General features: G+C 65.6%; 193 protein-coding genes, 4 tRNA genes and 2 pseudogenes (1 of these 199 only partly in view). 123 read left to right on the top strand and 76 right to left on the bottom strand.

Annotated elements, in window-relative coordinates:
- From aspA to htpX, 4 genes and pseudogenes are all read left to right on the top strand, one after another.
- Positions 1-234, top strand: a pseudogene (gene aspA / locus AC1DBN_RS05640) (aspartate ammonia-lyase); the annotation flags it as partial.
- A gap of 210 nt (positions 235-444) precedes the next feature.
- Complete coding sequence (locus tag AC1DBN_RS05635) at positions 445-1,758, top strand: dicarboxylate/amino acid:cation symporter (protein WP_314214100.1); 1,314 nt, start codon at positions 445-447, stop codon at positions 1,756-1,758.
- An 87-nt stretch (positions 1,759-1,845) separates the two neighbouring features.
- Positions 1,846-2,031, top strand: a pseudogene (locus AC1DBN_RS05630) (MFS transporter); the annotation flags it as partial.
- A 31-nt stretch (positions 2,032-2,062) separates the two neighbouring features.
- A complete protein-coding gene (gene htpX / locus AC1DBN_RS05625; RefSeq protein ID WP_045729513.1) occupies positions 2,063-2,932 on the top strand; it encodes a zinc metalloprotease HtpX in 870 nt (289 codons plus the stop codon).
- A gap of 197 nt (positions 2,933-3,129) precedes the next feature.
- Here htpX and AC1DBN_RS05620 read toward each other — a convergent pair whose 3' ends face one another.
- On the bottom strand, positions 3,130-3,621 hold the full coding sequence (locus tag AC1DBN_RS05620; RefSeq protein WP_056075583.1) for a YajQ family cyclic di-GMP-binding protein: 492 nt from the start codon (positions 3,619-3,621) through the stop codon (positions 3,130-3,132).
- A 185-nt stretch (positions 3,622-3,806) separates the two neighbouring features.
- Here AC1DBN_RS05620 and AC1DBN_RS05615 point away from each other — a divergent pair, with 185 nt between their 5' ends.
- From AC1DBN_RS05615 to AC1DBN_RS05605, 3 genes are all read left to right on the top strand, one after another.
- A complete protein-coding gene (locus AC1DBN_RS05615) occupies positions 3,807-4,061 on the top strand; it encodes a hypothetical protein (RefSeq protein WP_477722726.1) in 255 nt (84 codons plus the stop codon).
- Between the two features lie 179 nt (positions 4,062-4,240).
- Positions 4,241-4,322: transfer RNA gene (locus AC1DBN_RS05610), tRNA-Tyr, on the top strand.
- A gap of 198 nt (positions 4,323-4,520) precedes the next feature.
- Complete coding sequence (locus AC1DBN_RS05605) at positions 4,521-4,946, top strand: CBS domain-containing protein (protein WP_477722725.1); 426 nt, start codon at positions 4,521-4,523, stop codon at positions 4,944-4,946.
- Between the two features lie 101 nt (positions 4,947-5,047).
- Here AC1DBN_RS05605 and AC1DBN_RS05600 read toward each other — a convergent pair whose 3' ends face one another.
- Both AC1DBN_RS05600 and AC1DBN_RS05595 read right to left on the bottom strand, forming a co-directional pair.
- Positions 5,048-6,073, bottom strand: coding sequence for a LysM peptidoglycan-binding domain-containing protein (locus AC1DBN_RS05600; protein WP_477722724.1), 1,026 nt, complete (start codon positions 6,071-6,073; stop codon positions 5,048-5,050).
- Positions 6,074-6,420: 347 nt separating this feature from the next.
- Positions 6,421-7,155, bottom strand: coding sequence for a potassium channel family protein (locus AC1DBN_RS05595; protein WP_091722164.1), 735 nt, complete (start codon positions 7,153-7,155; stop codon positions 6,421-6,423).
- Between the two features lie 85 nt (positions 7,156-7,240).
- Here AC1DBN_RS05595 and AC1DBN_RS05590 point away from each other — a divergent pair, with 85 nt between their 5' ends.
- Entirely contained in the window at positions 7,241-7,786 is a 546-nt protein-coding gene (locus tag AC1DBN_RS05590; protein ID WP_091722162.1) for an acyl-CoA thioesterase, read from the top strand.
- A 76-nt stretch (positions 7,787-7,862) separates the two neighbouring features.
- On the opposite strand, the gene AC1DBN_RS05585 is transcribed toward AC1DBN_RS05590, so the two are convergent.
- Together AC1DBN_RS05585 and AC1DBN_RS05580 are read right to left on the bottom strand one after the other, a co-directional pair.
- A complete protein-coding gene (locus AC1DBN_RS05585) occupies positions 7,863-8,672 on the bottom strand; it encodes an ABC transporter permease subunit (RefSeq protein ID WP_091722159.1) in 810 nt (269 codons plus the stop codon).
- Positions 8,672-9,595, bottom strand: a complete 924-nt coding sequence (locus tag AC1DBN_RS05580; RefSeq protein ID WP_477722723.1) for an ABC transporter ATP-binding protein — start codon at positions 9,593-9,595, stop codon at positions 8,672-8,674. The genes AC1DBN_RS05585 and AC1DBN_RS05580 overlap by 1 nt, the downstream gene beginning before the upstream one ends.
- A gap of 147 nt (positions 9,596-9,742) precedes the next feature.
- Between AC1DBN_RS05580 and AC1DBN_RS05575 the strand changes: the two genes are divergently transcribed.
- On the top strand, positions 9,743-10,165 hold the full coding sequence (locus tag AC1DBN_RS05575) for a thioredoxin family protein (protein WP_091722154.1): 423 nt from the start codon (positions 9,743-9,745) through the stop codon (positions 10,163-10,165).
- A gap of 67 nt (positions 10,166-10,232) precedes the next feature.
- Here AC1DBN_RS05575 and AC1DBN_RS05570 read toward each other — a convergent pair whose 3' ends face one another.
- Entirely contained in the window at positions 10,233-10,511 is a 279-nt protein-coding gene (locus AC1DBN_RS05570; protein WP_091722150.1) for a putative quinol monooxygenase, read from the bottom strand.
- A gap of 102 nt (positions 10,512-10,613) precedes the next feature.
- On the opposite strand from AC1DBN_RS05570, the gene AC1DBN_RS05565 reads away from it, so the two are divergent.
- Positions 10,614-12,290: an AMP-binding protein gene (locus AC1DBN_RS05565; protein WP_477722722.1), complete on the top strand. Its 1,677-nt coding sequence runs from the start codon at positions 10,614-10,616 to the stop codon at positions 12,288-12,290.
- Between the two features lie 47 nt (positions 12,291-12,337).
- On the opposite strand, the gene AC1DBN_RS05560 is transcribed toward AC1DBN_RS05565, so the two are convergent.
- Positions 12,338-12,892, bottom strand: a complete 555-nt coding sequence (locus AC1DBN_RS05560; protein WP_091722146.1) for a hypothetical protein — start codon at positions 12,890-12,892, stop codon at positions 12,338-12,340.
- Positions 12,893-12,941: 49 nt separating this feature from the next.
- Positions 12,942-13,952: a DNA-3-methyladenine glycosylase family protein gene (locus tag AC1DBN_RS05555; protein ID WP_477722721.1), complete on the bottom strand. Its 1,011-nt coding sequence runs from the start codon at positions 13,950-13,952 to the stop codon at positions 12,942-12,944.
- Between the two features lie 120 nt (positions 13,953-14,072).
- Between AC1DBN_RS05555 and AC1DBN_RS05550 the strand changes: the two genes are divergently transcribed.
- Positions 14,073-14,501, top strand: coding sequence for a VOC family protein (locus tag AC1DBN_RS05550; protein WP_091722140.1), 429 nt, complete (start codon positions 14,073-14,075; stop codon positions 14,499-14,501).
- A gap of 3 nt (positions 14,502-14,504) precedes the next feature.
- Here the strand turns inward: AC1DBN_RS05550 and AC1DBN_RS05545 are convergent, their stop codons facing one another.
- A complete protein-coding gene (locus tag AC1DBN_RS05545; RefSeq protein WP_477722720.1) occupies positions 14,505-15,692 on the bottom strand; it encodes an SLC13 family permease in 1,188 nt (395 codons plus the stop codon).
- A gap of 59 nt (positions 15,693-15,751) precedes the next feature.
- Between AC1DBN_RS05545 and AC1DBN_RS05540 the strand changes: the two genes are divergently transcribed.
- The 5 genes from AC1DBN_RS05540 (at position 15,752) to AC1DBN_RS05520 (ending at position 21,147) form a co-directional block, all read left to right on the top strand.
- The gene (locus AC1DBN_RS05540; RefSeq protein WP_091722135.1) at positions 15,752-17,137 is read left to right on the top strand and encodes a cystathionine beta-synthase; all 1,386 of its coding nucleotides are present in this window, start codon (positions 15,752-15,754) and stop codon (positions 17,135-17,137) included.
- A gap of 67 nt (positions 17,138-17,204) precedes the next feature.
- The gene (locus AC1DBN_RS05535; protein ID WP_091722132.1) at positions 17,205-18,368 is read left to right on the top strand and encodes a cystathionine gamma-synthase; all 1,164 of its coding nucleotides are present in this window, start codon (positions 17,205-17,207) and stop codon (positions 18,366-18,368) included.
- A gap of 53 nt (positions 18,369-18,421) precedes the next feature.
- Positions 18,422-18,928 (top strand): winged helix-turn-helix transcriptional regulator, encoded by a 507-nt coding sequence (locus AC1DBN_RS05530; protein WP_477722719.1) that lies wholly within the window; start codon positions 18,422-18,424, stop codon positions 18,926-18,928.
- Positions 18,925-20,340 (top strand): MFS transporter, encoded by a 1,416-nt coding sequence (locus tag AC1DBN_RS05525; RefSeq protein WP_477722718.1) that lies wholly within the window; start codon positions 18,925-18,927, stop codon positions 20,338-20,340. Before AC1DBN_RS05530 ends, AC1DBN_RS05525 begins: the two co-directional genes overlap by 4 nt.
- Positions 20,341-20,376: 36 nt before the next feature.
- The gene (locus AC1DBN_RS05520; RefSeq protein ID WP_477722717.1) at positions 20,377-21,147 is read left to right on the top strand and encodes an SDR family oxidoreductase; all 771 of its coding nucleotides are present in this window, start codon (positions 20,377-20,379) and stop codon (positions 21,145-21,147) included.
- Between the two features lie 106 nt (positions 21,148-21,253).
- Here the strand turns inward: AC1DBN_RS05520 and AC1DBN_RS05515 are convergent, their stop codons facing one another.
- Genes AC1DBN_RS05515 through AC1DBN_RS05500 form a run of 4 tightly spaced genes read right to left on the bottom strand, consistent with a single transcriptional unit; the run spans position 21,254 to position 25,795 of the window.
- Positions 21,254-22,444, bottom strand: a complete 1,191-nt coding sequence (locus AC1DBN_RS05515; protein WP_477722716.1) for an acyl-CoA dehydrogenase family protein — start codon at positions 22,442-22,444, stop codon at positions 21,254-21,256.
- Positions 22,441-23,934, bottom strand: coding sequence for an APC family permease (locus tag AC1DBN_RS05510; RefSeq protein ID WP_477722715.1), 1,494 nt, complete (start codon positions 23,932-23,934; stop codon positions 22,441-22,443). The genes AC1DBN_RS05515 and AC1DBN_RS05510 overlap by 4 nt, the downstream gene beginning before the upstream one ends.
- Positions 23,931-25,142, bottom strand: coding sequence for a glutathionylspermidine synthase family protein (locus AC1DBN_RS05505; protein WP_477722714.1), 1,212 nt, complete (start codon positions 25,140-25,142; stop codon positions 23,931-23,933). The genes AC1DBN_RS05510 and AC1DBN_RS05505 overlap by 4 nt, the downstream gene beginning before the upstream one ends.
- Positions 25,143-25,144: 2 nt before the next feature.
- Complete coding sequence (locus tag AC1DBN_RS05500) at positions 25,145-25,795, bottom strand: Tat pathway signal protein (protein ID WP_477722713.1); 651 nt, start codon at positions 25,793-25,795, stop codon at positions 25,145-25,147.
- A 140-nt stretch (positions 25,796-25,935) separates the two neighbouring features.
- Here AC1DBN_RS05500 and AC1DBN_RS05495 point away from each other — a divergent pair, with 140 nt between their 5' ends.
- From AC1DBN_RS05495 to AC1DBN_RS05445, 11 genes are all read left to right on the top strand, one after another.
- Complete coding sequence (locus tag AC1DBN_RS05495; RefSeq protein WP_477722712.1) at positions 25,936-26,592, top strand: MOSC domain-containing protein; 657 nt, start codon at positions 25,936-25,938, stop codon at positions 26,590-26,592.
- 402 nt (positions 26,593-26,994) lie between these two features.
- On the top strand, positions 26,995-29,115 hold the full coding sequence (locus AC1DBN_RS05490; protein WP_477722711.1) for a DEAD/DEAH box helicase: 2,121 nt from the start codon (positions 26,995-26,997) through the stop codon (positions 29,113-29,115).
- A 355-nt stretch (positions 29,116-29,470) separates the two neighbouring features.
- Positions 29,471-29,542: transfer RNA gene (locus AC1DBN_RS05485), tRNA-Thr, on the top strand.
- Positions 29,543-29,603: 61 nt separating this feature from the next.
- Positions 29,604-29,677, top strand: a tRNA-Met gene (locus AC1DBN_RS05480).
- Positions 29,678-29,771: 94 nt separating this feature from the next.
- Positions 29,772-30,560: a membrane protein insertase YidC gene (yidC, locus tag AC1DBN_RS05475; RefSeq protein ID WP_477722710.1), complete on the top strand. Its 789-nt coding sequence runs from the start codon at positions 29,772-29,774 to the stop codon at positions 30,558-30,560.
- Between the two features lie 74 nt (positions 30,561-30,634).
- Positions 30,635-31,228: a carboxymuconolactone decarboxylase family protein gene (locus AC1DBN_RS05470; RefSeq protein WP_091722104.1), complete on the top strand. Its 594-nt coding sequence runs from the start codon at positions 30,635-30,637 to the stop codon at positions 31,226-31,228.
- A 3-nt stretch (positions 31,229-31,231) separates the two neighbouring features.
- Entirely contained in the window at positions 31,232-31,807 is a 576-nt protein-coding gene (locus AC1DBN_RS05465; RefSeq protein WP_091722101.1) for a dihydrofolate reductase family protein, read from the top strand.
- Positions 31,808-31,823: 16 nt separating this feature from the next.
- Complete coding sequence (locus tag AC1DBN_RS05460) at positions 31,824-32,480, top strand: SDR family oxidoreductase (RefSeq protein ID WP_091722098.1); 657 nt, start codon at positions 31,824-31,826, stop codon at positions 32,478-32,480.
- Between the two features lie 15 nt (positions 32,481-32,495).
- On the top strand, positions 32,496-34,067 hold the full coding sequence (locus AC1DBN_RS05455; RefSeq protein ID WP_091722095.1) for a Na+/H+ antiporter: 1,572 nt from the start codon (positions 32,496-32,498) through the stop codon (positions 34,065-34,067).
- Between the two features lie 139 nt (positions 34,068-34,206).
- Positions 34,207-35,919, top strand: coding sequence for a glycoside hydrolase family 13 protein (locus AC1DBN_RS05450; RefSeq protein WP_477722709.1), 1,713 nt, complete (start codon positions 34,207-34,209; stop codon positions 35,917-35,919).
- 34 nt (positions 35,920-35,953) lie between these two features.
- On the top strand, positions 35,954-36,895 hold the full coding sequence (locus AC1DBN_RS05445; RefSeq protein ID WP_477722708.1) for an aldo/keto reductase: 942 nt from the start codon (positions 35,954-35,956) through the stop codon (positions 36,893-36,895).
- Positions 36,896-36,934: 39 nt separating this feature from the next.
- Here the strand turns inward: AC1DBN_RS05445 and AC1DBN_RS05440 are convergent, their stop codons facing one another.
- Positions 36,935-37,576, bottom strand: a complete 642-nt coding sequence (locus AC1DBN_RS05440) for a winged helix-turn-helix transcriptional regulator (protein ID WP_477722707.1) — start codon at positions 37,574-37,576, stop codon at positions 36,935-36,937.
- 5 nt (positions 37,577-37,581) lie between these two features.
- Positions 37,582-38,016 (bottom strand): VOC family protein, encoded by a 435-nt coding sequence (locus AC1DBN_RS05435; RefSeq protein ID WP_091722086.1) that lies wholly within the window; start codon positions 38,014-38,016, stop codon positions 37,582-37,584.
- Positions 38,017-38,150: 134 nt separating this feature from the next.
- On the opposite strand from AC1DBN_RS05435, the gene AC1DBN_RS05430 reads away from it, so the two are divergent.
- The 8 genes from AC1DBN_RS05430 (at position 38,151) to AC1DBN_RS05395 (ending at position 44,925) form a co-directional block, all read left to right on the top strand.
- Positions 38,151-39,281, top strand: coding sequence for a DUF1648 domain-containing protein (locus AC1DBN_RS05430; protein ID WP_477722706.1), 1,131 nt, complete (start codon positions 38,151-38,153; stop codon positions 39,279-39,281).
- Positions 39,282-39,471: 190 nt separating this feature from the next.
- On the top strand, positions 39,472-40,335 hold the full coding sequence (locus AC1DBN_RS05425; RefSeq protein ID WP_056075502.1) for an HpcH/HpaI aldolase/citrate lyase family protein: 864 nt from the start codon (positions 39,472-39,474) through the stop codon (positions 40,333-40,335).
- Between the two features lie 29 nt (positions 40,336-40,364).
- Positions 40,365-41,306: a DUF2797 domain-containing protein gene (locus AC1DBN_RS05420; protein ID WP_477722705.1), complete on the top strand. Its 942-nt coding sequence runs from the start codon at positions 40,365-40,367 to the stop codon at positions 41,304-41,306.
- Positions 41,307-41,365: 59 nt separating this feature from the next.
- Complete coding sequence (locus tag AC1DBN_RS05415; RefSeq protein ID WP_045729544.1) at positions 41,366-41,590, top strand: DUF3188 domain-containing protein; 225 nt, start codon at positions 41,366-41,368, stop codon at positions 41,588-41,590.
- 62 nt (positions 41,591-41,652) lie between these two features.
- Positions 41,653-42,114 carry an FAS1-like dehydratase domain-containing protein gene (locus AC1DBN_RS05410; protein WP_091722078.1) on the top strand — a complete coding sequence of 154 codons (462 nt, stop codon included), beginning with the start codon at positions 41,653-41,655 and terminating at the stop codon, positions 42,112-42,114.
- Positions 42,115-42,116: 2 nt separating this feature from the next.
- Positions 42,117-42,554 (top strand): MaoC family dehydratase, encoded by a 438-nt coding sequence (locus tag AC1DBN_RS05405; protein ID WP_477722704.1) that lies wholly within the window; start codon positions 42,117-42,119, stop codon positions 42,552-42,554.
- A gap of 10 nt (positions 42,555-42,564) precedes the next feature.
- Positions 42,565-43,845, top strand: a complete 1,281-nt coding sequence (locus tag AC1DBN_RS05400) for an MFS transporter (RefSeq protein WP_477722703.1) — start codon at positions 42,565-42,567, stop codon at positions 43,843-43,845.
- Between the two features lie 12 nt (positions 43,846-43,857).
- On the top strand, positions 43,858-44,925 hold the full coding sequence (locus AC1DBN_RS05395; protein ID WP_477722702.1) for a UDP-N-acetylmuramate dehydrogenase: 1,068 nt from the start codon (positions 43,858-43,860) through the stop codon (positions 44,923-44,925).
- On the opposite strand, the gene AC1DBN_RS05390 is transcribed toward AC1DBN_RS05395, so the two are convergent.
- On the bottom strand, positions 44,906-45,406 hold the full coding sequence (locus tag AC1DBN_RS05390; protein WP_477722701.1) for a hypothetical protein: 501 nt from the start codon (positions 45,404-45,406) through the stop codon (positions 44,906-44,908). The genes AC1DBN_RS05395 and AC1DBN_RS05390 overlap by 20 nt on opposite strands.
- Positions 45,407-45,460: 54 nt before the next feature.
- Between AC1DBN_RS05390 and AC1DBN_RS05385 the strand changes: the two genes are divergently transcribed.
- Together AC1DBN_RS05385 and AC1DBN_RS05380 are read left to right on the top strand one after the other, a co-directional pair.
- Positions 45,461-46,582, top strand: coding sequence for a winged helix DNA-binding domain-containing protein (locus AC1DBN_RS05385; protein ID WP_477722700.1), 1,122 nt, complete (start codon positions 45,461-45,463; stop codon positions 46,580-46,582).
- A gap of 184 nt (positions 46,583-46,766) precedes the next feature.
- The gene (locus tag AC1DBN_RS05380; RefSeq protein WP_477722699.1) at positions 46,767-47,744 is read left to right on the top strand and encodes a type IV toxin-antitoxin system AbiEi family antitoxin domain-containing protein; all 978 of its coding nucleotides are present in this window, start codon (positions 46,767-46,769) and stop codon (positions 47,742-47,744) included.
- A gap of 59 nt (positions 47,745-47,803) precedes the next feature.
- Here the strand turns inward: AC1DBN_RS05380 and asd are convergent, their stop codons facing one another.
- From asd to AC1DBN_RS05325, 11 genes are all read right to left on the bottom strand, one after another.
- On the bottom strand, positions 47,804-48,946 hold the full coding sequence (asd, locus tag AC1DBN_RS05375) for an aspartate-semialdehyde dehydrogenase (RefSeq protein ID WP_477722698.1): 1,143 nt from the start codon (positions 48,944-48,946) through the stop codon (positions 47,804-47,806).
- Positions 48,947-49,070: 124 nt separating this feature from the next.
- Positions 49,071-49,289, bottom strand: a complete 219-nt coding sequence (locus tag AC1DBN_RS05370; RefSeq protein WP_091722056.1) for an NF038396 family protein — start codon at positions 49,287-49,289, stop codon at positions 49,071-49,073.
- A 4-nt stretch (positions 49,290-49,293) separates the two neighbouring features.
- The gene (locus AC1DBN_RS05365; RefSeq protein WP_091722054.1) at positions 49,294-49,878 is read right to left on the bottom strand and encodes a dihydrofolate reductase; all 585 of its coding nucleotides are present in this window, start codon (positions 49,876-49,878) and stop codon (positions 49,294-49,296) included.
- The gene (locus AC1DBN_RS05360) at positions 49,875-50,678 is read right to left on the bottom strand and encodes a thymidylate synthase (RefSeq protein ID WP_015937891.1); all 804 of its coding nucleotides are present in this window, start codon (positions 50,676-50,678) and stop codon (positions 49,875-49,877) included. Before AC1DBN_RS05360 ends, AC1DBN_RS05365 begins: the two co-directional genes overlap by 4 nt.
- A 9-nt stretch (positions 50,679-50,687) precedes the next feature.
- Complete coding sequence (locus AC1DBN_RS05355) at positions 50,688-51,182, bottom strand: DUF1648 domain-containing protein (RefSeq protein ID WP_157693481.1); 495 nt, start codon at positions 51,180-51,182, stop codon at positions 50,688-50,690.
- Positions 51,172-51,576 (bottom strand): GntR family transcriptional regulator, encoded by a 405-nt coding sequence (locus tag AC1DBN_RS05350; protein WP_091722049.1) that lies wholly within the window; start codon positions 51,574-51,576, stop codon positions 51,172-51,174. Before AC1DBN_RS05350 ends, AC1DBN_RS05355 begins: the two co-directional genes overlap by 11 nt.
- Entirely contained in the window at positions 51,573-53,147 is a 1,575-nt protein-coding gene (locus AC1DBN_RS05345; RefSeq protein WP_477722697.1) for a hypothetical protein, read from the bottom strand. Before AC1DBN_RS05345 ends, AC1DBN_RS05350 begins: the two co-directional genes overlap by 4 nt.
- Before the next feature lie 129 nt (positions 53,148-53,276).
- Entirely contained in the window at positions 53,277-54,245 is a 969-nt protein-coding gene (locus tag AC1DBN_RS05340) for an NUDIX hydrolase (protein WP_477722696.1), read from the bottom strand.
- Between the two features lie 10 nt (positions 54,246-54,255).
- Positions 54,256-56,505 (bottom strand): RNA degradosome polyphosphate kinase, encoded by a 2,250-nt coding sequence (locus AC1DBN_RS05335; protein ID WP_091722041.1) that lies wholly within the window; start codon positions 56,503-56,505, stop codon positions 54,256-54,258.
- 129 nt (positions 56,506-56,634) lie between these two features.
- Positions 56,635-57,606, bottom strand: coding sequence for a mycothiol synthase (gene mshD, locus AC1DBN_RS05330; RefSeq protein WP_477722695.1), 972 nt, complete (start codon positions 57,604-57,606; stop codon positions 56,635-56,637).
- Between the two features lie 32 nt (positions 57,607-57,638).
- Positions 57,639-58,337, bottom strand: a complete 699-nt coding sequence (locus AC1DBN_RS05325; protein WP_091722036.1) for a winged helix-turn-helix transcriptional regulator — start codon at positions 58,335-58,337, stop codon at positions 57,639-57,641.
- Positions 58,338-58,585: 248 nt separating this feature from the next.
- Between AC1DBN_RS05325 and AC1DBN_RS05320 the strand changes: the two genes are divergently transcribed.
- The 6 genes from AC1DBN_RS05320 (at position 58,586) to AC1DBN_RS05295 (ending at position 64,112) form a co-directional block, all read left to right on the top strand.
- Positions 58,586-59,353 (top strand): permease, encoded by a 768-nt coding sequence (locus AC1DBN_RS05320; RefSeq protein WP_091722033.1) that lies wholly within the window; start codon positions 58,586-58,588, stop codon positions 59,351-59,353.
- Between the two features lie 170 nt (positions 59,354-59,523).
- The gene (locus AC1DBN_RS05315; RefSeq protein ID WP_477722694.1) at positions 59,524-60,132 is read left to right on the top strand and encodes a nitrobindin family protein; all 609 of its coding nucleotides are present in this window, start codon (positions 59,524-59,526) and stop codon (positions 60,130-60,132) included.
- A 30-nt stretch (positions 60,133-60,162) separates the two neighbouring features.
- Positions 60,163-60,885, top strand: coding sequence for a flavodoxin family protein (locus AC1DBN_RS05310; RefSeq protein WP_477722693.1), 723 nt, complete (start codon positions 60,163-60,165; stop codon positions 60,883-60,885).
- A gap of 119 nt (positions 60,886-61,004) precedes the next feature.
- Positions 61,005-62,090: a CAF17-like 4Fe-4S cluster assembly/insertion protein YgfZ gene (gene ygfZ, locus AC1DBN_RS05305; RefSeq protein ID WP_172829989.1), complete on the top strand. Its 1,086-nt coding sequence runs from the start codon at positions 61,005-61,007 to the stop codon at positions 62,088-62,090.
- Complete coding sequence (locus AC1DBN_RS05300) at positions 62,087-62,533, top strand: ankyrin repeat domain-containing protein (protein ID WP_231994309.1); 447 nt, start codon at positions 62,087-62,089, stop codon at positions 62,531-62,533. Before ygfZ ends, AC1DBN_RS05300 begins: the two co-directional genes overlap by 4 nt.
- A 49-nt stretch (positions 62,534-62,582) precedes the next feature.
- Positions 62,583-64,112 (top strand): DHA2 family efflux MFS transporter permease subunit, encoded by a 1,530-nt coding sequence (locus AC1DBN_RS05295; protein WP_477722692.1) that lies wholly within the window; start codon positions 62,583-62,585, stop codon positions 64,110-64,112.
- Here AC1DBN_RS05295 and AC1DBN_RS05290 read toward each other — a convergent pair.
- The 5 genes from AC1DBN_RS05290 to AC1DBN_RS05270 form a co-directional block, all read right to left on the bottom strand.
- Positions 64,074-64,790, bottom strand: a complete 717-nt coding sequence (locus AC1DBN_RS05290) for a GNAT family N-acetyltransferase (protein ID WP_477722691.1) — start codon at positions 64,788-64,790, stop codon at positions 64,074-64,076. The genes AC1DBN_RS05295 and AC1DBN_RS05290 overlap by 39 nt on opposite strands.
- Before the next feature lie 68 nt (positions 64,791-64,858).
- A complete protein-coding gene (locus tag AC1DBN_RS05285; RefSeq protein ID WP_091722015.1) occupies positions 64,859-65,884 on the bottom strand; it encodes an ATP-dependent 6-phosphofructokinase in 1,026 nt (341 codons plus the stop codon).
- A 192-nt stretch (positions 65,885-66,076) separates the two neighbouring features.
- A complete protein-coding gene (locus AC1DBN_RS05280; RefSeq protein ID WP_091722012.1) occupies positions 66,077-66,328 on the bottom strand; it encodes a PspC domain-containing protein in 252 nt (83 codons plus the stop codon).
- A 3-nt stretch (positions 66,329-66,331) separates the two neighbouring features.
- Positions 66,332-66,631, bottom strand: a complete 300-nt coding sequence (locus tag AC1DBN_RS05275; RefSeq protein WP_477722690.1) for a hypothetical protein — start codon at positions 66,629-66,631, stop codon at positions 66,332-66,334.
- Between the two features lies 1 nt (position 66,632).
- Positions 66,633-68,231, bottom strand: a complete 1,599-nt coding sequence (locus AC1DBN_RS05270; protein WP_477722689.1) for a PspC domain-containing protein — start codon at positions 68,229-68,231, stop codon at positions 66,633-66,635.
- Between the two features lie 125 nt (positions 68,232-68,356).
- Between AC1DBN_RS05270 and AC1DBN_RS05265 the strand changes: the two genes are divergently transcribed.
- Together AC1DBN_RS05265 and AC1DBN_RS05260 are read left to right on the top strand one after the other, a co-directional pair.
- Complete coding sequence (locus tag AC1DBN_RS05265) at positions 68,357-69,847, top strand: ATP-binding protein (RefSeq protein ID WP_477722688.1); 1,491 nt, start codon at positions 68,357-68,359, stop codon at positions 69,845-69,847.
- The gene (locus tag AC1DBN_RS05260) at positions 69,844-70,524 is read left to right on the top strand and encodes a LuxR C-terminal-related transcriptional regulator (RefSeq protein WP_477722687.1); all 681 of its coding nucleotides are present in this window, start codon (positions 69,844-69,846) and stop codon (positions 70,522-70,524) included. Before AC1DBN_RS05265 ends, AC1DBN_RS05260 begins: the two co-directional genes overlap by 4 nt.
- A gap of 137 nt (positions 70,525-70,661) precedes the next feature.
- Here AC1DBN_RS05260 and AC1DBN_RS05255 read toward each other — a convergent pair whose 3' ends face one another.
- A complete protein-coding gene (locus AC1DBN_RS05255; protein WP_015937870.1) occupies positions 70,662-71,879 on the bottom strand; it encodes a pyridoxal phosphate-dependent aminotransferase in 1,218 nt (405 codons plus the stop codon).
- Between the two features lie 276 nt (positions 71,880-72,155).
- Here AC1DBN_RS05255 and AC1DBN_RS05250 point away from each other — a divergent pair.
- The 9 genes from AC1DBN_RS05250 (at position 72,156) to rplL (ending at position 78,681) form a co-directional block, all read left to right on the top strand.
- Positions 72,156-72,228, top strand: a tRNA-Trp gene (locus tag AC1DBN_RS05250).
- Positions 72,229-72,311: 83 nt separating this feature from the next.
- Entirely contained in the window at positions 72,312-72,596 is a 285-nt protein-coding gene (gene secE / locus AC1DBN_RS05245; RefSeq protein ID WP_043794078.1) for a preprotein translocase subunit SecE, read from the top strand.
- A gap of 114 nt (positions 72,597-72,710) precedes the next feature.
- Positions 72,711-73,514 (top strand): transcription termination/antitermination protein NusG, encoded by an 804-nt coding sequence (nusG, locus tag AC1DBN_RS05240; protein WP_477722686.1) that lies wholly within the window; start codon positions 72,711-72,713, stop codon positions 73,512-73,514.
- Positions 73,515-73,642: 128 nt separating this feature from the next.
- Complete coding sequence (gene rplK / locus AC1DBN_RS05235) at positions 73,643-74,074, top strand: 50S ribosomal protein L11 (protein WP_003803853.1); 432 nt, start codon at positions 73,643-73,645, stop codon at positions 74,072-74,074.
- A gap of 178 nt (positions 74,075-74,252) precedes the next feature.
- Positions 74,253-74,960 (top strand): 50S ribosomal protein L1, encoded by a 708-nt coding sequence (gene rplA, locus AC1DBN_RS05230; RefSeq protein ID WP_015937867.1) that lies wholly within the window; start codon positions 74,253-74,255, stop codon positions 74,958-74,960.
- A 111-nt stretch (positions 74,961-75,071) separates the two neighbouring features.
- Positions 75,072-76,214: an N-acetyltransferase family protein gene (locus tag AC1DBN_RS05225; RefSeq protein ID WP_477722685.1), complete on the top strand. Its 1,143-nt coding sequence runs from the start codon at positions 75,072-75,074 to the stop codon at positions 76,212-76,214.
- Positions 76,215-76,222: 8 nt separating this feature from the next.
- Positions 76,223-77,341 (top strand): GNAT family N-acetyltransferase, encoded by a 1,119-nt coding sequence (locus AC1DBN_RS05220; protein ID WP_314214020.1) that lies wholly within the window; start codon positions 76,223-76,225, stop codon positions 77,339-77,341.
- Between the two features lie 291 nt (positions 77,342-77,632).
- Positions 77,633-78,226 (top strand): 50S ribosomal protein L10, encoded by a 594-nt coding sequence (rplJ, locus tag AC1DBN_RS05215; RefSeq protein ID WP_056075405.1) that lies wholly within the window; start codon positions 77,633-77,635, stop codon positions 78,224-78,226.
- 77 nt (positions 78,227-78,303) lie between these two features.
- Positions 78,304-78,681, top strand: coding sequence for a 50S ribosomal protein L7/L12 (gene rplL, locus AC1DBN_RS05210; RefSeq protein WP_056075402.1), 378 nt, complete (start codon positions 78,304-78,306; stop codon positions 78,679-78,681).
- A 126-nt stretch (positions 78,682-78,807) separates the two neighbouring features.
- On the opposite strand, the gene AC1DBN_RS05205 is transcribed toward rplL, so the two are convergent.
- Positions 78,808-79,305 carry an aminoacyl-tRNA deacylase gene (locus AC1DBN_RS05205; RefSeq protein ID WP_477722684.1) on the bottom strand — a complete coding sequence of 166 codons (498 nt, stop codon included), beginning with the start codon at positions 79,303-79,305 and terminating at the stop codon, positions 78,808-78,810.
- The gene (locus tag AC1DBN_RS05200) at positions 79,305-80,504 is read right to left on the bottom strand and encodes an acetyl-CoA C-acetyltransferase (protein WP_477722683.1); all 1,200 of its coding nucleotides are present in this window, start codon (positions 80,502-80,504) and stop codon (positions 79,305-79,307) included. The genes AC1DBN_RS05205 and AC1DBN_RS05200 overlap by 1 nt, the downstream gene beginning before the upstream one ends.
- 247 nt (positions 80,505-80,751) lie before the next feature.
- Between AC1DBN_RS05200 and AC1DBN_RS05195 the strand changes: the two genes are divergently transcribed.
- From AC1DBN_RS05195 to AC1DBN_RS05155, 9 genes are all read left to right on the top strand, one after another.
- Complete coding sequence (locus AC1DBN_RS05195; protein ID WP_477722682.1) at positions 80,752-81,225, top strand: hypothetical protein; 474 nt, start codon at positions 80,752-80,754, stop codon at positions 81,223-81,225.
- A gap of 306 nt (positions 81,226-81,531) precedes the next feature.
- On the top strand, positions 81,532-85,041 hold the full coding sequence (gene rpoB, locus AC1DBN_RS05190; protein WP_056075394.1) for a DNA-directed RNA polymerase subunit beta: 3,510 nt from the start codon (positions 81,532-81,534) through the stop codon (positions 85,039-85,041).
- Between the two features lie 100 nt (positions 85,042-85,141).
- Complete coding sequence (locus AC1DBN_RS05185) at positions 85,142-89,041, top strand: DNA-directed RNA polymerase subunit beta' (RefSeq protein ID WP_056075391.1); 3,900 nt, start codon at positions 85,142-85,144, stop codon at positions 89,039-89,041.
- A gap of 427 nt (positions 89,042-89,468) precedes the next feature.
- Positions 89,469-89,843, top strand: a complete 375-nt coding sequence (rpsL, locus tag AC1DBN_RS05180) for a 30S ribosomal protein S12 (RefSeq protein WP_011692814.1) — start codon at positions 89,469-89,471, stop codon at positions 89,841-89,843.
- 1 nt (position 89,844) lies between these two features.
- Positions 89,845-90,315 carry a 30S ribosomal protein S7 gene (gene rpsG, locus AC1DBN_RS05175; protein WP_013601837.1) on the top strand — a complete coding sequence of 157 codons (471 nt, stop codon included), beginning with the start codon at positions 89,845-89,847 and terminating at the stop codon, positions 90,313-90,315.
- Positions 90,316-90,384: 69 nt separating this feature from the next.
- A complete protein-coding gene (gene fusA / locus AC1DBN_RS05170; protein WP_091721986.1) occupies positions 90,385-92,499 on the top strand; it encodes an elongation factor G in 2,115 nt (704 codons plus the stop codon).
- A 263-nt stretch (positions 92,500-92,762) separates the two neighbouring features.
- Positions 92,763-93,953: an elongation factor Tu gene (tuf, locus tag AC1DBN_RS05165; protein ID WP_056075385.1), complete on the top strand. Its 1,191-nt coding sequence runs from the start codon at positions 92,763-92,765 to the stop codon at positions 93,951-93,953.
- Positions 93,954-94,387: 434 nt separating this feature from the next.
- The gene (locus AC1DBN_RS05160; RefSeq protein ID WP_477722681.1) at positions 94,388-98,317 is read left to right on the top strand and encodes a hypothetical protein; all 3,930 of its coding nucleotides are present in this window, start codon (positions 94,388-94,390) and stop codon (positions 98,315-98,317) included.
- Between the two features lie 29 nt (positions 98,318-98,346).
- Complete coding sequence (locus AC1DBN_RS05155) at positions 98,347-98,472, top strand: hypothetical protein (protein ID WP_261618682.1); 126 nt, start codon at positions 98,347-98,349, stop codon at positions 98,470-98,472.
- 55 nt (positions 98,473-98,527) lie between these two features.
- On the opposite strand, the gene AC1DBN_RS05150 is transcribed toward AC1DBN_RS05155, so the two are convergent.
- The gene (locus AC1DBN_RS05150) at positions 98,528-99,967 is read right to left on the bottom strand and encodes a GH1 family beta-glucosidase (protein ID WP_091721981.1); all 1,440 of its coding nucleotides are present in this window, start codon (positions 99,965-99,967) and stop codon (positions 98,528-98,530) included.
- A gap of 433 nt (positions 99,968-100,400) precedes the next feature.
- Between AC1DBN_RS05150 and rpsJ the strand changes: the two genes are divergently transcribed.
- The 23 genes from rpsJ to map all read left to right on the top strand — a co-directional run bounded on the left by rpsJ (position 100,401) and on the right by map (position 113,492).
- Entirely contained in the window at positions 100,401-100,709 is a 309-nt protein-coding gene (gene rpsJ, locus AC1DBN_RS05145) for a 30S ribosomal protein S10 (RefSeq protein WP_003803825.1), read from the top strand.
- 17 nt (positions 100,710-100,726) lie between these two features.
- A complete protein-coding gene (gene rplC, locus AC1DBN_RS05140; protein ID WP_015937852.1) occupies positions 100,727-101,377 on the top strand; it encodes a 50S ribosomal protein L3 in 651 nt (216 codons plus the stop codon).
- A gap of 4 nt (positions 101,378-101,381) precedes the next feature.
- A complete protein-coding gene (gene rplD, locus AC1DBN_RS05135) occupies positions 101,382-102,002 on the top strand; it encodes a 50S ribosomal protein L4 (RefSeq protein ID WP_056075375.1) in 621 nt (206 codons plus the stop codon).
- Complete coding sequence (rplW, locus tag AC1DBN_RS05130) at positions 101,999-102,304, top strand: 50S ribosomal protein L23 (protein WP_056075372.1); 306 nt, start codon at positions 101,999-102,001, stop codon at positions 102,302-102,304. Before rplD ends, rplW begins: the two co-directional genes overlap by 4 nt.
- Before the next feature lie 29 nt (positions 102,305-102,333).
- Entirely contained in the window at positions 102,334-103,173 is an 840-nt protein-coding gene (gene rplB, locus AC1DBN_RS05125) for a 50S ribosomal protein L2 (RefSeq protein WP_015937850.1), read from the top strand.
- Between the two features lie 12 nt (positions 103,174-103,185).
- Positions 103,186-103,467, top strand: a complete 282-nt coding sequence (rpsS, locus tag AC1DBN_RS05120) for a 30S ribosomal protein S19 (protein ID WP_018773666.1) — start codon at positions 103,186-103,188, stop codon at positions 103,465-103,467.
- Between the two features lie 38 nt (positions 103,468-103,505).
- Entirely contained in the window at positions 103,506-103,871 is a 366-nt protein-coding gene (gene rplV, locus AC1DBN_RS05115; RefSeq protein WP_009358304.1) for a 50S ribosomal protein L22, read from the top strand.
- Positions 103,872-104,702 (top strand): 30S ribosomal protein S3, encoded by an 831-nt coding sequence (gene rpsC / locus AC1DBN_RS05110; RefSeq protein ID WP_056075369.1) that lies wholly within the window; start codon positions 103,872-103,874, stop codon positions 104,700-104,702. It begins immediately after the preceding gene.
- Entirely contained in the window at positions 104,703-105,119 is a 417-nt protein-coding gene (gene rplP / locus AC1DBN_RS05105) for a 50S ribosomal protein L16 (RefSeq protein ID WP_015937848.1), read from the top strand.
- Positions 105,120-105,121: 2 nt separating this feature from the next.
- Positions 105,122-105,451, top strand: coding sequence for a 50S ribosomal protein L29 (gene rpmC, locus AC1DBN_RS05100; RefSeq protein ID WP_015937847.1), 330 nt, complete (start codon positions 105,122-105,124; stop codon positions 105,449-105,451).
- The gene (rpsQ, locus tag AC1DBN_RS05095; RefSeq protein WP_015937846.1) at positions 105,448-105,753 is read left to right on the top strand and encodes a 30S ribosomal protein S17; all 306 of its coding nucleotides are present in this window, start codon (positions 105,448-105,450) and stop codon (positions 105,751-105,753) included. The genes rpmC and rpsQ overlap by 4 nt, the downstream gene beginning before the upstream one ends.
- A gap of 579 nt (positions 105,754-106,332) precedes the next feature.
- Positions 106,333-106,701, top strand: coding sequence for a 50S ribosomal protein L14 (gene rplN / locus AC1DBN_RS05090; RefSeq protein WP_003803789.1), 369 nt, complete (start codon positions 106,333-106,335; stop codon positions 106,699-106,701).
- Between the two features lie 3 nt (positions 106,702-106,704).
- Complete coding sequence (gene rplX / locus AC1DBN_RS05085; protein WP_015937845.1) at positions 106,705-107,067, top strand: 50S ribosomal protein L24; 363 nt, start codon at positions 106,705-106,707, stop codon at positions 107,065-107,067.
- Positions 107,067-107,648, top strand: a complete 582-nt coding sequence (rplE, locus tag AC1DBN_RS05080) for a 50S ribosomal protein L5 (RefSeq protein WP_091721978.1) — start codon at positions 107,067-107,069, stop codon at positions 107,646-107,648. Before rplX ends, rplE begins: the two co-directional genes overlap by 1 nt.
- A 79-nt stretch (positions 107,649-107,727) precedes the next feature.
- Entirely contained in the window at positions 107,728-108,126 is a 399-nt protein-coding gene (gene rpsH, locus AC1DBN_RS05075) for a 30S ribosomal protein S8 (RefSeq protein ID WP_015937843.1), read from the top strand.
- A gap of 18 nt (positions 108,127-108,144) precedes the next feature.
- A complete protein-coding gene (gene rplF, locus AC1DBN_RS05070; RefSeq protein WP_056075367.1) occupies positions 108,145-108,681 on the top strand; it encodes a 50S ribosomal protein L6 in 537 nt (178 codons plus the stop codon).
- A 2-nt stretch (positions 108,682-108,683) separates the two neighbouring features.
- A complete protein-coding gene (rplR, locus tag AC1DBN_RS05065; protein WP_477722680.1) occupies positions 108,684-109,067 on the top strand; it encodes a 50S ribosomal protein L18 in 384 nt (127 codons plus the stop codon).
- Entirely contained in the window at positions 109,064-109,780 is a 717-nt protein-coding gene (gene rpsE / locus AC1DBN_RS05060; RefSeq protein WP_015937840.1) for a 30S ribosomal protein S5, read from the top strand. Before rplR ends, rpsE begins: the two co-directional genes overlap by 4 nt.
- A 2-nt stretch (positions 109,781-109,782) precedes the next feature.
- The gene (gene rpmD, locus AC1DBN_RS05055; protein WP_091721973.1) at positions 109,783-109,989 is read left to right on the top strand and encodes a 50S ribosomal protein L30; all 207 of its coding nucleotides are present in this window, start codon (positions 109,783-109,785) and stop codon (positions 109,987-109,989) included.
- Positions 109,990-110,475, top strand: coding sequence for a 50S ribosomal protein L15 (rplO, locus tag AC1DBN_RS05050; RefSeq protein ID WP_015937838.1), 486 nt, complete (start codon positions 109,990-109,992; stop codon positions 110,473-110,475).
- Between the two features lie 230 nt (positions 110,476-110,705).
- The gene (gene secY / locus AC1DBN_RS05045; RefSeq protein WP_091721970.1) at positions 110,706-112,016 is read left to right on the top strand and encodes a preprotein translocase subunit SecY; all 1,311 of its coding nucleotides are present in this window, start codon (positions 110,706-110,708) and stop codon (positions 112,014-112,016) included.
- 5 nt (positions 112,017-112,021) lie between these two features.
- Positions 112,022-112,591, top strand: a complete 570-nt coding sequence (locus tag AC1DBN_RS05040) for an adenylate kinase (protein WP_171908938.1) — start codon at positions 112,022-112,024, stop codon at positions 112,589-112,591.
- A 73-nt stretch (positions 112,592-112,664) separates the two neighbouring features.
- Positions 112,665-113,492 carry a type I methionyl aminopeptidase gene (gene map, locus AC1DBN_RS05035; RefSeq protein ID WP_091721967.1) on the top strand — a complete coding sequence of 276 codons (828 nt, stop codon included), beginning with the start codon at positions 112,665-112,667 and terminating at the stop codon, positions 113,490-113,492.
- 58 nt (positions 113,493-113,550) lie between these two features.
- Here the strand turns inward: map and AC1DBN_RS05030 are convergent, their stop codons facing one another.
- The 5 genes from AC1DBN_RS05030 to AC1DBN_RS05010 all read right to left on the bottom strand — a co-directional run bounded on the left by AC1DBN_RS05030 (position 113,551) and on the right by AC1DBN_RS05010 (position 117,709).
- Positions 113,551-113,829, bottom strand: a complete 279-nt coding sequence (locus AC1DBN_RS05030) for a helix-turn-helix domain-containing protein (RefSeq protein WP_314213997.1) — start codon at positions 113,827-113,829, stop codon at positions 113,551-113,553.
- The gene (locus tag AC1DBN_RS05025) at positions 113,829-114,320 is read right to left on the bottom strand and encodes a DUF2975 domain-containing protein (protein ID WP_314213996.1); all 492 of its coding nucleotides are present in this window, start codon (positions 114,318-114,320) and stop codon (positions 113,829-113,831) included. The genes AC1DBN_RS05030 and AC1DBN_RS05025 overlap by 1 nt, the downstream gene beginning before the upstream one ends.
- A gap of 90 nt (positions 114,321-114,410) precedes the next feature.
- A complete protein-coding gene (locus tag AC1DBN_RS05020; protein WP_314213995.1) occupies positions 114,411-115,760 on the bottom strand; it encodes an ABC transporter substrate-binding protein in 1,350 nt (449 codons plus the stop codon).
- 75 nt (positions 115,761-115,835) lie between these two features.
- Positions 115,836-116,756 (bottom strand): carbohydrate ABC transporter permease, encoded by a 921-nt coding sequence (locus AC1DBN_RS05015; protein ID WP_091721956.1) that lies wholly within the window; start codon positions 116,754-116,756, stop codon positions 115,836-115,838.
- Positions 116,753-117,709: a carbohydrate ABC transporter permease gene (locus AC1DBN_RS05010; RefSeq protein WP_314213994.1), complete on the bottom strand. Its 957-nt coding sequence runs from the start codon at positions 117,707-117,709 to the stop codon at positions 116,753-116,755. Before AC1DBN_RS05010 ends, AC1DBN_RS05015 begins: the two co-directional genes overlap by 4 nt.
- A gap of 215 nt (positions 117,710-117,924) precedes the next feature.
- Between AC1DBN_RS05010 and AC1DBN_RS05005 the strand changes: the two genes are divergently transcribed.
- From AC1DBN_RS05005 to truA, 8 genes are all read left to right on the top strand, one after another.
- Positions 117,925-118,881: a P1 family peptidase gene (locus AC1DBN_RS05005; protein ID WP_091721951.1), complete on the top strand. Its 957-nt coding sequence runs from the start codon at positions 117,925-117,927 to the stop codon at positions 118,879-118,881.
- A 167-nt stretch (positions 118,882-119,048) separates the two neighbouring features.
- Positions 119,049-119,270: a translation initiation factor IF-1 gene (infA, locus tag AC1DBN_RS05000; protein ID WP_009358723.1), complete on the top strand. Its 222-nt coding sequence runs from the start codon at positions 119,049-119,051 to the stop codon at positions 119,268-119,270.
- Between the two features lie 69 nt (positions 119,271-119,339).
- Positions 119,340-119,453: a 50S ribosomal protein L36 gene (gene rpmJ / locus AC1DBN_RS04995; protein ID WP_009358722.1), complete on the top strand. Its 114-nt coding sequence runs from the start codon at positions 119,340-119,342 to the stop codon at positions 119,451-119,453.
- A 176-nt stretch (positions 119,454-119,629) separates the two neighbouring features.
- Positions 119,630-120,004 carry a 30S ribosomal protein S13 gene (gene rpsM, locus AC1DBN_RS04990; RefSeq protein ID WP_028275004.1) on the top strand — a complete coding sequence of 125 codons (375 nt, stop codon included), beginning with the start codon at positions 119,630-119,632 and terminating at the stop codon, positions 120,002-120,004.
- 55 nt (positions 120,005-120,059) lie between these two features.
- On the top strand, positions 120,060-120,461 hold the full coding sequence (rpsK, locus tag AC1DBN_RS04985; RefSeq protein ID WP_018769149.1) for a 30S ribosomal protein S11: 402 nt from the start codon (positions 120,060-120,062) through the stop codon (positions 120,459-120,461).
- A 127-nt stretch (positions 120,462-120,588) separates the two neighbouring features.
- Positions 120,589-121,599, top strand: coding sequence for a DNA-directed RNA polymerase subunit alpha (locus AC1DBN_RS04980; protein WP_013601812.1), 1,011 nt, complete (start codon positions 120,589-120,591; stop codon positions 121,597-121,599).
- Between the two features lie 69 nt (positions 121,600-121,668).
- Positions 121,669-122,253, top strand: a complete 585-nt coding sequence (gene rplQ, locus AC1DBN_RS04975) for a 50S ribosomal protein L17 (protein WP_091721948.1) — start codon at positions 121,669-121,671, stop codon at positions 122,251-122,253.
- A gap of 32 nt (positions 122,254-122,285) precedes the next feature.
- The gene (gene truA, locus AC1DBN_RS04970) at positions 122,286-123,179 is read left to right on the top strand and encodes a tRNA pseudouridine(38-40) synthase TruA (RefSeq protein WP_091721946.1); all 894 of its coding nucleotides are present in this window, start codon (positions 122,286-122,288) and stop codon (positions 123,177-123,179) included.
- Here truA and AC1DBN_RS04965 read toward each other — a convergent pair.
- Complete coding sequence (locus AC1DBN_RS04965) at positions 123,176-124,858, bottom strand: sensor histidine kinase (protein WP_477722679.1); 1,683 nt, start codon at positions 124,856-124,858, stop codon at positions 123,176-123,178. The genes truA and AC1DBN_RS04965 overlap by 4 nt on opposite strands.
- 257 nt (positions 124,859-125,115) lie before the next feature.
- Here AC1DBN_RS04965 and AC1DBN_RS04960 point away from each other — a divergent pair, with 257 nt between their 5' ends.
- Entirely contained in the window at positions 125,116-125,910 is a 795-nt protein-coding gene (locus AC1DBN_RS04960) for a response regulator transcription factor (RefSeq protein ID WP_477722678.1), read from the top strand.
- On the opposite strand, the gene AC1DBN_RS04955 is transcribed toward AC1DBN_RS04960, so the two are convergent.
- The 20 genes from AC1DBN_RS04955 to AC1DBN_RS04860 form a co-directional block, all read right to left on the bottom strand.
- Entirely contained in the window at positions 125,907-126,416 is a 510-nt protein-coding gene (locus AC1DBN_RS04955) for an Hpt domain-containing protein (RefSeq protein ID WP_477722677.1), read from the bottom strand. The two genes, AC1DBN_RS04960 and AC1DBN_RS04955, sit on opposite strands and share 4 nt — an antisense overlap.
- Positions 126,417-126,508: 92 nt before the next feature.
- Positions 126,509-127,393, bottom strand: a complete 885-nt coding sequence (locus AC1DBN_RS04950; protein ID WP_477722676.1) for a type II secretion system F family protein — start codon at positions 127,391-127,393, stop codon at positions 126,509-126,511.
- Between the two features lie 7 nt (positions 127,394-127,400).
- A complete protein-coding gene (locus AC1DBN_RS04945; RefSeq protein ID WP_477722675.1) occupies positions 127,401-128,333 on the bottom strand; it encodes a type II secretion system F family protein in 933 nt (310 codons plus the stop codon).
- On the bottom strand, positions 128,333-129,835 hold the full coding sequence (locus AC1DBN_RS04940) for a TadA family conjugal transfer-associated ATPase (protein ID WP_261618696.1): 1,503 nt from the start codon (positions 129,833-129,835) through the stop codon (positions 128,333-128,335). Before AC1DBN_RS04940 ends, AC1DBN_RS04945 begins: the two co-directional genes overlap by 1 nt.
- Positions 129,835-131,028: a CpaE/TadZ family protein gene (locus tag AC1DBN_RS04935; protein ID WP_477722674.1), complete on the bottom strand. Its 1,194-nt coding sequence runs from the start codon at positions 131,026-131,028 to the stop codon at positions 129,835-129,837. Before AC1DBN_RS04935 ends, AC1DBN_RS04940 begins: the two co-directional genes overlap by 1 nt.
- Positions 131,025-131,777 (bottom strand): Flp pilus assembly protein CpaB, encoded by a 753-nt coding sequence (gene cpaB / locus AC1DBN_RS04930; RefSeq protein ID WP_477722673.1) that lies wholly within the window; start codon positions 131,775-131,777, stop codon positions 131,025-131,027. The genes AC1DBN_RS04935 and cpaB (AC1DBN_RS04930) overlap by 4 nt, the downstream gene beginning before the upstream one ends.
- 22 nt (positions 131,778-131,799) lie before the next feature.
- A complete protein-coding gene (locus AC1DBN_RS04925) occupies positions 131,800-132,759 on the bottom strand; it encodes a TadE/TadG family type IV pilus assembly protein (protein ID WP_477722672.1) in 960 nt (319 codons plus the stop codon).
- Complete coding sequence (locus AC1DBN_RS04920) at positions 132,747-133,121, bottom strand: TadE/TadG family type IV pilus assembly protein (protein ID WP_477722671.1); 375 nt, start codon at positions 133,119-133,121, stop codon at positions 132,747-132,749. The genes AC1DBN_RS04925 and AC1DBN_RS04920 overlap by 13 nt, the downstream gene beginning before the upstream one ends.
- A gap of 91 nt (positions 133,122-133,212) precedes the next feature.
- Positions 133,213-133,413 carry a Flp family type IVb pilin gene (locus AC1DBN_RS04915; protein ID WP_477722670.1) on the bottom strand — a complete coding sequence of 67 codons (201 nt, stop codon included), beginning with the start codon at positions 133,411-133,413 and terminating at the stop codon, positions 133,213-133,215.
- 252 nt (positions 133,414-133,665) lie between these two features.
- Positions 133,666-133,881 carry a Flp family type IVb pilin gene (locus AC1DBN_RS04910; protein ID WP_477722669.1) on the bottom strand — a complete coding sequence of 72 codons (216 nt, stop codon included), beginning with the start codon at positions 133,879-133,881 and terminating at the stop codon, positions 133,666-133,668.
- Positions 133,882-133,889: 8 nt separating this feature from the next.
- Positions 133,890-134,765: a type II secretion system F family protein gene (locus AC1DBN_RS04905; RefSeq protein WP_477722668.1), complete on the bottom strand. Its 876-nt coding sequence runs from the start codon at positions 134,763-134,765 to the stop codon at positions 133,890-133,892.
- 11 nt (positions 134,766-134,776) lie between these two features.
- On the bottom strand, positions 134,777-135,727 hold the full coding sequence (locus tag AC1DBN_RS04900; protein ID WP_477722667.1) for a type II secretion system F family protein: 951 nt from the start codon (positions 135,725-135,727) through the stop codon (positions 134,777-134,779).
- 2 nt (positions 135,728-135,729) lie between these two features.
- Positions 135,730-137,205 carry a CpaF family protein gene (locus tag AC1DBN_RS04895; RefSeq protein ID WP_477722666.1) on the bottom strand — a complete coding sequence of 492 codons (1,476 nt, stop codon included), beginning with the start codon at positions 137,203-137,205 and terminating at the stop codon, positions 135,730-135,732.
- Positions 137,202-138,407: a CpaE/TadZ family protein gene (locus AC1DBN_RS04890; protein WP_477722665.1), complete on the bottom strand. Its 1,206-nt coding sequence runs from the start codon at positions 138,405-138,407 to the stop codon at positions 137,202-137,204. The genes AC1DBN_RS04895 and AC1DBN_RS04890 overlap by 4 nt, the downstream gene beginning before the upstream one ends.
- Positions 138,404-139,180: a Flp pilus assembly protein CpaB gene (gene cpaB / locus AC1DBN_RS04885; RefSeq protein WP_477722664.1), complete on the bottom strand. Its 777-nt coding sequence runs from the start codon at positions 139,178-139,180 to the stop codon at positions 138,404-138,406. The genes AC1DBN_RS04890 and cpaB (AC1DBN_RS04885) overlap by 4 nt, the downstream gene beginning before the upstream one ends.
- Before the next feature lie 22 nt (positions 139,181-139,202).
- A complete protein-coding gene (locus tag AC1DBN_RS04880) occupies positions 139,203-140,162 on the bottom strand; it encodes a Tad domain-containing protein (protein WP_477722663.1) in 960 nt (319 codons plus the stop codon).
- Between the two features lie 32 nt (positions 140,163-140,194).
- Positions 140,195-140,533: a TadE family protein gene (locus tag AC1DBN_RS04875; protein WP_477722732.1), complete on the bottom strand. Its 339-nt coding sequence runs from the start codon at positions 140,531-140,533 to the stop codon at positions 140,195-140,197.
- 124 nt (positions 140,534-140,657) lie between these two features.
- Positions 140,658-140,858, bottom strand: a complete 201-nt coding sequence (locus AC1DBN_RS04870) for a Flp family type IVb pilin (protein WP_477722662.1) — start codon at positions 140,856-140,858, stop codon at positions 140,658-140,660.
- A 145-nt stretch (positions 140,859-141,003) separates the two neighbouring features.
- Positions 141,004-141,204, bottom strand: a complete 201-nt coding sequence (locus tag AC1DBN_RS04865; RefSeq protein ID WP_477722661.1) for a Flp family type IVb pilin — start codon at positions 141,202-141,204, stop codon at positions 141,004-141,006.
- A gap of 279 nt (positions 141,205-141,483) precedes the next feature.
- A complete protein-coding gene (locus AC1DBN_RS04860; protein WP_477722660.1) occupies positions 141,484-142,104 on the bottom strand; it encodes a prepilin peptidase in 621 nt (206 codons plus the stop codon).
- Between the two features lie 342 nt (positions 142,105-142,446).
- On the opposite strand from AC1DBN_RS04860, the gene rplM reads away from it, so the two are divergent.
- Both rplM and rpsI read left to right on the top strand, forming a co-directional pair.
- Positions 142,447-142,890 carry a 50S ribosomal protein L13 gene (gene rplM, locus AC1DBN_RS04855; RefSeq protein WP_015937805.1) on the top strand — a complete coding sequence of 148 codons (444 nt, stop codon included), beginning with the start codon at positions 142,447-142,449 and terminating at the stop codon, positions 142,888-142,890.
- Positions 142,891-142,929: 39 nt separating this feature from the next.
- A complete protein-coding gene (gene rpsI, locus AC1DBN_RS04850) occupies positions 142,930-143,436 on the top strand; it encodes a 30S ribosomal protein S9 (protein WP_056075274.1) in 507 nt (168 codons plus the stop codon).
- 60 nt (positions 143,437-143,496) lie between these two features.
- On the opposite strand, the gene AC1DBN_RS04845 is transcribed toward rpsI, so the two are convergent.
- Together AC1DBN_RS04845 and AC1DBN_RS04840 are read right to left on the bottom strand one after the other, a co-directional pair.
- Positions 143,497-145,461 carry an ArnT family glycosyltransferase gene (locus tag AC1DBN_RS04845; RefSeq protein WP_477722659.1) on the bottom strand — a complete coding sequence of 655 codons (1,965 nt, stop codon included), beginning with the start codon at positions 145,459-145,461 and terminating at the stop codon, positions 143,497-143,499.
- Positions 145,458-146,699 carry a bifunctional glycosyltransferase family 2/GtrA family protein gene (locus AC1DBN_RS04840; RefSeq protein WP_477722658.1) on the bottom strand — a complete coding sequence of 414 codons (1,242 nt, stop codon included), beginning with the start codon at positions 146,697-146,699 and terminating at the stop codon, positions 145,458-145,460. Before AC1DBN_RS04840 ends, AC1DBN_RS04845 begins: the two co-directional genes overlap by 4 nt.
- A 184-nt stretch (positions 146,700-146,883) precedes the next feature.
- Here AC1DBN_RS04840 and glmM point away from each other — a divergent pair, with 184 nt between their 5' ends.
- Positions 146,884-148,245: a phosphoglucosamine mutase gene (gene glmM, locus AC1DBN_RS04835; RefSeq protein ID WP_477722657.1), complete on the top strand. Its 1,362-nt coding sequence runs from the start codon at positions 146,884-146,886 to the stop codon at positions 148,243-148,245.
- Between the two features lie 59 nt (positions 148,246-148,304).
- On the opposite strand, the gene mscL is transcribed toward glmM, so the two are convergent.
- The 3 genes from mscL to coaA all read right to left on the bottom strand — a co-directional run bounded on the left by mscL (position 148,305) and on the right by coaA (position 150,658).
- Positions 148,305-148,694, bottom strand: a complete 390-nt coding sequence (gene mscL, locus AC1DBN_RS04830) for a large conductance mechanosensitive channel protein MscL (RefSeq protein WP_268156743.1) — start codon at positions 148,692-148,694, stop codon at positions 148,305-148,307.
- A 90-nt stretch (positions 148,695-148,784) separates the two neighbouring features.
- On the bottom strand, positions 148,785-149,657 hold the full coding sequence (locus tag AC1DBN_RS04825; RefSeq protein ID WP_477722656.1) for a M15 family metallopeptidase: 873 nt from the start codon (positions 149,655-149,657) through the stop codon (positions 148,785-148,787).
- Positions 149,658-149,662: 5 nt separating this feature from the next.
- Positions 149,663-150,658, bottom strand: a complete 996-nt coding sequence (coaA, locus tag AC1DBN_RS04820; protein WP_172829987.1) for a type I pantothenate kinase — start codon at positions 150,656-150,658, stop codon at positions 149,663-149,665.
- 104 nt (positions 150,659-150,762) lie between these two features.
- Between coaA and glmS the strand changes: the two genes are divergently transcribed.
- From glmS to AC1DBN_RS04780, 8 genes are all read left to right on the top strand, one after another.
- The gene (gene glmS, locus AC1DBN_RS04815) at positions 150,763-152,655 is read left to right on the top strand and encodes a glutamine--fructose-6-phosphate transaminase (isomerizing) (protein ID WP_477722655.1); all 1,893 of its coding nucleotides are present in this window, start codon (positions 150,763-150,765) and stop codon (positions 152,653-152,655) included.
- A 4-nt stretch (positions 152,656-152,659) separates the two neighbouring features.
- Entirely contained in the window at positions 152,660-153,007 is a 348-nt protein-coding gene (locus AC1DBN_RS04810) for a holo-ACP synthase (RefSeq protein WP_013601780.1), read from the top strand.
- A gap of 30 nt (positions 153,008-153,037) precedes the next feature.
- Positions 153,038-154,648, top strand: coding sequence for an NAD(P)H-hydrate epimerase (locus AC1DBN_RS04805; RefSeq protein ID WP_477722654.1), 1,611 nt, complete (start codon positions 153,038-153,040; stop codon positions 154,646-154,648).
- 69 nt (positions 154,649-154,717) lie between these two features.
- Positions 154,718-156,976, top strand: coding sequence for a glycogen debranching protein GlgX (glgX, locus tag AC1DBN_RS04800; protein WP_477722653.1), 2,259 nt, complete (start codon positions 154,718-154,720; stop codon positions 156,974-156,976).
- Positions 156,973-159,303: a malto-oligosyltrehalose synthase gene (gene treY / locus AC1DBN_RS04795; RefSeq protein ID WP_477722652.1), complete on the top strand. Its 2,331-nt coding sequence runs from the start codon at positions 156,973-156,975 to the stop codon at positions 159,301-159,303. Before glgX ends, treY begins: the two co-directional genes overlap by 4 nt.
- Positions 159,300-161,069, top strand: a complete 1,770-nt coding sequence (gene treZ, locus AC1DBN_RS04790; protein WP_477722651.1) for a malto-oligosyltrehalose trehalohydrolase — start codon at positions 159,300-159,302, stop codon at positions 161,067-161,069. The genes treY and treZ overlap by 4 nt, the downstream gene beginning before the upstream one ends.
- A 115-nt stretch (positions 161,070-161,184) precedes the next feature.
- Positions 161,185-162,225: an L-glyceraldehyde 3-phosphate reductase gene (gene mgrA, locus AC1DBN_RS04785; RefSeq protein WP_091721855.1), complete on the top strand. Its 1,041-nt coding sequence runs from the start codon at positions 161,185-161,187 to the stop codon at positions 162,223-162,225.
- A gap of 159 nt (positions 162,226-162,384) precedes the next feature.
- Positions 162,385-163,470: an inositol-3-phosphate synthase gene (locus AC1DBN_RS04780; protein WP_091721852.1), complete on the top strand. Its 1,086-nt coding sequence runs from the start codon at positions 162,385-162,387 to the stop codon at positions 163,468-163,470.
- Between the two features lie 108 nt (positions 163,471-163,578).
- Here the strand turns inward: AC1DBN_RS04780 and AC1DBN_RS04775 are convergent, their stop codons facing one another.
- Positions 163,579-164,202 carry a MerR family transcriptional regulator gene (locus tag AC1DBN_RS04775; RefSeq protein WP_091721848.1) on the bottom strand — a complete coding sequence of 208 codons (624 nt, stop codon included), beginning with the start codon at positions 164,200-164,202 and terminating at the stop codon, positions 163,579-163,581.
- A gap of 78 nt (positions 164,203-164,280) precedes the next feature.
- Here AC1DBN_RS04775 and AC1DBN_RS04770 point away from each other — a divergent pair, with 78 nt between their 5' ends.
- Entirely contained in the window at positions 164,281-164,817 is a 537-nt protein-coding gene (locus tag AC1DBN_RS04770) for a DUF2306 domain-containing protein (RefSeq protein WP_091721846.1), read from the top strand.
- On the opposite strand, the gene AC1DBN_RS04765 is transcribed toward AC1DBN_RS04770, so the two are convergent.
- The 4 genes from AC1DBN_RS04765 to AC1DBN_RS04750 form a co-directional block, all read right to left on the bottom strand.
- Positions 164,814-165,773 (bottom strand): endonuclease domain-containing protein, encoded by a 960-nt coding sequence (locus tag AC1DBN_RS04765; RefSeq protein WP_091721844.1) that lies wholly within the window; start codon positions 165,771-165,773, stop codon positions 164,814-164,816. The genes AC1DBN_RS04770 and AC1DBN_RS04765 overlap by 4 nt on opposite strands.
- A 164-nt stretch (positions 165,774-165,937) precedes the next feature.
- On the bottom strand, positions 165,938-167,614 hold the full coding sequence (locus AC1DBN_RS04760; protein ID WP_091721841.1) for a formate--tetrahydrofolate ligase: 1,677 nt from the start codon (positions 167,612-167,614) through the stop codon (positions 165,938-165,940).
- 4 nt (positions 167,615-167,618) lie between these two features.
- The gene (gene mshA / locus AC1DBN_RS04755) at positions 167,619-168,881 is read right to left on the bottom strand and encodes a D-inositol-3-phosphate glycosyltransferase (RefSeq protein ID WP_091721838.1); all 1,263 of its coding nucleotides are present in this window, start codon (positions 168,879-168,881) and stop codon (positions 167,619-167,621) included.
- Positions 168,882-168,968: 87 nt separating this feature from the next.
- On the bottom strand, positions 168,969-170,366 hold the full coding sequence (locus AC1DBN_RS04750; RefSeq protein ID WP_477722650.1) for a family 4 glycosyl hydrolase: 1,398 nt from the start codon (positions 170,364-170,366) through the stop codon (positions 168,969-168,971).
- Between the two features lie 70 nt (positions 170,367-170,436).
- On the opposite strand from AC1DBN_RS04750, the gene AC1DBN_RS04745 reads away from it, so the two are divergent.
- From AC1DBN_RS04745 to tsaD, 6 genes are all read left to right on the top strand, one after another.
- The gene (locus AC1DBN_RS04745) at positions 170,437-171,528 is read left to right on the top strand and encodes a carbohydrate kinase family protein (RefSeq protein WP_314213913.1); all 1,092 of its coding nucleotides are present in this window, start codon (positions 170,437-170,439) and stop codon (positions 171,526-171,528) included.
- A 121-nt stretch (positions 171,529-171,649) separates the two neighbouring features.
- A complete protein-coding gene (gene alr / locus AC1DBN_RS04740; RefSeq protein WP_091721832.1) occupies positions 171,650-172,882 on the top strand; it encodes an alanine racemase in 1,233 nt (410 codons plus the stop codon).
- Positions 172,883-172,896: 14 nt separating this feature from the next.
- Positions 172,897-173,526: a tRNA (adenosine(37)-N6)-threonylcarbamoyltransferase complex ATPase subunit type 1 TsaE gene (tsaE, locus tag AC1DBN_RS04735; protein WP_091724065.1), complete on the top strand. Its 630-nt coding sequence runs from the start codon at positions 172,897-172,899 to the stop codon at positions 173,524-173,526.
- The gene (gene tsaB, locus AC1DBN_RS04730) at positions 173,526-174,197 is read left to right on the top strand and encodes a tRNA (adenosine(37)-N6)-threonylcarbamoyltransferase complex dimerization subunit type 1 TsaB (RefSeq protein ID WP_314213911.1); all 672 of its coding nucleotides are present in this window, start codon (positions 173,526-173,528) and stop codon (positions 174,195-174,197) included. Before tsaE ends, tsaB begins: the two co-directional genes overlap by 1 nt.
- Before the next feature lie 68 nt (positions 174,198-174,265).
- The gene (gene rimI, locus AC1DBN_RS04725) at positions 174,266-174,733 is read left to right on the top strand and encodes a ribosomal protein S18-alanine N-acetyltransferase (RefSeq protein ID WP_314214205.1); all 468 of its coding nucleotides are present in this window, start codon (positions 174,266-174,268) and stop codon (positions 174,731-174,733) included.
- Positions 174,730-175,821: a tRNA (adenosine(37)-N6)-threonylcarbamoyltransferase complex transferase subunit TsaD gene (gene tsaD / locus AC1DBN_RS04720; protein WP_091721827.1), complete on the top strand. Its 1,092-nt coding sequence runs from the start codon at positions 174,730-174,732 to the stop codon at positions 175,819-175,821. Before rimI ends, tsaD begins: the two co-directional genes overlap by 4 nt.
- 148 nt (positions 175,822-175,969) lie before the next feature.
- Here the strand turns inward: tsaD and AC1DBN_RS04715 are convergent, their stop codons facing one another.
- Complete coding sequence (locus AC1DBN_RS04715; protein ID WP_477722649.1) at positions 175,970-177,121, bottom strand: glutamate--cysteine ligase; 1,152 nt, start codon at positions 177,119-177,121, stop codon at positions 175,970-175,972.
- 399 nt (positions 177,122-177,520) lie between these two features.
- Between AC1DBN_RS04715 and AC1DBN_RS04710 the strand changes: the two genes are divergently transcribed.
- Both AC1DBN_RS04710 and AC1DBN_RS04705 read left to right on the top strand, forming a co-directional pair.
- Positions 177,521-178,951 (top strand): glycoside hydrolase family 3 N-terminal domain-containing protein, encoded by a 1,431-nt coding sequence (locus AC1DBN_RS04710; protein ID WP_477722731.1) that lies wholly within the window; start codon positions 177,521-177,523, stop codon positions 178,949-178,951.
- Between the two features lie 27 nt (positions 178,952-178,978).
- The gene (locus AC1DBN_RS04705; protein WP_477722648.1) at positions 178,979-179,797 is read left to right on the top strand and encodes a shikimate 5-dehydrogenase; all 819 of its coding nucleotides are present in this window, start codon (positions 178,979-178,981) and stop codon (positions 179,795-179,797) included.
- 3 nt (positions 179,798-179,800) lie between these two features.
- Here the strand turns inward: AC1DBN_RS04705 and AC1DBN_RS04700 are convergent, their stop codons facing one another.
- Positions 179,801-181,036, bottom strand: a complete 1,236-nt coding sequence (locus tag AC1DBN_RS04700; protein ID WP_091721820.1) for a THUMP-like domain-containing protein — start codon at positions 181,034-181,036, stop codon at positions 179,801-179,803.
- A gap of 53 nt (positions 181,037-181,089) precedes the next feature.
- Here AC1DBN_RS04700 and AC1DBN_RS04695 point away from each other — a divergent pair, with 53 nt between their 5' ends.
- Positions 181,090-181,467: a hypothetical protein gene (locus AC1DBN_RS04695; RefSeq protein WP_082497262.1), complete on the top strand. Its 378-nt coding sequence runs from the start codon at positions 181,090-181,092 to the stop codon at positions 181,465-181,467.
- Here AC1DBN_RS04695 and AC1DBN_RS04690 read toward each other — a convergent pair.
- Positions 181,395-182,324 carry a DMT family transporter gene (locus AC1DBN_RS04690; RefSeq protein ID WP_477722647.1) on the bottom strand — a complete coding sequence of 310 codons (930 nt, stop codon included), beginning with the start codon at positions 182,322-182,324 and terminating at the stop codon, positions 181,395-181,397. The genes AC1DBN_RS04695 and AC1DBN_RS04690 overlap by 73 nt on opposite strands.
- Positions 182,325-182,548: 224 nt before the next feature.
- Between AC1DBN_RS04690 and groES the strand changes: the two genes are divergently transcribed.
- Together groES and groL are read left to right on the top strand one after the other, a co-directional pair.
- Complete coding sequence (gene groES, locus AC1DBN_RS04685; protein ID WP_003805290.1) at positions 182,549-182,842, top strand: co-chaperone GroES; 294 nt, start codon at positions 182,549-182,551, stop codon at positions 182,840-182,842.
- A gap of 80 nt (positions 182,843-182,922) precedes the next feature.
- The gene (groL, locus tag AC1DBN_RS04680; protein WP_056075200.1) at positions 182,923-184,533 is read left to right on the top strand and encodes a chaperonin GroEL; all 1,611 of its coding nucleotides are present in this window, start codon (positions 182,923-182,925) and stop codon (positions 184,531-184,533) included.
- Between the two features lie 137 nt (positions 184,534-184,670).
- Here the strand turns inward: groL and AC1DBN_RS04675 are convergent, their stop codons facing one another.
- The gene (locus AC1DBN_RS04675) at positions 184,671-185,273 is read right to left on the bottom strand and encodes a dihydrofolate reductase family protein (protein ID WP_477722646.1); all 603 of its coding nucleotides are present in this window, start codon (positions 185,271-185,273) and stop codon (positions 184,671-184,673) included.
- Positions 185,274-185,337: 64 nt separating this feature from the next.
- Here AC1DBN_RS04675 and AC1DBN_RS04670 point away from each other — a divergent pair, with 64 nt between their 5' ends.
- The 5 genes from AC1DBN_RS04670 to AC1DBN_RS04650 form a co-directional block, all read left to right on the top strand.
- Positions 185,338-186,861: an ATP-dependent DNA ligase gene (locus AC1DBN_RS04670; protein WP_477722730.1), complete on the top strand. Its 1,524-nt coding sequence runs from the start codon at positions 185,338-185,340 to the stop codon at positions 186,859-186,861.
- Positions 186,862-186,984: 123 nt separating this feature from the next.
- Complete coding sequence (locus tag AC1DBN_RS04665; protein ID WP_477722645.1) at positions 186,985-188,643, top strand: LuxR C-terminal-related transcriptional regulator; 1,659 nt, start codon at positions 186,985-186,987, stop codon at positions 188,641-188,643.
- A gap of 91 nt (positions 188,644-188,734) precedes the next feature.
- Complete coding sequence (locus AC1DBN_RS04660; protein WP_091721809.1) at positions 188,735-189,871, top strand: flavin-containing monooxygenase; 1,137 nt, start codon at positions 188,735-188,737, stop codon at positions 189,869-189,871.
- A 37-nt stretch (positions 189,872-189,908) separates the two neighbouring features.
- On the top strand, positions 189,909-191,972 hold the full coding sequence (locus AC1DBN_RS04655; protein ID WP_314213885.1) for an acyltransferase family protein: 2,064 nt from the start codon (positions 189,909-189,911) through the stop codon (positions 191,970-191,972).
- Positions 191,969-193,043: the 5' portion of an acyltransferase family protein gene (locus AC1DBN_RS04650; RefSeq protein WP_477722644.1), read on the top strand. Its footprint extends 989 nt past the window's final position; only the first 1,075 of its 2,064 coding nucleotides appear in the window; the start codon lies at positions 191,969-191,971; the stop codon falls past the right edge of the window. The genes AC1DBN_RS04655 and AC1DBN_RS04650 overlap by 4 nt, the downstream gene beginning before the upstream one ends.

The following is a 193,043-nucleotide window of genomic DNA, read 5'->3' as shown; positions in this document are numbered from 1 at the left end:
ATCCGGGGAATCACCGCCAACACCGAACACCTGCGGCTCACGGTGGAGCAATCCATCGGCCTGGTCACCGCCCTGAACCCCCACCTGGGCTACGCCACCGCCACCGCCATCGCGCAGGAAGCCCTCGCCACCGGCAAGGGCGTGGCCGAGCTGGTCCTGGAACACGGACTCCTCACCGCCACCCAACTCCAGGAACTCCTGAGCCCCGAACGGCTCGCCAACCTCAGCAAATAGTCCCCACCCGCCCCCTAGCCTCGCAAGCTCGGCCAGGGAACCCTGCGGGCGTGGGCCCACCACCCGCCCGAATCGTCCCCTGGGCTTCTGTATCAGGGGGCAAATGAACGTGCCTGCATTTTCCAGAGCCGATGACACAGAAGCGGACCTCAGCGACGAGGACCGTTCCGGCCCCGGGACCGACTTCCCGGCATTTACCCAAGGATGGATATGAAAAATAAATCAACCATGTGGATCCTCGCCGCACTGATTTTCGGAATAGTCGGCGGTCTGCTGTTCCACTGGCTGCTCCCCGCGGACGCCCGCGGATCGGTCGTGACGGTTCTGGACACCGTTACACACATGTTCCTGAACCTGATCAAGATGATCATCGCTCCGCTGATCTTCGCCACCCTTGTCTCGGGCATCGCAGGTGCCGCCAAATCAGCCGGCGTGGGCAAACTCTTCGGCCGTTCCATGATCTGGTTCCTGTCCGCCTCCGTCCTGGTGGGTGCCTTCGGCTTCATCAGCGCGCATCTGCTCAATGTGGGCGCGGGCCTGCATCTGCTGCCAGGTGGAGATGCAGGGATTGAGTCGAAGCCCCTTGATTACGCGGAGTTCATTACCCACATCATCCCCACCAGCGTTTTCGCTGCCCTGACTGCCAATAACCCCCTTCAGATCCTCGTTTTCGGGGCGCTCTTCGGCATAGCCTTGCTGAACCTTCGCAAGAAGGGCCGTTCCTCCATCGCTGACGCTGTCGATGAACTCATGGGCGTCATGCTCAAGGTCACCGGATATGTGATGCTTGCGGCTCCGGTGGGTGTATTTGCCGGCATCGCGTCCGCCTTCACGGCCAAAGGGCTCGATGCCTTTGCCACCTATGCCTCGTTCATCGGCGGATTCTATGCTTCCCTCTCGGTTCTGTGGGTCCTCATGATCGCCGTCGCCGTTGCCTGCCTCGGACGGGCAGCGTTCCGCCTGGTCCGGATCGTGCGTGAGCCCATGCTCATAGCCTTCGCCACCTCCAGCAGCGAAGCGGCGCTGCCGAAGCTCATCGAGGGTTTGACCAAGTTCGGCATCGAAAAACGAACCACCGGTTTCGTCCTTCCCCTGGGCTACTCCTTCAATGTCGACGGCTCCATGATGTACATGACGTTCGCCTCCGTGTTCCTCATCAACGCCTACGGCATCGACATGGACCTCGGCCAGCAGATCGCCATGACCGGGATGCTGCTGCTCAGCAGCAAAGGCATGGCCGGCGTCCCGCGCGGTTCGCTCGTGGTCGTGGCCGCCGTCGTCCCCGCCTTCGGCATCCCCGCGGCCGGCATAGGCGTCCTGCTGGTGATCGACCAAATCCTGGACATGGGACGAACCGCCACCAACATCCTGGGAAATGCCATTGCCACCGCTGTCATCGGACGGAGCCACGACAAGGCGTCCAGCCTGTCGCCGTCCGTCGCCGGGGACACGCAGGCCCCAGCGGAAACGGACGACGAATTGGACACTCACGGCAGGCAGCGCGAGACCCTCTCGATGCACTGAGGCAGTTCTGGTTGGACGGTCATGACCCGTCCGGTTTGGCCCGGTTCCCTCCCTGGCATCCAAACCGGGCGCGGCTGATCTCCAACGGGTGCCTTCGTCGTGGTGGTGGCCGGCGGGCCGCGGGTTGGCGAGTTCCTGGCTGGCGGCGCCACTAAGATCCTCAATGAGGGCTGGGTGCTGCTTTTCGGCGGCCTGCCCTGCATCGTGGGGGCCTGGACCGCGGCGAAGCTGCAGCCGGGGTTCCGCCGCTACGACGCGCGGAACCCGGCTCCCTGGCGGTCCGTTCCCTTAGTAAGGAGGAATCGTGCACAAACATCACAACGGGCTCAAGACCGCGGCGCTGTTCGGCGTGCTCTGGGCGGTCCTGCTTGCCCTGGGCGCACTGATCGGGGCGGGGACGCGCAGCTCGGCGCCCATCTGGATCATGGCACTCGTGGGCGTCGGCACCACGTTCTACGGCTACTGGAACAGCGACAAGATCGCCATCCGTTCCATGCAGGCCTTCGAAGTCTCCGAAGCCCAGGCGCCGCAGCTGTACCAGATAGTGCGGGAACTGTCCGCCCGGGCGAACCAGCCCATGCCGCGGATCTACGTCTCGCCCACCATGAACCCCAACGCCTTCGCCACCGGCCGCAATCCGCAGAACGCCGCCGTCTGCTGCACCGAAGGCATCCTGCAGCTCCTGGACGCCCGCGAACTCCGCGGCGTCCTGGGCCACGAACTCATGCACGTCTACAACCGCGACATCCTCACCTCATCGGTAGCGGCCGCCGTCGCGGGCGTCATCACGTCGGTGGGGCAGATGCTGCTCTTCTTCGGCGGCGGCGACCGGCGCAACACCAACCCGTTGGCCATGATCGCCATGGCCCTGCTGGCGCCCTTTGCGGCGTCGCTGATCCAGATGGCCATCTCCCGTACCAGGGAGTACGACGCCGACGAGGACGGTTCGCAGCTCACTGGAGATCCGCTGGCGCTCGCCTCAGCCCTGGCCAAGATCGAGCGCGGCGTCACCATGGTTCCGCTGCCGCCGGACCAGCGGCTGGTCAACGCCTCACACCTGATGATCGCCAACCCGTTCCGCGGCGGTGCCATGAACAAGCTCTTCGCCACCCACCCGCCCATGCGGGACCGGATCGCGCGGCTGGAACGCATGGCGGGCCGGCCGCTGCAGTAGCGGGCATCCCGCCGTTGGACGCCTGTCTCCTGCAGTTGACTGGTCGGCAGGCAGGCAGGCAGGCAGGCGACGCGCGAATCCGTCCATGACGCGCAAAAAGGCCGGCGCCCCCGGAAAACGGGGTGCGCCGGCCTTTTTGCGCAGCGGCAGAACATCTGCGCGTCGATAACGGTGGCGGCCAGATGGCCGCAGGACGGTCAGCTGCGGAAGTTCACGAACTGCAGGTCGGCCTCATCGAAGTCCTTCAGCAGCGCCATGGTGGCCTGAAGGTCGTCGCGCGACTTGGACGTCACGCGCAGCTCGTCGCCCTGGATCTGGGACTTGACGGACTTAGGCGCTTCGTCGCGGATGATCTTATTGATCTTCTTGGCCAGGTCCTGGGCGATGCCCTCCTTGATGGTGGACTCCAGGCGGAACTCCTTGCCCGAGGGGTAGGGCTCACCGGTGTCCAGGGACTTCAGCGAAATGCCGCGGCGGATCAGCTTGGACTGGAGGACATCCAGCACGGCAAGGACGCGCTCTTCCGAGTTGGCCTTCATGAGGATCTTTTCGCCGCTGAAGTCCACCTCGGCCCCCACACCCTTGAAGTCGTATCGCTGGGCCAGTTCCTTCTGGGCCTGGTTCAGGGCGTTGGCCACTTCCTGCTTGTCCACTTTGCTTACGACGTCGAACGTTGACTCGCCTGCCATGACTCTCCTTATTCCGGCTGGAGCCCCGTCCGCGGACAGGGCACTATTCACTGCATTCCAGACTAGTACGGTTGCTTCTTACCGGGGGTCCGAAGATTCACAGTTCCCTCTCAGCGGACACCCGGAGGGAACGAAGGCGGGGTGGGAACAGTTGTACGTGTTGGAAAGTCGCGAAGGGAACAACCATGCACCGTAAGGCCGTCAGTTACGTCACCCGGACCACTTCGGCGGCTGCAGGAGCAGTGGCAACCGCAGCAACGTCCGTAGCGGCGGCAGCTGTAGCGGCGTCCATCGTCTTCAGTCCGGTGGCTGATGCATCCTCCCGCATGGCAGGAGTCAGCGAGGACCTGTTGCGGGCCGTGCAGCTGAACCAGATCACCGAGGAGCAGGCCATCAAGTTTGAGGCCAGGGTGGCCGGAAGGATTGCTGGCGAGGCCTGAAGCGACCCCCTTTCCCCCGCCGTTCCGGGCTTTTCAGGGCATCGGGCCACCCGATTCGATTCTTGGGCGGAAGTTCTGTAAAGTTGTCTTGCCCGCGGTTACTGGAAGCGGAACGGACCGGACTGGAAACAGAAAAGGTGTGTTTCACAGACTGTAGCCAGGGTCTTCTTATGAAGTTCGGCAGATTACCCGAGCGGCCAAAGGGGGCTGACTGTAAATCAGCTGGCAACGCCTACGGGGGTTCGAATCCCTCATCTGCCACCCAAGGGGAAACCTCCGGAACCAACAGGTTCCGGAGGTTTTTTCGTTCCCCGGGGCACCTTCCCCCGCTTCAGCTCCCGCCTGATCCGCCGCGGCAGCCCGCCGTCGACATCCGTGTTGGACCGGGCGTAATCTGGCACCATCGGCGCACGTGCCCCGATGCCCTGCGTCGATATTCCATCGATGAAGGAGGATTCAATGAGTGCTGTACGCGAATTCATGACCACTGATGCGCGATGTATCAAGGAAAATGAGTCCCTCGTGGAAGCTGCCCGGACAATGCGGGACATGGACTGCGGTTCGCTGCCCATCTGTGGAGACGACGGCAAGCTGAAAGGCATGATCACCGACCGCGATATCGTGCTCAAGTGCGTTGCCGCTGGCCGCGACCCGGGGCGGGTGATGGCCCGCGAGCTCGCCTCCGGCACGCCGCACTGGATCGACGCCGACGCCAACGTGGATGCCGCCATCGACATGATGGAAAAGCACCAGATCCGCAGGCTTCCCGTGATTGCCKACCATAAACTCGTCGGCATCATCAGCCAGGGCGACATTGCCCGCAACTACTCCGAACACCGCGTAGGCGAACTGGTGGAACACATTTCGGAGCGCCACGGGGTGTAGCCGGCGCCCCAGGTCATGGCCTTGTCCGCGGATCCTTACTCTCAAGGTTTGGACCCGCGGACAAGCTTCTGAGAAACCAGGTTCGGTGGGCTGACGGACCGTCAGTTCAGCGCGATCACCAACATCTGGGTGGTCCCCGGAATGCAGGTCTGCAGGATGGCCCGGGGGAAGCCGCCGAATACGGCGATGACGTCATTGGTTGTGCCGGGGTTGGGGACCTGGCCCCGGCCGGTCACCTTGTACGTCCCGTAGCCCGGGATGCTCACGGTCTCGCCGACGCCGATGCCGGAGAACCGGGCCCAGCCGCCGCAGAAGTCGTGCTCGGTGATGAAGAGCGAGTAGCCATCGTTCGGGGTGTAGTGGATGGGGCCGATGCAGGCATCCACCATCGACTGCCCGCCGGCACCCGCAACATAGATGGTGCGTACGGCAGGGGCAGCCGGCGCAACGGGTGCGGCCACGGGTGCTGGCGCCGGTGCGGCGGCGACGGGTGCCGGGGCTGCTGCAGGGATGGCCGCGGGAGCAGCCGCGGGCACGTTTACCGCAGGACCGGTCAACACGAGGACCTGCCCGGGAACGATGATGCTGTAGGCACCCAGCCCGTTGGCGGCCAGCATGGCGTTCATGTCGACGCCGTATCTGCCGGCAATGGCGCCGACGGTATCGCCCGCCACCACCGTGTACCGGTTGGAATCGGCCACAGGTGCCGGTGCTGGTGCCACTGCCGGTGCAGGTGCGGGCTGAGGAGCCGGCGCGGGGGCCGGATCGGGTGCGGTGGCCGGTGCCGCGGCAGCCTCGGCCGGGGGTGCCGGCGCCGGAGCCGCGGAAACCTGCCCCGCAGAAGCGGCTGAGGCGGGCGGGGCGTCCCCGGCAGCGGCGGGTTGCGCTGCAGGTGCGGCATTGGCAACCTGGCCTGCCGTCGTCGTGCCCTGGTTTGGCGAACTTGCGATCGGGGTGGACGGGCCTGCTAAGGCTCCTACCCCCACGGCCGCCACCACTGCCGCAGTTGCCATCCCAGCCCAGAGCCTGTTGCTGACAGCCGGGCGGCCGGGCGTGATGGTGTCGCGGGGTTCGTCGGTGGCGAAGCTTCTGCTGCTGGGATCGGTGGTGACGTATGGCTGGTTCATGGTGGCCCATCCGGGTGCGCTCCCGCCGCCCGGGCACAAAAAGCCGGCTTCGGCAGGAAGAATTAAGATCTGACGCGGCGTGGCCGCCCATAGCGGGGGCCGCGCGGTGCGTGCGATGAGGCCGGCCGCATACCCAGAAAATGCGGGGGGCTCCTTATGGCGGCGGAGGGCCCGGGGAGCAAACCCGGGGAACTGCCGGTGCGTGGTGCTGTCCTTGGAATCCCGAGTCTAGGAAGCCGGGGAACAGCCCGGCATCAGTAGGAATTACCCGACTTTTCCAGCCCGCTACTTGGACGCCGCCGGCCCGCGTACTCAGGAACCGGCTGCCGCATACCTGCGGGCACCGTTCAGAGGGTCCGGTTTTCCTTCAGTTCAGCGATCTCGCGGCGGAGTGCGGAGATCTCGGCCACCAGCTCCGCAACCTCGGCGCGGACGGGTTCTTCGACGGCCTCGGCCACTGACTCCGCCGTGTCCTCCACCCGCTGCACCAGCCACGAAGCAATCGATGCGGTGACCACGCCGAGCACTGCAATCCCACTCATCATCAGTGCTGCCGCCACCATCCGGCCGATCGGTGTCACCGGGTAGAGGTCGCCGTAGCCCACGGTGGTGATGGTGGTGATGGCCCACCAGAGGGCGTCTCCGAAGGTGACAATCTTGGCGTCCGGTGCGGACTGCTCCACATCCAGGACGGCGAGCGCACCCACGAAGATGAGCATTCCCGCGGAACCGGCCACGTAAGTAACTACGCGTCCTCGCAGGGTCTCGCCCACGGTCCGGTGGAGCACGGACAGCAGCGTAACCAGCCGGAGCAGGCGCAGGGGGCGGAAGAACGGAAGGGCCACGATGAGCAGTTCGTGGAGGTTGCGGACGAACCAGTCCCACCGGCGGGGTGCCAGCCACAGGTTGGCCGCATAGTCGACGGCAAACACTATCCAGGTGGCCCACATGACAGCTTCCAGCCAGCTCGCGCCGCTGTCTTCAAGGCGTCCGATCACCTGCCACGCGTAGGCTGCCAGGAAGATGAGCGCCGTGCCCATCAGCGGCCATTCGGCCAGGTCCCGGTAGCGTTGGTGCGTCATGCTGGAAATCCTACGTGGACAGCCGGCGTCAGGGACCTCCACACTGGCCCGCCACCGCAAAGTTACCAGCGGGTAACATCGAGTCATGCACCTTCTCCTGAGGACCCTGCTCCTGCTGTTCCGTTCAGCCCGCCGCCGTCCGCTCACCGTATGGGACAGTGCTTCCCTGCCGCTGCGGGTCCTGCCCACGGACATCGATATCGCCATGCACGTCAACAACGGCATGTACCTGTCCCTAATGGACCTGGGCCGGTTCGACCTGATGGTGCGGAGCGGCGTGTGGACGCGGATGCGGCGGCGTGGCTGGAGCCCTGTGGTGGCGGCCGAGACCATCGCCTTCCGCAAGTCCCTGCAGCTCTGGCAGCAGTACACCATCGAGACCCGGATTATCGGGCTGGACACCAAGGCCATCTTCTTCGAACAGCGGATGGTGGCCGACGGCGAAATCTACGCGCGTGCCTACATCGCCACCCGCCTGGTCAGCAGGTCCGGTCCGGTCAGCCAGGAGGAGATTCTCCGCGAGTTCGGCCAGCCGCCCGCGGACCTGGTTCTGCCCGAGTGGATTCATGAATGGCGTGAATCCAGCCAGTTGCCCGGAAGCCGCACGCCGGCTCCGCACACCTGGCCGTAACGGTAGCCCCAAACGCCGGGTTCCAAATGCCTGCCCTGAGCGCTACCCGTGACGGCTTCTGAACCAGCGGTGCCGGCTACGCGCCGACGTCGCGTTGTTCAAGCGCGACGGCGGCCAGCACCACCAGTGCCGCGGAGATGCCCCAGAGCCATCCGGCAGCAGCCCAGTCGGCCCCGTTGACCATGGGGGAGTTGCCGTAGGCCCAGTGGTAGGGGCTGACCTTGAGCAGCCACTCCACGTCCGGGCTTTGCCGGCCGACGGCGTTGAAGACGTAGCCGAGCACCGCCACCGCCGCTCCTGCCGCGAGCCCGTACGTGCGGCGTCCGGTCGCTGCGCCCACGAACAGCGCCGAGGTCCCCGTGAGCAGGCCAAGCCCGGCGAACAGCACCACGGCGCCGAATAGGTTGGCGGGGTCGATATCCAGTTGCGATGGGCCGTTCAGCAGGGTGACGATGACGAAAGCCAGGCCGGCCAGCACCAGCACCCGCAACAGCAGCGCCAGTGCGCGTTCCAGGACTACCTGCACCCGCCGCACGCCATGGGCCAGCGTCAGTTCAAGCTGTCCTGACTCCTCATCGCCGCCCACGGCAGCAGCGCCCCAGGCCACGGTGGCGATGCTCATGAGGAGGAAACCGATCAGCCCGAACAAAGTGGCCTGCGTGTAGCCGGGTCCGGAGGCGATCTGGTCGTAGTTCAGGGCGCGGGTCATCTCCGCCGGCAGGGCGTTGATCATTTCCTGCATCTGGTCGCTGCCGCCGATGGAGGGGTACAGCGGGAGGTACAGGAACGCCGCCGCAGCGAGTCCGGCCGCCCAGGCAAGCGTGGAGCGCCACGAGTCGAAGAAGGCCCGCCGGAACAGCGGAAGCCTGGTACCCGCGGGATGCATCACCGGACTTCCTTCCGTGGCATGGCGTACATCTTCAGCACGGACTCCTCAAGGTCTGGCTCCTCCAGCACAAGGTCGGTCAGTTCAAGCCGTCCCAACGCATGGAGCAGTGGCTGGATGGCGCCCTCGAGGACCGCGGACAGGGTGACCCCGCCGTTGGACTCCAGCACCTCGATGTTTCCGATGCCTGGTACCGCTGTGAGCAGCGCAACGGCGTCGGACGCCGCCGCGTGGGAGGCCGTGAAGCGGAGGTGCCGCACCGCGCTCTCCCGCAGCCCCGTCACGGATTCGACGGCGATGATGCGGCCGTCGCGGAGGATGGCCACCGTGTCAGCGGTCTGCTGGATCTCGCTGAGGACGTGGGAGCTGAGGAAAATGGTCTGGCCGTTGTGGCGGGCCTCGCGCAGCATGGCGTGGAACTCCTGCTGGATCAGGGGGTCCAGCCCGCTGGTGGGTTCGTCCAGCACCAGCAGTTCGGGCTGGTGCATGAAGGCCTGCACCAGGCCCAGTTTTTGCTTGTTGCCCTTGGACAGCTTGCGGGTGTGCCGGTCCAGGTCGAGGTCCAGCCGCTCCGCGAGTTCATCAATCCTGCCGGGCGGCACCGGTCCGCTGACCGCCTCGTAGTGGGACAGCAGCTTCCGCCCCGTCACCCTGCCTTCGAGGAAGAGCTCGCCCGGGAGGTAGCCGATGCGGCGGCGCAGGTCCGGCCCGCCCGCCCGGGGGTCCTGGCCCAGGACCCGCACCTCACCGCCGTTGGGCCGGATGATGTCCAGGAGGCAACGCATGGTGGTGGTCTTGCCTGCGCCGTTGGGGCCGATCACACCGAAAACACTGCCCGCCTGCACCTCAAAGTCGACGCCGTGCAGGACTTCGCGGCGGCCAAAGCTCTTGGTCAGGGAACGCGCGGAAACCGCGATGTCCATGGTGCCCTCCCGGGTGCCGCTGCGGGGCTGATGACCACAGGCTAAGCCCACGGAGCGTCCGTGTACATGTGCAGTGCCGGGTTATTCCCGATGACGCGTGCAGCGAACAGCCACGCACCGTGGCGGCATCACGCGTACCGTTGTTCCATGGCTACCCTTGACATCACAGGTGAACAGTTCGCATCGACGATCGAAGGCAACGACATTGTCCTGGTCGACTTCTGGGCAGAATGGTGCGGCCCCTGCAAGCAGTTCGGGCCCACGTACTCGGCTGTTTCCGAGAAGCACCCGGACGTCCTCTTCACCAAGGTGGACACCGAAGCCGAGCAGCAGCTCGCCGCGGAGGCAGGCATTTCCTCCATCCCCACCCTGATGGCCTTCCGCGAAAAGGTGCTGGTGTTCTCCCAGCCCGGCGCGCTGAACGCCCAGCAGCTGGAGCAGGTAGTGGACGCCGTGAAGGCCCTGGACATGGAGGAAGTCCACGCCCACGTGGCCAAGCAGCGTGAAGAGGCAACAGCTGCGGCCAAGCCCTCAGGTCCCCAAGACGGCTCGCAGATCCCGGACCTGTAAAGAATCCTTAAAGCAAAGAGCGGGACCTCCCACAGGGAGGTCCCGCTCTTTTTGCTTTGAAGGCTAGTTAGACGCGTTCCACCTTGACGGGCTCAGCCAGCAGCGCGCTCAGCGATTCGTTGAGGTCCTGCACCGCGGTGCCCTTCGAATGCTTGGCCAGGTCCTCCTCGGAGGCCCACTGTTCGGTCAGCACCAGCTTTTCCTCGGTGGCTTCCGTCAGCTCGTAGCGGATGCAGCCCGGCTCGTTCACCACCTCGTCGATGGCTATTTCCAGGGCCAGCTTCACGCGGAAGAACTCGCCCTCGTTGGGGATGAACGTTGCCTGCAGGTCGATCGGTGCACTCATGGATTTCACAATACCGGGCGACGGCGCCGCTTCCGGCCGTGTTGCGGCGGACATGCGATCCGGATGCTGTCATTGGCGCCTCCCTGTTGGTAGCGTGCCTGCATGCGTGCTTACACAGCCGGGGACACTGACGTTCCGCTGCTCGAGGAGACCATTGGTGCGAACTTCGAGCGGGTGGCCGCCAGGTTCCCGTACCACGACGCCCTGATCGAGGCGGCGCCGGTGCCGGGCGCCGACGCGCGCCGCTGGAGCTACAGCAAGATGAACGACGACGTCGACCGGCTGGCCCGCGCGCTCCTCGCCCTGGGCGTGGCCAAGGGGGAGCGGGTGGGCATCTGGAGCCCCAACTGCGCCGAATGGACGCTGCTGCAGTACGCCACCGCGAAGGTGGGAGCCGTCCTGGTCAACGTGAACCCGGCGTACCGCAGCCACGAGCTTGAATTCGTGGTGAAGCAGAACGGGATGCGCACCCTCGTGACCGCGCCCTCGGACACCAACAGCGATTATGTGGGCATGGCCCGGCAGGCGCTCGCCGGCTGTCCGGAGCTGCGGGAACTGGTGTTCCTGCCGGTCCCGGGAGGGGACGTGGACGACGCCGTGTCCCCGCTCAGCGACGCGGAGCAGACGTACGCCGAGCTGCTCAAGCGGGCTGACGCCGTCGGGCACTCCGCCTTGAAGGCGCGGATGGCTGAACTGGATCCTCACGATCCCATCAACCTGCAGTACACCTCCGGCACCACGGGTTTCCCCAAGGGCGCCACCCTCACGCACCACAACATCCTGAACAACGGCTTCGCCATCGGGGAACTGCTGGGCTACACCGAGCACGACCGTGTGGTGATCCCGGTGCCGTTCTATCACTGCTTCGGGATGGTGATCGGCAACCTCAACGCCCTGAGCCACGGTGCCGCCACCATCATCGCCGGCCGCGGGTTCTCGCCGGCGGCGGCGCTGGAGGCGGTTCAGGATTTCGGCGGGACCTCCCTTTACGGGGTGCCCACCATGTTCATCGCCGAGCTCGCCCTGCCCGACTTCGCCTCGTACGACCTCTCCACGCTGCGCACCGGGGTGATGGCGGGTTCGCTGTGCCCCATCGAGGTGATGAACCACGTCATCGCGGACATGAACATGACGGACGTGGCCATTTGCTACGGCATGACCGAGACGTCGCCGGTGTCCACCATGACGCGCAAGGGCGACACCCTGCAGCACCGCACCGAAACGGTGGGCCGGACCATGCCGCACCTGGAGAGCAAGATCGTGGACCCCGCGTCCGGCGTCGTGGTGGAGCACGGGGAGATCGGCGAACTCTGCACGCGCGGCTACGCGGTGATGGACGGATACTGGAACCAGCCGGACAAGACCGCGGAGGCCATCGATGCCGAGGGCTGGATGCACACCGGGGACCTCGCCCGGATGGACGCCGACGGCTACGTGCTGGTGGAGGGCCGGATCAAGGACATGGTGATCCGCGGCGGCGAGAACATCTACCCCCGTGAAATCGAGGAGTTCCTCTACACCCACCCGGCGGTCCAGGACGTCCAGGTGATCGGGGTGCCGGACGAAAAGTACGGTGAGGAACTGATGGCCTGCATCATCCTCAAGCCTGGCGCCGAACCGCTGGACGCTGCGGCTGTGGCCGACTTCTGCCGCGGGCAGCTGGCCCACTACAAGGTGCCCCGCTACGTCGAGATCCGCAGCAGCTTTCCCATGACGGTCTCGGGGAAGATCCGCAAGGTGGAGATGCGGCAGGAAGCGGTGGCCCGGCTGGGCCTGTAACCCTTCCTTCGTTCCTGCGGCGCAGCCCTACCTTTGGCAGAGGCGGCCTATTTTGTCCGGCGGGCGCCTCGGCGGGTTGACCGCGCGGCGGCAAACGCCAGGACGACGGCGGCGGCGAGCGCGGCTGCCACGAGCAGCGGGCGGAAGCCGGCGGCACTCCCTTCCGCGCTGTGGGCGGGACGCCCGCCCGGCGATGGGGCGGGTCCGGCCGTGGTCACCTCGTCCCGCGACAGCTTCCATTCGGACGCGGCGGGGAGGATGCCCGCGGGCAGCTTTTCGTTCCGGAGCTCCCGCCGCAGTTCGAGCTGTTCCCGCACCTCCTCGGTGGGCGCGGGCACTGCATCATCAGCGGCCAGCGCGGAGGGGAGGTCCACGAGATACGGCTTCCCGTAGAACGCGGCGGACGCCACCGAGTCCAGCCAGGTGGCCGGCGGCGACTGGACGCCGCGGCGGGCGAATTCCGCCCGGAGCCTCGCCTTGATCTCCTCCAGGTCGTTGCCCTCCGCCTCGCGGGTGACGTTGAAGATGGCCAGTTGAAGCTGGACATGGCTGTCCTCTTCGGGCTCGTTGGTACCGGGGGTCGCATTCGTTGCCGCATCCATCCGGAAACCTTACCCACTTGCGTGCCGCCTTACGCGTTCAGTCCGGTGGCTAGTGCCTGCGGTGGTCCTGGATGGTCATCCGGGGGCCAAAAGTCGGCTTGCGGAAGCCGGTGCTCTGGATCATCCGTACTACCCGTTGCCGCTGCCCGTTCCAGGGCTCGAGGAGGCGGAGCATCCCGGCGTCATCGGTCCGGCGGCCGGTCAGGGCCGCCCCCACATACGCAGCGAGGTGGTAGTCACCCACGGCGATGGAATCCGGGCAGCCGTGGGTCCGCTGCACCACTTCAGCCGCCGTCCAGATCCCGATGCCCGGGATGGTCTGCATCTTCAGCCCAGCCTCGGCCGCCGGCAGCCCGGCCAGCCGTTCAAGCGCGGCGGCGGAGCGCAGCGCCCGCATGACCGTGGCCGAACGCTGGGGTCCCACACCGGCCTTGTGCCACTCCCAACTGGGAACCTGCAGCCATTGCGTGGCCGTGGGCGGCACCAGCAGGCCCTTGGGTGTTGACGTGCCGGCCGGCGGGGCAGGGGTTCCGTACCGCTGCACCAGGTACCGGTACCCCCGCCGGGCCTCGATGACCGTGACCTTCTGCTCCAGGATGATGGGCACCAGCTGGTCGACCATCCGGCCGCTGGCGGGGAGCCGGAGCGCCTGGCTCCGCCGCCGGGCTTCGCGGACCATCCGGGGCAGCGTGGCATGGAATTCCGGCTCGTCGAAGCCGGACCAGTCGTCATCTGCGCCCATCAGCCGGGGAGCTGCCCGTGCCGCCAGTTCGGCGCCCGGTCCCCACGCCTGGACGTCCACCCGGGCAGGGACCCCGGGGCCGTCGTCGTGCGCTCCGGCAGCAGTACCCCCCACCGGGCTGAGCCGCAGCGTGGCCGGACCGTCTGCCGTGGTGAACGCGTTCCAGATGACGTCTCCCTGGACACTGAAGGAGGGGTCACTGTGGCCCCGCAGCAGCGGGCCAAGGGTGCGGGCCAGGCTGTAGGAGCCCTCCGGGTACCAGCACAGGGACACGTCCGCGCCGGCGGCAAGCCGGGGAGGTGCTGCTGCGATGGTCATGCCTTAATCGTCCCACGGCCCTGCGACATGGCGGGCCCTTATCAGCGGAGACGGGCCGGACTAGAATCCAGCGTGAGGCGCGGAGCCGCCGCGCCCGGCCGGGAAGGGCAGGAAGACGCCATGGGCGGAGTAGTGCATTTCGAAATCCCCGCGGACGACCGCGGACGGGCAGCAGAGTTCTACCGGCAGGCCCTGGGCTGGACACTGGAACCGGTGCCGGGAATGGATTACTACACCAACGTCACCACCACGCCGATGGACTCCTCGGGCAGGCCCACGGAACCGGGCGCGATCAACGGGGGCATGATGGACCGGGAGGCGGACCTGGCCTCACCCGTCATCACCGTGGACGTACCGGACATCGATGCCACCCTCAAGGCAGTTGAATCGCTGGGTGGAGCGGTGGTGCGGGCCAAGGAAACCATCCCTGGCATGGGCCACTTCGCATATTTCAAGGACACCGAAGGCAACGTGCTGGGGTTGTGGGAGAACCTTCCCGCCAGCGAGGCCGGCGAAACCGGCGGGGCCAACCAACCGGCAGGCGCCTGAGCCTCAGTGCATCCCTGACACTGACCACAGGGCCAGGACGGCCAGGGGGAGCGTCAGCAACACCGCTACGATCCCGGCCAGCGCGAAGCCGCCCCACCTGACGGGGACGTTCAGAACGCGGAGCCGCTCGTGCCACAGCAGCGTGGCCAGGGATGCCCACGGGCTCACCAGCGGCCCAAGGTTGACCCCGATCAGGAGCGCGGCAAGCCGGGCGGGCGAGTCCGCTACGGGTTCCAAGGCGAGGTAGGCCGGCAGGTTGTTGGCCACGTTCGCAGCGCCCGCCCCCACCCCGGCCAGCTGAAGGAGTGCGGGAAGGTCCTCGCCGGAACCTGCCACGCCATCAAGCAGGGCGGTGAGGCCGTTGGCATGCAGGGCTTCCATCAGCATGAACAGCCCGGCGGTCAGCATCAGGGGCCGCCGCGGCACCATGGACCACTTCAGTGCCGCCGGCCGGCGCCAGGCGAACACAGCCATGAGGAAAGCGGCCGCGGCAAGTGCCGGGTACTGGACCGGCAGGCCGGACACCAGCGCCGGCAGCAGGACCAGCAGCGTGGCCGCGGCTATCGCCAGAAGGGTCCGGTCCCGGGCCGGGCGGACGGGCCGTGGCCGGTACTGCCCCCGGAGGTCGCGCCGGAACGCCAGCCACAGCAGGACAAGGGGGACCAGCAAGCCCACCACTGCAGGCGCCCACACCAGCCCGGCGAACTGCACCGGGCTCAGCCCCAGCCGCTCCTGGGCCAGCAGGTTGGTCAGGTTGGAGACGGGCAGCAGCAGCGAGGCCGTGTTGGCCAGCCAGATGCTGGTCAGGGCGAACGGCAGCGGCGGAATTCCGGCATGCATGGCCAGGAGGACCACCACCGGCGTCACCAGTACAGCGGTGGTGTCCAGGGACAGGAAGACCGTGGACACGGTGGCCAGTGAGATCACCAGCAGCCACAGCGTGAACACCCTGCCCCGGCCCAGCGCTGCGAGCCTTCCCGTCACCGCCCGGAAGAGCCCGGCCTCGTCCACCAATTCGGTGACCAGGGACATGGCCAGGACAAAGCCCAGGATGGGCACCGTCCGTCCGGCCAGCTCACTGAACGCCGGCAGGGGGAGTATGCCTGTGGCCAGTGCTGCCAGGCCTGCCGCCAGCGCGGCACCGGGCAGCAGGTAACTGCGGGCAGCCTTGGCCCATGCGAACTGCTTCACCGCCTTATCGTCGCACCCCGGGCCGGGTGGCGCGTGCAGGAAGCGGTAGCTTTATACCTATGAAGTACGCCCAGTCCATCCTGGACCTCATCGGCAACACCCCGCTCATCAAACTCAACCACGTGACCGAGGGCATCAGGGCCACCGTTCTTGTGAAAGTTGAGTACCTGAACCCTGGCGGGTCCATCAAAGACCGCATCGCGGCGCAGATGGTTGAGGACGCCGAACGGGAAGGCAAACTGCAGCCCGGCGGCACCATCATCGAACCCACCTCCGGCAACACCGGAGTGGGCCTGGCACTCGTGGCACAGCAAAAGGGCTACAAGTGCATCTTCGTCGTCCCGGACAAGGTGGGCGAGGACAAACGGGCGGTCCTGCAGGCGTACGGCGCCGAGGTTGTGGTCACACCCACCGCCGTGCCGCCGGACAGCCCGCAGAGCTACTACGGCGTCTCGGACCGGCTGGTCCGCGAAACGCCGGGCGCCTACAAGCCGGACCAGTTCTCCAACCCGGCAGCGCCGGGCAGCCACTACAAAACCACCGGTCCGGAGATCTGGCAGGACACCGACGGCAAGGTCACCCATGTGGTCATCGGGGCAGGCACCGGGGGCACCATCACCGGCACCGGCCGCTACCTCAAGGAGGTTTCGGCGGACCGTCCCGAGTCCGACGGCGGCGTGGTCCGGATCATCGGAGCGGATCCGTCGGGTTCGGTCTACTCGGGCGGTACCGGCCGGCCGTACTTCGTCGAGGGCGTGGGCGAGGACATGTGGCCGGCGAACTACGACAAGTCCGTCCCGGACCAGGTCATCGCCGTCACCGACGCAGACTCCTTCGCCATGACCCGCCGGCTGGCCCGCGAAGAAGGGCTCCTGGTGGGCGGCTCGTCGGGAATGGCCGTGGTGGCGGCACTGCAGGCGGCGAAGGACCTCCCCGAATCAGCCGTCGTCGTCGTGATCCTGCCCGACTCCGGGCGCGGTTACCTCGCCAAGATCTTCAACGACCAGTGGATGCGCTCGTACGGCTTCCTGGCCGGCGGCGAGGAAACGTCCGTGGGCGAGGTCATTAAGTCCAAGAACGGTGAACTGCCGGACCTGGTGCACATCCACCCCAACGAGTCCGTCCGCGACGTCATCAACATCATGAACGAGTTCGGCGTCAGCCACATCCCGGTGCTCTCGCAGGAACCCCCGGTGGTGATGGGCGAGGTCCTCGGCGCCGTGGACGAACGCACCCTGACGGCCAAGCTCTTCCGCGGCGAAGCCAAGCTGACGGACAAGATCGCCGAACACATGGGCCCCAAGCTGCCCGTCATCGGATCGCTGGAAAGCATCTCGGCGGCACGCGAGCTGCTCTCCGACGTGGACACCGTGATGGTCACGTTCGTGGGCGCCCCCATCGGCATCCTCACCAGGCACGACCTTCTGGCGTACCTCAGCAACTAATCCCGGCAGTTGGCCCGGCCGCCGGCGGTGGCTGGGCCCGTCGAAACCAGACACACGAAGGAGCACCATGTCCCTGCAGGAAAACCAAGGTTTCAACACCCGAGCCGTCCACGCCGGCCAGGCCTTCGAGCCCCGCACGGGCGCCGTGGTGCCGCCGCTGCACTTCAGCTCGACGTACGCGCAGGACGGCATCGGCAACCTCCGTGGCGGCTACGAGTACGGGCGCGGCGGCAATCCCACCCGGGACGCCCTGCAGGAACAGCTGGCGGCGCTGGAACTGGGAACCCACGCCTACAGCTTCAGCTCGGGCCTGGCGGCCGAGGATGCCCTGATCCGGGCCCTCACCCGGCCCGGTGACCACATCGTGCTCGGCAACGATGCCTATGGCGGGACGTACCGGCTGATCAGCCGCGTGCTGGGCGACTGGGGCATCGGCAACACCCCGGTGGACATGGCCAACCTGGACACCGTCCGCAGCGCCGTCGCCGCCAACAAGACCCGCTTCGTGTGGGTGGAGACCCCGTCCAACCCCTTGATGAAGATCACGGACATCGCCGCGCTCGCGGACATAGCGCACGACGCCGGCGCACTCCTGGTGGTCGACAACACCTTCGCGTCTCCCTACCTGCAGAACCCGCTCGCCCTGGGCGCGGACGTCGTGGTCCACTCCACCACGAAGTACATCGGCGGACACTCCGACGTGGTGGGCGGCGCCGTCGTGGTCAAGGATGCTGAGCTGGCGGAAAAGATCGGCTTCGTGCAGTTCGCCGTGGGTGCGGTGTCCGGGCCGATGGACGCTTTCCTCACCACCCGCGGCCTGAAGACCCTGGGCGTGCGGATGGACCGGCACAGCGAGAACGGCCAGGCCGTTGCCGAATGGCTGCTGGAACGCCCCGAGGTGGAAGCCGTCCTGTACCCGGGCCTGCCGTCCCACCCCGGGCACGAACTGGCCAGCAAGCAGATGCGGAGCTTCGGCGGCATGGTGTCCGTGCAGTTCAAGGGCGGCGAGGCGGCTGCCCGGAAGGTGGCCGAATCCACCTCGGTGTTCACGCTGGCCGAGTCCCTGGGCGGCATCGAATCGCTCATGAACTATCCGTCCGAAATGACCCACGCTTCGGTCAAGGGCACCGAGCTTGCCGTGCCGGTGAACCTGCTGCGACTTTCCTGCGGCATCGAGGACAAAGAGGACCTGGTGGCCGACCTGGAACAGGCGTTCTCCGCGATCCCCTGAATCACGCACACAGGGTCTAGCTTTCTTGAAGAAAGTCAGCTAGCGTTTCCGGCATGCCACTTCGATCCGACTGGTCCCGCCGAAACTGCAGCATGGCCCGCGGCCTGGACATCCTGGGTGACCCCTGGACCATCCTGGTCCTCCGCGAGGTCTTCTTCGGCAACGGCCGCTTCGACGCCATGAAGGCCCGCCTCGAGGCGGCTGACTCGGTGCTCACCAAGCGCCTTGCAGGCCTGGTCGACGCCGGGCTGCTGGCGAAGCAGGGTTACGACGACGGCGGCCGCACCCGCCAGGAGTACGTCCTCACCGTCAAAGGCGAGGACGTGCTCCCGGTCCTGAACGCTGTGACGATCTGGTCGGAGAAGCACCTGCCGGCACCCTCGGAGAAGGCCCACATGTTCGTGATCCATTCGGACTGCGGGCAGCGCACCACGTCCGCCGATACCTGCACGTCCTGCGGACAGCAGCTCACCGCCGCCAACACCAGCTGGCACAGCCAGACGCGGTCCGAAACGCCCGTGGCCCTTGCCACCGCCACCCACAACGGAACCGCTGCATGAGCACCCTGCCCGACGAAACGGCCGTCCCCGACGAGCAGGCGGCCGATGCCCCGGAACGCCCCAACGGCGCGGAGCAGGCACGTCCTCCCCGCCGGCTGCACCCCGCCTGGATCGTGGCGGCAGTGGCCTTCCTCGCCCTGGTGGGCGCAGCCGGTTTCCGGGCAGCGCCGGGAGTGCTCATGGTCCCGCTGCAGCAGGAATTCGGCTGGAGTACCACCGTCCTGTCCGCGGCGGTCAGCATCAACCTGGTCCTGTTCGGCCTGACGGCACCGTTCGCCGCGGCCCTGATGGAACGCTTCGGCGTCAGGGCCGTGACGGCCACGGCGCTAGTGCTGATCGGCATGGGAAGCGCCCTCACCGTCCTGGTGAACCAGTCCTGGCAGATCCTGCTGACCTGGGGCCTGCTGATCGGCCTGGGCACCGGCTCCATGGCCCTGGTCTTCGCCGCCACCATCGCCAACACCTGGTTCACCAGGAGCCGCGGACTGGTGATCGGCATCCTGACGGCCGGCAGCGCCGCGGGCCAGCTGGTCTTCCTGCCCCTCATCGCCATGCTCGCGCAGGACCCGGGCTGGCGGCAAGCTTCGTTGCTGATTGCTGCCGGTGCCCTGGCCGTGGTCCCGCTGGTGCTGAAGTTCCTCAAGAACTCGCCTGCTGAAGCCGGCGTCCTGCCCTACGGCGCTGAACCGGAAGAAACGCGGTCAGTGGCTGCAATTCAGTCACGGGGAGCGGCACCGGCGCAGCCTGGCGACGACGCCGGTCCGCGCGCCAACGCTGCCGTCCGCGCCCTGCAGGTGCTCCGCCGGGCCAGCAAGGTGCGTACGTTCTGGGCACTGGCCGCCGGCTTCGCGATCTGCGGTGCCACCACCAATGGCCTGATCGGCACCCACTTCATCCCCTCTGCGCACGACCACGGCATGCCGGAAACCACCGCCGCGGGGCTGCTGGCCGTCGTCGGGATCTTCGACATCCTCGGAACCATCGCCTCCGGGTGGCTCACGGACAGGTTCAACCCGCGCGTCCTGCTGGCCGTCTACTACCAGTTCCGCGGCATCGGCCTGCTGGTGCTCCCGCTGCTGCTCAGCGCCGAGGTCCAGCCCAGCATGATCGTGTTCGTGGTGATCTATGGCCTGGACTGGGTGGCCACCGTGCCCCCAACGGCCGCCATCTGCCGCGAAACCTTCGGTGCGGACGGCAGCGTGGTGTTCGGCTGGGTGTTCGCGGCGCACCAGCTGGGGGCCGCCGCCGCAGCGCTGGCCGCAGGTGCGCTCCGGGACGCCACGGGGCACTACACCTACGCGTGGCTGGGTGCGGCCGCCATGTGCACCATCGCCGCCGTCATCAGCGCCACCATCCGGAAGTACCGCGGCGCCGGGGAAGCTCAGGCCGGGGCGGAGCACGCAGCGGCGTGAACGGGGTCCCTGCCCGGCGCGGCTAGGCTGGGACGCATGGAATCCACGGCTCCGGTCCCTGCCCGCAACGTCGCCCTGGTTACGGGTGCCGGCCGGCTGGCCGGAATCGGGGCCGGGATCGCGCGCCAGCTCGCGGCCGACGGCTGGGACCTGGTGCTGGCAGGCTGGGAGGACTACGACGGCCGGATGCCGTGGGGGAGCGATCCCGAGGACGAAGTCCGGCTGACCGCCGAGCTCGAAGCCATTGGCGCCCAGATCCACGTCCTGTCGGCGGACCTGCAGGATCCAGCGGTACCGGAGCGCCTGGTCGCGGAGGCCGTGGAGCTCGCCGGGCCCCTGCAGGGCCTCGTGCTCAGCCACGCAGAGTCCGTGGACTCCGGCATCCTCGATACCAGCCTCGAAGCCTTTGAACGGCACTTCGCCGTCAACACGCGGGCCAGCTGGCAGCTGATCGCCGCGTTCGCACGGCAGGCAACGGACGGCGGCGGCGCGATCGTTGCGCTGACCAGCGACCACACAGCCTTCAACGTTCCCTACGGTGCGTCCAAGGGGGCGCTGGACCGGATCGTGATCGCCGCTGCACGCGAGCTGGGACCCCGGGGCATTTCCGCTAACGTCCTCAATCCCGGCCCGGTGGACACCGGCTGGATGTCCGACGAGGTGCGGGAATCAGTGGTTGCCCGCCAGCCCACCGGACGGTTGGGAACCCCCGCCGATGTCGCCGGGACGGTGGCGTTCCTGTTGTCGCCGGCGGGCCGCTGGGTGTCGGGGCAGCTGATCAAGGCCGACGGCGGCTTCTCGGCGTAGGTTCCCGGGGGTGTCCCCTTTTGCCCGCCCCTTCCCAACTAACTGGCAGTTGTTGTCGTTCTGAGCCGCGAAAACGACAACAACTGCGGGTCAGTTGGGGGAGGGGTTAGCGGAAGGCGGGCAGGCCCGTGATGTGCTGGCCCAGGATCAGGGTGTGGACCTCGTCGGTGCCCTCATAGGTGCGCACCGACTCGAGATTGGCGGCGTGCCGCAGCGGCGGGTAGTCCAGGGTGATGCCGTTGCCGCCCAGAATGGTGCGGGCTTCGCGGGCGATTTTGATGGCCTCGCGGACGTTGTTCAGCTTACCGAGTGAGATCTGCTCGGGCCGGATGGTACCGGCGTCCTTGAGCCGGCCCAGGTGCAGCGCCAGCATGGTTCCCTTCTGGATTTCCACCAGCATGTTCACCAGCTTCTCCTGGGTGAGCTGGTACCCGGCCAGCGGCTTGCCGAACTGGAGGCGGTCCTGCGAGTAGGCCAAGGCGGCTTCGTAGGAGTCACGGGCTGCACCCATGGCGCCCCAGGCGATGCCGTACCGGGCCTCGTTCAGGCAGGTGAACGGTCCGCGCAGGCCGAACGCTCCGGGGAGCAGGGCCTCGGGACCCAGTCGGACGCCGTCGAACGTTATGTCGCACTGGATCGATGCGCGCATGGACAGCTTCTGCCCGATGGGCGTGGCGGTGACGCCGGGGGTGCCTGCGGGGACCACGAACCCGCGGACACCGTCCACTGTCATGGCCCACACCACCATCACGCCGGCCACGGACGCGAGCCCGATCCAGCGTTTGGCGCCGCTAAGTATCCACCCGGCGTTGTCCCCGCTGCCGTCACGCGTTGCCGTGGTGGCCATCGAGGACGGATCGGAACCGGCACTGGGTTCGGTCAATGCAAAGCAGCCGATTACCTCGCCGGCGGCCATCCGCGGCAACCATTCCTGCTTCTGCTCCTCGGAGCCCCACGTGTGGATGGCGGTCATAGCGAGCGAGCCCTGCACCGACACGAACGTGCGGATCCCGGAATCGCCGGCCTCCAGTTCCATCGCCGCCAGCCCGTAGTCGACGGCGGTCCGGCCCGGGCAGCCATAACCCTCCAGGTGCATGCCCAGTACGCCGAGCTCACCGAGTTCCGGCGCCAGTTCCACGGGGAAGACGCCGTCCTCGTACCAGCGGGCGATGTCCGGCCTGATCCGCTGGGCGGTGAAGTCGCGTACCTTCTGCCGCAGGGACAGCTCTTCGCCGCTAAGCAGGGCGTCGAGGTCCAGGACGTCTGAGGGGCCGGCAGCCATGGCGTCACCGGTCATTTCTTGGCCAGGAAGTAGCCGCGGGTGGAGGGCAGGAACCGGCAGACGGCGGCGAGCACCACGCCCAGGGCCAGCAGCACCACGCCGCTGACGAACGCGCCGCCGACGCCGAAGATCTGCGTATCGCCGTAGGCCGGATCCCACATCTGCACGGCAGAGATGAAGAACGCCGCGGTGAGGAGCAGCGCGCCCAGCAGCGGCAGGACGCCGCGGAACCACAGGTTGCGCGCCGATTCGCGGAGCGTCCCGCGGAAGTACCAGAAGCAGGCGAACCCGGTCAACGCGTAGTAGAAGGCGATGAACAGGCTGATGGCGCTGATGGAATCGGCCAGCAGGTTCTCGCTGAGGAAACTCATCACCACGTAGTAGGCCCCGGCCGCAATGCCCATCACCTTGGTGGAGAAGCCGGGCGTCTGGTTGCGGGGGTGCACCTCGCCGAACTTGGGCGGCAGGGCCCCGTGCGTCCCCATCGAGAGGGTGCCGCGGGCCGTGGGCAGGATGGTGGTCTGCGTGGAGGATAGCACCGAGGCAAGGACCGCGACGACGATCAGCCAGCCCCACGGGCCCAGCACCACGTCCTTCATGGCCAGGAAGACATCGGCCTGGTTGGCCTCGTTGCCCAGGCCAATGCCGTCGCTGCCAACGGTGGCGTACATCATCACCAGCAGCGCCACGGAGACGTAGATGGCCACCAGCACGAACGCCGAGATGACGGCGCCGCGGCCGGGGGTCTTGGACGGGTTTTCGGTTTCCTCGTTCAGGGCCAGGCAGGTGTCCCAGCCCCAGTAGATGAACAGGGCCAGCAGGGCACCATGCACCACGGCGCCGGGGTCGGCGAACGCGCCCACCGGGTTGAACCACTCGAAGTCGAACGCCTGCCCCTCTGGCGGGCCGCCCACAATCCTGATCACAATCGCCAAAGCAAAAATGCCCAGGGCGATGTACTGCACGTAGGTCAGCACCCGCTGGACGTGCTCGCCCAGCCGGATGCCCCGGTAGTTCACGAGCGTCATCAGCACAATGAAGAGCACACCCGTGCCGGTGACCACCAGCTTGTTCTGGGCCAGGGATCCGTCACCGATGAGCAGCCAGAGGTACTGCCCCGCCACCTGGGCCAGGTTCGCCAGCACCACGATGCCGGCGAGCGCCACACCCCAGCCACCCATCCAGCCCGCCCAGGGGCCGAAGGCCCGCCGCGACCAGGTGAACGTGGTGCCGCAGTCCGGCATGGCACTGTTCAGTTCCCGGAAGGCGTAGGCGATGAACAGGACCGGGATGAACCCGAGCAGCAGCACGAACGGCGTGTAGTTGCCGTTGACCGCCACGATCAGGCCCAGCGTCGCGGCGAGGGAGTACACCGGTGCCGTGGAGGCGAGGCCGAGCATGACGGAGTCGCCGAGGTCCAGGATGCCGGCGCGCAGGCCCTTGGCCTGGACGGTGGTGCCGGACGGGCCGCCCTGGCCTCCCGCCGTCGTCATGTCTGTGCTCATAGGGTGATACCTGCCTTGCTGGAGGAAGTTCCGGCGCCCAGCGGTGCGGGCGCGTCGATGGTGTTCGGTACGAAGCGGCAGAAGTAGTCCGTGATGGGCCCGTCCGATTCCCTGATGCCGCAGCCCACGGATTCGCCGTCCACCACCCACAGGCCCAGCACCGGATGGTTGCCGTCAAAGTCGGGCAGCTGCTGGTACTGCTGGTAGCACCAGCCTTCCCGGCCGTACCCGCCGGGCTGTTCCAGGCTGATTCCCGGTGCATGGATCTTGATGTTGTCGCCCTCGCGGCCGTGCAGCGGCTTGGCCACCCATTCCTTCAGCGGACCGGGATTGTCCAGGTAGGCCGGCAGCAGGTTGGGGTGGTTGGGGTAGAGGTGCCAGAGCGCGGCAAGGAGCGCCTTGTTGGAGAGCAGCATTTTCCACGCCGGTTCCACCCAGCGCGGGTTATGGGCACGCTCCAGCAGACGGGGTCCGAATGGTTCCTTCATCATCAGCTCCCACGGGTAGAGCTTGAAGATGGTGCTGATCATGAAGTTGTCCATGTCCACGAACCTGTTCAGGTTGGGGTCCCAGCCGATGTCGGACATGTTGATGCCGATGGTGGTCCAGCCGGCCTGGCTGGCGGCGTCCCGCATGTAGGCGGCGGTCATCCAGTCCTCGCCGGATTCCTCCACCTCGGAGTGGGCCACATGCAGGGTGGACATGCCGGTACGGTACTGGAACTTCTTCCACTGCCGGATCAGCGCTTCATGGATGCCGTTCCACTGGTCCTTTTCCGGGAACACGTCCTGGAGCCAGAACCACTGGGCCACCGCAGCCTCGATCAGGCCGGTGGGGGTGTCCGCGTTGTATTCGAGCATCTTGGCCGGGCCGCCCTGCCCGTCGTAGATGAAGTCGAACCGGCCGTAGACATCAACGTCGCCGGCCTGGAGCGACTCGGCGGCAAGCTCCAGGGCCTGCGGGCCAATACCGATAGGGCCCATGGCGCCGGTGGCCAGGAACTTGGCGGCCTCGAGGCACATGCGGTGCATTTCCTCGGCCGTTTCCTCGAGCCGTTCCACCTCATCTTCGGTGAACTCGTAGTAGGCGGACTCGTTCCAGTATTCGATCTTCCGGCCGTCATCCATGGTGGTGGTGGAGAAGACCAGGCCCTGTTCTTCAATTTTCTGTTTCCAGCCCGGGCGTGGGTTTGACAGCAACCGCTTCACGCTCAGCCCCCCGAACTCTTGCCGCCGCTGGTGCCGCTCTTGGCGCTGGTGCCGAATCCGCCGCGGCTGACGGTGCCGCCCTTGCTGCTGTAGCCGGTGGAGGCCTTCGCGCCGCTGGGCATGGTCCGGGTGTAGTTCGGTGCGGTGGACCGGTTCTGCCCCACGGCAGGCACTGAGGCGCCACGGGAGTAGAAGTACCACGCGTAGATGCCGCCGCTGCGCCCCGCCGAGCTGTTGCAGCTGGCGTCCTCTACGCGTTCGCCGGTTTCGTCGTTGAAGCACACCTGGGCGTATTCGGGATCGTCCTGGTTGCTGGCCACGACGGCGGTGATGGTGCCGGCGAGCAGGGCGGTCACGCCCAGGCCGACGACGACGGTGCGCCGCTGGGAGCGCTTCTTGCGGGCCACTGCCTCGTTCTGCTGCTTCTCCCGGTCACGGGCGAACGGGTCCACCGGGGTGACGGGTTCGTTGAGGAGCTCGGGGCGGAGCTCCGGCTTGGGCACCTGCCACGGGGGAGGTTTGGGGGTATTGCCCCCATCTGGGGACTCGGCATCGCCGCCCGGCTGGCCGTTGCCGGCGTTGCTGCCCGGTTGGTTGTCCGGCTCGTTCTTTGGACCTTTATCGTCTGGATCCACGGCGTCCCCCTCAGTCATCCACGTGAATTGGGCACAGCGCTGCACCCCAAGTTGTGATCTGCACATCAGCGTAGCCCCTGCCCGTGCCCGCTGCGAGCCTGAAACAGGGGAGAACTGCCCACAATATGAGCCCAAGGGCCGGACCCTAGACTGGAGCCATGGAAACCGCTTCACTGCTTGCCGTCTGTCGCGTCCACCAGCTCCTGCCGGATGCCTCAAACGTGGGCGTGACCGCCATCGACAAGCGCCCGGCGGAGGGTCCGGTCAAGGTGCACCGGCTGGGACTGACGGGGGACATCCAGGCCAACCGGGTCCACCACGGCGGCCCGGACCAGGCTATCTACGCGTACTCCCAGGCCGACGCCGACTATTGGGGCGACATGCTGCAGCGGGAAGTCCCGCCGGGGGAGTTTGGCGAGAACCTCCGCGTGGCCGGCCTCGATGCCACCTCCGCGGTGATTGGTGAGCGGTGGAGGATCGGGCTGGACGTGGAGCTGGAAGTCACCTCGCCCCGGACGCCGTGCGCCACGTTCCAGCGGCGGCTGGGGGAGCACCAGTGGGTCAAGCGCTTCACCGACGAAGGGCGGGTGGGAGCCTACCTGCGGGTCATCAGGACCGGCAGTATCCAGGCGGGGGACCACATCCACCGCACGTACGTTCCGCAGCACGGTGTCACCGTGGGCAAATGGTTCAGCGATCCTGACCTGGAGTCCATGGAAGCGCTCCGGGATGCCGAGGCCGACGGCGAGATCAGGCTCCAGCAGCCCGAGTTCGGTAAGAAGTTCGAGGCTTTGCTGCGCAGGCTTGGGCAGTAACGCCGGGCTGCAGTACCGTGGCACGGCGTCCATGTGCGCAACCTCACCGCCGTCGCCGCCGGTTCAATTACCAACGCGGGGCGCGCATACCTTACACTTGAAACATCCCCCACTCCGGAAATCCCTTTTTCCTGCCCAATTGTTGAGGCAGGACTGGCAAGTGTTGGGGCCCGCATCTGACGGGCATTTTCATAGGGAGAGCCGGCTGAAGTAAACGCTGTACAGACTGCTGGGATAGCAGCCAAGAGATGCAGCGCGAAGTCCTGCCACGGGATTGCGAAAGCGCCGGACTTCTGTGACCGGCCGGTCAGCGTTTGCCCGGCACCCACGGCACGCGTACTGCGGCTCCGCTCACCCCCGGGTAGTGCCGCCTGGCCCCCTATGGATGAGGAATATTTCCCTATGCCCGAAAACCAGAACGAAACCACCGAAGCCATCGACGAGGCAGCAACCCCCGCGATTGAGGAAGCAGCCCCGGCTGCCGCCCCCGCAGCTGATGCCGAGACGAACGGCGACGCTAAGGTTGAAAACGACGCCAAGGCTGACGCCGACGAGGACGACACCGTGAAGTTCGCCGATCTCGGCATCGACGGCCGCGTCCTCGCCGCCCTGCAGGATGTTGGATACGAGAAGCCCTCGCCCATCCAGGCCGCCACCATCCCGCTGCTGCTCGAAGGCCGCGACGTTGTTGGCCTGGCGCAGACCGGTACCGGCAAGACTGCAGCATTCGCAGTGCCGGCACTGTCCCGCCTGGCTGAACTCCACGACCTCAACGGCCCGTCCCGCAAGACCCAGGCCCTCGTCCTCGCCCCCACCCGTGAGCTGGCACTCCAGGTTGCCGAGGCCTTCACCTCCTACGCCAAGCACATCGACGACTTCACCGTCCTGCCCGTGTACGGCGGCTCCGCGTACGGCCCCCAGCTGGCCGGCCTGCGCCGCGGCGCCCAGGTTGTTGTGGGTACCCCCGGCCGCGTGATCGACCACATCTCCAAGGGTTCCCTTGACCTGTCCGAGCTGCAGTACCTGGTGCTGGACGAGGCCGACGAAATGCTCCGCATGGGCTTCGCCGAAGACGTGGAGCAGATCTTCCAGCAGACCCCCTCGGACCGCCAGGTGGCCCTGTTCTCGGCCACCATGCCGGGCCAGATCCGCCGGATGTCCAAGCAGTACCTGAACGACCCCGCCGAGGTCCAGGTCAAGTCCAAGACCACCACCGGTGCCAACACCCGCCAGCGCTACCTGCAGATCATGGGCCCGCAGAAGCTGGACGCCATGACCCGCATCCTCGAGGTTGAAGAGTTCGACGGCGTCATCGCCTTCGTGCGCACCAAGATGGCCACCGAGGACCTGGCTGACAAGCTGCGCGCCCGCGGCTTCCAGGCTGCCGCCATCAACGGCGACATCCCGCAGCAGCAGCGCGAGCGCACCGTGGACGCGCTGAAGGAAGGCCGGATCGACATCCTCGTGGCCACCGACGTCGCGGCCCGTGGCCTTGACGTGGAGCGCATCAGCCACGTGGTCAACTACGACATCCCGCACGACACCGAGTCCTACGTGCACCGGATCGGCCGCACCGGCCGCGCAGGCCGTTCAGGCGAAGCCATCCTCTTCATGACGCCCCGCGAAAAGTACCTGCTGCGTTCCATCGAAAAGGCCACCCGCCAGCCCGTGGAACAGATGCACCTGCCGACTGCCGAGACGGTCAACACGTTGCGCCTGGGCAAGTTTGCCGAGAAGATCACCGAGACCCTTGCCTCGGAAGACGTCTCCGCGTTCCGCGACCTCATCGCGTCCTACGAAGAGGAGCACAACGTTCCCGCTGCGGAGATTGCTGCTGCACTGGCCGTCATGGCCCAGGGCGGACAGCCGCTGCTGGTCAAGGAACTGGCTGCAGCTCCGGACTTCCAGAAGCGCGAGCGCTCCAAGGACGGCTTCGGCTCCCGTGGCCCCACCCGCCAGCTGACCGAAGGCAACGCCACGTACCGCATTGCGGTGGGCCGCCGCCAGCGTGTCATGCCCGGTTCGATCGTGGGCGCCATCGCCAACGAGGGTGGCATCTCCTCCGCACAGATCGGCGGCATCGACATCCGCTCGGACCACTCCCTGGTGGAGCTGCCCGCGGACCTGAGCCCCGAGCAGCTGCGTGCACTGTCCCGCACCCGGATCGGCGGCGAGCTGATCCACCTCGAACTGGACAACGGCCGCAAGCCTTCCGGTGACCGTGGCGCCTACCAGGGCAACCGTGGCGGCGACCGCGGCGGTTACTCCGGCGGCTCCGGCGGCGGCAACTTCAAGGGCAACGGCGGCTTCAAAAAGGATTTCCGCAAGAACGACGGCGAGCGTTCCTCCGCTGACCGTGGCGGACGCTCCTACAGCGAGCGCTCTGAGCGCTCCTTTGGCGCCGACTCCGGCGCCAGCCGCGGCCAGGCCAGCGACTCGCGCTTCGGCGGCCACGGCGACGGTTCCCGCAAGCCGCGCGGCGAGGGTGGCCAGCGCGACTTCAACCGCAAGGGCAAGTGGTAAACGCCAGCCAGTCTGACGTTTAAAAGGATGGGCCGGCTTTCGAGCCGGCCCATCCTTTTGCGTTAACAACATACGGCCGGCGGCCGACGGCGGCGCTGCTGCGGATGCGCCCGCCGCCGCTGCGGCATGTTGTGTGTGTGACTCGCCACACCCCGTGGCGGGATTGCCGCCGTCGGACGCCTTTTTCGAGGTCCCGCACCCCGGTGCAGGGCGCCCGGCCGTACCCCGGATCCCTGCTGTGGCGCGGAAAACAGACCCGCCGAGAGGCCTTCACGCGGCCGGCTGGCCGCCCTTGGAAGCTGTCCGAGCGCCGATTTGTTGGGAGCTAAATCTTCCGGTAGAGTATTTCTTCGTTGCCCCCCTAGCTCAGTGGTAGAGCGCGTTCTTGGTAAGAACGAGGTCACCGGATCGATTCCGGTGGGGGGCTCTGAATGAGGGCCTGCGTCAAGGCGGTTTTGACCGGCTTGACGCAGGTTTTTCTCATTCGTGGCGGTGTAGCTCAGTTGGTTAGAGCGCACGACTCATAATCGTGAGGTCGGGAGATCGAGCCTCCCCACCGCTACAGGCTAAGCCCCCGGAATCCCCCGAGATTCCGGGGGCTTTCCTGTTTCTCCGAAGGGCAGTAGTTTTGCAGCAACTGTCGAACGGGGGAATCGGTGGATGTTCTTGCACAGGTCATGGAGCCATTCAGGTGGCTGATGTCCGCAGTCCTGGTGGCCTTCCACGACGGATTGACCGCCCTGGGCCTCCCCGCGGACGGCGGAGGGACCTGGACGCTGGCCATCATCGGATTGGTGCTGGTGGTCCGCGCCGCGCTGATCCCCGTGTTCCTGGCGCAGGTGCGGGCCCAGCGGCGCATGCGCCAACTGCAGCCGGACCTGATGGCCCTCCAGGAAAAGTACAAGGGCCGAACGGACCAGCAATCGCGGCAGGCCATGGCCCAGGAACAGATGGCCCTGTATAAAAAGCACGGCACCAACCCCTTCTCCGCATGCCTGCCGCTGCTGATCCAGGCGCCGTTCTTCCTGGGCCTCTTCCAGGTGCTCGCCGGCATCCCCGACGCAGTGGGGCGGGGGACAGGCATTGGCGCCATGGAGGCCGCCCAGGCGGAGCAATTCAACGTGTCCACCATTTTCGGTGCGCCGCTGTCGGCCTCCCTCCTCCATGGCGGCGGTGACGCGGCGGCAGTCGCCGTGCTCGCCGTCGCCATGATCCTGGTGATGACCGCATGCCAGTTCCTGACCCAGAAACTCGTGTCCGCCCGCACCATGACCACGGGGGACGCCGACAACCCGCTGGTCCGCCAGCAGCGGATCCTCCTCTACGCCCTGCCCATCGTTTTCGCCCTCGGCGGGGCGTTCTTCCCCATCGGGGTCCTGGTCTACTGGACGGTGTCGAACCTCTGGACGCTCGGCCAGCAGTACTTAGTGAACCGCAAGGCCTGACGGACTGTTTACAAAAACCCGCACCCGGACAACAATGGGCGCGTCAGCCATCGCCCTGCCCCCGAGGACCAGCCATGACCATCCTCCGCATGATCCCCGAAGCCGAAGCGGACGGTCTGCAGGCAGGGATTTACAGCGACGACATCCGCACGCTGGGGCACGTCCCCAGCCACACGAAGGCCATGAGCCTGAACCCTGAGGCTTACCTGGCCTGGGAGGCGCTCACACGGGCCATCAGCTCGTCCCTGGGGCTGCGCCGCTACGAACTGGTCACGCTCGCCGCAGCCCAGGCCCTGGGGTCCTCCCACTGCCGTCTGGCGCACGGCAAGAAGACCCTCACCATCATGGGGGAGGAGGAGCTCGCGGCGATCGCCCGGGACTTCCATCAGGCCGGGCTGCCGGCCAGTGAGGTGGCCATGATGGATTACGCCGTGAAGCTGAGCACCGACGCTGCAGGCATGGCGGATCCAGATGCGCAGCGGCTTCGTGACCTTGGCTTCAGCGACCGAGAAATCGCCGACATCACACTGGCTGCGGCCGCCCGGAACTTCTTCAGCCGTGCCCTGCTGGCCCTGAACGTGGACCTGGACGTGCCGGAGGGGCTCAGCCCCGGGCTGCAGGCCGCCCTCCTCTCGCCGCTTCCGTCCTCCGGTACAAGAAAGGCATAGGGCATGGCGCAGCTCATCTACTCGGGCCTCATTTCGCTGGACGGCTACCTCGCGGACCGGAACGGCAACTTCGACTGGAGCGCCCCGGACGAGGAAGTCCACGCGTTCGTCAACGACCTCGAACGGGACGCCGGCACCTACCTGTACGGGCGGCGGATGTACGAGGTGATGTCTGCCTGGGAAACCTTTGGCGCTCCGCCTTCGGATGAGCCGCCGGTGATCCAGGACTACTCCCGGATCTGGCGCGCTGCAGACAAGATCGTCTACTCCACCACGCTGGAACGCCCTGCCACCCCGCGGACCAGGATCGAACGCCGGTTCGATCCTGACGCCGTGCAGAAGCTCAAGGACGGCGCGGATGGGACCATCGGCATCGGCGGTGCCACCATCGCGGTGGCGGCACTCTCCGCAGGGCTGGTGGACGAGTGCCAGGTGTTCGTCAGCCCGGTGGTGGTGGGCGGCGGGCTGCGCTTCTTCCCGGAAGGCCTGGAGCTCAACCTCGAACTCCTCGAGGAGCGCCGGTTCGGAAACGGTGTGATGTACCTCCGCTACCGCAGCCTCAGTGGGAACTGCAGCTAGGGGGCAGAATGGGTCCATGACCCGAATCGCAATCATTGGCGGCCACGGCAAAGTGGCCCTGCACTTGTCCACCCTCCTCACCGGGGAAGGCCACAGCGTCACCTCGTTCATCCGCAACCCGGACCACGCCGCCGACGTCACGGCAACCGGTGCCACGCCGTCGGTCCTGGACATTGAAAACGCCCCGACGCCGGCCATCGCCGAAGCGCTGCAGGGCCACGACGCCGTGGTGTGGTCGGCCGGAGCCGGCGGCGGCAACCCGGACCGCACCTACGCCGTGGACCGGGACGCGGCCATCCGCTCCATGGATGCCGCAGCGCAGGCAGGCGTCAACCGGTACGTGATGGTGTCCTACCTGGGCGCCGGCAAGGACCACGGGGTGCCTGAGGCCAACAGCTTCTACGCCTACGCCGAAGCCAAGGCGGACGCGGACGAGTACCTGCGCGGCACGGACCTGGCGTGGACCATCCTTGGCCCGGGTTCCCTGACGGAGAAGCCGGGCTCAGGGCGCATCGACGTCAACCCGCCCAAGGAAGGCGGCGGAGAAACGTCCCGTGCCAATACCGCTATTGTTGCCGCAGCGGTGCTGGACCTGCCCGAAACCGCGGGCCGGACCATCGAATTCCGTGACGGGTCGCTTCCGGTGGCGGCAGCGCTGGAGCCGCAGGCCTAAGCGGAACCGCAGCAGATGGACCAGCTGGCACTGATTATTGGGCTCCTCCTGGCCACCGTTGTAGCTGTGGGGCTGGGGGACAGGCTGCGCCTGCCGTATCCGGTCCTGATGCTGCTCCTGGCGGTGGCGCTGACCTTCATTCCGGGATTCCCGGACCTCGAAATAGAGCCGGAACTGATCCTGCCGATCTTCCTGCCGCCGTTGCTCTTCGCCACGGCCCAGCGGAGCTCCTGGGCCGTGTTCCGGGTCCGGTGGCGGACGCTGATCATGCTGGCCGTGGCGCTGGTGGTCATCACCACGGCAACGGTGGCAGGCGCCGCGTGGCTCATGATCCCCGGGATCGGCATCCCCGCCGCCATCGCACTGGGCGCCATGGTGGCACCGCCGGACCCGGTGGCCGTCGAATCCGTGGCGAGCCGCGTGCACATGCCGCGCAGGCTCACTACCGTCCTGCAAAGCGAGGGGCTGTTCAACGACGCCGCGGCCATCGTCATCTTCCAGGCGGCCGTCGCGGCGGCCGTGGGCGGCACCAAAGTGGAGGCCGACGTCGTCCTGAAGTTCGTGGTGGGCGCGGCACTTGCCGTGGTGGTCGGCGTCGCCATGGGCTGGGTCATTGCCCTCGCGTACCGGTTGGTGAACTCGATGGTGGCACGCAGTGCCATCACGCTGGTGGTGCCTTTCGCGGCATACATCCTGGCCGAGGAGGTGCATGCTTCGGGCGTGATCGCCGTGGTGGTCACCGCCCTGGAGATGCAGAGGCACTCCCGGCCGCAGGACGCCGCCGAGAGGGTTACCCGCAACGCCTTCTGGGACGTGGTGGAGCTCCTGGTCACCGGGCTGGCCTTCGGGCTGGTGGGCCTGGAAATCCGGCACGTGATCAGGGACGAGGGAACGGCAATCTTCGGCATGATCGGCGTGGCCCTGGTGGTCTGCGTGCTGGTGTTCGGCGTGCGGTTCCTGTGGCTGGCCGTGCTGGCCCTCGGAGCCCGGAAACGGCGGAACCTGCTGCAGCCCACGTCCCTGAAGGAAGTGGTCATCCTGACGTGGTGCGGCATGCGCGGCCTGGCAACGCTGGCCCTCGCCCTGGCTTTGCCGGTGACCCTGGCGGACGGGAGCCCGTTCCCGGGACGGGACTATCTGCTGGTCATCGCCTGCGCCGTCCTGCTCGCCACCCTGGTCCTGCCCGGGCTGACCCTGCCGTGGCTGATGCGGGTCCTGAAGGCCACCGGCGACGGGTCGGAGGAACGCGATGCCGCACGGCTGCTGGCCAAGCGCGCCCAAGGTGCCGCCGTTGCAGCACTCAAGGGCCACGACCTCATGAAGGACCTCCCGCCCGAAAAAGTGGAACTGGTCAAGGAGAGGATGAAGCGGCTGCAGGCCGAACTCCTGGACGGCAGCCTCCGGAACGAGTCCCTGCCGGAGAAACGCCAACGTGGCCGGGAACTGGCCATCGCGGTCCAGACCATCGCGCTGGACGCCGCCCGGCAGGAAGTGGTGGCCGCGCGGAGCGAACCTGACATGGACCCCGAAGTGGCGGACCGGGTGCTCCGCCAGCTGGACCTGCGGACCATGATCATGCCCGAGTGACCCGGACGGCAGCGCCGGAACCACCAACGGTCCCCGGCCAGCACTGTTGACCTCCCGGTGCAAAGCACCAGATAATACTTAGGCAAGTAAATTTAGATCCAATATAAAAACGCCGCGACCAGCAGAAAAGGATCCCTCCTTGTCCACCACCGCCACCCTGGCAACCCTGTCCGACTCCGATCGCCTGTCCGATCCGAACTGGTGGCGACAGGCCTCCGTCTACCAGATCTACCCCCGCAGCTTTGCCGATTCGAACGGCGACGGCATCGGCGACCTGAAGGGCATCACGGCCAAGGTCCCGTACCTGAAGACGCTGGGCATCGACGCCGTCTGGCTGAGCCCCTTCTACCCGTCGGCACTCGCGGATGGTGGCTACGACGTGGACGACTACCGCGACGTGGACCCCAAGCTGGGCACGCTCGAGGACTTCGACGCCATGGCCATGGCCCTGCACGAGGCCGGGATCAAGCTGATTGCCGACATCGTCCCCAACCACTCGTCCAACCGGCATGAGTGGTTCCGGGAGGCGCTCGCCGCGCCCAAGGGATCCCCGGCCCGCGACAGGTACATCTTCCGCGACGGCAAGGGCCCCAACGGCGAGTTCCCGCCGTCGGACTGGGACTCGGTCTTCGGCGGCCCTGCGTGGGAACGGATCACCGAACCGGACGGTACGCCGGGGCAGTGGTACATGCACATCTTTGCCAAGGAACAGCCGGACCTGAACTGGGCCAACCGCGAAATCCGTGACGACTTCCTGAAGACCCTCCGTTTCTGGTCCGACCGCGGCGTGGACGGCTTCCGGGTCGACGTGGCGCATGCGCTCACCAAGGACCTCACCGAGCCGCTGCTGTCCAAGCTGGAGCTCAGTGCCGCGAACACCGGCGTGGACGGATTCGACGACGGCACGCACCCGTTCTGGGACCGCGACGAAGTCCACGAGGTCTACGCGGAATGGCGCGAGGTATTCAACGAGTACAACCCGCCGCGCACGGCTGTCGCCGAAGCCTGGGTGCACGCCAGCCGCCGGGCCCGCTACGCCAGCCCGCAGGGGTTGGGCCAGGCCTTCAACTTCGATCTGCTGCAGTCCGACTTCGACGCCGCCGAGTACCGGGAAATCATCACCCGCAACCTCGCCGAAGCCACCGCCACCGGGGCCTCCTCCACGTGGGTCTTCTCCAACCACGACGTGGTCCGGCATGCCACCCGCTACGCGCTGCCGCAGATCGCGAAGACCAAGGCCGGCGCGAAGGGCCAGGACGGCAAGGACTGGCTGCTGGCCGGCGCCCCCGCCGATCAGCTGGACGTTGAACTGGGCGAACGCCGTGCCCGGGCGGCAACGCTGCTGATGCTCGCCGTCCCCGGTTCCGCATACCTTTACCAGGGTGAGGAACTCGGCCTGCAGGAAGTGGCTGACATCCCCGAGTCGGAGCGCCAGGACCCGTCCTTCTTCCGCAACAAGGGCGTGGAAATCGGCCGTGACGGCTGCCGGGTGCCGCTGCCATGGAAAGTTGAGGGTACGTCGTTCGGGTTTGGTGAGGGCGGCTCCCACCTGCCCCAGCCTGGCTGGTTCAGCAAGTACGCCGTGGAAGCGCAGGACGGTACGGACGGCTCCACCCTGGAGCTCTACCGCAAGGCCCTGAAGCTACGCAGGGAACTGCAGACCGGCGAGGAACTCGAATGGGTGGACAGCGGCACCCCGGACATCCTGCACTTCAAGCGCCCCAACGGCTGGCAGTCCGTGACCAACTTCGGGAACACGGCCGTGGCGCTTCCTGCCGGTGACGTCCTGGTCAGCAGCGCGCCGCTGGAAGACGGAAAGCTGCCGGCCAACACCACCGCATGGCTGCGCTGACGATGGTTGCCGGCCGGCCGGACGCGAATTCCTGATGCAGGAACTCATTTACGGGTGCATGGGCCTGGGCGGCAGCTGGACCGACGAACCACACGGCCCCGGCCATGTGGACGAGGCCGCAGCTGCCGTCCAGGCGGCCCTGGACGCGGGCATCACCCTGTTCGACCATGCCGACATTTACCGCAGCGGCAAGTCCGAGGCCGTCTTTGGTGAGGTGCTCGCCTCCACTCCGGGCCTGCGCGGGCGGATCCGCCTCCAGACCAAGTGCGGCATCAGGCTGAACGAACGCGGCCTGCAGACGCACTATGACCTCAGCCGGGACGCCATCCTGGAGCGCGTGAACGGCAGCCTGGAACGGCTCCGGACGGACTACGTGGACATCCTCCTGCTGCACCGGCCGGATCCGTTGGCGGACCCCGCCGAGGTGGCATCCGCCGTCGGGCAGCTCATGGCCGAAGGAAAGGTGCGGCAGCTGGGTGTTTCGAACATGTCTGCGGCGCAGATTGAGGTGCTGCAGGACCGGTTGGAAACACCTGTTGTTGCCAACCAGTTGGAGATGAGCCTGCTCAAGCGGGCCTGGCTTGAAAGCCAGGTGCTGGTCAACCACCCCGAACACCTGGACTACAGCTTCCCGCACGGCACGCTGGAGTACTGCACGCGCAACAACATCACGCTCCAGGCTTACGGGTCGCTGGCGCGGGGTCTCTACACGGGAGCTGATCCCGACAGTCCAACATCGTCCGAAGCCGCCACCGCGGAACTCGTGGCGGAGTTGGCAGCCGAACACGGCACGTCCGGCGAGTCGGTCCTTTTGGGGTGGCTGATGAAGCACCCTGCGGGCATCGCGCCGGTGATTGGCACCGCCAATCCCGGCCGCATCAGGGCGTGCGGGGACGCGGCCCGCGTTTCCAAGGCCCTGACCCGCGCCGACTGGTACCGGCTGTGGGTGACGGCGCGGGGGAGCAATATCCCCTGAGCTGCCTGGGCGAAGGGTGCCCGGGGATGGTTTGCCAGGCTAGGCGGCCAGGTGGAAGGTGCTGGCGAAGCGCTCCAGGAGGTCGCCGCGGCCGGCCAGCACCTTGACCGCGCCGGTGGTGATGGCGCGGCCCGGCGTCAGCTCGCCGGAAATGAGCCGGCGGACATCGGGACCGGCGGAGAAAGCGAGGTCGGCAGGGCCGTCCCCGCGTTCCACTCCAAGGGTGCGGCCGTCCACCCGGATCAGCAGGGCAGCAGGGCCGAAATCGGCGGCGTAGGAGGTGGGGGGCAGGTGGGCCGCCACCTCCGGACGGAAGGCCGTGCGCAGCGCCATGGTCATTGAATCGGGGGTGATGACCTGGTCAGCCCTGGGCTCGCCCATCGCCTTGAACCCCCAGGCGCCGAGGGCCAGCACCAGCGGCTCAAGTTCACTGCCGTACGGCGTCAGTTCGTAAACGATGACGCGCGAGTGCGGTACGCGGCGGATGATCCCGGCCGCCTGCAGTTCCTTGAGCCGCGCCGCCAGGATATTGCTCGGTATCCGCGGAAGGCCCGCGGCGAGTTCACCGTAGCGGCGCGGCCCCACCAGGAGGTCGCGCACGATGAGCAGGGCCCAGCGTTCGCCCACGAGCTCAAGGGCCCGTGTGACGCCGCAGTACTGGCCGTAGTCCCGTGCCGCCATCGGCCCTAGGACTGCTGGTTTACGAAAGCCTGGGGGCCCTGTTCGGCCGCAGCGGGGTGCATGTAGCCGAATTCCAGGACGTTGCCGTCAGGGTCCGTGAGCTGGCGCTGGTACATGAAGCCGAGGTCCGTGGCCGGGTGGTCCTCGGAGCCGCCCGCGGCCAGGCCTGCGGCGACCGCCGTGTCCACGGCTTCCCTGTCGTCCAGGAAAATTGCCGTTGAGACGGACACTGCGGCGGCCGGGTCTCCGATGGGCCGGTCGGTGAAGGTCTGGAAGAAGTCGCGCACAAGGATCATGAAGTAGCTGTGGTCCTCTTCAACAACCACGCAGGCAGCATTGTGGTCCGTGAAGAGCGGGTTGATGGTGAATCCGATGGCCGTGTAGAACGCCTTGGCGCGGTCCAGGTCGGTGACCGGCAGGTTGACGAACATGGAAGTCATGATGGTCTTCTTTCGTAGGCACTTGGGTGATGCAAGTAACACTTGCAAAAAACAAGTGACAGGTCAAGGGTCTTTGGCGGGGCATTCCTTTTGGCGGACATTTCTTCTACAACTGGAAGGAGAAAGGACATGCCGTGACCGTCGCCATCATCCTGACGTCAGCGCTGCTGGCCATGGTGACCGTCCTCGCCCTCGCCCTGCCGGCCATCAACAGTGCCACGGTGCCGTTCGGGGTCCGGGTGCCGTCCCGCTACGCCGCTGATCCAGTGATCGTGGGGCAGATCCGCACCTACCGCAAGCGGGTGCTGGCCAGCGCGGTGGTTGTGGCTGCGGCAACGGCTGCCGTCTCTGCCGCCAGCGGAGAGGCGCTGCTGCTGCCGTTGTCCGTGCTGGTCCTCGTCGGGACGTGGTACGCCTGCTTTGTCCTGGCCAACCACGCAATCCGCGCCGCCAAGGCCGCCGGGGGCTGGTTCGAGGGCGTCCGGCAAGCGGCAGCAGCGGATGCCGGCCCGGGGGCAGGGGCGCCGTCTGAAGACGGGCTGGAAGCGCAGCCGGCGCGGGTGCCCTTCCCTTGGCTCTGGCTGGTCCCGGCGCTCGCCATCACGGCCGCCACGCTGGTCATCGGCGCTCTACGCTATCCATCGATGCCGGCGCTGCTCGCCGTGCACTATGGCGCGGACGGCGTGCCCGACCGGCTCGCCGCCAAGTCGATCGGCAGCGCTTTCTCGCTGGTCTTCGTGCAGTGCGGCCTGACGGCGCTGCTGGCAGCAGTGGCCGTTGCAGTGCACCGGAGCCGCCCGGACATCGACCCTGCGTACCCCGTCTCCTCTGCCCGCTGGCACCGCCGGTACACGGCGCAGAGCGTCAAAGCCCTGCTGGGCCTGGTGGCCATGATCGACCTCGGAATGCTCCTCTCATCGCTGCTGATGTGGACGGGCACCGTCAGCACCTGGGCGCCGCTCGCCGTCGTACTTCCTGTCCTGGCCGGAGTCACTGTTGCTGCCATTGTGCTGGCGCGGAACAACCGCGTGCCGGATGAGGGGGAACCGGATACAGGCCTGACGCACGTGGATGACGACAGGTTCTGGCGCGGCGGCTTGGTTTACGTCAACCGTGACGACCCCGCACTCATGGTGCCGCGCCGGTTCGGCCTCGGCTGGACCCTGAACTTCGGCAATCCCGGGGCTGCGATGTTCCTGGTGGGCGTGCTCGCGTTCGTTGGCCTCGTTATCAGCATCGTGGCAGCCCTGCGCCTGGGCGGCTGACCCGGCTGACCAGGCTGACGCCGCCCGGCTGACCCGGCTCGTCCGGATCACCCGGGAGGCTCAGGCGGCGGGCGGACGCTGCCGGGACGGGCAACCGGAACGCAGTCACAACCCGTTTAGTTCGTATTGATCCTCACACCGGAGCCCATTTCTTCCGCGTGCCGGTGGCGGGGCAGATACTGTAGAAGCCATGACGTCTACCACCGCCGCAGAGACCGTACGGCCTGAACGCAACATCCCCGCAGAGATCGCCCGCTCCTGGCTCCTCGTGAACGCCATGAAGACCGAGCTCTTCGACCAGTCCGCCGTCTCACGCGCAGATTCGATCATCCTTGACATCGAAGACGCCGTGGACCCGTCCCAGAAGGACACGGCGCGGGGCAACGTGGTGGACTGGCTGACCCGTGGCGGCCAGGCCTGGGTCCGCATCAATGACGCCACCAGCCCGTTCTGGGCAGATGACCTTGCCGGCCTCCGCGGCACCCCCGGCCTGCTGGGCGTCATGCTCGCCAAGACCGAATCCGCGGACCAGGTCACCGAAAGCTTCCACCGCATGGACGGCAAGACCCCGGTTATTCCCCTGGTGGAGTCCGCCGTCGGCATCGAAGAAGCCAACAACATCGCCAAGGCCCAGGGCGCCTTCCGCCTGGCCTTCGGTTCCGGTGACTTCCGCCGCGACACCGGCATGGCTGCCACCCCCGAAGCCATGGCCTACCCGCGCGCCAAGCTCGTCGTCGCCAGCCGCGTCGGCAACCTGCCGGGCCCCATCGACGGCCCCACCGTGGGCACCAACCACCCCATCCTGCGAGAGCAGACCGGCATAACCGTGATGATGGGCATGACCGGCAAGCTGTGCCTGGCCATCGACCAGACCCCCGTGATCAACGAGGTCATCAGCCCCACGCCGTCGGACGTCGCTTGGGCCACCGACTTCATGGCCGACTTCGAAGCCAACGGCCGCGTCATCCGCGACGGCTCGGACCTGCCCCGCCTGGGCCGCGCCGAAAAGATCATGAAGCTGGCTGTAGCCTTTGGGGTGCAGCCCGCGCTGTAGCGCCCGCCCCCAGCCTTTCAGGAGACCCCGTGACCGATACCCGTTATCTGGTCCACGGGGTCTTTTGGGATGGTCCGCCGGCCGCTACGGCAGCGGACGACGGCGGTGCCCCGGTCCTGCGCCTCCAGTCACCGTCCGGGGATTTCCGGGAGCTGAGCCTCCGTCCCGGCGCACGGCTCGGTTTTCGGGTGGCAGGGCCGGCCAAGTCCTGCCTGGGGCACCTGGTGGTCCACTCGTCCACCCGACGCGACCACATCCTCTGCAAGGCAGCGGCCCCGGCCGCCAGGGGACGGCAATGCGACCGCTGCTTCGTCCTGGACGAATCTCGACTGATCCACGACTTCCACCGCGGCGGCCGCGTGACTCCCGGACTCCGCGACTACCTGATGCAGGAGCACTGGCTCTACGTGGCCACCTTCGCCGGAGGCGCCACCAAGGTGGGTACTGCCTCCGGCCCCCGCAAGTGGAACAGGCTGGCCGAGCAGGGCGCCACAGTGGCCCGCTACGTGGCACGGGCGGACGACGGCCGGGTGGTCCGGGTCCTGGAGGACCTGGTCACGGCCGAGCTGGAGCTGACCCAGCTGGTGCGCTCCAGTGCTAAAACCGAAGCGCTCCTGCAGCCACTGGCCGCAGGAGACCTGGACGCCATCAGCAGCCGCCATGCAGGCGACGTGCGGCACCTGCTGGCCCGCACCGCCGTCGGCGGCTTCACCGTGGTTGACGAAACGTGGGTGCGTCCCGGCCAGGCGGACGCCGCCTACGGCCCGGCGGCCCGCCACGCCTATCCCCATCCACTGGACGGCGGGGAGCACGGCTTTACTGTCGCAGCCATCAGCGGGGCAAACGTCCTGGCCCGGCTGGACGGCACCGAGTCGCTGTTCGTGGTGAACCTCTCGCACCTGACGGCCCGGACCATCGAACCGGGAGACTTCGCCTCGGCAGTGCCGGCCGTGCAGGAGGCGCTGTTCTAGGACCTGCGCGAGAGTAGGCCCTGGCAGTCCGGGCAAGGCAACCCCGGTAGACTTGGACGGTGCTGAACGAATTCTGGGCCACCGCGCCAACCTCCTACAAAGTCATGGTCTTCAGCGCCATGGGCCTGATCGCCGTCGGCATCATCCTGAACCTCGTGGGCAACACCAGCGGCAACCAGGGCCTGGCGATGGCATCCCTGCCGCTGATCGGCCTGGGCCTGGTCCTGCACGTGGTGGGCATGGTGGTCCGCGGCCAGTCGATCCGCAAGAACCTCCGCCGCTAGCAGCGCCGCCGGGGACCGCCCCGTTTTCGGCCCGCCATCACGCGGACGATAGGCTTGAGGCCATGACTATCAATCCGGATCTGCAGGGCCGGAGCTACCCTGCCGCAGAGGTGTACGACGTCGGCCGCGAGAAGATCCGCGAGTTCGCCCGGGCGGTCAAGGCCACCCATCCCGCACACTTCGACGTCGACGCCGCCACGGCACTGGGCCACCGCGACCTCGTGGCACCGCCCACCTTCGCCATCATCATCGCCCAGCGCGCCGACGCCCAGCTCATCGAGGATCCGGAAGCGGGCATCGACTTCTCCCGCGTGGTCCACGCAGACCAGCGCTTCATCCACCACCGTCCCATCTTCGCCGGCGACCGGCTCGTGGCCGAACTGCACGTGGACGGCGTCCGCGCCATGGGCGGTGGCGCCATGATCACCACCCGCTCCGAAATCTTCGCCGTCGGCGACGGTGACGCCCGCGAGCAGGTCACCACCACCACGTCATCCATCCTGGTCCGCGGAGAGGGACAGTAACCATGAGCCCCAGCATCACCGACCTGGCTGCCGGCCAGGAGATCGGCAGCCGCACCATCGAGGTCACCCGCACGGACCTGGTCAAGTACGCAGGCGCCTCCGGCGACTTCAACCCCATCCACTGGAACGAGGCCTTCGCCACCGGCGTCGAACTGCCCGGCGTCATCGCCCACGGCATGTTCACCATGGGCTCGGCCGTCCAGCTGGTGACCGACTGGGCAGGCGACCCCGCCGCCGTCGTCGATTTCCAGACCCGCTTCACCAAGCCCGTCCTGGTCACCGACACCACCGGGACCGCCGAGCCCGGCGCCACGATTGAGGTCAGCGGAACCATCGGAAAGCTTGACGCCGAGGCGGGCACCGCCCGCGTGGACCTCACCGTCACCGCGGCCGGGCAAAAGGTCCTGATGAAGGCCCAGGCCGTCGTCAAGCTCTCCTAGCGGAACCTCCTTGACCAAAGCGGCAGAACCCCAAGCCACAGCGGCCAACGTCACCCACTGGCGCAACGCCGTCGTAGTGGCCTACGGCGCCAGCGGGCTGGCCTTCGCGTCCTGGGTGTCCCGGCTCCCGGCGATCCGTGACGCCCTCGACCTGACCCCTGGGAACGTGGGCGTCCTGCTGCTGTGCCTGACCCTGGGCTCGTTTGCTTCTGTGTCTGCCTCGGGGCTGATCGTGCTCCGGCTGGGCTCCAAGCAGACCATCCGGACCGGCAGTATCATGGTGGGCTTCGGCCTGCTGCTCGCCGGCCTGGGCACCTCCGTGTTCGCCAGTCCTGTGGTCACTGCGGCGGGGCTGGCCGTTATAGGGCTGGGTACCGGAAGCTGGAACACCGCCTCGAACGTGGAGGGCGCTGCGGTGGAACGGGCCGTGGGCCGGCACATCATGCCCCGGCTGCACGGTGCTTTCAGCCTGGGGACCGTGGCGGGTGCGGGCCTGGGGGCTGCAGCAGCCGCAGTGTCCCTGCCTGTGGCCTGGCACCTCGGAGCGGCAGGCCTGGTGGTCGCCATATCGGTGGCGACGGCGGCTTCCTGGTTCCGGGCGGACATCACCCCGGTCGCGGGGGAGCGGACCTACACCCCTGACCACTTCGAGGACCCCACTACCGGGCCCATTCCCCTCATCACCGCCGGTGAAGGGGAGGCCCCACTCGACAACAAACGCAAGATCGCCCAGGCCTGGCGCGATCGAAGGACGCTCCTCCTGGGTGTCCTGGTGCTGGGCCTGGCCCTGGCCGAAGGTGCGGCGGGCGACTGGGTGGCCCTCGCATTGGCGGACGGACACGGGCAAAGCGACGCCGCCGGCGCGGCCGGGTACGGGCTGTTCGTCACGTTCATGACCATCGGCCGGTTCGCCGGAACCCTTGTCCTGGACCGCTACGGCAGGGTTCCGGTGATGCGCTGGTGCGCTGCGCTGGCGGTCCTGGGACTGGGCCTGTTCGTCTTCGCGCCGGTGCCGTGGCTCGCCTTCATTGGCCTCGCCATCTGGGGACTCGGTGCTTCGCTGGGGTTCCCCGTGGGCATGTCCGCCGCGGCCGACGACCCCGCCAAAGCCGCCGCCAGGGTCTCCGTGGTCTCCACCATCGGCTACGGCGCGTTCCTGTGCGGTCCGCCGCTGCTGGGCCTGCTTGCCGAGCATGTGGGCATCCTGCATTCGCTGCTGGCCGTCATGGTGATGCTGGCCGTCAGCTTCTTCCTTTCGCCGGTGGCCCGGAAGCCCGCAGGGATTGCCTAGTAAGGTGTTCTGGTGACTTCCACCCTGCTTTCTTCCCTGACCACCTCCGCCGTTGGTGGCCCCGCCGGCAAGTACATCGAGGCGCGGACCGAGGCTGAGATCATCGATGCCGTCCGCACCGCGGATGCGGCCGGGGAACAGGTGTTGATCATCGCGGGCGGCTCCAACCTCCTGATTTCGGACGACGGGTACCCCGGAACGGTGGTGAAGATCGCCTCTGAGGGCTTCACGGTCAACGCGGAAGACTCCTGCGGCGGCGTGGCCGTGGTGGTCCAGGCCGGGCACAACTGGGACCAGCTGGTGGATTACGCTGTCCGCCACGCGTGGTCGGGGATTGAGGCGCTGTCCGGAATCCCGGGGTCAACGGGCGCGACGCCGGTCCAGAACGTGGGTGCCTATGGCGCCGACGTCTCGCAGACCATCGCCGCGGTCCGGACCTGGGACCGCGAGCGGAACGCCGTGCAGACCTTCACCAACTCCGAGCTGAAGTTCGGCTACCGGGACTCCATCCTGAAGCAGACCACGGTGAACGGGTCGCCCCGGTACGTGGTGCTGACGGTCGAATTCCAGCTCCCGCTGGGCCGGATGAGCGCCCCCATCCGGTACGCAGAGCTGGCGCGGTCCCTCGGCGTTGAGGCGGGCAAGCGGGCCTACTCGAACGATGTGCGCCGGGAAGTGCTGCGGCTGCGGGCCTCCAAGGGCATGGTCCTCGATCCTGCGGACCGGGACACCTATTCGACGGGGTCGTTCTTCACCAACCCGATCGTTCCTGAGTCCGAAGCTGCCTCGCTGCCGGAGAACGCGCCGCGGTACCCTGCCGGACAGGACGGAATGGTGAAGCTGTCCGCTGCGTGGCTGATTGACCAGGCAGGCTTCGGCAAGGGCTTCGGGCTCGAACCGGACAGCGTGTCCGGGGGACGGGCTTCGCTGTCCACCAAGCACACGCTGGCCATCACCAACCGCGGCGGCGCAGGCGCCTCCGATGTGGTGGCCGTGGCACGCGAGGTGCGTGCTGGCGTCGAACGCCGCTTTGGCGTCCGGCTGCACCCCGAGCCGCTGCTTATCGGCCTGGAACTGTAGCTTCTTCTTCGGCGGACGCTGGGGTGCCTGCCGGGTCCTGCCGCAGGGATGCCGCCGCACCCATGATGGCTGAGGCCCACCCGGCCAGGGTCAGGTAGATTCCCATGAAGATCCATACCAGCTGCCCTGGGGCCAGCGGGCTCACCATCCCGGCCAGGATGCACGTGGCCAGGCCGGCGGCGGCGACCGCCAGGGACAGGACCCAAAGCACCCGTCCGGTCATCGGGTGGCGGCTCCAGTCCCTGCGGATCCGCACGCCCTGGCAGCCCGTGCTGAGGCCGGGAAAGAGGACCGCGTAACCTCCGCCCAGGCTCAGGGCCAGTGAGGGAAGAAGGATCCGGGGTTCAGACTGACCGCTGCCCAGGAACCTGGTGAGGGAAAGGCCTCCCAGCGCCGTTCCGGCCAGGACGCTGAGCGTCCCGCCGATCATCCACATCCTGGTTTTACGCGCAAGCAACAGCCACAAACTCCCCAAAGTCATGGTTCCACCCTAACCGGCGTAGGCGCCAAGGGGTGCGGCACCTAGGATGAAGCAATGTCACCAACCGCCGTGCGGCTGAGCCGCAACGTCATGGGCCGGCTCCGGCTGGCGTCCCAGGGGCTCACAGCTGCCGGGCCTGCACCAGTGGCCGGGCCTGCCTCGGCGGCGGACGTGGTGCGGTGGATGACGGCGATGCAGGCGCAGGACCTGCAGGCGTCGCTGTGGGCCGTAGGCGTGCGGCACCCGGGCTTGGGCCTTGGTGATGTCCGTGCCGCTCTTGATGCCGGCTCGATCGTCCGCTCCTGGCCCATGCGCGGAACGCTGCACCTGGTGGCGCCCGAGGACCTCGGCTGGATGTTGGACCTCACTGCCGAACGCCTCACCAGGAGCATCGCCGCCAGGCACCGGGAACTGGCCATCAGCTGGGCCGATATCGAGGCGAGCCGGGACGTGGCTCTGGCCCGGATCGCTGCCGGCGGTCCTGTCAGCCGTACCGACCTGTTCAAGGAGTTCGACGCCGCCGGCCAGCCGACAACGGGCCAGCGGGGCATCCACATCCTGGGCACGCTGTGCCGGCACGGCTGGCTGGTACAGGGGCCGCTGGCGGGAAACCAACAGCTGCTGGTCGCCTTCGACGAATGGATTCCCGTGTCACGGCGACTGGATCGGGCGGAAGCGGTGGCGGAGTTCCTGCTGCGCTACATCCGAAGCCACGGGCCCGCAACGGTGCGGGACTTCGCCTGGTGGACGCAGATCCCGCTGACCGAGGCCAGGGCCGCGCTCGAATCCATCCGTAGCCAAATCGTGGAGGTTGAGTTCGGCGGTGTGGGCTATTGGATGTCGCCGGAGACGGCTTCACTGCTGGACAGCGGGGTCCCGGGAGCCAGGTCGGTCCTGCTGCTGCCAGGCTTCGACGAGTTCGTGCTCGGCTACCAGGACCGCAGCCTTGTGCTGGCACCGGAGCACTTCAACAGCATCGTTCCCGGCGGCAACGGGGTCTTCAAGAAGACAGTGGTGGCGGCAGGGGAGGTGGTGGGCACCTGGGCGCGGGAAGGCACCGGCCGTGCTGCCGCCGTCGTACCCGAATTCTTCGACGGGATCCGGCCGCCGGGTCCGGCAGCGCAGGCAGCCCTGGCTAAGGCCGCCCGCCGGTACGAGGCCTTCCTGGCCGGCTGACGCCACCGGAACGCAGAAGCGGCCCCCCCGCATAACCGGCCCCCACCTGCATAACCGGCCCTCACCCGCATGACCGGTGCCAGGCAGCAACGGTCATGCGGGTCATGGCCGCTCGTGGTGATGACTGTCCACATAGGCGGGCTGCCGGCTGCCATCTGGAGTGCTGGTTGCCCATGCTGGCAGCATGCATCCCGATAAAATCGCTGCCTTGGTGGAAGGACGGTGGCCAGGAGGACCGGTGGTTTCCACCGGGCAACTGGCGGAGGCCGGATTGGAAAGCCGGATGGTGGCGGAGGCGGTGAAGGCTGGCGTGATCCTCCGGCTGCGGCGGGGTGCCTATGTCCGGCGCTCTTACTGGAACACGCTCAAACCCTGGAACCAGGACCGGCTGATGATTATGGCGCACTATGAATCCACGGGAGGTGTGGCCCGCTACACACATGTCAGCGCCGCCTTGCTGCACGGCTGCGATGTGTGGAACACCGGGTCCACGGTTCACGTGACAACGCAGTACTCCAATTCGCGGACCAGCGCGGGCGTGGATGTCCGGACCCACCGGCTCCCGCTCGCAGCAGGCGATCTGGCTACCCTCTGGAGGCCAGATGGCCGCGGCATCCTGACCACCGGCCTCGAACGGACGGTCCTGGATTGCGCGCGGATCCTTCCCCGCGCCAAGGCTGCCGTCATCGGTGACCACGCCCTGCGCAAGGGTGCGTCGTTGGAGGGCATGCGGCGTTTGCTGGACGACGGCACCGTGAAGCGTGGGAGCCGCAGGGCCGCCGAGCTGCTGGACGTTTTGGATGCCCGTTCTGAATCGGCGGGGGAGACGCGGACCAGGTTGCTCCTGTACTCATTCGGGCTGGACAGGTTCACGCCGCAGGTTGAAATACCCACCCCCGAAGGTTTCTTTCGAGCGGACTTCGCAGATGCTGAGGCAAAGGTTGTCATCGAGTTCGACGGCGCCGCCAAGTACTTCGACTACAAACCCACCGACGATGTGCTGGTGGCGGAGAGATTGCGGGAAACTGCACTGACTGAGGCCGGATGGCGGGTCTTCAGGCTGCGATGGAAGCACTTGGACCGCCCCGAGGAGCTTCGGAGGCGGCTTCTGGAATTCCTGGGACAGCACCCCGGAACGCAGAAGCGGCCCCGCCCCGCATGACCGGTGCCGGGCAGCAACGGTCATGCGGGTCAGGGCCGCTCGTGAAGCAGCTGGGACACTTAGAGGTTGCCGGTGGCGATCTTCAGCATGCGGCGCAGCGGCTCGGCGGCGCCCCAGAGGAGCTGGTCGCCCACTGTGAAGGCGCTGATGTAGTTGGGGCCCATTTCCATCTTGCGGATGCGTCCCACCGGGATGTCCAGGGTTCCGGAAGCGGCTACGGGCGTGAGGTCGGCCATGGAGGCTTCCTTGGTGTTGGGAACCACCTTGGCCCACTCGTTGTCCTCGGCCAGCAGCTTTTCAATCTCGGCCACCGAGAGATCTTCGCGGAGCTTCAGCGTCAGTGCCTGCGAGTGGGAGCGCATGGCACCGATCCGGACGCAGAGGCCGTCCATGATCACGTGGTTGTCCTCGGCGGTGCCCAGGATCTTGTTGGTCTCAACCCCGGCCTTCCACTCTTCCTTGGACTGCCCGTTGCCCAGGTCCGCATCGATCCAGGGGATCAAGGAGCCGGCCAGCGGGACGCCGAACTGGGTGGCGTCGATGTCACTGCGCTGGTGGGCCAGCACCTTGCGGTCGATCTCGAGGATGGCGGACGCGGGGTCGTCCAGTTCGGTGCTGACCTCGGCGTTCAGCGTGCCGAACTGGCTGAGGAGCTCGCGCATGTGCCGGGCGCCGCCGCCGGAGGCAGCCTGGTAGGTCATGGACGTGCCCCATTCGACGAGGCCGTTCTTGAAGAGTCCGCCGAGGCCCATGAGCATGCAGGAGACCGTGCAGTTGCCGCCAATGAAGTCCTTGGTGCCGTTAACCAGGCCCTTGTCGATCACATCGCGGTTGATGGGGTCCAGCACGATGATCGAATCATCATTCATGCGCAGCGTGGAGGCGGCGTCGATCCAGAGGCCGTCCCAGCCGCGGCCGCGCAGTTCGCCGTGGACCTGCTTGGTGTAGTCCCCGCCCTGGGCGGTGACAATAATGGGCAGCTTCGCCAGGGTGTCGAGATCAAACGCGTTCTCGAGCTTGCCGGCGCTCCCTCCTGCTGAACCAGCAAGGGTGGGGGCGGCACCGCCCGCGTTGGACGTGGAGAAAAACACCGGGTTGATGTTGGCGAAGTCGCCCTCGTCCTGCATGCGCTGCATGAGGACGGAGCCCACCATGCCGCGCCATCCGACCAGGCCGACGGAAGGGGTAGCTGCTGTAGTCATTCGTACAGTTTAGACTTCGCAACCGGAAGGGCGCAGTCGGTTACGTCACTGCCGCCAGGCTGCAGCGGAGTACGACGGCGGCCCGGACCTGAAGCGGTTTTCCGCGGCCGGCAGCCGCAACAGGTCAGCCCCGGTCGGACTCTTCCAGCATGGCGGTTTTACGGGCGCGCAGGGCGAAGAATGCGCCAAAGGCGAAGGCCTGCGTCACCACTACCAGCACGATGGCGCCGGCGATCTTGTTGCCGCCCAGGATCATGGTGAGCCCAACAATCGCGGACAGCAGCGCCAGGAGCGGGAGGAGCATGTACCCCAGGACGAACAGGGTTTCGGGTTTCTTCAGCATCGTCCTAGCTTTCGGTCCGTGACCATTTGGTGAATCGGTAGCGCGTGCCGTTGGCGCCGGTCAGCCATCCGTCCGGCGGGAGGGAGGAGCTGGCCTCCCAACTGGTGCCGAGCTCCGGAGCGTACGTATCGCCGTCGGCCTCCACGTCGATGGTGGTGACCACCGCAACGTTGGCGAGCTCCGTCGACTGGCGGAAAATCTCGCCGCCGCCGAGGATCCAGACGGTGTCGCCGCCGTCGACGAACTGGGACTCCAGCAGCGCGTCATCCAGCGAGGGGACCACGACGGCGCCCTCCGCCTCGGGCGTATCGGCCCAGCTTTTCTGCCGGGTGATGACGATGTTGGTCCGCCCGGGCAGCGGGCGGTACTTCTCCGGGAAGGACAGCCAGGTCTTGCGGCCCATGATGACCGGGTGCCCGGTGGTCAGCCTGGTGAAGTGCCTGAGGTCCTCCGGCAGGTGCCAGGGCATGTCCCCGTCCTTGCCGATGACGCCGTCCGGTGTCTGGGCCCAGACCAGGCCAACGCCCGTGATGGAGGCGGCAAGTTCCTCGGTGAAGGACTGGGGATCGGTGGAATTCTCGGTGCTCATACGGCAATCGGCGCCTTAATGGTGGGGTGGTGCTTGTAACCGACCACCTCGAAGTCTTCCAGCGTGTAATCGAAGATCGAGGCGGGCTTCCTGTTGATCTTCAACTGCGGGTACTCGTACGGCTCCCGTTCGAGCTGCTTGAGGACCTGGTCCATGTGGTTCTCGTAAATGTGGACGTCGCCACCGGTCCACACGAATTCGCCGGGCTCCAGGCCCACCTGCTGTGCCAGCATGTACGTGAGCAGGGCATAGGAGGCGATGTTGAACGGGACGCCCAGGAACATGTCCGCCGAGCGCTGGTATAGCTGGCAGGAGAGCTTGCCGTCGGCAACATAGAACTGGAAGAACGCGTGGCACGGCGGCAGCGCCATGTCGTTGAGCTCGGAGACGTTCCAGGCCGAGACGATGTGGCGGCGGGAGTCCGGATTGGCCTTGAGGTTCTCCACGAGCTCGGCGATCTGGTCGATGTGGCCGCCGTCCGGGGTGGGCCAGCTGCGCCACTGCACGCCGTACACCGGGCCAAGGTCGCCGTCCTCGTCAGCCCATTCGTTCCAGATGGTGACGCCCTGGTCCTGCATCCACTTCACGTTGGTTTCGCCGCGCAGGAACCACAACAGCTCCACTGCCACGGACTTGAAGTGGACCCGCTTGGTGGTGATGAGCGGGAAACCTTCGGCCAGGTCGAAGCGGATCTGGCGGCCGAAAACGCTGGTGGTTCCGGTGCCCGTACGGTCGGATTTGTGCGTGCCCTGGGCCAGGACGTCGCGCAGAAGGTCTTCATAAGGCGTGGGGATGCTCACCGTCCCAGTCTACCGGGGCGGAGCCGGCGGAACGGAGACCGCGCGGATGGCGCGGACCACCAGCCACAGGGTGAAGCCCATCAGGACGAGCATCGGCGGCCAGATGGTCCAGGGGCTTGCCAGTCCGAGCCAGCCCGTGGTGCACAGCCAGCAGAAGAGGATGGCCAATGCCGGCGCCAGCTTGGCCAGGACGTCCTTGCCCGCGCGGACCTCGAGAGCGGCCCGGGCCGGATCCTGCGCGCCTTTGGTGGCCATGGCGGGAAGGAACCGGTACAGCAGCCACAGGAACGCCACCACGCCGGTACCGATCAGCAGCGGCGAAAAGACGGCAAGAACTGACTTTCCGGCGAACCTGTCCGGGATACCCGCCCCGTTCCAATGCACGGGGACGGGATCCGGCATTTCCGGGTACAGGTAAGCCCCCAGGACCGCAGTGGCCGCCAGGAGCAGCAGTGACGGCACAAACCAGATCCGCCGGGACGGCGGGCGCGGATCAGCGTCCATCGGTCCGCTCCCTTCCGAGCCTTCCGCGGACCAGGTCCAGCAGCAGCCCGTCGCTGAGTCCCGCCTTCCGGCCAGCCTCCACATAGCGTTCGACGGCGGCGGTCACCTCCGGCGGCACTGTACCCGGGCGGCCGTACCCGGCACCGTCCGGAACGGAGGCGATGAAGGTGCCGCCCCGGCGTCGTGATTCAACAACCCCGGCCGCCTCCAACTCCTTGTACGCCCTGGCCACTGTGCCGGCAGCGATGCCCAAATCCGCGGCCAGGCTCCGGACGGTGGGCAGCCTGCTTCCAGCCGGCAATGCGCCGACGGCAACCAGGGAGCTGATCTGTGACCGGATCTGCTCATAGGGCGGGGTGGCGGACCGCAGGTCCACGGTGATTCCGGCGCTCACGGCACCGTTTCGGGTGCGGGTGCTGCCTTGGCGGCAGGCTTGGCGGTGATTCCGCGGACCGGGATCACCGCAATGACCACGCCGGCAGCGGCCAGGATCACTCCGGCTCCCGGTGCTATCTGCCACAGGACGGAAGTGGCGTCGGCGCCCGGCGGTGAAAAGCGCTGGAGAGCTGGTGCTGCGCTCATGAGCAGCGCTCCGGCCTGGGCGGCGAAGAGGGCAGCCAAGGTGCGGGCCACCCTGTGCAGCGTGATGGCACGAAGGGCGGCATCCAGTCCGGGAACCGCCCCGGGGATACTGCGGCGGCGCCGTGCCACGGCAACGGGCACGGCGGCGGTTCCGATGGCAGCAGCGGTGGTCCACGCCGTTGCCGGCCACGCCGACGGTACGCCCGTGGCCGCCTGCCGGATCGCAATGAAGACCAGGACGCCGAGCAGGACGGCCATGGCAGCAACTACCGTGGTGATAAGTGCGGGGGAGACCATCTGGCGGGGCCAGTGCCGGGGCTCGCCGTCCGTGCCGTAGTTGCGGTGCAGGAGGACCTCGCCGCCGGCCACTACACCCAGGACGGCGATGGCCGCGAGTGCCACGAAGAGGGCCGGATGGCCGGTGAGGACGCCCGGCATCACAGCCGCTGCCACCAGCGGAAGCAGCGCGGCCAAGCCCATGGCCGGCCCGATCGAGACCACCAGTTTCGTAGCCGGTTGCGGGTCAGGGATCCGTCGGGCCCGGCGTTCCGTCAGTCCGTGGGACAGCTTGGGCGGCGCCCACCACCACATGGCCAGCAGGACCACGAGGTTCAGGGCTGCGGCCGGGCTTGCCCACGTGCCGGTGCTTTCGGCGGGGTCCGGCAGGGCAGTATGGTTGCCGGCGATTGCGGCCAGGCCGGAGGCCACCGTGGCCACGGTACGGAGGAGCCGGTTCATCGCGATGGTCCGCAGCAGGCCGTTGTCCTCGGACGTGAGCGATTCCAGCCGCCGCCGGCGGGCGATCAGTGCCAGGACGGCGAAGGTTCCGGCTGCCAGGACTGCCAGCGCGGCACCCAGAGGGGCGGCAAGGTCGATGCCGGGAACCCGGCCGTCGCCGCCGTAATACGTGCTGCCGCCGGACGGCTCGGGCCGCGGGACATAGGGAACGGGATCAAAGCCCGGCAGGCTCGCCGTCCACGCGATCTGCCCGGCTGCCGTGATGAAGATGGCCAGCACGGTCCAGGCAAGTTTCCGCGGAAGGAAATCGCGGATCCGCCGGACGTCGAGGCTCGCCCGCCGGCGGGGAAGCCGTGGGCCGGGGTAGCTGAGCTGGCCGATGGCGTGCACCGCAAGGCAGCCCAGGACGGGCCACGCCAGGACAGGGAGGAGTTCGACGGTGGACGGCGCCTGGTACAGGCCGGAAACAGGGATCAGGCCCGCCTTCGCCGCCGGCTGGAGCGAACTCACTAGCCACCCGATCACACCGATCCATAGTGCGTGTTTGGCCGCCGTGTCCGCTGACCCGGGATTCCCCGGTTGCCAGATGACCCACCGGAGCAGCAGGTAGACACCTGCGGCCAGCAGGAACGGAAACAGGATCACCGTCGGCTGCATTGTATTGAACGCTAAGGCGTCGAGGCCTGGCACATCTTCCCCCAAATTCGTGCGGCTTTGTATCAAGTATTTGATACAAAGTGGCGCGAGGTCAACCGGGTGGGCCAGCCAGTACCGTCAGTCGTCGAAGGGTTTGAACCGCTCCACCGCTACAACGTTGTTCCCCTTGGCGTAGGCCACGTGGCATACCACCAGCTCTCCGGGAGACAGAAACGGGTCCACGGAAGGGAGCAGGCTGCCCAGCCGCGCCGGCATGTGCTTGGCCAGTTGGGCGAGGACGGTGGGCAGGGCCGGGCGGTGCGTACAGACAGCCACGGGCCGCTGCTTGTCGAAAAGCGATTCGATGATGCCGGCCGTCTTCTTGGGGCTGCGCTCGTGCCGGTGTTCCGTCAGGGCCTCCGCCATCTTGACCTTCGCACCGCTGGCCTTCGCGTAGGGAGCCACAGTGGCGACGCAGCGCAGCCACGGGCTGGTGACTATCCGCGGCGGCTTCCAGGCCTGCAGCAACCTGCCGACGGCCTGCGCCTGCCGGATACCCGTGGCAGCCAGCGGCCGTTCACCTTCGGCCTTGGTCCAGGACGAACGCGGCTTTGCCTTGGCATGGCGGACAACCAACAGCGGCCAGGTGTCCAGCGCGCCGCGGGCATGCGCCTCGCGAAGGTGCTGCAGCGGCGCCGTATCCGAAGGGTTGGAGAGCAGCGCAGCCGCCTTGTCCGGGCTGCACCACATGACGGAGTCCACTTCCTTGCCATCCGGTACGAGGCGTGCGCCATTGACCTTCACGGCCCAGTAATAGACCACCTTCAGCCCCGAGGACACGTGGTAGTGGATGGGCGGCAAGGGAATGCCCAGAGAGGCATCAAGCCCAATTTCCTCCCGCACTTCCCGGACCGCGCACTCCGGTACCGTCTCGCCGTCATCGATCTTGCCTTTTGGCCAGGACCAGTCGTCATAGCGGGGGCGGTGGATCAGGAGGACTTCAAGGCCTTCCCGGGTGGCCCGCCAGGGGATCGCTCCGGCAGCGGTGACCGCTACTGGTTCCCCCGGATGGTCTGTCTGGTCTTCTACGAGTGCATCGCTCGACAACGCCGGAGCCCTAACGCCGGCTCAGGCTGCGCTGCCGGGGGCGCGAGGCGAGCAGCCAGGACTGGACGTCCTCCAGCGGCTTGCCGTCCTCCCCGAGGTGGTGGCGGATCCAGTGGCCGTCATTGTCCAGGTGCCAGCTGGAGGTTTCCGGTGCCATGTAGCGCTGCAGCAGGTCGAGGACGTAGGTGACGTCATCGGGGCTGGCAAGCTGCACCAGGGCCTCAACCCTGCGGTCGAGGTTGCGGTGCATCATGTCGGCCGAGCCGATATACACCACGGGTTCCCCGCCGTTGGCGAAGGCAAACACGCGGGAGTGCTCCAGGAACCGGCCCAGGATGGACCGGACCGTGATGTTCTCGCTCAGGCCCGGAACGCCGGGGCGCAGCGAGCAGATTCCGCGAACCACCACGTCCACCTTCACGCCGGCCTGTGACGCGCGGTAGAGGGAGTCGATGATGGCTTCGTCAACCATGGAGTTGACCTTGATCTGCACGCGGCCCGGCTTGCCGGCCCGGGCGTTGCGGATCTCGGTTTCAATCCTGTCGATCAGCCCGGAGCGCACGGAACGGGGAGCCACCAGCAGCCGCTTGAACGTGGACTTGGGAGCATACCCGGACAGCTGGTTGAACAGCTTGGACAGGTCCTGGCCCACCTGCTCGTTGGACGTCAGGAGGCCGAGGTCCTCGTAGTACCGCGCAGTGCGGGGGTGGTAGTTGCCGGTGCCGATGTGGCAGTAGCGGCGGAGGCCATCCACTTCCTGGCGGACCACCAGGGACAGCTTGCAGTGCGTTTTCAGGCCCACGATGCCGTACACCACGTGCACGCCGGCCTGTTCCAGCTTGCGGGCCCAGGAGATGTTGGCCTGTTCATCGAACCGGGCCTTGATTTCCACCAGGGCGAGGACCTGCTTGCCGGCCTCCGCGGCGTCGATGAGCGCATCGACGATGGGGGAGTCGCCGGACGTGCGGTACAGCGTCTGCTTGATGGCCTGCACCTTGGGATCCGCCGCGGCCTGCTCCAGGAAAGCCTGAACGGACGTGGAGAACGAATCGTACGGGTGGTGGAGCAGGATGTCGCGGCGGCGCATGGCGGCAAAGACGTTGGCGGCCTTGGACGTCTCGGACTCGTTCAGGTACCGGGAGGTGTGCGGAACGTGCTTGGGGTAGTGCAGATCGGCGCGGTCGATGCCGCCAATGACGGCAAGGCCGCGGAGGTCCAGCGGGGCGGGTACCGAGTAGACCTCGGATTCCTCCACGCCGAGTTCGCGGATCAGCAGCGCCCGGATGTTGGGGTTGATGTCGTTGGTGAGTTCCAGCCGGACCGGTGGGCCGAACCGGCGGCGCAGCAGTTCCTTCTCCAGGGCCTGGAGGAGGTTCTCGGCGTCGTCCTCCTCAACCTCCACGTCCTCGTTGCGGGTGACGCGGAAGGTGTGGTGCTCCAGGACTTCCATGCCGGGGAAGAGCTTGTCCAAATGGACGGCGATGACGTCTTCGAGGGCGATGAAACGTGCCACGCGTCCGGCCACGGCGCCTGCACGCGGGCCGTCGATGGAGATCAGGCGCGGGAGCTGGTCCGGCACCTTGACGCGGGCGAACAGTTCCTTGTCGCTGACCGGGTTCCGGACCACCACGGCCAGGTTGAGGGACAGCCCGGAGATATAAGGGAACGGGTGCGCCGGGTCCACCGCGAGGGGCGTGAGGATGGGGAACACCTTTTCGGCGAACATGACGCTCAGCTGCTGCTGGGCGGCGTCGTCGAGTTCGTCCCAGTGCATGAGGTGGATGTGCTCATATGCCAGGGCCGGCCGGATCTGTTCGGCGTATACCTGGGCGTGCCGCTGCTGGAGCCGGTGGGCTTCGGCGCTGATCTGTTCCAGCACTTCCACCGGGCTCAAGCCGGCCGGGGAAGGGACAGCCAGGCCGGTGGCGATACGGCGCTTCAGGCCTGCCACCCGGACCATGAAGAATTCATCGAGGTTCGAGGCGAAGATGGAAAGGAAATTGACCCGTTCCAGCAGGTGCAGGGTGGGGTCCTCAGCCAGTTCCAGCACCCGGGAGTTGAAGCTGAGCCAGCTCAGCTCGCGGTCCAGGAAACGGTCCGGGCTGATGTCCCCCTCGGGCTCGAGGTTCGGAGCAAACTCCGGGATGTCGATGCGGTCCTGCGTGGCCCGGGAGGCCGGAACCTCGGAGGAGCCGAAGCGGGCACGGACCGGGGGTGCAGCATCCTGGGACGTGGCTGTTCCGGACGGTTCCGGGTTCATGGGATCTCCTTTTACCTGGCGCTTGATGCTGGCGCTTCCGGCCTGCGCGGTTCTGTTTCAACCTTACAAGCATTCACCGCGGCGGAGCCCCTGATTTCCGCGCCCCGCCCGGTGGATCAGCCGATTGGACTAACCTTCCTTGACCGGCCCGTACATGACGTCCATGTCCCAGCGGGTGAACCCCAGCCTGCGGTACAGCGAGACGGCGGGAGTGTTGTCCGCGTCCGTGTACAGCATGACTGCGTGCAGGCCGAGGTCCTGCAGGTACTTGATGCCCGCAAGGGTCAGGGCCTTCCCCAGGCCGGAGCCCTGCGCTTGAGGCGCCACGCCCACTACATAGACTTCGCCGATGGCTGGGTGCGAGCCGTGGCGGGGATGGACCTTCGTCCAGTGGAAGCCCACAACGCGGCCGGCGGTGTCCACCGCGAGGAGGAACCCGGCGGGGTCGAACCAGTCTTCCTCCATGCGTGCCGCCAGGTCCGCCCGGGTGAGGCTGCCCTGTTCCGGGTGGTGCGAGAAGGCCGCACGGTTGACGGCCAGCCACGCGTCCTCGTCCTGGCCCGGGACGAACGGACGCAGCGACACGCCCTCCGGAAGCACTGCCTCGGGAAGGTCCGCCTCCGCCGTCGTCATCCGCATCTTCCACAGTTCCCGCACCGGCGCGTAGCCGTACCGTGCGGCGAGGTCTGCGGCGGCCTCGTGGTTGCCGTGGGACCAGGCCTTCAGCCCGTCAAACCCCCGGCGGTCCTGCAGCGCCCGCACCAGGCGGTCGGCCACGCCCTGGTTCCGGTAGGAAGGGTGCACCGCAATTTCCAGCACGCCGCTGTGGTCCGGTTCTTCCACCACGACGGCGAATCCCGCCAGGTCCTGGCCCGTGGCAGGATCCGAGTCCTCGTCCGGGGCATACAGCGCCAGGGTCAGCAGCGAATGGTCTGCAGAATCGCCGGCGCGCATGGTCACCAGTGTCTGCTCGGAGATCGAGGGGTTGCCGTCGGACTCTTCGGCCGCAACCAGGAGGTCGCGGCAGTCCTTCAGGAGTTGCCGGTCAACCCCGCCTTGGACAACATGGACGGGCCATTTCTCGGGGTGCGCTGGAGTCATGAAGCTAGGCTACGGGATCAGGGACCGGTGGCTCAGGCTTCGGTCAGTTCGTCTTCCTGCTGCCGCACCAGGGTCAGCCGGTAGCCGACGTTCCGCACGGTGCTGATGAGGTTCTCGTGGTCGGCGCCCAGCTTGGCGCGCAGGCGCCGGACGTGGACGTCAACGGTGCGGGTGCCGCCGTAGTAGTCGTAGCCCCACACCTCGGTCAGCAGCTGCTGCCGGGTGAAGACGCGCCCTGGGTGCTGGGCCAGGTATTTGAGGAGCTCGAATTCCTTGAACGTCAGGTTCAGGGGTGCGCCGTTAACCCTGGCGGTGTAGCTGGCTTCGTCGATGACGACGCCGGCGGCACGAATTTCGCTGGGGGCATCGTCCTGGTCCGGGACGGCGCGGGCCACCGAGAGCCTGATACGCGCTTCAACCTCAGCGGGGCCGGCGGAATCCAGGACGATGTCGTCCACTGCCCAGGCCGACGAAACAGCGGCCATGCCGCCTTCAGTCAGGATCAGGACCAGCGGTGCGCTGAGGCCGGTGGCCTTCAAAAGCTGGGTGAGGGAACGGGCGCCCACAAGGTCTTTGCGCGCATCCAGCAGGACGATGTCGCAAGGGTCCGTTTCGAGGAGGGCGGTGGGCTCCGCAGGGAGGATGTGCACGCGGTGGTTCAGCAGTTCCAGGGCAGGCAGGATGTCTACCGACGAGCCGGTGCTGTTCGTCAAGAGCAGGATGTGCGACATTGTTCCTCCATGGGCTGTCCGCGCATCATCGGGCGACTGAGCTGATGCTTGAGTATACCCGGCAGGTCCTCCCGAACCAGAGATTCCTGCCCCCCAACAGTACGTTTTGCGACATATGCCGTTCATATAGGGCAGGATTGGGCGGGGGCGGACGTGCCCTTCGAAGGGGCGGTTCCACGCCTAGTGCCAATGCCAGGACGGGATGACAGCGCAGTGAGTGCAGTAACGATTCACAGGCCGGTTTCCATATGACGGCGGACCTGCAGGCGCCTGCGCGCTCTCTCGGTTCGTGGGCCATCGGTGTAGTCGGCATCGCCGGCCTGGTTGCCATCATCGCCGGCGTTTATATCTCCCGTGAAGCCCTGGCGGCAGTGGCCGTACTGATTGCCTTCGCGGTGGGGATCGGCTGGCCGCATTTCCTCCGGATTCCGGCCAAGAAGACCCTCGCGGCCGTCATCGCCCTGCCCGGTGCGGGGTCCGCCCTGGCCGCCTTGTGGGCGCCTGCTCCGGGCTACCTGGACTGGACCCCCGGTTTCGTGGCGGTGGGCATGATGGCCGTCTTCGTAGTGCAGCTCATCCGCGGTACGGGCCAGGCGCAGCGGCTGGAGTCCACTCTGGGCTGCTGCGTGGGCGTGCTGCTGTCCTGCCTGGGTGCGGGGTGGGTTGCCGGCGCCCGGTTCAACGGCGTCCGCGAGATGCTGCTGGTGGCCGCGATCAGCGCAGCAGTGGCCCTGCTTGCCGGGCTGATCCGCTGGCCTGATAACGTCATCGCCCCGCTGTGCATCGTCCTTGCCGGGCTGGCAGGCCCGCTTGCCGGGCTGGTCCTCTCAGACATCGCCGTCCTGCCGGCTGCCATTTTCGGCGTGGTGGTGGGGGCGGTCCTCGCCAGCTTCCGGCGACTGGTTACGCTGCGGGGTGCGCCACTGAACTTTGCAGCGGCCCTTGGCATGGGCCTGGCGCCTGTCTCGGCCGTCGGCTCGCTCGCCTACTTCATAGACAAACTACTCATCTTCTGACGGGTTAGGATGGCATCATGTCCGTACTTGCATTTGAAATCTTCTTCCTTGTCCTGCTCGGCATCGCGAGCCTGTCCATGGCCTGGTTCGCCGGTTTTGTGGTCTACCGCCTCTTCAAGGGCCAGAAGTAGACCAGCCTTCCGATCCCGCAGTTTCTCGAGGTAAACGCCGTGCCCATTGAGATTCCCACAGATCTGACTCCGGAACTTGTTCCCCTTTCCTGGCTCATTGGTGAGTGGGAAGGCCGTGGCCGCCTGGGCACCGGGGACGAGGATTCCGAGCATTTCCTGCAGCATGTCTCCTTCACCCACAACGGCCTGCCGTATCTGCAGTACCGGGCGGAGAGCTGGCTGACGGACGACGACGGCACGCGCCTGCGGCCCCTCACGGTTGAGACCGGTTTCTGGGCGCTGGAGCGCAAGCAGCTTGATGCCGACGGCGGTCCCGGCCTGGTGCCCGCGGACATCGTTCCTGCGCTCAAGAGCGCCGACGAGGTGGAAGCCCTCCGCAACAGCGAGGGCGGATTCGACATTTCGGTGTCCATCTCCCACCCGGGCGGCATCTCGGAGCTGTACTACGGCCAGATCAAGGGTCCGCAGATCCAGCTCACCACCGACATGGTGATGCGCGGCAGCCACTCGAAGGACTACAGCGCCGCCACCCGGATCTTCGGACTGGTGGACGGCAACCTGTTGTGGCGGTGGGACGTCGCAACGGGAGGGGATGCGGGCAAGGGCCTAGAAGCACACGCCTCGGCGTTCCTGGCACGGGTTCCATAACCAGAAGGATCACCAGCAGGGAGCGGCGCCGTGGCACATGAAGGTACACCCGGAAACTACAGCGATCTCAAGGCTGTCTTCTTCAACGGCACGCTCAAGAGGTCGCCGCAAACCTCCAATACTGACGGCCTGATCAACATCAGCCGGCTGATCATGGAGAAGCAGGGCGTCAGCACCCGGGTAATCCGCACGGTGGACCACGACATCGCCAGCGGGGTCTACCCGGACATGACCCAGTACGGCTGGGCCACCGACGAATGGCCGGAGCTCTACCCCGCCGTCCAGGATGCCGACATTGTGGTGGTGGCCGGCCCCATCTGGCTGGGCGACAACTCATCGCAGACCAAGAAGCTGATTGAACGCCTCTACGCCCACTCCGGTGAGCTCAACAGCAAGGGCCAGTGGGCGTTCTATCCCAAAGTGGGCGGTTGCCTGATCACGGGCAACGAGGACGGCATCAAGCACTGCGCCATGAATGTCCTCTACAGCCTGCAGCACATCGGTTTCAGCATTCCGCCGCAGGCCGACGCCGGGTGGATCGGGCCCGTGGGCCCCGGCCCCAGCTACCTTGACGAGGGCTCAGGCGGACCGGAAAGCGACTTCACCAACCGGAACACCACCTTCATGACGTGGAACCTCCTGCACCTGGCCCGGACCCTCAAGGACGCCGGCGGGTACCCTGCTTACGGCAACCTGCCGAAGGAATGGACCGCCGGGACCCGGTTCGACTTCGAAAACCCCGAGTACCGGTAAACACTTAAACCGCTCCGCAATCCCCGCAGTCCAGGCTACGGATCAGACGCGCCGGGACGGCGTTTCAAATTCCGGCGACAAAGCGGAATACAGACTGACTGAAGGACGTTCTCCCCAATATGACTACTCCCAGCCCCCTTTTGTCGCGCCCCGGAGCTGTCGAGGCCGCCGGTGCGGACGCCGGCGTCGCAGCCCACTACGGTGAGCCCCTCCGGGAGCAGCGTGCCCTCGCGGCCGGAACCGCCGTCGTCGACCTCTCCTCCCGCGGAGTTGTCACCGTCACCGGGCCGGACCGGCTGAGCTGGCTGAACACGCTGTCATCCCAGCAGGTGACGGCCCTCCAGCCGGGGGAGTCGAGCGAACTGCTCCTCCTGAGCGTTCAGGGGCGCATCGAGTTTGACGCGCGCATTGTTGACGACGGCGGCACCGCCTGGCTGATTGTCGAAGGCGCCGAGGCCGGCCCGCTGGCTGAGTACCTCAACAGGATGAAGTTCATGCTCCGGGTGGACATCGCCGACGCCTCGGCCGACTGGGCGGTGGTGGGCAGCACCGCCGCCGTGCCGGAGTGGGCCTCGCTGGTGGCCTGGCAGGACCCGTGGCCGCATGTCTCTGCCGGCGGCTACTCGTACGCCACCGTTGCCGAGGAGAACCATCCCGGGCTGGAACGGCCGTGGTTCGAGTACCTTGTCCCCGCCGCCGAATTGGAACAGATGGTGGCGGACCGGCCGCTGGCCGGAGTCATGTCGTCCGAGGCGCTGCGCATCGCTGCCTGGCGTCCCCGGATCGGTGCCGAAACCGATGACAGGACGATTCCGCATGAACTGGACCTGCTCCGTACCGCAGTCCACCTGGCCAAAGGCTGCTACAAGGGCCAGGAAACCATCGCCCGCGTCCACAACCTGGGGCACCCGCCGCGGCGCCTCGTGTTCCTGCAGCTGGACGGTTCGCAGCACACACTCCCGGCCGCCGGAAGCGTGGTCCTTGCCGGCGACCGCAAAGTGGGGGCCGTCACGTCCGTGGCGCAGCACTACGAAATGGGGCCGGTGGCACTGGCGGTCATAAAGCGGTCCGTAGCGCCGGATGAAATACTGACGGTCCTGGACGGGGACGAGCCGTACACCGCCGGACAGGAACTCATCGTTGCCCCCGACGCCGGCCAGGTGGTGGGGCGCCAGACCGGATTCCTTAGGGGGCCACGCGCATGACAGAACACGGAAACGCCACGCCGGCGCAGCACGCCGCGGCAGGCGAGGCCGGGGAGGCAGGAGCAGGGCAGGACGACGACGCCGTCGCCTTGGCCCACAGCCTCTTCCAGGCAGCCCGGGACGGGAACACCGAGATGCTCCGCGCATACCTCGGCGCCGGCGCTCCCGCCACCCTCACCAATGCCGCCGGAGATTCGCTCCTGATGCTGGCTGCCTACCACGGCCACGCCGACACGGTGCGCCTGGTGCTCGAACACGGAGCCGAGGCAAACACCGCCAATGACCGCGGCCAGACGCCACTGGCCGGTGCGGCGTTCAAGGGGTACACGGACGTAGCCCGGGTCCTGCTGGATGCCGGCGCAGATCCCGACGCCGGAGCGCCATCGGCACGCGCGGCCGCCCAAATGTTTGCCCGCCAGGAGATCCTCGACCTCCTGGGCTGAGCCCCCGGGTCCGCCCGGCAACCACAAAATGACTCTGAAGGATGACCGGATGGAAAACGTAGAAAAGCCCTGGGCGGCGCTGTGGTCGCTGGTGATCGGGTTCTTCATGATCCTGATCGACAGCACCATCGTGTCCGTGGCCAACCCGCGGATCATGGAGGGCCTGGGCGCCGACATCAACTCCGTGATCTGGGTGACCAGCGCCTATCTGCTGGCCTACGCAGTTCCCCTGCTGATCACGGGCAGGCTGGGCGACCGCTTCGGGCCCAAGAAGCTGTACCTGCTTGGCCTGGTGGTCTTTACCCTGGCCTCGCTGTGGTGCGGCCTGGCCCAGGACGTGGAGACCCTCATCGCCGCCCGGGTGCTCCAGGGCCTCGGCGCCGCAGTAATGACGCCGCAGACCATGGCCGTCATCACCCGCATTTTCCCGCCGGACCGCCGGGGTGCCGCCATGGCCATCTGGGGCGCCACCGCCGGCATGGCCACACTGGTGGGCCCGATCCTGGGCGGTGTCCTGGTGGACAGCCTGGGCTGGGAATGGATCTTCTTCATCAACGTTCCCATCGGCGTCGTGGGGTTCATCCTTGCGGTGCGGAACGTACCCGCATTGAGCACCCACCCGCACCGGTTCGACATTCCCGGTGTGCTGCTCAGCGCCATCGGGGTCTTCCTGCTGGTCTTCGGAATCCAGGAAGGCGAGGCGTACAACTGGGGAACCATCGCCGGACCCATCAGCGTCTGGTCGCTGATCATCGCCGGGATCATAGTGCTCGCCGGATTCGTCGCCTGGCAGCGTTTCAACAAGGGCGAGCCGCTGCTGCCGCTGGGACTGTTCCGCGACCGGAACTTTTCGCTGGCCAACCTGGGAATCACCATGGTGGGGTTCACGGTGACGTCCTTCGGGCTGCCGCTGATCTTCTACTACCAGATGGTCCGCGGCCTGACACCCACCCAGTCAGCTCTGCTGATGGTGCCCATGGCGCTGATCTCGGGTGGCATGGCCCCCGTGGTGGGGAAGATCGTGGACCGGGTAAACCCGAAATACCTGGCAACTGCGGGCCTGACACTCATGGCAGTGGCTCTGGTGTGGAACGGATTGCTGATGCAGCCGGACACCCCCATCCTGCTGTTCCTGCTTCCCAGCGCTGTTCTCGGCTTCGCCAACGCCGGCATCTGGGCGCCCCTGAGCACCACGGCCACCAGGAACCTGCCGCCGCGGCAGGCGGGCGCCGGCTCCGGCGTCTACAACACCACCCGCCAGTTCGGCGCGGTCCTTGGCAGCGCTGCCATCGCTGTCCTGATTCAGTCGCGGCTGGCGGCTGAGCTCCCGGCGGGCCCCGGCGGCCAGGCCGGCGGGGCCGGCGAAGGCATGGCCATGGGCGGTTCGCTGCCGGAATTCCTGCACGCAGGATTTTCGACGGCGATGGCGCAGTCCATCCTGCTTCCCGCCGCTGTGGTGCTGGCCGGGGCAGTAGTGGTGCTGTTCTTCGCCAAGCCCAAGCCCATTCAGGGGTGGGGCGCCGCTGAAGGGTCCGCTCCCTCAGCCAAGGTTGACGCTGGTCTGGATTCCGCCGGCTGACAAGCCGAGGCGGCGGGCCAGCGCCAGCGATCCTGTGTTGCTGACGTCCGCCCGCCACTGCAGCGTCAGCCCGGCGGCCAGGGCCTCGTGGGATGCGATGGAAGCGGCCAGCGTTCCCAGCCCGCGGCGCCGCCACTCCGGATCCACCAGGACCCCCAGGTGGGCCAGCAGTCCTTCCCACTCTGTGTAGGCGCCGCAGGCCAGGGGGACCCGCCTGCCGTCGAGCTCGTGGACGATGGTGAAGCGGTTCTCAAGGTCGGAGAGCCCTACCTCGTTGACGTCGTCCGGCGGGCAGCGGCCCTCCAGTTCAATCGCTTCGGCGTTACCGTGTGACACAGTCATCTCTTCGGAGGGCTGCTGCAGCGGCAGGTCGTCGGCGAAGAACAGCGCGGCCGCGCCGAGGCCGTACCCGCCACGGTCCCGGGTCAGCGTCAACAGGGTGACGTGCTGTGCCATTTCCGCATCGGGGATCTCCGCGGCCGCATCGATGACGTCCTGCGGCCCCACCAGCACGGAACTGCCGAAGAGCCTGACGAACTCCACCGTGGCGGCCGAGTCATCGGCCCGGACGATGCGTTCTCCGGAGGCAAGTGCTGAGCCGAAAGCGTCGTCGTCGAGGCCCAGGCGGCGGGCCCAGGCCAGCTGGATGATGGCGGCAGAGCCGGGATCGAGTGTCATGGTCCCAGCCTAGGGCGCCGGCGGCTGTCCCGGCCGGACATCGTGCCCGGCCGGGCATTGCGCTGTGCTTAGCCGAAGAGGACTGCGGCTTCGTCGTACCGGTTCTGCGGCACGGTCTTGAGCTGGCCCAGGGCTTCCTCGAAAGCGACGTGCTGGATGTCGGTGCCCTTGAGCGCCACCATGGTGCCCCAGAAGCCCTCAACCACTGAGTCGATGGCGGCCATGCCCAGGCGCGTGGCGAGGACGCGGTCGAAGGCCGAGGGGACGCCGCCGCGCTGGATGTGGCCCAGGATGGTGGCGCGGGTTTCGATGCCGGTACGGGCTTCCAGTTCGGGCGCGAGCTGGTCGGCGATGCCGCCCAGGCGGGGCCGGCCGAACGTGTCCAGGCCGCGCTCGGAGTGCGGGGATTCCATGTGCTCGGGCACGAACCCTTCGGCCACCACCACCAGCGGCGCGCGGCCGCGGGCGTGGGCTTCGTTTACCCAGTCGGTGATCTGCTCGATGCTGACCTTCTGCTCCGGAATGAGGATGGCGTGGGCGCCGGCCGCCATGCCGGCGTGCAGGGCAATCCAGCCCACGTGCCGGCCCATGACCTCGGCGATCATGCAGCGGTGGTGGGATTCGCCGGTGGTCCGGAGCCGGTCGATGGCCTCGGTGGCGATCTGTACGGCGGTGTCGAAGCCGAAGGTGTAGTCGGTGGCGTCGAGGTCGTTGTCCACGGTCTTGGGGACGCCCACGATCTTCAGTCCGGCGTCGGTCAGGCGCTTGGCCGCGGCGAGGGTTCCCTCACCGCCGATGGCGATGATCGCGTCGATGCCGAGGCGGTCCATGTGGGCTTTGATGACCTCGGGGCCGCCGCCGTTTTCGAACGGGTTGGTGCGGGACGTGCCCAGGATGGTGCCGCCCTGCTTGGCGATGCCGCGCACCATGGTGCGGGGGATGTCGATGATGTCGCCCTCCACCACGCCGCGCCAGCCGTCGAGGAATCCGACGAACTCGTGGCCGTGGATGGCGATACCCTTCAGCACGGCGCCGCGGATGACCGCGTTCAGTCCGGGGCAGTCGCCACCGCTGGTGAGGATTCCAATTTTCATGTTTCGGCTCAAATCCTGGAAGAGGGTCTACTGGCAGAGCGCCACGCTGAGCTCACCTAGAAGTGTAGTGGGAGGTGTGGGGTACGACACAAACCCGTTACACGCGGTACACCGCCTGCATGGGCGCCTGCCGGGCACGGCAAAGGCTCCCGCCGTAGTAAACGGCGGGAGCCTTCGGCTGTCACCAGCGGGTCAGCTGAGGGACCGGCGCTCCAGGAATGCCTGCAGCGGAATCACGTTCCGCTGGTCCGGAAGGATGCCCCACGCCAGGAGGTAGAAAACCACCGCGGGTCCGGGGAGGAGGCAGAACACGAGGAACGCGATGCGGACAAAGGCCACGTCCACGTTCGTTTTAGCGGCGATCCCGCCCAGGACGCCACCCACCCAGCGCTGCGGGCCGCGTTGCAGGCCGAAGCCCCTGACGATGCTGAAAAACTTGTCCATGGTTCAAGACTTCCCTGTTGTCGGTTGGTTGTCACGTTTCCGGGCGGAAAGGAGGCCGCCCATCACCAGTGCGGCGCCGGCTCCGATCATGAGCCCGATCAGGACGTACGTGGCGTTGAGGGTCACGATGCCCAGCTGGGCAACGATGATCAGGGCGGCGAGGGCCAGGACGATCAGGCCCCACACCACCGTCCCCACCCTCGTGGTGGAGGTACCGGCAGGGTCTGAGCCCGCCGTCGTCGTGCTGTCCGGGTAGTAGCCGCTGCGGCCCGTGGGATCCGGTGCCGGGTTACTGGTGCTCATCTCAATTGCCTTCCTGGATGGTGACGTTGCTGAAGGTGCCGTCGATCTGGACCACCAGATGGCTGCCGGGCCGGTCGGAGTTATAGGTGCTTTCCCGGGTGGTGGTTCCGCCGCGCTGGCCCGAGGCCTCGTTGAGGTTGCCCATGGTCATGTCCGCCTTGATGTCCACGGGGACGTCCTCCGGGATCACTACGGTCACGTTGCTCGCGGTGATGTCCAGGGGAATCACGACGTCGGAGCGCAGCGGGGTGCCTCCGGCGAGGTTTGTCAGGTCCACGGTTCCGCGTCCCGCGGTGATGTCGAAGCCGCGCGTGGCTTCCGTGATGCTGGCCGGTGCCCAGTCCACCTGCTGGAAGCGCATCCTGTCGCCGTTGCCCACCACGTTGTACACGCCGCCCGCTATCAGCGCCACCACGGCGAAGAAGCTCAGGATGCCGGCGGTCCTGCCGCGCAGGCCGGCGATGAGGATGCCGAGGCCCAGGACGGCTGCGGCGCTGGCCCAGACGATGGCGTTGGCGGAGTCGCCCAGGTCGATGACGTTGGTGACGTCGAGTGCCTTGAGGCCGCCGCCCACCAGCAGTGCCGATCCGGCGGCGACGGCCACTGCAGGAGCGCCGGGCCCGGCCGGCCGTGGTTTCGGGGTGCGCTGCGGTGCGGGGGCGCCGCCGTAGGGGCCACCGCCCTGGAATCCGCCGCCGGCACCGGAGCCACCGCCGGAATAGCTGCTGCCACCGTAGTCAGGCATGGAGGGCGAAGCCGGGCCTGCTCCATACGAGGTGCCCGTGGAGGAGAACGGCGCGGTCCCCGGATTTCCGGCTGCGTAGGCGGTACCTGAGGCGCCGGCTGCCCCCGGCGTCCCGTAGGCGCCGGGGGTGCCGTAAGCGGCCGCGTGCGGGGAGGCCATCGCGGGCCGGCCCGCCTTGTTGCGCTGCGAGAGGTAGTAGATGAGGTAGATGGCGCCGCCCACCCAGAAGACCGTCCAGAGGAAGCCGCCGAAGCCGTTGTGCGACCAGCCCCAGAAGCCGCCGCCCAATCCGGTCAGGCCCAGGATCGTGGCGATCAGGGACCCTGTCATCCCGGTGGTCCACCGGCCCGCGGCGGCCTCCTGGACGTGGATCCGTCCGTCGGGCTCCGGGAGCAGCGCCCATGCGAGGCCGTACACCAGCACGCCGATGCCGGCGAACAGGGTCAGGACGATGAAGACGCCGCGGATGATCAGCGGGTCTACGCCCAGCTTCTGCGCGATGCCGCTGGAGACGCCGCCGATCCACCGGTCACGGCCACGCTGGATGCCATGGCCGCGGATCCAGGAGAAGAAATCGGCTTCGCCCGGGGCGGCGTGTGCGGTGCCGGGACGCCCTGTGTACGCCTGTCCGGCCCCGGGGAGGTCGGCATCGGGGAGACCAGCGCCGGGGACCTCGGTGCGGGGCAGTTCAGTGCCGGGCTGGCCTGCAGGTGGCTGGCTGGATTCGGAGGCCCGCAGGCCCTCGGACGGGTCCGGCGTGGTCGGCGCGGACGGCAGGGGTTCGGTGGGCCGCGGTGCGCCGGGCAGAGGCTCGGTGGGCTGGCCGTCGTCGGGGAGGGGGGTCTGCGAGTTCATACCTCAATCCTTCCGCCCAGCCCCGTCTGCGCTCTACTGGGGGATACCCTGAGCGGTCCCTGAGTTGCCCCCGGTTCCCGCCGGATCCGGGTCCGGGAAACCCTGATCCATGCTTGGATTGACCCATGACAACCGTCCCCGCCAGGCCCCCTTTGGCCCGCAGCAGCGACCGCGTGATTGCCGGTGTCTGCTCGGGCCTGGCCGTACATCTGGGCTGGCCGGTGAAGAACGTCAGGGTAGGCATGGCGCTGTCAACGCTCGCGGGCGGGGCCGGCCTCGTCTTTTACGCGTGGCTGTGGATCATGGTTCCCACCGCGGATGAGGCCGCCCGGCGCAATGCCCGGCGGCCGGCGTCGCCCATTGCCCCTGCGGTGAGCCAGGCACCGGCGGCCGCCGCGTCCAACACACCTGCGTCGTCGCTTCCTGCTCCACCCGGCCCGGCACCCTTTGGCCAGCCACCGTTTGGCACGGCAGCCTTCAGCCAAGTGCCATTGAGCCCGCCACCCTCGAATCAGAAATCCTGGAGCCAGCCACCGTTGGGCCAGGCGTCCGATGGCGGCGCTCCCCAGGGTGCGGACCGCCCGGGACCGCACCGCGTGCCAAGGCCGGCCGAGGCGCCATGGTTCCGCTGGCAGAGCATGAAGTACGGCAAGGAAATCCTCCTCGGCTGCGGGCTGCTGCTGGTGGCCGGCATCATGATCGCGCAGTTGCTTGGCGTCGATGTGCCGCTGGGAACACTTATCCCTGCCGCCGCCGTCCTGGGCGGCGCGTCCATCGCATGGATGCAGCTGGACGAAACGCGGCGGGCCGGGCTGGTGGACAAGACCAAGGCGGACCAGGCCGGCGGCTGGGCAAGGCTCGCGGCCGGACTGGCGCTGGTGGTTGCCGGCGTGCTGGTGATGGTGTCCGGTTCCGGCTCGTGGGAGCAGACCTGGCTGGCGCTGCTGGCCTCCGTCGCGGTCCTGGGCGGCGTGGTCCTGGTCCTGTTGCCGTGGGCGCTGAAGTTCTGGCGGGATTTGGAGACGGAGCGTGCCGGCAGGATCCGGGAGACCGAACGCGCCGAGATCGCCGCGCACCTGCACGATTCGGTGCTGCAGACGCTCGCGTTGATCCAGCGCCGGGCCGGCAGCGAGCACGACGTCGTCCGGCTGGCCCGGGCGCAGGAACGCGAGCTCCGCGGCTGGCTGTTCCAGGACCCCGGCAGGGAAGCAGGCCAGCTTTCGGACCGGATCAAGGCCGTGGCAGCCGAGGTGGAAGACCTCCTGGGCAATGCCGTGGAGGTGGTCAGCGTCGGCGATGCCGCCATGACCGAAGGGCACGAAGCCATGGTCCAAGCAGGCCGGGAAGCCATGCTGAACGCCTCCCGGCACGGTGGGGGCGCCGTCTCCGTGTACCTCGAAGCATCGGACGGCCAGGCCGAAATTTTCATCAAGGACCGCGGTCCAGGGTTCGAACTGGCCGATGTGCCCGAGGACCGGCTGGGCGTGCGGGAGTCCATCATCGGCAGGATGAAGCGGCACGGCGGATCGGCCGCCATCCTCAGCACCGGGGACGGCACGGAGGTCCGCCTCCGGCTGCCGGCTGCAAGCACGGACAACGTGGAAGGAAAGTCATGAACGTCAACCAGGGGGCAGCCGCGCAGGCCGCCAACTCCGTCCGCGTGGTCATCGTGGACGACCACGCCATCTTCCGTTCCGGGCTCAAAGCCGATCTCGATGCCAGCATCCACGTGGTGGGGGAGGCCGCCACCGTGGAGCAGGCCATTGCCGTCATCGCCGAACAGCGGCCCGACGTCGTGTTGCTGGACGTGCACCTTCCCGGCGGGTTGGGAGGCGGCGGGCGTGAGGTCATCGCAGGGTCGGTTCCGCTGCTGGGCGCCACCCGTTTCCTGGCCCTCAGCGTTTCCGATGCCGCGGAGGATGTCGTGGCAGTGATCCGGGCGGGAGCCAGGGGCTACGTCACCAAGACCATCTCCGGGGCCGAGATCACCGACGCGGTGTTCAGGGTTGCCGGCGGGGACGCCGTCTTCTCACCGCGCCTGGCAGGGTTCGTTCTGGATGCTTTCGGGACCGCTCCGGCGGACATCGCCGACGACGAGCTGGACAAGCTCTCCGCCCGCGAGCTTGAGGTCATGCGCCTGATCGCCCGCGGGTACAGCTACAAGGAGGTGGCCAAGGAGCTCTTCATCAGCATCAAGACGGTGGAAACCCACGTTTCCGCCGTCCTGCGGAAGCTCCAGCTCTCCAGCCGGCACGAACTCACCAAGTGGGCCGCAGAGCGCCGCCTCCTCTAACCCAACGCGCGCTCACATCATGTGGTTATTCCTTCATTGCGCGCTCACTTCCGGCGGGATAAAAGCAAACGCCCGCTCACTCTCTTGAGAAGAGTGAGCGGGCGTTTGGGTTTATGACACCAAAAGTGAGCGGGCGTTTACTGGGCCTTGCCGAGGAAATCCTGCAGGCGCTGCACGCCGGTGGCGAGGTCGTCGTCGCCCAGGGCGTAGGAGAGGCGCAGGAAGCCGGACGGGCCGAACGCCTCGCCCGGAACCACTGCCACTTCCACCTCGTCCAGGATCAGGGACGCCAGCTCAGCCGAGGTCTGCGGCGTGGCGGTGCCGGCGGCCGTGGGGAACTCCTTGCCCAGCAGCCCGCGGACGTCCGCGTATACGTAGAAGGCGCCCTTCGGCGTCGGGCATTCCACGCCTTCAATGGCGTTGAGACCGGCCACGATCGCCTTCCGGCGGCGGTCGAAGGCCACCTTCATCTCATCGACAGCGGTCAGCGGGCCGGAGACGGCGGCGAGGGCGGCGATCTGCGGAATGTTCGACACGTTGGAGGTGGCGTGCGACTGCAGGTTCGTGGCGGCCTTGATAACATCCGCCGGGCCGATCATCCAGCCGACGCGCCATCCGGTCATGGCATAGGTCTTGGCCACACCGTTGAGGATGACCACCTTGTCGCCGAGTTCGGGAACGGCCGTGGCGATGGAGGTGAACGGAACGCCGTCGTAGGTCAGGTGCTCGTAGATCTCGTCGGTCACCACCCAGATGCCCTTCGACGCTGCCCACTTGCCGATCTCGGCCACCTGCTCAGGGGAGTAGACGGCGCCGGTGGGGTTCGACGGCGAGACGAACAGGAGGATTTTGGTCCGGTCCGTCACGGCTGCTTCGAGCTGCTCGACAGTCACCAGGTAGCCCTGCTCCGGCCCCGCAAAAACCTCGACGGGCACGCCGCCGGCCAGCCGGATTGCTTCAGGGTAGGTGGTCCAGAACGGGGCGGGGACAATGACCTCGTCGCCGGGATCCACCAGGGTGGCGAACGTGTTGTAGACGGCCTGCTTGCCGCCGTTGGTCACCAGCACCTGGGAGGGGTCGACGGCGTATCCGGAGTCCCGGAGCGTCTTCTCGGCGATGGCCTTCTTCAGTTCGGGAAGCCCGCCTGCGGGGGAGTAGCGGTGGTACTTCGGCTGCCCCGCGGCCTCAATGGCAGCCTGGACGATGTAGTCCGGGGTGGGGAAATCCGGCTCGCCTGCGCCGAAGCCAATCACCGGACGCCCAGCAGCCTTCAGCGCTTTCGCCTTGGCATCAACGGCCAGGGTGGCGGATTCGGCAATTGCGGATATGCGCTGGGAAACGCGGGCGGCAGACATGGCAGGTCCGTTCTACGCTTGCAGCCGGATGGCTGGAATGTGGGATTCGACGTTTTCTACTCTATGCTGTTCACCGGACCCTCCGGGGTGCCGGATGTGAAATGTGACTGGCCCGCCAGGCACGGACACACCGGCTTGCGGAGGGGCTGGAACGGGTCGGTTTTACGAACGCGAAGATGTTGCCGTAGACTGATTCACCGGTGTTGAAACACAGATGATGGCGTGCGCCCCAGTGAAAGCTGGTGAATCGCCGTTGCTGGTTGGTTTTCACTCCATAGGGTAGTGGCGCAATTGGTAGCGCAGCGGTCTCCAAAACCGCAGGTTGCAGGTTCGAGTCCTGTCTGCCCTGCGCAAGCTGCCCCGGGCAATAAATCCGGGGCAAGCGCAGCAACCATGGTTCTGATCAGGGCCGGGTAATCCACCATTGCAAAGATGAGCGAGGACCAGGTGACCGAAACAGCTGCCAGCAGCTCCAAGGGCCGCCCAGCTAAGAAGGATGCCAAGGCAAACATCTTCGCCCGTATTGCACTTTTCGTCCGCCAGATCATCGGCGAACTGAAGAAGGTCGTTGCCCCCACCCGCAAGGAACTGATCAACTACACGCTCGTGGTGCTGGTGTTCGTGGCCATCATGATGGTCATCGTCAGCCTGCTGGACATCGGTTTTGGAACTGCTGTCGGCTGGCTCTTCGGCGGGACAGGCCCCACGGACAACTAAGGCTGCAGGGTCCGCAGGCTGCGCGCTCCATCCGGGAAACCGGAGGGGAGCGCCGGTGTGCGGAATTGAGCCATTTAAATAGGCATGTTAGGCAATGAGGAAGCAGGAGACCAAGTGTCTGAGCAGGAGCTCGAGGTAACCGGGACTGAGCAGGAAGAGGCCGTGGACATCACCGCAGAAATCGGTGAAGAGTCTGAGGTTGAGTCCTCTGCGCCCGAATCCGATGACGCCGATGCCGACGCGGAGGCTGACAGCGACGCAGAGTCCGGCGATGCCGACGCTGACGCCCTCGCCGCCGCGGCAGCCGCCGCTGCCGTTGACCCGGCAGATGAATTTAAGGCCAAGCTGCGCCGCCAGGAAGGTGACTGGTACGTCATCCACTCCTACGCCGGTTACGAAAACCGCGTGAAGGCCAACCTTGAGACCCGCATCCAGACCCTGGACATGGAAGATTACATCTTCGAGATCCAGGTGCCCATGGAAGAGGTCGTCGAGATCAAGAATGCCCAGCGCAAGGTCATCAACCGCGTTCGCATTCCCGGCTACGTCCTGGTCCGCATGGACCTGACCGACGCCTCCTGGGGCGCCGTCCGCCACACTCCCGGTGTCACCGGCTTCGTGGGCAACGCCCACAACCCCGTGCCGCTGCGCCTCGATGAGGTCTTCTCCATGCTCGCGCCGGTCTTCGAAGAAGAGCAGGCCGAGAAGGGCAAGCCGGTCAACAAGCAGCACCAGGCGCCGGTGGACGTCGACTTCGAGGTCGGCGAGTCCGTCATCGTCAAGGAAGGCCCGTTCGAAACCCTTCCCGCCACGATCTCCGAGATCAAGGTCGAATCCCAGACCCTCGTGGTGCTGGTTTCCATCTTCGAGCGCGAAACGCCGGTCACCCTGGCGTTCAACCAGGTCACCAAGATCTGATTTTCCGAGAATTCGTTCCGGCGCGGCCCGCTTAGCGGCTCCGGAACGGCAGGCCGCCTTGCCATGGCGGCCAAAAACCTGGGCCACGCTCCTGTGCCCCAGGAAGTTATTGAGAGAAGGACCCTACATTGGCTCCCAAGAAGAAGGTCACCGGCCTCATCAAGCTGCAGATCCAGGCAGGTGCCGCTAACCCGGCCCCGCCGATCGGTCCTGCACTTGGTCAGCACGGCGTCAACATCATGGAATTCTGCAAGGCGTACAACGCTGCAACGGAAGCCCAGCGCGGCAACGTCATCCCCGTGGAAATCACCGTCTACGAGGACCGTTCCTTCACGTTCATCACCAAGACCCCGCCGGCTGCAGAGCTCATCAAGAAGGCTGCAGGCGTAGCCAAGGGTTCGGCTACCCCGCACACCGTCAAGGTTGCCAAGCTGACCCAGGCACAGGTCAACGAGATCGCCTCCACCAAGATGGAAGACCTCAACGCCACCAGCCTCGAAGGCGCAGCGAAGATCATCGCCGGCACTGCCCGCTCCATGGGTATCACCGTCGAGGGCTAATACCCCTACCGCCGCCTGACGCCGCGCATCAGCATGGCGCCGAGTGGCACCGCCGGAATTCCGGCACCACCAACAATTGAAATGCCGTTCATCCGGGACGAATAACCGTCCGGATCACCGGCTGTGGCAGGGCCCAGCGCGGTCCGCAGACCACAACTGCACAAGGAGAAAGAGCAGCATGGCAAAGCGCAGCAAAGCATATGAGGCAGCAGCCGCCAAGATCGACGCGGAGAAGTCCTACGCGCCGTTCGAGGCAGTGACCCTCGCCAAGGACACCAACCCGTCCAAGTTCGACGCCACCATCGAGGTTGCTTTCCGCCTCGGCGTGGATCCCCGCAAGGCTGACCAGATGGTCCGCGGTACGGTCAACCTGCCCCACGGCACCGGTAAGACCGCCCGCGTCCTGGTCTTCGCCACGGGCGACAAGGCCGAGGCAGCAATCGCAGCCGGCGCTGACTTCGTTGGCTCCGACGACCTGATCGAAAAGATCGCCGGCGGCTGGACCGACTTCGACGCCGCTGTTGCCACCCCTGACCTCATGGGCAAGGTTGGCCGCCTCGGTAAGGTTCTGGGTCCCCGCAACCTGATGCCGAACCCCAAGACCGGCACCGTGACCCCCGACGTCACCAAGGCTGTCAACGACATCAAGGGCGGCAAGATCGACTTCCGCGTCGACAAGCACTCCAACCTGCACTTCATCATCGGCAAGGTGTCGTTCGACGCCGTCAAGCTCGCTGAGAACTACGCAGCAGCACTGGAAGAGGTGCTTCGCCTGAAGCCTTCCGCTTCGAAGGGCCGCTACATCCAGAAGGCCACCGTTGCCACCACCTTCGGTCCCGGCATCTCCGTGGACCCGAACGTCACCAAGGTGCTCACCGAGGCCTAAGCCTTACAGATCATCTGCCCGGATTAGTCCGGAGCATTGAAAACCGCCCGGCGCGCATGCGCCGGGCGGTTTTTGCTTAACTTGTTCCCGCCTTCTGCCTAAGCTGGGGAAATGCCCGGGACACCGCTTCCCCTCCCGCCGGACGCGGTCGCCGCCGGCATCACCATCAGTCCCGTGGACATCCCCGTGCGGGGGAACCGAACGCAACCGCCGGGCGTCGTACCTTCCGAAGACTTCCGTGCATGCCATGCCCTGCGCGAAACCCACGAACTCTCCCTCTGGGGCAACCTGGACCGGTGCCCCACGCTGGCCGAGTCGCTGGAATTCTGGCGGGGGAACCAGTACGAGGAACGGCACCTGTTTCTGGCCAGCCGCGACGGCAGTCCTGCGGGGCTGTGCTCGGTGACCCTGCCACTGCGGGAGAACACTGATACCGCGGGAATTGATGTGCTGGTCCACCCCGCCCAAAGGCGGCAGGGCGTTGGCCGCACGCTGCTGGAGTTCGCCGAAGCCGTGGCCCGCCGCCAGGGACGCACCTCATTGGACGGCTACCACGAGATCCCGCTGGACCGCGTCGGCCCGGATGCGGCCATGTTGCCTGCGAAGTCCGGTTCAGGTGCGCTGCCCCTCGCCGACCCCGCTACCGCCTTTGCCTCGGCGGCCGGCTACACGCTTGAACAGGTGGAACGGTCCAGCCGGCTGGACCTGCCCGTACCGTCAGGGTTGATGACCCGGCTTGAGGCCGAAGCCGCCGCCCGGGCCTCCGCCTACACAGTGGTTCTCTGGGACGATCAGAGCCCCGACGAATTTGTTGCCGGCTTCGCAGCGCTGAAGGAGACCATGAGCACCGATGTCCCCACTGCAGGCCTGGGCTGGGAACGGGAGGACTGGGATCCGGCCCGGGTTCGTGACGAGGAGGCCACCATGGTCCGCGGCGGTGCGCAGTCCGTGGTGGCAGCGGCCCGGCACCGCGGGACGGGTGAACTGGTTGCCTACACGGTCCTGAACTGGCGTCCGGAAGTACCGGGATCCGCCACCCAGCAGGACACGCTGGTGGCCGGGCCGCACCGCGGACACCGGCTGGGCATGCTGGTCAAAGCCGCAAACCTGGGCCGGGCGCAGGCCAGATGGCCTTCGGTCCGCTCGGTTTTGACGTGGAACGCCAGCGAAAACCAGCATATGCTTTCGATTAATATTGCGCTTGGATTCAGGCCTGCCGGCTATGAAGGGGAGTGGCAGAAACGGCTGGGATGATGCCCCGTATGGCAAAAGACGTGAAGATCGAGCAGCTCTGGATTCCTGACTCCCTTGAGGCGCCGGACGCTGCCGATTTCCTTGCCGCCCTCGAAGTGGGCCGGAAGGTCCGGATGGCCACCTGGGGGAGTGACGACCTTGCCTACGGTCCCCTCGAGAAGCTCCTGGAATTCGAGGATCCGTACGAGCGGCAACTCATCCTCGTTGCCAAAGTGGACGGCGAAATAGTCGGTACCGTGGACATCGCCCTGCCCCTGACCGACCATCTGGACCTCGCGGAATTCACCCTGGACATACTGCCCGAATTCCAGCGGCAGGGCGTGGGGCGGCGGCTCCTGGAGGCCGCCGAGCAGCTGGCCCGCGGCGAGGGCCGCACCATGATCCTGGTGGACACCAACCATCCCGGCGCGTCGCTGGATGAGTTTGAGCAGGCCCTCCTGGTGCCGGGAACCGGGCCGGGTTTCGTCCCGCTGGACAGCCGTGAGGTGGAGTTCGCGCAGAAGACCGGGTACACGCTCCAACACATCGAACAGTTCAGCGCCTGCATCCTGCCACTGGATTCGAAGCTTGTGGCGGACCTGCAGGCAGAGGCTGATGACGCCAACAACGGCCGCTACCGCCTGCACCACTGGACCGACCGCTGCCCGGACCGTTGGCTTGAGGCCGTCGCGGTGCTCGAGAACCAGGCCGGCGCGGACGTCGACCCCGACCTGGACGTCCCCGTGGAGCAGGACATGGTGTTCGACGGCGGCATCCTGCGCGAGGCCGAGGACGTCGCCATTGCGCAGGGCCGGCGGACGGTGGTCACGGCCGTCGAGCACCTCGCCTCGGGCACGCTGGTGGGACTGACCACCATCACCGTGCTGGCGCACCGGGCCGACGTGGTGTTCCAGGACGACACGCTGGTGCTGCAGGAGCACCGGGGCAACAAGCTGGGCCTGCTGATCAAGGTCTCCAACATGGAGCGGCTCACCGAACAGTTCCCTGACGCGCGCGTCATCTACACCTGGAACGCTCCGGATAACAGGTACCTCCTCACCGTCAACCAGCAGCTCGGCTTCCGTATTGCCGGGGTGACCGGGATCTGGCAGAAAGAGCTGCCGAAGCTCCGTACCAGTACCAGCTGAGGGCCCGATTTGGCGTCCTGCCACGGGCTCCCGTAGACTTGGAGGACCAAAGACCGTCGGTTGTTGGAAATCCACTCTTTCGAGCATTGCTCAACTCTGCAGTTGTGCGCGGGAGATGAAGTGGCTTTCTGGACGAAGGACCCTGACATAGGGCGGCCGGCGCAGGTGAACGAAGCAACGCTCCATGGAAACATGTTGAGCCAAGCCCCGTGCATCTGCGCGGGGCGTTTTTAGTTTTAGCTCACCTGAGCGGGACCCTCGAATACCGGCACTATCCCCGGAAGGAGGGTTATGGCAACGCCTACCAAGGTTTCAGCAGTAGCTGAGATCACTAACGATTTCAAGGAATCGAACGCCGCTGTCCTGACCGAATACCGCGGGCTCACCGTTGCACAGCTCAAGCAGCTGCGTGTTTCTCTCGGCCAGGACACCAAGTTCGCGGTCGTCAAGAACACCCTGACCGCCATTGCAGCCAAGGAAGCCGGCGTCGAAGCATTCGACGGCCAGCTTGCCGGCCCCACTGCAATCGCGTTCATCAAGGGTGACGCAGTTGCCGCTGCCAAGAGCCTGACGGATTTTGCCAAAGCCAACAAGCAGCTGGTCATCAAGACCGGTTACTTCGAAGGCAAGGCACTGGACGCCAGCGAGGTCGCCGCACTGGCTGCCCTCGAGTCCCGTGAGCTGCAGCTCGCCAAGGTTGCAGGCATCCTCAAGGCTCCTGCTGCCGCAGCTGCACGCATCATCGATGCGCTGCGTCTCAAGCTTGAAGAAGAGAACGGTGCACCGGCAGCTGCCGAAGCGCCGGCCGCTGAAGAGTCTGCTGACTCTGCAGCTGAAGCAGCAGCCGAGGCACCCGCCGAGGCTCCCGCTGCAGAAGAGAACTAATTCTCTTCACCCCACCAGACTCCGGTGTCTGTCCGGCTCCGCGCCGTTCGGACACCACAACAGGAAGGACGCCTACCATGGCGAAGCTCAGCAACGAAGAGCTCATTGAAGCTTTCAAGGAACTGACCATCATCGAGCTCTCCGAGTTCGTCAAGCTCTTCGAAGAGACCTTCGAAGTAACCGCTGCTGCTGTAGCCGTTGCCGGCCCCGCCGCCGGTGGCGCTGCTGAAGAGGCTGAAGAGAAGACCGAATTCGACGTCGTTCTCGAGTCCGCTGGCGAAAAGAAGATCGCAGTGATCAAGGAAGTACGTGCCATCACTTCCCTGGGTCTGAAGGAAGCCAAGGACCTGGTTGACAGCGCACCCAAGGCTGTTCTCGAAGGCGCCACCAAAGAAGCTGCCGAGAAGGCCAAGGAGCAGCTCGAGGCTGCAGGCGCCAGCGTTACCGTCAAGTAACAACGGTTTCTCCACGAAAAACCCCGTCCCACTGCCTGGCAGTGGGGCGGGGTTTTTCTGTGTCCGGATCCCAACTGAGTAGCAGCAGGTGTCGTTATGACCCCTCGTAACGACACCTGCTGCTACCTACATCGGGTCCGAGATGTCAGCGACGACGGCGCCGAGGGCGGACGTGAGTGCGTCGGCGTCGACGAATGCGCTGTAGCCGTGGGCGCCGGCACCCATCGATATCCGCCGCCCCGTGATGGTGGCGTCGGCGTACACAGGCCACGGGCTGGTGCTCCCCAGCGGGGTGATGGTTCCGCGTTCGTAACCCGTTGCCTCGAGGGCGATGTCCGCCGGCGGCAGGGACAGCTTGTTGACGCCCACCAGCTGCCGCAGCTTGGGCCAGGAGATCTGCCGGTCACCGGGTACCAGGGCGAACAGGAACGTCCCGTCCTTGTGCTTCACCACCAGGGATTTGACGATGTCGGCCGGCATGATGCCAAGGACTACCGCCGCCTCTTCGAGGCTCCTCGCCGCTGGCCGTTCCACCACCTCCACGTGCAGGCCCCGGGCCGCGGCGTCGGCCAGGAACCGTTCGCGTCCGACGCCGTCCGTTCCGTTTGCCGCATGGGCCGCCATCAGTCGCGGTAGAGCAGGAGCGCTTCGCCCTGCCCTCCTCCGCCGCACAGGGACACCGCCGCCTTGCCGGATCCGCGCCGCTTGAGCTCGTGCGCGGCGTGCGCCGCGAGGCGTGCTCCGGACGCCCCGATGGGGTGGCCCAGGGCGATGGCGCCGCCGTGGATGTTGCACTTCTCCAGCGGATAGTCGAGGTCCTTCAACGACTGCACTGCCACCGACCCGAAGGCTTCGTTGATCTCGATGAAGTCGAGGTCAGCTGTGCTCCAGCCGGCCTTGCCCAAGGCATTCATGATGGCGTTCGAGGGCTGGGAGTGCAGCGAGTTGTCAGGCCCGGCCACCTGGCCCGGCTTGCCCACCACCGCGAGGTATTCCAGCCCGTGCTCTTCGGCATAAGCCCGCGATGACAGCACCAGGGCCGCGGCGCCATCGGAAAGTGGGGAAGAGTTGCCCGCCGTGATGGTGCCGTCGGTGACGAAGGCGGCGCGAAGCCCGCCGAGGGACTCCACGGACGAATTGGGCCGGACGCCCTCGTCCGTGCCCACCACCAGGGGGTCACCCTTCCGCTGCTTGACGCTGATGGCGACGATCTCGTCGTCGAACGTTCCGTTCTTGGCGGCCAGCGCTGCACGCTGGTGGGACTGGGCCGCAACGTTGTCCTGTGAAGGCCTGTCGATGCCGAGGGCGAGGTTGCCTGTCTCCGTGGACAGGCCCATCGACTGGCCGTCGAAGGCATCGGTGAGCCCGTCATGGGCGGCCACGTCGAGGGCCTGGATGGAACCGTAGGTCCAGCCCTGCCGCGACCCCGGCAGGATGTGGGGAGCCCGGGTCATCGACTCCTGGCCGCCGGCCACCACCACTGCGGCTTCGCCGGCGCGGATCATCCGGGCCGCGTCGATGACGGCGGTGAGCCCCGACAGGCATACCTTGTTGATCGTCACCGCGGGGACGTTCCAGCCGATCCCGGCGGCAATGGCGCTCTGGCGGGCCGGGTTCTGGCCCGCCCCCGCCTGCAGGACCTGGCCCATGATGACCGCTTCCACGTCACCCACCGCAGCGCCGCTGGCGTCCAGGGCAGCGCGGATGGCGTGCGCGCCAAGGTCTACGGCCGTGAAGCTGGCCAGTTGCCCGTTGATCCGCCCCTGCGGGGTGCGGACTGCTGCAAGGATGACAACGTCACTGTTGCCGGGGGAGTTGCCCATGGTTATCTCTTCCGATCTCATCCGGTGTAAGCCACCAAGGTTATCGTGACCCTGATCACCCATCTATTCAAACGCGGCGGCACGCATGTGCATTCCGGGCCTGCGCCGCCTGGAGCCGCGTTAGCTGGAAGACAGCAGGGGAGAGGTCCCCATGGCCGGAATGTGCACGACGGCGGCAGCTTGCGTAGGGTGGACGGCGGAAACTCATGCAGGGGGCAGCCATGCCGCACCCGGGACGGATGGAGCAATGACAGTGAAGAAGATCCTCGCCCTGGCAGCAGTTGTTGGCGTAGCCGGGCTGACTGCCTGCTCGGTGTCGGCGCCCGCTCCGGCCGAAACCGCTGACGCGGGCCAGACCTCCAGCTCGGCTGCCAGCAGCAGCGCCTCCGCCAGTGACGGCCCGTCGGCGTCCTCCGCCACGTCCGGCGGCGCCAAGGAAGCCTGCGAACGCTTCAACTCGCTCTTTGCCGACTACGCCGCTGTGCCCTCCGGCGACGCCAGCGGCTACGAGGACATCTACCTGCAGGCAGAAGACGCCAAGGACACCGTCACCGGCGACCTTCAGGGCCTCTTCGCCTCGCTCAGCCTCCTGGCCATCGACCACTCCAGCGCAGCCGAAAGCGGCGGGGAGCCCGCCCAGACTTCCAAGGACGCCGTGCGCGACGCGGTGTTTGCCAACTCGGGGACGTGCTCTGCCGAAGGCGTGACGCTAAAGCTCTAACCGGCCGCCGCGAACCGGAAAGCGGACGGAAAAGGGTGCTTGCAATCCTGCGCGAAGTGGGGTAGACACATAGGCTGTTTTGCCGTATCGTAGATATTTGCGTCTTCCCTGTTTACCTTCAGCCTTCATATAGCGGTGGGCTTTGCCTGGCAGCTGGCAATCAACGTGCCGTCGATACGTCACAACACAGCCAGCCGGGCCCCGGGTCATATAGCGGAACCGGATGGTAGCGCTGCGGAGTAACTTCTGCAGGGTGCACAGCGGGGGAGATCTGAAAACGCCTGAAGGTCTGTGGAAGGATCCCTCTTGGTCGCCTCGAGCACCTCTAATAACGAAACCGCTAACACCGCCGACAGCACTGATGGTGCCACTCGCCGGCTCTCATTCGCAAAGATTCACGAACCCCTTGATGTTCCGAATCTGCTTGCCCTGCAGACGGACAGCTTTGACTGGCTCGTCGGCAACGAACGCTGGCAGGCACGCGTAGCGAAGGCCGTCGAAGAAAACGATCTCAGCGTCGCTACGACGTCCGGCCTGTCGGACATCTTCGAAGAGATCTCCCCGATCGAGGATTTCCAGGGCACCATGTCCCTGAGCTTCTCCGATCCGGAGTTCGCTGACCCCAAGTACACCATGGCCGAGTGCAAGGACCGGGACGCTACCTACTCGGCTCCGCTGTACGTCAAGGCCGAGTTCATGAACAACAACACGGGCGAAATCAAGCAGCAGACCGTGTTCATGGGCGACTTCCCGCTGATGACCGAGAAGGGTACCTTCGTGGTCAACGGCACCGAGCGTGTCGTCGTCTCCCAGCTGGTCCGTTCGCCGGGCGCCTACTTTGAGCGTGCCGCTGACAAGACCAGCGACAAGGACATCTTCACCGCCAAGATCATCCCGTCCCGCGGTGCATGGTTTGAGCTCGAGATCGACAAGCGCGACCAGGTCGGCGTCCGCCTCGACCGCAAGCGCAAGCAGTCCGTCACGGTCCTGCTGAAGGCCCTGGGCTGGACCGAAGGCCAGATCCTCGAAGAATTCGGCCAGTACGACTCCATGCGCGCAACGCTGGAGAAGGACGCCACCGAAACCCGCGAAGACGCCCTGCTGGACATCTACCGCAAGCTGCGTCCGGGCGAGCCGCCCACAGTCGAGGCTGCCCAGTCCCTGCTGGACAACCTGTACTTCAACTCCAAGCGCTACGATCTGGCCAAGGTTGGCCGCTACAAGATCAACCGCAAGCTGGGCATCGACCGCTCCCTTGGCGACAAGGAAGCCTCGGTCCTGCACGTTGAAGACATCGTTGCCATGATCAAGTTCCTCGTCGCGCTGCACGCCGGCGAGAAGACCATCAAGGGCACCCGTGACGGCCAGGAAGTGGACCTGCGCGTCGAAATCGACGACATCGACCACTTCGGCAACCGCCGTATCCGCGCCGTGGGCGAGCTCATCGAGAACCAGGTCCGCACCGGCCTGTCCCGCATGGAGCGCGTTGTCCGCGAGCGTATGACCACCCAGGACGTCGAGGCCATCACGCCGCAGACCCTGATCAACATCCGCCCCGTCGTGGCAGCCATCAAGGAGTTCTTCGGAACTTCGCAGCTGTCGCAGTTCATGGACCAGAACAACCCGCTTTCGGGCCTGACCCACAAGCGCCGCCTGTCGGCCCTTGGCCCCGGTGGTCTGTCCCGTGACCGCGCCGGCATGGAAGTCCGTGACGTGCACCCGTCCCACTACGGACGTATGTGCCCCATCGAAACTCCTGAAGGCCCGAACATTGGCCTGATCGGTTCGCTGGCATCCTACGGACGCATCAACCCGTTCGGTTTCATCGAGACGCCGTACCGCCTGGTCAAGGACGGAGTCGTTTCCGACGACGTCCAGTACCTGACGGCTGACGACGAGGCCGAGGTCCTGATCGCCCAGGCCAACGCACCGCTGGATGCTGACAAGAAGTTCTCGGAGGAGACCGTTCTTGTCCGTGCCCGTGGTGGTGGAGGCGAGCCTGTTCTGGTTCCCGCCGCAGACGTCGAGTTCATGGACGTTTCCCCGCGCCAGATGGTGTCCGTGGCCACGGCCCTGATCCCGTTCCTCGAGCATGACGATGCCAACCGTGCACTCATGGGTGCCAACATGCAGCGCCAGGCCGTGCCGCTGGTCCGTTCCGAGGCCCCGTTCGTGGGTACCGGCATGGAGCGCGCCGCAGCCGTCGACGCCGGCGACGTCACCATCGCCAAGAAGGCAGGTGTGGTTACCGAGGTCTCCGCTGAGCTGGTCATCATGCTCAACGACGACGGTACGGAAACCAACTACCGCATCAACAAGTTCGCGCGCTCCAACCAGGGCAACTGCTACAACAACCGCGTCCTGGTAAACGAAGGCCAGCGCCTTGAGGTCGGCGGCATCATTGCTGACGGCCCGGCGACGGACCAGGGCGAGCTCGCCCTTGGTAAGAACCTGCTCGTGGCATTCATGTCATGGGAAGGCCACAACTTCGAGGACGCCATTATCCTCTCGCAGCGCATTGTTGCCGAGGACGTTCTTTCCTCCATCCACATCGAGGAGCACGAGATCGATGCCCGCGACACCAAGCTTGGTGCCGAGGAAATCACCCGTGACATCCCCAACGTGTCCGAGGAAGTCCTGGCAGGCCTGGACGAGCGCGGCATCATCCACATCGGTGCCGAGGTTGAAGCCGGCGACATCCTGGTCGGAAAGGTCACCCCGAAGGGTGAAACCGAACTGACCCCGGAAGAGCGCCTGCTGCGCGCCATCTTCGGTGAGAAGTCCCGCGAAGTCCGCGATACTTCCCTGAAGGTGCCGCACGGCGAGTCCGGCACCGTCATCGGTGTCCGCGTCTTCGACCGCGACAACGACGACGAGCTGCCCCCGGGCGTGAACCAGCTGGTCCGCGTCTACGTGGCCGCCAAGCGCAAGATCACCGACGGCGACAAGCTCGCCGGCCGCCACGGCAACAAGGGTGTTATCTCCAAGATCCTCCCGATCGAGGACATGCCCTTCCTTGCCGACGGCACCCCCGTTGACATCGTCCTGAACCCGCTGGGTGTTCCGGGCCGTATGAACGTGGGCCAGGTGCTCGAAACGCACCTCGGCTGGGTTGCCAAGACCGGCTGGAAGATCGAAGGCGAGCCCGAGTGGGTCAAGCAGCTGCCGAACCTGCCGCGCGAGAGTGGTCCCACCACTGTTGCAACGCCGGTCTTCGACGGTGCCCGTGAAGAAGAAATCACGGGCCTGCTCGACTCCACCAACGTGACCCGTGACGGTGACCGCCTGATCAACTCCTCCGGCAAGACCCGCCTGTTTGACGGCCGCTCGGGCGAGCCGTTCCCGGATCCGATCTCGGTCGGCTACATGTACATCCTGAAGCTCCACCACCTGGTGGACGACAAGATCCACGCCCGCTCCACCGGCCCGTACTCCATGATCACGCAGCAGCCGCTGGGTGGTAAGGCACAGTTCGGTGGCCAGCGCTTCGGTGAAATGGAAGTGTGGGCCCTCGAAGCCTATGGCGCCGCCTACACGCTCCAGGAACTCCTCACCATCAAGTCCGATGACATCCACGGCCGCGTCAAGGTCTACGAAGCCATCGTCAAGGGCGAGAACATCCCGGAGCCGGGCGTTCCCGAATCCTTCAAGGTCTTGATCAAGGAAATGCAGTCGCTGTGCCTGAACGTGGAAGTGCTTTCCACGGACGGAACCACAATTGAAATGCGTGACTCTGATGACGCAGTCTTCACGGCTGCGGAAGAACTGGGCATCGATCTGTCTCGTGCAGAGCCCAGCTCCGTAGAAGAGGTCTAGCAGGTCCGGTCCGACGGCGGGTGCCCACCCGCCGTCGGGCCTGACCTCCCTCATTCGTCAAGACTTCAGAATTTAGAGAACAAGAGAGAACAGGGACCATATGTCCAGCGAATCCTCCTTCGGCCTCATGCAGATCGGCCTCGCCACCGCGGAAGACATCCGCGGCTGGTCTTACGGCGAGGTTAAGAAGCCGGAAACCATCAACTACCGCACGCTCAAGCCCGAGAAGGACGGCCTCTTCTGCGAGAAGATCTTCGGCCCGTCCCGTGACTGGGAATGCTACTGCGGCAAGTACAAGCGCGTGCGCTTCAAGGGCATCATCTGTGAGCGCTGTGGCGTTGAGGTCACCCGCGCCAAGGTACGCCGTGAGCGCATGGGCCACATCGAGCTCGCCGCTCCCGTCACCCACATCTGGTACTTCAAGGGTGTTCCGTCCCGCCTGGGCTACCTCCTTGACCTGGCACCGAAGGACCTCGAAAAGGTCATCTACTTCGCTGCCTACATGATCACCAGCGTCGACGAGGCTGCCCGCCACGAGGAACTGCCCAACCTGCAGGTTGAGCACGACATCGAGAAGAAGCAGCTCATCGACAACCGCGACTCCGACATCGCGGCGATCGCCCGCGACCTCGAAGGCGAAATCGCCCGCCTTGAGGGCGAAGGCGCCAAGGCTGCCGACAAGAAGAAGGCCCGCGACTCCGCCGACCGCCAGATGGCCAACGTGCGCAAGCGCGCCGACGCCGACATCGAGCGCCTCGAGCAGGTCTGGGACCGCTTCAAGAACCTCAAGGTTGCCGACCTCGAAGGCGACGAGGGCCTGTACCGCGAACTGCGTGACCGCTACGGCATGTACTTCGAAGGCTCCATGGGTGCCGAGGCCATCAAGAAGCGCCTCGAGGGCTTCGACATGCAGGCCGAATCCGACCTGCTGCGCGACATCATTGCCAACGGCAAGGGCCAGCGCAAGACCCGTGCCCTCAAGCGCCTGAAGGTGGTCAACGCGTTCCTGACCACCAACAACAGCCCGCTCGGCATGGTCCTCGACGCCGTCCCGGTGATCCCGCCGGAACTGCGCCCGATGGTCCAGCTGGACGGTGGCCGCTTCGCGACCTCCGACCTCAACGACCTCTACCGTCGTGTGATCAACCGCAACAACCGACTCAAGCGCCTGCTTGACCTCGGCGCCCCGGAGATCATTGTCAACAACGAGAAGCGCATGCTTCAGGAAGCTGTTGACAGCCTCTTCGACAACGGCCGTCGTGGCCGTCCGGTTACGGGTCCGGGCAACCGCCCGCTGAAGTCCCTGAGCGACATGCTTAAGGGCAAGCAGGGCCGCTTCCGCCAGAACCTCCTCGGCAAGCGTGTTGACTACTCCGGCCGTTCGGTCATCGTCGTCGGCCCGCAGCTGAAGCTGCACCAGTGCGGCCTGCCCAAGCAGATGGCCCTGGAGCTCTTCAAGCCGTTCGTGATGAAGCGCCTGGTTGACCTCAACCACGCCCAGAACATCAAGTCGGCAAAGCGCATGGTCGAGCGTTACCGTCCGCAGGTTTGGGACGTGCTCGAAGAGATCATCACCGAGCACCCGGTGCTGCTCAACCGTGCACCTACCCTGCACCGCCTGGGTATCCAGGCGTTCGAGCCGCAGCTTGTTGAAGGCAAGGCCATCCAGCTTCACCCGCTGGTTTGTGGTGCCTTCAACGCTGACTTCGACGGTGACCAGATGGCAGTGCACCTGCCGCTGAGCCCCGAGGCGCAGGCTGAGGCGCGCATCCTGATGCTGTCCTCGAACAACATCCTGAAGCCGTCCGATGGACGCCCGGTCACCCTGCCTTCGCAGGATATGATCATCGGCCTCTACCACCTGACCACCAAGCGGAAGGGTTCGGCCGGCGAAGGCCGCATCTTCGGTTCGGTATCCGAGGCCATCATGGCGTTCGATGCCCGCGACCTTCACCTGAACTCCCAGGTCAAGATCCGCCTCGAAGGCTTCGTGCCCTACGCCGGTTGGGAAGCCCCCGAAGGTTGGGAGCAGGGCCAGCCCGCAATCGTGGAAACCTCCCTGGGCCAGGTCCTCTTCAATGAGACCCTGCCCGAGGACTACCCCTGGGTTGAGGCTGTAGCGGACAAGGGCGAACTGTCCAGGATCGTCAACGACCTCGCTGAGCGCTACCCGAAGGTTGTTACCGCGGCAACGCTGGACAACCTGAAGGATGCCGGTTTCTACTGGGCCACCCGTTCGGGCGTCACGGTTGCCATCTCCGACATCGAGGTTCCGGCTGCCAAGCCGCAGATCCTTGCCGGGTATGAGGAACGCGCCGCCAAGATCCAGGGCCAGTACGACAAGGGCCTGATCGACGACGACGAGCGTCGCCAGGAACTCATCGAGATCTGGAACAAGGCAACCAACGACATCGCTGCGGTGATGCGTGAGAGCCTGTCTCCGATGAACACCATCAACCGCATGGTGTCCTCCGGTGCCCGTGGTAACTGGATGCAGGTCCGTCAGATCGCGGGTATCCGTGGCCTGGTGGCCAACCCTAAGGGTGAGATCATCCCGCGCCCCATCAAGTCCTCGTACCGTGAGGGCCTGTCGGTGCTGGAATACTTCATCGCCACGCACGGTGCCCGTAAGGGCCTCGCCGATACCGCTCTGCGTACCGCCAACTCGGGTTACCTGACCCGACGCCTGGTGGACGTCTCGCAGGATGTCATCGTCCGTGAAGAGGACTGCGGCACCGAGCGTGGCCTGGTCACGCCGATCGCCGTCGCCGACTCCAACGGTGAGCTGGTCCTGGACGAGAACGTCGAGAACAGCGCCTACGCACGTACGCTGGCTGTCGACGTCGTGGACTCCGAGGGCAACGTCCTCGCAGCCGCCGGCACCGACTGCGGCGACGTCGTCATCGACGAGCTCTTCAAGGCCGGCATCACCGAGGTCAAGGTCCGCTCGGTCCTGACCTGTGAGTCCAGCGTTGGTACCTGCGCCCTGTGCTACGGCCGTTCGCTGGCCACCGGCAAGACCGTGGACATCGGCGAGGCTGTCGGCATCATCGCAGCCCAGTCCATCGGTGAGCCCGGTACCCAGCTGACCATGCGTACGTTCCACACCGGTGGTGCAGTGTCCGCCGGCGGTGGCGACGACATCACCCAGGGTCTGCCCCGTATCCAGGAGCTCTTCGAAGCCCGTACTCCGAAGGGTGTTGCGCCGATTGCCGAGGCAGCCGGCCGCATCGCCATCGAAGAGTCCGAGCGCCAGATGCGCCTGGTCATCACCCCGGATGACGGAACGGAAGAGATCGCTTACCCGGTCCTGCGCCGTTCACGCCTGCTGATCGAAGACGGCGACCACGTCACCGTTGGCCAGAAGCTGATCAACGGTCCGGTGGACCCCAAGCAGGTCCTGCGCATCATGGGTCCGCGTGCGGCACAGAAGTTCCTTGTGGACGAAGTGCAGGGCGTGTACCGCAGCCAGGGCATCGGTATCCACGACAAGCACGTCGAGGTTATCGTCCGCCAGATGCTGCGCCGCGTCACGGTCATCGAGTCCGGCGAATCGGACCTGCTGCCCGGCGAGCTCGCCGAGCGCAGCCGTTTCGAAGACGCCAACCGCCGCGTTGTGTCCGAGGGCAAGACGCCGGCATCCGGCCGTCCGGAGCTCATGGGCATCACCAAGGCGTCGCTGGCCACCGAGTCCTGGCTGTCCGCAGCTTCCTTCCAGGAGACCACCCGCGTCCTGACGCAGGCGGCCATGGAAGGCAAGAGCGATCCGCTGCTGGGCCTCAAGGAGAACGTCATCATCGGTAAGCTGATCCCGGCCGGCACGGGCCTCCCGCGCTACACCGAGGTCACCGTGGAGCCCACCGAAGAAGCGAAGGCCAACCTGTTCACCGGCCCCAGCGCATTCAGTGACTTCTCGTACGACACCCTGGGCGGTGACGGAGCCCCCGAGTTCCACGCCATCCCGCTGGATGACTACGATCTCGGCAACGACTTCCGCTAAAAACGGCTGTCAGTCCCAAGCTGGATAATGAGGCCAGGCCCCGCACTTTCGAGTGCGGGGCCTGGCCCGTTAACCGGGTTTTGCGCCCGGTCGCCAGGGCATTGGAGGACGACGGCGGCGGGCGGCTGCCGCCGTCGTCCGCCTTACACCTGATTAAGGCTCAGGATCAAGCCGTGCTAGACTTTTCTGTAATTGTTCTGTGTGGCAGTGGATGAAGGCCGCCGCAGCGTCATTTTGGTTTTGTTCTCATGATGCTGGGTGTGAGCTTGTTTCCGGGTTGCGGGTAAGGTGCGCAACGAATGCCACCATTTTGCACGCCTAGGCAAGATTTGAGCCACCAGGCCTGCAGGGACAACGCCAAAACCGGAGCAGAGACGGCTGACGCCTGAATGTGCCGGTAGAGATCAAACCAACGGAGAACACGAGAGTGCCTACGATTAACCAGCTGGTCCGCAAGGGCCGCACGCCTAAGGTCAAAAAGACCAAGGCTCCTGCCCTGAACGGCAGCCCGATGCGCCGCGGTGTTTGCACCCGCGTTTACACCACCACCCCCAAGAAGCCGAACTCGGCTCTGCGTAAGGTTGCACGTGTGCGCCTCAACGGTGGCGTTGAAGTTACCGCTTACATCCCCGGTGTTGGCCACAACCTGCAGGAGCACTCCATTGTGCTCGTTCGCGGTGGTCGTGTGAAGGACCTTCCGGGTGTCCGCTACAAGATCGTCCGTGGCGCCCTCGATACCCAGGGTGTGAAGAACCGTAAGCAGGCCCGCAGCCGCTACGGCGCAAAGATGGAGAAGAAGTAATATGCCTCGCAAGGGTCCGGCCCCCAAGCGGCCGCTCGTACAGGATCCCGTTTACGGCTCCCCGCTGGTAACCCAGCTCATCAACAAGGTGCTCGTTGACGGCAAGAAGTCCACGGCAGAGCGCATTGTCTACGGTGCCCTCGAAGGCGCACGCGCCAAGTCCGGCGGCGACCCCGTGGCTGCACTGAAGAAGGCCATGGACAACGTCAAGCCTTCGCTTGAGGTCCGCTCACGCCGCGTCGGCGGCGCCACCTACCAGGTTCCGGTTGAGGTCAAGCCGGGCCGCTCCACCGCACTTGCCCTGCGGTGGCTGGTTGGCTACTCCAAGGCCCGCCGCGAAAAGACGATGACCGAGCGTCTCCAGAACGAAATCCTGGATGCGTCCAACGGTCTCGGTGCCGCTGTGAAGCGTCGCGAAGACACCCACAAGATGGCCGAGTCCAACAAGGCCTTCGCACACTACCGCTGGTAATACTCCCCGGACGCCGCCGGCTCAACCGAGCCGGCGGCGAACGTGTAGTCCATCCCAAAAGGAGACCCCGTGGCACAGGACGTGCTTACCGACCTTAGTAAGGTCCGCAACATCGGCATCATGGCCCATATTGATGCCGGCAAGACCACCACCACCGAGCGCATCCTGTTCTACACGGGTGTGAACCACAAGATCGGCGAAACGCACGACGGCGCTTCGACCACTGACTGGATGGAACAGGAAAAGGAACGCGGCATCACCATCACGTCTGCCGCCGTGACCTGCTTCTGGGAAAACAACCAGATCAACATCATCGACACTCCCGGCCACGTGGACTTCACTGTTGAGGTTGAGCGCTCCCTGCGCGTCCTCGACGGTGCCGTTGCTGTCTTCGATGGCAAGGAAGGCGTTGAGCCCCAGTCCGAGACCGTGTGGCGCCAGGCTGACAAGTACAACGTCCCGCGTATCTGCTTCGTCAACAAGATGGACAAGCTCGGCGCTGATTTCTACTTCACCGTAGACACCATCGTCAGCCGCCTCGGCGCCAAGCCGCTGGTCATGCAGCTGCCCATCGGTGCTGAGAACGACTTCATCGGCGTCGTGGACCTGCTCTACATGCGCTCCCTGGTCTGGCCCGGCGATGCCAAGGGTGACGTCACCATGGGTGCGAAGTACGAGATCCGCGAGATCCCGGCTGACCTCCAGGAAAAGGCCGAAGAGTACCGCGCAGCGCTCGTTGAGACCGTTGCAGAGTCCTCCGAGGAACTCATGGAGAAGTACCTTGAAGGCGAAGAACTCACCGTAGACGAGCTCAAGGCCGGCATCCGCAAGATGACGATCAACTCCGAGCTCTACCCGATCTTCTGTGGCTCCGCGTTCAAGAACCGTGGCGTTCAGCCGATGCTCGATGCAGTTGTCGACTACCTGCCGAACCCGCTCGACGTCCCGCCGATGGTCGGTCACGACCCCCGCGACGAAGAGAAGGAACTGACCCGCGCACCTTCCGCTGACGAGCCTTTCTCCGCACTGGCCTTCAAGATTGCAGCGCACCCGTTCTTCGGCCAGCTCACCTTCATCCGCGTGTACTCCGGTCACGTGGAAGCAGGCGCCCAGGTGGTCAACTCCACCAAGGGTAAGAAAGAGCGCATCGGCAAGCTGTTCCAGATGCACGCCAACAAGGAGATGCCCGTTGAGGGCGCCACCGCCGGCCACATCTACGCTGCCATCGGTCTCAAGGACACCACCACGGGCGACACCCTGTGCGACTCTGCAAACCAGATCGTGCTTGAGTCCATGAGCTTCCCGGAGCCCGTGATCTCGGTTGCCATCGAGCCGAACACCAAGGGTGACCAGGAGAAGCTCTCCACGGCCATCCAGAAGCTCTCCGCTGAGGACCCCACCTTCCAGGTGTCCCTCAACGAAGACACCGGCCAGACCATCATCGCCGGCATGGGCGAGCTCCACCTGGACATCCTGGTGGACCGTATGCGCCGCGAGTTCAAGGTCGAGGCAAACGTGGGCAAGCCCCAGGTTGCCTACCGCGAAACCATCAAGCGCGCCGTCGAACGCCACGACTACACGCACAAGAAGCAGACCGGTGGTTCGGGCCAGTTCGCAAAGATCCAGATTGCGATCGAACCGCTGGACACTGCCGAGGGCGAGCTGTACGAGTTCGAGAACAAGGTCACCGGTGGCCGCGTTCCGCGCGAATACATCCCGTCTGTCGACGCTGGTATCCAGGATGCACTGAACGACGGCGTCCTGGCCGGTTACCCGGTTGTGGGCATCAAGGCCACGCTGATTGACGGCGCGTACCACGATGTTGACTCCTCGGAAATGGCGTTCAAGATCGCCGGCCGTATGGCTTTCAAGGAAGCCGCACGCAAGGCGAACCCTGTCCTGCTCGAACCGCTGATGGATGTCGAAGTCCGCACCCCTGAGGAATACATGGGTGAAGTTATCGGTGACATCAACTCCCGCCGTGGCCAGATGCAGTCCATGGAAGATGCACAGGGCGTCAAGGTTATCCGCGCGCACGTTCCGCTGTCCGGCATGTTCGGCTACATCGGTGACCTGCGTTCGAAGACCCAGGGCCGCGCTGTGTACTCCATGACGTTCAACAGCTACGCGGAGGTCCCGAAGGCTGTCGCCGACGAGATCATCCAGAAGAGCCGCGGCGAGTAGTCCGTACAGGGCACTTAAAGCGAATACCTCGGGTGCGCAGCCGGAAACGGACAGCGCAGCCGGTGCAGGTGGCCGGGGCCGGCGGGACCCATCCCGGTCAAGCCGGCTCCAGGCCATCTGCACGAACAGGCTCAGGGGATTAGTATTAGTTCCTGAATCTGCAATTTCACCAATCCAAAGCCCCCAAGTAGACTTGCCTGAGTTTCTGCCGCGAAAAGCGCGGTTGAAGGGCAAGTCATTTGAAATCGTTCTAGGAGGAACCTGTGGCAAAGGCAAAGTTCGAGCGGACTAAGCCGCACGTCAACATCGGCACCATCGGTCACGTTGACCACGGTAAGACGACGCTGACGGCCGCCATTTCCAAGGTGCTGTACGACAAGTACCCGGATCTCAACGAGAAGCGCGACTTCGCGTCTATCGACTCTGCTCCCGAAGAGCGTCAGCGCGGTATTACCATCAACATCTCCCACGTGGAGTACCAGACCGAGAAGCGCCACTACGCACACGTAGACGCCCCCGGTCACGCTGACTACATCAAGAACATGATCACCGGTGCTGCCCAGATGGACGGCGCAATCCTCGTGGTTGCTGCTACCGATGGCCCCATGGCTCAGACCCGCGAGCACGTTCTGCTCGCCCGCCAGGTTGGTGTTCCCTACCTGCTGGTCGCGCTGAACAAGTCCGACATGGTTGATGACGAAGAGCTCCTCGACCTCGTCGAAATGGAAGTTCGTGAGCTGCTCAGCTCGCAGGGCTTCGATGGCGATGAGGCTCCGGTTGTTCGCGTTTCCGGCCTGAAGGCTCTGGAAGGCGACCCGGTTTGGGTCAAGTCCGTTGAGGACCTGATGGCAGCTGTCGACGAGTCCGTTCCGGACCCCGTACGTGACCGCGACAAGCCGTTCCTGATGCCGATTGAAGACGTCTTCACCATCACCGGCCGTGGCACCGTTGTTACGGGCCGCGCCGAGCGTGGCACCCTCGCCATCAACTCCGAGGTCGAGATCGTTGGCATCCGCCCGGTCCAGAAGACCACGGTTACCGGTATCGAGATGTTCCACAAGCAGCTCGACGAAGCATGGGCCGGCGAGAACTGTGGCCTGCTGCTCCGTGGCCTGAAGCGCGACGATGTCGAGCGTGGCCAGGTTGTCGTCAAGCCGGGTTCCATCACCCCGCACACCGACTTCGAGGCCAACGTCTACATCCTGTCCAAGGACGAAGGCGGACGCCACAACCCGTTCTACTCGAACTACCGCCCGCAGTTCTACTTCCGTACGACGGACGTTACCGGCGTTATCACCCTGCCTGAGGGCACGGAAATGGTTATGCCCGGCGACAACACTGAGATGACCGTTGCGCTCATCCAGCCGATCGCTATGGAAGACGGCCTCGGCTTCGCTATCCGCGAAGGCGGCCGCACCGTTGGTTCGGGACGCGTCACCAAGATCATCAAGTAACTCTTGCTGATCATCGGATAGCCGGGATTATGTCCCGGTAATCCACAGAAGGCCCCGCTGCAGTGTGCAGCGGGGCCTTCTTTTGCTACCGTTAATCCAGTCAATGGATAAACCGCGGGACTTCTGCCACACTCTCCCTGAAAGGCCATCTCATGCCGGACGATTCGTACGAGGCAGGCTACCGGGCCGGTCACTTGCAGGGTTGGCTGGATGCCATGGCCAAAGTGGCTGAGCGCCAGGCGACAGATTCCACAACCGCGCCGCCCGATCGGGTGCAGGCCCCCGCCCCGGCCCAGGCTCCGGCGGCGCGGCCTGTGTTCGCCCCGCCGACGGTCACGGCTCCTGCACCCCAATCGGCTCCTGCACCTCAGCCGGCTTCCGTGATGCCAAGCCGTCCTGCAGCACCTCCGCAGCCAGTGCCCGTGGGGGCCGCTATGACACCACGGCCAAAGCCCACCACCCAGCCTGTCCCATACCGCGGATACGCCGATGGCCCGTCGCGGCCGGCAGAATCAGCCGAAGAGGCGGCAGCGCGCCGGGAACGGCGTGACCGCCAGAACATCAACGTCACGCTGTATGTGGCGAGCCTCCTTCTCGTTGCCGCAGCGGCCCTGTTTGTGGGAACGGCGCTGCCGCCCATGATGAGGTTCGCAGGTGTCTGCTCCGTGGCTGCCCTGTTCTACGGCTCCGGATTCATCCTGCACCACCGCGTCCCGCGCCTGAAGCCTGCCGCGGTGGCCTTTACTGGCACCGGGCTGGCGCTCGTCCCTGTCATCGGCTTGGCCCTTTACAGTTTTGTCTGGCAAAACGGGCCCGCGGCGTGGCTCGCCACGTCGCTCGTTGGAACCCTTGCCTACATTGCGGCCGCCCTCCGGCTCGAAAGCCGCGTGCTGGCGTATCTGTCGCTGACTTTCCTTGTCTCCACCGCGTGGTCGGGTATGGCAGTCCTCGGTGCCGCCCTTGTTTGGTACTTCGTGATGCTCATCGCCGTGGCAGTCCTGTTCACCCTGCTGAGCCTGGTCAGGCCGGGCTGGCTTCCCCCGCTTTTCCTGCGGCCCCTGATAACTGTCCACCCCGTCGTCGTACCTGCTGTTGCCCTGGCTGCAACTTTCCTCCTGCGCACCAGCCTGGCCGAGTACGCACTGATCCTCGGGCTCAGCGGTGCATACTTCGCCACCATGGCCGCAGTACCGGGAGCAAGCTTCAGGCTCCGCAATTTCTATGCATCCCGCGCCGCACTGACGGTTGCGGGGGCGGTGGCTGTCCTGGAGCTCACCGATACCGTGAGAGGCGCACTGCTGGCCGCCTGCGCACTGCTTGCGGTGCAGGCCATCGGCGTTGCCGTGGGTGGCGGCCGTCTGGAGGCCTGGTTCCCTCCCCGCCGGCCTGACGGGGAAAAGGAACCGTTGGCTGCCACCGTGCCCACTCCTTCCCTGAGCGAAGCATTGGCGCCACGTTGGCGTGCCGACGTCATGGTGACCCACGTGGTGCACTGGGCGTTGACGGCAGCGTTTGCGGGCAGCACTGTGCTGCGCAGCATTGCCGGCGCGTGGGTGCCTGATGCAGGAGCAATTCCACTGTGGGTGCCGGTATTGCTGCTGCTCCTGACGAGCTTTGCCCTGGCTGTCAGGCTGCGCCGGGCGGCGGAGTTCCTTCCGTTTGCGGGCATTGCCCTGGCCGGAGTCGTCAGCAGGGTGATGGGGGAGTGGGAGTTCGCCCTCATGGTGCTCCTCACCGGATTCTTCTGGCTGGTCCGTGGGTTCCGTGAAAGCGGCACGCAACGTCAGATCCTCCTCTTCAACACCAGGATCGCAGGCACGGTTGCCGTTCCCGCCGTGACGGCCGCCTTGACGGAGGGCCGCACGCAGGGGCAGGCAGTGTGGTTCAGTGTTGTGGCAGCGGCCGTGGCACAGCAGTTGCTGTCTGCCTGGCTGCAGCGGGGGAGTCGTAGCGAATTTGCGCCACAAGCGACCCTGGTTGGCTTCTCTGTTCTTGGGACGGTGGGAGTCGCTGTTCTCGCCGCCGTGGACTCTTCGCCTGGACAGTCGCTGACGTGGGTCGGGATTCTGCTGCAGCTCGCTGCAGCGGTTGTCATGGGTCTGCTCCTGGTACCGCAGCCGGGCGGGGAGCGCGCCTGGAGTCCACGAGCAGGCGAAGTGGTGCCGCTGGTGCTGGCAAGCGTGATGCTGGAGTTCGCTTTCAGGTGGATTACACCGGATGCAGGGAACATCGCGCTGGCTGTAGTGGTGGCCTACCTCGCCGTCACAGGGGTTCGGCTGCGGTCCCGGCTGCACCGTTGGGGATATTGGTGGCTTAGCCGCATCGCCGCCACATTGTTGGCGCTGACGCTGTTCGACAGGCTGGTGGTCTCCGCGGGCGCGCCATTAGTAGGCGGGGAAGCTGTTGACCCCGCCACGGTGCTGGTTGCCGTGTTGGCCGTCCAGATGGCCGTGGTGCTGGTGTCTTTCCGGCTTGGGCGTTCTCCGCGTGGCGCGGCCGTGGATGCGGGTGTGGTTCTGGCGGTGCAGCTCATCGGGTGCGCCATGCTGTGGCCGCTGTCGGCGGGAAGCTGGCAGCATCTGGTCCTCCCGGGGGTCACTGCGCTGTCCTCGGCTGCTGCCGGGCTGTTGCTGCGCGGCCAACGGGGCTCCGGGTGGTTCGCGCCGGCATCCTTCCTCGTCCTGGTGGGACTGTCCACCGGCAACCTCACCCTGGTCGAGGTGCTGCTGGGCATCTTTGCTGCCTTCGCCGCGGTGATGGTGGCAGCAGCTGGCCGGGCTGTGGAGAAGGGCGGGTACTTTGTTGCCGCGAGGGTACTGACGGCGGCCCTGGCCGTGATCCTCAGTTACGACGTCTCCGCCTCCCCGGACGTTGTGTCGCTGACCTTTGCCGGCGTTCTTGCCGCGCAGCACGCCGTACGGTGGGTGATGCGCTTCCGCCTTCAAGAGGTTCCCTTCCAGCAGGCGGCGGTGTGGATCACCCTCGCGGGCCAAGCCATCCTTCCACTGGCCTACTTCAGCCGTTACGGAGCAGCCGGCAGCGGTGGCGAACGCTGGATCATCCTGGTGGAGTTCGGGCTGGTTCTTGTTTCGGCCGTCGTTGCCAGGACCCTGTTCGCGGCGCGCGGTGCACTCTACTTCGCAGCCTTTGCCGTGCTGGGCGGGGTGCTGGCGCTGAGCCCGCTGGTGACGCCTGCAGTGTCCCCGGTGCTGGGCTACACCGGGGTGGCGCTTCTTCTGCTGGCGCTGGCGCTTGCGGCGGCCGTGGCCGGAGTGTTGTGGTCCCGGCGGATGCCGATCCCCTCCGGAACTGAGCATTGGCTGTGGCTGGCAGCCGCACTGGGATACAGCCTCAGTGCGTTGGTCCTCGCTCCGCAGGCCGATGAGTGGATCGCCGGGTTTGCGGTCCTGGTGCTCGCCGCTGTCCTCTTCTGCGCCTCCCACGTTGAGCGGGCCGGGGTGCTGTACGCGCCGGCGTCGGCGGCTATCCTGGCCGGTACCTTCATGGTGGTCCGGGAGGTGGCAGGGGGAAACCCGGACGCCTGGGCGGCCTATGCGCCGTGGCTCGGTGCCGGCGCAGCGGGAGCCGCCCTCTACGGTGTGCGGGTGGCAAGGTCCGCCGGGCTAGCGGCTGACCCCTTGCGCCGCTGGTCCCTGGCCGGCGCCGCCTTGGCCGGGTTCGCCCTGGCCACATTTGCTGGGATCGCGGCAGACACCACGGCCTGGGTTGCCGCCTCAGCGCTGGCGGGCGCGGCGGGCATCTGCATCGCGGAAGCCCCGGCAGAACTTCGCCGGGTGGTCTCCGAGGCGGGTGCTGTGGTGGTGATAGCCGGAGTTCAACGCGCGGCGATCTTCGAACTGGACGGCCGCCGGAGTTTCGGGGCCGGCTTGCCGGATCCCTTCTGGGCGGCGCAGTGGTACGTGGTGCTTGGGGCCGCCCTGGCGTTCCTTCGCTACCGCTCCGGACAGCCCAAGGCGGGGCGCGGTATCGCTGTGGCGGCGGCCGTCCTGCTTACGCTGACCGGGGCAGGAACCGTGTTTGGCGGCACTGCAGGGCAGCAGCTGTGGCTTTTGGTGCTGCTCGCTGTGCTGCTCGTCGGCGGGCTCCTGGCCGGCGAGAAGATCTTCGTCAGGTGGGGCGCCGCCGGTGTTGCCGCCTGCATTCTTTGGGCGATGCGCGGGTACACGTTCGTACTCCTGGCGCTTATCGCCGTCGGTCTGATTGCTTTTGCCGTCTGGCGGCTGAACCGGAGTGCCGGGCCAGAGGCCGCGAAGGCTGCTCGGCCAGCGCCGCCAGCGCCTCCAGCACCTTCAGATGCGGGGAGGGACGCCGGCAGCGACGCTCCGGCCAGGAAAGTGCCCTGATACTGTTGCAGCATTGAGAGGAGCTCATCATGGGATGGCTTATTTTCCTGATCGTCGCGGCTGCCGTGGTGGCCGGAGTCTTCTGGGCGAAGAAACACTTCCGCCACGAGATCGACCGGGCAAAGCGGATCAACAGGGCCAACAAGAACCAGTAACCGGCCATTGCAGGTGCCCCGCACCGCGGCGTGACTCTGCCAACGCCGCGGCTGCCTACCCTGCGGACTGGACCCTGCGGGCCCGGGAGAGGGCCTGATACCAGTAGAACGACTGCTTGGGCGTACGCTCCTGGTTGCTGAAGTCGACGTGGACCAGGCCGAACCGCTGTGAGTACCCGGCGGCCCACTCGAAATTGTCCATGAGTGTCCAGACGAAGTATCCCCGCAGGTCCACTCCCGAGGCGATTCCGCCGGGGGCCGTCGCTTCCAGCGCGGCTGCCAGGTGCGAGGCCAGGTAGCTGAGGCGCTCACCATCCTGCAGGGTTCCGGATACTGTATCCGGTTCGGGAAAGCTGGCACCGCCTTCCGTGATGTAGACCGGCGGGAGGGCAGCACCGTACCGGTCCCTCATTTCCTGCAGCAGGACACCCAGGTGCCCGGGGGCCACAGGCCAGCCGAAGCCCGTGTTGCTGAACTCCGGGTAACCCACCTCGTGGAAGGGCAGCCGTGCCACGGCCTTGTGCATGTCAGCGGGAATGGCGGTGACGCCCCGCCCCAAGGCCACCTTGACCGGGAAGTAGTAGTTCAGTCCGTAGAAGTCGAGTGGCTGGTGGATGGTCCGCAGGTCGGAATCGGAGATGCGCCCGATCGAACGCAGCCACGGCCGGGCGTACACCGGAAGGTTGGGATAGCGGCCCAGCAGCACCGGGTCTGCATAGATCCTGTTCATCAACAGGTCGTACAGATGCGCCACCACCCGGTCCCCGATCTTGCGGGATGCCGGCCGGATGGGGGCGTGCAGGTTCGTGACGCCGATTCCGCCCCGGACGCCTGCCGCGCGGAGGGCCTGGGTGCCCAGGCCGTGGGCCAGGAGCTGGTGATGAATGGAGGGGAGCGCATCGAACATCAGCGCCCGGCCGGGGGCATGGACGCCCAGGGCGTAGCCGTTGAGCGTCACGGAGACCGGCTCGTTGAGCGTGACCCACTGTGAGACGCGGTCGCCGTACCGTTGTCCGGCAGCAGCGGCGTACTCGCCGAAGCGTTCCGCGGTTTCCCTGTTGAGCCAGCCGCCGCGGTGTTCCAGCGGCAGCGGGGTGTCCCAGTGGTACAGGGTGGCCATGGGGGCGATGCCGGCTTCCAGCAGCTGGTCGATCAGCCGGTCGTAGAAGTCGAGCCCCTCCGGGTTGAGCCTGCCGCGGCCATCGGGTTGGATGCGGGGCCAGGCGAGGGAGAACCGGTAGGAGTCGACGCCGAGCTCCTTGAGGAGCGCGACGTCCTCGGGCAGCCGGTTGTAGTGGTCGCACGCGATGGCGGGGGAGTGGCCGTCAACGATGGCTCCGGGCTTTTGGGCAAAGGCGTCCCACCCTGAGGGGCCGCGGCCGCCGTCGGCCAGTGCGCCCTCGATCTGGAAGGCCGCCGCTGCCACGCCAAGAGTGAACGACGGCGGCATGCGGCTGGCCAGTTCAGTGACGGATTCGGTGCTCTCCAGCGTCATGTCCCCATCATCCATTCGCCGGGCAGCCGGGGCAATGGGTGGGCCTGCAACAGTACGGAAGAGTGGCCGCCAGGCGCTGCGCCCGGGCTAGCGAGGGCGATTGGCTTATGCCGGAGATATCCGGCATACTAGATGAGTTGTTCAAGCGCTTCTTCGTGTCCCGATCCGGATAATGCCGGGTGTCAGGGTCCAAGTGGAAGCCCAAACATAACCCACCCCAATGGAAAATGCGGATTTGTTTGCGTGTAGAGCGCGACACGCCCGACCGCGGGGGTCGGTTGCGCCGGCAAGGTGAGGAACCCGGATTCATCCGGATTCAGTTTGTGCGGCGGATGGTGGTTACGACCTCAATTGCTTCGGCAGCCATACAACAGGTAAGTGAACAGGGCAGCCCTAACCCGGGGAAGCACAGACTGAAAGAGAGTCAGGCGACATGGCGGGACAAAAAATCCGCATCCGGCTGAAGTCATACGACCACGAGGTCATTGACGTTTCAGCACGGAAGATCGTTGAGACGGTCACGCGCGCAGGCGCAACGGTAGTTGGCCCCGTGCCGCTGCCCACGGAGAAGAACGTTTACTGCGTTATCCGCTCTCCGCACAAGTACAAAGACAGCCGCGAGCACTTTGAAATGCGCACGCACAAGCGTCTTATCGACATCATCGATCCCACGCCCAAGGCTGTCGACTCGCTCATGCGCCTCGACCTGCCGGCCGACGTGAACATCGAAATCAAGCTGTAGGGAGGTGCTGAGAAACTATGACCGCAACCCGTAACGTAAAGGGCCTGCTGGGCACGAAGCTCGGCATGACCCAGGTCTGGGACGAGAACAACAAGCTCATCCCCGTCACTGTGGTCCAGGCAGACTCGAACGTCATCACCCAGCTGCGCAACGCAGAGGTAGATGGCTACGTCGCCGTTCAGATCGGCTACGGCCAGATCGATCCCCGCAAGGTCACCAAGCCGCTGGCTGGTCACTTTGAAAAGGCAGGCGTCACGCCTCGCCGCCACGTCGTCGAACTCCGTACCGCAGATGCTGCCGAGTACGAGCTGGGCCAGGAGCTGTCCGTTGAGCTCTTCGCTGCCGGCCAGAAGATCGACGTCATCGGCACCACCAAGGGTAAGGGCTTCGCCGGTGTTATGAAGCGTCACGGCTTCCACGGCGTTGGAGCTTCCCACGGTGCCCACAAGAACCACCGTAAGCCCGGTTCAATCGGTGGCGCATCCACCCCGAGCCGCGTCTTCAAGGGCATGAAAATGGCCGGCCGCATGGGCGCCGTGCGTCACACCACGCTGAACCTCACGGTCCACGCGGTTGACGCCGAGAAGTCGCTGCTCCTGATCAAGGGTGCCGTCCCCGGCGCCCGCGGCCAGGTCGTCTTCGTACGTACCGCCGTGAAGGGAGCCTAGTTCAATGGCTAACACTGTCCAGGTTGACCTGCCTGCCGAGATCTTCGACGTACAGACCAACGTGCCGCTGCTGCACCAGGTTGTCGTTGCCCAGCTCGCTGCTGCTCGCCAGGGTACCCACAAGACCAAGACCCGCGCTGAAGTTTCCGGTGCAGGACGCAAGCCGTTCAAGCAGAAGGGCACCGGCCGCGCCCGTCAGGGTTCAATCCGTGCTCCGCACATGACCGGCGGTGGCGTTGTCCACGGTCCCACCCCGCGTGACTACAGCCAGCGGACCCCCAAGAAGATGATTGCTGCTGCACTGCGCGGCGCACTGTCTGACCGGGCCCGCAACGGTCGCATCCACGTTGTCGCTGACCTGGTTGAAGGCACCAAGCCCTCCGCCAAGACCGCACTGGCAACGCTGCGCGGCGTTTCCGACCGCAAGAACCTGCTGGTCGTCATCGAGCGCGCCAACGATGTTGCTGCACTGTCCGTGCGCAACCTCACCGGTGTCCACGTTCTGTACGCAGACCAGCTGAACACCTACGACGTTCTCGTCTCTGATGACGTTGTCTTCACCAAGGCTGCTTACGAAGCATTCGTTGCCGCTAAGGCAGCTAAGAACGAGGAGGATGCCAAGTGAGTGCAGCCACCATCAAGGATCCCCGCGACGTCGTGCTTGCACCCGTCGTGTCGGAAAAGAGCTATGGCCTGATCGACGAGGGCAAGTACACCTTCCTGGTGGACCCCCGCTCGAACAAGGCTGAGATCAAGCTGGCCGTGGAGAAGATTTTCTCCGTCAAGGTCGAATCGATCAACACCATCAACCGTGCCGGTAAGCGCAAGCGCACCAAATTCGGATGGGGTACCCGCAAGAGCACCAAGCGTGCAATTGTGAGCCTCAAAGAAGGCACCATCGACATCTTCGGCGGTCCGCTCGCGTAGCGGAGACCACTTTAACGAGGAAATAAATTATGGGAATCCGTAAATACAAGCCGACTACCCCGGGCCGTCGTGGCTCGAGCGTAGCGGACTTCACCGAAATCACGCGGTCGACGCCGGAAAAGTCGTTGGTACGTCCGCTGCCCAAAAAGGGCGGCCGTAACAACACCGGTAAGATCACCACCCGTCACAAGGGTGGCGGACACAAGCGCCAGTACCGTCTGATCGACTTCCGTCGCCACGACAAGGACGGCGTTGACGCCCGCGTTGCTGAAATTGAGTACGATCCGAACCGTACGGCTCGCATCGCCCTCCTGCACTACGTTGATGGCACCAAGCGTTACATCATCGCCCCGAACAAGCTGTCCCAGGGCGACTTCGTAGAGGCCGGCCCCAACGCTGACATCAAGCCGGGCAACAACCTGCCCCTGCGCAACATCCCCGTGGGTACCGTTGTGCACGCAGTGGAGCTGCGTCCGGGCGGCGGTGCCAAGATGGGCCGCTCCGCCGGTGCATCCATCCAGCTCGTTGCCAGGGAAGGCCGTTTCGCCCAGCTGCGACTGCCCTCCGGCGAAATCCGCAACGTTGACGTGCGCTGCCGCGCAACCGTCGGCGAGGTCGGCAACGCCGAGCAGTCGAACATCAACTGGGGCAAGGCCGGCCGCATGCGCTGGAAGGGCGTCCGCCCGACCGTCCGTGGTGTAGCCATGAACCCGGTTGACCACCCGCACGGTGGTGGCGAGGGTAAGACGTCCGGTGGACGTAACCCCGTCAACCCGAACGGTCAGCGTGAAGGCCGCACGCGCCGCCCCAACAAAGAGAGCGACAAGCTTATTGTTCGTCGCCGTCGTACTGGCAAGAACAAGCGATAGGAGCCTGGACACATGCCACGCAGCCTGAAAAAAGGTCCTTTCGTTGACCAGCACCTCTTTGTGAAGGTAGCCAGGGAAAACGAAAAGGGCACCAAGAACGTCATCAAGACCTGGTCCCGCCGTTCGATGATCGTCCCCGACATGCTCGGACACACGATCGCCGTACACGACGGACGCAAGCACATTCCGGTGTTTGTCACCGAGTCGATGGTCGGGCACAAGCTCGGCGAATTCGCTCCCACGCGGACATTCCGCGGCCATGTCAAGGACGACCGTAAGGGCAAGCGCCGCTAGGCGCCTGCACTTACGTCAAAGACGAGAGAAGGAAAGCAATGGAAGCCAAGGCAATTGCGCGCCACATCCGCGTAACGCCTATGAAGGCCCGGCGCGTCGTCAACCTTGTTCGTGGTTTGCAAGCGAATGAGGCTCTGGCAATTCTGAAGTTTGCCCCCCAGGCAGCTTCGGAGCCGGTATTCAAGGTAGTTCAGTCGGCAATCTCCAACGCCCGGGTCCTCGCAGACCGCGACGGCGTTGCGTTTGACGAAGGCGACCTCATCATCAGCGAAGCGTTTGTTGATGAAGGCCCGACCATGAAGCGGTTCCAGCCGCGTGCCCAGGGTCGTGCATTTCAGATCAAGAAGCGCACCAGCCACATCACCGTGGTAGTCGCTACCCCGGAGAAAGAGGAGGCTCGCTAAGTGGGACAGAAAGTAAACCCGCACGGGTTCCGACTCGGCATCACCACCGATCACGTATCGCACTGGTTCGCTGACAGCACCAAGGCCGGACAGCGGTACAAGGACTTCGTTCGCGAAGACATCCGCATCCGCCAGCTCATGTCCACGGGCATGGAGCGCGCCGGCATCGCCAAGGTCGAAATCGAGCGCACCCGTGACCGTGTCCGCGTGGACATCCACACGGCCCGCCCGGGTATCGTCATCGGCCGCCGTGGAGCAGAAGCAGACCGCATCCGCGGCGAGCTCGAAAAGCTCACCGGCAAGCAGGTCCAGCTGAACATCCTCGAGGTCAAGAACCCCGAGATGGAAGCACAGCTGGTTGCCCAGGGTGTTGCAGAGCAGCTGACCTCACGTGTGGCTTTCCGCCGCGCGATGAAGAAGGCCATGCAGTCCGCACAGCGTGCCGGTGCCAAGGGTATCCGTATCGCTTGCTCGGGCCGCCTGGGTGGCGCTGAAATGTCCCGCTCGGAGTTCTACCGCGAAGGCCGTGTGCCCCTGCACACCCTCCGCGCGAACATCGACTACGGCTTCTACGAAGCCAAGACCACCTTCGGCCGCATCGGCGTGAAGGTCTGGATCTACAAGGGCGACGTCACCGCCAAGGAACTGGCCGCACAGGCTGCTTCGGCACCGTCCCGCGGACCCCGCTCCGACCGTGGCGGACGTCCGGGTGGCGCTGACCGTGGTGACCGCCGTCGTCGCAACGACCGCCCGGCCGCTGACGCAGCTCCTGCTGCAGAGGCTCCGGCAGTTGAGGCTGCACCTGCAGCAGCAGAAGGAGGACAGGCTTAAATGCTTATCCCACGTCGAGTCAAGCACCGTAAGCAGCACCACCCGGGTCGTTCCGGCGCTGCTACGGGCGGCACCGAGGTCTCGTTCGGCGAGTGGGGTATCCAGGCTCTGAGCCCGGCATACGTCACCAACCGTCAGATCGAATCTGCCCGTATTGCGATGACCCGCCACATCAAGCGTGGCGGTAAGGTCTGGATCAACATTTACCCGGACCGTCCCCTGACCAAGAAGCCTGCCGAAACCCGCATGGGTTCCGGTAAGGGTTCACCGGAATGGTGGGTCGCCAACGTCAAGCCGGGACGGGTTCTTTTCGAACTCTCCGGTGTCAATGAAGAGGTAGCTCGCGAGGCCCTGCGCCTGGCAATCCACAAGCTGCCGTTGAAGGCACGCATTGTGCGTCGCGAAGGTGGTGAGTAGAAATGGCAGTAGGATCCAAGGATCTGGCTCCCGCGCAGCTGGACGGTTTCGACAACGAGCGTCTCGTTGAAGAACTCCGTAAGGCTAAGGAAGAGCTGTTCAACCTGCGTTTCCAGTCCGCCACCGGTCAGCTGGAGAACCACGGTCGCCTGCGTGCAGTAAAGAAGGACATTGCACGCATCTACACCGTTCTCCGCGAACGCGAGCTGGGCATTCGTGCCGAGGTTGCCGCACCGGTTGTGGAAGCCAAGGAAGAAAAGAAGTCCAAGAAGGCTGCAACCAAGAAGGCCGAGAAGGCTGAAACGGCTGAGTCCGAGGAGGACGCCAAGTGAGTGAAAAGGACCAGAACGTGACCGAATCTGCTACTGCAGCCACGGCTGAGCAGCGCGGTTACCGCAAGACCCGTCGCGGCTACGTGGTCTCCGACAAGATGGAAAAGACCATCGTCGTCGAGGTTGAAGACCGCGTGAAGCACGCACTGTACGGCAAGGTCATCCGCCGCACCTCCAAGGTCAAGGCACACGACGAAGAGAACACCGCCGGCATCGGCGACCTCGTAGTCATCGCCGAGACCCGTCCGCTGTCCGCCACCAAGAACTGGCGGCTCGTGGAAATCCTCGAAAAGGCCAAGTAGCACCTGCTGCTGGCTGGAAGCCCCTGCTCCCTTTCCGGGAGTGGGGGCTTCCTCGTTTAACCCTCGCGCCCCACGCCCGCTCACATTTGGTGGCTTCCCATGAGACGCCCGCTCACTCGCTTCAGGGGAGTGAGCGCGCGTTGGTCCCATAGCCGCCACGAGTGAGCGCGCGTTGAGGTGGGGGATCACGACGGCGGTGGGCCGGCCGCGCGGGGGAGCGGCACCCTGGGTGGGGCGAACGGCTGCCCTGCGCGACGTCGTCGTACGTCCTGCCCTGCTTGCGGGGCGGTGCACCCTGGTGATATGGGAACTGGCGAAAAGCATGCTAGGATATTGAGTTTGTATGGCGCCTTCTGCGCGCCGTCATCAACCTCGTAAACAAGCGTGCCACAGCACAGTGCCCCTGTGCGCCCGGGATCTGTCCCGGACCGGATGGGAGCAACTGCTTCTGGCACAGGCGTTTAGGCCTGGTCTGGCAAAATCCAGGCGGGTCAAGAGACACCCCGATCAACCGTTCCGCAAGGCTCATTCCGTAGCAAGACCACGGCCTGAGAACCGGCGCGACGCAAGGAGTAAATAGTGATTCAGCAGGAGTCGCGACTCAAGGTCGCCGACAACACGGGTGCTAAGGAAATCCTTACCATTCGCGTTCTCGGTGGATCTGGCCGTCGCTACGCAGGCATCGGTGACGTCATCGTCGCCACCGTCAAGGATGCAATCCCGGGCGGCAACGTAAAGAAGGGCGATGTTGTCAAGGCAGTCATCGTCCGTACCAAGAAGGAACGCCGCCGTGCGGATGGTTCCTACATCAAGTTTGACGAGAACGCAGCTGTGATCCTGAAGAACGACGGTGACCCCCGCGGTACCCGTATCTTCGGACCGGTTGGTCGTGAACTCCGTGACAAGAAGTTCATGAAGATCGTTTCTCTGGCTCCGGAGGTGCTCTAGTCCATGGCTGCAAAGATCAAGAAGGGTGACCTGGTTCAGGTCATCACTGGCGCCAAGGCTGAGCGCGGCGGCGACCGCGGCAAGCAGGGCAAGGTTCTGCGCGTCTTCACCGACACCAACCGCGTGCTGGTTGAGGGTATCAACCGCGTCACCAAGCACACCCGTGTTGGACAGTCGCAGCGCGGCACCAAGACCGGCGGCATCGAGGTTGTAGAGGCCCCGATCCACATTTCCAACGTGGCCCTGGTTGACCCGTCGACCAAGAAGCCGACCCGTGTGGGCTTCCGCCTCGACACTGTGGAGAAGAACGGTGTCAAGAAGACCGTCCGTATCCGCGTGTCCAAGAGCTCCGGGAAGGACATCTAATGACTGAGACTCTCGAGACTCCGGCAACGAAGATCGTTCCTCGTCTGAAGACCAAGTACGCCGAATCCATCAAGGCAACGCTCCAGGATGAATTCAAGTACGAGAACGTGAACCAGGTACCCCGCCTGGTGAAGGTTGTTGTGAACATGGGTGTTGGAGATGCCGCCAAGGACTCCAAGCTGATCGACGGCGCTGTCCGCGACCTCACCCAGATCACCGGCCAGAAGCCGCAGGTTACCAAGGCCCGCAAGTCGATCGCCCAGTTCAAGCTGCGCGAAGGCATGCCCATCGGTGCACACGTAACCCTGCGTGGCGACCGTATGTGGGAATTCGTGGACCGCCTCGTTTCGCTGGCTCTGCCCCGTATCCGCGACTTCCGCGGCCTCAGTGGCAAGCAGTTCGACGGCAACGGCAACTACACCTTCGGTCTGACCGAGCAGGTTATGTTCCACGAAATCGACCAGGACAAGATCGACCGCGTTCGCGGTATGGATATCACGGTCGTTACCACCGCCAAGACCGATGACGAAGGCCGCGCGCTGCTCAAGGCGCTTGGTTTCCCGTTCAAAACCGAAGCTTAATTATCTACGTAAAAGGTCCGGCCGCACAGCTTCCTGAAGCTTGCGGCGGAAACCGTTACGAGGAAGGGCAAGAGCCCAAATGACAATGACAGATCCTGTCGCAGACATGCTTACGCGCCTGCGTAACGCAAACTCGGCATACCACGACTCCGTGTCTATGCCTTACAGCAAGCTGAAGGCACGCGTTGCTGACATCCTCAAGGCCGAAGGTTTCATCGCCGGCTGGAAGGAAGAAGACGCAGAGGTTGGCAAGAAGCTGACTCTCGACCTGAAGTTCGGTCCGAACCGCGAGCGTTCCATCGCTGGCGTCCGTCGTATCTCCAAGCCGGGTCTCCGCGTTTACGCGAAGTCCACCAACCTGCCGCACGTGCTGGGTGGCCTGGGTATCGCAATCCTGTCCACCTCTTCCGGGCTCCTGACTGATAAGCAGGCCGGCAAGAAGGGCGTGGGCGGCGAAGTCCTCGCCTACGTCTGGTAACGGGAAAGGAAGAGAATAATGTCACGTATTGGACGTCTCCCCATCACCGTTCCTGCCGGCGTTGAGGTCAAGGTTGACGGCTCTGTCGTCAGCGTTAAGGGTTCCAAGGGCGAGCTGAGCCACACTGTGGCCAGCCCGATCGAGGTTGCACTTGACGACACCACCCTGACCGTCAGCCGCCCGAACGACGAGCGCGCCTCCCGTTCACTCCACGGCCTGACCCGCACCCTGATCGCCAACATGATCCAGGGTGTCACCGCAGGCTACGAGAAGAAGCTCGAAATCGTTGGCACCGGTTACCGCGTGCAGGCCAAGGGCTCTGACCTTGAGTTTGCCCTCGGCTACAGCCACCCGGTCAACGTTTCGGCTCCGGATGGCATCACCTTTGCAGTAGAGGGTCCGACCAAGCTCTCTGTCTCAGGCATCAATAAGCAGCAGGTCGGCGAGGTTGCTGCCAACATTCGCAAGCTGCGGAAGCCTGACCCGTACAAGGGCAAGGGCATCCGTTACGCCGGCGAAGTCATCCGCCGCAAGGTCGGAAAGGCTGGTAAGTAACCATGGCCATCGCCATTAACAAGAAGCGTACGAACAAGAGCAAGGCTGCTGGTCGCAGCCGCCGCCAGCTTCGTATCCGCAAGCGCATTTCCGGTACGGCTGTCCGCCCCCGCTTGGTGGTCAACCGCTCCGCACGCCACGTATTTGTCCAGGTTGTCGATGACACCATTGGCCGGACCTTAGCAAGCGCGTCCACCCTGGAAGCCGACCTCCGTGCATTCGACGGTGACAAGACTGCCAAGGCCAAGCGCGTCGGCGAGCTCGTTGCCGAACGTGCCAAGGCTGCCGGCGTCGAGGCTGTTGTGTTCGACCGTGGTGGTAACAAGTACCACGGCCGCATTGCAGCCGTCGCTGACGGTGCCCGCGAAGGTGGGCTGTCACTGTGACCGAAGCAAACAACGAAAAGGACACTGTGTCTGCAGATCAGAAGGCACCCGAGGCCGCAGCTGCTGAGACCACTGCCCCCGCCACCGACGATCGCCGTGGTGGCGCCCGTCGCGGTGAGCGTGGCGACCGTGGCCAGGGCCGTGGCGACCGCGGTGGCCGTGGCGGCCGCGATGGCGGCCGTGACGCCGAAAAGAACCAGTTCGTAGAGCGCGTTGTCACCATCAACCGCGTTTCCAAGGTCGTCAAGGGTGGTCGTCGCTTCAGCTTCACCGCACTCGTCGTCGTTGGTGACGGTAACGGCATGGTTGGCGTCGGCTACGGCAAGGCCAAGGAAGTTCCCGCAGCTATCGCCAAGGGCGTTGAAGAAGCCAAGAAGTCCTTCTTCCGCGTTCCGCGCGTTGGCAACACCATCCCGCACCGCGTGCAGGGTGAAGCTGCTGCGGGCGTCGTTATGCTGCGTCCGGCTTCCGCCGGTACCGGTGTTATCGCCGGTGGCCCGGTCCGTGCAGTACTGGAGTGCGTGGGCATCCACGACATCCTCTCCAAGTCGCTCGGTTCCTCCAACGCCATCAACATCGTTCACGCGACCGTTGATGCCCTGAAGCGCCTCGAGGAGCCGGCAGCTGTGGCAGCACGCCGCGGCCTGCCGCTGGACGAAGTTGCTCCTGCGGCACTGGTGAAGGCTCTCCTGGCTCCGAAGGCAGGTGTGTAGTCATGGCTAAGAACCTGGTTCCCTCCGACGCAAAGTTGGAAATTACCCAGATCAAGGGCGTCATTGGCGTCAAGCAGAACCAGCGCGAGACCCTGCGGTCCCTCGGCCTGAAGCGCATCGGACACAGCGTTGTCCGTACCGCCGACGCCGTGACCGTGGGCATGCTCAACACGGTTCCGCACCTCGTGAACGTTGAGGAGGCGAAGTAAATGGCAGAGAAGACTGCTGAACAGGGTCAGGCTGCTGAAAAGCAGAACGCCCTGAAGGTTCACCACCTGCGTCCCGCCCAGGGTGCCAAGACCGCCAAGACCCGTGTGGGTCGTGGCGAGGCATCCAAGGGTAAGACCGCCGGTCGCGGTACCAAGGGTACGAAGGCCCGCTACCAGGTAAAGGCTGGCTTTGCCGGCGGCCAGCTGCCGCTGCACATGCGCCTGCCCAAGCTGCGCGGCTTCAAGAACCCGTTCCGCGTTGAGTTCCAGGTTGTAAACCTGGACAAGCTCAACGAGCTGTTCCCCGAAGGTGGCGCAGTCACGGTGGAGAACCTGGTCGAAAAGGGCGCCGTTCGCAAGAACCAGCCCGTCAAGGTGCTGGGCACCGGCGACATCACCGTCAAGGTTGACGTCACCGTCCACGCATTCTCGGCCAGCGCCGCGGAAAAGATTGCTGCTGCAGGCGGAAGCACCACCGCCCTCTAGGGACGGTGGGGCGCGAGCCCGTAGTTGAACTCCCGGTGACCGGGGCCCCAGGCCCTGGTCGCCGGGAGTTTTTTCATCGGCAGAATCGTTCCATTAGGCGCATTTGCGGTGCCATCCGGCGCAGTTGCGCTGCCCCGGATTGTTCGCATGGCGCATACAACCGTTAGACTCGGTTGTTGGGATTCATAGATCCCCATCACACCACTCTTCTTCACACCACAGGAGGACGCTTGCTTAGCGCATTTGGCCGGGCCTTTCGCACGCCTGATCTGCGACGCAAGTTGTTGTTCACGCTGGGAATCATCACCATCTTCCGCTTGGGTGCCTTCATTCCCTCGCCTGGTGTGAACTACCAGAATGTCCAGCAATGCTTGCAGAACGGACAGACAGCAGGCGGGCTGTACCAGCTCGTGAACCTGTTCAGCGGCGGTGCTCTGCTGCAGGTGTCCATCTTCGCCCTCGGCATCATGCCGTACATTACGGCCAGCATTATCGTGCAGCTGCTCCGGGTGGTCATTCCCCGGTTCCAGGAGCTGTACGAAGAGGGCGCGTCGGGCCAGTCCAAGCTGACCCAGTACACCCGCTACCTCACCATCGCCCTGGGCCTGCTCAACGCCACCACCCTGGTGTCCCTGGCCCGTTCCGGCCAGCTCCTGCCCGGGTGTGCCCTGCCGATCATCCCGGATGAAAGCATCATCACCACCATCCTGATCATCATCACGCTCACGGCCGGCACCGGCCTGATCATGTGGATGGGCGAGCTCGTCACGGAGAAGGGCGTCGGCAACGGCATGTCCCTGCTGATCTTCACGTCGATCGCTGCACAGTTCCCCACCTCCCTGGGCGCCATCTGGACCTCACAGGGCCCCGGAACGTTCTTCATCGTGCTGCTGATCGGACTGCTGACCGTGGCCCTGGTGGTCTTCGTTGAACAGTCCCAGCGCCGTATCCCCGTGCAGTACGCCAAGCGGATGATCGGACGCCGGACCGTTGGCGGAACCAGCACCTACATCCCCATCAAGGTGAACATGGCCGGCGTTATCCCGGTGATCTTCGCTTCCTCCATGCTTTACCTGCCCGGCCTGATCTCTCAGTTCAACCAGCCGAAGCAGGGCGAGCAGCTCCAGCCATGGGTTGAATGGATCAACAACAACCTGACCCGCGGCGACCACCCGATCTACATGGCGCTCTACTTCGCCTTGATCGTGTTCTTTACCTACTTCTACGTAGCCATCACCTTCAACCCTGAAGAAGTGTCGGACAACATGAAGAAGTACGGCGGCTTCATTCCCGGTATCCGCGCCGGTAAACCGACCGCGGACTACCTGCAGTACGTGCTCTCACGGATCACGCTGCCCGGTGCCCTCTACCTGGGCTTCGTGGCACTGATCCCGCTGGTGGCACTGGTACTGATCAACGCGAACCAGAACTTCCCGTTCGGTGGCACCTCGATCCTGATCATGGTGGGCGTTGGGTTGGAGACCGTTAAGCAGATTGATGCGCAGCTACAACAACGTCACTACGAAGGGCTTTTGCGATGACGAGAATGCTGATTATTGGACCTCCCGGTTCCGGAAAAGGAACGCAGGCTGAGCGGATTTCGGAGCGCCTCGGCGTTGTGGCAATCTCCACCGGCGATATCTTCCGTGCCAATGTAAAAGGCGAAACGCCGCTTGGCATCGAGGCCAAGAAGTACATGGACAACGGGGACTTCGTTCCGGACAGCGTGACCAACAAGATGGTCCGCGACCGCCTCAGTGAGTCGGACGTAGAATCCGGCTTCCTGCTGGATGGCTACCCCCGCACCACCGCCCAGGTGGACTACCTTGACGAGATCCTCGCCAAGAACGAGGAGAAGCTCGACGTCGTCCTGCAGCTCACCGCGGACGATGAGGAACTGGTGCACCGCCTCCTGGGCCGGGCCAAGGAAACGGGCCGGAGCGACGACAACGAAGCCGTCATCCGCCACCGCCTTGACCTCTACCACGAGCAGACCGAAGCCGTGGTGGCGAAGTACGCCGAGCGCGGCATCCTCACCCAGGTGGACGGCATCGGCCCCATCGACGAAGTGACCGACCGCGTCATGCAGGCCATCAAGGCCGCACAGGCGGCCTGATTCCAGGCCACTGGTTATTTGAGGCTCCTCCCGGCACCCCGGGAGGGGCCTCAGCCATTTGAAAGGACACACCATGGCCTTCGGCCAGCCCCGCATCGAATTCAAGAACAACGCCCAGATGCGCACCATGCACGAGGCAGGCCTCGTCCTGAGCCGGGCCCTGGACGCCGCCGTGGCCGCGGCCGCCCCCGGCGTGACCACCAAGCACCTGGATGACGTCTTCGCCGCGGTCCTCAGCGACGCGGGCGCGAAGTCCAACTTCCTCGGCTACCACGGCTTTCCGGCCACCATCTGCACGTCCGTGAACGACGAAGTGGTGCACGGCATCCCCGGCGGCAGGGTCCTGCAGGACGGCGACATCATCTCCATCGACGGCGGCGCAATCGTTAACGGGTGGCACTCGGATTCGGCGCGGACCGTTATCGTTGGCACCGCAGACCCGGAGGACCAACGGCTCTCCGACGTCACGCAGGCAGCGATGTGGCGCGGGATCGCAGCGCTGGCCACCGGCACCCACGTGGGGGACATCGGCGCCGCCATCGACGACTACGTTTCGTCCGTGCCCGGGAAGCCGCTGGGCATCCTTGAGGACTACGTGGGGCACGGCATCGGCTCCGAGATGCACATGGCGCCTGACGTGCTGAACTATCGCACCAACCATCGCGGGCCCAAGATCAAGCCGGGCCTGTGCCTTGCCATCGAGCCCATGCTGGTCCGCGGCGGCATCGAGACCGCCGTGCTCGAGGATGACTGGACCGTGGTGACCACGGACGGCAAGCGCTCCTGCCAGTGGGAGCACTCGGTGGCCGTCCACGAGAAGGGCATTTGGGTACTTTCAGCGCCCGACGGCGGTGCGGAGCACCTCGTGCCGCTCGGCGTCACCCCGGTGCCGATTCCATAGCTGTATGTGAGTAGCAGCAGATGTCGTTTTGGAAGCTCAGAACGACATCTGCTGCTACTCAGTTGGGGGAGTGGGGTACCGCCGCATGTGCCCCGGCGGTGCCATCGTTGGCGTCAACGCCGGCGGGTTCATCCCCGGGCACCCAGCGCAGCAGGTCGCCCGGCTGGCAGTCCAGGACCTCGCAGAGCGCTTCCAGGGTGGTGAACCGGACTGCCTTTGCCCGGCCGTTCTTGAGCACGGCCAGATTTGCTGGCGTGATGCCCACACGTTCGGCCAGGGCCCCTACTGACATCTTCCGTTTGGCCAGGACAACGTCGATGTCCACGATGATGGGCATCAAATGACCTCGTCGAGCTCGGTGCGCAGGTACGTGGCCTCGGCGTCCCGTGCCACTGCCTGGGCCAGCAGCTTCCGCAGCACCAGCACGATGAGTGCCACGCCGGCCACCATCAGGGCCGCACCGCAGACCAGAAGGACGACGCCGGGCGCAACGTCCCCGGGTGCCAGCAGGACTGCCAGCCCGAACACCAGTGCGGAGGCGGCGGAGATGGCACCGAAGATCACGTCGACGTAGCGGAACGCCCCCTGCGAAAAAACCGTCCCGCGGCGCACCATGGTCAGCAGCCGCCAGACACACACCGCGGTGACCTGCACGCAGGCAATGCCCAGCACAACAATCACCAGGAAGGCCACCCGCGCGGCGTCAGGGGCTCCGGCCTCCTGCAGATCGGTGGACAACAGCGGGACCATCCGCATCTGAACGAATAGTGAACCTGCCAGGACCATCGCGATGACCACGCGCAGGGCAAGGACCGTCATTTTTCCCATTACCACTCCCATATCGAATAACAATGGAAGCCTATCGATAGTCGATAGGTTAAGCCATGGCCCCTGCCCTGCGCCCGCAAAGGTTGTGCGCTAGGACTTCAGCTTCGGCTTCACGTCCTTGTCGTAGATGCCCTGCAGCGTGGTCTTCAGGTCCGCCATGGTGGACTTGACGTCGCCCTGCTGGGTGAGGATCTTCGCCGCGGACTTCGCCATTTCCTGGTCGGCGCCCGGGAGGAACACCCGGGCGTTGTCCTGGACCTTGGTCGCCGCGAGCTGGTCCATGGCGGTCTTGATCTGCGGAGTCTTGGCCAGCACTGCTGCCATGTCAGCCGACTTGCGGGTGGGCATGTAGCCGGTGGCGGCGGAGAACTCCGCAGTGCTCTCCGGCTGGGTGACGAAGTCCAGGAACATGCCCGCAGCGAGTTGTTCCTCCTTGGTGATGCCGCTGGGAATGCCCAGGCCGGCGCCGCCCGTGGGGCAAACGTTGGTTTCTGCCTTTGGGCCGCCGGGCAGGAAGCCGACGCCCACATTGAACTTTGCCGACTTTAGGATTCCCAGCAGCGAGCCGGTGGAGGAAATGGTGGTCGAGGTCAGTCCAGCAGAGAAGTCGTCAGCTGCTTCCTTGGAGGAGACGCCTGCCCACTTGTCCTTGTAGATCGAGTCCTGGGCCCACTGCAGTGCGGCCACGGAATCGCTGGAGTCGCAGGTGATGTCCCAGTCCTTGGACCAGCCACCGCCCCAGCCCCAGAGCATGTTCTGCAGCGTCCAACCCGCATACCCGGCCAGCGCAGGGTAGATGTAGGCGTACTGGGCGCCGGAGCTTGCCTTCAGCTTGGGGGCCCACTCAGCGAATTCCTGCCACGTCTTGGGCGCCCGGTCCGGCAGCCCGGCCGCGGCGAAATGGTCCTTGTTGTAGTAGAATAGCGGGGTGGAACGGCCGTAGGGGAGGGCCCACTGCTTGCCGTCGTACTTGTAGTCGTTGACCAGCGACTGCTGGAAGTCGTCCATCTTCATGTCCAGCTGCTTGGTGAGGCTGTCCACTGGAATGATGCTGCCGTTGGTGTAGTACCGGAACCACCACACGTCGGAAAGGACCACAACGCCGGGGAGGCCGGACTTGGCGGCCTGCGCGGTCTGGAACTTCTGCGCGATTTCCTCGTAGTTGGCCCCGGCAGTGACCAGGTTGACGGTGATGCCTGGGTTCTTGGCCTGGAACTTCTGGATCAGGCTCTTCTCAACCTCCTGTGACTGGCCTGGGTGGCTGGACCAGAAGTCAATCTTGGCCGCCGGCTTCACGCCGCTGAAGTCGATGTCGGCTGCCTGGGATGTGGATTGGCCACCGCCTGTTGTCGAGGGTCCGCCGCATGCGGCCAAAGCAGCGGCAGAGGCGGTGACCCCTGCCAGGCCCAGGAAGTGCCTCCGGTCCAGATGAAGTGTCATAACGGTTCCTTTCGGTTGTTGCCTGCGGAAGGGTTGGAGTACTCAAGGTTGGGAAGTACGACGGCGGCCGGCGGCTTAGCCGGTCACGCTGCCCTGGGTGAGGCCCGCCACGATGTAGCGCTGCAGCGCAGCGAAGACGATCAGGATGGGGACAATGACGAGGACCGCGCCGGCCATCAGGACGCCCCACCCGGCGGCGTTGCTTTCGTTGTTCTGCAGCAAGGTCAGGCCCACCGGCAGGGTCATGGTTTCCGGCCGGTCCGTGATGATGAGTGGCCAGATGTAGTCGTTCCATTCGGTCACGATGGTCACCAGGGCTACCGTGGCGATTGAGGGAACTGACACAGGGACCACGATCTGCCAGAGCCGGCGCCAGTGCCCGGCACCGTCCATCTCGGCCGATTCCAGGATTGAGGCCGGCAGGGTCCGGAAGTGCTGGCGCAGCAGGAAGGTCCCGAACGCGGTGCCCAGGCCGGGGAGGATGATCCCCCACAGCGTGTTCTTGCCGCCGATCCCTGCAATGAGGATGAAGTTGGGCAGGATGGAAACCTGCGGCGGCACCATGAGGGCCACCAGGATCAGCAGGAAGATGAAGTTCCGGAACGGGAAGCGGACAAAGACCAGGGCGTATGCCGTCAGGATGGCCAGCAGCACCTTGATGGTGGCCCCGGCCAGGGTGACGATGGTGCTGTTCAGGAAGAACTGCCCGAACGGGACCGTGGTCATGGCGGTCCGGTAGTTCTCGAGGTTCAGGCTCTCCGGGAGGATCTTCAGGTCGGTGGTGACAATCTCGCCAGACTGTTTGAAGGAGCTGAGCACCATCCACAGCAGGGGGAGGAACACCACCAAGGTGGCGATGATCAGTGGCAGGTAGCCGCCCACTATTGTCTGGATCAGGTTGCGGCGGGAAAGCGGCCGGTCGCGGCGAAGGCCCGGGTCCGGCGCGGTGACGGCAGGGGCGGTGGGGTCCGGGCTCACCGGCGATAAGGACGTCATGAGTAGTGAACCTTTCGTTCCACGAACCGCAGCTGGAGCACCGTGATCACCAGGAGGATGGCAAACAGGACTACCGAGATGGCTGCCGAATAGCCGGCCCTGTTGTAGGCGCCGAAGGCCTGGAGGTATGCCTCGTAGATCAAAGTGCTGGTGCCGGCGCCCAGCGGCGTCATGATCCTGATCAGGTCGAAGGCCTGCAACGAGCTGAGCAACGTGGTGATGAGGAGGAAGAACGTGGTGGGCGAGAGCAGCGGCAGCGAGATGCTGACGAAGCGGCGGAAACCGTTGGCGCCATCGAGGGATGCCGCCTCCATAACTTCCGTTGGCAGGGACTGCAGCCCGGCGAGGTACACCACCGCGCAGTACCCCAGGTTCTTCCAGACGTACACGAGGATCACCATGACCAGCGACAGCTGGGGATCGTTGATCCACTGCGGGCTCTGCTGCCCGATGCCCCGGAGCAGCCAGGCCAGGACGCCGTAGCCGGGATCGAAGATGAACAGCCACACCAGGCCCACGCCAACGCCGGATAGGACGTAGGGGGCAAAGACTGCGGACCGGGCGAACGTGGTGCCCCGGATCCTGGCGTTCAAAGCCAGCGCCACCAGCAGTCCCAGGATCATGGAGCCGCCCACCGTGACCAAGGTGAACACGGCCGTGGTGCCCAGGACCTTCGGCGCATCATTGCTGGTGAAGAACGTGACGTAGTTGCCGAGCCCCACAACGGTGGCGGAGGGAGAGCCCAACGTCCAGTCCAGGGTGGAGTAGTAGATATTGCTGAACAGCGGCCGGTACGTGAACACGGCGATCAGCACCAAGTTGGGCAACGCCATGGCGAGGAAGACAAAGAAGTCGCGGCGGCTCCGGGCGGTCCACCGCCGCCGTGGGACTTTTGCTGGGCCTGGTTGCCTGCCGGGTCTGGCGGAGGGGTGCGGGGCGAGTTGACGGGTCATGCGTGTCTCTCCCGGGTTGGGAGCCTGCTTGTGGCGGGCCCTGGCTGGATCTAGGGACTACTACACCAGACCGTCAGGGCGCTGAAACCCGCCTTTGCCCTTGTGAAAGGACTGTTATCCAAGGCTTCCTCGCCCGTTAACGCTGTGTTGATTGCAGTCTCGCATAAAGTTTGCCGATGCGTCAGGGGCGCGCGACCTGAGGGGAGAATAGGGGCATGGGAGCACTTACCGATGTGCCCGGTATCCGGGTAGGCCATGTCCAGAAGACCGGCGACGGGTGGCTGACGGGAGTGACGGTGGTCCTGCCGCCCCGCGGGACCGTGGGGTCGGTGGACGTCCAGGGTGGCGGCCCGGCAACCCACGAGACAGATGCGCTGGACCCCACCACCCTGGTCCGGCAGGTGGATGCGGTGGTGTTGACCGGAGGCAGTGCCTACGGCCTGGCTTCCGCTGCAGGAGCGCAGCGCTGGTGCGAGGAGGATGGCCGCGGCTTCGCCGTTCCCGGGGGAGTGGTGCCCATCGTCCCGGCCGCCGCGATCTTCGACCTGGGCAGGGGAGGCGACTTTTCGGCGCGTCCGACGCCGGACCTGGGCTACGCGGCGGCGGCGGCTGCTGCGGGACAACCGGAAGGGCACGGCGTCGAACGCGGCAACGTGGGGGCCGGCACCGGGGCGCTCATCGGCAGGGGACAGTTCAAGGGCGGAGTCGGCACGGCTTCGGTCACTCTGGAGAACGGCGTGGTGGTCGGCGCGCTGGCTATAGTCAACGCCCTCGGGCTCCCGTTTGGCACGACGAGCACGCCGAGGGCTTCGGATGGGGGGTCGGAATCCAGCCACGGCGCCCCGCTCAACACCACCCTCATCGTGGTCGCCACCAATGCCCTGCTCGATGTGGCGGAGTGCAAACGGACTGCTGCCGCGTCCCATGCCGGGATCGCGCGGGCCCTCAATCCTTCGCACACCCTGGCTGACGGGGACACAGTATTTTGCCTCGCAACCGGAGCCGCGGCCCTGGACCGCTCGGACGAAGCCGCCCGCCAACTGAGCCTTATCACCCTGCAAGCTGCGGCAGCCGACGTCGTACGCCTGGCCATCCTGGACGGTGTGGCAAGCGCGGAACCGGTCAGCACCCCGGCGGGCGATTATGGTGCGTATGGCGGGCAGATGCGCTAGCATGGCTGGATTTAACTTTCGCTGCCAAATGGCGTAGTGTTGCTTGTTGGTTGTCTGGACTGCCACGCCCTTTTGGGCCCGCTGATGACAATCGATCCAACAAAAACGTTCGTGGCCATGCCCGGTGCAATCCGGCAGGGCTGCGGCAACAACAGTTAGCGGAGGGTATGGCCAAGAAGGACGGGGTCATTGAGATCGAAGGCGTTGTGACCGAGGCGCTGCCTAACGCGATGTTTCGCGTTGAGCTCACCAACAAGCACATCGTTCTGGCACACATCTCTGGAAAGATGCGTCAGCACTACATCAGGATCCTCCCGGAGGACCGCGTAGTGGTGGAGCTGAGCCCGTACGACCTCACCCGTGGTCGTATCGTCTACCGCTACAAGTAAATTGCTGGGCGGCTTCAGTGCGAACTGAATGCTGCTCCAGTTGACCACTGCCACACGCAAAGGAATGCCATGAAGGTCAAGCCGAGCGTCAAGCAGATCTGCGAAAAGTGCAAAGTGATCCGCCGTAACGGCCGGGTCATGGTGATCTGCGAGAACCCGCGCCACAAGCAGCGCCAGGGCTAATTTCCTTCCCTGAAGGAAACCCTGGGTTGCTTACCCACGCAAGTAAATAAAGGCAGCACAAGCTGAATTGGGACGCATGAGCCCGGACAGCTAACCCCCGGTCGGAGGCTGGGGCCGCACGGAACGTGCGGGTGTACTGCCTACGACCTCCGGTTTATTCAAGGAGCACTGCCACTATGGCTCGTCTCGCTGGCGTAGACATTCCCCGCGAAAAGCGGTTGGAAATTGCGCTTACTTACATCTACGGCGTGGGCAAGACCCGTGCACACGAAACCCTGGCTGCCACTGGCATCAGCGCTGACGTCCGCGTTAAGGACCTCACCGACGCCCAGCTGGTTGAACTGCGTGATTACATCGAGGGCAACTACAAGGTTGAGGGTGACCTTCGCCGCGAAGTAGCAGCTGATATCCGCCGCAAGGTTGAAATCGGCAGCTACGAAGGTATTCGCCACCGTAAGGGCCTGCCCGTACGCGGTCAGCGTACGAAGACCAACGCCCGTACCCGCAAGGGCCCGAAGCGCACCGTCGCAGGCAAGAAGAAGGCCCGTTAAAATCCCCGCCGGGACTAACGGACTTTCCCCCGATAACTTTCTGTAGGAGAAAAAAATGCCCCCAAAGACTCGTGGCGCGGTTCGCAAGCCGCGTAAGAAGGACAAAAAGAATATCGCGCTGGGCCAGGCGCACATCAAGAGCACGTTCAACAACACCATCGTTTCCATCACGGATCCGAACGGTGCTGTTATTTCTTGGGCTTCCTCAGGTGAGGTTGGCTTCAAGGGCTCGCGTAAGTCCACCCCGTTCGCTGCCCAGATGGCTGCCGAAGCCGCTGCTAAGCGTGCGCAGGAGCACGGCATGCGCAAGGTTGACGTTTTCGTGAAGGGTCCGGGTTCCGGACGCGAAACCGCCATCCGTTCGCTGCAGGCCGCTGGCCTCGAGGTTGGCTCCATCCAGGACGTCACCCCCGCAGCCCACAACGGCTGCCGCCCGCCGAAGCGCCGCCGCGTCTAAGTCTTCCTGCCGCAGAGCTTGCCCGGACCAGCAATGGGCCGGGCAAGCCCAGCGCGTTAAGTCTCAGACCGAATTTCCACCACCTGTGTTGCGTCATATAGCGGATGCTCGCCGAAAGGAAACCTAAGTGCTCATTGCACAGCGCCCCACCCTCTCCGAAGAGGTAGTCTCCGAAAACCGCTCGCGGTTCATCATCGAACCGCTGGAACCGGGCTTCGGCTACACCCTCGGTAACTCCCTCCGCCGTACCCTGCTTTCTTCCATCCCCGGTGCCGCTGTAACCAGCATCCGGATTGATGGCGTGCTGCACGAGTTCACCACGGTTCCCGGTGTCAAGGAGGATGTCACTGAGATCATCCTGAACATCAAGAGCCTGTCGGTTTCCTCCGAGCACGACGAGCCTGTTGTGGCTTACCTGCGCAAGCAGGGCCCCGGAGTCGTCACCGCCGCGGACATCGCTCCGCCGGCCGGCGTCGAATTCCACAACCCGGATCTGCACATTGCCACGCTGAACTCGAAGGGCAAGTTCGAACTCGAACTGACCATCGAGCGCGGCCGCGGCTACGTTTCGGCAGCTCAGAACAAGTCCGGCGACGCAGAAATCGGCCGTATCCCGGTCGACTCCATCTACTCGCCGGTTCTGAAGGTTACTTTCCGCGTGGAAGCAACCCGTGTTGAGCAGCGCACCGACTTCGACAAGCTGATTGTCGACGTCGAGACCAAGCAGGCCATCGCCCCGCGCGATGCTGTTGCTTCCGCAGGTACCACCCTGGTGGAACTGTTCGGTCTGGCCCGTGAGCTGAACACCGCAGCTGAAGGTATCGAGATCGGCCCGTCGCCCACCGACGCTGCCCTGGCAGCCGACATGGCACTGCCGATCGAGGATCTGGACCTCACGGTCCGTTCCTACAACTGCCTCAAGCGTGAGGGCATCCACACCGTGGGTGAACTCGTTGCCCGCTCCGAGGCTGACCTGATGGACATCCGTAACTTCGGTGCGAAGTCCATTGACGAGGTCAAGGCAAAGCTGGTTGAACTGGGCCTGTCCCTCAAGGACTCGCCTCCCGGTTTTGACCTCGCAGCACGCGCCGCAGCAATCGAAGAGGACGACGCCGCCTTCGGCGACGACGAACTCTAAACCAGACCTTGGCCGGCGGGCAGCACCACGGTGTGCCGCCCAACGGCTTCCACATGAGGAGAAACAATTATGCCTACCCCCACTAAGGGTCCGCGCCTCGGCGGCGGCCCGGCTCACGAGCGCCTCATGCTCGCGAACCTGGCAGCAGCACTGTTCGAGCACAAGCGGATCACCACCACGGTAACCAAGGCCAAGCGCCTGAAGCCGTACGCAGAGCGCCTGGTCACCTTCGCCAAGCGCGGCGACCTCGCTTCCCGCCGCCGGGTTCTCGGCCTGATCAGCAACAAGGGCATTGTCCACGAGCTGTTCACCGACATCGCCCAGGCAGTGGAGAACCGCGACGGCGGCTACACCCGCATCACCAAGATCGGCAACCGCAAGGGCGACAACGCTCCCATGGCTGTCATCGAACTGGTTCTCGAGCCGGTTTCCGCCAAGCAGGCCGTAGTAGCCGAGGCTACCCAGGCTGCTGCCAAGGCTGCTCCGGCCGCCGAGGAAGCTCCCGCTGAAGAGGCTCCGGCCGCTGAGGAAGCTGCTGCAACCGAAGAAGCTGCTGCTCCTTCTGCTGAAGCCGACGAAGCTGCAGCCGAAGAGGCTCCGGCCGCTGAGGAAGCTGCCGAGGCTCCTGCAGCCGAGGAGAAGGACGCGAAGTAATTCGCTGATTCTCTTCGCATAGACTTAGGTCTGTGAACCACCAAAAACCCGCGGCCCCCGTTTCAGGGGGCGGCGGGTTTTTGCGTATCCGGGTAGACCTGTCGTACGACGGCGGCCCCTTCAGCGGGTGGGCCCTCCAGCCGGGACGCCGCACGGTCCAGGGCGCGCTCGAAGAGGCCCTTGAACTGCTGGTCCGGCGTCCCATTCGGGTGACCGTCGCCGGCCGGACCGATGCCGGTGTTCACGCCCGTGGCCAGGTGGTGCACCTGGACCTCGCGGACAGCGAGTGGCACGGGATGGCCCGCGGGCAGGAACTCGATCCCGCGGTTGCGATGACCCGCAGGCTTCGCGGAGCACTGAACCGCGTGCTGGGAGACCTGACCGGCGCCGTGCAGGTCCGCGGCATCACACCCGCACTGCCGGGTTTCGATGCGCGCTTCTCCGCTCTTTGGCGCCGCTACAGCTACCGGATCGCTGATGGCCCGGCGCTGTGGGATCCGCTGGAGCGCGCCTTCACGCTGTGGCACAAGAGTCCGCTGGACGTGGAGTTGCTGAACCAGGGGGCCTCGCGGCTGCTGGGACTGCAGAACTTCCTGTCCTTCTGCAAGCCCCGTGAGGGTGCCACCACCATCAGGGAACTGCAGCGTTTCGAATTTGCCCGCGCTGAAGACGGTGCCATCGTGGCCACAGTGCAGGCGGACGCCTTCTGCCACAACATGGTCCGGGCCCTGATCGGCTCGGCCCTGTACGTGGGGGAGGGCGCCGTGGAACCCGGGTGGCTGTACGAGCGCCTGCTGGCACAGAAGCGCGACGCCAAGTCCGTCCTGGCCGCCCCGCACCCGCTGGTGTTCGAGGAAGTGGCCTACCCGTCAGCCAGTGAACTGCTGGCCCGTGCCGAACTCACCCGGGCACGGCGGGAACACTAAACCGCCGGTTCCTGGAACGCTGCCGCTGGTCCATCCGCCGGCAGGGTGAGCGTGAACGTACTTCCCTCGCCCTTGGCGCTCTCGCAGGAGATGGTTCCGCCGTGCCCTTCGACGATCATCTTCGTGATGGACAATCCCAGCCCGGCGCCCGCGATGGATGCGCTGCGCGCGGCTTCGGTGCGGAAGAAGCGCTGGAAGACCCGCGCCGAGTCCACTGCGCCAAGGCCCATCCCGGTGTCGCTGACGCTGAGCTGCACCCAGCGGCTGCCGGCCTGTGCGCGGATACTGATCCTGCCGCCGTCGGGCGAGTATTTGATGGCGTTGGACACGAGGTTGTCCAGCGCCTGGCCGATGCGCAGGGGGTCGGCGTAGGCCCACAGCGGTGCCGGTACGTCAGCAGCGAGTTCGATGCCGGACTGATCCGCCAGGGCCTGGGCGGAGCCGATGCTGGTTTCCACCACGCTGGCCAGGTCCGTCCGTTTCGGGTGGACGTTCAGTGCGGTGGACGCCGTGGCGGAAAGGTCCGACACGAGGGCGAGCAGCCGCTCGGAGTTCCGTTGCACCACTTCCAGCCGACGGATCAGGTGGGGCGGAAGGGCAGCGACCTCGTCCAGGACCAGGTCGACGTTGCCGATGATGGAGTTCAGCGGTGACTTGAACTCGTGCGACACGTTGGAAACCAGCTCCTGGTTCGCGGCCAGGGCCTCCACCCAGCCCGTCACGTCGTTGTACACCACCACGGCACCGGTGAGCCGGCCGTCCTCGGCCACCAGCGGCCGGGCAGCGGTGGACACCGCCCGCTGCTCTTGGCCCTCCCCGGCCCACACGAGGTAGTCGGAAAAGGATTCGCCGGCGATGGCCCTGCTGATGGGGCGCCTGTCTGCCGGCAGCAGCGTGGTCTTGTCCTGGCCAAAGACCAGCTGTTTGCCCTGCCCGGCAACGGCGTCGTCCGCGCCCGTTACCCGGCGGAAGGTCCGCTGCCGGTTGTTGGAGACCAGGAACTTCCCTGAACGGTCGACGGCGGCGATCCCCACGTCCGTAGCGTCCAGTACCGTCTGGAGCAGCTCCTCCCGTTCCCGGCTCTGGCGCAGCAGCGACCGCAGCTCAGCGTCCTTCCTGGCCAGCTCGCGTTGCTGGACCCGCAGCCCGGAACTGGCGAACCGGATGGCCAGGGACACGGCCAGCATCATCAGGGGGAACAGGATTACCGTGGGGATGTCCGCCGCCGTCCAGTGCGGCAGCCTTTCCAAAGCAGAGGGAAGCATGATGAACAGCGGTCCGGCAAAGCTGAGTATCAGCCCGCTGCGGGCCAGCATGCCGGAGGCGGAGAGCCAGATCACCGGGAACACCACCAGGACCGCCAGGCCTGGCAGCAGGGGTGCGGCACCGTTGCGCAGCAAACCGACGGCGGCAAAGTCCAGGACAGGGATCAGCAGGTACGGCCGATGCTCGAGGCGTTCCCAGGGAACCAGGAAGCAGGCAAGGAAAAGAAGCGCGTGCAGGGCAATGCCTGCCATGAAGAGCGTGCTGTGCAGCAGCACCGGCCAGGCGAACGGTGTGGCAACTGCGAGTGCGGCCACCAACAGCGTCAGCGGCAACTGGCACAACACCACCTGTGAACGGGTCCCCAATCCCCGGAAGAAGCGCGCAGGTCCTCGCTGGAAAAGGGAATCAGCCATAAAGGGTGTTCAGGCTCCCCTCGATTACCGTCCCGGCACGGGCACGATGCGCCGTCGAATTCCGTCCGCCCACTCTTACTCACGCCCTTTCAAACCGGTAATGCACACGTCCTGTCATAATAATTGACTTTGGAATACCAGTATTGAAGGGGATGTCATCAGCCGGACTTACTAGTAGCGTATAAATGGTTGGAGCGGGTGTGGCATTGGCGCTGGGCCGATGAGGGGGGCCATCTCCGCCTGGCTCAGGGACAGTAATGGACGACGAACTAGGTGTGGCTGTAGTAATCGAAGATGATGCGGATGTGCGGAACCTCCTGGAGGGGGTTCTTAGCCAGGCCGGCTTCGAGGTGCATACGGCAAATGACGGGCGTGCCGGGGTTGAAGTGGTCCGCAGCAAGCAGGCCAGCGTGGTCACGCTGGACATCGGCTTGCCGGATATCGACGGATTTGAAGTCCTCCGCCGCATCCGGCATTTCAGTAACGCATACGTGGTCATGCTGACCGGCAGGACTGAGGAACCGGACCTGCTCTCCGCACTGAATGCCGGGGCGGATGACTACATCGCGAAGCCGTTCAGGCCCAGGGAACTGAGGGCCCGGGTGACGGCCATGATGCGCAGGCCGCGGCACGAGATCGGTGTACAAAGATCGGCTCCGACCGTGTGGGCACCCCCTGCCGTTGCCCCAGTGACGCATCAGCAGAACTCCGCGGCCTTCCAGCACAACGGGCTGGTCTTGAACACCCGCACCCGCACCGTGGAGGTTGACGGTGGACAACTGGCCCTCACCCGCAGTGAATTCGACCTGCTGCATGTGCTGCTGAAGGGCGGCGGCGCCGTATGCACGCGGCCGGACCTGGTCCGGGCGGTACGCGGGGAGTACTACGACGAGGACGCCTACATCAGCGAATCGGACGAACGCGCCGTCGAGGTCCACATCGGAAACCTGCGCCGGAAGCTGAAGGAGGACCAGGTGGCACCCCGGTGGCTGCAGACAGTCCGCGGGGTTGGCTACCGGCTGGCGCCCGCCAGGCAGCCCGGGCAGTCCTAGCCGGTCTCCAGGATGTAGGTGCTGCGGAGTTCCGTGACGGTCAGGCTGCCGTCCTGGGCAACCCGTTCCATCAGCACCTTGCCCTGGCCGAAGTCGCCGCTGCGGATCATCGTCTCCAGCAGCTCAGCCAACTTGGCAAGGCGCAGCCCGCCCACCATGGCCGAGCTGATCTTCAAGCTGATGGCGGCGTCCAGTGCTGAGTCGCCGTCGTGCCGGTGGACTGCGGCTGCAAGGCGGGTATAGCGCTCGTCCCACATGGCGGCGTAATCCCTGGCGAAGCGCTGGGCCATGCCCGTACCCGCGAGTTCATCCTCGAGTTCCTCCAGTACGGCGGCGTCAACGAGAGGCAAGAGCCCCAACGCTTCCTGGGCAGGCGCCGGCTGTCTTGGCGGGCTCATATCCGGGGAAGTGCGCCCGCCGTCGGTGACCCGGTCCGCGGGGATCCCGGCGGGCAGCGGACCCGTAGCGGGGCCTCCTGCGCTGGAGCCGGAATCGTGACTGTGCATTGTTCAAGGCTACTTCCTGGAATTCTTGCGGTGTTCTATTTCAGCTGATCCTGTGTAAACCTTGCGTGATCCTTCAGCAGATCCCAAGGCAGCTATTGCCCGGTAAAGGTGACCACCGTGTTAATGACGGCAGGCCCCAGGATGGCGATGAAAAGGACCGGGAAAATGAAGAAGAGCAGCGGGAACAGGATCATCACGGGCAGTTTCATGGCCTTTTCCTCGGCACGCTGGCGCCTTTTGACCCGCATGACCTTGGCCTGCACACGCAGTACCCTGCTGATGGCAATGCCGTAGGTGTCCGCCTGCACCACCGCCTGCACGAAACTGCGAAGCTCGGGAATGTTGGTCCGCGCCGCCAGCGCCGTGTAGGACTCGCGGCGGCTGCGTCCCACCTGCATGTCCTGCAGGGTGCGGACCAGTTCCTCGGCCAACGGGCCCTTGCCGTTATCGCCGGCCCTTGCCATAGCCCCCTCAAAACCGAGGCCCGCTTCCACCGAGATGAGCATCTGGTCCAGCGTGTTGGCCAGTTCCAGCTGCATGGTCTTCTGGCGCTCCTGGCCCTTGCTGTACAGGAGGAGGTCCGGGATGAAGTAACCCAGGAACAGGACAAAGAGACCGGCCAGCTTCATCAGGGGAGTGCTGCCAATGGCCGTCAGGTAGAGGCCGAGACCCAATGCGGCCAGTCCCAGTGCGAGCTTGGAACCAAGGACCTTGCCCAGCGGCATGGATGCCGGGCGGCCGGCCAGTGCGAGCAGCCGGTCGAGGAAGGCCACATACGTGGGGGGAGTCAGGCGCCTGCCGATCGCTTCCAAGAGGGCGGGTTTGTAATCCGCGGCCGTTGCGGTGGGTGCCGCGCCGCGGGACAGCAGGTTGGTGACGGCAGCACGGCCCTGCCGGTCGGCCGTGAGGAGGGACCAGGCGACGGCGCCGAGAGGGACGCAGACTAGAAATAGGGAGAGAAGGACTGTCAGATTCATGGCTTCCTCAGAACTTCAGGTCGATGATCTTGCGCATCCACAGTGCGCCGATGGTCATCAGGACAAAGGAGGCGACGATCATGGCCCACCCGAGCGGGTGCGTGAACATGGAGTTCATGTAGGTGGGGCTGACGGCGAGCAGCATGGCCACGATCCCGAACGGCATGGCGATCAGGATGTACGCGGAGAACTTGCCTTCGGCGGCCAGCGCCTTGATGTGGCCCTTGATCTCGGCGCGCTCGCGGATGGTTTCGTTGACCTGGTCCAGGACGTCCGCCAGGTTGCCTCCTACCTCCCGGTTGATCTGGATGGCCTGCGAGATCCAGACGAAGTCCTCGTTCTTCATCCGGTCTGCGGTGTCGTTGAGTGCTGCCAGCAGGTCCCGGCCCAGGCTGGTTTCGGTGATGACCCGCCGCATCTCCTCCGACGTGGGTTTCTGCGATTCCGCGGCAGCGGCGTCGATGGCGCGCAGGATGCTGTGCCCGGCCCGCAGGCCGCCTGAAAGGAGTTGGAGGGTGTCGCCCAGCTGCCCGTCGAAGGCCGCACGGCGCTTGCCGGCGAGGAAACCAAGCACCAGCTTGCCCACAAACGGGGCGAGGAGAGCCAGAAGGAGTCCCACCAGGGGGTTGAGGGTCACCGTCCCCACCAGCATGCCGACGCCGGCGCCGATACCCACCAGTAGGAAGAACTCGGCCTGGCTCAGGCGAAGGCCCGCGTTCTCGAGCTGGGGGCGGGAGAACAAGGTGATGTTCCGTCCGGCAAGGAGGCGTTCAAAGGAACGGACGGCGGAAAGTGCGAACCTGGTCAGGGAGGACGGCGGCTCGGGTTCGAACGGACGACGGCGGTCCAGCGGCACGGTGGGGGCGCTCGGCAGGAGCACGGCGACACCGAGCAGGCAGATGGCTGCCAGCAGGATGACGGCGCCAATGGCGAGAATCATCAGTGCCCCCCTGGCTTCTCGGTACCAGTGAGCGGCCCGGCGAAAACCGCGGGGGATACGTGGATGCCGAGGTCCTCGAACCGGTCAATGAAACGTGGCCGGATTCCGGTGGCGACAGGCTTACCCAGGAAGCGGCCCTGCGCGTCGACGCCGGCGGAGTAGTCGAAGACGAAGGCGTCCTGGAGGGTGACGATGTCGCCTTCCATGCCCTGCACCTCCGTGACATGGGTGATGCGGCGGGACCCGTCACGCATGCGGGAGATCTGGACGATCAGGTTCACGGCGGAGGCAATCTGTTCCCGGATGGCGCGCAGCGGCAGGTCCATGCCGGCCATCAGCACCAGGGTTTCCAGGCGGGCCACGGCGTCGCGGGGGGAGTTGGAGTGCACGGTGGAGAGGGACCCGTCGTGGCCGGTGTTCATGGCCTGGAGCATGTCCAGCGATTCGCCGCCGCGGACCTCGCCCACCACAATCCGGTCCGGGCGCATGCGCAGTGAGTTCCGGAGCAGTTCGCGGATGGTGACTTCGCCCTTGCCCTCGGTATTCGGCGGCCGGCTTTCGAGGCGGACCACGTGCTGCTGCTGGATCTGCAGTTCCACCGCGTCCTCGATGGTGACAATGCGCTCATCGGCAGGCAGGAAGGAGGACAGGACGTTCAGGAGGGTGGTCTTGCCGGTGCCGGTGCCGCCGGAGACGATGATGTTCAGCTTCGCCTTCACGCAGGCGTTGAGCAGTTCGGCCATTTCCGGGGTGAGGGTGCCGAAGTCGATGAGGTTGCGGACCGTCAGCGGAACCTTGCTGAACTTTCGGATGGTCAGCGATGAGCCGCCAACTGCGAGCGGAGGGATGACGGCGTTCACGCGGGAGCCGTCCTCCAGGCGGGCGTCCACCAGCGGGGACGACTCGTCGATGCGGCGGCCCACTCTGGACACGATCCGTTCGATGACTTTGCGCAGGTGGTCTTCCGAGCTGAACCGGTAGTCCGTGAGGGTCAGCCGGCCGCCGCGTTCCACGTAGATCTGGTCCATGCGGTTGACCATGATCTCGGTGACGGCGGGATCGTCGAGGAGGCGCTGGAGGGGGCCGTAGCCGAGGACGTCGTCGGCAACGTCGCGGACCAGTCGCGTGCGTTCCTCAGGGGTCAGCGGCACCTGTTCGGCGTCGACGATGCGGGTCAGCTCTTCCTTGGCGGTGCTGCGGAGCTCCTGTTCCGTGACGGCGGCGTCGTTGAACCGTGTGCCCATCCGTTCGAAAAGGGCGGTGGCCGCCCGGAGCTTCATGGCTGCGAAGACGTCCACGCCAGGTGCCTTGGGCCCCTGCTGTGCTTCGGCGTCGTGCGTTGAAGGCACGACGGCGGCTGGTTGGGGAAGGTGTGCATGCGCCGTCGGGACCGCTGGACGAATGGGCTCGACGACGGCGGCGGGCCGGTCGAGCACGGCCGTGCCCGCACTCGGAGACTCACTGCGGTTCTGGACCGCGCTGATGCGTTCGGAGAGTTTCATCAGATGACCACCCTTCGGTGAAGCTTGCGCTGGGTCTGCGTGCGCCAGGCCGGGTTGAACCGCTCCACCAGCTGGCGGAGGCTCTTCACGGCCGGGTCTTTCCTGGATTCCTGCAGGACTGGGATGCCGCGGTTGGTGGACAGGGCGATGGCGCGGGAGCGGGGGACGCTGACATCCACGGGCGCGCCAATGGTGGATTCCACGTCCTGGACGTTGAGGCCGGCCTTGGCGTCGGCCATGTTCAGCACGACGTGGCGGGATTCAGGCATGATCTCGAGCTGGCGGAGGACTTCCAGGCCGGAGCGGAGGCCGCGGAGGCTGGGGATGTCCATGGCGCTGACCCACACCACATCGGTGCACTGTTCCATGGCGGCGAGGCCGATCTCGGGCAGGCCGGGGGCGGTGTCCAGGATGACGTACTGGAACTCCTGGGCCAGCTGTTCGAGCAGGCGGCTGATGTGGTCCGGCGTGATGTGGTCCGCGTCCACGGGATTCGGCGGAGCGCACAGGGCGTAAATGTCGGCGGGGTGCACGGTGAGGAAAGCTTTCAGGACCAGGGAGTCCTGGGCAGCGGCCGGGGTGACGGCATCCGTGACGGTGTGCTCCGGGTTGAGGTAGAGTCCGGAGGCGACGTCGCCGAACTGGAGGTCCAGGTCCACGATCACCACGCGCATGGGCGCGATCTGGCCCAGGCCGATGGCGATGTTGGTGGCCAGGGTGGTTTTGCCCACGCCGCCCTTGGGCGAGAAGACGCCGATGACCAGGCCCTTTCCGTTTTCTTTTTGCGGCGTTTCCGGGCTGCGGTGGCGGGTGGCGAACGACTGGCAGGCGCGCTCCAGCAGGACCCGGATTTCGGCGGGGTCCGCCTGCGGACTGATGATGTCGCGGATGCCGGCCCGCATGGCATGCAGGAGCAGGGCCGGGTCCACGTCGCTGATCAGCACCAGGCTGAGGCCGGGGAGCTGGACATCGAAGACCTTGGCGAACCGGAGTGCTTCTTCGTAGGGGACGTCCGGGCCGATGATGAGTACCTCGGGCTGCTCCTGGTTGAGGAGGGCGAACAGTTCCGCCGGGCCGGCGGGGAGGATGTCGCTGGCGATGGTCTGCACGGTGCCACGGAGGCCGTGCGCGACGGCGGCGCGCAACTTCTGGTCGAAGTCGCCGCTGGGGGAGAGGAGGACGAAGCGGCTCATTTGTAAACCACTTCTTTCCGTTCGGTCCGGGGGCCGCTGTCCTGGGCGTCTATGGGTTCTTTTGTGAGCCAGAGGCTGCCGTTGATGGAGGTGAAGATGATCTTGCTGGCGTCCACGTCATTGACGGCGACGGTGAGCATGAGGGATCCTTCGGGCAGGGTGGTGTCCTGCGGGTTGGTGCCGTCTTCCGTTTTTGCGGCGCTCGCCTGCGGGGCGCGTTGCACGGCGGTGACCAAGACTTTCCGGAGAGTGAGCTGGGTGGTGGCGTCCTCCAGCTTTGCCTTGTAGGCGCCGTTCTCAAAGTTCAGGGCTATGCCAACGTGGTCGCCCACGTTGATCCGGCCGCCGGCCACGCGCTGCGGTTCCAGTTGGAACGAGACCTCCTGCAGGCCGGCGGGGACTTCCACACCACCTTCCTTCTTCACGTCTTCCGGCGCCACGAGGCGTTCGGCGAGCAACTGCTCGCCGGGGACCAGGTCCACAGCGGCGACCGTTCCGCCCTTGCTGTCCAGGGATGTCAGGGCGGTGGAGGCGATTCCGGCGGCGGGAACGTCCTGGATGACGAGTGAGGAGGCCATGTCGTTCACCGGGGTCCCAGCTGGGATGGCCTTTTCGACGACCAGGACCTTTCGTGGATTCGTGGTGGCCATGGCCCGCGCGTCGGCTCCGTTGGCGTAGACGACGATGAGGAGGGCGCCCACGAGCGCCAGGGCAACGGCGGCCGTTCCGGCGAGCAGGCGAGACTTCACAGTGTTTCTCCGTGGTTCTTGGTCAGAGGGTGAGGCGGGCGATGGTGGCGCCGTAGTTGGGCGTGCTGCCGAGTTCAAAGCCTTGGGCCAGGGAGACGAACTTCACGAAGTAGCCCCTGATGGTCTTGTTGGCCACCTTTGATCCCGCTGCCCAGCCGATACTTGGGAATTGGTAGCCGGTCACGTGGAACGCGGCGAAGCCTTTGATGTAGTACTTGCCGCTGGAGCCGGTTCCTGTTGCCAGGTCGTACATCGGCAGTAGGACGGTTTGGTTGTTCATTTGGCTGAAGTCCGCGGCGGTGCAGGTGGAGGGGGCGCTGGCGCCGGTGTCGCTGGCGAACCAGATCCCGGCGTTGTTTGACGCGCCTGCCGTAGCGGTGATGGCGCATTTGGACGAGCCGGTCTGCATCCAGCCGAACCCGCCCGGGATGCCGCCACAGCCATTGACTGACTGTTCCAGCACCTGTTCAGCGCCCTGCGCCCCGCCGGCGGGAATGTTCAACTTGCAGTAGGCAATGGCCAGCGGCAGGATGACGGGTCCTTTGGACGGGGTTCCCCATGTGGCGGAGGCTTTGGCGCCTACCTCCTTGCTGGGAATTCCGATTGCATTGGCAAAGAAGAGGGAGACAGCGTTGTCCGGGCTGCCCGTTTCTTTGGCGCTGGTGGTTACCGATACGGTCCGGGCGGTCTTGTCGAGCTGGATGCTGTAGATATTGCTCATGCCGTCCAAGGCGTTCTGGTTGGCCAGGCTGCCGGCGAGTGTCGCCGTCGTCGAGCATTGAGCGTCCGCAGCGTTCTTGGCGCACTTCTGCGCCACCGCCATGGCGGAGGTGTCCGCCCCGTTCTGCAGCTGCACGCGTTCGGAGTAGATGACCCCCACATCGACGGCGATTGCAACAAAGCCGAGCAACGTCACCAGGAGGATGGCGACGATGACCGAGACGGCGCCTTTTTCGCTGTTGTCTTCGCCTAGCCGCCGCACAGCATGACCCCCTTGCCCGTCATGGGAAAGGGGCCAGCGATGCCGGTGATGGTGGAGAGGTTGTAGCTGATGGTGACGGTCACCTGCTTGTCGGTGCTGCAGGTGGCGGGGCTGATGGTGATGTTCGAATCCGGGATGGTGCTGCTGACGGATGCGGCCGCGCTTCTTGCGGCTGTCCTGGCGCCCGTGGGGTCATTGGCGATCGCCATGACTCGGACACCATCGCGGGCGGCATTTGTGAGAGTGATTTGGGCGTTGTAGGCGCGCCCGAACTCGATGGTTCCCAGCACCAGCATCAGGAGGAGGGGCAACAGGATCGCGAATTCGACGGCGGCTGCACCGCGCTCCGAATCGTTAGTCACCTGCTGCACCTCCTCCTGGTTTGCTTGGTTTGCAACACGTTATGGGTGCGCGGTTCCGATATGGGGTCCGGGACCGGGACTGGCGAAATGCTTAGGCGCCGCCGGCCGGTGCAGCGGGCTTGAGGGTGTTGTTCACGGTGTCAAAGAAGCCGTCCAGAGTGCCACCCAAAGTGCTGACAGCGACAATGATGACAACAGCGATGAGGCCGACCATGATGCCGTACTCGACGGCGGTGGCGCCCTTCTCGTCGCTGCGAAGGCGGATCATGAGGTTGGTGTAGAGAGAAAGCATTTTGTACTCCTGAGCGAGACGGATGGCTGGCCCTTCACCAGCACTGAAACGAAGTTAGCAACGCGAATCAGCGTCTTTACGGGATCTTGCAACATCCTGTGCCAAGCCTCTGAAAGCTGCGCGTTTCCTGTGGTATCACTTGCCCTGTCTTGCGCTTCCGCTGGGATTTGCCATTGCCCGGGCACACAAAAGGACCCCCTCGGTTCTGGGTGCCGAGGGGGTCCGGTCTTTGAGGCGCCGGGGACGCGGTGGTTAGGGAATGCCGAGCGCTGTCCGGAGATCCGATGTCATGTCTTGGTAGTGAAGGTTCAGTGCCTGGCCAAAGGCAGTGATCCCGAGCACCAGGGCGAACGCCAGGAATGCCACCAAGATCCCATACTCAGTTGCGGTAGCCCCTTCTTCACGATGGCTGAAGTTCCGAAAAGCCCGGAGTACGACGCCGATTGTGAAACTACTCTTGCGACTCATTCTGACTCCTATGAGAAGACGGACATGATCTGAAGCACGGCGGGACCAAGGAGCACAATGAACAGCGTCGGGAGAATGAAGAAGATCAGTGGAAAGAGCATCTTCACCGGCATCTTCATGGCGTGTTCCTCAGCGAGTTGTCGGCGTTTGATGCGCATGTCCTTGGCCTGTGTCTTCAGGACATTGGCTATAGCAATTCCATATGCATCCGCTTGGACTACGGACCGCACGAATGTGCGAACGGACGGGACATCCACTCGTTCGGAGAGGGCAAGGTATGCCTCCTTGCGGGATCGGCCCACTTGTATGTCTTGCAGCGTCCTGATCAGTTCTTCAGCCAAGGGTCCGCGCCCATTCTCTCCAGCCCGGCCCATGGCGGTTTCAAAACCGAGGCCCGCCTGAACCGAAATCAGCATCTGGTCCAAGGCATTGGGCAGTTCAAGCCGAATGGCTTCGCGCCTTTTCTGCGCTCGATTCCGCAGCAGAAGGTCGGGAATGAAATATCCCAGGGCCACAATGAGCACGGCCATCACGAATCGTCCTGCCGAGGGGGCACCGAGGAAAAGCATGAAGCCAATGAGGGCGCCTCCGAACGCAAGCATCGGCTTGACCATGAGGATCCGGGCAAGAGGCCACTGCTTGGGGCGGCCGGCCCCGGACAGCTGTTTGTCGAGCCAACCTTCATAGCCCTTGGGCGTGATCCTCTGTGAAAGCTCCGCGAGGTGCTGGCTGACGTTCAGTGACTGGGCCGCTTGGCTGGGACGACCTCCGAGGTTGGCCTTAATTCGGCGCAGCGCGGCCCGGTCGCCGGTGAACGAAAGCCAGACCATCCCCGATACAGGAATGACTATCGCCAGGATTGCGGCTAGTGCGATGGGTTGCATCTTCTTGCCCCTTAGTATTTCGGCTTAATGATGCGGCTGAGCCAAAGGCCACCGACTGCCAGGAGAGCGACGGCAGCGGCCAGCATGGCAAAGCCGATGAAGGTCGTTGTGAATACCCGCGCATATGTCGGGTTGAACGTGACCAACCCGATGAACATCAGTATTGGCAACGCCATGAGCACCATGGCCGAAATGCGGCCCTCTGCGCTGAGTGCCCGCACTTGGCCCTTAACTTGGTTCCGGTCCCGAATGGTTTCGCCGACGTGATCCAGAACCTCCGCCAGGTCGCCACCCACTTCACGGTGTATTTCGATGGCTTGGGAAATCCAGTAGAAATCCTCACTTGCCGTCCTTCGGGAGACGTCGGCCATCGACTCACCCAGGTCCCGGCCAATTCGGGTCTCATTCACGATTCGGCTCAGCTCTTCGGCCATCGGACCCTGGTTCTCCTGGGCTGCGGCATCAATAGCCCTTAGGAGGCTGTGGCCTGCACGCAGGCCTCCCGAGAACATTTGCAGTGTGTCCGGCACTTGTGCGTCAAAGGCCTTCCGGCGTCTGGCAGTCAGCAGATTGAGCCCGAGGTAGAGGAGGACTGGCGTCAGGATGAGCGCCAGGACGCCAATGCCAATGCCACCCACGAAGAAAGCTGTGACAGTAGACACCAACGTTATGGCCCCAGCCATGAGCAGATAGTCGCCAGGTTCCTTGTTGAGTCCGGCCTCTTCCAGCTTTTCCCTGCTGAAGATGCTGGTGGGGCGCTTCTTCAATCCACGGTTGAGGACGCCCACTGTTTGGTTGGTCAGCCGGGTCAGTCCGGATGAGTGCTGGACGCTGTCTGGGCGACGCCTGGACATGGGGACGCCAGACCTGCCCTTCCAAACAAAAGCGAATAGCACAGCAACGGATGCATAGACCAGAATGAGCCCGACGACGAACAGAGCCACCGGAACGTCCGTGCGCATGGCTACCTCCCCCTCACCGGGTCGGCGCCAAAGATATGCGGCGACACATGGATACCCAGATCCGCGAAACGGTCCGTGAATCGCGGACGAACACCCGTAGGAACAGGTTTCCCAAGGAACCGACCGGTGGAGTCAATGCCCGCGGCGTAATCAAAGACGAATGCGTCCTGAAGCGTGACGATGTCACCCTCCATGCCCTGGACCTCGGTTATATGGGTGACGCGCCGGGTGCCATCACGAAGCCTGGAGATATGCACAATGAGGTTTACTGCCGACGCGACCTGCTCCCGGACCGCGCGCAAGGGAAGGTCCATACCAGCCATGAGAACCAATGTTTCCAAGCGGGCTATGGCGTCTCTGGGCGAGTTCGCGTGGACCGTGGACAGGGAGCCGTCGTGGCCGGTGTTCATGGCTTGCAGCATGTCGAGGCACTCACCGCCGCGGACTTCGCCGACGACGATACGGTCGGGACGCATGCGCAGCGAATTCCTTACCAGGTCACGGATGGCGATTTCGCCCTTGCCCTCGATGTTGGCAGGGCGGCTCTCCAGCCTGACCACATGGTCCTGCTGGAGTTGGAGCTCAACCGCGTCCTCAATCGTGACGATGCGATCGGAGGTGGGAATGAACGAAGACAGTGCGTTCAGCAGGGTGGTCTTGCCGGTACCGGTGCCGCCGGAAACAATGATGTTCATCCGGGCTAGAACACAAGCCTGCAGGAGTTCGGCCATCTCCGGGGACAGGCTGCCAAAGGCAATCAACTTGTCGACAGTCAACGCGTCTCCGCCAAACTTTCGGATGGTCAGTGCCGGCCCGTTCACGGCCAAAGGAGGGATGATGGCATTGACTCGCGAACCGTCGGTAAGCCGCGCATCCACGAGTGGCGAGGACTCATCGATCCGTCGGCCCACTTTGGAGACGATGCGCTCAATGACTCGACGTAGGGCCTCGTCCGACGCAAACTTGGTGTCGGTAAGTGTCAGCTTTCCTGCCCGTTCGATGTAGACCTGATCGAACCGGTTCACCATAACTTCGGTGACGGAAGGGTCGTCAAGGAAACGTTGGATGGGCCCATGACCGAGTACGTCATCGATGATTTCCCGGATCAGTCGTTGCCTTTCTGCCGACGTCAATGGCACTTGTTCCTCGTCCACAACGACCTTCAGCTCGTCTTTGACGTACTGATGCAGCTCTGCTTCTTCGAGAGACGAATCTGTGATTCGGGCCCCGAGCCGTTCGTAGAGCGCCTGGCTTGCGCGCTCCTTCAGTGCACTCAGCGCTCCGCTTGCAACAGCCGCCGTCGGCGCGAGCTCCACGACTTCTGCGATCTCGGCGGATTTTGCCTCGTGGATTCTTCCCAGCGTCGCTGGTTCAGCCGGAGCGGGCTGTGGCGCAAAGGGGTTCTTTTGTTCCGGCTCGGCGGCGGGCATGGTTGGCTCTGCGCCGCGCACCTTTTCGAGCCTGCGTGAGAGGTTCACTGGACTACCGCCCTTCGATGCAACTTCTTGTGTGGTCTGGCTTCCCAATTCGGTTTGAAGCGGTCGACGAGTTGACGCAAGCCCTTCGTGGCGGGGTCCCTGCTGTTGTCCTGGAGCAAGGGGACACCCTTGTTCGTCGAAAACGGCAGGTTCCGGGAACGGGGGAGAACGATGTCAACTGGAGCCCCGATCGTTGCCTCAACATCACGAAGGGTTAGGCCACTTCGGCGGTCGGCCATGTTGAGGACGACATGACGCGTCTCGGGAAGCAGGCCAAGCTCTGCGAGAATCTGATTCCCCGTACGAAGGCCTCGAATGCTTGGAACGTCCATCCCACAGATCCACACGGCGTCGGATGCCAGATCCAGAGTCGCCAGGACGTGTTCCCCGAGCCCCGGGGCCGTATCGACAACGACGTACTGGAACTCTTGGCGAAGCTGAGACAGGAGATGGCTAACGTGTTCCCCGCTGATCCGGTCCATCTCGACCGGATTCTTCGGCGCGCATAGGGCGTAAATACCCGCCGGATGCAGCGTGAGGTAGGTCTTGAGAACCATGGAGTCCTGGCTCGCAGCGCCGACTACCGCGTCGGTAATTGTGTGCTCCGGCTCCAGCATCAGGCCGCTCGCAACATCTCCGAACTGCAGATCAAGGTCGACAATCACCACACCCATTGGCGCGGCTTGGCCAAGACCCACGGCAATGTTCGTAGCTACAGTTGTCTTGCCCACACCGCCCTTGGGAGAAATGACGGCGATGATGCGGCCGCCGGCAGCGTGCTCATTATGCTCGGAACTGCTGGGGGCGAGGCCCCTCCTGCGACCTGCTGATGCGAGGCTTGCCCGTTCAACGATGATTCGGATGTGGTCTGCTTCTGCGGAGGGGGCCAGGAGGTCACGGATACCAGCGCGCATCGCCTGGATAGCCAGGTCCGGCGAATCGCCGGCGGCCAGGATCAAGCTGATCTCCGGATACTGGAGGTCCATCACGGAAGCGAACTTGAGTGCGTCCTCCGACGGGAGACCTGGTCCAAGAATGAACACCTCAGGAGGTTCGCCCAGCATTTGCCGAAGGACCTCTTCAGGGCTCTGCGGGAGGTAGTCTGCCTGGAAGAACTGGAGGGAGCCAGTCATTCCCGCAGTTGCCATGCGAACGCGGCGCTCGAACTCCGTGTTAGGGGTGATGAGTACGAAGCGGCTCATCGGAATACCTTCGTCTTGTCCACCACACCGCTGTTTCCTTCGGTGGCGTCCTTCGGTTCCTTGGACAGGTAGACCTTGCCGAATTCTGCCGCGTAGACCATGCGTTCAGCGTCTACCGAATTGCTGGCGACGGTAATGAGGTAATTGCCATCGCTCTGGTTTTCATTCGAGCTAAGGGAGCTTCCGGATGCGCCGGCATCGCCTGAGCTCGCCTGGGACGGGCTGCCGTTGCTGTACTGCGTGGCCGTGACGAGCACCTTGTGGAATGTGAGTTGGGTTCCCGACGACTGGGCAGCGTTGTCTCCGCTTCCTGAAGTTTCTGTCAGCGAGATGAAGACGCCGACAGTGTCACCGGCAGCAATCTTGCCTCCCACAACCCTCTCGATTGGCAGTTTGAGTGAAATCTCCTGCATTCCGCCTGGAACGGCGACCCGGGATGGGCCCATGAAGGATGCAGCTTCGACCAGCCGACTTGCAAGCAGCTGTTCGCCGGGTACGAGGGAGACCGCAGTCACTTTCGTTCCCTCCTCCGCAAGATCGGTGACCGTGTCACCGGTAAGAGCGGACTTGGGCAGTGACTTCTTTGCCACCATGCCGCTGATCTCGCTAGCAGGCGTGCCAGCCGGTATCGGTGCCTGCACTACCAATACCTCGGCAGTTTCAGTACCGGCCATGGCGCGGGCGTCGGCTCCCTGTACGTATGTGATGAGAAGGACGGTGCCGGCTATTGCGATGACCAGCGCGGCGATGCCTCCCAGTAGGCGTGCTTTCACTTTCTTCCCCTTAGATGGTGCGTTATTTGATCAAGCCCAGGACGATGACGTTGCCCGTGGGTGTAGGTGTTCCCCCTGTGAAGAGGTTCGGATCCGCGGAATATCCCATGAACGTTCCGTAGAGCCCTTTCTCACTGGAGCTGAAAACGGAGTCGTTGTACTTGGCCTGACCCGTGAGGTTCCAACCCTGGAGCTTGAATCCGGCCCATTTTTCGATGTAGTACTGCACCGCGCTACCTGTGCAGGAGCCGAACTGCGCTGATGGCATTCCTTTGCAGGTGTATTTGTAGACCGGCAGCGCGACGGTCGAGTTTGGAAGAGAGGGGTTGATCGATGGGTTGAAGAGGTCCGTGCAGCCGTTGGGAACACCCATGCCGGCACTGGTAAGGCTCCATTTGCCGATTTCCGCCGTTACCTTGCAGCCTGCTCCGCCGTCCGGCATCAGCCAGGCGAAGCCGCCCGGAATAATCTGGTTCGATGGATTCACTCCATTGCAGTCCTGGGCTCCGTTGCCGCCGCCCTGTGTCAGGATCTTGTGCGGCAAGCCGTCGTCCTTGAACTCACACGTTGCGAAAGTCAGAGGAAGGACGGTGATCCCTTTGGTGGGGTACATCCATTTCGCTGTGGCTGTAGCGCCAACGGTCGCCGCGGGAGCGTTCAAGGCGCTGGCGAACATTTTGGTCAGAAAACCGGCGTTGGTGATGCCGTCCTTTGTCGAAGTAGTAACCGTTACTTGACCCGGGACTGAGAGATCCACGGACTGGACAGTCGACTTGCTGTCATTCGAGTTGCTGTTCGCGAGTGCGTCCGCCACTGATTTTGCTGCTGCCTGGGTACATCCACCGCTTACGGAACAGAGATCTGCACCCGCCAGAGCGCCGGCGTCAGCGCCATTCTGAAGCTGCGCCCGCTCTGCATAGATTTGTCCGGTATCCACCGCCAACGCGCCGGCGCCGATAAGGACAACCATCATGATGGCCACCAGGACACCTGATGCTCCTCGCTCCGAGTCCCTTAACCGTTGCATCGCATGGCCCCTACTCCGGTGACGGTGACGGTGCTTCCAAAAAGCCCGGTCAGCGTGGACGCCGGATAGGTGATGGTGACCTTTGCCGTGGTATCGGGCGTGCACGCCGCCGGGCTGAAGGTGTAGGCGAATGCCGCGGAATTGATGCCAGGAGCCCCCGCGACGGCGGCGGCCTTGGCGCCGGCCTGATCGTTTTTGACAGCCATGGTCCGCGCGGCTTCACGGGCTGCCTGAGTTACCGAGATTTGGGCGTTGTAGGCGTTGGCAAACTCCACGATGCCGATAACCAGAGTTAGCAGCACGGGAGCAACCAAGGCGAACTCCACGGCCACCGCACCGCGGCTTTTGTGATCCGAGTCTTTCCGTGTCTTCAACTGATCCCCCAGGGATGAGTGGGTTGAAAAGGAGTGCACCGCTTCCTTGGATGCGATGCACCCCCTTCGGGCAGTGCTACCAGCCGCCAACCGTGGTTCCGAGGTTGGTGAACCAGGTGTTCAGGGCCCCGCCGAAAGCGGTGACGCCGACGATAATCAGAAGAGCAATGAAGGCGACCAAAAGTGAATACTCGGTGGCCGTTGCTCCCTTTTCAGATGAGAAGCGATCCTTGACGCCGGCAACGAGGGCGAGCAAGGAGATCATGGAGGTAGACATAAGAAGTTCCTTTAGCTGTCGTAACTATCCGCCGGGTTGCACTGGCCATAAGGGGCAGTTGTTTCAGTTGGTGGCGGGACATAGTGAATCTTGAATGTGGCGCGCCCGAGAGTGTCTCGTGCGCGCCACCGGCAAGAAATGCGGCCTACCAGCCGCCGACGCGAGTGCCAAGGTTGGTGAACCAGGTGTTCAGTGCCCCGCCGAATGCGGTGACGCCGACAATGATCAGCAGAGCAATGAACGCGACCAGGAGTGAGTACTCCGTTGCAGTCGCGCCCTTCTCGGAGGAGAAGCGATCCTTGACGCCGGCGACAAATGCCATCATCGAGACCATGAGAGAAGTCATTGTATTTTCCTTTAATTCGGTGAAATGGAATTTATTTGATTTCAACGAATTTCCAGCTGCCCCCATAATTCCTTAGCGGCTGGACTTCGCTAAGAAGAGATTGTCATTGGGGGATAGCGGCAACAATGCGTAGTGGTACTCGACTTTTTTGGCGGGTCCTGAAAGTACGTACTCAGAATCGGTTGACGGTACTCAGAACCGAAATCGAGTACACCGACGACTACTTGGATTGGCTCGGCGTCAGGATCCGCTGAAGCTGCTAGTCGGGTGCTGGGCCAGCTAGTGAACGAGGAGGCTGATGGCCAGTACCGAGCCAAGCATTGACGGCCCGTGGGCGACTTCCGCGGCGTTTCTGCGGCCTTTTTGAGCGACGACGGCGATGGTGACGACGCCGTTCAGGATGAAGCCAAGGAGGCCTCCGTAGAGGAGATGGGTCCAACCTAGGTACCCGAGGAAGAGGCCGACCGGTGCCGCGAGCTTGACGTCCCCCATTCCGATGGCTCCTGGTGAAATCAGCCCCAGAATTAGATAGCCGGCGAACAAAATGACAATGCCGAGCAGCGCACGAAGCATATTGTCAGCATGCTGATTAAGCGCTGTTGGCGCCAGTAGGAGAACAGTTCCACCGACCAAAAGCATTAATACAAGAGGATTCGGCAGTAGGTGAAGTGAGAAATCAATCCTGGCCAGTTGAACTCCGAGCACGGCGAGGAATAGAAATGCCGGCAGGGTCCAGGAAACTCCGAACCGCACTGCAAAGGCAGCGCATACAACTCCCGTGAGTGCCGCCGTCGTAATCCTTGCCGACGGCGAGGGTGTTCCGCCCAGGCGGGGAAGGAGCCTTGCGATCAGAACCTCCGCGGCCGGGGAGAGTGTGGCCCCTAAGAGTCCTGCGCCCATCTCGAAAGCCCATCCGGCGCCAACGCCAGCACCTTCTGTAAACACCGCGACCCCCTGCGCTTATCCTGCCTGCGGCGCTGTGATGGCCTGCGGCTACCTCATTTTGACCCTGAAGCCCCTGACACGCTAATCTTGTAAGTCGTTGTGCGTGTCCTATTCCGATGGTGCGTGCCCGATTGAGAATCCGGTTGCAGGATAGCTACTCAACGTGCACATTCGGAACCTCAGGATGACTGGTTACATAGAGCCCTCACCTCTGTTCCGGTAGCGCGCAGGAAGTAGGTGCTCACCCCTGAGTGGCGCCTAAACAAAGAACGCCAGAACAAGAACGAGGCAAACACCGTGCGTACGTACACCCCGAAGCCCGGCGATATCAACCGCCAGTGGCACGTCATTGACGCCACCGACGTTGTCCTTGGTCGTCTTGCCAGCCAGACCGCAATCCTGCTGCGCGGCAAGCACAAGGCCACTTTCGCGTCCCACATGGACATGGGCGACTTCGTCATCATCATCAACGCTGAGAAGGTTGCCCTGACCGGCGCCAAGCTGGAGCAGAAGCGCGCATACCGCCACTCCGGCTACCCGGGCGGCCTGACCTCCGTCAACTACGCGGAACTGCTGGAATCCAACCCGGTCCGCGCCGTTGAGAAGGCCATCAAGGGCATGCTCCCCAAGAACTCCCTCGCTGCACAGCAGCTGGGCAAGCTGAAGGTGTACCGCGGTGCTGAGCACCCCCACGCCGCACAGCAGCCCAAGACTTTCGAAATCACCCAGGTCGCCCAGTAGTCCTGGCCACCAAACAACTTACTTAATACAAGGAGAATCGTGGCTCAGAACGAAGAACTGACCACCGAAGCCGTTGAGGCTGAGGAAATCCCCACCAGCTACACCTCTGAGAGCTCGGCTGCCGAAGCCGCTCCCAAGAAGGAGCGCCCGGCACTGACCGTTGCCGGCGCAGCAGTTGGCCGTCGCAAGGAAGCCGTTGCACGCGTTCGCGTTGTTCCGGGCTCCGGCAAGTGGACCATCAACGGCCGCGCGCTGGACAACTACTTCCCGAACAAGCTGCACCAGCAGGACGTCAACGAGCCCTTCAAGATCCTTGATCTCGAAGGTGCCTACGACGTCATCGCCCGCATTCACGGCGGCGGCATCTCCGGCCAGGCCGGTGCCCTGCGCCTCGGCATCGCCCGTTCGCTGAACGAGATCGACGTCGAGAACAACCGCGCCACCCTGAAGAAGGCCGGTTACCTGTCCCGCGACGCTCGTGTCATCGAGCGTAAGAAGGCCGGTCTCAAGAAGGCCCGCAAGGCTCAGCAGTACTCCAAGCGCTAAATCCGCTTGCACAGAAGCCCGTCCCGCCGTCTGGCGGGGCGGGCTTCTGTCTTTTCAAATTCAGGGTTTGACCAACCGGTAGACCGTAGTGTTGCCGACCTTTTCAGGATGATAGTTCTCGGACACCCACTTGGAGATGCCAGTCGATTCGGAGTCGAGCGCTTGTACCTCCAGAAAGGCCTCCTGTTCAACAAACAAGCAGACATCGCCCGATGCAACCATCTTCTTGAACGTGTCGAGAGTAGGGGATGGGTCGCTGCCCGCGAAGCCTCCCAGCGGCATTACGGCTCGACCTGATTCCAGCTGGAGCCGCGCCGCGGTCTGACTCGCGTAGCTCGCGGCCGTCCACTTGCAGCCGGTCGAGTCGCGAAGAGCGTCCACTACTTCAGGGTCCGGCTGCCGACCAAAAGCTATGTCATGCCCCCAAGGCAATTCATTATTCTTTAGAGATTCTAAAAGATGGCTGATGCCAGCGGGGTTTTGGGATAGGACACCCGACAGTGGATTAGATCCGGTGAAGCTCGACGTGACGTTGTGTATCGATGTAACGGCCGGACCTGTCACGAGTGCAATCAGAAGTACGATTGCTGCACCGATTTCGACAATTCTGGTGGGAGGTTTGAGAATAAGGGCGGCGATTGAGGAGACTCCAGCGACGAGGATTGCGGTCGGCAGCCAATCCGGCCATCCCACCGTACCTCTCAAGATGAGCCACGATGTCAGAATTCCAACTAACGCAAGTCCGCCCCACAGGATCCGGGTCCGGGAGAGCCGCCGTCGAGATATAGCACGATCAATCGCAATGCCCAGGATCAGTGCTATCGGGGGTGCCATTACAGCGGTGTAGTAGGTGTGAATCTGGCTGCCCATATAGCTCAATACTATGAAGGCCGTAACAAGCCAGATGCTCGAACAGACTATAAGGGCCCGGTATGCCTTGCACGCTTTTGCCTGCCTCCACGAGCAAGCAATCAAGATGGCGGCTGCCAACGCAACATAGAGGAGCCAAGAAGCTTCTTGATTGTAATTGGCATTCAAAAGCCGAAGTATTCCTGCGTCGCTATCAACAGTACTGAATGCAGCGGGTACCTGCATGGCCTCGGGTATAGCCTCTCCGCCTGAGATTCTGTCGACTCCGTTATAGCCGAGCGTCAGCTCCACTATGCTGTTCGTCCGCGAACCGCCCACGTACGGCCTTTGAGTTGCTGGAGTCAGCTCCACGATGGCCATCCATGCCCCCCCGGTAACAGCCGTGGCCAAGCAAGCAACAGCAGCGGAGCGCAGTCGGGTTAGCCATGGCAACGGGCAAAAGGCGAGGTAGGCAATACCCAGCGCCGGCATGCTGAGAAGGCCCTGCAGCTGTTTGGTCATAAAGGCCAGGCCAAGGAATGCGCCGGCGATTGCGAATAAATGTGCGTTTCCGGATTCGATACTTCGGATTGTGAACCACAATGCTGCCGTCATGAGTAACAGCATCAACGGGTCAGGATTGTTATAGCGGGAAAGAAGCGTAACTATCGGAGTGGTGAAAAATGCGACGGACGCCAAGAGGGCCGCGGCGGCGGAGATGTAACGTCGGAGAATCACGTAGATAAGCAGCGTGGTCCCCACGCCCATGAGAACCTGCGGCATGAGCATTGCCATCGGGTTGAATCCAAACAATCGGACTGAGATGCCCATGATCCAAAGACTTAGAGGTGGTTTGTCGACTGTAATTGAATTCTCTGGATCAGAAGAACCAAAAAAGGCTGCTTTCAGGTCCATGGAACCTGCCTGTACTGCAGCGCTGTAAAAGTAGTTCGCCCATCCGTTAGCGGTCAAGTTCCATGAGTAGAGCGCAAAATTGGCCAGCAGAATAAGGAGTAGCGCTGGTCGCTCCCACCAGGGGTCCCCAACTCTTCCGCGCAGGAATTTACCAGTCGCGGAATAGAATCGGTTTTTGAGCGATATCGCAGGGCTGATATGGCGGATGCCGGGCCTATCAAGGGCACCAGCTAGTTGTTCGACAACACGGACAGGGTTCACAGCGCGCTTCCCTTAGGGGCCAGTGCAGAGGCCACATGCGTGAGTTGCTGGCGCCGCTCACGAACTCCGAACACCCACAGACGCAGGAGAACGAAACGCATCAGGGTGGCCAGAACGTTTGCGGCCGTGAGAATCAACAGTTCCACGTTGGGCGCGGCATCTGGATGCAACGCATGGAGCGTCAGCAGCGATGAAGACGTGATGCTCCAGGCGAGCAGGAACACGATGAGCCCTTGAAGCTGCTGGGTGAAGAGTTTGGCTGGCCCGCTGATACCGAAGGTGAAGCGCCTATTGGCAGCCGTGTTGCCGACGGCGGTCAGCAGCAGCGCAAGGAAGTTCGCTTCCTGTGCACCGAAAGGCCTTTGGAGCACGAGATAGAGGAGCGCGAAGGCCAGGGTCGAAGCAACCCCTACAAGTCCAAAGCGGAGAACTTGGCCGAAAAAGCTTGGCCGGCCCAGAGGGACGATCGGCCGGCGTCCGAGCTCGGCATAGATGGCCTGCACGGGAATCGCACCTTTAACCAGGGACCCGCCCACCCGCACCATGCCACGAAGGTCGTCGAATGCGGTCTGCTTGATATCCACCCGGCTGTCCGGGTCATCAACCCAGTCAACAGGAATCTCGTGGATGCGGAGTCCGGACCGCTCAGCAATGATCAGCAGTTCAGTGTCGAAAAACCAGCCGTTATCCTCCACGTGGGGGAGCAGGCGTTTGGCCACATCAGCCCGAATGGCTTTGAACCCGCACTGCGCGTCAGAAAAACGAACCTGCATCGTTCGCCGCAGCAGGAAGTTGTAGGAACGGGAAATGAATTCGCGCTTTGGGCCACGGCTCACCCTCGAACTCTGGCCCAGTCGCGTACCAATAGAGATGTCGGAGTGCCCGGACAACAGGGGTGCCACCAGAGGTGGAAGCGCGGCCAAGTCGGTTGAGAGGTCCACATCAAGGTATGCGAGCACTTTGGCTTCCGAGGCGCTCCAGGCATCTCTCAGTGCCAGTCCGCGCCCTTTAGCCTCAAGCCGACGGTATCCGACGTTCTCCAAGTGCTCGCTGAGTCGAGCGGCAATCACCGGCGTCCGGTCGGTGCTTGCATTATCGGCGATGGTGATTCTCCACGTCGACGGCATTTCATTCGTCAAGTATTCGGCGAGCCTTGTGATGCTGCTTTCGAGTACCGCTTCTTCGTTGTAGACCGGTACTACAATTTCGAGCGCCAAGCCCCCATAGCTAGGTGTCATGAATGGATCGTAGGGGCCGCCAATTGGGCGTGGCGAGGCTTTTGGCCGAAGACAGGTAGCAGCGAAAAGAACCAAGTAGTCCCAGTAATTGCGCCTACCGGAAGGCAGGTACCCAACAGGTAGAACCAGCTCTTCTTTGGCCGCCTACGCAGGTGCTGCCACCGCCATCCCATACACTTGACCGGTGTCTAGATTATTTGGAACTGATGGTGTCCGGGGGCTGGCCAACGGGCTGCTGACTGCAGAGCTGGCCCTGCAGCTGGCCCAGGCGGCCGCCGTCGTACTTGGCCACGACCGCAACTCCAACGGCTCCCGGCCGCGCGCCGTGGTTGCCCGTGATCCGCGTGCCAGTGGGGAATTCATCGCCGCCGCGGTGGAGGCAGGGCTCTCCAGCTCGGGCATTGACGTCTACGACGCCGGCGTCCTCCCCACCCCGGCCGCCGCGTACCTGGTGGCAGACCTGGAAGCCGATTTCGGCGTCATGATCTCCGCCTCCCACAACCCGGCGCCGGACAACGGAATCAAGTTCTTCGCCCGCGGCGGCCAGAAACTCCCTGATGACGTGGAAGACGCCATCGAGGCTCAGATGCACAACGAGGCCGTCCGTCCCATCGGTCCCGACGTCGGGCGCATCCAGCGCTTCTCCGACGCCGAGGACCGCTACGTCGTCCACCTCCTCAGCACCCTCCCGCACCGCCTTGAGGGCCTCACCGTGGTCCTGGACTGCGCCCACGGCGCCGCCAGCGGCTGCTCACCGCAGGTGTTCAAGGACGCCGGCGCGGACGTCATCGTCATCGGCGCCGACCCGGACGGACTCAACATCAACGACGGCGTGGGCTCCACCCACCTCGGCCCGTTGAAGGAAGCAGTCCTCCAGTACGGCGCGGACCTTGGCATCGCCCACGACGGCGATGCTGACCGCTGCCTGGCCGTGGATCACGAAGGCAACGAAGTGGACGGCGACCAGATCATGGCGATCCTCGCCGTCGCCCTCAAAAAGGCCGGCAAGCTGAACGACGACGTCCTGGTGGCCACCGTCATGAGTAACCTCGGCCTCAAGATCGCCCTCCGCGAAGCCGGCATCAGCATCCGCGAAACAGCCGTGGGGGACCGTTACGTCCTCGAGAACATGCGCGAAGGCGGCTTCAACCTCGGCGGGGAACAGTCCGGCCACGTCATCTTCTCGGACCACGCCACCACCGGCGACGGCCTGCTCACCGGCCTGCAGCTCGCCGCCCAGGTGGCCCTGACCGGGACGTCCCTCAAGGACCTGGCCGCCGTCATGACTAAGCTCCCGCAGGTCCTCATCAACGTAAAGGGCGTGGACCGCACGAAGGTCAACAGTAATGACGTCCTGGCCCAGGCCGTCAAAGCCGCTGAGGCTGCCCTCGGAGAGACCGGCCGTGTCCTCCTCCGCCCCTCGGGCACCGAACCGGTGGTTCGGGTCATGGTGGAGGCCGCCGACGAGGAAACCGCGCAGTCCATTGCCGAACACCTGGCGCAGGTGGTCCGCACGGAACTCGCGCTGGAACTCATCAGCGAATAGCTGCACATACGAATGAGGCCCGCTTCCACAAATGGAAGCGGGCCTCATGTGTATATCGGCTAGGACGAGCGGCTTCGCAACTCGTCGCGGATCTCGGTGAGCAGGGCGATCTGCGGATCCTCGGCAGATTCTTCCTTGACGTCAGGGTTGATGCCGAGACGGCGGTTGCGCCGTTCGATCATGTGGTTCATGGGCAGGACCACAACAAAGTAAATGGCGGCGGCGATCAGCACGAACGAGATGACGGCGGAGATGACGCGGCCGTAGAGGAAGCCCTCCCACTGCATCTCCTCGATTCCCTTCGCCTGGAACAGAAGGCCGATCAGCGGTGTGAGCAGTCCTTCCACGATGGATGTGACGACGGCGCCGAATGCGGCACCCATCACGACAGCGACGGCAAGGTCTACGACGTTGCCCTTCATGATGAAATTCTTGAATCCGGTCAACATGAGTTCCAAGCTAGCCCACGTCTGTTAACCCTGTGTGAACCCCGGCCCCTATTTTGAACCGTGTTGGGAACCTAACGGCCGCGTTGTCCGTTAGGGATACCCCGGTGCCGCCCCTACGCCGAAGTACTCCTCGAGCGTGACAACCCCGCGTGCGGACATGTCCGTGGCCGCCTCCACGCCGATGTACCGCAGGTGCCACGGCTCGTAGTAGTACCCGGTGGTTTCATGGAACATCCACGGATACCGCACCACGAACCCGAACCGGTGGGCGTTGGCTTTCGCCCACACGGCGGCAGGCTGGTCGGCGAAGCACGGCTGGAAGGCGCATGCTCCGCCGCCGTCGGCAATGTCGAAGGACCAGCCCGTCTGATGCTCCGAGTAGCCCGGCCGGGCGCTGGCCGTGTCCGCGTCCGCCTGGCCGCGCGCGGCCACATACCCGTTGTACGTGGACACTTGCGTGGCATAGGAGCGGTACCCGCTGGCCAGGACCATGACCACGCCGTCCCGCGCGGCAGCCGCGAACATCGCCTCGGCCGCTGCCGCCGTCGTACTGTTCAGCAGCGCGGACTCACCCGATGCGGAGATCCCGACGGCGGGACTCACCAGGTCCGCCGGCGCATAGTCAGCGGGGGCCAGCGGCCGGTGCTTGTTGACCACTACCCACGGGCTGGCCGGATCGGTCAGGGAAAACTGGCGGGGGAGCGCCGCTGACGGTGAGGGGGCTGCGGAAGGTTCCGGCGGTGTGCCGGTCGCCGTCGCTGCCTCCGGCGCGGCAACCGGGGTGCCCGCCGCCGTCGGGGACGGAACCGGGGGAGCCGACGGCGGGACAGACGACGGCGGCGCAGCCTCAGGCGCGCCGGGCGTGCAGGCGGTGAGTACCGTCAGCCCGGCCCCCACGGCGAGGAAGCGGGCGAAGCTCCGGCGGCTGGCCGTTACGGCTGAAGCGGCGCAGTTGTGGCACACCTGTGCTAGACCTTCCTCAGGAGCATCCGGCGGATGGTGTGGTCGGAGTCCTTGGTGAGCACCAGCTGGGCCCGGCCCCTGGTGGGTAGGACGTTCTCCTCCAAGTTGGGCTCGTTGATGCGCTTCCAGATGTCCCGGGCGGTGCTCTCCGCCTCGTCATCGGACAGGCTGGCATACCGGTGGAAGTAGGACTCCGGCTGCGCGAACGCCGTGGTCCGCAGCTTCCGGAACCGGTCCACGTACCACTCCTCGATATAGGAGGTCTTGGCATCCACATAGATGGAAAAGTCGAAGAAGTCGCTCAGCGCCAGCCCCTGCCGGCCGTCATGCCTGGGGCGCGCCGGGGCCAGCACGTTCAGGCCTTCCACAATGAGGACATCGGGCCGGCGGACCACCACTTCTTTTTCGGGAACGATGTCGTACGTGACATGCGAGTACCAGGGTGCGTGGACTTCCTCGGCCCCGCCCTTGATTTCGCTCACGAACCGCAGCAGCGCCCGCCGGTCATAGGACTCCGGGAAACCCTTCCGGTCCAGCAGCTGCCGCCGCTTGAGCTCGGCCAGGGGATACAGGAAACCATCCGTCGTGATGAGCTCCACGTTGGGTGTGCCGGGCCAGCGCCGGAGCATCTCCCGCAGCACGCGCGCAATGGTTGACTTGCCCACGGCAACGGATCCGGCAACGCCGATGACGAACGGGGTGCGCTGGGTCTGTTCGCCCAGGAAGGTTGTGGTGGCCGCGTGCAGCTGCCCGGCTGCTTCCACATAGAGGTGCAGGAGGCGGGACAGCGGAAGGTAGACCTCTCGGATTTCCTTCATGTCCAGGGGATCGCCAAGGCCGCGCAGGCGGACAATATCCTCTTCGTTGAGGGGTTGTTCCATCTGGGCTGCCAGCCTGGACCAGGTCTGCCGGTCCAGTTCCACGAACGGGGAAGCACCCTCCCCGTTCGCCTCGTTGCGTTGCAAAGTCACGTTAGAGATTCTGCCCCGCACTCCGCGCATAGCGAAATGGAAGCGGCTCCGGGGCGCGGCGGTCCGGGCAAGAAGTGCTCAAGATCCGGTTCCGGGTTACAAGCAACCAGTTCCCACCCGATACTCTTGAGGCTATGTGTGGAATCGTGGGTTATGTAGGCCGTTCTGTTGACGGCGCTGTTAATGGTCACAGTGCTTTGGACGTTGTCCTTGAGGGGCTTCGCCGGCTGGAGTACCGCGGTTATGACTCGGCGGGCGTTGCTGTGGTCTCGGATGGTGTGATCGAGTCGCGGAAGAAGTCCGGGAAGCTGAGCAACCTGCTGACTGAGCTGGAGGAGCGTCCCCTGCCGGAGACCCTGACCGGCATCGGCCACACGCGGTGGGCCACCCATGGCGGCCCCACGGACCGTAACGCGCACCCGCACCTGGCCGATGGCGGGAAGCTGGCCGTGATCCACAACGGCATCATCGAAAACTTTGCCGAGCTGAAGCTCGAGCTGGTGGAAAAGGGTGTGACCTTCCTGTCCGAGACGGACACCGAGGTTGCTGCCGCGCTGCTGGCGGACATCTTCCGGAACCAGCTGGGCGGGGACGTCTCCAACGGCGGCCTGACCAAGGCCATGGAACTGGCCTGCCAGCGCCTCGAGGGCGCCTTCACGCTGCTGGCTGTCCACGCGGACCAGCCCGACGTCGTGGTTGCTGCCCGCCGTAACTCACCGCTGGTGGTGGGCTTGGGCGAGGGGGAGAACTTCCTGGGCTCCGACGTGTCCGGGTTCATCGATTACACCCGCCGCGCGGTAGAGCTGGGCCAGGACCAGATTGTCACCATCACCGCTGATTCGGTGGAGATCACTGACTTCTTCGGGAACCCGGCGGAGGGCAAGGAATACCACGTTGACTGGGACCCGGCCTCGGCGAAGAAGGGTGGCTTCTCCTCGTTCATGGAGAAGGAAATCCATGACCAGCCCGACGCCGTGGCGCAGACCCTGCTGGGCCGGTCGGACCTGGAGGGCAAGCTGACCCTGAATGAGCTGCGGATCGACCCGGAGCTGCTTAAGCAGGTCAACAAGATTGTGGTGCTGGCCTGTGGCACCGCCGCGTACGCCGGGATGGTGGCCAAGTACGCCATTGAGAACTGGTGCCGGATCCCCACCGAGGTTGAGCTGGCGCACGAGTTCCGGTATCGGGATCCGATCCTGGACGAGAACACCCTGGTGGTGTCCATCTCCCAGTCCGGTGAGACCATGGACACCCTGATGGCTGTCCGGTATGCCCGCGAGCAGGGTGCCAAGACGATCTCGATCTGCAACACCAACGGCTCCACCATCCCGCGTGAGTCCGATGCCGTGCTGTACACGCACGCCGGCCCGGAGATCGCCGTGGCGTCCACGAAGGCGTTCCTGGCCCAGATCACGGCCGCGTACCTGCTGGGACTGTACCTGGCGCAGCTGCGCGGGAACATCTTCTCCGGCCAGATCAAGGACGTCCTCGCGGACCTGGCCAAGATCCCGGACAAGATCCAGACCATCCTGGACAACGCCGGCCCCCTGCGGGAACTGGCCCGGTCCATGGCTGATGAGAAGTCGGTGCTGTTCCTCGGCCGGCACGTGGGCTACCCGGTGGCCCTGGAAGGTGCGCTGAAGCTCAAGGAGATCGCGTACATCCACGCCGAAGGGTTCGCCGCCGGCGAGCTCAAGCACGGCCCGATCGCCCTGATCGACGAGGGCCAGCCGGTGTTCGTGGTGGTCCCGTCTCCGCGCGGCCGCGATTCGCTGCACGCCAAGGTGGTCTCCAACATCCAGGAAATCCGTGCCCGCGGCGCCCGGACCCTGGTGATCGCCGAGGAAGGCGACGAGGCCGTGAAGGCCTACGCCGAGCATGTTTTCTACGTCCCGGAAACCCCCTCGCTGCTGATGCCGCTGCTGACCACCGTCCCGCTGCAGATCTTCGCCGCGGAACTCGCCGCAGCCAAGGGCTACGACGTGGACCAGCCGCGCAACCTCGCCAAGAGCGTCACCGTAGAGTAGTCCCATGATCGTTGGCATTGGGGTAGACGTAGTAGACATCGAGCGGTTCGGCCGCCAGCTGGAACGGACACCGGGCCTTCGGGACCGGCTGTTCGTGCCCGCCGAGCGCGAGCTCAACACCCGGTCCCTGGCTGCCAGGTTCGCCGCCAAGGAAGCCGTGGCCAAGGTCCTTGGCGCGCCTGCCGGCATGAACTGGCAGGACTGCTGGATCGGCCTGGACCACAACGGGCCCACCGTGCAGGTCAAGGGCACGGTGCTGGCAGTCGCGGAGGCTAAGGGCGTCAAACGCTGGCACTTGTCCATCAGCCACGACGGCGGCATCGCCACTGCAACGGTCCTGGCCGAGGGCTGACCCGGCCCCGCCGCCGCAGGGACCCAGACGATGATCAGCGCCTACAGCGGAACGCAGGTCCGAGCCGCCGAAGAGCCGCTCCTCGCCGCCGGCCTCGGTGACGTCCTGATGCAGCGTGCTGCCCATGGCCTCGCCAACGCGGTGATCACCGAACTGCGCTCCCGCGGGCGCCGTATCTACGGGACGCGCCTGGTGGTGCTGGCCGGAAAAGGCAACAACGGCGGCGACGGCCTCTACGCCGCAGCGTTCCTCGCGGCCCGCGGGATGCGGACGACGGCGGTTCTCACCGGCGGTGCTGCCCACCCGGCGGCGCTGGCTGCTTTTACACGCGCCGGCGGCCGTGCGGAGGAACTGACCGATGCGGCACTTGGTGGGCTGGCCGCGGAGACCCTGCGTGCCGACGTCGTCATTGACGCCATCCTGGGCACCGGTGCTAAAGGCGGGCTGCGGGGGAGTGCTGCCACGTTGGTCCAGGCCGTCCTCGAGGCGCGCCACCCTGCCCGCAGCGACGGGTTCGTGGTGGCCTGTGACCTGCCCAGCGGCGTTAACGCGGACACCGGCCAGGCTGCCGGACCGGTGCTGCCCGCCGACCTGACGGTGACGTTCGGCGGAGCCAAGGCGGGCCTGCTGGCTGACCCCGGCGCGGACCATGCAGGCAGGGTGCACGTGGTTCCCATCGGCATCGAAGAACATCTTCCTGCTCCGGTCCTCCGCCGGCTCAGTGAGGCAGAGCTCTCCGGGCTTTTGCCGCACCCCGCCCGCCGGGCGCACAAATACTCGCGCGGCGTCCTGGGCATCGTAGCCGGCTCCGCGCAGTATCCGGGCGCTGCCGTGCTGGCCTGCCGCGGGGCACTTGCTGCCGGCGCAGGCATGGTCCGGTATCTCGGCCCGCCCGAGGTGGCTGACCTGGTGCGCCAGTCCTGCCCGGAAGTGGTGTGCAGCAACGGATCCGTGGCGGACAACCGGGTGCAGGCCTGGCTGGTGGGCTCGGGCATGGGGCCGGAGGACCACGAACAGCTGGCGCGGGCGCGCGATGCCATCGAATCTGGCCTGCCCGTTGTGGCCGACGCCGGCGCGCTGCCGGCGCTGCCCCAAAAACTCGCACCGCACGTGGTGCTGACACCGCACGCCGGCGAGCTCGCCGCGCTGCTGAAGCGCTTGGAGGGCGAAGCCGACGCCCGGTTTGGCGACCGCGGGGCCGTGGAAGCCGCCACCTTCGACGCAGCCCGCAAGGCGGCGGGCCTGACCGGGGCCACCGTGCTGCTCAAAGGTCCCGCCACATTGGTGGCCGCGCCGGGCGGCGGAGCCTTCAGCCAGGCGGACGGCACGCCCTGGCTTGCCACGGCCGGAAGCGGCGACGTGCTGGCCGGCGTCATCGGCGCCCTGCTTGCCCAGGCGGGTCCCGGCGTCGACCGTTTCCGCCCTCTGGGCATCGACGACGACGGCCGCTGGGCTGCGCTGGCCGCGCTGGGAGCTGCGCTTCACGGCCTCGCCGGGAGGGCGGCGTCGGACGCGCGCTCGGGCGGTCCGATCACCGCCGGTGCGGTGGCGAATGCCATACCCGAAATCTGCGGTAAAGTCAGCATGCTTAGTAACTCTGGAGCCTGGAAACGTAATAGTCACAGCCAACCATTACGGTAGGCATTAGTTCGCACCGGCAGTAGGGGCGTTCCGATGCCCTCTGCTGCTGACCAACAAATGAGGAGCACGATGGAAGTCTGGCCTGGAACTGCCTACCCGCTGGGAGCAACCTTTGACGGCACCGGCACCAATTTCGCACTGTTCAGCGAACAGGCCGAACGGGTGGAACTCTGCCTCCTGGCTGATGACCTGACCGAAACGCGGATCGAACTGACCGAAGTGGACGGCTACGTCTGGCACTGCTACCTGCCCCACATCCAGCCCGGCCAGAAGTACGGTTACCGCGTCCACGGACCGTACGAGCCCGCCAACGGCAGCCGTTTCAACCCGAACAAGCTCCTGATGGACCCGTACGCGAAAGCCATCCAGGGCGAGATCGACTGGGACCCGGCCCTCTTCTCCTACGAGTTCGGTGACCCGGATTCCCGCAACGACGCCGACTCCGCCGCCCACACCATGCACGGCGTGGTCATCAACCCGTTCTTCGAATGGGACGGCGACCGGCAGCTCCGTGTCCCGTACCACCAGTCCGTCATCTACGAGGCGCACGTCAAGGGCCTCACCGAGCTGCACCCGGAGATCCCCGAAGAGCAGCGCGGCACCTACGCAGGCGTGGCCCACCCCGCGGTCATCGAGCACCTGAAGAAGCTCGGCGTCACGGCCATCGAGCTCATGCCGGTTCACCAGTTCGTCAACGACGGCACCCTGCAGGAGAAGGGCCTCAACAACTACTGGGGCTACAACACCATCGGCTTCTTCGCGCCGCAGAACACCTACAGCTCCACCGGCGACGTTGGACACCAGGTCCAGGAATTCAAGGCCATGGTCCGCGACCTGCACCGGGCCGGCATCGAAGTCATCCTCGACGTCGTGTACAACCACACCGCCGAAGGCAATCACCTGGGCCCCACCCTGTCCTTCAAGGGCATCGACAACCAGGCCTACTACCGGCTGGTGGACAACGACCTCAAGCACTACATGGACTACACCGGCACGGGCAACTCGCTTAACGTCCGCCACCCGCACTCCCTGCAGCTGTTGATGGACTCCCTGCGCTACTGGGTCACCGAGATGCACGTTGACGGCTTCCGCTTCGATCTCGCGTCCACCCTGGCCCGCGAGTTCTACGACGTGGACAAGCTCTCCACGTTCTTCGAACTCATCCAGCAGGACCCCATCGTTTCCCAGGTCAAGCTGATCGCCGAGCCCTGGGACGTTGGCCCCGGCGGCTACCAGGTGGGCAACTTCCCGCCGCAGTGGACGGAATGGAACGGAAAGTACCGCGACACGGTCCGTGACTTCTGGCGCGGCGAGCCGTCCACGCTGGGGGAATTCGCTTCCCGCCTCACCGGCTCCGCCGACCTCTACGAGAGCTCCGCGCGCCGCCCGGTCGCCTCCATCAACTTCGTCACCGCCCACGACGGCTTCACCATGCGGGACCTCGTGTCCTACAACGAGAAGCACAACGAGGCCAACGGCGAGGGCAACAACGACGGCGAATCGCACAACCGGTCCTGGAACTGCGGCGAGGAGGGTGACACCGACGACGAGAAGGTACTCACCCTGCGCGCCCGCCAGCAGCGGAACTTCATCGCCACCCTGCTGCTCTCCCAGGGCGTGCCGATGGTCCTGCACGGCGACGAACTGGGCCGCACGCAGCAGGGCAACAACAACACCTACTGCCAGGACTCCGAGCTCAGCTGGGTGCACTGGGAAGCCATGGACCAGCCCCTGGTGGAGTTCACGGCGTTCGTCTCCAAGCTCCGGCGCGACCACCCCACGTTCCGCCGCAGCCGCTTCTTCGACGGCCGTCCCGTCCGCCGTGGCGAGGGCGAAAAGCTGCCCGACATCGTCTGGCTGAAGACCGATGGCACCGAAATGCTGCCCGAGGACTGGGGCAGCGGCTTCGGCCGGACCATCGGTGTCTTCTACAACGGTGACGGAATCCAGGAGCAGGACTCCCGGGGCCGGCGCATCACCGACGACAGCTTCCTGATGGCCTTCAACGCCCATGACGACGAGGTGGAGTTCCTCCTGCCCTCCGACGAGTACTCGCAGTACTGGGAGGTCCTGATCGACACCGCGGCCCAGGCCGACGCCTACGAACCCCTCAAGGCCGGTGCAACGCTGACGCTGGACGCCAAGTCCATGGTGGTGCTGCGCGCCTACTCGGGCCCGGAAGCCGAAGTGGATCTGTCTGCGGCAGCCTCCCTGGCCTCCATGGCCGAGCAGGAGGAAGCCCAGGAGGAGATGGTGGAAGCCCAGACCAAGGCTGCTGAAGCGAGCGAGGCAAGGGCAACGGGCGCCGATAAGGAAACGCAGGCATGAGGACGCCAGCCTCCACCTACCGGCTGCAGATCCGCAGCAGCTTCACGCTGTTCGATGCCGCCGAGAAGGTCCCGTACCTGAAGTCGCTCGGCGTGGACTGGGTTTACCTGTCGCCGATCCTCACGGCGGAGCAGGGCTCGGACCACGGCTACGACGTGACTGATCCCTCCGCCGTCGACCCCGAACGCGGCGGCCCGGAAGGGCTGCTGGCCCTTTCCCGCGCCGCCCGCGAGCACGGCATGGGTGTCCTGGTGGACATCGTGCCCAACCACGTGGGCGTCGCCACCCCGGCGCAGAACCCCTGGTGGTGGTCACTCCTGAAGGAGGGCCGCGGGTCACGGTACGCGGAAGCGTTCGACGTCGACTGGGACCTGGGCGGCGGCAAGGTCCGGCTCCCGATGCTGGGCTCCGACGCGGACCTGGACAAGCTGGAGATCAAGGACGGGGAACTCCGGTACTACGACCACCGGTTCCCCCTCGCCGACGGGACGTACTCCGACGGGGACTCCCCGCAGGATGTGCACAGCCGCCAGCACTACCAGCTGATGGACTGGCGCCGCGCCGACGCCGAGCTCAACTACCGCCGCTTCTTCGCGGTGACCACCCTGGCCGGCATCCGGGTGGAAACTCCCGCCGTCTTCGAAGAAGCCCACGCCGAGGTTGGCCGCTGGTTCACCGAAGGCCTGGCGGACGGCCTGCGCGTCGACCACCCGGACGGACTGGCCGACCCCGCAGGCTACCTGCGGTGGCTGAAGGACCTCACCGGCGGCGCCTATGTCCTGGTGGAGAAGATCCTGGAACCCGGCGAAGTGCTGCCGGGGGACTTCGCCTGCGAGGGCACCACCGGGTACGACGCGCTCGCCGACGTGGACCGGGTGTTCGTGGATCCTGCCGGAGAAGAGTCACTGAACGCGCTGGACGCTGAGTTGCGTGGCACTCCCGAGGCCGCCGACTACGCGGAGATGATCCGCGGCACCAAGCGGATGATCGCCGACGGCATCCTCCGCTCCGAGGTGCTGCGCCTGGCCCGGCTGGTCCCGGAATCCCACGGACTGGCACTGGAGGAAGCGGCCGATGCCCTTGCCGAGGTCATCGCCTCCTTCCCGGTCTACCGGAGCTACCTGCCCACCGGGGCCGAGGTTCTCAAGGAAGCCTGCGAGTCTGCCGCCGAACACCGTCCGGACCTCGCGGTTGCAGTCGGGACGCTCCTCCCGCTGCTGCTGGACCCGGCCAACCCCATCGCCGTCCGGTTCCAGCAGACCTCCGGCATGGTGATGGCCAAGGGCGTGGAGGACACTGCGTTCTACCGCTACACACGGCTGGGCACGCTGACCGAGGTGGGCGCAGAACCCACCGAGTTCGCCGTGTCCCCGGAGGAGTTCCATCACCGGATGCGCCGGCGGCAGGATGAGTTGCCGCTGTCCATGACCACCATGTCCACGCACGACACCAAGCGCAGCGAGGACGCCCGGGCACGGATCTCCGTGATCGCCGAGCTGCCGGGGGAGTGGGCCGCAACGCTGGACACCCTCCGGAAGCTGGCTCCCATCCCGGACGGCCCCTACGAGAACCTGCTGTGGCAGGCCATCGTCGGCGCCTGGCCAGCCAGCCGGGAACGCCTGCAGGGCTACGCCGAGAAGGCTGCCCGCGAAGCCGGCAACTCCACGAAGTGGACTGACCCGGACGAGGACTTCGAGTCGCGGGTGAAGGCCGCCGTGGATGCTGTGTTCGACGACGCCGGCGTAGCCAAGGTTGTGGAGGACTTCGTGGCACGCATTGAAGCCTTCGCAGCGTCCAACTCCCTCTCCGCCAAGCTGGTCCAGCTGACCATGCCCGGCGTTCCGGACGTCTACCAGGGCAGCGAATTCTGGGAACGGTCCCTGACCGATCCCGATAACCGCCGGCCGGTGGACTTCGCACTCCGGGAAGCGGAGCTCGCCAAGATCGACGCCGGCATGTTGCCCGAAGCGGGCACGGAAGCCAGCAAGCTCCTGGCCACTGCGCGGGCGCTTCGCCTCAAGCGGGACCGGCCGGAGCTCTTTGAGGGTTACGTCCCAATAACGGCAAGCGGTGCTGCAGCCGGACACCTGCTCGGGTTCTCCCGCGGCACGGCCGACGGCACACCCGGGGCGGTGACCCTGGCAACGCGGCTGCCTGCGGGCCTGGACGCTGAGGGCGGCTGGCGCGATACCGCCGTCGAACTTCCCGCTGCAATGCGTGACGAACTGACGGGCGCCGAATTTGGTGCGGGCACCGTGTTGGTAGCCGACGTGCTGGGTACCTACCCGGTGTCCCTGCTGGTCCCTGTGGATGGAGGAAACGCATGACCCTGGTCAATCAAGGACCCGAACGCTTCGACGTCTGGGCACCCGACGCCTCCTCGGTCACCCTCGTGGCGGGCGGCCGGGAGTACCCCATGGCGAAGAAGGACACCGCGCCCGGCACGGAAGGCTGGTGGACCGCCCCGGACGCGCCGGCCGAGGGCGAAGTGGACTACGGCTACCAGCTCGACGGCGACAGCCACCCGCTGCCCGACCCCCGGTCCCGGCGGGTACCCGCGGGAGTCCACAAGCTGTCCCGGACCTTCGATCCCGCCGCGTACGCGTGGCAGGATTCCGGCTGGAAGGGCAGGGAACTCACCGGCTCGGTGATCTACGAACTCCACGTGGGCACCTTCACCCCGGAGGGAACCCTGGACGCCGCCGCCGGGAAGCTCGGCTACCTCGCGGACCTGGGCGTCGACTTCGTGGAGCTGTTGCCCGTCAACGGGTTCAACGGCACCCACAACTGGGGCTACGACGGCGTGCAGTGGTATGCAGTCCATGAGGGCTACGGCGGGCCCGCCGCATACCAGCGGTTCGTCGATGCCGCGCATGCTGCCGGGCTCGGGGTCATCCAGGACGTGGTGTACAACCACCTCGGCCCCAGCGGCAACTACCTGCCCAAGTTCGGCCCGTACCTGAAACAGGGCGACGCCAACACCTGGGGTGACTCCGTCAACCTCGACGGACCCGGCTCCGACGTGGTCCGGGAGTACATCCTGGACAACCTGGCGCTGTGGCTCCGCGACTACCACGTGGACGGGCTGCGGCTCGACGCCGTGCACGCCCTGCGCGACGAGCGGGCGGTCCACATCCTCGAGGAGTTCGGTGCCCTGGGCGACGCCGTCTCAGCCGAAACCGGGCTGCCCAAGACGCTGATCGCGGAGTCCGACCTGAACAACCCCCGCCTGATCTACCCGCGGGACGCCAACGGGTACGGCCTGGCGGGGCAGTGGAGCGACGACTTCCACCACGCGGTCCATGTGAACGTCAGCGGCGAAACCACCGGGTACTACTCCGACTTTGAGTCCCTGGCGGTGCTGGCCAAGGTCCTCAAGGACGGCTTCCTGCATGACGGCAGCTACTCCAGCTTCCGCGGCCGGCACCACGGCAGGCCGATCAACGCTTCGCTGGTGAACCCGGCGGCGCTGGTGGTCTGCAACCAGAACCACGACCAGATCGGCAACCGGGCCATCGGCGACAGGCTGTCCCAGTCACTGTCCTACGGGCAGCTGGCCGTGGCGGCGGTGCTCACGCTGACCTCGCCGTTCACGCCCATGCTGTTTATGGGGGAGGAATACGGGGCAACCACACCGTGGCAGTTCTTCACCTCCCACCCGGAACCCGAGCTCGGCAAGGCCACCGCGGAAGGGCGCATCAAGGAATTCGAGCGCATGGGGTGGGATCCCGCCGTCGTGCCTGACCCCCAGGATCCGGAAACCTTCCGCCGGTCCAAACTGGACTGGGACGAAGCCGCCACGGGCGACCACGCCCGGCTGCTGGAGCTCTACAGGTCGCTGACGGCGCTGCGGCGCAGTCATCCCGAACTGGCCGGGCTCGGTTTCGGTGAGACCGAGGTGGCGTTCGACGACGACTCCGGCTGGCTGCGGTTCCGCCGCGGCAGCGTTGAGGTGCTGGTGAACTTCGCTGACGCGAAGGTGCGGCTGGACGGCGTCAGCGGATCCCTCCTGCTGTCCACCGACGAGGGGACAAGCCAGGACGGCGACGCCCTCGCTCTGGCTCCATGGAGCGCCGCCATCGTGAAGTCCTGACGATTCCGTTCCTTGCCGCGTGCGCGCGTTGCGCCGCGGGCTGGCATTGTCAGCCCGCGGCGTAACTTTTGCGGTCCTGCCTGTTGCGCCGGTCACAGCTGGCAGGATGGAACCCATGACTTATTCCGCGGCGGAAGACCGCTACGAATCCATGCCCTACCGCCGGGTGGGCCGCAGCGGCCTGAAGCTTCCGGCCATCTCCCTGGGCCTGTGGCACAACTTCGGTGACGACAAGCGCTTTGATGAACAGCGAGCCATCCTGCGCCGTGCCTTCGACCTTGGCGTGAACCACTTCGACCTCGCCAACAACTACGGCCCGCCGGACGGATCCGCCGAGACCAACTTCGGCCGCCACCTCAAGGACGACTTCAAGCCGTACCGCGATGAGCTGGTCATCTCCACGAAGGCCGGCTACTACATGTGGCCCGGCCCCTACGGCGAGTGGGGCTCACGGAAATACCTGCTCTCCAGCCTGGACCAGTCACTGGAGCGCATGGGCCTGGACTACGTAGATATCTTTTACAGCCACCGGCCGGACCCGGAAACGCCGCTGGAAGAAACCATGGGCGCCCTCGACTACGCCGTCCGCTCGGGCAAGGCACTCTACGCGGGCATCTCCTCCTACACCCCGGAACAGACCATCGAAGCTGCCCGCATCCTGAAGGAGCTCGGCACGCCGCTGCTCATCCACCAGCCCAGCTACTCCATGTTCAACCGCTGGACCGAGAACGGCAGCCCCAACCTCTACGAGGCGCTCGACCAGGTGGGGGCGGGGTCCATCGCCTTCTCGCCGCTGGCCCAGGGCATGCTCACCGACCGTTACCTCAACGGCATTCCGGACGATTCCCGCGCAGCCAAGGCCAGGTTCCTGTCCGAGGACGCCATCACGGATGAGAAGCTCGCCCGCATCCGGGGCCTGAAAGCCATTGCCGAAGGCCGTGGCCAGACGCTCGCGCAAATGGCCATCGCCTGGATCCTCCGGGACCAGCCCAAGGGTTCGCCGGTGACCTCGGCACTGGTGGGAGCCTCCAGCGTGCGCCAGCTCGAGGACACGCTCTCCGCCATCAACAACCTCGGATTCAGCGCCGACGAACTGACCGCCATCGATGAGTTCGCGGTGGAATCGGACATCAACCTGTGGAAGCAGACCGTCTGACGAAACCCCTTTCTTACGCAGCGGGACCGGCGGAACAAGGGCCGGTCCCGCTGCGTTGGGTACTATGAGTACGCGCCGCGCGGCGCTGTCCCAGCCGGCCGCCGTCGCAATTTCCCCGACGCATTACCAGGCCGGCTGACGTTTGTCCTAAGGAGTTCCGTGTCTTCACATCCGATCCGTGTCGCAATCGTCGGCGTAGGCAACTGCGCCGCGTCGCTGGTGCAGGGCGTCCAGTACTACCAGGACGCCGACCCCACGGCGACCATCCCCGGCCTCATGCACGTTGAGTTCGGCCAGTACCACGTGGGCGATGTCCAGTTCGTGGCCGCGTTCGACGTCGATGGCAAGAAGGTGGGCAACGACCTCGCCGATGCCATCCTCGCCAGCGAAAACAACACCATCAAGATTGCCGACGTCCCGCCCACCGGCGTAACCGTCCAGCGCGGCCACACCCTGGACGGCCTCGGCAAGTACTACCTCGAGACCATCGAGGAATCCACCGAAGAGCCCGTTGACGTGGTTCAGGCCCTCAAGGACGCCGATGTTGACGTCATGGTCTGCTACCTGCCCGTCGGCTCCCAGGCTGCTGCCGAGTTCTACGCCCAGGCCGCCATTGACGCAGGCGTTGCCTTCGTCAACGCCCTTCCCGTGTTCATCGCCGGCACCAAGGCATGGGCGGACAAGTTCACCGCCGCCGGTGTTCCGATCGTGGGCGACGACATCAAGAGCCAGATCGGTGCCACCATCACGCACCGCGTCATGGCCAAGCTGTTCGAGGACCGCGGCGTCACCCTGGACCGCACGTACCAGCTGAACGTGGGCGGCAACATGGACTTCAAGAACATGTTGGAACGCGATCGCCTCGAGTCCAAGAAGATCTCCAAGACCCAGGCCGTCACTTCCAACGTCGAAGCCGAGCTCGCCGCCAAGGACGTCCACATCGGCCCGTCCGACTACGTACAGTGGCTCGACGACCGCAAGTGGGCCTTCGTCCGACTGGAAGGCCGCAACTTCGGTGACGCCCCCGTGTCGCTCGAGTACAAACTGGAAGTCTGGGATTCACCCAACTCCGCCGGCGTGATCATCGATGCCATCCGCGCCGCCAAGATCGGCCTGGACCGCGGCATCGGCGGTCCGCTGCTTTCCGCCTCCAGCTACTTCATGAAGTCCCCGCCGGAGCAGTTCAACGACGACCTCGCCCGTGAAAAGGTCGAGGCCTTCATCCGCGGCGACCTGGAGCGCTAACCCTTCCGACGCGCGCTCACTTGTGGCGGTTCCTTTGGGGAACGCGCGCTCACTTGTGGCGGTTCTCCAACGAACGCTCCTCCGTTTTTCACGGGGGAGCGTTCGGCGTTAAGGGGCGCCCGTGGTTGTCAGGCGGCGGATGGCATGGCTTGCCTGGGCAAGGGCCAGAAGCTTGAGCATCAGCTGTGAATGCAAATGCATGCCGACGGCAGCGGTCAGGATGACGCTGTCCGTGTCCTGTCCTGCCGTGGTTGCGGCAAGGTCGAGCCCGGCAATCGAGTCAACGGCGCTGCTGTACTGGTCCAGCAGATCCAGCGTTGATCCGATGCCCAGCCCTTCCATCAGGGCTATGTGCCGGTCCAGTGCATCCCGAGCGTCGCTGGGCACATCGGGCCAGTTTCGCATGCGAACGACGGCGTCTGCCGCGGCAGTGCGGACAACCTCACCGCTGTCAGGTCCAAGCTTCAGGACCACGCGCTGCACGTGGGCAAGCAGCGCCAGGTGCGGAACGCCGTCGTCCGCCATTTTCACAATGCTGCGGATCTGTTCGATATTCAGGCCAACGATCTGACGCAGTGAGCGGATTAACTCCAAGCGTTTGACGTGGTCCGCGGTGTAGCTGGCGCGCGTGGCGTGTACTGACTCGCCGGGCGGCAGGAGTCCTTCGCGGAGGTAATACTTGATGCTTGCCGCGGACGTTCCGGTGACTTCGCTAAGCTCCTTCAGTTGCATGGCGCCTCCGTAAGGTAGCGGACAGCCGGTCCACTATCTTGATGTACTTTTACTGGATAGTGCCTCTATCTTAGAGCTATGGAGCACTGGAACGTCTTACTTGTCAGCCACGTTGTTGCGGCACTCTTCGTCCTGGCTCTCGGACCGGTGCAGATCCTACGGCGGCGGCGCGACCGCATTCACCGGACCATGGGTTATTTGTGGGTAGCAGCCATGTACTACGTGTGTTTCAGCAGTTTTGGCATTGTCAGCGATGGCCATTTCAGTTGGCTGCATGGGCTGTCCGCGTTCACCATCATCACCGTCACACTCGGGCTGATCAGCGCAGTGCGGCATAACATCCCGGCCCACCGCGGCAACATGATAGGGAGTTACATCGGAATCGCTGTTGCTTTTGGTTTTGCTGTGGGGGTTCCGGGGCGCAGCATTCCCCGGCTTCTTTTGGCCGATTCTGGCACGGCGTTTTTCGTCGCCGCTCTGGTGCTGGTGTCCGTTGGCGTAGCTTACGCATCCCTGATCAGAGGCGACAGAAAAAGCACTGTTTCCCCGGTCCGGAGGAACGGGGAGTCCCACGGTGACACTAGTGGCGATGCAGTCCTGGCACAGCGGCCCTAGAGAGCACGCGCGAATCCGGCTGAGGCTGCAGGATCCTTTGCGGAAGCTCTTATAGCTCGCTTGATCTGTTTGATTGCGGTAGCGAAGTTGTCCTCATTGTCAGCCTTATCGAACACGAGGACTGTCCAGCCTGCCGCCTCGAAGGCCCTGTTTCTGCGTCGATCGCTGAGGCGCTGCGGCTCTTGAAGGTGATGGCCGCCGTCGTACTGGATCGCGATACGGCACCGACGATACCCCAGGTCCGCGGATGGAGAACGGCTGTCTCCTTGCCGAAGGTTCACCTGCAATTCCGGATCCGGAAGGCCGGCGTCCAGGATGCCAAGGCGGAGAAACGTTTCCGGCGCCGAATCTGATCCGACACGCATCAGATCGAGTGCCTGCCGGGCACGGACGATGCCCTGAAGATTTGAATGCCGGCTGATCAAGGCCTTGAGGTCGGAGACGGAAGTGTAGGCCTCCGCCCTGCCCTCGAAAGCGGGACGAGGCATTCGGATCAGCTCATCTCCCAATGCCACGAGGTCATTGAGCGGCAGAATGCGAGCCATGTCCAGCCACGTCCGGGCACGGGTGCTGAGCCAAATCCCCTCCACTAACTCGACTTCTCCGGGCCCGGAAATGACCCGGTGACCGCAAATGCCCTGCCTCCTAACGCCGGGAAGAGCCTTGGGTTTGCTGAGGTGGAGCTCGTTGGAGTCCGAAAGCCACGGCGGTAAGTACGAATTGCGGAGCCGAGCCGCCGTTACGTGGGATATCCAGGCTCCCGGTGTTGCTTCCGACAGCGCACGCGCCGTATCTTCCAGATCGAAAGACCAGGAAGCCGGGCGGAAGAGGCCGCGGCCGACGTGCTCGACATCGGCACGCCTCAGCCGATCACGCGTCAGCTTGGCGCTCACGGCACTTTCGACCGTTAAGGGCTTGGTTGCCAGAGGGATAGGTAACGGAGTGCTGCTGCGCATACTGCATTCTCACCGAATCATCCGACAAGCATCGGAAGTTATCCACAGGGGTCAGCCCAGTTCGTAGGCCGCTGAATCCGAGCCTGAGCGCGGGTTGGGATCTATGCCGCCACGAGTGAGCGCGGGTTGGGGTTTATGCCGCCACGAGTGAGCGCGCGTTGAGGCTAGGTGAGGCCTACCGGGTTGCCGTCGGGGTCGACGTCCATGCGGAGCGCGGCCGGCACGGCGGGGAGCCCTGGCATGGTCATCACTGCGCCGGTCAGCGCCACGATGAAGCCGGCGCCGGTCTTGGGCAGCAGGTCGCGGACGTGGATGGTGAAGCCCTTGGGGGCGCCGAGCCGGGTGGCGTCGTCGGTGAAGGAGTACTGAGTCTTGGCCATGCACACCGGAAGCCCGGCCCAGCCGTTGCGTTCGATGTCGGCCAGCCGCTTCAGGGCCGGGACGGAGAAGTCCACCCCGTCGGCCCCGTAGATCTCCTGCGCAATGGTGCGGATCTTGTCCTCCACGGAGAGCTCCAGCGCGTACAGGTGACGGAATTTGTTGGGTGCCTCCAGTGCCCGCGCCACCAGCCCGGCGAGCTCATCCCCGCCGTCACCGCCGCCGCCCCGGCCCCACACATCGGCCACGGCAGCCGGAACACCCTCCGCGGCACACCACGCGAGCAGCCAGTCCAGTTCCTCTGCCGTATCCGTGGCAAACCGGTTGATGGCAACCACCGGGGTCACACCGAACTTCTCCACGTTGTGGACGTGCCGGCGCAGGTTTTCGACGCCGGCCTCCAGCGCAGAAACGTCCGGCCGGGTCAGCTGGTCCTTGGCCACGCCGCCCTGCATCTTCAGCGCGCGCACGGTGGCCACCACCACGACGGCGGACGGTGCCAGGCCGCCGATCCGAGCCTTGATGTCCATGAACTTTTCGGCACCCAGGTCTGCGCCAAAACCGGCCTCCGTCACCACGATGTCCGCCAGCCGCCGTGCGGTCTGGGTGGCGATGAGGGAGTTGCAGCCGTGCGCAATGTTGGCGAACGGGCCGCCATGGACCAGCGCCGGGGTGCCCGCGATGGTCTGCACCAGGTTGGGTTTGACTGCTTCCTTGAGCAGCAGGGCCAGCGCCCCCTGCACCCCCAGGTCCGCCACCGTCACCGGAACGCGCTCATAGGTGTAGCCAAACGTGATCCTGCCCAGGCGTTCCCGGAGGTCGGCCAGGTCCGTGGCGAGGCAGAATACGGCCATGATCTCGGAGGCCACGGTGATGTCGAACCCGTCCTGCCGCGGCACGCCCTGGGCCGGCCCGCCGAGGCCGATCACCACTTCCCGCAGGGCCCGGTCGTTCATGTCCAGGACGCGCTTGAACGTCACGCGCCGCGGATCGATGTTCAAGGCGTTGCCCTGGTAGATGTGGTTGTCCACCAGAGCCATCAGGGCGTTGTTGGCGGAGGTGATGGCGTGGAAGTCACCGGTGAAATGCAGGTTGATCTCGTCCATTGGCAGCACCTGCGAGTAGCCTCCTCCGGTGGCGCCGCCCTTCATTCCCAGGACCGGGCCAAGCGAGGGCTCGCGCAACGCGATCATCACGTTGTGGCCGGCCCGCGCCAGGGAGTCCGCCAGCCCCACGGTGGTGGTGGACTTTCCTTCGCCGGCCGGCGTGGGGGACATGGCTGAGACGAGCACCAGCTTGCCGTGCGGCGGCGGTGCGTCCAGCCGGGCGGGATCGATCTTGGCTTTGTAACGCCCGTACTGTTCCAGCGCTGCGGCGTTCACCCCTGCGGCAGCGGCAATGTCTTCGATGGGCCTGATGCGTGCTGCCCGTGCTATCTCGAGGTCGCTGGAAACGCCGGTCATGGCGTCAGGTTACAGGAACGGCCGGCACAAGGTGGCCCACGTGCCGGTCGACGGCGGCGTGGTAGCTTTCGAGCGTGATGGCGGCGGTGCGGGACCAGCCGGAGTTCTGGGCGCGGATGGCGGCGGCCCGGCCCATGTCCACCCGGGTGGCGGGATCGTCGTAGAGCGCCTCAAAGGCGTCCGCCCAATCGGCCGCGTGGTGGCCGTCCACCAGCAACCCGGTCCGGCCGTGGAAGATGGCACGGGACAGCCCGCCCACCCGGGTTGCCACCACCGGGGTGCCGCAGGCCTGGGCTTCCAGGGCCACCAAGCCGAAGGATTCGCTGAAGGAAGGCATCACCACAACGTCGGCCGCGCGGAACCAGGCCGCAAGCTCAGGTGCCGTGACGGGCGGAAGCTGCGTGACGACGTCGTCCATCTCCGCGTCCGCCACGAGCTTGCGGAGGTTGAACTCCTTGTTGCCGCTGAGCTCGCCCAGGATAGTGAGCCGCAGGTCGATGTCCGGCCGCCGCTGCCGCAGCAGGGCCGCCGCTTTGACCAGCACCTGCGGGCCCTTGAGCCGCTGGATGCGGCCGGCGAACAGCAGGTGGAACGCCCCCGGATCCACGCCGTGGTCCTTACGCGCTTTGCTCCGGAAGGCGGGGGTGAACGTGGCCAGGTCCACGCCCGGGGGAGCGATGTCGATCCGGTCGTAGTCGGCGCCGTAGTGCGACACGAGTTCTGCCGCCTCGGAGCTGGTGTTGGCGATGAGGCGCGCTGCGCCGTCCACGATCCGGTGCTCGCCTACCTCACGCCGCCGCGGCTCAGGCTGTTCGCCGGATTCGAGCAGGAGGTTCTTAACCTTGGCCATGGTGTGCATGGTGTGGACAAGCGGCACGCCCCACAGTTCGGACAGTTCCAGCCCGGCGATGCCGGACACCCAGTAGTGGGAGTGGATGACGTCGTAGCGGCCGTGCGGCTGACGGCGGCGGATCTGTTCGATCTCTTCGACCATGCTGTGGAGCAGACCGGGCAGTTCTTCCTTGGGAATCTTCTTCGTCGGTCCGGCCAGGACGTTGTGCACGCAGACTCCGGGATCCGGATGTTCGACGGCGGGCTGGCCGGCCGAGGTGGCGCGCGTGAAGATCTCCACTTCAACGCCGGCTTCGGCCAGGGCCGAGGCCAGTTCACGGATGTAGACGTTCATGCCGCCGGCATCGCCGGAACCTGGCTGTTCCATGGGCGAGGTGTGGAGTGACAGCAAGGCCACCCTGCGGATCAATGCCAAGGGACCTCCTTCCGGCCGCCGGCGCGTATTACGGGCGCACCTGCCCCGGGTACCCGTTCAGTGCGCACTCGGTAAAACATTACTCCTTCAGCCAACCGGGGCCGCAGCCGCCGTCTCACCACGCCACATCGCCCGGAGCTCCGGAAATGCTTCCTCATAACCGGACAGGAGCCGGCCTGCCAGGTCCTCCGAATCCACCAGCGGATGCCGCGCGAAGGCCGCAAGGGCGGCGCCGCGGTCGCCGGTGGTGGCCGCCCGGACGGTGAGCCGTTCCACGTCCTTGACCTGCCGCAGCAACCGGAGCTGCGGCGCGGGTGGAGACTGCTGGGGAAGCGGCAGCGCGCCGTCGGCCGTCACCATGCAGGGAAGTTCGACGACGGCGTCCGCGGGCAGTCCCGGAATGGCGGGTTCCTGGGCGCCCGGGTTCAGTGAGTTGCGGGTATTTAGGATCAGCTGCGTAGCGCCGGCCCCGGAGAGCGCGCGCATGGCGGCGAGCGCCACGCGTTCGTAGCCGCCGCCGGCGAGGTCGTCTTCATCCCGCTGGGTACCTTCCGGGCGCGCCTCGGCCAAATAGCCCTCCTCGCGGGACCGGCGGGCGCCATCCCACAACTGGAAGGCGTCCGTTCCCGCGCCGGCGAGGCGTGGATAGAGGTCCAGTTGCTGGTTGTGGATGCTCTCTCCGCGCGTCTGCCGCATCGCCTGCATGGTACGTCGGGCGGCGTCGCGCCGGTAGTAGTAATACAGGTACTCGTTGGGCAGCATGCCGAGACCGGCCAGGAAGGTCTGGTCAAACAGGCGGCCCTCCTCGAAGGACGCCAGGGCGGCGGGATCGGCCAGCAGCCCCGGCAGCAGGTCGTGGCCGCCGGACTCCAGCCGGTACAGCCAGCCCAGGTGGTTCAGCCCGAAGTAGCCCACGCCGTCGAGCGTTCCCTCCGGCAGGTCCGCTCCCGCAGCGTGGGCAGCGCGCTGCACGAGGGCGCCTGCCGAGTCGCAGATGCCCACCACCCGGTTCCCCAGCACCGGGACGAGGGCCTCGGTGACCATGCCTGCCGGGTTGGTGAAATTGATCAGCCGGGCTTCCGGGCAGTGCCGGACCATCAGGCGGGCCAGGTGCACCATGTGCGGAATGGTCCGCAGCGCATAGGAGATGCCGCCTGCGCCCGTGGTTTCCTGCCCCAGCAGCCCCAGGTCCTGGGCCACCTTCTCGTCCGCGATCCGCCCTGCGGTCCCGCCCGGACGGATGGCGGCGAACACCATGTCCGTCCCGGGCAGGACATGGGCCAAATCGGTGGTGGAACGGACCGGCAGCCGCGGGCCGGGGCCCGCCGGCATGCTGTGCAGCACGGCGGTGACGGCTGCCAGGCGGGCGGGATCGACGTCGTACAGCACCAGCTCGGTGACCAGCCCGGCAAAGCGGCCGGAAACCAGCGCCCGGTAGATGAGCGGCACCCGGAAACCCCCGCCGCCGGCAATCAGAAGGCGCATACCCAGCAGTCTAGGGCGGGCACGGGCGCTCCTCTACCGGATGTCGTTGGCAGGGCGTAGTGTGCCGGACATGGACGCGATCCCGGCACGCCCTTTTGACCCCCTGGCCTCGGTCCGGAAACACTCCGGGCCCGGGTTCGATCTCCTGCTGGCCGGAACCGTCTTCCAGGACATCATTTTCACCGGACTGCCGCACGGCCCTGAACCGGGCACCGAAATCTGGAGCGACGGCATGGGCAGCTGCCCCGGCGGGGTGGCAAACCAGGCCATCGCGGCGGCCCGGCTGGGACTTCGGACAGGCCTGGCCGCAGTCTTCGGAGATGACGGTTATGGCGACTTCAACTGGAAGATCCTCTCCGGCCAGGAGCGGGTGGACCTGAGCCTGTCCCGCCGGGTGGAGGGGTGGCACTCCCCGGTGACGGTGTCGCTGTGTGTTGAGAAGGACCGGTCCATGGTCACCCACGGGCATGCTGCCCCGGTCACGTCCTCCGAGCTCATCGGGGAGCCGCCACCCACCCTCGCCGGCATCGCGGAAGTGGGCCTGGAGGTGGAACCTTGGGCTCGCGCCGCCCACGGGGCAGGCGTCAAGCTCTTCGGGGACGTGGGCTGGGACCCCACCGGGGAATGGGCTCCGGTCCGGCTGGAAAACCTGCAGTACTTCCATGCGTTCTTGCCCAACCAGCGTGAGGCCATGGCGCTGACCGGGAAGGACAACGCCTGGTCCGCCCTGTATGCGCTCGCGGACCGGGTTCCCGTGGCAGTTGTCACCCTCGGCCCGCAGGGGGCGCTCGCCGTCGATTCGGAAACGGGGGAGGAGGAGTGGGTTCCGTCCCTGCCGGTCAAGGCGCTCGACCCCACCGGAGCAGGTGACTGTTTCGACGCCGCATTCATCGTGGGCACGCTGGCCGGCTGGCCGCTGGGCAACAGGCTCCGCTTCGCCAACCTGTGCGCCTCCCTGGCCGTGCAGGAAGTGGGCGGTTCGCTGGCCGCCCCCGGCTGGGGAGACATCGCCGACTGGTGGAAACGCGCCAACGCCCGGCCCGAACGCCAGATGAGCCAGTGGCTGCGCCGCTTCGAATTCCTGGCCGAGATCATCCAGGACGTCCCGCAGGCGGCCCAGCGGAGGGCCGCAGCCACCATCGCCCACCTGTCGGACGCCTGAGCAACCCCGGTACGCCTGAGCCGTGCCGCCTGAACAGTGCCTGCCGCCTGAAGAGTGCCTGCCACGGCGGCGCCGGGTGGGCGATTATTCGGCCGCAGGCACCCCTACTAGAATCACTACCGTGACTTACCCCGCCCCAACCGGTGAAATCAGCGCTGCTTCAGTGCACGATCCCCACTACGAGCGTTCCGCCGTGATTGACCTGGACGCCATCCGGCACAACGTGCGGCGGCTCGCTGCCGCTGCCTCGCCGGCCAAGGTCATGGCCGTGGTCAAGGCCGACGCCTACGGGCATGGTGCAGTGCCCGTTGCCCGGGCCGCACTGGAGGCCGGCGCAGCCTGGCTGGGGGTGGCGCACATCTCCGAGGCGCTCGCCCTGCGCGCTGCCGGCATCGATGCGCCGCTGCTGGCATGGCTGCACACCACGGACAGCAACTTCGGCGCGGCGGTGGCGGCCGGCGTCGACATCGGCTGCTCAGGGTGGGAACTCGAGAGGATTGTTGCCGCGGCCCGCGAGCAGGAGCGCCCGGCCAGGATCCACCTCAAGGTGGACACCGGGCTGGGCCGCAACGGCGCCACCCTGGAGTACTGGGACACGCTGGTGGGCGAAGCGATGGAGTACCAGGACCAGGGCCTGCTCCGGGTGGTGGGCATCTTCTCCCACCTCGCCGTCGCTGATGAACCAGAACGCCCCGAAACCGATCACCAGCTGGCAGCTTTCCGCGAGGCGATTGCGGTGGCCGAGGACGCAGGGGTGGACGCCGAAGTCCGGCACCTGGCCAACACGCCCGCCACCCTGTCCCGGCCGGACACCCACTTTGACCTGGTGCGCGTAGGCCTGGGCATCTACGGACTTTCACCCTTCGACGGCCAGACCTCCGCTGAACTTGGCCTGCGCCCGGCCATGGCGCTCCGGACCAAGGTGTCCCAGTGCAAGGCCGTCCCGGCCGGCCAGGGGGTTTCCTACGGGCTCCATTACAGGACTGCCGGCGCCAGCACGCTGGGCCTGATCCCGCTGGGCTACGCCGATGGCATCCCGCGGGTCGCCACCGGCGGGCCGGTCCGGGTGGCCGGCACCACCTACCTGGTGGTGGGCCGCATCGCCATGGACCAGATGGTCATCGACCTCGGTCCGCGGGTCCAGGGGGCCGCGCTGCTGGGTGCCGAGGCCGAGCTTTTCGGCAGCGGGGCCGACGGCGGTCCCACGGCTGATGACTGGGCGCGCGCCGCCGGGACCATCAACTATGAGATCGTCACGCGGATCAGTCCGCGCGTGCCGCGCCGTTTCATCAACGAACAGGACACGTCCGGCAGCGCGAAAGCTTCTGCCGCCGGCAGGGAAGGGGCCCGGTGAGCGCCGCGAACCACATGCCCGGCCAGGCGGCTGAAGCCAACTGGGAAAAGACCTATTCGGCCACGACGGCGGACCAGACCCATGCCCTTGGCGCGGGGCTGGCCCGGGTTCTGGAAGCAGGGGACCTGGTGGTGCTTTCCGGCGAGCTGGGTGCCGGAAAAACCACCCTGACCCAAGGGCTGGGGGAAGGGCTGGGAGTGCGCTCCGGCATCATCTCACCCACCTTCGTGCTGGTCCGGATCCACCCCAACCTCCCCGATGGGCCCCGCCCCGGCGGACCGGACCTGGTCCACGTGGATGCCTACCGCCTCGGCTCGGCCGCCGAAGTGGACGACATCGACCTCGAGAACACCATGGACACCTCGGTGACGGTGGTGGAGTGGGGCCACGACCGGGTGGAACACCTCAGCGAGAACCGGTTGGAGATCGACCTGCACCGCGCCATCGGGCTCGGCGGCGGCTTCGGCCGTGGGTCCGTGACCACCGGGACCACTGTCGCCGCGAATGCCGGACCAGACGGCGCACGCGAAAGCCTGGACTTCGACACGGACGACACCGACGAGCCGCGCACCATCGTGATGCGCGGGTATGGCCCCCGCTGGGCCGACGCTCCGGAGCTGGGCGCTGCCGGGGGGACGAACTGATGCTGATTCTCGCAATCGACACGTCGGCCGTGGCCAGTGCGGCCCTGGTCTCGGACGATGCCCTGGAAGGCGTGGTGGCCAACTTCTCCACCGAGGACACCCGCAGCCACGCCGAAGTGCTGGCCCCGGGCATCGCGGGAATGCTGGCGGACGCCGGCGTTACGGGGGAGGACATTGATGCGCTGGTGGTGGGTGTGGGGCCCGGCCCGTTTACCGGGCTCCGGTCCGGTATCGCCACGGCACGCACCCTGGCCTTCGTTTGGGGCAAGCCCCTGCACGGCCTGATGAGCCTGGACGCGATCGCCCTGGAGGTGGCCGAGTCGACGGCGGCTGCCCCCGAGTTCCTGGTGGTCACCGACGCGCGCCGCAAGGAGGTCTACTGGGCCCGCTACAGCCTGGCCGAAGGCCAGTTGCCGGTGCTCGAAGACGGGCCGCATGTTGGCTTTGCCACGGACCTGCCGGACCTGCCCGCGTACGGTGCGGGCGCGGGCCTGTACGCGGACGCGCTGCGGGCGGACCCGGACTTTGCCGGTGAGCAGCCGGACGCCCTGTACCTGGGGCAGTTCGCCCTGGCCAGGCTGGCTTCCGGCGGGGGGCTCCTGGACTCCACGCCGCTGTACCTTCGGGAATCCGACGCCCAGGTTCCGGGGCCGCGGAAGAGGGCCCTGTGAGTGCCGCCGGGCCCGACAGGATTCCGGAGCCCCGTTCCGCCTCCCTGGACAATGTCGCCATCCGGGACATGACGGAGGCCGACATCCCGGCGGTCAGCGCCCTCGAGCAGGAGCTGTTTCCGGTGGACGCCTGGCCGGTGCAGATGTTCTTCGACGAACTGGCACAGCCGGAAACCCGCCGCTACCTGGTGGCCGAAGGGCCGGACGGCATCGTGGGCTATGCCGGGCTCATGTGCATTGAACCCATCGCGGATGTCCAGACGATCGCCGTCGTGCCCTACCGTGAGGGCCGTGGCATCGGCAGCACGCTCCTCACCGAACTGATCGACGAGGCCCGCCGGCGGCGCGCCGCGGACGTCCTCCTGGAAGTGCGTGCCGACAACCCGCGTGCCCAGCGGCTGTACCTCCGTTTCGGCTTCCAGCAGATCCATATCCGCCCCCGCTACTACCGTGACGGCGTGGACGCCCTGATCATGCGGCTGGCGCTGGTGCCCGAGACAGAAACAGAATCCCCAAGCAAAGGAATCCGGCCATGAACCGCACGCAGCCGCTGGTGCTGGGCATCGAATCCTCCTGCGACGAAACCGGCGTCGGCGTCGTCCGCGGAACCACGCTCCTGGCCAACACGGTGTCCTCATCGATGGACGAGCATGTCCGGTTTGGCGGCGTCATCCCGGAGATCGCCTCCCGGGCGCACCTTGATGCTTTTGTCCCCACGCTGGAACAAGCCCTCGCGGAGGCAGGGGCCACCCTGGACGACGTCGATGCCATCGCCGTGACCTCGGGCCCGGGCCTGGCCGGCGCGCTGATGGTGGGAGTCTGCGCCGCGAAGGCCCTGGCCGTGGCCACCGGCAAACCGCTGTACGCCATCAACCACCTGGTGGCGCATGTGGGCGTGGGGCTCCTGGATGACCGGGCGACCGGACAGCAGCAGGCCCTGCCCGAAAACCTCGGCGCCCTGCTGGTCTCCGGCGGCCACACCGAAATCCTCCGGATCAACAGCATCACCAGCGACGTGGAACTCCTGGGCTCCACCATCGATGACGCCGCCGGCGAAGCCTACGACAAGGTGGCCCGCATCCTGGGGCTCGCCTATCCGGGCGGTCCTGCCATCGACCGGGTGGCCCGTACCGGCAACCCGAAGGCGATCCGTTTCCCGCGCGGCCTCAGCCAGCCCAAGTACATGGGAACGGCCGAGGAACCGGGCAAGCACCGCTACGACTGGTCCTTCAGCGGACTGAAGACCGCCGTGGCCAGGTGCGTGGAACAGTTCGAAGCCCGCGGGGAAGAAATCCCTGTGGCTGACATCGCCGCCGCCTTCCAGGAAGCCGTGGTGGACGTGATCTCATCAAAGGCCGTACTGGCCTGCAGGGAACACGGAATCAAGGACGTGCTGCTGGGCGGCGGCGTGGCCGCCAACTCAAGGCTGCGGGAGCTGACCGGACAGCGCTGCGCGTCCGCCGGGATCCGGCTTCACGTCCCGCCGCTGGACCTGTGCACGGACAACGGGGCCATGGTGGCCGCACTCGGGGCGCAGCTGGTCATGGCGGGCACCGAACCCAGCGGGATTGGATTCGCACCGGACTCTTCGATGCCCGTCACCTCGGTCTCCCTCCACGCCTGAACCCGGGACTGCCCTGTGTCGGGCAAAACCATGGCGGGGCACTTTGGGGGCGTCGCCGTCGTAAATGTCGACGGCGGCCGGCGTGTCCGTGTCGAAGTGCCCCGTTTCGGGCAAGGCAATCAGGCGGCCGCCGAACTCGGGGGCCGGCTCAGGCGGTGGGGCCGCTGCGCATCTGCTTGACCAGGTCCAGGACCACGGCCTGCAGGTTGCCGCCGTTGTCCTCCGCCACGCGCCGCTGGCGCTGGTACCCGGCACCGCGGCGGATGATCTTTTCGACGTCGGCCAGCTCATCCGTGCAGCCCAGCTTCGCCGCCACGGGCTCCAGCCGGTTCAGCGTTTCCAGCAGGTGGTCCGTCACCAGCTGCTCCTTGCCGGCGGCGTCCAGGATGATGATGGCATCCATGCCGTAGCGGGCGGCACGCCACTTGTTTTCCTGGACATGCCACGGCGGCATGGTGGGGATGGTGCCGCCGTTGTCCAAGGTGGTGGAGAACTCGTCCACCAGGCACTGGGTAAGGGCCGCGATGGCGCCCACTTCCTCCAGTGTGGCCAGGCCGTCGCAGATGCGCATTTCGATGGTTCCCAGGGCGGGCACCGGCCGGATGTCCCAGCGGATCTCGGAGATGGTGTCGATCACCCCGGTGGTGAACATGTCCCGGACGTAGGACTCGTATTCGGACCAGGAGGGGAACTGGAACGGCAGGCCTGCAGTGGGCAGTTGCTGGAACATCAGGGCACGGTGCGAGGCGTAGCCGGTGTCCTCGCCGCCCCAGAACGGGCTGGACGCGGACAAGGCCTGGAAATGCGGGAAGTAGTTGACCAGTCCGTCGAGCACCGGGAGGGCCTTCTCGCGGCGGTCCAGGCCCACGTGGACGTGCACGCCGTAAATGACCATCTGCCGGCCCCACCACTGGGTACGGTCGATGAGCTTGGCGTAGCGGGCCTTGTCCGTCACCGGCTGCAGCTGTGGCGGGCTGAACGGGTGGCTGCCGGCGCAGAAGAGCTCCACGCCCATGGGGTCGGTGATTTCCCGGACGGCGGCCACGGAGCGGCTGAGGTCTTCCTTGGCCTCCGCAGCGGTCTCGCAGATGCCCGTAACCAGTTCCACCGTGTTCAGCAGCAGTTCCTGCTTGATGTGGGGGTGTTCGTCATCCTCGTTCAGCTCGGGATGGCGGGATGCGACACCGCGGAGCACCTCATTGGCGACGGATGCGAGTTCACCGGTGCGGCCGTCCACCAGCGCCAGTTCCCACTCAACACCAAGGGTTGATTGCCTCGATGGTGCGAAGTCGATCTTCACGCATTTCCTCACTGTCCGGGATGCCGCTGGCTGGTGCCGCTTCCGGGACGTGCCGGCAAACGAACGGGTGTTTCAAGTCTATAGCGCAGGGGTAGCATCATACTGATGTCCCCGTTCCAACGCCTGCGTGACAGTACCCACAAAACCCTTCCCCTGATCGCGGCTTTGTCCGTTGCTGCCCTGGCCGCGTGCACGGCAGGGCCGCCCACTCCTGCGCCCTCAACGCCGGCGTCGTCTCCGTCAGCTTCCGCATCGGCGTCGCCCGGCACGTCCCCGGCAGCGCCGCGTACGACGCCGGCCCCCACCACGGCGTCCCCGTCACCTGATCCGGGTTCCCTGCCCCTGGGCTGGGGCCCCCAGCAGCGCGACCAGGACGCGGCAGCAGCCGCCGTGGCGGCCATGGCGCCAGAGCAAAAGGCCGGCCAGGTCCTGCTTCCTTTCTACGGCGGGCAGCAGGTGGAAGCGCAGGCAGCCGCCATCGAACGTTTGCACCTGGCCGGCAGCATCATCATGGGCGACAACGTTCCCCGCGACCCGCAGGGAAAAGTGGACGTCGCCGCCATGACGGCGGCCAACCAGCGGCTCTCCCGGGCGACCACCGCTGACGGTGACCCGTGGCCCGGCATCGTCGGCGTGGACCAGGAAGGCGGTATCGTGGCCAGGCTGGGAGCGCCGCTGACCGAATGGCCAACGCCCATGAGCTACGGTGCCGCTGGAAACGCGGCCCTCACGCGGGACGCCGGGCAGGGTGTGGCAGGTGAGCTGGCACCGCTGGGCTTCAACCTGGACTTCGCGCCGGACGCGGATGTCACCATCGGCCCCAAAGACCCCACCATCGGCGCCCGGTCCATGTCCGGGGACCCGGCAGCTGCGGCGACGCAGAGCGTGTCCTTCGCCCAGGGCATGCTGGCCGCCGGGGTGCTGCCCACCGTCAAGCACTTTCCCGGCCACGGTTCGGTCACCGCCGACTCGCACCTTAGCCTCCCGCTCCAGAACGCCGGCGTGGAGGAGTTGCGCGGCCGGGACTGGAAGCCCTTCCAGTCAGCCGTCGACTCAGGCTTGCCGATAGTGATGACCGGGCACATCGCCGTGCCCGCGCTGGAACCCGGCGTGCCGGCGTCGCTCTCGTCCAGGACCTACGCCGCGCTGCGTGGCCTCGGTTTCAAGGGCGTGGCGGTGACCGATGCCCTGAACATGGGCGCCGTCACCAAGCAGTACCCGGCCGGTTCCGCCGCCGTTTCCGCCCTGGCCGCCGGGGCCGACCTGCTCCTGATGCCGGCCGATGCAGCGCAGGCGCACGCCGCAATAGTCCAGGCTGTGGCCTCCGGTGCCCTGCCGAAGGAACGGCTGGACGAAGCCGCCACCCGGGTGGCCACCATGATGATCTGGCAGGGGCGGAGGGGGTCCGCGCCCGCCCCCGCAGGCAGTGGCGCGGCACTGTCCGCCAAGGTCTCCGGGTCCGCCATCACCATCCTGGCCGGCAACTGCAGCGGACCCCTGGTCCCCGGCGCTGTCCGGGTAACCGGCGGGGGACCGGGCGACAAGGAACGGTTTGAAGCCGCGGCCGCCCGCGCAGGCCTGGCCGTCGGCTCGGGACCACTGGTCAGCCTCATCGGGTACGGCGGCGCGCCCGCCGGCGGCGACATCGCCGTCACTTTGGATGCCCCCTGGCCGCTGCAGGGTTCCCCCGCTCCGGTCAAGATTGCACTGTACGGCCGGACCGACGCCGCCTTCGATGCGCTGGCCGCCGTGCTGGCCGGAAGGGCGGCGGCCCCCGGAAAGCTGCCGGCCGCCGTCGGGCCCTATCCTGCCGGCAGCGGCTGCGCCTAAGCTCCCCGGGCCGCGTTTAATGGACAGGTGCCTATCCTCAATAAAGACATGACCCTCTGCATCTCCCTCTCGGCCCGGCCCAGCAACAACGGGACGCGCTTCCACAACCACCTGTACGGGCAGCTGGACCTGAACTGGATCTACAAGGCCTTTGCGCCCACCAACCTGGAGCAGGCCATTGCCGGCGTCCGGGGCCTCGGTATCCGCGGCTGCGCCGTGTCCATGCCGTACAAGGAGGATGTGATCGCGCTGGTGGACGAGATGGACCCCTCGGCCAAAGCCATCGATTCCGTCAACACCATCGTGAACACAAACGGGCACCTCAAGGCCTACAACACCGACTACACGGCTATAGAGCAGCTGCTGGCCACCAACTCGGTGCCCACCGACTACTCGGTCCTGGTCCAGGGCGCCGGCGGCATGGCGAAAGCAACCGTGGCGGCGCTGCGCGACGCAGGCTTCACGGACGTCACCGTCATCGCCCGGAATGAGGCGGCGGGCCGGGCGCTCGCCGAACAGTACGGCTTTAGTTGGCGTGCAGCGCTCGACGGCGGCATGGCGGACATGATTGTCAACGTGACACCTATCGGTATGGCAGGCGGTGCGGACGCCGATGCGCTGTCCTTCCCGTCAGAAGCCATCGACGCCGCGAAACTCGTCTTCGACGTGGTGGCGCTGCCGGCCGAGACACCGCTGATCCGGGCGGCCCGGGCGGCGGGCAAGCCGGTGATCACCGGTGCTGAGGTGGCCACCATCCAGGCGCTGGAGCAGTTTGTGCTGTACACCGGTGTGCGTCCCACGGCGGACCAGGTACGGGCCGCCGAGGAATTTACCCGCGCGCAGTAACGCCTACGCCGGCTTGACCGGCTCCACCTCGATGGCCACCCGGTCCTCGCCGATGCGGGTGAGGACCAAGGTGGCGGTCCGGCCGCCCTTCCTGTTGCCCGCGCCCTTGCCGCCCAGCAGTTGCTTGCGGAGTTCCTCCGGCGTGACGGCGGTGCCGCGCTTCTTGATGTCCAGCACGGTGATGCCTTCCTGCTTCACCCAGGACTTCAGCGCCTTGACGTTGTACGGCATCACCCGCAGGACCTTATAGGCGCGGGCGAACGGGGTATCTGCGAGGGCGGGCGAGCAGATGTAGGCGATGTGCTCGTCCAGCAGGTGCCCGCGCAGTTCGAGCGCGAGGTCGGCCACGAGGCCTGCCCGGATGACCGCTCCGTCCGGCTCATACAGGTACCCTTCAGCCGGGCCCACCGGAGCCTCGGGGCCCTCCCCGAAATCCTCCCCGCTGGTCAGCTCGGCCGCTCCCTGCGGTCCCAGCAGCAGGGCCGCGCGGCGTATCCCCGGCCGGCTGACCGAGTTGAACCACAGGGCCACTTCGGTGACGTCCCCACCAACGGACACCCACTGCGCTTCGCAGCCCTGCGGAACCGAATCGTGGGGCATGCCCGGGCCCATCTTGACGCCCACGGCCTTCCCGGACGCGGCAAGGGACTCCACGAAGGACAACGGGGGAGAGAACGCCTCGGGGTCCCAGATGCGCCTGGTGCCGGAGGTGGAGGTGACCCTGCGCGCCGGGTCCAGCCAGACGCCGTCCACCCCGTCCAGGGGGACCGAGGTGGCGTCGGCGTGCACAACCGCCGCATTGGGAAAAGGGATGAGGTTCACCGTGGCGCACGCGGCCGTGGTTTCATCGAGCTCCACTGCCGTCACGGCGATGTCCAGGGAGGCGAGGGCCAGCGAATCGGCGCCGAGCCCGCAGCCCAGGTCCGCCACGTGGCTAACGCCGGCGGCGGCGAACCGCTGGGCGTGCCGGGCGGCAACATTCAGGCGGGTGGCTTGTTCCAGCCCCGCCTGGGTGAAGAGCATTTGCCGGGCGAACTCGCCGAACTTCGCTCCGGCCTTCGTGCGGAGCCGGGACTGGGTGAGCACGGCAGACACCAGTTCGGGGCTGTGGCCGGCCTTCCGGAGTTCACCGTTCAGGGCGAAGGACCCGTCCTCGGTGTAGGGGCCCAGCGACGCCAGCAACTCCCATCCTTCGGGGGTCAGCAGTGGTGCAATCTGGTCCTGGGGAGCGTGAGCCATGCGTTCCAGCCTAGTGCCCCGGGCTGCGGCGGGATGCCGATAGTGTTGAACCCATGGTTGACAGCGCAGGTCCCGAACAGTCCGGAGAACAGCCGCCCCCGGTCCAGGGTCCGGCTAGGTACGCGCGGCCCGCGTTGATCGCCGGTGCGGTGCTGGCAGTGGTGTGCCTGGCGCTGCTGGTCATCATCTTCTTCCTGGACACGTTCAACGCCACTGTCTATTCCGTGGGCGGTAACAACATCCAGGACAACACGCAGGAAGCGCAGGACATCCGCGGCCTGTATTCCGGTGCGCGGGCGGGAGGAATCGCCCTCCTGGTGGCGTCGCTACTGGTGGTCCTCGCCTCCTCCGTGGTCCTCTACCGGGCCCGTAACCGGGGCAACGCCTCCGATGGCGGCGAGGACGTCGGCTTCGACGACCTCGGCCGCTGAGGGCGCTGGCCCGCACCCGTCAGCAGGACCCCCGAAATCACCAGGACGCCGCCTGCAATCTGGGCCGCTGTGATGGGCTGGCCCAGCAGTACGGTGATGATCGCCGTGAAGACCGCGATGAGGTTGAGGTAGTTTCCGGCATTTGCCGCGCTGGTGCGCTTCAGCGCCAGGTTCCACAGCAGGTAGGAGCCCAGCGAGGGGAAGATGGCGATGAACGCCAGGGACCAGGCCCCGGACTGGCTGGACGGGAACCCTGCGCCGGTCACGGCGGCCACAGGAGCCAGGACAACGGCCGCTATGGCCGCCTGCAGGGCTGTGGAGGTGACGGCGGGTACGGCTACGCGACGGGCCAGGACCGTGTAGAGGCCCCAGACGGTGATGGCCGCCAGGATCAGCAGTTCGCCGGCGCCCAGCGAGAAGGTCAGGAGCCGCTGCAGCTGCCCGCCGGTGAGGACCAGCAGGACACCCGCCAGGCCAAATGCCAGGCCGATCCAGCCCAAGGGCCGCGGTCTGTCCTTCAGCAGCACCGCGGCAAGCACCATGATCAGGACCGGGTTTGCGGCCGTCACCAGGGATGCGTTCAGTGCTGACGTGTGCTGGAGGGCGCTGTAGAGCAGCAGCGTGTAGGCGGTCATGCCGAGCGCGCTGAGCATGAGCAGCGTGGGCCAGTGGCGGAGGACTGCCCGCCAGTTGGGGCGGTCCACCACGTGCGCCAGGAACAGCAGCGGCAGGGCGGCCAGTGTCCAGCGCCAGAACGTCAACTGCAGCGGGGCCATGGACTGAACGGCGGCCTGGCCCACCACGAAGTTTCCGGCCCAGAAGAGGGTGGCAAGGATCAGGAAGAAGGCGGCTCGCACCGGTTCAATGTACAGCCTAAGTGTTCTCCGATGACGAAATGGCTGGCACTCGCCTTGACCGAGTGCTAACCCCGGCCTAGAGTCTTCATTAGCACTCTCCCTAGGAGGGTGCTAACACATGAAGAGCTGCCAGCCTGGCTGCTGCCGGCACCGCGACGACGGTTGCCAGCCACGGCAAACGGCTTTCAAGTCCACGAATTTGCTGACGAAAAGGAGAGGTCCGAGTGTCGGTCTCTATTAAGCCTCTTGAGGATCGTATTGTTGTCCGCCCGCTCGAAGCCGAGCAGACCACGGCTTCCGGCCTGGTAATCCCGGACTCCGCGCAGGAGAAGCCGCAGGAAGGCGAAGTTGTCGCAGTTGGCCCCGGCCGCTTCGAAGACGGCAACCGCGTCCCGGTCGACGTAGCTGTCGGCGACGTAGTCATCTACTCCAAGTACGGCGGAACCGAAGTCAAGACCGGTGGCACCGAGTACCTCGTGCTGTCCGCCCGCGACGTCCTGGCGATCGTCGTAAAGTAAATCTTCCGGATCCCCGCGCCGCTGGTCATGCCTTGATGCTGGTCAGCTGCGCGGGGTTTCTGTCTTGAAAGGACACAACCATGGCAAAGCAGCTTGCGTTTAACGACGCTGCCCGCCGGTCCCTCGAAGCCGGCATCGACAAGCTCGCCAACACTGTCAAGGTGACGCTCGGCCCCCGCGGCCGCAACGTCGTCCTGGACAAGAAGTGGGGCGCACCCACCATCACGAACGACGGCGTCACCATCGCCCGCGAAGTCGAGCTGGACGACCCCTACGAAAACCTTGGCGCACAGCTCGCCAAGGAAGTTGCCACCAAGACCAACGATGTTGCCGGCGACGGCACCACCACCGCAACGGTCCTGGCCCAGGCACTGGTCAAGGAAGGCCTCCGCAACGTGGCCGCAGGCGCCGCTCCCGGCCAGATCAAGCGGGGCATCGAGGTTTCGGTTGAGGCCGTGGCTGCCCGCCTGCTCGAGAACGCCCGTCCGGTCGAAGGCACCCAGGTTGCCAACGTGGCCTCCATCTCCGCCCAGAGCGACGAGGTGGGCGAACTGCTCGCCGAGGCATTCGGCAAGGTGGGCAAGGATGGTGTGATCACCATCGAGGAATCCTCCACCACGCAGACCGAGCTGGTCCTCACCGAAGGCATGCAGTTCGACAAGGGCTACCTGTCCCCGTACTTCGTCACCGACGCAGAGCGCCAGGAAGCAGTCCTCGAGGACGCCCTCATCCTGATCAACCAGGGCAAGATCTCCGCCGTGCAGGAATTCCTGCCGCTGCTGGAGAAGGCGCTGCAGAGCTCCAAGCCCCTGTTCATCATCGCCGAGGACATCGACGGCGAGGCCCTGTCCACGCTGATCGTCAACCGCATCCGTGGCACCCTCAACGTGGTGGCAGTCAAGGCTCCCGGCTTTGGCGACCGCCGCAAGGCCATGCTGCAGGACATCGCCACCCTCACCGGTGCGCAGGTTGTTTCCCCTGAGCTGGGCCTGAGCCTGGACACCGTTGGCCTCGAGGTGCTCGGTACTGCCCGCCGCATCACCGTCACCAAGGACAACACCACCATCGTTGACGGCGCCGGTTCGGCCGAGGACGTCTCCGCCCGCGTTGCCCAGCTCCGCGCTGAGCTGACCCGCACCGACTCCGATTGGGACAAGGAAAAGCTCCAGGAACGCCTGGCCAAGCTGGCCGGCGGCATCGGCGTGATCAAGGTTGGCGCTGCCACCGAGGTCGAGCTGAAGGAAAAGAAGCACCGCATCGAAGATGCGGTGTCTTCCACCCGCGCCGCCTTGGAAGAAGGCATCGTGGCCGGCGGCGGTTCCGCGCTGATCCACGCCCTGAAGGCACTGGATGAGGACCCGGCCGTCAAGGCGCTCGAAGGCGACGCTGCAGCTGCTGTCGGCATCGTCCGCCGCGCCCTGGTCCAGCCGCTGCGCTGGATCGCCCAGAACGCCGGTTTCGACGGCTACGTCATCACCGCCAAGGTGGCCGAACTCGACACCAACAACGGCTTCAACGCCAAGTCGGGCGAGTACGAGGACCTGATCGCTGCAGGCGTCATCGACCCCGTCAAGGTCACCCGCGCTGCCCTCCGTAACGCTGCCTCCATCGCAGCCCTGGTTCTCACCACCGAGACCCTTGTTGTGGAGAAGCCGGCTGACGAGGACGAGCACGCAGGCCACAGCCACTAAGGCTGTTGTCCCGCGGGTAATGCCGCAAAAACAGAGAACCGGTCCGGCATCCGCCGGGCCGGTTTTTTGTGTGCCGTCAATGGCTGGGCCCATGCCGCCAGGGTTCCCTGGCCGGGCGAAGCGAGGTTAGTGGCGGCCTAAGTGGCATCCATCTCCCGGGTTTCAACGTCGCCGGTGCGCTCATAGACCAGCGACACCGCACCCTTGGGAAAGGAACGGACCGGCTCGGCGAGGCGGAACGTGGAAGGGACGGTCCCGGCGTCGAACAACCGCTTTCCCTGCCCGAGTGCCACCGGGTACAGCCACAGGTGGAGGCGGTCCAGCACGTCGGCGGCCAACAATGACCGGATGAGGTGGCCGCTGCCGAACATCTGCACTTCGCCATGCTGCCCGCGGAGCTGTCCCGCCGCCGCAGCGTCCGGGAGTACAGTGGTGCCCTCCCACCGGGGATCGGTGAGTGACCCGGACACCACGAACTTCGGGACCCGGTTGAGCACGCCGGCGATCTCGTCTGACTGGTGCGGCCAATATGAGGCAAAGATGTCGTAGGTTTTCCGGCCCAGGAGCAGGGCATCCATGCGGTCGATGGCCGCGGCGATGTCCGCCCCTGCTTCATCATCGGAGACCGGCGCCTGCCAGCCGCCGAAGGCGAAGCCGTCCGTGGGGTCCTCCTCCCGGCCACCGGGCGCCTGGTACACGCCGTCAAGGGTGATGAACAGGTTCGCAACGATGATGCCCATCCGTCCATTCTGGAACCGGCCGTCCGTACCTGTCGAGGGTCCGGCGGCGTGGCAGACTGTTGCCATGCTGCTGGACGAGCTTGTGAGGACCACTGACGCCGTCGCGTCCACCCGCTCCAGGCTGGCGAAGGTGGACGCCCTGGCCCAGCTGCTGAAGCGGCTCGACCCCGCGGACATTCCTGCCGCCGTCGGCCTCCTCACCGCCAAACCCCGCCAAGGGCGGGTGGGCGTCGGGTGGCGCGGGATGTCAGCAGCCATGGGGGAACCTGCCGCGGAACCCGGCCTCACCCTCGCCAACCTCGACGCCGCGCTGGACCGGCTCCAGGCCCTCGCCGGGGCGGGCTCGGCAGCCGAACGCGCGGCCACGCTCCGCGAGCTCACCGCAGCGGCAACCGAACGGGAGCAGGCGTTCATCGGCGGCGTGCTCCTGGGCGAACTGCGAACGGGCGCGCTGGAAGGTGTCCTGACCGATGCAGTGGCCCGCGCCGCTGAGCGCCCTGTCGAGTCCGTCCGCAGGGCCGCGATGCTGTCCGGCGACCTCGGCTCGACGGCCCGGCTCGCGCTGACCGGCACAGCGGCGGAGCTGGACGCGGTGGGCCTGAAGGTGGGCCGGCCCGTGCAGCCCATGCTCGCGGGAACCGGCGCAAGCGTCACGGCCGCACTGGACATCACGGGCGAAGCATCCGTGGAATACAAGCTCGACGGCGCCCGCATCCAGGTGCACCGGTCCGGCGAGAAGGTCCGCATTTTCACGCGGACCCTGGCCGAGGTGACACACCGGCTTCCCGAGGTGGTGGAGGTGGTGCGCGGGTTTCCGGTGCACGATGTGATCCTCGACGGCGAGACCCTCGCCCTGGGCGAGGACGGCGCCCCACGGCCGTTCCAGGAGACCATGTCACGGTTCGGCGCCGATGCCGCACGCACCACGGTGCTGCATCCCTGGTTCTTCGACGTGCTGCATATTGATGGCCGGGACCTGCTCGATGAACCCCTGTCCGAGCGGATCAGGGTGCTCGAATCCATTGCCCCGGCCCACCGGATCCCGGGCGAGATCACCGCGGACCCGGAGGTTGCCGGACGGATCTCGCGCGACGCGCTTTCGGCAGGCCACGAGGGTGTCATGCTGAAATCGGTGGGGTCCCTGTACGCCGCCGGCCGGCGCGGCTCCAACTGGATTAAGGTCAAGCCCGTGCTCACCTACGACCTCGTGGTGCTCGCATGCGAGTGGGGCTCGGGCCGGCGCACCGGGATGCTGTCCAACCTGCACCTCGGTGCCCTCGACCCCGACGGCGAGTTCGGCGAACCCGGCGGGTATGTCATGGTGGGCAAGACCTTCAAGGGCCTCACCGACGCCCTGTTGCAATGGCAGACCGAACGGTTCCAGGAGATCGAGGTGCGGCGCACCGCCGGCACCGTCTGGGTGGAGCCGGTCACCGTCGTCGAGATTGCCATCGACGGCGTGCAGAAGTCCCCGCGGTACCCGGGCCGCATCGCCCTTCGCTTCGCACGGGTCAAGGGCTACCGCGAGGACAAGACCGCCGCTGAGGCCGATACCATCCGGACCCTTCGGGCGCTGCTGCGCCCCTGACCCGGCCATGGGCTTACTGCTTGTCTGGCGCGGGTGCCCGGCGTACGGTGACGCTTAGGCACCGTCCGCGGCCAGCGCACGACGGCGGGGGGCCGGCTCGGCGGGTATCCGGAAGGAGGCCAGGTGTCGGCTGAAACAGGACTGGACGGTGGTTTGGACGGCGGCCTGGACCGCGGCCGTGCGGCCTTCCGCGAGCAGCGCTGGACCGATGCCTTCCGGACACTGCGGGAAGCAGACCTATCGGGTGGACTTCCCGCGGCCGACCTGGAACGCCTTGCCACCGCCGAAATCCTGACCGGCAGCGCTGCTGCCGGGTTTGCGTCACTGACCCGGGCCCACGAGGAATACCTGGTGGTGGGGGACCTTGCCGGGGCCGCCCGCTGTGCGGGCTGGATGGCAATCCACCTCATGCACTTTGGCGACGGAGAACGCGCGGGCGGGTGGTTGGCCCGGGGGCAGCGGCTGGTGGCAGAGATCCCGCGGCCCGACGCCGTCGAGGGGTTCCTGCTGATCCCGACGTCCCTGGCACGCCTGCACCAGGGTGACCCCGGTGGAGCGCTTGAGCTGCTCGCCCGGGCCGCCGGCATCGGCCAGGCCTTCCAGGACCGGGACCTCATGGCGCTCGCCCTGCTCGGTACCGGCCAGGCAGCGGTGGGGCAGGGCCGGGTGGAGGAGGGCCTGCAGATCTTCGATGAGGTCATGGTTGCGGTGACCGCGGGTGAAGTTTCGGCCATACCGTCAGGGATTGCCTACTGCGCCGTCATTGCATCCTGCCAGCTGGCTTTCGACCTCGGCCGGGCACTGGAATGGACGGCAGCACTTGACCGCTGGTGTGCCGATCAACCGGACATGGCGGCATTCAGCGGCCAGTGCCAGGCCCACCGGGCAGAACTGTTCCGCTGGCACGGTGCCTGGGAAGAGGCGCTTGCTGCGGCAACCACGGCGGATGCGCGCGCTGCGGACAACGATCCCGAGGTGCTGTTCGGAGCCCACTACCAGCGGGGCGAGGTGCAACGGCTTCGCGGCCAGCTGGAAGCCGCCGGCCTCTCCTTCAGGACGGCTGCCAACAGCGGGTACGAGCCGCAACCCGGCCTGGCCCTTCTGCTGCTTCAGCGCGGAGACCTTCAGCAGGCACAGTCGATGATCCGCAGGGCTGCCGGAACCGCGGATGCCGTCATCCGACGGCACCTGTTGCCGGCGCTGGTGGAGATTGAACTGGCGGTTCCGGATGTGGCGGCGGCACGGCAGGGAGCCGATGAACTGGGCCGCTTCGCCGCAGGCTCCGCCACGCCCATGGTGCGCGCCGTTGCGGCACAGGCCGACGGCGCCGTCCTGCTGGCAGAGGGGGACCCCCTGGGGGCCTGCACGGCCCTGCGGCGGGCATGGAGGCTCTGGTTCGACCTCGGCGTGCCCTACGAGGCCGCCCGGTGCAGGGTGCTCATCGGGCAGGCCTGCCTTGGGATGGGCGACGAAACGTCGGCTGACATGGAGCTGACCGCCGCCCACGAGGCCCTGACCGGGCTCGGTGCAGCGCCTGCCGCTGCGTGGGCGGCCTCGCTGATGCCGCGTGGCCGAGGCAAAGGTGCCGGCCCGCTCACCCCGCGCGAGGAACAGGTCCTGCGGCTGGTGGCGTCCGGACAGGGAAACCGTGCCATCGCCGTCGGGCTCTTCCTCAGTGAAAAGACTGTGGCACGCCATGTCAGCAACATCTTCCTCAAGCTGGGCCTCACGTCGCGGGCAGCAGCCACGCGTTATGCCTTCGAGCACGGGCTGGCCGGCTGATGGCCCTGGGTAGAAATACCCACGGAGTGCCTCTGGGAGTTGCACATTTTCGCCGACGCATGCCGGGCGGGCCCGGGCATAGCCTCAGAGCATGAACGAGAACACCACCGGTACTGCAGGTACCAACAGCGCTCCGGAAGTGCTGGACACCCTGGTGATCGGCGGCGGGCAGGCAGGGCTGGCGATCGGCCACCATCTGTCCCGCCAAGGCCGGCGATTCCTGATTCTCGATGCCAACCCGAGAATCGGTGACAGCTGGAGGTTGCGCTGGGACTCCCTGCGCCTCTTCACCCCGGCAAAATACAACGGCCTTCCCGGAGTTCCCTTCCCGGCGGATCCGCTGTCCTTTCCCGGCAAGGACACCATGGCCGACTACCTGGAACGCTACGCCGACGGCCTGAAGCTTCCCGTGCTGACGGGAGTCAGGGTGGAGCGCCTCTGGCGTGAAGGCGGCCGCTATGTGGCCGCCGCCAAAGGAGAGCGTTGGGAGGCCCGCAACGTGGTCCTGGCCACGGGCGCGGAACGGACTCCCAAGGTTCCGCCGTTTGCCGCGGAACTGAAGGACTCAATCGTGCAGCTCCACTCCAGCGCCTACAAGAACCCCGCGCAGCTCCAGGACGGCCCCGTCCTGGTGGTGGGACTGGGCAACTCCGGAGCCGAAATCGCCAAGGAGGTTGCCCGTACCCACGCAACGTTTGTTGCCGCGAACGCGCCCAAGGAAATGCCGTTCAAGCACGGCCGGACAACGGCCCGCTTCATCCTGCCCCTGGTCCGGTTCGCCGGCCTGCACATCCTGAGCCTGGGCACCCCGGTGGGACGGAAGATTGCGCCGGAGTTCACAGCCCACGGAGCACCGCTGATCAGGACCAAGCGCAGCGACCTCGCTGCCGCCGGCGTCCAGTTCGTCCCCCGGGTCAGCGGCGTGGAGGACGGGCTGCCGGTCCTCGCAGACGGGGCGCGCGCGGACGTCGCGAACGTCATCTGGTGCACGGGATACCAGGAGGACCTGGACTGGGTTGACCCGGCCCTGGCGGGCGCCGGGGGAGGGCCGCGGCAGTACCGCGGGGAAGCGCTGGACACTCCTGGCCTCTACTTCCTCGGCCGGAATTTCCAGTACGCCGCGGCGTCCGCCACGGTGACCGGAAGCGTCCGTGATGCCCGGTATCTGGCCGGCAGGCTACCGGAACGACACGCGGTAGATTCGGGCAGGAGTGCCGCCTTCCGCTAAACTTGACGGTTGATTACGCGCTCCGAAGGGTTTGATTGTGCCAACACTGTGGACCAAGGGAGCGACGGCGCCTGCCGCTGACCGCCGGCAGGCGTCCCGAAAGTCGTCATACCGCCCCGAAATCCAGGGCCTTCGATCCCTCGCTGTCCTCATGGTGGTGACCTACCACGTGTGGTTTGGAAGGGTGTCTGGGGGCGTGGACGTCTTCCTCCTGATCTCCGCATTCCTGATGACCTTCCAGTTCGTCGGGCGCCACGAGCGCAGGGAGCCCTTTGCCCTGCTCAAGCACTGGCTGCACCTGTTCCGGAGGCTCCTTCCCGCCGCAGTCACCGTTATCGTCGCCACCCTGGCCGTCTCGTACCTGGTCCTGCCGCGGACCCGGTGGCTGGACCTCATCGACCAGGGCTGGGCGTCGCTGTTCTACTCGGAGAACCGGCTTCTGCAGGCGCAGGCCGTTGACTACTACGCGAATGACCACAGCCTTGCCAGCCCCCTGCAGCATTTCTGGTCTCTGTCCATCCAGGGCCAGGTATTCATCCTGTGGCCGCTGATCTTCCTCGCAGCCGCCTGGGCGGCCCGCCGGTTCAGGCTCTCCTACCGGCCGCTGCTGGCCTACGTGTTCTTCCTCGTGTTCCTCGTCTCGCTGGCGTATTCGATCTACTTCACGGCCACCAACCAGGTCCAGGCGTACTTCGACACGGGCGCCCGGCTCTGGGAATTCGCATTGGGCACGCTGGTGGCCCTCCTCCTTCCCGGGCTGCGGCTCTCCCGTGCCGTGCGCATCGTCATGGGTTGGGTGGGTGTCATCGCCATGCTCGCCTGCGGCATCCTGCTCAACGTCCAGGCAGCATTCCCGGGCGTGGCAGCACTGTGGCCAACCGTGGCGGCCGCCTTCGTCATTGTGGCCGGCCAGACGCAAAGCCCGGCCGGTGTGGACCGGATCCTCAGCTCCAAACCCCTGGTCAGGCTGGGAGACATCTCCTACGGGCTGTACCTCTGGCACTGGCCGGTGCTGGTGCTCGCGTTGGCCTGGACCGGCAAGGAGCATGCGGGCTGGCTTTCCGGCACGGTCATCATCGTCTCGGCGCTCGCACTCGCGTACCTGACCACCCGTTTTATCGAAAAGCCCTGGCGGGAATGGAAGTGGCCCGAGGCCAGGAAACGCCGTGCCGTCCTGGCCATCATGCTGGCCGTCTCCGTGGCAGCGGCGCCCCTGGCTCTGTGGCGCAACCAGCTGGACACAGAGCGCCGGGTGGCCCAGGAGCAGAAAGTGGCGAACAATCCGGGCTCGCGGGCTCTGGATCCGGCGTTCGCCGGTACCGTGCCCGCCGGCGACGTCACCCTGCTGCCGACTGCCACCGACCTGCCCCAGAACTGGGTTTCACTCGACGGACCCTGCACGGGCGACATCACTCCGCAGGACCAGGCGGTAAAGGACACCTGCTTTGAACAAAAGCCGTCCGGTAATCCAGCGCGCCGCGTCCTGGTGCTGGGGGACAGCCATGCGCAGCAGTGGTCCGGGGCCGTCAAGCCCATCGCCGCCCAAAACAACTGGCTCCTGTACTCCATGCTGAAAGGCGCCTGCAAAGTCGCGCCGGCCGGGAAGGCGGCCAGCGATGACTGCGAGACCTACAACGCTTCCGTGCAGAAGGAGATCGAGCGGCAGCAGCCGGACGCCATCATCCTGCTGGGCACCGCTGCGGCGCCTTCCAGTTCCGCAGAGGAGCTGACGCCGGGCTTCGCGGACCTGGTGGGGCCGTGGATCGACAAGGGCATCGACGTGGTGGCGCTCAGGGACAACCCCCGGTTTACGTTCAACATGGCCGAATGTGTCGTGACGGACGGCCCGGACGCCCAGTCCTGCCGCCCGGCCGTACGGGACTCCCTTGCGCCGGAGAATCCCCTTGCCACGCTCAAGGACAGCCTGCCGGGCCTGGCAATCCTGGACCTCACAGACCGTATCTGTACGGCAATGGAATGTCCGGGAGTGGTGGGGAACATCTTCGTGTACCTGGATGACAACCACCTCACGGCCGAATACACGGAGAGCATGGCGGACGAGTTTGGCAGGCGCTTCTTCGAAGCAACGGGGTGGAAATGACAGGCAGCGATAAGGTGCAGCCGGCGGCCGGGGCCAAGACCCAGGCGGCCTCTTTCAGGCCCGAGGTCCAGGGACTGCGGGCCCTCGCTGTCCTGATGGTCGTGGCCTACCACGTCTGGCTGGGAAGGGTTTCCGGCGGCGTGGACATCTTCCTGCTCATCTCCGCCTTCCTCCTCACGCTGTCCTTCGTGCGGAAAGCCGAAACGGGCCGCCCCTTCGGTCTGCTGGGGCACTGGCTGCACCTCTTCAAGCGCCTGCTGCCCGCCGCCGTCGTGGTGATCCTCGGCGTGCTCGCCGGCACCTGGCTGATCCTGCCGCAGGGCCGCTGGCCGCAGATCCTGGACCAGGCCTGGGCCTCCCTGCTGTACCGGCAAAACTGGCTGCTCGCCGATACCGCTGTGGACTACTACGCCCAGGACCACGCCGGAGCCAGCCCGCTGCAACACTTCTGGTCGCTGTCCATCCAGGGCCAGGTCTTCATCCTCTGGCCGCTCATCTTCGCGGCCGCCGCCGGCATCCTCGCTGCGCTGCGCCGCCTCCCGGCCTGCGCAGGGCTGACCTACCGTGGCCTCCTGGGTATCGGCTTCGGCGCCGTGTTCGCCGTGTCGCTGGCCTACTCCGTTGAGCAAACGGCCGGCAACCAGGCCTACGCCTACTTCGACACCAGGGCCAGGCTATGGGAGTTCACCCTGGGCTCCCTGCTGGCGCTCGCACTGCCGTACCTCAAACCCGGGAAGGCGCTGCGCGTTGTACTGGGCTGGGCCGGCCTGGTGGGAATGGTGTCGTGCGGCCTCCTCCTGACGGTGGACAGGTCCTTCCCCGGTTTCGTGGCGCTGTGGCCCACCCTGTCCGCCGCCGCGATCATCGTGGCGGGACAAACGGGCAGCCGGTACGGCGTGGACCGCGTACTCAGCAGCAGGCCGGCCGTGGCGCTGGGCGACAACTCGTACGCCCTGTACCTGTGGCACTGGCCGGTGCTGGTCCTTGCGCTCGCGGCCACCGGCGTCGAAGCTCCGAACCTCATGCAGGGGCTGGGCATCGTCGGCGCGTCCGTCCTGCTGGCCGTCCTCA

This window comes from Pseudarthrobacter sp. 10T415 (assembly GCF_056394175.1).
The sequence above is the reverse complement of the archived record's forward strand: the minus strand, read 5'-3'. Positions and strand labels throughout refer to the sequence as shown.

Bases quoted from the DNA above. Each gene is read 5' to 3' on its own strand.
- treY (WP_477722652.1), top strand. From the start codon at position 156,973: ATGAGGACGCCAGCCTCCACCTACCGGCTGCAGATCCGCAGCAGCTTC.
- AC1DBN_RS05200 (WP_477722683.1), bottom strand. From the start codon at position 80,504: ATGGGCAACTCCCCCGGCAACAGTGACGTTGTCATCCTTGCAGCAGTC.
- AC1DBN_RS04900 (WP_477722667.1), bottom strand. From the start codon at position 135,727: ATGCGCACGGACGTTCCGGTGGCTCTGTTCGTCGTCGGGCTCATTCTG.
- AC1DBN_RS05185 (WP_056075391.1), top strand. From the start codon at position 85,142: ATGTCCAGCGAATCCTCCTTCGGCCTCATGCAGATCGGCCTCGCCACC.
- AC1DBN_RS05585 (WP_091722159.1), bottom strand. From the start codon at position 8,672: ATGCATCCCGCGGGTACCAGGCTTCCGCTGTTCCGGCGGGCCTTCTTC.
- AC1DBN_RS04750 (WP_477722650.1), bottom strand. From the start codon at position 170,366: ATGCGCCTTCTGATTGCCGGCGGCGGGGGTTTCCGGGTGCCGCTCATC.
- treZ (WP_477722651.1), top strand. From the start codon at position 159,300: ATGACCCTGGTCAATCAAGGACCCGAACGCTTCGACGTCTGGGCACCC.
- AC1DBN_RS04770 (WP_091721846.1), top strand. From the start codon at position 164,281: ATGGAGCACTGGAACGTCTTACTTGTCAGCCACGTTGTTGCGGCACTC.
- rplR (WP_477722680.1), top strand. From the start codon at position 108,684: ATGGCCATCGCCATTAACAAGAAGCGTACGAACAAGAGCAAGGCTGCT.
- AC1DBN_RS05525 (WP_477722718.1), top strand. From the start codon at position 18,925: ATGAGCACCCTGCCCGACGAAACGGCCGTCCCCGACGAGCAGGCGGCC.
- AC1DBN_RS05565 (WP_477722722.1), top strand. From the start codon at position 10,614: ATGCGTGCTTACACAGCCGGGGACACTGACGTTCCGCTGCTCGAGGAG.
- rplQ (WP_091721948.1), top strand. From the start codon at position 121,669: ATGCCTACCCCCACTAAGGGTCCGCGCCTCGGCGGCGGCCCGGCTCAC.
- ygfZ (WP_172829989.1), top strand. From the start codon at position 61,005: ATGACTACTCCCAGCCCCCTTTTGTCGCGCCCCGGAGCTGTCGAGGCC.
- AC1DBN_RS05355 (WP_157693481.1), bottom strand. From the start codon at position 51,182: ATGGACGCTGATCCGCGCCCGCCGTCCCGGCGGATCTGGTTTGTGCCG.
- rplA (WP_015937867.1), top strand. From the start codon at position 74,253: ATGGCAAAGCGCAGCAAAGCATATGAGGCAGCAGCCGCCAAGATCGAC.
- AC1DBN_RS04940 (WP_261618696.1), bottom strand. From the start codon at position 129,835: ATGAAACTCTCCGAACGCATCAGCGCGGTCCAGAACCGCAGTGAGTCT.
- AC1DBN_RS05460 (WP_091722098.1), top strand. From the start codon at position 31,824: ATGACCCGAATCGCAATCATTGGCGGCCACGGCAAAGTGGCCCTGCAC.
- AC1DBN_RS05270 (WP_477722689.1), bottom strand. From the start codon at position 68,231: ATGAACTCGCAGACCCCCCTCCCCGACGACGGCCAGCCCACCGAGCCT.
- AC1DBN_RS05025 (WP_314213996.1), bottom strand. From the start codon at position 114,320: ATGGGAAAAATGACGGTCCTTGCCCTGCGCGTGGTCATCGCGATGGTC.
- mshD (WP_477722695.1), bottom strand. From the start codon at position 57,606: ATGACTCCAGCGCACCCCGAGAAATGGCCCGTCCATGTTGTCCAAGGC.
- AC1DBN_RS04760 (WP_091721841.1), bottom strand. From the start codon at position 167,614: ATGACCGGCGTTTCCAGCGACCTCGAGATAGCACGGGCAGCACGCATC.
- AC1DBN_RS05220 (WP_314214020.1), top strand. From the start codon at position 76,223: ATGGCAAAAGACGTGAAGATCGAGCAGCTCTGGATTCCTGACTCCCTT.
- AC1DBN_RS04950 (WP_477722676.1), bottom strand. From the start codon at position 127,393: ATGAATCTGACAGTCCTTCTCTCCCTATTTCTAGTCTGCGTCCCTCTC.
- AC1DBN_RS05255 (WP_015937870.1), bottom strand. From the start codon at position 71,879: ATGTCTGCCGCCCGCGTTTCCCAGCGCATATCCGCAATTGCCGAATCC.
- AC1DBN_RS05160 (WP_477722681.1), top strand. From the start codon at position 94,388: ATGACACCACGGCCAAAGCCCACCACCCAGCCTGTCCCATACCGCGGA.
- AC1DBN_RS05555 (WP_477722721.1), bottom strand. From the start codon at position 13,952: ATGACCATCGCAGCAGCACCTCCCCGGCTTGCCGCCGGCGCGGACGTG.
- AC1DBN_RS05285 (WP_091722015.1), bottom strand. From the start codon at position 65,884: ATGAAAATTGGAATCCTCACCAGCGGTGGCGACTGCCCCGGACTGAAC.
- AC1DBN_RS05335 (WP_091722041.1), bottom strand. From the start codon at position 56,505: ATGAACCCGGAACCGTCCGGAACAGCCACGTCCCAGGATGCTGCACCC.
- AC1DBN_RS05620 (WP_056075583.1), bottom strand. From the start codon at position 3,621: ATGGCAGGCGAGTCAACGTTCGACGTCGTAAGCAAAGTGGACAAGCAG.
- AC1DBN_RS05580 (WP_477722723.1), bottom strand. From the start codon at position 9,595: ATGGACATCGCGGTTTCCGCGCGTTCCCTGACCAAGAGCTTTGGCCGC.
- AC1DBN_RS04700 (WP_091721820.1), bottom strand. From the start codon at position 181,036: ATGGCTCACGCTCCCCAGGACCAGATTGCACCACTGCTGACCCCCGAA.
- tsaE (WP_091724065.1), top strand. From the start codon at position 172,897: ATGCCCGGCCAGGCGGCTGAAGCCAACTGGGAAAAGACCTATTCGGCC.
- glmS (WP_477722655.1), top strand. From the start codon at position 150,763: ATGTGTGGAATCGTGGGTTATGTAGGCCGTTCTGTTGACGGCGCTGTT.
- AC1DBN_RS05365 (WP_091722054.1), bottom strand. From the start codon at position 49,878: ATGAGCACCGAGAATTCCACCGATCCCCAGTCCTTCACCGAGGAACTT.
- rplJ (WP_056075405.1), top strand. From the start codon at position 77,633: ATGGCAACGCCTACCAAGGTTTCAGCAGTAGCTGAGATCACTAACGAT.
- rplC (WP_015937852.1), top strand. From the start codon at position 100,727: ATGACCGCAACCCGTAACGTAAAGGGCCTGCTGGGCACGAAGCTCGGC.
- AC1DBN_RS05520 (WP_477722717.1), top strand. From the start codon at position 20,377: ATGGAATCCACGGCTCCGGTCCCTGCCCGCAACGTCGCCCTGGTTACG.
- AC1DBN_RS05405 (WP_477722704.1), top strand. From the start codon at position 42,117: ATGAGCCCCAGCATCACCGACCTGGCTGCCGGCCAGGAGATCGGCAGC.
- AC1DBN_RS05570 (WP_091722150.1), bottom strand. From the start codon at position 10,511: ATGAGTGCACCGATCGACCTGCAGGCAACGTTCATCCCCAACGAGGGC.
- AC1DBN_RS05515 (WP_477722716.1), bottom strand. From the start codon at position 22,444: ATGACCGGTGACGCCATGGCTGCCGGCCCCTCAGACGTCCTGGACCTC.
- AC1DBN_RS05275 (WP_477722690.1), bottom strand. From the start codon at position 66,631: ATGAGCACCAGTAACCCGGCACCGGATCCCACGGGCCGCAGCGGCTAC.
- AC1DBN_RS05195 (WP_477722682.1), top strand. From the start codon at position 80,752: ATGACAGTGAAGAAGATCCTCGCCCTGGCAGCAGTTGTTGGCGTAGCC.
- rplV (WP_009358304.1), top strand. From the start codon at position 103,506: ATGGAAGCCAAGGCAATTGCGCGCCACATCCGCGTAACGCCTATGAAG.
- AC1DBN_RS05490 (WP_477722711.1), top strand. From the start codon at position 26,995: ATGCCCGAAAACCAGAACGAAACCACCGAAGCCATCGACGAGGCAGCA.
- AC1DBN_RS04910 (WP_477722669.1), bottom strand. From the start codon at position 133,881: ATGAGTCGCAAGAGTAGTTTCACAATCGGCGTCGTACTCCGGGCTTTT.
- rpsG (WP_013601837.1), top strand. From the start codon at position 89,845: ATGCCTCGCAAGGGTCCGGCCCCCAAGCGGCCGCTCGTACAGGATCCC.
- rpsJ (WP_003803825.1), top strand. From the start codon at position 100,401: ATGGCGGGACAAAAAATCCGCATCCGGCTGAAGTCATACGACCACGAG.
- AC1DBN_RS04945 (WP_477722675.1), bottom strand. From the start codon at position 128,333: ATGATTCTCGCCATTGGCGCCGTCATCCTGCTGGCAGCCATCTGCCTG.
- secE (WP_043794078.1), top strand. From the start codon at position 72,312: ATGAGCGAGGACCAGGTGACCGAAACAGCTGCCAGCAGCTCCAAGGGC.
- AC1DBN_RS05320 (WP_091722033.1), top strand. From the start codon at position 58,586: ATGACGGCGGACCTGCAGGCGCCTGCGCGCTCTCTCGGTTCGTGGGCC.
- AC1DBN_RS05560 (WP_091722146.1), bottom strand. From the start codon at position 12,892: ATGGATGCGGCAACGAATGCGACCCCCGGTACCAACGAGCCCGAAGAG.
- AC1DBN_RS04670 (WP_477722730.1), top strand. From the start codon at position 185,338: ATGCTGCTGGACGAGCTTGTGAGGACCACTGACGCCGTCGCGTCCACC.
- infA (WP_009358723.1), top strand. From the start codon at position 119,049: ATGGCCAAGAAGGACGGGGTCATTGAGATCGAAGGCGTTGTGACCGAG.
- AC1DBN_RS05300 (WP_231994309.1), top strand. From the start codon at position 62,087: ATGACAGAACACGGAAACGCCACGCCGGCGCAGCACGCCGCGGCAGGC.
- AC1DBN_RS04765 (WP_091721844.1), bottom strand. From the start codon at position 165,773: ATGCGCAGCAGCACTCCGTTACCTATCCCTCTGGCAACCAAGCCCTTA.
- AC1DBN_RS05510 (WP_477722715.1), bottom strand. From the start codon at position 23,934: ATGAGCACAGACATGACGACGGCGGGAGGCCAGGGCGGCCCGTCCGGC.
- AC1DBN_RS05495 (WP_477722712.1), top strand. From the start codon at position 25,936: ATGGAAACCGCTTCACTGCTTGCCGTCTGTCGCGTCCACCAGCTCCTG.
- AC1DBN_RS05290 (WP_477722691.1), bottom strand. From the start codon at position 64,790: ATGACACTCGATCCCGGCTCTGCCGCCATCATCCAGCTGGCCTGGGCC.
- AC1DBN_RS04840 (WP_477722658.1), bottom strand. From the start codon at position 146,699: ATGACACCTAGCTATGGGGGCTTGGCGCTCGAAATTGTAGTACCGGTC.
- AC1DBN_RS05390 (WP_477722701.1), bottom strand. From the start codon at position 45,406: ATGACTTTGGGGAGTTTGTGGCTGTTGCTTGCGCGTAAAACCAGGATG.
- AC1DBN_RS04955 (WP_477722677.1), bottom strand. From the start codon at position 126,416: ATGCACAGTCACGATTCCGGCTCCAGCGCAGGAGGCCCCGCTACGGGT.
- rplD (WP_056075375.1), top strand. From the start codon at position 101,382: ATGGCTAACACTGTCCAGGTTGACCTGCCTGCCGAGATCTTCGACGTA.
- AC1DBN_RS04695 (WP_082497262.1), top strand. From the start codon at position 181,090: ATGGTTGACAGCGCAGGTCCCGAACAGTCCGGAGAACAGCCGCCCCCG.
- AC1DBN_RS04865 (WP_477722661.1), bottom strand. From the start codon at position 141,204: ATGACTTCTCTCATGGTCTCGATGATGGCATTTGTCGCCGGCGTCAAG.
- AC1DBN_RS05440 (WP_477722707.1), bottom strand. From the start codon at position 37,576: ATGGCGGCACGGGACTACGGCCAGTACTGCGGCGTCACACGGGCCCTT.
- AC1DBN_RS04745 (WP_314213913.1), top strand. From the start codon at position 170,437: ATGGACGCGATCCCGGCACGCCCTTTTGACCCCCTGGCCTCGGTCCGG.
- AC1DBN_RS05410 (WP_091722078.1), top strand. From the start codon at position 41,653: ATGACTATCAATCCGGATCTGCAGGGCCGGAGCTACCCTGCCGCAGAG.
- AC1DBN_RS04870 (WP_477722662.1), bottom strand. From the start codon at position 140,858: ATGTCTACCTCCATGATCTCCTTGCTCGCCCTCGTTGCCGGCGTCAAG.
- AC1DBN_RS05380 (WP_477722699.1), top strand. From the start codon at position 46,767: ATGCATCCCGATAAAATCGCTGCCTTGGTGGAAGGACGGTGGCCAGGA.
- AC1DBN_RS04890 (WP_477722665.1), bottom strand. From the start codon at position 138,407: ATGAGCCGCTTCGTACTCATCACCCCTAACACGGAGTTCGAGCGCCGC.
- AC1DBN_RS05575 (WP_091722154.1), top strand. From the start codon at position 9,743: ATGGCTACCCTTGACATCACAGGTGAACAGTTCGCATCGACGATCGAA.
- AC1DBN_RS05535 (WP_091722132.1), top strand. From the start codon at position 17,205: ATGTCCCTGCAGGAAAACCAAGGTTTCAACACCCGAGCCGTCCACGCC.
- AC1DBN_RS04810 (WP_013601780.1), top strand. From the start codon at position 152,660: ATGATCGTTGGCATTGGGGTAGACGTAGTAGACATCGAGCGGTTCGGC.
- mgrA (WP_091721855.1), top strand. From the start codon at position 161,185: ATGACTTATTCCGCGGCGGAAGACCGCTACGAATCCATGCCCTACCGC.
- AC1DBN_RS05550 (WP_091722140.1), top strand. From the start codon at position 14,073: ATGGGCGGAGTAGTGCATTTCGAAATCCCCGCGGACGACCGCGGACGG.
- AC1DBN_RS05010 (WP_314213994.1), bottom strand. From the start codon at position 117,709: ATGACCCGTCAACTCGCCCCGCACCCCTCCGCCAGACCCGGCAGGCAA.
- rplE (WP_091721978.1), top strand. From the start codon at position 107,067: ATGACTGAGACTCTCGAGACTCCGGCAACGAAGATCGTTCCTCGTCTG.
- AC1DBN_RS05455 (WP_091722095.1), top strand. From the start codon at position 32,496: ATGGACCAGCTGGCACTGATTATTGGGCTCCTCCTGGCCACCGTTGTA.
- rpmD (WP_091721973.1), top strand. From the start codon at position 109,783: ATGGCTAAGAACCTGGTTCCCTCCGACGCAAAGTTGGAAATTACCCAG.
- rpmC (WP_015937847.1), top strand. From the start codon at position 105,122: ATGGCAGTAGGATCCAAGGATCTGGCTCCCGCGCAGCTGGACGGTTTC.
- AC1DBN_RS05020 (WP_314213995.1), bottom strand. From the start codon at position 115,760: ATGACACTTCATCTGGACCGGAGGCACTTCCTGGGCCTGGCAGGGGTC.
- AC1DBN_RS05325 (WP_091722036.1), bottom strand. From the start codon at position 58,337: ATGTCGCACATCCTGCTCTTGACGAACAGCACCGGCTCGTCGGTAGAC.
- AC1DBN_RS05635 (WP_314214100.1), top strand. From the start codon at position 445: ATGAAAAATAAATCAACCATGTGGATCCTCGCCGCACTGATTTTCGGA.
- AC1DBN_RS04775 (WP_091721848.1), bottom strand. From the start codon at position 164,202: ATGCAACTGAAGGAGCTTAGCGAAGTCACCGGAACGTCCGCGGCAAGC.
- AC1DBN_RS04660 (WP_091721809.1), top strand. From the start codon at position 188,735: ATGAACGAGAACACCACCGGTACTGCAGGTACCAACAGCGCTCCGGAA.
- AC1DBN_RS05030 (WP_314213997.1), bottom strand. From the start codon at position 113,829: ATGCCCATCATCGTGGACATCGACGTTGTCCTGGCCAAACGGAAGATG.
- AC1DBN_RS05295 (WP_477722692.1), top strand. From the start codon at position 62,583: ATGGAAAACGTAGAAAAGCCCTGGGCGGCGCTGTGGTCGCTGGTGATC.
- AC1DBN_RS05260 (WP_477722687.1), top strand. From the start codon at position 69,844: ATGAACGTCAACCAGGGGGCAGCCGCGCAGGCCGCCAACTCCGTCCGC.
- AC1DBN_RS05595 (WP_091722164.1), bottom strand. From the start codon at position 7,155: ATGACGCACCAACGCTACCGGGACCTGGCCGAATGGCCGCTGATGGGC.
- AC1DBN_RS05150 (WP_091721981.1), bottom strand. From the start codon at position 99,967: ATGACGCTGGAGAGCACCGAATCCGTCACTGAACTGGCCAGCCGCATG.
- rpmJ (WP_009358722.1), top strand. From the start codon at position 119,340: ATGAAGGTCAAGCCGAGCGTCAAGCAGATCTGCGAAAAGTGCAAAGTG.
- AC1DBN_RS05155 (WP_261618682.1), top strand. From the start codon at position 98,347: ATGGGATGGCTTATTTTCCTGATCGTCGCGGCTGCCGTGGTGGCCGGA.
- AC1DBN_RS04960 (WP_477722678.1), top strand. From the start codon at position 125,116: ATGGACGACGAACTAGGTGTGGCTGTAGTAATCGAAGATGATGCGGAT.
- rplO (WP_015937838.1), top strand. From the start codon at position 109,990: ATGGCAGAGAAGACTGCTGAACAGGGTCAGGCTGCTGAAAAGCAGAAC.
- AC1DBN_RS04710 (WP_477722731.1), top strand. From the start codon at position 177,521: ATGGCGCCAGAGCAAAAGGCCGGCCAGGTCCTGCTTCCTTTCTACGGC.
- rpsM (WP_028275004.1), top strand. From the start codon at position 119,630: ATGGCTCGTCTCGCTGGCGTAGACATTCCCCGCGAAAAGCGGTTGGAA.
- AC1DBN_RS05435 (WP_091722086.1), bottom strand. From the start codon at position 38,016: ATGACTTCCATGTTCGTCAACCTGCCGGTCACCGACCTGGACCGCGCC.
- AC1DBN_RS05205 (WP_477722684.1), bottom strand. From the start codon at position 79,305: ATGGCGGCCCATGCGGCAAACGGAACGGACGGCGTCGGACGCGAACGG.
- AC1DBN_RS05265 (WP_477722688.1), top strand. From the start codon at position 68,357: ATGACAACCGTCCCCGCCAGGCCCCCTTTGGCCCGCAGCAGCGACCGC.
- AC1DBN_RS05465 (WP_091722101.1), top strand. From the start codon at position 31,232: ATGGCGCAGCTCATCTACTCGGGCCTCATTTCGCTGGACGGCTACCTC.
- asd (WP_477722698.1), bottom strand. From the start codon at position 48,946: ATGACTACAGCAGCTACCCCTTCCGTCGGCCTGGTCGGATGGCGCGGC.
- map (WP_091721967.1), top strand. From the start codon at position 112,665: ATGGCCTTCGGCCAGCCCCGCATCGAATTCAAGAACAACGCCCAGATG.
- AC1DBN_RS04675 (WP_477722646.1), bottom strand. From the start codon at position 185,273: ATGGGCATCATCGTTGCGAACCTGTTCATCACCCTTGACGGCGTGTAC.
- AC1DBN_RS05500 (WP_477722713.1), bottom strand. From the start codon at position 25,795: ATGACTGAGGGGGACGCCGTGGATCCAGACGATAAAGGTCCAAAGAAC.
- rplP (WP_015937848.1), top strand. From the start codon at position 104,703: ATGCTTATCCCACGTCGAGTCAAGCACCGTAAGCAGCACCACCCGGGT.
- AC1DBN_RS04905 (WP_477722668.1), bottom strand. From the start codon at position 134,765: ATGCAACCCATCGCACTAGCCGCAATCCTGGCGATAGTCATTCCTGTA.
- tsaD (WP_091721827.1), top strand. From the start codon at position 174,730: ATGAACCGCACGCAGCCGCTGGTGCTGGGCATCGAATCCTCCTGCGAC.
- glgX (WP_477722653.1), top strand. From the start codon at position 154,718: ATGGAAGTCTGGCCTGGAACTGCCTACCCGCTGGGAGCAACCTTTGAC.
- rplF (WP_056075367.1), top strand. From the start codon at position 108,145: ATGTCACGTATTGGACGTCTCCCCATCACCGTTCCTGCCGGCGTTGAG.
- AC1DBN_RS05370 (WP_091722056.1), bottom strand. From the start codon at position 49,289: ATGCTGAAGAAACCCGAAACCCTGTTCGTCCTGGGGTACATGCTCCTC.
- AC1DBN_RS04860 (WP_477722660.1), bottom strand. From the start codon at position 142,104: ATGGGCGCAGGACTCTTAGGGGCCACACTCTCCCCGGCCGCGGAGGTT.
- AC1DBN_RS05600 (WP_477722724.1), bottom strand. From the start codon at position 6,073: ATGAACCAGCCATACGTCACCACCGATCCCAGCAGCAGAAGCTTCGCC.
- AC1DBN_RS04965 (WP_477722679.1), bottom strand. From the start codon at position 124,858: ATGGCTGATTCCCTTTTCCAGCGAGGACCTGCGCGCTTCTTCCGGGGA.
- AC1DBN_RS05470 (WP_091722104.1), top strand. From the start codon at position 30,635: ATGACCATCCTCCGCATGATCCCCGAAGCCGAAGCGGACGGTCTGCAG.
- rpsK (WP_018769149.1), top strand. From the start codon at position 120,060: ATGCCCCCAAAGACTCGTGGCGCGGTTCGCAAGCCGCGTAAGAAGGAC.
- AC1DBN_RS04915 (WP_477722670.1), bottom strand. From the start codon at position 133,413: ATGCTTTCTCTCTACACCAACCTCATGATCCGCCTTCGCAGCGACGAG.
- rplX (WP_015937845.1), top strand. From the start codon at position 106,705: ATGGCTGCAAAGATCAAGAAGGGTGACCTGGTTCAGGTCATCACTGGC.
- AC1DBN_RS05445 (WP_477722708.1), top strand. From the start codon at position 35,954: ATGCAGGAACTCATTTACGGGTGCATGGGCCTGGGCGGCAGCTGGACC.
- coaA (WP_172829987.1), bottom strand. From the start codon at position 150,658: ATGCGCGGAGTGCGGGGCAGAATCTCTAACGTGACTTTGCAACGCAAC.
- AC1DBN_RS05615 (WP_477722726.1), top strand. From the start codon at position 3,807: ATGCACCGTAAGGCCGTCAGTTACGTCACCCGGACCACTTCGGCGGCT.
- AC1DBN_RS05005 (WP_091721951.1), top strand. From the start codon at position 117,925: ATGGGAGCACTTACCGATGTGCCCGGTATCCGGGTAGGCCATGTCCAG.
- AC1DBN_RS05590 (WP_091722162.1), top strand. From the start codon at position 7,241: ATGCACCTTCTCCTGAGGACCCTGCTCCTGCTGTTCCGTTCAGCCCGC.
- AC1DBN_RS04935 (WP_477722674.1), bottom strand. From the start codon at position 131,028: ATGAGCCGCTTCGTCCTCCTCTCCCCCAGCGGCGACTTCGACCAGAAG.
- mscL (WP_268156743.1), bottom strand. From the start codon at position 148,694: ATGTTGACCGGATTCAAGAATTTCATCATGAAGGGCAACGTCGTAGAC.
- groL (WP_056075200.1), top strand. From the start codon at position 182,923: ATGGCAAAGCAGCTTGCGTTTAACGACGCTGCCCGCCGGTCCCTCGAA.
- rplB (WP_015937850.1), top strand. From the start codon at position 102,334: ATGGGAATCCGTAAATACAAGCCGACTACCCCGGGCCGTCGTGGCTCG.
- AC1DBN_RS05540 (WP_091722135.1), top strand. From the start codon at position 15,752: ATGAAGTACGCCCAGTCCATCCTGGACCTCATCGGCAACACCCCGCTC.
- rimI (WP_314214205.1), top strand. From the start codon at position 174,266: ATGACGGAGGCCGACATCCCGGCGGTCAGCGCCCTCGAGCAGGAGCTG.
- AC1DBN_RS04805 (WP_477722654.1), top strand. From the start codon at position 153,038: ATGATCAGCGCCTACAGCGGAACGCAGGTCCGAGCCGCCGAAGAGCCG.
- AC1DBN_RS05280 (WP_091722012.1), bottom strand. From the start codon at position 66,328: ATGGACAAGTTTTTCAGCATCGTCAGGGGCTTCGGCCTGCAACGCGGC.
- tsaB (WP_314213911.1), top strand. From the start codon at position 173,526: ATGCTGATTCTCGCAATCGACACGTCGGCCGTGGCCAGTGCGGCCCTG.
- AC1DBN_RS05530 (WP_477722719.1), top strand. From the start codon at position 18,422: ATGCCACTTCGATCCGACTGGTCCCGCCGAAACTGCAGCATGGCCCGC.
- rpsS (WP_018773666.1), top strand. From the start codon at position 103,186: ATGCCACGCAGCCTGAAAAAAGGTCCTTTCGTTGACCAGCACCTCTTT.
- AC1DBN_RS05385 (WP_477722700.1), top strand. From the start codon at position 45,461: ATGTCACCAACCGCCGTGCGGCTGAGCCGCAACGTCATGGGCCGGCTC.
- AC1DBN_RS05225 (WP_477722685.1), top strand. From the start codon at position 75,072: ATGCCCGGGACACCGCTTCCCCTCCCGCCGGACGCGGTCGCCGCCGGC.
- rpsH (WP_015937843.1), top strand. From the start codon at position 107,728: ATGACAATGACAGATCCTGTCGCAGACATGCTTACGCGCCTGCGTAAC.
- AC1DBN_RS05015 (WP_091721956.1), bottom strand. From the start codon at position 116,756: ATGACGTCCTTATCGCCGGTGAGCCCGGACCCCACCGCCCCTGCCGTC.
- AC1DBN_RS05040 (WP_171908938.1), top strand. From the start codon at position 112,022: ATGCTGATTATTGGACCTCCCGGTTCCGGAAAAGGAACGCAGGCTGAG.
- AC1DBN_RS05425 (WP_056075502.1), top strand. From the start codon at position 39,472: ATGACGTCTACCACCGCCGCAGAGACCGTACGGCCTGAACGCAACATC.
- rplL (WP_056075402.1), top strand. From the start codon at position 78,304: ATGGCGAAGCTCAGCAACGAAGAGCTCATTGAAGCTTTCAAGGAACTG.